The organism is Halomicrococcus pelagicus, from assembly GCF_050954125.1.
The window spans coordinates 55,820-277,590 of the sequence record NZ_JBPBWC010000002.1; the positions used below are offsets into that span (position 1 = coordinate 55,820).

219 protein-coding genes, 4 tRNA genes and 5 pseudogenes (2 of these 228 running past the window's edge) are annotated in these 221,771 nt (G+C 67.9%); 113 read left to right on the forward strand and 115 right to left on the reverse strand.

Annotated elements, in window-relative coordinates; translation table 11 throughout:
* Window positions 1-113, forward strand: partial view of a hypothetical protein gene (locus ACRYA2_RS04970; RefSeq protein ID WP_433624841.1) — the end only. 448 nt of this gene lie to the left of the window's left edge; the window shows 113 of its 561 coding nt (coding positions 449-561); its start codon lies beyond the left edge, outside the window; the stop codon is at window positions 111-113.
* 65 nt (window positions 114-178) lie between these two features.
* Window positions 179-484, forward strand: coding sequence for a hypothetical protein (locus ACRYA2_RS04975; protein ID WP_433624843.1), 306 nt, complete (start codon window positions 179-181; stop codon window positions 482-484).
* 31 nt (window positions 485-515) lie between these two features.
* Here the strand turns inward: ACRYA2_RS04975 and ACRYA2_RS04980 are convergent, their stop codons facing one another.
* Window positions 516-2,468 carry a bacterio-opsin activator domain-containing protein gene (locus tag ACRYA2_RS04980; protein WP_433624845.1) on the reverse strand — a complete coding sequence of 651 codons (1,953 nt, stop codon included), beginning with the start codon at window positions 2,466-2,468 and terminating at the stop codon, window positions 516-518.
* 117 nt (window positions 2,469-2,585) lie between these two features.
* A complete protein-coding gene (locus tag ACRYA2_RS04985) occupies window positions 2,586-3,920 on the reverse strand; it encodes a sodium:calcium antiporter (RefSeq protein WP_433624847.1) in 1,335 nt (444 codons plus the stop codon).
* 155 nt (window positions 3,921-4,075) lie between these two features.
* On the opposite strand from ACRYA2_RS04985, the gene ACRYA2_RS04990 reads away from it, so the two are divergent.
* The 3 genes from ACRYA2_RS04990 to ACRYA2_RS05000 are packed head-to-tail and all read left to right on the forward strand — an operon-like array spanning window position 4,076 to window position 7,060.
* Entirely contained in the window at window positions 4,076-4,873 is a 798-nt protein-coding gene (locus ACRYA2_RS04990; protein ID WP_433624849.1) for a shikimate dehydrogenase, read from the forward strand.
* Window positions 4,874-4,884: 11 nt separating this feature from the next.
* Window positions 4,885-5,535 carry a helix-hairpin-helix domain-containing protein gene (locus ACRYA2_RS04995; RefSeq protein WP_433624851.1) on the forward strand — a complete coding sequence of 217 codons (651 nt, stop codon included), beginning with the start codon at window positions 4,885-4,887 and terminating at the stop codon, window positions 5,533-5,535.
* Window positions 5,519-7,060 carry an anthranilate synthase component I family protein gene (locus ACRYA2_RS05000; protein ID WP_433624853.1) on the forward strand — a complete coding sequence of 514 codons (1,542 nt, stop codon included), beginning with the start codon at window positions 5,519-5,521 and terminating at the stop codon, window positions 7,058-7,060. The genes ACRYA2_RS04995 and ACRYA2_RS05000 overlap by 17 nt, the downstream gene beginning before the upstream one ends.
* 27 nt (window positions 7,061-7,087) lie before the next feature.
* Here ACRYA2_RS05000 and ACRYA2_RS05005 read toward each other — a convergent pair whose 3' ends face one another.
* Both ACRYA2_RS05005 and ACRYA2_RS05010 read right to left on the reverse strand, forming a co-directional pair.
* Window positions 7,088-7,939 (reverse strand): aminotransferase class IV, encoded by an 852-nt coding sequence (locus ACRYA2_RS05005; RefSeq protein ID WP_433624855.1) that lies wholly within the window; start codon window positions 7,937-7,939, stop codon window positions 7,088-7,090.
* Window positions 7,924-8,520, reverse strand: a complete 597-nt coding sequence (locus ACRYA2_RS05010) for an anthranilate synthase component II (protein WP_433624857.1) — start codon at window positions 8,518-8,520, stop codon at window positions 7,924-7,926. The genes ACRYA2_RS05005 and ACRYA2_RS05010 overlap by 16 nt, the downstream gene beginning before the upstream one ends.
* Before the next feature lie 179 nt (window positions 8,521-8,699).
* Here ACRYA2_RS05010 and ACRYA2_RS05015 point away from each other — a divergent pair, with 179 nt between their 5' ends.
* The gene (locus tag ACRYA2_RS05015) at window positions 8,700-9,110 is read left to right on the forward strand and encodes a Rieske (2Fe-2S) protein (protein ID WP_433624859.1); all 411 of its coding nucleotides are present in this window, start codon (window positions 8,700-8,702) and stop codon (window positions 9,108-9,110) included.
* A 25-nt stretch (window positions 9,111-9,135) separates the two neighbouring features.
* Here the strand turns inward: ACRYA2_RS05015 and ACRYA2_RS05020 are convergent, their stop codons facing one another.
* Window positions 9,136-9,426: a transcriptional regulator gene (locus ACRYA2_RS05020; protein WP_433624861.1), complete on the reverse strand. Its 291-nt coding sequence runs from the start codon at window positions 9,424-9,426 to the stop codon at window positions 9,136-9,138.
* Window positions 9,427-9,521: 95 nt separating this feature from the next.
* Between ACRYA2_RS05020 and ACRYA2_RS05025 the strand changes: the two genes are divergently transcribed.
* Complete coding sequence (locus ACRYA2_RS05025) at window positions 9,522-10,844, forward strand: D-aminoacyl-tRNA deacylase (protein WP_433624863.1); 1,323 nt, start codon at window positions 9,522-9,524, stop codon at window positions 10,842-10,844.
* Between the two features lie 365 nt (window positions 10,845-11,209).
* On the opposite strand, the gene ACRYA2_RS05030 is transcribed toward ACRYA2_RS05025, so the two are convergent.
* Window positions 11,210-11,283: transfer RNA gene (locus tag ACRYA2_RS05030), tRNA-Tyr, on the reverse strand.
* A gap of 130 nt (window positions 11,284-11,413) precedes the next feature.
* Between ACRYA2_RS05030 and ACRYA2_RS05035 the strand changes: the two genes are divergently transcribed.
* The 3 genes from ACRYA2_RS05035 to ftsZ all read left to right on the forward strand — a co-directional run bounded on the left by ACRYA2_RS05035 (window position 11,414) and on the right by ftsZ (window position 13,541).
* A complete protein-coding gene (locus ACRYA2_RS05035; protein WP_433624865.1) occupies window positions 11,414-11,980 on the forward strand; it encodes a double zinc ribbon domain-containing protein in 567 nt (188 codons plus the stop codon).
* Window positions 11,981-12,164: 184 nt separating this feature from the next.
* A complete protein-coding gene (locus ACRYA2_RS05040; protein WP_113277109.1) occupies window positions 12,165-12,347 on the forward strand; it encodes a ribbon-helix-helix domain-containing protein in 183 nt (60 codons plus the stop codon).
* A 3-nt stretch (window positions 12,348-12,350) separates the two neighbouring features.
* Complete coding sequence (ftsZ, locus tag ACRYA2_RS05045) at window positions 12,351-13,541, forward strand: cell division protein FtsZ (RefSeq protein WP_113277108.1); 1,191 nt, start codon at window positions 12,351-12,353, stop codon at window positions 13,539-13,541.
* A gap of 129 nt (window positions 13,542-13,670) precedes the next feature.
* On the opposite strand, the gene ncsA is transcribed toward ftsZ, so the two are convergent.
* The 10 genes from ncsA to ACRYA2_RS05095 form a co-directional block, all read right to left on the reverse strand.
* The gene (ncsA, locus tag ACRYA2_RS05050; protein WP_433624869.1) at window positions 13,671-14,639 is read right to left on the reverse strand and encodes a tRNA 2-thiolation protein NcsA; all 969 of its coding nucleotides are present in this window, start codon (window positions 14,637-14,639) and stop codon (window positions 13,671-13,673) included.
* A gap of 417 nt (window positions 14,640-15,056) precedes the next feature.
* Window positions 15,057-15,701 (reverse strand): DUF7095 family protein, encoded by a 645-nt coding sequence (locus ACRYA2_RS05055; protein ID WP_113277106.1) that lies wholly within the window; start codon window positions 15,699-15,701, stop codon window positions 15,057-15,059.
* An 88-nt stretch (window positions 15,702-15,789) separates the two neighbouring features.
* Window positions 15,790-16,707 carry a mechanosensitive ion channel family protein gene (locus tag ACRYA2_RS05060; RefSeq protein WP_433624872.1) on the reverse strand — a complete coding sequence of 306 codons (918 nt, stop codon included), beginning with the start codon at window positions 16,705-16,707 and terminating at the stop codon, window positions 15,790-15,792.
* A gap of 204 nt (window positions 16,708-16,911) precedes the next feature.
* Window positions 16,912-18,135 (reverse strand): outer membrane protein assembly factor BamB family protein, encoded by a 1,224-nt coding sequence (locus tag ACRYA2_RS05065; RefSeq protein ID WP_433624875.1) that lies wholly within the window; start codon window positions 18,133-18,135, stop codon window positions 16,912-16,914.
* 538 nt (window positions 18,136-18,673) lie between these two features.
* Window positions 18,674-19,219 carry a hypothetical protein gene (locus ACRYA2_RS05070; protein WP_433624878.1) on the reverse strand — a complete coding sequence of 182 codons (546 nt, stop codon included), beginning with the start codon at window positions 19,217-19,219 and terminating at the stop codon, window positions 18,674-18,676.
* A 96-nt stretch (window positions 19,220-19,315) separates the two neighbouring features.
* On the reverse strand, window positions 19,316-20,155 hold the full coding sequence (locus ACRYA2_RS05075) for a class I SAM-dependent methyltransferase (RefSeq protein ID WP_433624880.1): 840 nt from the start codon (window positions 20,153-20,155) through the stop codon (window positions 19,316-19,318).
* A 122-nt stretch (window positions 20,156-20,277) separates the two neighbouring features.
* Window positions 20,278-21,123: a deoxyribonuclease IV gene (locus tag ACRYA2_RS05080; protein ID WP_433624883.1), complete on the reverse strand. Its 846-nt coding sequence runs from the start codon at window positions 21,121-21,123 to the stop codon at window positions 20,278-20,280.
* 202 nt (window positions 21,124-21,325) lie between these two features.
* On the reverse strand, window positions 21,326-21,931 hold the full coding sequence (locus tag ACRYA2_RS05085) for a DUF3238 domain-containing protein (RefSeq protein WP_433624886.1): 606 nt from the start codon (window positions 21,929-21,931) through the stop codon (window positions 21,326-21,328).
* A 4-nt stretch (window positions 21,932-21,935) separates the two neighbouring features.
* A complete protein-coding gene (locus ACRYA2_RS05090) occupies window positions 21,936-22,745 on the reverse strand; it encodes a lipoate--protein ligase family protein (RefSeq protein ID WP_433624889.1) in 810 nt (269 codons plus the stop codon).
* Between the two features lie 81 nt (window positions 22,746-22,826).
* On the reverse strand, window positions 22,827-23,300 hold the full coding sequence (locus ACRYA2_RS05095; protein ID WP_433624892.1) for a YbhB/YbcL family Raf kinase inhibitor-like protein: 474 nt from the start codon (window positions 23,298-23,300) through the stop codon (window positions 22,827-22,829).
* A gap of 278 nt (window positions 23,301-23,578) precedes the next feature.
* Here ACRYA2_RS05095 and ACRYA2_RS05100 point away from each other — a divergent pair, with 278 nt between their 5' ends.
* Both ACRYA2_RS05100 and ACRYA2_RS05105 read left to right on the forward strand, forming a co-directional pair.
* Window positions 23,579-24,286 (forward strand): class I SAM-dependent methyltransferase, encoded by a 708-nt coding sequence (locus ACRYA2_RS05100; protein WP_433624895.1) that lies wholly within the window; start codon window positions 23,579-23,581, stop codon window positions 24,284-24,286.
* A gap of 60 nt (window positions 24,287-24,346) precedes the next feature.
* Complete coding sequence (locus tag ACRYA2_RS05105; RefSeq protein ID WP_433624898.1) at window positions 24,347-25,246, forward strand: glycosyltransferase family 2 protein; 900 nt, start codon at window positions 24,347-24,349, stop codon at window positions 25,244-25,246.
* Window positions 25,247-25,290: 44 nt separating this feature from the next.
* Here the strand turns inward: ACRYA2_RS05105 and ACRYA2_RS05110 are convergent.
* Window positions 25,291-26,109: pseudogene (locus ACRYA2_RS05110) on the reverse strand (amidohydrolase family protein).
* 120 nt (window positions 26,110-26,229) lie between these two features.
* Between ACRYA2_RS05110 and thsA the strand changes: the two are divergent.
* Together thsA and ACRYA2_RS05120 are read left to right on the forward strand one after the other, a co-directional pair.
* On the forward strand, window positions 26,230-27,828 hold the full coding sequence (thsA, locus tag ACRYA2_RS05115) for a thermosome subunit alpha (protein WP_433624901.1): 1,599 nt from the start codon (window positions 26,230-26,232) through the stop codon (window positions 27,826-27,828).
* Between the two features lie 167 nt (window positions 27,829-27,995).
* Window positions 27,996-28,343 carry a right-handed parallel beta-helix repeat-containing protein gene (locus tag ACRYA2_RS05120; protein ID WP_433624904.1) on the forward strand — a complete coding sequence of 116 codons (348 nt, stop codon included), beginning with the start codon at window positions 27,996-27,998 and terminating at the stop codon, window positions 28,341-28,343.
* A gap of 31 nt (window positions 28,344-28,374) precedes the next feature.
* On the opposite strand, the gene ACRYA2_RS05125 is transcribed toward ACRYA2_RS05120, so the two are convergent.
* Complete coding sequence (locus ACRYA2_RS05125; RefSeq protein WP_433624906.1) at window positions 28,375-29,361, reverse strand: WD40/YVTN/BNR-like repeat-containing protein; 987 nt, start codon at window positions 29,359-29,361, stop codon at window positions 28,375-28,377.
* A 312-nt stretch (window positions 29,362-29,673) separates the two neighbouring features.
* Here ACRYA2_RS05125 and ACRYA2_RS05130 point away from each other — a divergent pair, with 312 nt between their 5' ends.
* The 7 genes from ACRYA2_RS05130 (at window position 29,674) to ACRYA2_RS05160 (ending at window position 35,289) form a co-directional block, all read left to right on the forward strand.
* On the forward strand, window positions 29,674-30,738 hold the full coding sequence (locus ACRYA2_RS05130; protein ID WP_433624908.1) for a glucose 1-dehydrogenase: 1,065 nt from the start codon (window positions 29,674-29,676) through the stop codon (window positions 30,736-30,738).
* Window positions 30,735-31,373: a transcriptional regulator GfcR gene (gene gfcR / locus ACRYA2_RS05135; RefSeq protein WP_433624911.1), complete on the forward strand. Its 639-nt coding sequence runs from the start codon at window positions 30,735-30,737 to the stop codon at window positions 31,371-31,373. The genes ACRYA2_RS05130 and gfcR overlap by 4 nt, the downstream gene beginning before the upstream one ends.
* 131 nt (window positions 31,374-31,504) lie before the next feature.
* Entirely contained in the window at window positions 31,505-31,849 is a 345-nt protein-coding gene (locus tag ACRYA2_RS05140) for a glutaredoxin family protein (protein WP_113277088.1), read from the forward strand.
* 111 nt (window positions 31,850-31,960) lie between these two features.
* Window positions 31,961-32,533, forward strand: coding sequence for a DUF7110 family protein (locus ACRYA2_RS05145; RefSeq protein WP_113277087.1), 573 nt, complete (start codon window positions 31,961-31,963; stop codon window positions 32,531-32,533).
* A gap of 124 nt (window positions 32,534-32,657) precedes the next feature.
* Complete coding sequence (locus ACRYA2_RS05150) at window positions 32,658-33,434, forward strand: enoyl-CoA hydratase/isomerase family protein (RefSeq protein WP_433624915.1); 777 nt, start codon at window positions 32,658-32,660, stop codon at window positions 33,432-33,434.
* 87 nt (window positions 33,435-33,521) lie between these two features.
* Complete coding sequence (locus ACRYA2_RS05155) at window positions 33,522-34,961, forward strand: glycosyltransferase (protein WP_433624917.1); 1,440 nt, start codon at window positions 33,522-33,524, stop codon at window positions 34,959-34,961.
* A 37-nt stretch (window positions 34,962-34,998) separates the two neighbouring features.
* A complete protein-coding gene (locus ACRYA2_RS05160) occupies window positions 34,999-35,289 on the forward strand; it encodes a DUF8054 domain-containing protein (protein ID WP_433624919.1) in 291 nt (96 codons plus the stop codon).
* Window positions 35,290-35,378: 89 nt separating this feature from the next.
* Here the strand turns inward: ACRYA2_RS05160 and ACRYA2_RS05165 are convergent, their stop codons facing one another.
* Window positions 35,379-36,641, reverse strand: coding sequence for an MFS transporter (locus ACRYA2_RS05165; protein ID WP_433624921.1), 1,263 nt, complete (start codon window positions 36,639-36,641; stop codon window positions 35,379-35,381).
* Window positions 36,642-36,744: 103 nt separating this feature from the next.
* Here ACRYA2_RS05165 and ACRYA2_RS05170 point away from each other — a divergent pair, with 103 nt between their 5' ends.
* Both ACRYA2_RS05170 and ACRYA2_RS05175 read left to right on the forward strand, forming a co-directional pair.
* Window positions 36,745-37,980: an HAD family hydrolase gene (locus tag ACRYA2_RS05170; protein ID WP_433624923.1), complete on the forward strand. Its 1,236-nt coding sequence runs from the start codon at window positions 36,745-36,747 to the stop codon at window positions 37,978-37,980.
* Between the two features lie 56 nt (window positions 37,981-38,036).
* Window positions 38,037-38,159, forward strand: a complete 123-nt coding sequence (locus tag ACRYA2_RS05175; protein ID WP_433624925.1) for a hypothetical protein — start codon at window positions 38,037-38,039, stop codon at window positions 38,157-38,159.
* Here ACRYA2_RS05175 and ACRYA2_RS05180 read toward each other — a convergent pair.
* The 5 genes from ACRYA2_RS05180 to ACRYA2_RS05200 form a co-directional block, all read right to left on the reverse strand.
* A complete protein-coding gene (locus tag ACRYA2_RS05180) occupies window positions 38,156-38,698 on the reverse strand; it encodes an NUDIX hydrolase (RefSeq protein ID WP_433624927.1) in 543 nt (180 codons plus the stop codon). The two genes, ACRYA2_RS05175 and ACRYA2_RS05180, sit on opposite strands and share 4 nt — an antisense overlap.
* A 112-nt stretch (window positions 38,699-38,810) precedes the next feature.
* Complete coding sequence (locus ACRYA2_RS05185) at window positions 38,811-39,362, reverse strand: NUDIX hydrolase (RefSeq protein ID WP_433624929.1); 552 nt, start codon at window positions 39,360-39,362, stop codon at window positions 38,811-38,813.
* Window positions 39,363-39,421: 59 nt separating this feature from the next.
* Window positions 39,422-40,672: a M20 family metallopeptidase gene (locus ACRYA2_RS05190; protein ID WP_433624931.1), complete on the reverse strand. Its 1,251-nt coding sequence runs from the start codon at window positions 40,670-40,672 to the stop codon at window positions 39,422-39,424.
* Window positions 40,665-42,071: an APC family permease gene (locus ACRYA2_RS05195; RefSeq protein WP_433624933.1), complete on the reverse strand. Its 1,407-nt coding sequence runs from the start codon at window positions 42,069-42,071 to the stop codon at window positions 40,665-40,667. The genes ACRYA2_RS05190 and ACRYA2_RS05195 overlap by 8 nt, the downstream gene beginning before the upstream one ends.
* Window positions 42,072-42,208: 137 nt before the next feature.
* A complete protein-coding gene (locus ACRYA2_RS05200) occupies window positions 42,209-42,964 on the reverse strand; it encodes an inositol monophosphatase family protein (protein ID WP_433624935.1) in 756 nt (251 codons plus the stop codon).
* 83 nt (window positions 42,965-43,047) lie between these two features.
* On the opposite strand from ACRYA2_RS05200, the gene ACRYA2_RS05205 reads away from it, so the two are divergent.
* Window positions 43,048-43,359 (forward strand): MTH1187 family thiamine-binding protein, encoded by a 312-nt coding sequence (locus ACRYA2_RS05205; RefSeq protein WP_433624937.1) that lies wholly within the window; start codon window positions 43,048-43,050, stop codon window positions 43,357-43,359.
* A gap of 382 nt (window positions 43,360-43,741) precedes the next feature.
* Window positions 43,742-44,011 (forward strand): DUF8113 family protein, encoded by a 270-nt coding sequence (locus ACRYA2_RS05210; RefSeq protein ID WP_433624939.1) that lies wholly within the window; start codon window positions 43,742-43,744, stop codon window positions 44,009-44,011.
* Between the two features lie 41 nt (window positions 44,012-44,052).
* On the opposite strand, the gene ACRYA2_RS05215 is transcribed toward ACRYA2_RS05210, so the two are convergent.
* Window positions 44,053-45,834 (reverse strand): aldehyde ferredoxin oxidoreductase family protein, encoded by a 1,782-nt coding sequence (locus ACRYA2_RS05215; RefSeq protein WP_433624941.1) that lies wholly within the window; start codon window positions 45,832-45,834, stop codon window positions 44,053-44,055.
* Between the two features lie 91 nt (window positions 45,835-45,925).
* Between ACRYA2_RS05215 and ACRYA2_RS05220 the strand changes: the two genes are divergently transcribed.
* The 4 genes from ACRYA2_RS05220 to ACRYA2_RS05235 all read left to right on the forward strand — a co-directional run bounded on the left by ACRYA2_RS05220 (window position 45,926) and on the right by ACRYA2_RS05235 (window position 51,978).
* Window positions 45,926-46,135 carry a hypothetical protein gene (locus tag ACRYA2_RS05220; RefSeq protein WP_433624942.1) on the forward strand — a complete coding sequence of 70 codons (210 nt, stop codon included), beginning with the start codon at window positions 45,926-45,928 and terminating at the stop codon, window positions 46,133-46,135.
* Between the two features lie 102 nt (window positions 46,136-46,237).
* On the forward strand, window positions 46,238-47,851 hold the full coding sequence (locus ACRYA2_RS05225; RefSeq protein WP_433624944.1) for an NADH-ubiquinone oxidoreductase-F iron-sulfur binding region domain-containing protein: 1,614 nt from the start codon (window positions 46,238-46,240) through the stop codon (window positions 47,849-47,851).
* Entirely contained in the window at window positions 47,848-51,285 is a 3,438-nt protein-coding gene (locus ACRYA2_RS05230; RefSeq protein ID WP_433624946.1) for a molybdopterin-dependent oxidoreductase, read from the forward strand. The genes ACRYA2_RS05225 and ACRYA2_RS05230 overlap by 4 nt, the downstream gene beginning before the upstream one ends.
* Before the next feature lie 84 nt (window positions 51,286-51,369).
* Window positions 51,370-51,978 carry a molybdenum cofactor guanylyltransferase gene (locus tag ACRYA2_RS05235; protein WP_433624948.1) on the forward strand — a complete coding sequence of 203 codons (609 nt, stop codon included), beginning with the start codon at window positions 51,370-51,372 and terminating at the stop codon, window positions 51,976-51,978.
* On the opposite strand, the gene yqeC is transcribed toward ACRYA2_RS05235, so the two are convergent.
* Window positions 51,975-52,703, reverse strand: coding sequence for a selenium cofactor biosynthesis protein YqeC (gene yqeC / locus ACRYA2_RS05240; protein ID WP_433626021.1), 729 nt, complete (start codon window positions 52,701-52,703; stop codon window positions 51,975-51,977). The genes ACRYA2_RS05235 and yqeC overlap by 4 nt on opposite strands.
* 239 nt (window positions 52,704-52,942) lie before the next feature.
* Here yqeC and mch point away from each other — a divergent pair, with 239 nt between their 5' ends.
* The 3 genes from mch (at window position 52,943) to ACRYA2_RS05255 (ending at window position 55,125) form a co-directional block, all read left to right on the forward strand.
* On the forward strand, window positions 52,943-53,875 hold the full coding sequence (mch, locus tag ACRYA2_RS05245) for a methenyltetrahydromethanopterin cyclohydrolase (RefSeq protein ID WP_433624950.1): 933 nt from the start codon (window positions 52,943-52,945) through the stop codon (window positions 53,873-53,875).
* Window positions 53,872-54,354, forward strand: coding sequence for a double winged helix-containing putative transcriptional regulator (locus ACRYA2_RS05250; protein WP_433624952.1), 483 nt, complete (start codon window positions 53,872-53,874; stop codon window positions 54,352-54,354). The genes mch and ACRYA2_RS05250 overlap by 4 nt, the downstream gene beginning before the upstream one ends.
* Before the next feature lie 93 nt (window positions 54,355-54,447).
* On the forward strand, window positions 54,448-55,125 hold the full coding sequence (locus tag ACRYA2_RS05255) for an HAD family hydrolase (protein WP_433624954.1): 678 nt from the start codon (window positions 54,448-54,450) through the stop codon (window positions 55,123-55,125).
* Window positions 55,126-55,200: 75 nt separating this feature from the next.
* Here the strand turns inward: ACRYA2_RS05255 and ACRYA2_RS05260 are convergent, their stop codons facing one another.
* The 7 genes from ACRYA2_RS05260 to ACRYA2_RS05290 form a co-directional block, all read right to left on the reverse strand.
* Window positions 55,201-56,844: a GTPBP1 family GTP-binding protein gene (locus ACRYA2_RS05260; protein ID WP_433624956.1), complete on the reverse strand. Its 1,644-nt coding sequence runs from the start codon at window positions 56,842-56,844 to the stop codon at window positions 55,201-55,203.
* Between the two features lie 91 nt (window positions 56,845-56,935).
* Window positions 56,936-57,982, reverse strand: a complete 1,047-nt coding sequence (locus tag ACRYA2_RS05265; protein ID WP_433624958.1) for a restriction endonuclease — start codon at window positions 57,980-57,982, stop codon at window positions 56,936-56,938.
* Window positions 57,983-57,989: 7 nt separating this feature from the next.
* The gene (locus ACRYA2_RS05270; RefSeq protein ID WP_433624960.1) at window positions 57,990-59,417 is read right to left on the reverse strand and encodes a BGTF surface domain-containing protein; all 1,428 of its coding nucleotides are present in this window, start codon (window positions 59,415-59,417) and stop codon (window positions 57,990-57,992) included.
* 192 nt (window positions 59,418-59,609) lie between these two features.
* Window positions 59,610-60,185 (reverse strand): J domain-containing protein, encoded by a 576-nt coding sequence (locus ACRYA2_RS05275; protein WP_433624962.1) that lies wholly within the window; start codon window positions 60,183-60,185, stop codon window positions 59,610-59,612.
* Window positions 60,186-60,290: 105 nt separating this feature from the next.
* The gene (locus ACRYA2_RS05280) at window positions 60,291-61,256 is read right to left on the reverse strand and encodes an aldo/keto reductase (protein ID WP_113277063.1); all 966 of its coding nucleotides are present in this window, start codon (window positions 61,254-61,256) and stop codon (window positions 60,291-60,293) included.
* Window positions 61,257-61,310: 54 nt separating this feature from the next.
* Window positions 61,311-61,580: a DUF8028 family protein gene (locus ACRYA2_RS05285; protein ID WP_433624965.1), complete on the reverse strand. Its 270-nt coding sequence runs from the start codon at window positions 61,578-61,580 to the stop codon at window positions 61,311-61,313.
* Window positions 61,581-61,746: 166 nt separating this feature from the next.
* Complete coding sequence (locus ACRYA2_RS05290) at window positions 61,747-62,559, reverse strand: ZIP family metal transporter (RefSeq protein WP_433624966.1); 813 nt, start codon at window positions 62,557-62,559, stop codon at window positions 61,747-61,749.
* Between the two features lie 337 nt (window positions 62,560-62,896).
* Here ACRYA2_RS05290 and ACRYA2_RS05295 point away from each other — a divergent pair, with 337 nt between their 5' ends.
* Together ACRYA2_RS05295 and ACRYA2_RS05300 are read left to right on the forward strand one after the other, a co-directional pair.
* Window positions 62,897-63,388: a YciE/YciF ferroxidase family protein gene (locus ACRYA2_RS05295; RefSeq protein ID WP_433624968.1), complete on the forward strand. Its 492-nt coding sequence runs from the start codon at window positions 62,897-62,899 to the stop codon at window positions 63,386-63,388.
* A 143-nt stretch (window positions 63,389-63,531) separates the two neighbouring features.
* Window positions 63,532-63,702: a hypothetical protein gene (locus ACRYA2_RS05300; RefSeq protein WP_433624970.1), complete on the forward strand. Its 171-nt coding sequence runs from the start codon at window positions 63,532-63,534 to the stop codon at window positions 63,700-63,702.
* 19 nt (window positions 63,703-63,721) lie between these two features.
* Here ACRYA2_RS05300 and ACRYA2_RS05305 read toward each other — a convergent pair.
* Window positions 63,722-63,868 (reverse strand) — tRNA-Met (locus tag ACRYA2_RS05305).
* Between the two features lie 104 nt (window positions 63,869-63,972).
* Window positions 63,973-64,590 (reverse strand): adenylate kinase, encoded by a 618-nt coding sequence (locus ACRYA2_RS05310; RefSeq protein WP_433624972.1) that lies wholly within the window; start codon window positions 64,588-64,590, stop codon window positions 63,973-63,975.
* A gap of 96 nt (window positions 64,591-64,686) precedes the next feature.
* On the opposite strand from ACRYA2_RS05310, the gene ACRYA2_RS05315 reads away from it, so the two are divergent.
* On the forward strand, window positions 64,687-65,127 hold the full coding sequence (locus ACRYA2_RS05315; protein ID WP_433624974.1) for a DUF7975 family protein: 441 nt from the start codon (window positions 64,687-64,689) through the stop codon (window positions 65,125-65,127).
* Window positions 65,128-65,211: 84 nt separating this feature from the next.
* On the opposite strand, the gene ACRYA2_RS05320 is transcribed toward ACRYA2_RS05315, so the two are convergent.
* The 3 genes from ACRYA2_RS05320 to trkA form a co-directional block, all read right to left on the reverse strand.
* Window positions 65,212-65,442: an Lrp/AsnC ligand binding domain-containing protein gene (locus ACRYA2_RS05320; RefSeq protein WP_433624976.1), complete on the reverse strand. Its 231-nt coding sequence runs from the start codon at window positions 65,440-65,442 to the stop codon at window positions 65,212-65,214.
* Between the two features lie 77 nt (window positions 65,443-65,519).
* Window positions 65,520-67,139, reverse strand: a complete 1,620-nt coding sequence (locus ACRYA2_RS05325; protein WP_433624978.1) for a TrkH family potassium uptake protein — start codon at window positions 67,137-67,139, stop codon at window positions 65,520-65,522.
* Entirely contained in the window at window positions 67,136-68,476 is a 1,341-nt protein-coding gene (gene trkA / locus ACRYA2_RS05330) for a Trk system potassium transporter TrkA (RefSeq protein WP_433624980.1), read from the reverse strand. Before trkA ends, ACRYA2_RS05325 begins: the two co-directional genes overlap by 4 nt.
* Before the next feature lie 222 nt (window positions 68,477-68,698).
* On the opposite strand from trkA, the gene ACRYA2_RS05335 reads away from it, so the two are divergent.
* Entirely contained in the window at window positions 68,699-70,999 is a 2,301-nt protein-coding gene (locus ACRYA2_RS05335; protein ID WP_433624982.1) for an amino acid permease, read from the forward strand.
* A gap of 82 nt (window positions 71,000-71,081) precedes the next feature.
* Complete coding sequence (locus ACRYA2_RS05340) at window positions 71,082-71,252, forward strand: DUF5786 family protein (protein ID WP_113277055.1); 171 nt, start codon at window positions 71,082-71,084, stop codon at window positions 71,250-71,252.
* An 81-nt stretch (window positions 71,253-71,333) separates the two neighbouring features.
* Here ACRYA2_RS05340 and ACRYA2_RS05345 read toward each other — a convergent pair whose 3' ends face one another.
* Window positions 71,334-71,789: a pyridoxamine 5'-phosphate oxidase family protein gene (locus tag ACRYA2_RS05345; RefSeq protein WP_433624984.1), complete on the reverse strand. Its 456-nt coding sequence runs from the start codon at window positions 71,787-71,789 to the stop codon at window positions 71,334-71,336.
* A 90-nt stretch (window positions 71,790-71,879) separates the two neighbouring features.
* Here ACRYA2_RS05345 and ACRYA2_RS05350 point away from each other — a divergent pair, with 90 nt between their 5' ends.
* On the forward strand, window positions 71,880-73,352 hold the full coding sequence (locus ACRYA2_RS05350; protein ID WP_433624986.1) for a replication factor C large subunit: 1,473 nt from the start codon (window positions 71,880-71,882) through the stop codon (window positions 73,350-73,352).
* A 59-nt stretch (window positions 73,353-73,411) separates the two neighbouring features.
* On the opposite strand, the gene ACRYA2_RS05355 is transcribed toward ACRYA2_RS05350, so the two are convergent.
* Genes ACRYA2_RS05355 through ACRYA2_RS05375 form a run of 5 tightly spaced genes read right to left on the reverse strand, consistent with a single transcriptional unit; the run spans window position 73,412 to window position 79,863 of the window.
* Complete coding sequence (locus ACRYA2_RS05355; RefSeq protein ID WP_433624988.1) at window positions 73,412-74,998, reverse strand: ABC transporter ATP-binding protein; 1,587 nt, start codon at window positions 74,996-74,998, stop codon at window positions 73,412-73,414.
* Window positions 74,991-76,220: an ABC transporter ATP-binding protein gene (locus ACRYA2_RS05360; RefSeq protein WP_433624990.1), complete on the reverse strand. Its 1,230-nt coding sequence runs from the start codon at window positions 76,218-76,220 to the stop codon at window positions 74,991-74,993. The genes ACRYA2_RS05355 and ACRYA2_RS05360 overlap by 8 nt, the downstream gene beginning before the upstream one ends.
* Window positions 76,217-77,233, reverse strand: a complete 1,017-nt coding sequence (locus ACRYA2_RS05365; RefSeq protein WP_433624992.1) for an ABC transporter permease — start codon at window positions 77,231-77,233, stop codon at window positions 76,217-76,219. The genes ACRYA2_RS05360 and ACRYA2_RS05365 overlap by 4 nt, the downstream gene beginning before the upstream one ends.
* A gap of 19 nt (window positions 77,234-77,252) precedes the next feature.
* Window positions 77,253-78,239 carry an ABC transporter permease gene (locus ACRYA2_RS05370; protein WP_433624994.1) on the reverse strand — a complete coding sequence of 329 codons (987 nt, stop codon included), beginning with the start codon at window positions 78,237-78,239 and terminating at the stop codon, window positions 77,253-77,255.
* Window positions 78,240-78,273: 34 nt separating this feature from the next.
* A complete protein-coding gene (locus ACRYA2_RS05375) occupies window positions 78,274-79,863 on the reverse strand; it encodes an ABC transporter substrate-binding protein (protein WP_433624996.1) in 1,590 nt (529 codons plus the stop codon).
* A gap of 289 nt (window positions 79,864-80,152) precedes the next feature.
* On the opposite strand from ACRYA2_RS05375, the gene ACRYA2_RS05380 reads away from it, so the two are divergent.
* Window positions 80,153-80,785, forward strand: a complete 633-nt coding sequence (locus ACRYA2_RS05380; protein ID WP_433624998.1) for a ribonuclease HI — start codon at window positions 80,153-80,155, stop codon at window positions 80,783-80,785.
* Window positions 80,786-80,793: 8 nt separating this feature from the next.
* On the opposite strand, the gene ACRYA2_RS05385 is transcribed toward ACRYA2_RS05380, so the two are convergent.
* Window positions 80,794-80,892 (reverse strand): C2H2-type zinc finger protein, encoded by a 99-nt coding sequence (locus ACRYA2_RS05385; protein ID WP_433625000.1) that lies wholly within the window; start codon window positions 80,890-80,892, stop codon window positions 80,794-80,796.
* A gap of 162 nt (window positions 80,893-81,054) precedes the next feature.
* Between ACRYA2_RS05385 and ACRYA2_RS05390 the strand changes: the two genes are divergently transcribed.
* Entirely contained in the window at window positions 81,055-81,582 is a 528-nt protein-coding gene (locus ACRYA2_RS05390; protein ID WP_433625002.1) for a cupredoxin domain-containing protein, read from the forward strand.
* 117 nt (window positions 81,583-81,699) lie between these two features.
* The gene (locus ACRYA2_RS05395) at window positions 81,700-81,969 is read left to right on the forward strand and encodes a zinc ribbon domain-containing protein (protein WP_433625004.1); all 270 of its coding nucleotides are present in this window, start codon (window positions 81,700-81,702) and stop codon (window positions 81,967-81,969) included.
* 59 nt (window positions 81,970-82,028) lie between these two features.
* On the opposite strand, the gene ACRYA2_RS05400 is transcribed toward ACRYA2_RS05395, so the two are convergent.
* Both ACRYA2_RS05400 and ACRYA2_RS05405 read right to left on the reverse strand, forming a co-directional pair.
* Window positions 82,029-84,287, reverse strand: coding sequence for an NADP-dependent malic enzyme (locus ACRYA2_RS05400; RefSeq protein WP_433625007.1), 2,259 nt, complete (start codon window positions 84,285-84,287; stop codon window positions 82,029-82,031).
* A gap of 80 nt (window positions 84,288-84,367) precedes the next feature.
* A complete protein-coding gene (locus ACRYA2_RS05405; RefSeq protein ID WP_433625010.1) occupies window positions 84,368-85,447 on the reverse strand; it encodes a M24 family metallopeptidase in 1,080 nt (359 codons plus the stop codon).
* A gap of 120 nt (window positions 85,448-85,567) precedes the next feature.
* Between ACRYA2_RS05405 and ACRYA2_RS05410 the strand changes: the two genes are divergently transcribed.
* Window positions 85,568-86,230, forward strand: coding sequence for an HAD family hydrolase (locus tag ACRYA2_RS05410; RefSeq protein WP_433625013.1), 663 nt, complete (start codon window positions 85,568-85,570; stop codon window positions 86,228-86,230).
* On the opposite strand, the gene ACRYA2_RS05415 is transcribed toward ACRYA2_RS05410, so the two are convergent.
* The 3 genes from ACRYA2_RS05415 to ACRYA2_RS05425 all read right to left on the reverse strand — a co-directional run bounded on the left by ACRYA2_RS05415 (window position 86,189) and on the right by ACRYA2_RS05425 (window position 90,141).
* Window positions 86,189-88,084 (reverse strand): molybdopterin biosynthesis protein, encoded by a 1,896-nt coding sequence (locus ACRYA2_RS05415; RefSeq protein WP_433625015.1) that lies wholly within the window; start codon window positions 88,082-88,084, stop codon window positions 86,189-86,191. The genes ACRYA2_RS05410 and ACRYA2_RS05415 overlap by 42 nt on opposite strands.
* A 124-nt stretch (window positions 88,085-88,208) precedes the next feature.
* Entirely contained in the window at window positions 88,209-89,441 is a 1,233-nt protein-coding gene (locus tag ACRYA2_RS05420) for a molybdopterin molybdotransferase MoeA (RefSeq protein WP_433625018.1), read from the reverse strand.
* A gap of 40 nt (window positions 89,442-89,481) precedes the next feature.
* Window positions 89,482-90,141, reverse strand: coding sequence for a YkgJ family cysteine cluster protein (locus ACRYA2_RS05425; protein ID WP_433625021.1), 660 nt, complete (start codon window positions 90,139-90,141; stop codon window positions 89,482-89,484).
* Window positions 90,142-90,247: 106 nt separating this feature from the next.
* On the opposite strand from ACRYA2_RS05425, the gene ACRYA2_RS05430 reads away from it, so the two are divergent.
* From ACRYA2_RS05430 to psmA, 4 genes are all read left to right on the forward strand, one after another.
* Window positions 90,248-91,072, forward strand: a complete 825-nt coding sequence (locus tag ACRYA2_RS05430) for a ZIP family metal transporter (RefSeq protein WP_433625024.1) — start codon at window positions 90,248-90,250, stop codon at window positions 91,070-91,072.
* 66 nt (window positions 91,073-91,138) lie between these two features.
* The gene (locus tag ACRYA2_RS05435; RefSeq protein ID WP_433625026.1) at window positions 91,139-91,843 is read left to right on the forward strand and encodes a helix-turn-helix domain-containing protein; all 705 of its coding nucleotides are present in this window, start codon (window positions 91,139-91,141) and stop codon (window positions 91,841-91,843) included.
* A 281-nt stretch (window positions 91,844-92,124) separates the two neighbouring features.
* The gene (locus ACRYA2_RS05440) at window positions 92,125-92,775 is read left to right on the forward strand and encodes an Ntn hydrolase family protein (RefSeq protein ID WP_433625028.1); all 651 of its coding nucleotides are present in this window, start codon (window positions 92,125-92,127) and stop codon (window positions 92,773-92,775) included.
* Window positions 92,772-93,509 carry an archaeal proteasome endopeptidase complex subunit alpha gene (psmA, locus tag ACRYA2_RS05445; RefSeq protein ID WP_433625030.1) on the forward strand — a complete coding sequence of 246 codons (738 nt, stop codon included), beginning with the start codon at window positions 92,772-92,774 and terminating at the stop codon, window positions 93,507-93,509. Before ACRYA2_RS05440 ends, psmA begins: the two co-directional genes overlap by 4 nt.
* A gap of 4 nt (window positions 93,510-93,513) precedes the next feature.
* On the opposite strand, the gene ACRYA2_RS05450 is transcribed toward psmA, so the two are convergent.
* Entirely contained in the window at window positions 93,514-94,446 is a 933-nt protein-coding gene (locus ACRYA2_RS05450; protein WP_433625032.1) for a DUF7351 domain-containing protein, read from the reverse strand.
* Window positions 94,447-94,562: 116 nt separating this feature from the next.
* On the opposite strand from ACRYA2_RS05450, the gene ACRYA2_RS05455 reads away from it, so the two are divergent.
* Window positions 94,563-94,934 carry a DUF2127 domain-containing protein gene (locus tag ACRYA2_RS05455; protein ID WP_433625034.1) on the forward strand — a complete coding sequence of 124 codons (372 nt, stop codon included), beginning with the start codon at window positions 94,563-94,565 and terminating at the stop codon, window positions 94,932-94,934.
* A gap of 66 nt (window positions 94,935-95,000) precedes the next feature.
* Here ACRYA2_RS05455 and purB read toward each other — a convergent pair whose 3' ends face one another.
* On the reverse strand, window positions 95,001-96,398 hold the full coding sequence (purB, locus tag ACRYA2_RS05460) for an adenylosuccinate lyase (protein ID WP_433625036.1): 1,398 nt from the start codon (window positions 96,396-96,398) through the stop codon (window positions 95,001-95,003).
* A 202-nt stretch (window positions 96,399-96,600) separates the two neighbouring features.
* Here purB and ACRYA2_RS05465 point away from each other — a divergent pair, with 202 nt between their 5' ends.
* Complete coding sequence (locus tag ACRYA2_RS05465; protein WP_433625038.1) at window positions 96,601-96,900, forward strand: DUF7577 domain-containing protein; 300 nt, start codon at window positions 96,601-96,603, stop codon at window positions 96,898-96,900.
* Between the two features lie 104 nt (window positions 96,901-97,004).
* The gene (locus ACRYA2_RS05470; protein ID WP_433625040.1) at window positions 97,005-97,733 is read left to right on the forward strand and encodes an Nmad3 family putative nucleotide modification protein; all 729 of its coding nucleotides are present in this window, start codon (window positions 97,005-97,007) and stop codon (window positions 97,731-97,733) included.
* Between the two features lie 85 nt (window positions 97,734-97,818).
* On the opposite strand, the gene ACRYA2_RS05475 is transcribed toward ACRYA2_RS05470, so the two are convergent.
* The 3 genes and pseudogenes from ACRYA2_RS05475 to ACRYA2_RS05485 form a co-directional block, all read right to left on the reverse strand.
* Window positions 97,819-98,880 (reverse strand): bacterio-opsin activator domain-containing protein, encoded by a 1,062-nt coding sequence (locus ACRYA2_RS05475; RefSeq protein WP_433625042.1) that lies wholly within the window; start codon window positions 98,878-98,880, stop codon window positions 97,819-97,821.
* Between the two features lie 206 nt (window positions 98,881-99,086).
* Window positions 99,087-100,373, reverse strand: a pseudogene (locus ACRYA2_RS05480) (PAS domain S-box protein); the annotation flags it as partial.
* Between the two features lie 366 nt (window positions 100,374-100,739).
* Window positions 100,740-100,810, reverse strand: a tRNA-Gly gene (locus tag ACRYA2_RS05485).
* A 223-nt stretch (window positions 100,811-101,033) separates the two neighbouring features.
* On the opposite strand from ACRYA2_RS05485, the gene ACRYA2_RS05490 reads away from it, so the two are divergent.
* Complete coding sequence (locus ACRYA2_RS05490) at window positions 101,034-101,831, forward strand: NAD+ synthase (RefSeq protein WP_433625044.1); 798 nt, start codon at window positions 101,034-101,036, stop codon at window positions 101,829-101,831.
* A gap of 1 nt (window position 101,832) precedes the next feature.
* On the opposite strand, the gene ACRYA2_RS05495 is transcribed toward ACRYA2_RS05490, so the two are convergent.
* Window positions 101,833-102,534 carry an enoyl-CoA hydratase/isomerase family protein gene (locus ACRYA2_RS05495; protein WP_433625046.1) on the reverse strand — a complete coding sequence of 234 codons (702 nt, stop codon included), beginning with the start codon at window positions 102,532-102,534 and terminating at the stop codon, window positions 101,833-101,835.
* A 60-nt stretch (window positions 102,535-102,594) separates the two neighbouring features.
* Here ACRYA2_RS05495 and ACRYA2_RS05500 point away from each other — a divergent pair, with 60 nt between their 5' ends.
* Both ACRYA2_RS05500 and ACRYA2_RS05505 read left to right on the forward strand, forming a co-directional pair.
* Complete coding sequence (locus ACRYA2_RS05500; RefSeq protein WP_433625048.1) at window positions 102,595-103,272, forward strand: DUF7114 family protein; 678 nt, start codon at window positions 102,595-102,597, stop codon at window positions 103,270-103,272.
* Window positions 103,273-103,334: 62 nt separating this feature from the next.
* Window positions 103,335-103,406 (forward strand) — tRNA-Thr (locus ACRYA2_RS05505).
* Between the two features lie 119 nt (window positions 103,407-103,525).
* Here the strand turns inward: ACRYA2_RS05505 and ACRYA2_RS05510 are convergent.
* On the reverse strand, window positions 103,526-104,080 hold the full coding sequence (locus tag ACRYA2_RS05510; protein ID WP_433625050.1) for a hypothetical protein: 555 nt from the start codon (window positions 104,078-104,080) through the stop codon (window positions 103,526-103,528).
* 31 nt (window positions 104,081-104,111) lie between these two features.
* A complete protein-coding gene (locus ACRYA2_RS05515; RefSeq protein ID WP_433625052.1) occupies window positions 104,112-104,618 on the reverse strand; it encodes a hypothetical protein in 507 nt (168 codons plus the stop codon).
* 409 nt (window positions 104,619-105,027) lie between these two features.
* Here ACRYA2_RS05515 and ACRYA2_RS05520 point away from each other — a divergent pair, with 409 nt between their 5' ends.
* The 3 genes from ACRYA2_RS05520 (at window position 105,028) to ACRYA2_RS05530 (ending at window position 106,533) form a co-directional block, all read left to right on the forward strand.
* A complete protein-coding gene (locus tag ACRYA2_RS05520; RefSeq protein ID WP_433625054.1) occupies window positions 105,028-105,327 on the forward strand; it encodes a hypothetical protein in 300 nt (99 codons plus the stop codon).
* A gap of 135 nt (window positions 105,328-105,462) precedes the next feature.
* On the forward strand, window positions 105,463-106,053 hold the full coding sequence (locus ACRYA2_RS05525) for a DUF7342 family protein (protein WP_433625056.1): 591 nt from the start codon (window positions 105,463-105,465) through the stop codon (window positions 106,051-106,053).
* Between the two features lie 3 nt (window positions 106,054-106,056).
* On the forward strand, window positions 106,057-106,533 hold the full coding sequence (locus ACRYA2_RS05530) for a toxin-antitoxin system TumE family protein (protein WP_433625058.1): 477 nt from the start codon (window positions 106,057-106,059) through the stop codon (window positions 106,531-106,533).
* Window positions 106,534-107,336: 803 nt separating this feature from the next.
* Here the strand turns inward: ACRYA2_RS05530 and ACRYA2_RS05535 are convergent.
* The 3 genes and pseudogenes from ACRYA2_RS05535 to ACRYA2_RS05545 form a co-directional block, all read right to left on the reverse strand.
* Window positions 107,337-107,690: pseudogene (locus ACRYA2_RS05535) on the reverse strand (hypothetical protein); the annotation flags it as partial.
* 82 nt (window positions 107,691-107,772) lie between these two features.
* Window positions 107,773-108,068: pseudogene (locus tag ACRYA2_RS05540) on the reverse strand (DUF7558 family protein).
* Between the two features lie 721 nt (window positions 108,069-108,789).
* Window positions 108,790-109,641: an ABC transporter permease gene (locus tag ACRYA2_RS05545; protein ID WP_433625060.1), complete on the reverse strand. Its 852-nt coding sequence runs from the start codon at window positions 109,639-109,641 to the stop codon at window positions 108,790-108,792.
* Window positions 109,642-109,776: 135 nt separating this feature from the next.
* Between ACRYA2_RS05545 and ACRYA2_RS05550 the strand changes: the two genes are divergently transcribed.
* The gene (locus tag ACRYA2_RS05550) at window positions 109,777-110,742 is read left to right on the forward strand and encodes an ABC transporter permease (RefSeq protein WP_433625062.1); all 966 of its coding nucleotides are present in this window, start codon (window positions 109,777-109,779) and stop codon (window positions 110,740-110,742) included.
* Window positions 110,743-111,097: 355 nt separating this feature from the next.
* Here ACRYA2_RS05550 and ACRYA2_RS05555 read toward each other — a convergent pair whose 3' ends face one another.
* Window positions 111,098-112,534 (reverse strand): O-antigen ligase family protein, encoded by a 1,437-nt coding sequence (locus tag ACRYA2_RS05555; protein WP_433625064.1) that lies wholly within the window; start codon window positions 112,532-112,534, stop codon window positions 111,098-111,100.
* A gap of 288 nt (window positions 112,535-112,822) precedes the next feature.
* Between ACRYA2_RS05555 and ACRYA2_RS05560 the strand changes: the two genes are divergently transcribed.
* From ACRYA2_RS05560 to ACRYA2_RS05585, 6 genes are all read left to right on the forward strand, one after another.
* Entirely contained in the window at window positions 112,823-113,821 is a 999-nt protein-coding gene (locus ACRYA2_RS05560) for an outer membrane protein assembly factor BamB family protein (RefSeq protein ID WP_433625066.1), read from the forward strand.
* Window positions 113,806-114,432, forward strand: coding sequence for a hypothetical protein (locus tag ACRYA2_RS05565; protein ID WP_433625068.1), 627 nt, complete (start codon window positions 113,806-113,808; stop codon window positions 114,430-114,432). Before ACRYA2_RS05560 ends, ACRYA2_RS05565 begins: the two co-directional genes overlap by 16 nt.
* A 42-nt stretch (window positions 114,433-114,474) precedes the next feature.
* Entirely contained in the window at window positions 114,475-115,128 is a 654-nt protein-coding gene (locus ACRYA2_RS05570) for a potassium channel family protein (RefSeq protein ID WP_433625070.1), read from the forward strand.
* A gap of 635 nt (window positions 115,129-115,763) precedes the next feature.
* The gene (locus tag ACRYA2_RS05575; protein ID WP_433625072.1) at window positions 115,764-115,976 is read left to right on the forward strand and encodes a DUF7996 family protein; all 213 of its coding nucleotides are present in this window, start codon (window positions 115,764-115,766) and stop codon (window positions 115,974-115,976) included.
* Window positions 115,977-116,017: 41 nt separating this feature from the next.
* On the forward strand, window positions 116,018-116,278 hold the full coding sequence (locus ACRYA2_RS05580) for a DUF8006 family protein (protein WP_113277011.1): 261 nt from the start codon (window positions 116,018-116,020) through the stop codon (window positions 116,276-116,278).
* 41 nt (window positions 116,279-116,319) lie between these two features.
* Window positions 116,320-116,868: a peptidylprolyl isomerase gene (locus ACRYA2_RS05585; RefSeq protein WP_113277010.1), complete on the forward strand. Its 549-nt coding sequence runs from the start codon at window positions 116,320-116,322 to the stop codon at window positions 116,866-116,868.
* A gap of 66 nt (window positions 116,869-116,934) precedes the next feature.
* On the opposite strand, the gene ACRYA2_RS05590 is transcribed toward ACRYA2_RS05585, so the two are convergent.
* Both ACRYA2_RS05590 and ACRYA2_RS05595 read right to left on the reverse strand, forming a co-directional pair.
* Window positions 116,935-117,630 (reverse strand): DUF7504 family protein, encoded by a 696-nt coding sequence (locus ACRYA2_RS05590; RefSeq protein WP_433625075.1) that lies wholly within the window; start codon window positions 117,628-117,630, stop codon window positions 116,935-116,937.
* Between the two features lie 83 nt (window positions 117,631-117,713).
* Window positions 117,714-118,649, reverse strand: a complete 936-nt coding sequence (locus ACRYA2_RS05595) for a DMT family transporter (RefSeq protein WP_433625077.1) — start codon at window positions 118,647-118,649, stop codon at window positions 117,714-117,716.
* A gap of 182 nt (window positions 118,650-118,831) precedes the next feature.
* On the opposite strand from ACRYA2_RS05595, the gene cofH reads away from it, so the two are divergent.
* Window positions 118,832-120,196: a 7,8-didemethyl-8-hydroxy-5-deazariboflavin synthase subunit CofH gene (gene cofH, locus ACRYA2_RS05600; RefSeq protein ID WP_433625079.1), complete on the forward strand. Its 1,365-nt coding sequence runs from the start codon at window positions 118,832-118,834 to the stop codon at window positions 120,194-120,196.
* A 267-nt stretch (window positions 120,197-120,463) separates the two neighbouring features.
* On the opposite strand, the gene ACRYA2_RS05605 is transcribed toward cofH, so the two are convergent.
* Window positions 120,464-120,889, reverse strand: coding sequence for a hypothetical protein (locus ACRYA2_RS05605; RefSeq protein WP_433625081.1), 426 nt, complete (start codon window positions 120,887-120,889; stop codon window positions 120,464-120,466).
* Between the two features lie 429 nt (window positions 120,890-121,318).
* A complete protein-coding gene (cofG, locus tag ACRYA2_RS05610) occupies window positions 121,319-122,431 on the reverse strand; it encodes a 7,8-didemethyl-8-hydroxy-5-deazariboflavin synthase subunit CofG (RefSeq protein ID WP_433625083.1) in 1,113 nt (370 codons plus the stop codon).
* Between the two features lie 184 nt (window positions 122,432-122,615).
* On the opposite strand from cofG, the gene ACRYA2_RS05615 reads away from it, so the two are divergent.
* Complete coding sequence (locus tag ACRYA2_RS05615) at window positions 122,616-123,350, forward strand: S24/S26 family peptidase (RefSeq protein WP_433625085.1); 735 nt, start codon at window positions 122,616-122,618, stop codon at window positions 123,348-123,350.
* A gap of 6 nt (window positions 123,351-123,356) precedes the next feature.
* Here the strand turns inward: ACRYA2_RS05615 and cofC are convergent, their stop codons facing one another.
* The 4 genes from cofC to ACRYA2_RS05635 form a co-directional block, all read right to left on the reverse strand.
* On the reverse strand, window positions 123,357-123,968 hold the full coding sequence (gene cofC / locus ACRYA2_RS05620; protein ID WP_433625087.1) for a 2-phospho-L-lactate guanylyltransferase: 612 nt from the start codon (window positions 123,966-123,968) through the stop codon (window positions 123,357-123,359).
* A gap of 103 nt (window positions 123,969-124,071) precedes the next feature.
* Window positions 124,072-124,869 (reverse strand): hypothetical protein, encoded by a 798-nt coding sequence (locus tag ACRYA2_RS05625; RefSeq protein ID WP_433625089.1) that lies wholly within the window; start codon window positions 124,867-124,869, stop codon window positions 124,072-124,074.
* Window positions 124,847-126,022, reverse strand: coding sequence for a tubulin/FtsZ family protein (locus ACRYA2_RS05630; RefSeq protein ID WP_433626023.1), 1,176 nt, complete (start codon window positions 126,020-126,022; stop codon window positions 124,847-124,849). The genes ACRYA2_RS05625 and ACRYA2_RS05630 overlap by 23 nt, the downstream gene beginning before the upstream one ends.
* Window positions 126,023-126,251: 229 nt before the next feature.
* Window positions 126,252-127,154: a complex I NDUFA9 subunit family protein gene (locus ACRYA2_RS05635; RefSeq protein ID WP_433625091.1), complete on the reverse strand. Its 903-nt coding sequence runs from the start codon at window positions 127,152-127,154 to the stop codon at window positions 126,252-126,254.
* A 158-nt stretch (window positions 127,155-127,312) separates the two neighbouring features.
* Between ACRYA2_RS05635 and ACRYA2_RS05640 the strand changes: the two genes are divergently transcribed.
* Window positions 127,313-128,155: a fructosamine kinase family protein gene (locus tag ACRYA2_RS05640; protein ID WP_433625093.1), complete on the forward strand. Its 843-nt coding sequence runs from the start codon at window positions 127,313-127,315 to the stop codon at window positions 128,153-128,155.
* A gap of 16 nt (window positions 128,156-128,171) precedes the next feature.
* Here ACRYA2_RS05640 and ACRYA2_RS05645 read toward each other — a convergent pair.
* Both ACRYA2_RS05645 and ACRYA2_RS05650 read right to left on the reverse strand, forming a co-directional pair.
* Window positions 128,172-128,824, reverse strand: a pseudogene (locus ACRYA2_RS05645) (HAD family hydrolase).
* Between the two features lie 83 nt (window positions 128,825-128,907).
* A complete protein-coding gene (locus ACRYA2_RS05650) occupies window positions 128,908-129,510 on the reverse strand; it encodes an NUDIX hydrolase (RefSeq protein WP_433625095.1) in 603 nt (200 codons plus the stop codon).
* 106 nt (window positions 129,511-129,616) lie between these two features.
* Here ACRYA2_RS05650 and ACRYA2_RS05655 point away from each other — a divergent pair, with 106 nt between their 5' ends.
* Window positions 129,617-129,853, forward strand: a complete 237-nt coding sequence (locus tag ACRYA2_RS05655) for a hypothetical protein (RefSeq protein WP_433625097.1) — start codon at window positions 129,617-129,619, stop codon at window positions 129,851-129,853.
* A 142-nt stretch (window positions 129,854-129,995) separates the two neighbouring features.
* Here the strand turns inward: ACRYA2_RS05655 and ACRYA2_RS05660 are convergent, their stop codons facing one another.
* Both ACRYA2_RS05660 and ACRYA2_RS05665 read right to left on the reverse strand, forming a co-directional pair.
* Window positions 129,996-130,916: a PAS domain S-box protein gene (locus tag ACRYA2_RS05660; protein ID WP_433625099.1), complete on the reverse strand. Its 921-nt coding sequence runs from the start codon at window positions 130,914-130,916 to the stop codon at window positions 129,996-129,998.
* A 116-nt stretch (window positions 130,917-131,032) separates the two neighbouring features.
* Entirely contained in the window at window positions 131,033-131,455 is a 423-nt protein-coding gene (locus ACRYA2_RS05665) for a pyridoxamine 5'-phosphate oxidase family protein (protein WP_433625101.1), read from the reverse strand.
* A 119-nt stretch (window positions 131,456-131,574) separates the two neighbouring features.
* On the opposite strand from ACRYA2_RS05665, the gene ACRYA2_RS05670 reads away from it, so the two are divergent.
* The gene (locus ACRYA2_RS05670) at window positions 131,575-132,183 is read left to right on the forward strand and encodes an undecaprenyl diphosphate synthase family protein (protein WP_433625103.1); all 609 of its coding nucleotides are present in this window, start codon (window positions 131,575-131,577) and stop codon (window positions 132,181-132,183) included.
* 62 nt (window positions 132,184-132,245) lie between these two features.
* Here ACRYA2_RS05670 and uppS read toward each other — a convergent pair whose 3' ends face one another.
* The gene (gene uppS / locus ACRYA2_RS05675) at window positions 132,246-133,166 is read right to left on the reverse strand and encodes a polyprenyl diphosphate synthase (protein ID WP_433625105.1); all 921 of its coding nucleotides are present in this window, start codon (window positions 133,164-133,166) and stop codon (window positions 132,246-132,248) included.
* Window positions 133,167-133,349: 183 nt separating this feature from the next.
* On the opposite strand from uppS, the gene ACRYA2_RS05680 reads away from it, so the two are divergent.
* The 8 genes from ACRYA2_RS05680 (at window position 133,350) to ACRYA2_RS05715 (ending at window position 138,953) form a co-directional block, all read left to right on the forward strand.
* Window positions 133,350-133,544, forward strand: a complete 195-nt coding sequence (locus ACRYA2_RS05680) for a cold-shock protein (protein ID WP_113276996.1) — start codon at window positions 133,350-133,352, stop codon at window positions 133,542-133,544.
* 278 nt (window positions 133,545-133,822) lie between these two features.
* Entirely contained in the window at window positions 133,823-134,224 is a 402-nt protein-coding gene (locus tag ACRYA2_RS05685) for a DUF5778 family protein (protein ID WP_433625107.1), read from the forward strand.
* 96 nt (window positions 134,225-134,320) lie between these two features.
* A complete protein-coding gene (gene hemA / locus ACRYA2_RS05690; RefSeq protein ID WP_433625109.1) occupies window positions 134,321-135,631 on the forward strand; it encodes a glutamyl-tRNA reductase in 1,311 nt (436 codons plus the stop codon).
* A gap of 122 nt (window positions 135,632-135,753) precedes the next feature.
* Window positions 135,754-136,029: a 4a-hydroxytetrahydrobiopterin dehydratase gene (locus ACRYA2_RS05695; RefSeq protein WP_433625111.1), complete on the forward strand. Its 276-nt coding sequence runs from the start codon at window positions 135,754-135,756 to the stop codon at window positions 136,027-136,029.
* The gene (gene lwrS, locus ACRYA2_RS05700) at window positions 136,029-136,400 is read left to right on the forward strand and encodes an LWR-salt protein (protein ID WP_433625113.1); all 372 of its coding nucleotides are present in this window, start codon (window positions 136,029-136,031) and stop codon (window positions 136,398-136,400) included. The genes ACRYA2_RS05695 and lwrS overlap by 1 nt, the downstream gene beginning before the upstream one ends.
* 139 nt (window positions 136,401-136,539) lie before the next feature.
* On the forward strand, window positions 136,540-137,115 hold the full coding sequence (locus ACRYA2_RS05705; protein ID WP_433625115.1) for an NUDIX hydrolase: 576 nt from the start codon (window positions 136,540-136,542) through the stop codon (window positions 137,113-137,115).
* 93 nt (window positions 137,116-137,208) lie between these two features.
* On the forward strand, window positions 137,209-138,519 hold the full coding sequence (locus ACRYA2_RS05710; protein ID WP_433625117.1) for a DUF92 domain-containing protein: 1,311 nt from the start codon (window positions 137,209-137,211) through the stop codon (window positions 138,517-138,519).
* On the forward strand, window positions 138,516-138,953 hold the full coding sequence (locus tag ACRYA2_RS05715; RefSeq protein WP_433625119.1) for a GNAT family N-acetyltransferase: 438 nt from the start codon (window positions 138,516-138,518) through the stop codon (window positions 138,951-138,953). Before ACRYA2_RS05710 ends, ACRYA2_RS05715 begins: the two co-directional genes overlap by 4 nt.
* A 54-nt stretch (window positions 138,954-139,007) precedes the next feature.
* Here ACRYA2_RS05715 and dnaG read toward each other — a convergent pair whose 3' ends face one another.
* The 3 genes from dnaG to ACRYA2_RS05730 all read right to left on the reverse strand — a co-directional run bounded on the left by dnaG (window position 139,008) and on the right by ACRYA2_RS05730 (window position 142,965).
* Window positions 139,008-140,465, reverse strand: coding sequence for a DNA primase DnaG (gene dnaG, locus ACRYA2_RS05720; protein WP_433625121.1), 1,458 nt, complete (start codon window positions 140,463-140,465; stop codon window positions 139,008-139,010).
* A gap of 172 nt (window positions 140,466-140,637) precedes the next feature.
* A complete protein-coding gene (locus tag ACRYA2_RS05725) occupies window positions 140,638-141,549 on the reverse strand; it encodes a glycosyltransferase (protein ID WP_433625123.1) in 912 nt (303 codons plus the stop codon).
* 210 nt (window positions 141,550-141,759) lie between these two features.
* Window positions 141,760-142,965: a sugar phosphate nucleotidyltransferase gene (locus tag ACRYA2_RS05730; protein ID WP_433625125.1), complete on the reverse strand. Its 1,206-nt coding sequence runs from the start codon at window positions 142,963-142,965 to the stop codon at window positions 141,760-141,762.
* Between the two features lie 273 nt (window positions 142,966-143,238).
* Here ACRYA2_RS05730 and ACRYA2_RS05735 point away from each other — a divergent pair, with 273 nt between their 5' ends.
* The gene (locus ACRYA2_RS05735) at window positions 143,239-144,492 is read left to right on the forward strand and encodes a tRNA (N(6)-L-threonylcarbamoyladenosine(37)-C(2))-methylthiotransferase (protein WP_433625127.1); all 1,254 of its coding nucleotides are present in this window, start codon (window positions 143,239-143,241) and stop codon (window positions 144,490-144,492) included.
* A 46-nt stretch (window positions 144,493-144,538) separates the two neighbouring features.
* Here the strand turns inward: ACRYA2_RS05735 and ACRYA2_RS05740 are convergent, their stop codons facing one another.
* Together ACRYA2_RS05740 and ACRYA2_RS05745 are read right to left on the reverse strand one after the other, a co-directional pair.
* On the reverse strand, window positions 144,539-145,042 hold the full coding sequence (locus tag ACRYA2_RS05740) for a GNAT family N-acetyltransferase (RefSeq protein ID WP_433625129.1): 504 nt from the start codon (window positions 145,040-145,042) through the stop codon (window positions 144,539-144,541).
* A gap of 25 nt (window positions 145,043-145,067) precedes the next feature.
* Window positions 145,068-145,637: a metal-dependent hydrolase gene (locus ACRYA2_RS05745; RefSeq protein WP_433625131.1), complete on the reverse strand. Its 570-nt coding sequence runs from the start codon at window positions 145,635-145,637 to the stop codon at window positions 145,068-145,070.
* Between the two features lie 398 nt (window positions 145,638-146,035).
* Here ACRYA2_RS05745 and ACRYA2_RS05750 point away from each other — a divergent pair, with 398 nt between their 5' ends.
* Window positions 146,036-146,791, forward strand: a complete 756-nt coding sequence (locus tag ACRYA2_RS05750) for a mechanosensitive ion channel family protein (RefSeq protein ID WP_433625133.1) — start codon at window positions 146,036-146,038, stop codon at window positions 146,789-146,791.
* 118 nt (window positions 146,792-146,909) lie between these two features.
* Here ACRYA2_RS05750 and deoC read toward each other — a convergent pair whose 3' ends face one another.
* Window positions 146,910-147,551: a deoxyribose-phosphate aldolase gene (gene deoC, locus ACRYA2_RS05755; protein WP_433625135.1), complete on the reverse strand. Its 642-nt coding sequence runs from the start codon at window positions 147,549-147,551 to the stop codon at window positions 146,910-146,912.
* A 158-nt stretch (window positions 147,552-147,709) separates the two neighbouring features.
* Here deoC and ACRYA2_RS05760 point away from each other — a divergent pair, with 158 nt between their 5' ends.
* On the forward strand, window positions 147,710-148,789 hold the full coding sequence (locus tag ACRYA2_RS05760) for a glycosyltransferase (RefSeq protein ID WP_433625137.1): 1,080 nt from the start codon (window positions 147,710-147,712) through the stop codon (window positions 148,787-148,789).
* A gap of 60 nt (window positions 148,790-148,849) precedes the next feature.
* Window positions 148,850-149,812, forward strand: a complete 963-nt coding sequence (locus ACRYA2_RS05765) for an AIR synthase family protein (RefSeq protein WP_433625139.1) — start codon at window positions 148,850-148,852, stop codon at window positions 149,810-149,812.
* A gap of 43 nt (window positions 149,813-149,855) precedes the next feature.
* On the opposite strand, the gene ACRYA2_RS05770 is transcribed toward ACRYA2_RS05765, so the two are convergent.
* The 4 genes from ACRYA2_RS05770 to ACRYA2_RS05785 all read right to left on the reverse strand — a co-directional run bounded on the left by ACRYA2_RS05770 (window position 149,856) and on the right by ACRYA2_RS05785 (window position 154,853).
* On the reverse strand, window positions 149,856-151,025 hold the full coding sequence (locus tag ACRYA2_RS05770) for an SPFH domain-containing protein (RefSeq protein WP_433625141.1): 1,170 nt from the start codon (window positions 151,023-151,025) through the stop codon (window positions 149,856-149,858).
* 102 nt (window positions 151,026-151,127) lie between these two features.
* Window positions 151,128-151,694, reverse strand: a complete 567-nt coding sequence (locus ACRYA2_RS05775; protein WP_433625143.1) for an NfeD family protein — start codon at window positions 151,692-151,694, stop codon at window positions 151,128-151,130.
* Between the two features lie 147 nt (window positions 151,695-151,841).
* Window positions 151,842-153,830, reverse strand: coding sequence for an AMP-dependent synthetase/ligase (locus ACRYA2_RS05780; protein ID WP_433625145.1), 1,989 nt, complete (start codon window positions 153,828-153,830; stop codon window positions 151,842-151,844).
* Window positions 153,831-153,935: 105 nt separating this feature from the next.
* Window positions 153,936-154,853 carry an MBL fold metallo-hydrolase gene (locus tag ACRYA2_RS05785; RefSeq protein WP_433625148.1) on the reverse strand — a complete coding sequence of 306 codons (918 nt, stop codon included), beginning with the start codon at window positions 154,851-154,853 and terminating at the stop codon, window positions 153,936-153,938.
* A gap of 152 nt (window positions 154,854-155,005) precedes the next feature.
* On the opposite strand from ACRYA2_RS05785, the gene serS reads away from it, so the two are divergent.
* Window positions 155,006-156,388 carry a serine--tRNA ligase gene (serS, locus tag ACRYA2_RS05790; RefSeq protein WP_433625151.1) on the forward strand — a complete coding sequence of 461 codons (1,383 nt, stop codon included), beginning with the start codon at window positions 155,006-155,008 and terminating at the stop codon, window positions 156,386-156,388.
* Here the strand turns inward: serS and ACRYA2_RS05795 are convergent.
* The 6 genes from ACRYA2_RS05795 to ACRYA2_RS05820 all read right to left on the reverse strand — a co-directional run bounded on the left by ACRYA2_RS05795 (window position 156,385) and on the right by ACRYA2_RS05820 (window position 162,751).
* The gene (locus tag ACRYA2_RS05795; RefSeq protein ID WP_433625154.1) at window positions 156,385-156,798 is read right to left on the reverse strand and encodes an EamA family transporter; all 414 of its coding nucleotides are present in this window, start codon (window positions 156,796-156,798) and stop codon (window positions 156,385-156,387) included. The genes serS and ACRYA2_RS05795 overlap by 4 nt on opposite strands.
* A 52-nt stretch (window positions 156,799-156,850) precedes the next feature.
* Window positions 156,851-158,527 carry a glycoside hydrolase family 13 protein gene (locus ACRYA2_RS05800; RefSeq protein WP_433625157.1) on the reverse strand — a complete coding sequence of 559 codons (1,677 nt, stop codon included), beginning with the start codon at window positions 158,525-158,527 and terminating at the stop codon, window positions 156,851-156,853.
* Between the two features lie 156 nt (window positions 158,528-158,683).
* Window positions 158,684-160,888 carry a phosphoribosylformylglycinamidine synthase subunit PurL gene (gene purL, locus ACRYA2_RS05805; RefSeq protein ID WP_433625159.1) on the reverse strand — a complete coding sequence of 735 codons (2,205 nt, stop codon included), beginning with the start codon at window positions 160,886-160,888 and terminating at the stop codon, window positions 158,684-158,686.
* 153 nt (window positions 160,889-161,041) lie between these two features.
* Window positions 161,042-161,635, reverse strand: a complete 594-nt coding sequence (locus ACRYA2_RS05810; protein ID WP_433625162.1) for a DUF7344 domain-containing protein — start codon at window positions 161,633-161,635, stop codon at window positions 161,042-161,044.
* A 566-nt stretch (window positions 161,636-162,201) separates the two neighbouring features.
* Window positions 162,202-162,420 (reverse strand): hypothetical protein, encoded by a 219-nt coding sequence (locus tag ACRYA2_RS05815; protein ID WP_433625164.1) that lies wholly within the window; start codon window positions 162,418-162,420, stop codon window positions 162,202-162,204.
* A gap of 4 nt (window positions 162,421-162,424) precedes the next feature.
* Window positions 162,425-162,751 carry a HalOD1 output domain-containing protein gene (locus ACRYA2_RS05820; protein ID WP_433625167.1) on the reverse strand — a complete coding sequence of 109 codons (327 nt, stop codon included), beginning with the start codon at window positions 162,749-162,751 and terminating at the stop codon, window positions 162,425-162,427.
* Window positions 162,752-162,928: 177 nt separating this feature from the next.
* Here ACRYA2_RS05820 and ACRYA2_RS05825 point away from each other — a divergent pair, with 177 nt between their 5' ends.
* Window positions 162,929-164,734 carry a S9 family peptidase gene (locus ACRYA2_RS05825; protein WP_433625170.1) on the forward strand — a complete coding sequence of 602 codons (1,806 nt, stop codon included), beginning with the start codon at window positions 162,929-162,931 and terminating at the stop codon, window positions 164,732-164,734.
* A gap of 51 nt (window positions 164,735-164,785) precedes the next feature.
* On the opposite strand, the gene ACRYA2_RS05830 is transcribed toward ACRYA2_RS05825, so the two are convergent.
* The 5 genes from ACRYA2_RS05830 to ACRYA2_RS05850 form a co-directional block, all read right to left on the reverse strand.
* The gene (locus tag ACRYA2_RS05830; protein WP_433625172.1) at window positions 164,786-165,709 is read right to left on the reverse strand and encodes a cation diffusion facilitator family transporter; all 924 of its coding nucleotides are present in this window, start codon (window positions 165,707-165,709) and stop codon (window positions 164,786-164,788) included.
* Window positions 165,710-165,793: 84 nt separating this feature from the next.
* Window positions 165,794-166,324, reverse strand: coding sequence for an HIT family protein (locus ACRYA2_RS05835; protein WP_433625175.1), 531 nt, complete (start codon window positions 166,322-166,324; stop codon window positions 165,794-165,796).
* Window positions 166,325-166,408: 84 nt separating this feature from the next.
* Entirely contained in the window at window positions 166,409-167,263 is an 855-nt protein-coding gene (gene mtnP / locus ACRYA2_RS05840; RefSeq protein WP_433625178.1) for an S-methyl-5'-thioadenosine phosphorylase, read from the reverse strand.
* A 33-nt stretch (window positions 167,264-167,296) separates the two neighbouring features.
* Window positions 167,297-167,878, reverse strand: coding sequence for an HD domain-containing protein (locus tag ACRYA2_RS05845; RefSeq protein ID WP_433625180.1), 582 nt, complete (start codon window positions 167,876-167,878; stop codon window positions 167,297-167,299).
* A complete protein-coding gene (locus ACRYA2_RS05850) occupies window positions 167,879-168,592 on the reverse strand; it encodes a phosphoribosyltransferase (RefSeq protein ID WP_433625182.1) in 714 nt (237 codons plus the stop codon).
* A 336-nt stretch (window positions 168,593-168,928) separates the two neighbouring features.
* Between ACRYA2_RS05850 and ACRYA2_RS05855 the strand changes: the two genes are divergently transcribed.
* The 4 genes from ACRYA2_RS05855 to map all read left to right on the forward strand — a co-directional run bounded on the left by ACRYA2_RS05855 (window position 168,929) and on the right by map (window position 173,820).
* Window positions 168,929-170,278: a chymotrypsin family serine protease gene (locus ACRYA2_RS05855; RefSeq protein WP_433625184.1), complete on the forward strand. Its 1,350-nt coding sequence runs from the start codon at window positions 168,929-168,931 to the stop codon at window positions 170,276-170,278.
* Between the two features lie 80 nt (window positions 170,279-170,358).
* On the forward strand, window positions 170,359-171,891 hold the full coding sequence (locus tag ACRYA2_RS05860; RefSeq protein WP_433625187.1) for an amidohydrolase: 1,533 nt from the start codon (window positions 170,359-170,361) through the stop codon (window positions 171,889-171,891).
* Window positions 171,892-171,954: 63 nt separating this feature from the next.
* Window positions 171,955-172,857: an isoaspartyl peptidase/L-asparaginase gene (locus ACRYA2_RS05865; RefSeq protein ID WP_433625190.1), complete on the forward strand. Its 903-nt coding sequence runs from the start codon at window positions 171,955-171,957 to the stop codon at window positions 172,855-172,857.
* Between the two features lie 66 nt (window positions 172,858-172,923).
* Entirely contained in the window at window positions 172,924-173,820 is an 897-nt protein-coding gene (gene map / locus ACRYA2_RS05870) for a type II methionyl aminopeptidase (RefSeq protein ID WP_433625193.1), read from the forward strand.
* Window positions 173,821-174,029: 209 nt separating this feature from the next.
* On the opposite strand, the gene ACRYA2_RS05875 is transcribed toward map, so the two are convergent.
* The 4 genes from ACRYA2_RS05875 to ACRYA2_RS05890 form a co-directional block, all read right to left on the reverse strand.
* Complete coding sequence (locus ACRYA2_RS05875) at window positions 174,030-174,230, reverse strand: DUF7835 family putative zinc beta-ribbon protein (RefSeq protein WP_433625196.1); 201 nt, start codon at window positions 174,228-174,230, stop codon at window positions 174,030-174,032.
* Window positions 174,231-174,436: 206 nt separating this feature from the next.
* Window positions 174,437-176,092 (reverse strand): TrkH family potassium uptake protein, encoded by a 1,656-nt coding sequence (locus ACRYA2_RS05880; protein ID WP_433625198.1) that lies wholly within the window; start codon window positions 176,090-176,092, stop codon window positions 174,437-174,439.
* Between the two features lies 1 nt (window position 176,093).
* Window positions 176,094-176,771, reverse strand: coding sequence for a potassium channel family protein (locus ACRYA2_RS05885; protein WP_433625201.1), 678 nt, complete (start codon window positions 176,769-176,771; stop codon window positions 176,094-176,096).
* A 228-nt stretch (window positions 176,772-176,999) separates the two neighbouring features.
* Entirely contained in the window at window positions 177,000-177,500 is a 501-nt protein-coding gene (locus ACRYA2_RS05890) for a GNAT family N-acetyltransferase (RefSeq protein WP_433625203.1), read from the reverse strand.
* Window positions 177,501-177,633: 133 nt separating this feature from the next.
* Here ACRYA2_RS05890 and hmgA point away from each other — a divergent pair, with 133 nt between their 5' ends.
* The 3 genes from hmgA (at window position 177,634) to ACRYA2_RS05905 (ending at window position 179,509) form a co-directional block, all read left to right on the forward strand.
* Window positions 177,634-178,845, forward strand: a complete 1,212-nt coding sequence (hmgA, locus tag ACRYA2_RS05895) for a hydroxymethylglutaryl-CoA reductase (NADPH) (protein WP_433625206.1) — start codon at window positions 177,634-177,636, stop codon at window positions 178,843-178,845.
* 124 nt (window positions 178,846-178,969) lie between these two features.
* Complete coding sequence (locus ACRYA2_RS05900) at window positions 178,970-179,107, forward strand: hypothetical protein (protein WP_433625209.1); 138 nt, start codon at window positions 178,970-178,972, stop codon at window positions 179,105-179,107.
* Between the two features lie 153 nt (window positions 179,108-179,260).
* The gene (locus ACRYA2_RS05905; protein WP_433625211.1) at window positions 179,261-179,509 is read left to right on the forward strand and encodes a hypothetical protein; all 249 of its coding nucleotides are present in this window, start codon (window positions 179,261-179,263) and stop codon (window positions 179,507-179,509) included.
* Between the two features lies 1 nt (window position 179,510).
* Here ACRYA2_RS05905 and ACRYA2_RS05910 read toward each other — a convergent pair whose 3' ends face one another.
* Window positions 179,511-180,029, reverse strand: coding sequence for a DUF5817 domain-containing protein (locus tag ACRYA2_RS05910; RefSeq protein ID WP_433625213.1), 519 nt, complete (start codon window positions 180,027-180,029; stop codon window positions 179,511-179,513).
* Window positions 180,030-180,227: 198 nt separating this feature from the next.
* Here ACRYA2_RS05910 and ACRYA2_RS05915 point away from each other — a divergent pair, with 198 nt between their 5' ends.
* From ACRYA2_RS05915 to ACRYA2_RS05925, 3 genes are all read left to right on the forward strand, one after another.
* Window positions 180,228-180,893 carry a hypothetical protein gene (locus tag ACRYA2_RS05915; protein WP_433625215.1) on the forward strand — a complete coding sequence of 222 codons (666 nt, stop codon included), beginning with the start codon at window positions 180,228-180,230 and terminating at the stop codon, window positions 180,891-180,893.
* A gap of 210 nt (window positions 180,894-181,103) precedes the next feature.
* Window positions 181,104-182,561: a sugar transferase gene (locus tag ACRYA2_RS05920; protein ID WP_433625217.1), complete on the forward strand. Its 1,458-nt coding sequence runs from the start codon at window positions 181,104-181,106 to the stop codon at window positions 182,559-182,561.
* 67 nt (window positions 182,562-182,628) lie between these two features.
* Window positions 182,629-183,549: an NAD-dependent epimerase/dehydratase family protein gene (locus ACRYA2_RS05925; protein WP_433625220.1), complete on the forward strand. Its 921-nt coding sequence runs from the start codon at window positions 182,629-182,631 to the stop codon at window positions 183,547-183,549.
* Window positions 183,550-183,608: 59 nt separating this feature from the next.
* Here the strand turns inward: ACRYA2_RS05925 and ACRYA2_RS05930 are convergent, their stop codons facing one another.
* On the reverse strand, window positions 183,609-184,811 hold the full coding sequence (locus tag ACRYA2_RS05930; RefSeq protein ID WP_433625223.1) for a glycosyltransferase family 2 protein: 1,203 nt from the start codon (window positions 184,809-184,811) through the stop codon (window positions 183,609-183,611).
* A 194-nt stretch (window positions 184,812-185,005) separates the two neighbouring features.
* Here ACRYA2_RS05930 and ACRYA2_RS05935 point away from each other — a divergent pair, with 194 nt between their 5' ends.
* From ACRYA2_RS05935 to ACRYA2_RS05945, 3 genes are all read left to right on the forward strand, one after another.
* Complete coding sequence (locus ACRYA2_RS05935; RefSeq protein ID WP_433625226.1) at window positions 185,006-186,355, forward strand: O-antigen polymerase; 1,350 nt, start codon at window positions 185,006-185,008, stop codon at window positions 186,353-186,355.
* Window positions 186,356-186,503: 148 nt separating this feature from the next.
* Window positions 186,504-187,724, forward strand: a complete 1,221-nt coding sequence (locus tag ACRYA2_RS05940; protein WP_433625229.1) for a sulfatase-like hydrolase/transferase — start codon at window positions 186,504-186,506, stop codon at window positions 187,722-187,724.
* A 135-nt stretch (window positions 187,725-187,859) separates the two neighbouring features.
* The gene (locus ACRYA2_RS05945) at window positions 187,860-189,191 is read left to right on the forward strand and encodes a sulfatase (protein ID WP_433625232.1); all 1,332 of its coding nucleotides are present in this window, start codon (window positions 187,860-187,862) and stop codon (window positions 189,189-189,191) included.
* A gap of 5 nt (window positions 189,192-189,196) precedes the next feature.
* Here the strand turns inward: ACRYA2_RS05945 and ACRYA2_RS05950 are convergent, their stop codons facing one another.
* The gene (locus ACRYA2_RS05950) at window positions 189,197-190,399 is read right to left on the reverse strand and encodes a glycosyltransferase family 4 protein (RefSeq protein ID WP_433625235.1); all 1,203 of its coding nucleotides are present in this window, start codon (window positions 190,397-190,399) and stop codon (window positions 189,197-189,199) included.
* Between the two features lie 204 nt (window positions 190,400-190,603).
* Between ACRYA2_RS05950 and ACRYA2_RS05955 the strand changes: the two genes are divergently transcribed.
* From ACRYA2_RS05955 to ACRYA2_RS05965, 3 genes are all read left to right on the forward strand, one after another.
* Window positions 190,604-191,527 carry a sulfatase-like hydrolase/transferase gene (locus ACRYA2_RS05955; RefSeq protein WP_433625237.1) on the forward strand — a complete coding sequence of 308 codons (924 nt, stop codon included), beginning with the start codon at window positions 190,604-190,606 and terminating at the stop codon, window positions 191,525-191,527.
* Between the two features lie 199 nt (window positions 191,528-191,726).
* Window positions 191,727-193,181: a flippase gene (locus tag ACRYA2_RS05960; RefSeq protein WP_433625240.1), complete on the forward strand. Its 1,455-nt coding sequence runs from the start codon at window positions 191,727-191,729 to the stop codon at window positions 193,179-193,181.
* An 84-nt stretch (window positions 193,182-193,265) separates the two neighbouring features.
* Window positions 193,266-194,696 carry a glycosyltransferase family 1 protein gene (locus ACRYA2_RS05965; protein ID WP_433625243.1) on the forward strand — a complete coding sequence of 477 codons (1,431 nt, stop codon included), beginning with the start codon at window positions 193,266-193,268 and terminating at the stop codon, window positions 194,694-194,696.
* Here the strand turns inward: ACRYA2_RS05965 and ACRYA2_RS05970 are convergent.
* Window positions 194,673-195,398, reverse strand: a complete 726-nt coding sequence (locus ACRYA2_RS05970) for a sugar phosphate isomerase/epimerase family protein (RefSeq protein WP_433625246.1) — start codon at window positions 195,396-195,398, stop codon at window positions 194,673-194,675. The two genes, ACRYA2_RS05965 and ACRYA2_RS05970, sit on opposite strands and share 24 nt — an antisense overlap.
* Window positions 195,399-195,605: 207 nt before the next feature.
* Here ACRYA2_RS05970 and ACRYA2_RS05975 point away from each other — a divergent pair, with 207 nt between their 5' ends.
* From ACRYA2_RS05975 to thrS, 3 genes are all read left to right on the forward strand, one after another.
* Window positions 195,606-195,836 carry a DUF3311 domain-containing protein gene (locus tag ACRYA2_RS05975; protein ID WP_433625248.1) on the forward strand — a complete coding sequence of 77 codons (231 nt, stop codon included), beginning with the start codon at window positions 195,606-195,608 and terminating at the stop codon, window positions 195,834-195,836.
* Complete coding sequence (locus ACRYA2_RS05980; RefSeq protein ID WP_433625251.1) at window positions 195,833-197,302, forward strand: sodium:solute symporter family protein; 1,470 nt, start codon at window positions 195,833-195,835, stop codon at window positions 197,300-197,302. Before ACRYA2_RS05975 ends, ACRYA2_RS05980 begins: the two co-directional genes overlap by 4 nt.
* 132 nt (window positions 197,303-197,434) lie before the next feature.
* Window positions 197,435-199,357 carry a threonine--tRNA ligase gene (gene thrS, locus ACRYA2_RS05985; RefSeq protein WP_433625253.1) on the forward strand — a complete coding sequence of 641 codons (1,923 nt, stop codon included), beginning with the start codon at window positions 197,435-197,437 and terminating at the stop codon, window positions 199,355-199,357.
* A 64-nt stretch (window positions 199,358-199,421) separates the two neighbouring features.
* Here thrS and ACRYA2_RS05990 read toward each other — a convergent pair whose 3' ends face one another.
* Window positions 199,422-200,462: a DUF7972 family membrane protein gene (locus tag ACRYA2_RS05990; RefSeq protein ID WP_433625255.1), complete on the reverse strand. Its 1,041-nt coding sequence runs from the start codon at window positions 200,460-200,462 to the stop codon at window positions 199,422-199,424.
* Window positions 200,463-200,521: 59 nt separating this feature from the next.
* Window positions 200,522-201,352, reverse strand: a complete 831-nt coding sequence (locus ACRYA2_RS05995; protein ID WP_433625257.1) for a PspA/IM30 family protein — start codon at window positions 201,350-201,352, stop codon at window positions 200,522-200,524.
* A gap of 54 nt (window positions 201,353-201,406) precedes the next feature.
* On the opposite strand from ACRYA2_RS05995, the gene ACRYA2_RS06000 reads away from it, so the two are divergent.
* From ACRYA2_RS06000 to ACRYA2_RS06020, 5 genes are all read left to right on the forward strand, one after another.
* A complete protein-coding gene (locus ACRYA2_RS06000) occupies window positions 201,407-202,024 on the forward strand; it encodes an alpha/beta hydrolase (RefSeq protein WP_433625260.1) in 618 nt (205 codons plus the stop codon).
* A gap of 85 nt (window positions 202,025-202,109) precedes the next feature.
* The gene (locus tag ACRYA2_RS06005) at window positions 202,110-203,768 is read left to right on the forward strand and encodes a CTP synthase (RefSeq protein ID WP_433625263.1); all 1,659 of its coding nucleotides are present in this window, start codon (window positions 202,110-202,112) and stop codon (window positions 203,766-203,768) included.
* On the forward strand, window positions 203,768-204,685 hold the full coding sequence (gene guaA / locus ACRYA2_RS06010) for a glutamine-hydrolyzing GMP synthase (RefSeq protein WP_433625266.1): 918 nt from the start codon (window positions 203,768-203,770) through the stop codon (window positions 204,683-204,685). The genes ACRYA2_RS06005 and guaA overlap by 1 nt, the downstream gene beginning before the upstream one ends.
* Window positions 204,685-205,008 (forward strand): DUF7126 family protein, encoded by a 324-nt coding sequence (locus tag ACRYA2_RS06015; protein ID WP_433625268.1) that lies wholly within the window; start codon window positions 204,685-204,687, stop codon window positions 205,006-205,008. Before guaA ends, ACRYA2_RS06015 begins: the two co-directional genes overlap by 1 nt.
* Window positions 205,009-205,077: 69 nt before the next feature.
* Complete coding sequence (locus tag ACRYA2_RS06020) at window positions 205,078-205,419, forward strand: DUF7991 family protein (RefSeq protein ID WP_433625271.1); 342 nt, start codon at window positions 205,078-205,080, stop codon at window positions 205,417-205,419.
* On the opposite strand, the gene ACRYA2_RS06025 is transcribed toward ACRYA2_RS06020, so the two are convergent.
* Window positions 205,381-205,764: a hypothetical protein gene (locus tag ACRYA2_RS06025; protein ID WP_433625273.1), complete on the reverse strand. Its 384-nt coding sequence runs from the start codon at window positions 205,762-205,764 to the stop codon at window positions 205,381-205,383. The genes ACRYA2_RS06020 and ACRYA2_RS06025 overlap by 39 nt on opposite strands.
* 76 nt (window positions 205,765-205,840) lie before the next feature.
* Entirely contained in the window at window positions 205,841-206,455 is a 615-nt protein-coding gene (gene tmk, locus ACRYA2_RS06030) for a dTMP kinase (protein WP_433625276.1), read from the reverse strand.
* Between the two features lie 327 nt (window positions 206,456-206,782).
* Between tmk and metG the strand changes: the two genes are divergently transcribed.
* A complete protein-coding gene (gene metG, locus ACRYA2_RS06035; RefSeq protein ID WP_433625279.1) occupies window positions 206,783-208,837 on the forward strand; it encodes a methionine--tRNA ligase in 2,055 nt (684 codons plus the stop codon).
* Window positions 208,838-208,900: 63 nt separating this feature from the next.
* Here the strand turns inward: metG and ACRYA2_RS06040 are convergent, their stop codons facing one another.
* Window positions 208,901-209,185 carry a GYD domain-containing protein gene (locus ACRYA2_RS06040; protein WP_433625281.1) on the reverse strand — a complete coding sequence of 95 codons (285 nt, stop codon included), beginning with the start codon at window positions 209,183-209,185 and terminating at the stop codon, window positions 208,901-208,903.
* 102 nt (window positions 209,186-209,287) lie between these two features.
* Between ACRYA2_RS06040 and pyk the strand changes: the two genes are divergently transcribed.
* Window positions 209,288-211,078, forward strand: a complete 1,791-nt coding sequence (pyk, locus tag ACRYA2_RS06045) for a pyruvate kinase (RefSeq protein WP_433625284.1) — start codon at window positions 209,288-209,290, stop codon at window positions 211,076-211,078.
* A gap of 48 nt (window positions 211,079-211,126) precedes the next feature.
* Entirely contained in the window at window positions 211,127-211,300 is a 174-nt protein-coding gene (locus ACRYA2_RS06050; RefSeq protein ID WP_433625287.1) for a DUF7312 domain-containing protein, read from the forward strand.
* A 13-nt stretch (window positions 211,301-211,313) separates the two neighbouring features.
* Here the strand turns inward: ACRYA2_RS06050 and ACRYA2_RS06055 are convergent, their stop codons facing one another.
* From ACRYA2_RS06055 to ACRYA2_RS06065, 3 genes are all read right to left on the reverse strand, one after another.
* Window positions 211,314-211,985, reverse strand: a complete 672-nt coding sequence (locus ACRYA2_RS06055) for a type I 3-dehydroquinate dehydratase (RefSeq protein WP_433625290.1) — start codon at window positions 211,983-211,985, stop codon at window positions 211,314-211,316.
* A gap of 31 nt (window positions 211,986-212,016) precedes the next feature.
* On the reverse strand, window positions 212,017-213,063 hold the full coding sequence (locus tag ACRYA2_RS06060; RefSeq protein ID WP_433625293.1) for a DNA-methyltransferase: 1,047 nt from the start codon (window positions 213,061-213,063) through the stop codon (window positions 212,017-212,019).
* A gap of 64 nt (window positions 213,064-213,127) precedes the next feature.
* Window positions 213,128-214,096, reverse strand: coding sequence for a transcription initiation factor IIB (locus ACRYA2_RS06065; protein WP_433625295.1), 969 nt, complete (start codon window positions 214,094-214,096; stop codon window positions 213,128-213,130).
* Between the two features lie 250 nt (window positions 214,097-214,346).
* Between ACRYA2_RS06065 and ACRYA2_RS06070 the strand changes: the two genes are divergently transcribed.
* Window positions 214,347-215,147 (forward strand): cobalamin-binding protein, encoded by an 801-nt coding sequence (locus ACRYA2_RS06070; protein ID WP_433625297.1) that lies wholly within the window; start codon window positions 214,347-214,349, stop codon window positions 215,145-215,147.
* Between the two features lie 165 nt (window positions 215,148-215,312).
* The gene (locus tag ACRYA2_RS06075) at window positions 215,313-216,152 is read left to right on the forward strand and encodes an undecaprenyl-diphosphate phosphatase (protein ID WP_433625299.1); all 840 of its coding nucleotides are present in this window, start codon (window positions 215,313-215,315) and stop codon (window positions 216,150-216,152) included.
* Window positions 216,153-216,196: 44 nt separating this feature from the next.
* Here the strand turns inward: ACRYA2_RS06075 and ACRYA2_RS06080 are convergent, their stop codons facing one another.
* Entirely contained in the window at window positions 216,197-216,610 is a 414-nt protein-coding gene (locus ACRYA2_RS06080; RefSeq protein ID WP_433625302.1) for an Lrp/AsnC family transcriptional regulator, read from the reverse strand.
* A 97-nt stretch (window positions 216,611-216,707) separates the two neighbouring features.
* Between ACRYA2_RS06080 and carA the strand changes: the two genes are divergently transcribed.
* On the forward strand, window positions 216,708-217,784 hold the full coding sequence (gene carA, locus ACRYA2_RS06085) for a glutamine-hydrolyzing carbamoyl-phosphate synthase small subunit (RefSeq protein WP_433625304.1): 1,077 nt from the start codon (window positions 216,708-216,710) through the stop codon (window positions 217,782-217,784).
* Between the two features lie 99 nt (window positions 217,785-217,883).
* On the opposite strand, the gene ACRYA2_RS06090 is transcribed toward carA, so the two are convergent.
* Complete coding sequence (locus tag ACRYA2_RS06090; protein WP_433625307.1) at window positions 217,884-218,606, reverse strand: NAD(P)-binding oxidoreductase; 723 nt, start codon at window positions 218,604-218,606, stop codon at window positions 217,884-217,886.
* A gap of 111 nt (window positions 218,607-218,717) precedes the next feature.
* Here ACRYA2_RS06090 and radB point away from each other — a divergent pair, with 111 nt between their 5' ends.
* The gene (radB, locus tag ACRYA2_RS06095) at window positions 218,718-219,416 is read left to right on the forward strand and encodes a DNA repair and recombination protein RadB (RefSeq protein ID WP_433625311.1); all 699 of its coding nucleotides are present in this window, start codon (window positions 218,718-218,720) and stop codon (window positions 219,414-219,416) included.
* Between the two features lie 74 nt (window positions 219,417-219,490).
* Window positions 219,491-219,763, forward strand: a complete 273-nt coding sequence (locus ACRYA2_RS06100; RefSeq protein ID WP_433625315.1) for a hypothetical protein — start codon at window positions 219,491-219,493, stop codon at window positions 219,761-219,763.
* Between the two features lie 54 nt (window positions 219,764-219,817).
* On the opposite strand, the gene carB is transcribed toward ACRYA2_RS06100, so the two are convergent.
* A protein-coding gene (gene carB, locus ACRYA2_RS06105) for a carbamoyl-phosphate synthase large subunit (protein ID WP_433625318.1) crosses the window boundary here: on the reverse strand, window positions 219,818-221,771 show its 3' portion. Its footprint extends 1,232 nt past the window's final position; the window shows 1,954 of its 3,186 coding nt (coding positions 1,233-3,186); its start codon lies beyond the right edge, outside the window; its stop codon occupies window positions 219,818-219,820.

Consider the following 221,771-nt stretch of genomic DNA (forward strand, 5'->3'; position numbering starts at 1 on the left):
TGGTCTGGGAGGACACGTACCGGAAGTGCGGCGAGAGAGTACCGCCGAAGCGGGTACTCGACGAGACCGACGGCGGACGGCGTGCGACGTCGACCGACGACGACGGTGGATGAACCGTCGGCCCGTGGAGACGCTCTCGGCCAGCACCGTCAACTGACCCCCGGTCGTACCCCGCACCATGCTCCGGAACCGCCACGGGAGCGCGGTCGACCCCGTTCCGTTCTTCGTCGTCGCGGGACTCGGACTGCTCGTCAGCTTCGCCGTCTTCCCGCCGACGCTCGCCGGACTCGGCGTCGCGATTCCGCAGGCGTTCGCGCTCTCGACGTGGGGGTTCGCCGCGGTCGCCGCCGGAACCTACTACTATCTCGTCTGGACCGCCCTCCCCGGCGCGCACGGCGCGACCGACCAGCTCGTCGGCGTCGGCTACGGCATCGTAGCGGTGGTGGCGCTGCTCGCGGCGCTGTCGCTCGCGGCGACACACTGACGCGGGAGCGTCGTCGCCGTCGAACCCAGAGTCAGTCGAAGACGGCTCCCAGCAGTTCGTCCTGGGCTTTCCGGAGGTGGTAGTGTAGCGTCGCGGAGGCGATGTCGAGCGACTCGGCTATCTCCTCGGCCGTGCTGCCCCGGGGCCAGTCGTAGTACCCCGCGAAGTAGGCCGTCCGGAGCACCATCTCCTGTCGGTCGGTGAGAGGGTCGGTCAGCGACTGCCGGAACTCATGGGCCGTCTGGATGGGGCGGTCGACGGTGCGTTTGCCGACGAGTTCCGACTCGGCGTACGCCGACTGGAACGTGTCAACGATGGCGCGCACGTCGGCCTCCTGCGGGACCTCCGCGAGGAGGCGAACCTCGCCGCTCGTCGCCGTCGCCGACTGGACCACCGCGCCGGCTTCCACCAGTCGCTTCACCGTCGAGGCCGACATCACGACTTCGAGCACGCAGTCTCCGTCGTCCTCGTCGGAGATGAGCCGACACTCCTCGACCGGGTCAGCGTCCGTCATCGCTTCGGTCACCCGCCGCGACGACGCGTCCGCCACGCGGACGTAGTGCAACAGGTGCCCTTCCGGGGCGGGCACCAGCCCCTGGAGGTGGCAGGTGCAGTTCAGTCGCTCGGCGATATCGAGGAGCACCCCGCCGGAGTCGGTGACCCGGAGCTCCAGTTCGACCGCCGTGTCCGACAGCAGGAGTTTGCGGTTCTTCGCGGCGTTGATGGCGAACCCGATGGTCCCGCCGAGTATCTCGAACGCCGACTGCGCGCGCTCGCTGAACACGCCGGCCCGAGTCGAGACGAGCGACAGCGAGCCGTAGACGGTGTTGCCGTACGACAGCGGGATAGAGATGCCCGACTCGATGTCGCGGTCAAGCGCCTCCTCCCGAAACGCACCGGTCAGCAGCGTGGACTCCGCGACGTTCTGGACGACCTGTATCTCGCCCGTCTCCATCGACCGGGTCGCCGGGTCACCTCCGATCGCGTTGCCGAGGTCGACCAGCTTGTCGAGATATCCGTCGATCTCGCCGGCCCGCGCTCGCGGGGAGAGCCCCTGGCGGTTCATCTCGTTTTCGTCCGTCCACGCGAGTTCGTAGAGTCCCGAGGCGACCAGCCGGTCGCACACCATCTGCTCTATCTCCTCGCGGGTCGCCGCCTGGACGAGTCCGTGAACGACGTCCTGGATGACCTTGTTTATCTGGTTCAGCGTCTCGAGTTCGTCGTGCTGGCGTTCGAGACGACGTTCGCGCTCCCGGCGGTCGGTCACGTCGCGGGCGACCCAGACGACCATCTCCTTGCCCTCGACGGCCCGCCCGAGCGGGGTCGTCCGCGCCTCGAACCAGTGCTCGCCGTCGTCGAGTTCGACGGGGTACTCCATCGTCTCGACGCCGCCGGAGGCGAGCGTCGCGTGGATGTGGTCGAGAAAACGGTCGGCCATTCCGTCGGGAAACTGGTCGTGGAGGTTCGTGCCGGCGAGTTCCGCCGGGTCGTCGACCGTGAGCGCGGCGGTGTTCGGCCCGACGAGCAGTTCGCGGTAGTAGCCGTCCTCGTCGAGCAGGAAGGCGACGTCCGGAAAGGCGGTCGTGAGCGCCTGGATGCGGTCGTCCTCGGGGGGCTGGCTCTCGACCGCCGCCATGATTCGGTCGCGGAGCACGTTCGGGTCGTCGACGGTCGACGCCGGAAGGTAGTCGGTCACGTTCGCGGCGACGGCCTCGCTGGCGACGCGCTCGCTGCCCGCGGCCGTCAACAGGACGAACGGGAGGTCCGGATGCGTCTCGCGCACCGATTCCAGCAGCGAGACCCCGTCGTCGTCAGGCAACTCGTAGTTGGCGACGACGCAGTCGACTGGCTCGTCCTCGATGCGGTCTCTGGCCTCGGCGGCGGTGTCGACGCCGCGGACCGTCACGTCCTCGCAGGCGTCCGCGAAGTCGGACGCGTACGCCGTCTGGTCCTCGACGAGGAGGACGACGGCCGTCTCAGGCATGGTCGTGGAGAGCGCGGACGGTCGTGCTACGCTCTAGCATCTCAACTGAGGCGACGAATCCCAGTCCCAAAACGGTTTGCGTTACCACGGACCAGCGCGGTCGGATAGGGGGCGCGGTCAGTCTGCGGGCTGGCTCGCGCTGCCCCCGATGGCGTCGCGTGCGGTGTCGACCGTCCGACCGAGGAGGTTCCGGAGTTCCTCGCGCCGGCTGACGAACAGCCAGAGGGCGAGAGCCATGTAGACCACCGTATACGCGTAGAGGATGAGGAGGCTCAGTTCGGCCGCCTGCGGTTCCGCGAGGGTCTGTATCACGACGAACTCGGCACCGACCTGCGTGACGAAGAGGACGAGCAGGGCCACCGCTTCGCGGACGCTGATGCTGAAGTTCGTCAGGATGGCGATGGCGAAGAAGCTCTGGGCCGCGGTAATCCATATCTCCGCGGCCTGCTTCTCGTCGAAGGGGAGCGTCCCGACCTGCCCCAGGGCGATGCTGTAGACGACCGCGAGCGTGCCGATGAGAAGCGTCCACTGGTTGAGCTTCGAGGAGATGAGCGCGTTGAACCCGGCCGTCGAGCGCGCCTTGTTCACGAGGTAGGCGACGACGATGAGTTCCGGGCTCTCGCTGGCCAGCGGCGCTATCCACTGAATCATGAAGAACGCCGGGATGCCGATGGCCTTGCCGAGCGTCTCCAGTCCGTGCGCGAACGGGTGGACGGCGGTGTAGATCATCGCACCGGAGTAGACGAACAGCAGGAGGACGACGGAGACGCGGGGACCGCGGGACCACGACTGGAAGTAGGCAGGGACGCCGACGTGTTCCTCCGTCTCCCCAGCCTCGCCCCGGATGATGATGGCGATGTAGGTAACGTACAGTCCGACGAGGATGAGCGTGTCCGTGACACCGATACCGTCGCCGAGCGGAACGAAGAAGGCGTAGGTGGTGGCGGCGAGCAGGAACGCGATCTCGGTCGCGATGTCCCGGTCGAGCTTGACCTTGCCCTTCAGAAATCCGGAGGCCTTCTCGACCGCCGGGTCGACGTCGCTGCGCGAGCGATAGACGGTGAACAGGGCGATGCCGGACCAGCCGAGACCGATGAGGATGCGGTTCGCGCCGGTCATGTTCGCGACCGCGAGGTTCGCGGCTTCGGCACCGCGAGCGGTGCCGGCGTTCGCCCCGGCGGTCCACGCGTACAGCGCGTCGACCGCGTACTCGGGGGCGACCGCGAGCACGGCCAGCACCGCCAGCGCGAACGCTCGGGGGACGTCCTCCTCGGCGGTCTCGGCCCCCCACGCGAGCATGAACGACGCGCCCAGGACGGCTAATCCGGAGATAGCCACCGTCATGAGCGGGCTCATCGAGTGCGCAGAACCGGTGAGGTAGGTGCCGACCCACGGTAGCGTGAGCAACGCCGCTACCGCGACCGCAACCAATGGATGGCGGAGTTGTGACATTGAGATTCTACCGGCAGTAGCCGTCCCCCCTAAGTAGTTCTTGCGTTACCTGTTAGGTGTCTCGAAACGCGGTACGTCGGTCCGGTGGACCGCGTGTGGCCACCCGTCGACCGACTTCCACAGCCGTTATCGAACCCCGGACGCTACGCGTTCGTATGGACGTGTACGGACTGATGGGTAACCCTGTCGGCCACTCGCTGTCACCGCCGATGCACGAGGCGGCCTACGACGAACTCGACGTCGACGCCCGCTACGTCACCTTCGAACCGGACGACGCGGGCGCGGCAATCGAAGCCGCACGGACGCTCGGCGTCCGCGGACTGAACGTCACGATTCCGTTCAAGGAGGACGCGCTGGCTCACGTCGAACCGGACGACCTCGCCGCCAGAATCAGCGCGGTCAACACCATCGACTTCCGGGACGACGCCGCCCCGACCGGCCACAACACCGACGCCGAGGGCGTCCGGCGGTCGTTCGAGCGCCACGACGTCGCGCTCGACGGTCGGACGGCGGTCGTCGTCGGGGCCGGCGGGGCCGCACGCGCCGCCGCGTTCGCGCTGTCCGACGCGGGCGCGACGGTCCGAATCGCCAACCGCACCGTCTCGCGCGCCCAGTCGCTCGCGGACGACGTGCCGGGCGCGACCGCGGACGGCCTCGACGCGCTGGCCGACCTGCTGGCCGACGCCGACGCGCTCGTCAACGCGACCAGCGTCGGGATGGAGGAGGACCGCTCGCCCGTCCCGAAGGGCGCGCTCCACGGCGACCTCGCGGTGCTGGACGCCGTCTACCGCCCCGTCGAGACGCGCCTGCTGCGCGAGGCGGCCGAGTGCGGGGCGACGACCATCGACGGTGCGTGGATGCTCCTCTATCAGGGAGTCGCCGCGTTCGAACTGTGGACGGGGCAGTCGGCCCCCGTCGAGCGCATGAACGCCGTCCTGCGAAGACGGCTTTAAGTGGAGGGGCTATGTACTGTTTCATAATGGGGCTTATCACCAGGCTGAAATCGTTGCTCGGACTGGAGGAGGAGGACCGGTCGCAGATGAGTTCGCACGAGTCCGGCGTCACGATAGAGCGAGAGCCGGGCGAGGCGAGCGAACAACCCGACGCGGCGACCGAGCGGGCGGTCAAGACGACCGAGAAGCCGGAGAGCGCCGGCGAACCGGAACGCGAGGGGATGGAGACCGACGAGACGGAATCCGACGACGAGTCGGCCGTCACCGGCGTCTCGACCGAGGACGTCGCCGTCGAGGGAGAAGCGACCGAACACATCGAGGAAGCCGAATCCGAGGCAGAGAAACCGGAGTCCGCGGCAGAACCCGCGGAGGCGACCGGTCCGACGACGGACGCGGCACAGCCAGAACAGACGGAAGCGACCGAACCGGAGCCGACCCCGACCGAAGAGCAGGAGGAACAGGGGGCCGAGGAACCGGACGTCGAGGAGCGGCCGCTGGAGGACGTGAAGGGCATCGGTCCCGCCTACGCCGAGCGCCTGCGCAGGACGGGCGTCGAGAACACGGTCGACCTCGCCGCCGCCGACCCCGAGGAGATCGCCGACGAGACCGACCTCTCGCCCAAGCGCATCGAAGGCTGGATAGAGCGTGCGAAGTCGCTCTGACCCCTCGGTTCACACGTCGCGGACGGCGTTCCGGGAGACGGCCGGGACCGCGCCGCCGGACGCGCGCGTCCCCGTCGAGGTCCGAGTCGACGTAGACGACCCGTTCCGCGCCTACCGGCGTGCGCGAGACGGTCGTGGCGGCGTCTATCTCGCCACGACCGGCGGCCAACCGGGCTGGGGGTACTTCGGGGTCGAACCGGTCCAGCGGTTGCAGGCCCGTCCGGGCGCAGAGTCGCTCGCGTCCGCCGCGGACGCTGATGAGGACGCGGAACGGGCCACGCCGGGGCCGAGCCTCGCGGCGCTCGCCGGCCTGCTCGACGAACAGACGCTCGCGCGGGGCGACTGCGACGTTCCCTACCCCTGCGGACTCTTCGGCTGGCTCTCCTACGACCTCGCGCGGGAACTCGAGTCGCTGCCCGACGCCGACGACGACGACCGCAGCCTGCCGCGACTGCAGTTCGGCCTCTACGACTGCGTCGCCGCGTGGGGGGCGAGCGACCACGAGACGCAGGGCGACACCACCCTCCGGGTGACCGCCTGCCCGCGACTCGACGAGTTCGCCGACCCCGACGCCGCGTACGAGCGCGGTCGCGAACGGGCGCTGGCGCTCGCCCGCGCGGCGGTCGACGGTAACCCCGACGTCGGCGCCCCTCCGACGGACGAACGCGGCGCGTTCGAGAGCGACTGTGGGAAGGCGGCGTTCGCCGACCGCGTCCGGGCGGTCCGGGAGTACGTCCGCGACGGCGAGACGTTCCAGGCGAACGTCTCCCAGCGCCTCGAAGCACCCGCGAGCGTCCACCCGGTCGCGGCGTTCGACGCGTTGCGAACGGTCAACCCCGCACCGTACTCCGCACTGCTCGAGTTCCCGGGCGTCGACCTCGTCGGCGCCAGCCCCGAACTGCTGCTCGACGTCGACGGCGACCGACTGGTCACGGAACCCATCGCGGGCACGTGCCCGCGCGGTGAAACCGCCGAGGCGGACGCCGAACTGGAGCGGGACCTGCGCAACGACGAGAAGGAGCGCGCCGAGCACGCGATGCTCGTCGACCTCGAACGCAACGACCTCGGGAAGGTCGCGGAGTACGGCAGCGTCGCCGTCTCGGACTACCGGCGCGTCGACCGCTACTCCGAGGTGATGCATCTCGTCTCGGAGGTGCGGGCCCGGCGCAGGCCGGACGTGTCCGTCCCCGAGGCCATCGCCGCCGTCTTTCCCGGCGGCACCGTCACGGGCGCTCCGAAACCCCGGACGATGGGCATCATCGACGAACTCGAAGCCACCCGGCGCGGCCCCTACACCGGTAGCGTCGGCGTGCTCGGCTTCGACGACCGCGCGACCCTGAACATCGTCATCCGGACGCTGGTGCGCCACGGCGACGAGTACCACCTCCGGGTCGGGGCCGGCGTCGTCCACGACTCGGTGCCCGAACGCGAACGCGAGGAGACCCTGGACAAGGCCCGCGCGCTCGTCGAGAGCGTCGACGTCGCGCTGGACGCCGAGGGCGACCGCGGGTTCTCCGTCGAGTGATTCTGTTCGCCTCCGAGAGACGACGCCTCAGTAGTGACGGCGTTCGACGCGTTCGTCGAACGCTCCCGCGAGACGGTCGGTCACCGGTCCCGCGCCGAGTTCCGCGCCGTCGAGGCGCGCGAGCGGCCGCAGCTCCCAGGTGGAGTTCGTCAGGAACGCCTCGTCGGCGTCGCGGACCGCGTCCGGGGAGTACGTGCCCGTCTCGGTCGGAATCCCGGCGTCGGCGGCGAGTTCGAGGACGACCCGGCGCGTGATGCCCGGCAGGACGGGGCCGTCGAGACTCGGCGTCTTCAGCACGCCGTCGCGGACGAAAAAGAGGTTGCTCGTCGCGCCCTCCGCGATCGCGCCCTCGGCGTCGAGCGTCACGGCCTCGTCGGCGTCGGCGTCCAGACGAGCGAGGATGCCGTTCAGGTAGTTGTGCGTCTTCGCGCTCGCGGGGAGCGCCGCGTCCGGGACGCGCCGGGTCTCGACCACCTCGGCGGTCGCAGGGGCGTCCCACACCGACTCGCCCGCGACCCCGCCCCGAGGGAGGTCGGAGACGTACACGACGACGGTCGGGTCCTCGACGGGGCCCGGCGAGAGCTTCCCGGGCTGGACGCCCCGGGAGATGGAGAGTTTGACGTAGGCGTCCTCCATGTCGTTCGCGGCCAGCGTCTCGTCGACGCGAGCGCGCAGGTCGGCCTCGGGGACGCCGTGGTCGAGCGCGAGCGCGTCGCAGGTCGACCGGAGTCGGTCGGCGTGGGCGTCCCACTCGAAGGGGTCGCCGCCGTACGCGCGCAGCGTCTCGAACGCCGCGTCGCCGTACATGAACCCGCGGTCGCGGACGGAGACGGTCGCCTCCGCCGCCGGGACGAGGTCGCCGTTCACGTGGAAGTACATGGTCCTCCGGCGTCGCCGGCCAGTTCGCAGAAGTTCCGTACGAGTCGCTTGCCCGCGTCGGTGAGGATGCTCTCGGGGTGGAACTGCACGCCGACCTGCGGCTTCTCCGCGTGGCGCACGCCCATGAGGACGCTGCGCTCGTCGGCGGTGCGGGCCGTCTCGACCAGTTCCGCCGGGAGGTCGTCGCGCTCGACCGACAGCGAGTGGTACCGCCCGACCGCGAACTCCTCGGGGAGGCCGGCGAAGACGCCCCGGCCGTCGTGGGAGACCGTCGAGGGCTTGCCGTGGACCACCTCGGGGGCGTGTCGGACGGCCGCGCCGTGGGCCGCACAGAGCGCCTGGTGGCCGAGACAGACCCCGAGAGCGGGATACCTCGTCTCGGCGAAGACCGGGACCGAGACGCCGGCATCCGCGGGCGTTCCGGGCCCTGGCGAGACGACGACGCCGTCCGGGTCGAGGTCCCGAATCTCCGGCACCGAGACGGCGTCGTTGCGCCGGACGACCACCTCGTCGGCGAACTCGCCGACGTACTGGACGAGGTTGTAGGCGAACGAGTCGTAGTTGTCGATGACGAGTATCATCCGAAATCAGCGACGTAGTCGCACGTTCGACCGCGAGTTGGAAGCGCGAGCGCTAAAGGTTGCTGGTGGACGAGCGCCAGCGGTTGCCGGTGACGCCCCGAACGCTCCCTGCGGGGTTCGACCGGCGGGTCGCGCGGCTTTGCAAAGGCTCAAACCGCTCCCGTGGCTAGCCCGCGGCGATGGACGAGGACAGTCGAATCGCAGCCGTCGACGAGGTGCCGACCGACACGACCCTGCTTTTCACAGTTCGGAAGGGTTTCGACGAGGAGGAGGCCCTCCTCGTGCGAGACGACGGGGAAGTCCGGGCGTGGAAGAACTACTGCCAGCACTGGACGGACGTCCGCCTCGACAAGGGCGACGGCGCATCGATGCGCAACGGCGAACTCGTCTGCGGGAAACACGGCGCGCTGTTCGAGGCCGACACCGGCCGTTGCACCTACGGCCCCTGCGAGGGAGCGGTGCTCGACGAGGTCGAGGTGACCGTCGAGGACGGCGCGGTGTACCTCGTGGACGACCGGTACGAGTTCGTCCAGCAGGGGTCGAACGTCGAGTACGACCTCTCCTCGAACCGCTCGCTCGGCTTCGAGTGACCACCCCGTCTCCGTCGACGGGTCGTCACGCCGGCGCTACCTTGAACTCCGGTTCGTCGACTGCCTCGCTATTGCACTCGGGGCAGCGCGAGGGGCGGTTCGCCGGGTCGTCGAAGGCGTCGAACCCGCAGTCGTGACACTCCGGCGGCGCGACCAGCAGTTGTTCGTCGCCGTCGACGGAGCGGGCGACGTGGCGGACGTGCCGGAGCGCCGCACCGGCGGTGATGTCGAACTCGGCGGCGAGCGCGCTGGGCGAGGCGGCTTCGTCTCGCAGGAAGTCGGCGATTCGCTCGCGCGTCGTCTCGGCGTCGCGCATACCCAGACGTTGGTGCCCCGCGTTGAAATGTGTACCGCGGCCGACCTGTGACCCGATTCGACGCCCTTTTTCGAACCGGCGACCCAGTTCGGACCGTGATAGCCGTCGTCGTCAGCCGCGCCGACCGCGCCTCCGAGCACATCGGCGAGCACCTCCTGGACCTCGCGGACTGGACCGAGCACGAAGACGATACCCGGCCCGACGCCGAAGGGGGCGGGCGCTACTACCGGACCGAGGGGTTCGAACTCAGGGAGTTCGACGCGCTCCACCTCGACGTCGAGGACGCCGCGACGGCGTTCGCGGACCCCGACCTGCTCGTCTTCGCCTCGCGCCACTCCGGCGACACCGGCCCGCTCCTGACGGCGCACTTCACGGGCAACTTCGGGCACGCCGAGTACGGCGGCACCGAAGGCGACCTCGCACGGACCTGCCCGAACGCCCACGCGCACCTGCTCGCGGCGTTCGACGAGCACGCGCCCGACGCCTACGAGGTCGGCATGGAGTGTACGCACCACGGCCCCAGCAGGGTCGGCGTCCCGTCGATGTTCGTCGAACTCGGCAGCGGCGACGAGCAGTGGGACGACCCTGACGGGGCGCGCGCGGTCGCCCGGGCCGTCCTCGACCTGCGCGGGGTCGACGCCCACCGCGAGCGCCAGCTCGTCGGCTTCGGCGGCGGCCACTACGTCCCGCGGTTCGAGCGCATCGTCCGCGAGACGGACTGGGCCGTGGGACACGTCGCGGCCGACTGGTGTCTGGAAGCGCTCGGCGACCCCGAGAAGCGACGCGACACGCTCCGACAGACGTTCGAACACAGCCAGGCCGACTACGCCCTCGTCGAGGGCGACCACCCCGACGTCGAGCGCGTAATCGAGGACCTCGGCTACCGCGTCGTCAGCGAGACGTGGACCCGGGAGACCGCGGGCGTCCCGCTCGTGCTCGCCCGAACCCTGGAGGACGCCATCTCGACGGTCGACGACGGCCTCCGGTTCGGCGACCTCGCGGACGAGGCGTCGGAGTTCGAGGTCGTCTCCCTGCCGACCGAACTGCTCGCCGACGCGTCCGGTGTGGACCTCGAGCGCGCCCGGGACGCGGTCGCGCGCCACGTGCTGGCCTACGAGACCGAGGAGGGCGGCACGCGCGCCGCCGGACGCGCGGCGGTCGGGGACGCCGCGGACTACGACCGCATCGTCGACGCCCTCGCCGACCTCGTCGCGGAGCGGTACGACGAGGTCGAGCGCACCGCCGACGCCGTCGTCGCCCGCGAGACGGCGTTCGACCCCGAGAAGGCTCGCAGTCTGGGTATCCCCGAAGGGCCGGCGTTCGGGAAACTGTCGAACGGTCGGCCGGTCGAGGTGGACGGCGAGACCGTTCCGCCCGAGGCGGTGCGCACCGAGCACACGCACCGGTTCCCGGTCTGAACGCTCGCACGTCGACGAGTCGCTTCGACCACGCCGCTCGGTGGTGACCGCTGCTGGCACTCCGGCTTCGGGTGTGAGCACGTCCGTATTACATCGTCTCCCGTCGATTACGTTATGTTTATTCCACTGACCAGAGGGCGTTTACAGACCTCAAACCAGTCGTTTACGTCTACTATGCCAAGAAATCCGACATAAAGGGGATAGAGTTGTCTCGCGAACCGTGAACGACTGCCCGCCGGGACGAGCCGACGAGTTCGGCCGGCGTGGCGGTTCACGACGAAGCAGACGGAATGGTCGGCGACGGCAGAGACGGACGCGTAAACGGCCGAGGAACGCGCCCTGTTCGCGGTACAGGTCGGAGAAAATCCGCCCTCCCCGATTTGAACGGGGGACAAGTCGATCTACAGTCGACTGCTCTACCAGTCTGAGCTAAGGGCGGGCACGTATCTACAGCTAAGCGCCCTGCCGGACTTAAGAATTATTATTCGGCGGGCCGAAGAGGAGAGACGAAAAGATTCAAATAGCCTGCGTCCAGTTGTATCGGCACCCAACCAATTCAGGTGGCCGACATGAGCAAGATAACCTTCCGCGCCGACGACGACCTTGTCGAGCGTCTCGAGGCGCTCGACGCTTCCAAGAGCGAGGCGATGCGGGAGGCGCTCCGTCAGTATCTGGACGCCGCCGGGAACCGAGGGGATGCCGGCGGCCGCGACGACGGCAGCATCGACGCCGTCGTCGCCGAGCGCGTGGACGAGCTCCTCGACGAGCGGCTCTCGCGGCGAGCACCGCGCGAACCCGAGAGCGCGCGCGACATCAACGTCAACGTGACCGTCGAAGGTACGGGCGAGACCAGCGCGCACGAGCGAACGGCGGACCGTTCGGGTACGACCGACGAGGAACGTGCTGAGCGCTCGAGAGAAGACCGTCAGACGACCGCCGACACGTCTCAGGAATCTGAGAGTTGCACGCAGTGCGGCGAATCGCTCGACGCCGGCCACGTCTACTGTCCGAACTGCGGCGAGAAAGCCGTCCATCGTATCTTCTGTGACTGCGGCGACGAGCTGCGGTCCGACTGGGCGTTCTGCCCTGGCTGCGGGCGCAGAACGCCCTCCGCCGACGTTCTCGACACGCCGTAAAACATCTCGTTTTACGCTCGCCGTTAATTATATAAGTAATGGCTATGTGTGTAATGCTACGTAAGACGGTCGTCTTACGCCGTGCAGACAGGGCAGGAAAAACGGCTGCCTCGAACGGCAACGCGGCGTAAGACGAGCGAAGCGCGATGCCGCGCATCGTCTTACCGACAAGGGGAATACAGCTATGGAGCGCGTGACACTTCGCATTCCGAAACAGCAGATCGAGGAAGTCGAACAGATGGTCGAAACAGGAGAGTTCCCGAATCGCAGCGAGGCGATACGGGCAGCCGTGCGAGACATGCTCAAAGAGCAGGACGATACGAGCACGGAGACCACGAACCGCAAGCGCACTTGGGCGAAGGTGTAAACGATGCAGGATATCGTTCAGGACGCCCTCGACAACGCCGAAGCAGAGCAGCGCGACATGGATGCGACGGCTGCCGACGACTTCGGTGACCCGCGCATCGTCATCGTCGGCTGCGGCGGCGCAGGCAACAACACCATCAACCGCCTGTACAACATCGGCGTCGACGGGGCCGATACGGTCGCCATCAACACCGACAAGCAACACCTGAAGATGATCGAAGCCGACACGAAGATACTCGTCGGCAAGTCGCTCACGCAGGGACTCGGGGCCGGCGGCGACCCCGAGATGGGCGAGCGCGCGACCGAGATGGCCCAGGGGACCATCAAGGAAGTGCTCGGTGACGCCGACCTCGTCTTCGTGACCGCAGGCATGGGCGGCGGCACGGGCACCGGCGCTGCGCCGGTCGTCTCGAAGATCGCCAAAGAACAAGGCGCTATCGTCGTCGGGATGGTCTCGACGCCGTTCAACGTCGAGCGTGCGCGCACGGTGAAGGCCGAAGAGGGCCTGGAGAAGCTTCGCAACGAGGCCGACTCCATCATCGTGCTCGACAACAACCGGCTGCTCGACTACGTCCCGAACCTGCCCATCGGCAAGGCGTTCTCGGTGATGGACCAGATCATCGCCGAGACGGTGAAAGGCATCTCCGAGACCATCACCCAGCCCAGCCTCATCAACCTGGACTACGCCGACATGACGTCCATCATGAACCAGGGTGGCGTCGCAGTGATGCTCGTCGGCGAGACCCAGGACAAGAACAAGACCGAGGAGGTCGTCCGCGACGCGATGAACCACCCGCTGCTCGACGTGGACTACCGCGGTGCGTCCGGCGGTCTCGTCCACATCACGGGTGGCCCGGACCTCACGCTCAAGGAGGCCGAGGGCATCGCGGCCAACATCACGGAGCGACTGGAGGCCAGCGCGAACGTCATCTGGGGCGCACGCATCCAGGAGAACTACAAGAACAAGGTGCGCGTGATGGCCATCATGACCGGCGTCCAGAGCGCCCAGGTGCTCGGTCCGTCGACCCAGAAGCAGGCAGACAAGTCGCGCCAGCAGATGCACGACATCGACGACCAGTCGTTCGACGCCAGCCAGAACGTACCCGCCGACAACGCCTCGTCGTTCGGCACGCAGAGCGACGGCGGCCGCGACGAGGTCGAAGAGCAGAACAACGGCCTCGACGTCATCCGATAGTCGTTCGTCGCTGCCTTCGACACGCTTCTCTCCCAGCCACCACATCTTCGCTGTCTCGTCGCGCGGCGGGTCGCGGCGACTGACTACGTTCGACCGAACGCGGCGTCCGCGAACGTCGTCGCCCGCCGTTCAAACGGCGTGGACGGCCTCGACGAGGGAGCACTTCCGACACAACTCGCGCGTCGTCGACGCGCCACAGCGCTCGCACTCCCCGAGTTCCCGGTCGCCCTCGCCGGCACCGAACTCCTCGGCCGCGAGCGCGGCGAGTTCCTCGTAGCCGGCCATTATCGAGTGGCGCGTACCGGGGTGGTTCTCCTCCAGTGAGAGCATGAGGTCCTGGATTTCGGCGCGGTAGGCCTCGCTCGAGTGGGGACACTCAGTGATGTGCGCCGGGAGGTCCTCGAGTTGCGCGTAGAGGGCGACTTCCTTCTCCGGAACGTCCCGCAGCGGCTTCGCGCGCGGGACGAAGTCGTCCTGGTCGCTGCGCTCGTCGAAGGGAGCCAGGCTCGCGTCGAAATGCTTGGCGACCTGGGCAACGTCGCCCTCCAGGAAGTTCATCAGCGCCGTCTCGGCCTCGTCGTCGAGATTGTGCCCGGTGAGGAGCTTGTCCGCGTCCAGTTCTTCGGCGTACTTCGACAGCAGGTCGCGGCGGAACACGCCACAGTACGCGCAGGCGGCCATGTTCTCGGGGTCCTTGTCGACGACGTCGTCCATCCGAAGGTCGAACTCCTCCTCGTAGGTGACCACCTCGTGACGGAGGTCGAGGTCGGCCGCGAGTTCCTCGCAGGCCTCCAGGCTCTCGTCGCGGTAGCCCTCGATACCCTCGTGGATCGTCAGCGCCACGATCTCGACCCGGGGGTCCTCCCGGAACGTATCGTGGAAAATCTTCGTTAGCACGACGCTGTCCTTGCCGCCGGAGAGGCCGACCAGCCACGTCTCGGGGTTCTCGGGCGTCGCAGACGAGGACAGGAGGTCGTCCTCCCGGACGCGCCGCCGGACGCGCTTGTCGACGGACCGACAGAAATGCTCCTCGCAGAGATGCAGCCCCGAGTAGGCCGCGTGCATGACCGCCTCCCGATCGCACTTGTCGCAGTCCATCATTTCTCGGTTGCGTCGCCGGGCGTTTCACCGTTTCGGGTCGGTGTAAACGATAGAGCGCTATAGCAAATCGACAGATCGGCGCGAACGGTCGTCCGATCGGACGCCGCTCCGTCGGTTCTCGTGCCTCTCGGACGGAATCGGCGTTTCGGCGTACAGCGCATCTCGCGAGCGCAATTACAGGGAGAACGTCGCGTCTGCGGTCGCACGCCCCCGGAGATTCGTTCCTCTGGCAGAACATCGAGGAGCGCGAAGCAAACCCTTCGCTACGAGTGGACGAGATTTTAGATAGGAGGCCGCGGCCAGAGCCGGCGTGATCTGAGAACCGCCGCGCGAGTGGTCGGAGCGGTCGTGCGGCGCACCCTTGCGCGGAACCGGAACGCACCGCCCGTTCGCTTTCATCCGCGGAGGCCCGGACTACACGACGTCGCCCCGCACCGTCGTCCCCTCCTGGCGCTTGCGGTAGGATTCGACTGCGTCGGCCGCTTCGTCGGTCCGGTCCTCGTCCATTCCGAGCATCTCCAGCGCGTCGGGCAGCGTCGGGAAGGGGAGTTCGCTCTCGCGGAGCTTCCGCATGGCCTCCTCGCTGCGCTGGCCCTCGACCCAGAGGCAGACGCCGCGCGGGTCGAGAATCTGCTCGTAGGCGTCCCGCGCTATCGCTCCCTTCAATCGCTGGGTGACGTTGTCCTCGAAGCTGGAGTTGCAAACCTCGAGGTGGACCGGTTCGTCCTCCGAGAGGAGGTGAGCGGCGAGACACTTCTCCGGCGCGGCGTGTCCACTGTCGTTCGCCCGGAGCAGATCGGGATGTTCGTCGGCCCACTCGGCGCGGACCGTCTTGCCGACGCCTTTCACGCCGTGAGACTTGCGGAACTCCTCCTCGCGGTCGGCGTCACCGCGGAGCAGGATGTCCTTCGTGACGTACACGTCGAGGCGGTCGACGGGGTCGAGACCGAGCGCCACGTCGCCGTACACCCAGAGTTCGCGGACCGGAACCGGCATCGTGTCGTTCTCGACGGTCTCGACGATGTCCTCGACGCGCTCGATGGCCGCGCTTCGCTCCATGGTCTCTGGTCGTCCGGTTGGGCTTCGGAGCGGATAAACGCGCTGGATGTCGAAAGGGGGCCAAGTAGCGACCGCTGTCGACGGGTCGTCAGTCGTCGGCAGACGCTTCCGGTTGGTGGGTTTCGAAGTCGCCTTCGATGTCGACGCCGCCCGTGAGCTGGCGGTAGGGGTACGGCATATCGATGCCTTCGGCGTCGCAGCGCTCCTTGACCGACTGGACGAGTTCGGACGTGATGCCGACGAAGTCACTTCGGTTCGGGTTCTCGATCCAGAACCGCGTCTGGAGGCCGACGTAGGAGTCGGCAAGTTCGGTCACCCGAACGCTGATTCCGGGGTCGTCCAGAATGCCCTCGACCTTTGAGGCCTCGTCGAGGATTATCTCTTTGGCGTGGTCGATGTCGTCCTCGTAGCCGATGCCGAAGACGAACTTGTTCCGGAGTTTGTCGTACGCGACCGGATTCGTGACTGCGTTGTTCGCGAGGTCGCCGTTCGGGACGGTAATCTGTTCGTTGTCGAAGGTTCTGACGCGGGTCACCCGGAGGTCGATCTCCTCGACTCGACCCTCGCCGTCGGGCCACTCGATCCAGTCGCCGATCTCGAACGGCCGGTCCTTGAGGATGAACACGCCGGCGACGAAGTTGGCGAGCAGGTCCTGCATGGCGAATCCGACCGCCAGTGCGACGGCGCCGGCGAACACGGAGAACGCGGCGATGACGCTCCCGAATCCGGCGACGGTGAACGCGACGGCGATGGCGAGCAGGGCGACGACGACGCCCGCGACGTTCTCGCCGAGACTGGCGACCGTCGGGTCGAAGCCCCGCCGGTCGAGCACGCGGCGGACGAACGGGACGAGAATCGCCCGTCCGAGCAGGTAGACGACGACGAACCCGAGGACGAAAGCTATCACCTGGCCGACGATGCCGCCGTACTGGTTCAGCAGTTCCGACACCGATGTGGGAATCGGTCCCTCGGCCTGGACGAGAGGAACGTGAGACACGACCGACATAGCGGACGGTTTGTAGAAGTTACGTAAGAGCGTTGTGGCCATCACGTCAGGATCGACGTCCTCACCACGTTTCGCCGGCGAAACCGGCCAGTACTGAGTCGGATTGGCGACCCAGGTCCGTCGACTGGACGTAGCAGAACGGGGCGGCAATCGGGAAGCGATGGGTCTCGGACCGAACCGCGGTTCGTGCCCTGGCTTGCGCTCCTATTCGGCCGTCAACCACCGGAACGCGTACGTCGCGTCGCTCGCGGCGTAGATTCGATTGCCGATGGTGACGTGCTCGACCGGTCCACCGGTCTCGAACCGCCGGCGCTCGCTTCCGTCGCGGGTGTCGAGGGCGTACACCCTGTGGTCGGACGCACCGACGACGACCGTCCCGTTCCCGACGACGGGCGCGGTCAGCGTACCGGAGGGCGTGAACGCGGGGGGGAACGTCCACCGGACACCGTCGCGGTCGAGCGCGACCAGCCACTCCCGGCTGCTCCCGTCGTCGGCACCGTCGGACGTCACCGCGTACACGTCGCCCGGACGCTTTTCGACGTTGGAACCACCGCCGGGAAGGGTACCGGCGGTGTGCCTGCTGGAAACGGCGCTCGCCGCGAGGTGTTCGACGGCCTCACCGCGGTCGAGTGACATCCGCCAGCGCTCGGAACCGTCGGGTGCGTGAGCGACGACTTCGTTCGCCTCGGTGCCAGCGTAGACGGAGCTACCGACGGCGAGCGCCCGGACGCCGTCGCCCGCCGTCCAGCGTTCCTCGCCAGCGTCGGCGTCGAGTACGACGACCTGTCCGTCACAGACTGCGTAGACCTGGCCGTTGCCGACCGCGATGTCCGCGACCGAACTGATGGTTTCGCAGTCGCCGGCGTAGGTCCACCGGTGGGTTCCGGCGTCGAACGCCCGGACGACGACGCGCTCCTCGCCCGTCGCGACGTAGAGCGTGCCGTCGGCGACGACGGGACCGGCGACCGCTTGCGACTGGAGCTGGGTTTGCCACTGCGCGCGACCGTCGGCGGCGAACGCGATGAGTTCGACGCCTGTGGCGACGTAGACGTTCCCGGCGGCGGCCACCGGCGGTGCCGCGAGGTCGCCCGTCCGGGCCGTCCAGTGAGCGCCGCCGCTGCCGCCCGCGAGCGCGGTGAGGTCGTCGCCACCGACGTAGACGCGACCGTTCCCGGTGGCGAGCGCCCCGACGGAGTCGGAGCGCCACCGCAGGTCGTCGGACTTGGCGAGTGCGTACAGGAACCCCTCGCTATCCCCGAGGTAGACGGTGCCGTCGGCGACCGCGGGCGCGTACTCGACGCCGTCGAGGTCGACGGTCCAGCGCGTCTCGCGGTCGTCGAGGTCGAACGCCATCAGCGTCTCGCCGACGTCGGCGACGTAGGCGGTGCCGTCGGCGACCGCGGGTGCGAACAGGCGGCGGTCGCTCACCTGCTCGCTCCAGTCGACCCACGCGTCGTCGCCCGGGCCGGGGACGGCAGTCGCCCCGGTGTTGCCGGCGTCGTGCTGGTAGCTCGTCCAGTCCGCGGGGGCGGCCGGAGTGGGGGACGCGTCGGCGGCGTCGGCCGACTGTCGGACGGGGTCAGCCGGACCGGATTCGCCGGGAGCGGCGAGAGCGTTTCCGGAGAGGCTTCCGGTACTGAGGGCGGCGGCGGTCAGTGTCAGGAATTTGCGTCTCGTTCCGTCGAGGGGACACGATATGCGACCACGGAAGCAACGGATTGATTTTATTATGAGGCTGTTAAACCCCTCGTCGTGACTTGGAACTGGTAGTTTCCCGGACGTGAGCGACCGGCGTCGTCCGACCCCTCTACCGCCGGGCGACTACCAGCATCCACCCAGTGTGACACTGTTCATCCGCGAATGGAAACGTCCCGACTGGTCGGAATGTCCGAACGTTACGCACCCCCGCGATGGACCCGTCCGCCGACGCCGTGCTCGTCCGGTCGTCCGTTCGCCGCGTGTTCGGCTACTCTCCCGGCAACGAGCGCCAGCGACCGTCCCGGTCCCGGACCGCGGCGAGCGCCAGCGACGACCCGCCGACGACGAGACCGAGACCGAAGAAGGACCAGAGAATCCGCGTACCGCCCGGCCACTGCGCCGCCAGCAGCCCTGCGACGAACAGCTGTATCGCGCCCGTCGCCGCCAGGTACCGGCGGTCACCGCGGTCGGGCGCCCGCGCGGCGGCGACGAGGCGATGGACGCCGAACGCGACGAGTACGGCCGACAGTAGCAGCGGGACGGTCGTCGACCCGACGGGGACGACCAGCAGGCCGAGTCCGGCGGCGGCGTAGACCGTCGCGAGCAGGAGGTCCCGGAGCGTCGCTTCGCGGTCGGTCACCGCCACGGCGTGCTGGGCGAGCACGACCGCGACCACCACGAGCGCGACGGCGAGCCAGAGCGTGACCACCCCGAGCAGGGCCGGCAGACCCACGACGAGCAACCCGACGCCCGCGACGACCACCCCCGCCGCGAAGCGATTGCGCCACTCGTCCGCGTCGGTCCGTCCGACCATTGCTACAGGTTCTGTCCCCCCGTTCGACGCCATCTCCGGAACGAATACGGCGTTCTCCGGGAAGGGTCTTCCCCTCGGAACGTCTCCCGCTCGCCGTCAGCCGGACGGTTCTCCGTCGACTCGCCCGACTGTCACGTAGAAGGGAACCGCCTCGGCGCGCCGGTAGGTCCGGTCGCCCATCTGCTCGACCACGTCGCGACCCATCTCGCGCCACGCCGTTCGCAGGTCCTCGTACTCCTCGGCGTCGAGCGGGCCGACGAGCGTCTCGCGGCGCTCGGCGAGGGCCGCACCGCTGGCTTTCCGCTTCGCGGCCGCTAGGTCGCGTTCCTCGTACGGCGGTTCGACGGTCTTCTCGTGGTAGTGCTCGCGCGTCGTCACGTCGCGGAGGCCGGCGTCGTGGAACGCCTCGCGGGTGCCTTCGCCACCGAGCGCGACGTCCGTGTCGGCACCCGCGACGAACGCGGCGCGGGCGCGCCGGGCGAGCTCGCCCTCGCGTTCGACGGTCGAGTCGACCGACACCGCGGCGTTGTCCGGTTCGACCGCGGCCACGCCGTCGCTCGCGACGCGGGCGAACTCCCGGACGGCGCGCTCGGGATCGGGCAGGTTGACGAGCAGGGCCTGACAGACCACGAGGTCGAAGCTGTCATCCGGGAACGGGAGGCGGTGGGCGTCGCCCGCGAGGAACGACTGGCGGGGGCCGCGGTGCTCGCGCGCCACGGCGAGCAGGTCGGGGTCCGCGTCGACGCCGACCACTTCACGCGTACCGTCCCCCTCCCCCGCCATCTCCTCCGCGAGGACGCGCGTCAACTCGCCCGTGCCGCACCCCACGTCGAGCACTCGCTCGCGGTCGGGGAGGTCCAGGTCCGCGAGCGCCTCGCGGGACTCCCAGAGCCCCTCGCGGGTGCGGCGCAGGTAGTCGGCGGAGAACCGTCGCACGATTGATGCCTCGGTCGCCCTTCGGGGAGGCGCGGCAAAAACGGGGCGGTTCGTCACCGCCGACGGCGCGGGGGAGGCCGTCGACGGGGACGCGGTTCCTCTCGGACGCTGACGGCGGTCGCTTAGCAGTCGTCCGCGTCGCCGTCGCGCAGTTCCTTCACGCGCTCGATGTTCCACGCGAAGCCCTTGCCGTCCTCGTTGGGTGTCTCGAGCACGAGCGGAACGTCTTCGAGGTCGGGATGGTTGAGGAACGCTCGCATCCCCTCCTCGCCGATGCGACCCTCGCCGACGTGAGCGTGTTCGTCCTTGTTCGTGCCACACTCGTGTTTGGAGTCGTTGAGGTGGATACACTTCAGATGTTCCAGCCCGACGACATCGTCGAACTCGGCGACGGTCTCCGCCACCGCCTCCTCGCTGGAGAGGTCGTAGCCGGCGGCGAACGCGTGGGCGGTGTCGAGACAGACGTCGAGGTCCTGGTCCGAGCGGTCGAGCACTTCCGCGAGGTGTTCGAAGTCGCCGCCGAGTTTCGTCCCGCTGCCGGCGTCGCTCTCGACGAGGACGGTCACGCCCTCGGGGACGTCGAGTTCGTCGAGCGCGCTCGCGGCGTTGTCCAGGCCGCCGTCGACGCCCGCACCGGTGTGCGCGCCGAGGTGGACGTTGACGTACTCGATGCCGAGCTGGTCCGCAGCGTCGACCTCCTTCTGCATGCTGTCGATGGACTTCTCGCGGAGGTCGTCTTTGGGCGTACAGAGGTTGACGAGGTACGACGAGTGGATGACCCACGACCCGTCGAGCTTCGCGGCGGTGCCGTCGCGGAACGCCGCCGCCTCCTCGTCGCCGATACCGGGGTCCTGCCACACCTGCGGGGAGTGCGTGAATATCTGGCCGCAGTTGCCGCCGACCTCGCGCTGCCGTTCGACGGCGTTGTCGACGCCGCCCGCGATGGAAACGTGTGCTCCAACTCTCATGTGAGCCGTCTACTAATTCGGCATTCAAAGGTACTTCGAACCGCACGCGGTCGGCGGTCGAGCTATCTGATAATCGGGATTACACGAGAACCGCGGTCGATTCGGCCGGGTCGGCGGTCGGCGACCGCTCGCTGGACCCGACGACGGACGCCGCCGACGAGACGCGACGCCAGCGCCGGCAGAGTCGAACGCGCCGGACCGCTCACTCCGGGCGGAGCGTGCGCTCGAACTCGTAGTCCATCGGCCCCGCGAGCGCCGCGTTCGTCTCGCCCGCCTCGCGGTAGTCGTGGCGGTACACCGTCCGGAACTCGCCGAAGTCGACCTGCGCGTACCACTCGAAGCAGGGAAAGCCGTCGTGGCGGCCCGTCACCTCGACCGTTCCGTCGCGACCGACCGTCACCGCGACCGCGTAGTCGACGGGGTCGGGATGGGCGACCAGCGGGTTGCTCGCGCTGGCGTGCATCTCGAAGGTGACGCCGTCCTCGCGCCACGCGGGGCCGGTGCAGAAGACGCCGTCGGCGTCGGCCCTCCCCGTCCGCGTCTCCTCGCTCCCGTCCGGTCGCGTGACGCGCTCCACCGACCGACCGGTGTCGGCGGTCGCGAGCAGGTCCTCGCGTTCGAAGTCGACGACCGCCGCCTGTTCGACCCGCGAGCGGCCGGCGTCGACCGCGTGCGGGGTGAACTCCCGGTCGTCGCCCCGGTACTCGACCGTCGGTCCGCCGTCGTCCGACCGCGACCGCGATATCCACGCGTCCGGGATGAACGCGGCGGCGCGAATCCTGACGAGGTCGACCGAGTCGCCGTGCATGGTTTCAGGCGGTGGGGTCCTCGCGGCGTTGGTTCCAGGTCTTGCTCGCGAACTTTGCGTCGGCGTGTTCGCGGGCGCGTTCCAGTTCGCCGTCGGTCCAGGCCCCCTCGTCGGCGTCGGCCCAGTCGAGCATGGCGCTCTCGACGGCATCGACGGCCTCCTCGCGGTCGACGCCGGATTCCTCCCGAATCGTGGTGACGCGCTCGCGGAACTCCTCAGGCGCGGTCGGGGGGTCGGCGAAGACGCCGAGGTGACGGTCGGCGTCGAGCGCGAACTTCAGCGATCCGTGCTGGATGACGGCGTCCTTCCGGCGGTACTGGGCGTTGCCGCTGATCTTCTTCCCGCCGGCGACCACGTCGTGGGCGGGGTGGAGCTTCCGCAGGTAACACGCCGGCTGGTGGAGGGCCGGCAGTTCCTCCTCGGTGAACCGGGCGTCGACGCCCATCCGCTCGAACGCGTCGAAGACGGGGTCACAGAGCAGTTCGTAGGTGTCCATCAGGTCGCCTGGAAGCTCCTCCGCCGGCGCGACGATGGTGTAGGAGATGTCGCCGAAGTGGTCGTGGTAGATACCGCCGCCGCCGGTCGGTCGGCGCGTGACGGTGATACCCTCGCGCTCGCAGAACTCCCAGTCCACCGTCTCGGGGTCCTGCCGGTAGCCAAGCGAGAGCGTGCTCGGTTCCCAGCGGTACACGCGGAGCGTGCGCGGGCCGCCGTCGGCCGCCGTCTCGGCCGCTATCTCGTCGAGCGCCATGTTCAGCGGCCCGTCCCACGACTCCTCGCGAATCAGCCGCCACTCCCTGTCCGCCAGCGTCATGCGCCCAGATTGGCGCGGACCGGGTAAATCGATTGCGGAGGGTTGTCGCCGCGACCGGCGGTCCGAAGCGGCGTCCGGGCGTCAGCGCTCGAACGTACCGGTGAGCCGGGTGCTGGCTATCTCAGCACCCTCCATCGCGTCGTCGAGGTCCCGGCGCTTCGCGCCCGGGGCGAGGTCGAGCGTCTCGTCGAGCGCGACGGCCGTGAACCGGTACTCGTGGGGACCGTCGCCCTCCGGCGGGCAGGGGCCGCGGTAGCCGAGTTCGCCGAAGTCGTTCGTGCCCTGCACCGCCCCGTCGAGCGTCCCCACTGTCTCCGCCTGGGGGACGTCCTCGTGGATTTCGACGGTGTCCGGCGGGAGGTTCCAGAGCAACCAGTGCGTAAACGTGGCGGTCGGCGCGTCCGGGTCGTCGACGACCACCGCCAGCGACTCGGCGTCGTCGGGAACGTCCCCGACGGTGAGCGACGGTGAGACGTCGTCGCCCTCGCAGGTGAACTTCGTCTGTATCGCCTCGCCGTGCGTGAACGCGGACGTTCGGACGGAGAACTCACCCATGTGTGAACACTGACCGCGGGACCGGAAAGGCGTGCCGGCCACGAGCAGGCCCCGAACTACTCGGGGTCGGGCTCTCAGACGAGTTCTTCGTCGCCGTCCCGCCCGGACGTCGGGTCGGTCGCTCGTCGCCACCGACGGACGATTCTATATTGCGCTATACAATTTATCGGCGGTCGCGTGTCGCCGCGACCGTCCTGGCGCTCCGGCGACACGCCCCCGGCGAGACGCATTCAGTACCATTTTATCCCCCCGGCGGAGTATTCCCGTGTGAGAGAAGCGTGAAGGGGCAGGAGTGGTATCAGGCCACGGAGGTCGCCGAGGAGTACGAAGAGAAGCGATTCTCTCGCGGGGGACGACTCATCGACCGGCGCGAGAAGCAAGCGGTGCTCGACGCGCTGGGGCCCGTCGACGAGAAGAACGTTCTCGAGATCGCCTGCGGTACCGGCCGATTCACGGTCATGCTCGCGGAACGGGGCGCGAACATCGTCGGCCTCGACATCTCCGGGCCGATGCTCCAGCAGGGGCGGCGGAAGGCGCGCAACGCGGGCGTCGCCGACCACCTGGAGTTCATGCGTGGCGACGCCGGTCGACTGCCGTTCCCGGACGACCACTTCGACGTCGTCCTGGCCATGCGATTCTTCCACCTCGCAGACACCCCCGCGACGTTCCTGAGCGAGATGCGTCGGGTCGCCAAGGAACAGGTCTTCTTCGACACGTTTGCCGGGCCGAGCACCCGGAGCCTCTACAATTGGCTGCTGCCGATGGGGTCCCGGCTCTACTCGCCCGACGACGTGGAGAAGCTGCTCGACGAGACGGGACTCACGCTCGTCGGTGCCGAACACGACTGGGTGCTGCCGTACGGCTTCTACCGGAAGATGCCGGACAGCGTGGCGAGTCGCTTCCGCGACATCGACACGACCCTCGGCGAGACCCCGGTCGGCGACAGTCTCGCCTCGGTCTCCTACTGGAACGCGGCGGTCGAGTGACCCCGGAGCAGTAGTACGGTCCCGGAGCGCTTTTACGGGTCGGGAATATGAGAGGGCGGTATGGATCTCTCCGTGGTGGTCCCCACGCTCAACGGCCGGGACCGTCTCCGCGCGTGCCTCGACGCACTCGCCGAGCGCGTCCCGAACGCCGAAGTCGTCGTGGTCAACGGCCCGTCGGCCGACGGCACCACGGGGATGCTGCAGGAACGCGACGACGTGAGCGCGCTGGTCGAGGTGTCGGACCGGAACCTCAACGTGGCGCGCAACGCCGGTATCGCCGAGTCGACGGGCGACGTCGTCGCGCTGGTCGGTCAGGACGTGACCGTCGAGGAGACGTGGCGCGACGGCGTCGCCGCGGCGATGGACGACGGCGCGACGGTAGTGACCGGTCCCGTCCACCGGGCCGTCCGGGCGGGGATGACCACCGAGTCGGTCGAGACGCGGACCATCGCTGGCCGCGACGTGACCTACTTCGCCGGCGAGAACGTCGCGTTCGAGCGCGAGACGCTGGAATCGGTCGACGGCTTCGACGAGAACCTCCACACCGGCGGCGCGCGCGACTGCGCGCACCGACTCGCCGGCCAGGGCAGCGCGGTCACCTGGTCGTCGTCGGTCTGCGTCGAGTCGGGCGACGACGGCGAGGGCGTCGAGCGCGACTGGGGAACGAAGTACCGCGCGCTCGCCTACCGGATGGTAAAAAACTACGGCCCGCGGCTGACGGTGTTCCGACGGACGTTCCAGGACGCGCTCGCAGACGCCCGGTCGGTCGCCCGCGAGGTGGTCGCCGGCGACGCCGAACCGTCGCTGTGGTTTGGGGGTGGCAAGCAGGTCGTCGGAAGCATCGTGCTCGGCGCCGTGGACGGGTTGCGAGCGCGATTCGCCGACCGGAGCGAGTCGCGGAATCCGGCCGGACTCTCCTCCCGCTCCGACCGCGCCGTCGAGCGATACGACTGGCGCTGAGGTTCGGACGGTACGCGAACAGCCGCGAGCGTCGAAACGGAGTTCTAGTTCTCGGGAGCGAGGCCGTCGACGACCCGGGAGGGGTTCCTGGAGAACACCTTCCGCATCGCGTCCTCGGGCACGTCCAGGGTGAGGACCTCCATGACGGCGACGTTCGGGTGGGCGCTGGGCGCGCCGCTGCCGAACAGCACGCGGTCGGGATGTTCCATGACGGCCTGCTCCAGCGGTTCGCGGTAGCGGACGAAACTCGTGTCGAGGTAGCAGTCGTCGTTGTCGGCCAGCAGGTCGATGGCGTCGTCCATCAGGTCGCGGTCGAGGGGGAAGCCGCCGAAGTGCGAGAGGACCACGGGGAACGACCGGTCGAGCAGCGTCTCGGCCGCCGACGCGGGCGGGAAGCCCCGTCCCGCGCGGACGAGCACGGGGAGGTCGACGTCCTCCAGTCAGTCGAGCACGTCGTCGGTTGGGAGGCCGTCGGAGACGGGGTCGAGTTTGAACCCGTGGAAGCGGTCGTCGTAGGCGTACTGTTCGACGTCCTCCGGCGAGGTGTGGTGGTCCTTGCGGCGCGCGCCGAGGTTCCGGAGGCGGGCGGTCGCGCTGCCGGTCGGGTCCCGCGGACCGTCGATGCGGGCGAACGCGACGAACGGTCGGTCGACGCTCCGCCGGGCGACGGCGTTGTTCGCTTTCAGGTAGCTCTTCCCCTCTCGTGGGCCGGCGAAGACGACGGCCGCGACGACGCCCGCCTGGTGCATCTCGCGCTCCAGTTTCTCGGGCGAGATGGCTCGCCCGCGCGCCGTCACCGCATCGTCGAGCGTGAGTCGGGAGTGAACGTCGACGACGCGAAAGCGGTGCTCCAGTTCCAGCATCGACTCGTCTTTCTACCGTATCCCCGTTTGTAGTTATCGGCTAGAAGACGTGTGTCTCGGCGTGACGGGGCGAAGCTGGATGGAAAAATATATATAGAATATCAAACATCGTTTAACACGATGTCAGGATCAGGTCAGGGACAGCGGCGCATGGGACGAGGTGGACGACCGATGTTCATCCTCAGCGAGGACAGCCAGCGAACGCAGGGCGAGGACGCCCAGTCGTCGAACATATCGGCGGGGAAAGCCGTCAGCGAATCGGTACGCACGACGCTCGGCCCCCGCGGGATGGACAAGATGCTCGTCACCGACGACGGCGACGTGACGATCACGAACGACGGGGCGACCATCCTGAACACGATGGACATCGAGCACCCCGCCGCTCAGATGATCGTCGAGGTCGCCGAGACCCAGGAGGAAGAGGTCGGCGACGGTACGACGACCGCGGCCGTGCTCGCCGGGGAACTGCTCGCGAAGGCCGAGAACCTCCTCGAACAGGACGTACACCCGACGACCATCGTCGAGGGGTACGCCCAGGCCCGCGGCATCGCCATGGACGTCGTCGACGACCTCACCCTGGAGGGTGACGTCGACGACGACCTCCTCCGGCAGGTCGCCGAGTCCAGCATGACGGGCAAGGGCACCGGCGACGTGACGACCGAGCGCCTCGCCGAGGTCGTCGTCGACGCCATCCGCCGCGCAGAGCGCGAGGACGGCGTCGACCGCGACGCCGTGCGCGTCCACACGCAGGTCGGCGCGAGTTCCAGCGCGACGGAACTGGTCGAGGGCCTCGTCGAGGACGCCGAGCCGGCACACAAGAACATGCCGCGCTCGGTCGAGGACGCCACGGTCCTCGCGACCGACGGCACCTTCGGCGTCCGCGAGACGGAGGTCGACGCGGAGTACACGGTCGAGGACGTCGACCAGCTCACGGCCGCGATGGACGCCGAGGAGCGTCAACTCCGCGAACTCGCCGACGCCATCGCCGAGGCCGGCGTCGACGTCGTCTTCTCGCACTCCTCTATCGACGACCGCACCGCGGCGTATCTCGCCGAGAACGGTATCCTCGCGTTCGAGGACGTCGACGACGAGACGACGACCACCATCGCGCAGACGACCGGCGGCCAGCGCACCAGCAAGCCGGACGAGATAGAGGACGACGAACTCGGTCACGCCGACAGCGTCCACGTGGAGAAGTACGACGACGACGACCGCGTATTCGTCGAGGACGGCGCGGACGCCCAGTCCGTCACCGTCTTCGTCCGCGGCGGCACCGAACACGTCATCGACGAACTCGAACGCGCCCTCCAGGACGCGCTGGACGTCGTCACCGCCGCCGTCGACACGGGCGGCGTCGTCCCCGGCGCGGGCGCGACCGAGATAAACCTCGCCTCGCGCATCCGCGACGAGGCCGCCGGCATCGAGGGCCGCAAGCAGCTCGCCGTCGAGGCGTTCGCCGACGCCGTCGAGGTGCTGCCCCGCACGCTCGCGGAAAACACCGGCATGGACCCCATCGACGCGCTGGTGGACCTGCGCGCCGCCAACGACGACGAGGAGGGCCGCGCCGGCATCATCTCGACCGGCGAGACGGGCGAGATCGCCGACCCCGTCGAGAAGGGCGTGCTCGACCCGGCCGCCGTCAAGCGCGAGGCCGTCGAGAGCGCGACCGAGTCCGCGACGATGATCGTCCGCATCGACGACGTCATCGCCGCCGAGTGAGCCGGTCGACGCAGTCAGGGCCGGCTTAACCCGGTCGTAGACCGGTCGGTCGCCGGTCGACGGCGGTCAGGCCCCGACTGTCCGGCGTAAGCCGACGCAGATTCGGCGTGAACGCCACTGAACCGACACCCGTCCTTTTTCCGACCCCGGTCGAACGCCGGGATGCCATGCGAACGACGCGACGACTCCTCGTGACCGCACTCGCCTGTGCGCTTCTGCTCGGCGGCGGCGTCGCCACGGCGACGGCCGGCGGGGGCGGGGATACGACCAGAATCGGTAGCCAGCACATCACCATCAGCGACGCGACGGTCACCGTCTCGGACACGACCATCTCGGGGGAGGGCCTTCCGAGCGCGACCGTCGAGGACCGGGCGTTCACCGTCGAGAAATCGAAGACCACGATAGACGGCGTGACGATAACCGTCGACGGCGAGACGTACGAGTTCGGCCGGACGACGATAGTGGTCGAGAACGTGGGCGTCCACCTCGAAGACGTGACGCTGACGGGAAGCTAACCGACCCCATCGGGGGTTCCTTTTCCGCTCGTCAGTCGACGACGGCCAGTCCGCGGACCGTCCGGCTCTCGAACGCCGCGGGCCAGTCGACCGACAGCCGCGACCACGTCGTCCCGGCGTCGCGGGTCCGGAACAGACCGCGATTGTTCGCGGCGTACGCCTCGCCCGCGTCCGACCCTGCCGCGAGCACGGCCCGGAGCACCCCCTCGCCGGTCGGCAGGCCGTCGAGGCGCGCCCACTCCTCGTCCTGCTTCCTGTAGACGTACGATTCGGCGGCGTCGGCGTTGTGCGCCGATCGGGGTCCGCTGGCGCTCGACAGGAGGACGGTGTCGGGGTCGCCGGGGTCGACGGCGACGCTCCAGCAGTAGCGGTGGCCCAGTCCGTCCTGGGGGTGGTCCCAGGTCGCGCCGCCGTCGTCGGTCTCGGCGTACCCGTCGCCGGCCGCCGCCCACGCGCGCTCCGGGACGTCAGGGTGGGTCGTCAGCGAGTGGTTGTCCCGGCGCGCGCCCGGGACGCGGTCCTCCCAGGTCTCGCCGCCGTCGTGCGTCTGGACCAGGGCACCGGCCTCGATGCCGACGTAGAGATGGTCGGGGTCGTCGGGTGCCGGCTCTATCCACCGGACGTGGTGGGTGTGGGGCCGCGGCGGGAACGACCACTCCGACGCCGACGGCAGGTCGGTCAGCCCCTCCTTCTCCGTCCAGGTCTCCCCGTCGTCGCCGGAGCGGTAGACCGCACTGGGTTCCGTGCCGGCCCAGACCGTCCCGTCCGGGCTGACCGAAAGCGACGTCACCCGTTCGCCGACCGTCTCCTCGCCGACGCGTTCGAACGACTCGCCGCCGTCCGTCGAGCGATACAGTCCGTCGTCGAAGGTGCCACAGAAGACCGTCGACCCCGTGGCGGCGACGCACTCCGGTTCGACCCCATCGCCGTCGAGTCGCTGCCGGGCCGTCCACGTCCCGCGGTCGTTACGTTCGGCGACCAGCAGCGCCGCCCGCATCGCGGTGAACAGCGTTACCATAGTTTACGTACGACCGCTCGGAACGTGAATCTGTCCGTGGGCCGGTGAGCGTGCGGACGTGGCGATGGAGGAGAGCGGCGATGGATGGCGAGACGCCGCGGTGAAGTAACGATAGGGCGGAAAGCGATGGAATCCGGGGCGTAGCGGTAGACGAGAGGACAGGCGGAGCGGATGGTCGAGACGGCGGTTCTGACAGGCGTTCGGGTCGACGTGAGCGCCGACACTGCGGACGGAAGGCGACCATCCGCTGCATTCGAACTATTTACTCGAAAAAGAATAAATCTTTTGCCCTCGCGGAAACGAGGGGGACGTATGGAAGCAGTCGCACTCCGACGGGGCGAGACGGCCCCCGAACTGATAGAGAAACCGCGGCCCGACCCGGACCCCGGGGAGGTACTGGTGCGGACGCTTCGCGTCGGCGTCGACGGCACCGACCACGAGGTCATCGCCGGCCGCCACGGCGAACTGCCGGCGGACGACGACCACCTCGTCCTCGGCCACGAGGCCGTCGGCGTCGTCGCCGACCCGAACGGCACGGACCTCCGCGAGGGCGACCTCGTCGTCCCCACGGTCCGGCGACCGCCCGCCGACGGGCCGACGGAGTGGTTCGAGCGCGGCCAGCCCGACATGGCTCCGCCGGACGAGACCGTCGAGCGCGGCATCTCCGGCGCGCACGGGTTCATGAGCGAGTACTTCACCAGCCCGACCGAGTATCTCGTCACGATACCTGACTCGCTCGCGAAGTGGGGCTTCCTCGTCGAGCCGGTAAGCATCTCCGAGAAAGCGCTGGAACTCGCCGAGGCCTCGCGGTCGGCGTTCGACTGGCGGCCCGAGTCGGCCATCGTGCTCGGCAACGGCAGCCTCGGACTTCTCACCCTCGCCATGCTCGACGACCGCTTCGAGCGCACCTACTGTCTCGGGCGGCGCGACCGTCCCGACCCGACCATCGACGTCATCGAGGACCTCGGCGCGACGTACGTCGACTCGCGGCAGACGCCGGTCTCCGAGATTCCGGACGTCCACGAACCGATGGACCTCGTCTACGAGGCGACGGGCTACGCGAAACACGCCTTCGAGTCGGTCGGAGCGCTCGCGCCGAACGGCGTCGCCGCGCTCCTGGGCGTCCCCGATTCGTGGACGTTCGAGGTCGACGGCGGCGACCTCCACCGCGAACTCGTGATGACGAACAAGGCGCTCGTCGGCAGCGTCAACTCCGGACGCCGCCACTTCGAGGCCGCCACGGAGACGCTGTCGGACATGCCGGCCTGGCTACTCGACGACCTCGTCACCGGCTCGTACGACGTGTCGGAGTTCGAACAGGCGTTCGAGGACGACGAAACGACAATAAAGACGGCGGTTAAATTCCACACTCAATGAAGAACGTAGACGATCTCATCGAAAGTGCGGCGGAACTGACCGAGCGCGGCCTCTCGAAAGGAGAGATAGCCGACGAACTGAACGTCTCGCGCGAGACGGCGAGCTGGCTGGTCGAACGCAGCGGGACGGCGGCCACGACCCCCGAACCGTCGGGCGGTCCGCACGACATCCACGTCGACTGGAGCGCGGTCGGTCGGGACAGCGCTCGCCTCGGGCACGTCGGCGCGGCGATGGCCGACCTGCTGTCGAAACACGGCGAGGACGTCGACCTCACCATCGGCATCGAGAAGGCTGGCGCGCCGCTGGCGACGACGGTGGCGCGCGAGCTCGACACCGACCTCGGGACGTACGCCCCCCGGAAACACCAGTGGGAGGAGGGCGACATCGAGGAGTACGGCGAGTACGGCGGCAGCTTCTCGCGCAACTTCGCCCAGATCCGCGACCGCGACTGCTACGTCGTCGACGACACCATCACCAGCGGGACGACGATGACCGAGACTATCGAGGCCATCGAGGAGCAGGGCGGTAACCCGGTCGCCTGCGTCGTGCTCGCGGACAAGCAGGGCATCGACGACATCGAGGGCGTCCCCGTCTACTCGCTCGTCCAGGTCATCGGCGTCGGCAGCGAGGAGTAGTCGACGGCGGCGTCACCCGTCTCGAAGGAGGCTCACCGCCGTCCGAACGACCGTCTCACTCGCCGTCGAGCGCGGTCGACAGCGGTTGACGAGTCGCAACTTCTTTGCGTACGGGGGGCGAACGTAACCGTATGACGTTCACGCCCGGCGAGCAACTGAGTGCGGAGGAGGTCCGCGAACGCGTCGACACGCTGCTCGAAGACGAGGACGTGGTCCTCTTCATGAAGGGGACGCGGATGATGCCCCAGTGTGGCTACTCGCGGCGTGCGGTCGAGTTACTCGGCAAGCACCGCGAGGAGGAGTTCGAGACGGTGGACGTGCTCGACAACCTCGAAGCGTACCGCGAGGCGCTGGAACGCCACAGCGGCTGGGAGACGATTCCACAGACGTTCGTGAACGGCGAGTTCGTCGGCGGGAGCGATGTGCTGGCGGAGATGGACGAACGCGGCGACCTCGCCGAGACGCTCCGAACGTGAGGGGGTCAGGCGTCCGGTCGCCGCGCGCGCGACTGGAAGGACAGACCCTATAAGTTCGGAACGCGTACAGTACCGTGAACAGCCGATGGGAGACGGACCACACGACAACAAATGAGTCAGGTATACCGACTGCACTCGACGCTCGAACTGCCGCTGGAAACTGTCTACGACTACTTCGAGGAGGACCCGAAGCTACCCGGCGAAATAGACAGCGTCGACATCACGCGACGGAACAACACGCTCATCATCAGCGCCGTCTCGACCGACGAGAGCATCAGCAAGTACACGCCGACGGCGCAGCTGAAGGCGAGCGTGAACGAGACGCGAGTGTTCACCGAAGAGGAAGAAGAGCGACGCAACAAGCCCCAGTGGGGCGACGAAGTCGAGGAGGAGGAAGAGCCGCTGGGCGAACTCGTCGAGATGGCCGCGTTCAAGGGCGACCGCGAGACGGTGCTCCAGAACAGCGCACTCCAGTACCCCATGTTCGAGGTGCTCTGCAATCTCGCCCGACAGGCCGAGAAGGGGACGCTGACCGCCATCGCCGAGCGCAACGGCGAACTGGAGGCGACCCGCATCGTCGACGGCGAGGACCGCCCATCGTCCATCGAGGTCGTCGAAGGCCCGAGCAACGAGAACTCCTCGGGCGGCGGCGTCGACTGGCGCGACAACAAGTTCATCAGCTGACGCGGCACCCCGACGTCCCGCGGTCTACGCTTCTCTCTGTTCTCGCAGTAACCGTGAATGCGAGTCCGTCGGTCGACGCTCGACCTCCAGAACGCTTACCTCGCCGCCGGACGACGCTCCCTCCATGCCAGAGTCGGACACGATTCGACTGGACGTCGAGGACGGCGTCGCCACGCTCACCGTCGACCGGCCGGACCGACTGAACGCGATGAACGTCGAGACGCTGACGTCGCTGAAGGAGGCACTCGCGGAGGCCGAGGCGGCGGACGCCCACGCGCTCGTGCTGACGGGCGCGGGCGAGGACGCGTTTGTCGCCGGTGCGGACATCGGCTACATGCAGGACCTCTCGACGGCGGAGGCCCAGGCGTACGCGGAACTCGGCCACGAGGTGGCGGACGCCATCGAGACGTTCCCCGCCCCCGTCATCGCGGCCATCAACGGCTACGCCTTCGGCGGGGGCTGTGAACTCGCGCTCGCCTGCGACCTCCGGGTCGCCAGCGAGGACGCCGTGCTCGGCCAGACCGAAATCGACCTCGGCATCGTCCCCGGGTGGGGCGGGACCCAGCGCCTCTCGCGGCTGGTCGGCGACGAACTCGCGCGCCGACTGGTCTTCTTCGGCGAGCGCGTCGACGCCCAGGACGCCCACGAGATGGGGCTGGTCGGCGACGTCGTCGCCCACGACCAGCTGGACGACTACGTCGCGGAGATGGCGGACGACCTCGCGGCGAAGCCCGCGTTCGCGCTGGAGGCGGCGAAGGAGGCGCTGAACCAGGTCCACGAGAGCGACCAGACGGCGGGACTGCGCTACGAGCGGCGGCTCTGGAGTTCGCTGTTCGGCACGCACGACCAGCGCGAAGGGATGGCGGCGTTCGTCGAGGACCGGGAACCGGAGTTCGAGTAGTCCGTCTCCTCGGCATCCGGCCGAGAACTGTAGCACAAATTTAATTTAGCTCCGCTGGGCACGCCTATCCGAAGGAGATTCCACGCTATGCCCTCCACAGTTGCAGTCGCTCACTATCCGGAAGGCGCGGGTCACGCGACCCGGATGGTCGCCATCGCGAACGCGCTCGAAGCGTCCGGAGCCGAGGTGCTGATGGCCGGCGGTGGAGCGGGCACTGAGTTCGTCGCGCTGAACGGCTACGACGAGTTCGAACCCGCCGTCGTCGACTACGTCGACACCTACCAGGAGGGGTCGCTGGGCCGCGTCGTCTCGGAGAGCGTCCCCGCGAGCGCCGACCGGGTGACCGACTACGTCGGGTGGCTGCGCGAGACCGACCCGGACGCCCTCGTCACCGACGACATGTTCGCGGCGATGGCCGCCCAGCGCACGGGCACGCCGCTGTACGTAGTCAAACACGACGCGCCCGGCCTCTACCGGGACCGCCTCGAACGAACCGGGGCCGCGTTCCACACGAAGTTCCAGCTCGCGACGGCGCGGGAGTTCTTCTACCCGGCCGTCTGGTCCCCCTCCGCCGTCGACCCGGCGAACGCGACGCGCGTCCCGCCGGTCGCGCTCGACGGCGACGGGAAAGCGGTCGACGCCCCGGACGTCGTGCTAGTTCCGAGCTACTTCTCGGAACTGGACCGCGTCGCCGACCTTCTCGAACGCCGGGGCTACGACGTTCTCGACGTGAGCGACGACGACTGGGAGCCGGTCCCGTCGCTGCTCCCCTACATCCGCGGTGCGGACGCCGTAGTCTGCTCGGGGTACTCGACCGTCATGGACGCCGCGGTCGCGGGGACGCCCTGCGTCGTCGTTCCGGCGACGGGCGAACAGGAGGCCGTCGCCGAGATGTTGGACCGGTCGGACACCGCCGGGTTCGCCGTGGCCGACGAACCGCTCGACGTTCTCGACGCGGTTTCGTCGCCGCCGGACGCGCCCGCCTACGAGAACGGCGCGGACGTCGTCGCGGAGCAGGTGCTGGACGACCTCCGGGAAGCGGAGGACGACGCGTCGAGTCTGCGGGGGGTGGCGTCGGCGGCGCGGTCCAACCTCGTGGGGAGGGGCGAACGCGCCGCCGGCGCTTCCGTCGCCGCAGTGGGTCTCGCGGGGGTCGTCGCACAGCAAGTGGCCGCACGCAACAGCTACCTTCGCATCGAACGGTCGCTACCCACGTACGCGGGCGGCGTCAGCGAACTCTTCCTGGTCGCCGCCGTGGCCATCGTCGCCATGGCGGCGCTCGGTGCGGCCGTCGACGCCGGACTCGTCCCCTCTATCCTCCTCGCCAGCGGTCCGGTGGTCGGCTGGGCGACCAACCACTGGGCGTCGGCGGTCGCGCCGCACTACGCGGTCACGTTCCCCCTGGAGATGGCCCTCCTCTACGGGGGTGTCCTCGGGACCGTCGGCTACGTCCTGGGAACCGGGCTGAGAGAACTGACGCCGTCGGTACCGTGGGCGAGCGACCGGTTCGGTCGTCCCCGGACGTAACGGTAGTTAGCAGTACGTCAACGAACCCGCGGCCACGGTGCTTCGGGACGGGACGCCGGTCGCCGTCTGGCCCTCGGAGGCAGCGCTGGTCGCCGACGTGGCTGCTGGCCCGTTGCTCCGCGAGCGACTCCCTCGATGGGACGCGTGGGACCTCGGTGACCGGGGGCAACTCCTCCACGCGGTGCGGGTGTTCCTGGAACGATGTCCGAACTGCGACGGCGAACTCGCGTTAGCGGAGGAGACGGTGGAGTCGTGTTGTCGAACTGCCGAGGTCGTCACGCTCACCTGCCGGGCGTGCGACACCCCGGTTCTCGAAGTCGCGGTCTGAACCGGGCGGTGAGCGACGGACCGTCCGTCGACCGTCGCAGCGAGGAGACGGGTATCGGCTCTCTACCCCGCCTACCGGTAGCGCAGTCGCTAGTCCTGCGGAGCGGCCTGGGGGTCGCTGGCCTCCCGGGACACCGTCTCCTCGACCTGCGAGTACACCAGCAGCGCGGCGACCGCGGCCAGCGTCGCGCCGAACGCGAACGGCGTGGCGAAGCCGAACCGGACGAGGAACCCCGACGCGAGCGGACCGACGGCGGTGCCGAGTCCGAACGCCATCGTCAGCACGGAGAGTTGCGTGCCGGACTGGCCCTCGCGCGCCAGGTCGCCGGCGAGCGCGAGCGCGGGAGCGAACACCAGCGCGCCCGCGACCCCCTGGACGAGACGCGCGAGGAGCATCCCGGTCGAGGTGGCGACGAACCCTTGGACGAGCGTGGACGGGACGAGCAGGACGAGGCCGGCGAGGATGAACGGCCGGCGACCGTAGCGGTCGCTGGCGCTGCCGACGGGCGTCTGGAGGACGACCTGCGCGAGGACGAACACAGCGAACTGGAGGCCGAACCACGTCTTGCCCTGCGAGAGGCGCTCGTTGATGCGCGGTTCGATGGTCGACAACAGCGCGATGCTGACCGCGAGAAACAGCGTCGCCAGTCCGAGCGTGAACACTGGGTCGAGTCCGCCGTCTCCGTCGCGCAGCGAGACGGAGAGGTCCTCGCCCGCGTTCGCCTCCGTGCTCTCGGGGTCGTTGACGAGCAGGGTGACGAGCAGGTAGCTGACGAGCGCGCCGACCGCCGCCACGTAGAACGCGGCTTCGAACCCGTTGACGGCGAAGCCGCCGAACGAGTACGGCCCGAGTTCCACCACCGATCCGGCGGCGATGGGCCCCATTCCGAAGCCGAGCAGGCGAAACGTGTTGAAGACGCCCATGTTGCCGCCCCGGGTGTCGGTCGTCGCGAGTTCGTTCACCAGTGCGATGGTGCAGGGGATGGTGAACGCGACGCCGACGCCCTGGAGGGCGCGGACGACGATGAGCGAGAGGTACGTCCCCGCGAACGCGTAGGCGACGTTCGTCACGACGAGAACGGCGAGGCCGAAGAGGATGAACGCCTTGCGCTTGCCCGTCCGGTCGGAGAGCCGGCCCGCGAACGGCTGCGTGAAGCTGTTGAGGAAGCCGAACAGCGAGAGGACGACGCCGGTGACCATCGTCTGCGTGAGGCCGAACGCCGACCCCGAGACGGCTCCCTCGGCGATGTACACCGGGAGAACGACGATGAGGAAGGAGTTGCCGACCGCGTCGGCCATCCGGGCCAGCGCCAGCGCGAGCACTCGCCGATCTGTCTCCAGCAACGACGACATCTCGATTCGAAGTACTCGGTCTCCGCTGAAGACGATTGTGATGGCGGGGGCGGAAACTGTGACGGTCCCCGAACTTTATCCCCGAGAGCGACCCACTACCGCCATGGAACGGTACGACGCGCTCTTCCGCCTCTACGACGAGTTCGACACGGACACGCTGCGCGCCTACAAGGACTTCGTGGATCTGTTCCCGCCCGTCGACTCGCGGGTCGCGCTCGACCACTGGCAGTCGGCCAGCGACGACATGGAGGAACGGAAAGACGCCATCCGGGACGCCTTCGACGCGGGCGAGACGTACGCCGACGTGGCCGCGCACGCGACCCGTGACCAGGCGTTCACGGCGCTCGACCTGTACAACTCCCACGGGCGCCCGGTGAACGCGCTGGTGCTCGACGTGGACGAGACGCTGCGCTCCGCCGGCGGGACGGACAACGAGATACCACGGGAGACGCTGCACCTGCTCACGGAGTTCCACGAGCGCGGCGTCCCCATCGTCGTCTGCACCGGCCAGACCCTGGAGAACGTCAAGGGCTTCGCCATCCAGGGGCTGGGCAACGAGCTGGTCCACTCCGGCGACGTGAGCATCGTCTACGAGGCCGGGACGGGCGTCTTCACGCCCGGTCACGGCGCGGACACGAAGCGTCTGCTGTACGAGGACCTGGACGAGGAGATTCGCGACGCCTTCGACGAGATACGGTCGCGCGTGCTCTCCGACGCCCCGGACGAGTTGCGCCGGTGTACCCACCTCCAGGGTAACGAGTTCAACGTGACCATGAAGCCGAACTTCGAGACCGGCAGTCCGGACGCGGTGGAGGTCATCGACGACGCGCTCGTCCACATGCTCAACTTGCTCGGCGAGACGGTCGCCGGCGAGGACGCGTCGGCCGGCCCCGACTGGGCGCGCGCCCACTACGCCGCCGAGGACCCCGAGATACGGGGCGTCCTGGAGAGCCGGGGCGACACCGCGGACTGCGACCCGGCGGACGTGCCCGAGGACGTCCGGGCCACCTTCGAGCGCGTCGACGTGGCGTACTACGAGGGCGACGCCGCGGAGATCGGTAGTCTGGAACTGAACAAGGTGGTCGGCGTGGAGGCCGCGCTGGAGGTGCTGGGCGTCGACGACCCATTCACGCTCGTGATGGGCGACAGCAAGAGCGACCTCCGGGTCATGGAGTGGGTGGCGGAGCACGACGCCGGCATCGCGGCCGCGCCGGAACACGCCTCCCGCGACGTGCTCGACCACGTCATCCGGACGGACGAACTCATCTTCGACCGGGGCAAGGCCGGCGACGTGCTCCGGACCGTCTACGCGCTCGACCGCCTCGCCAGCCTCGGGTGAGTCGGCGGAGCCCGGAGAACGCTTTAGTGGCTCGCGCCCGTATCTCGGTACTCGATATGGGTCGCAAGGTACCAACCCACATGGCGTTCCTGGGCGACGAGGAGCGGGAGGAGCGCGACGACGAGACGGCCGGTCGCCGCGCACCGATGCTCCGGGCGGTCTGTAAAGGCAGGCGCTAGAGCAGGCCCTCCTCGCGGGCGAGCAGCAGCGGCGTGAGCGTCCACCCGTTCGTCGGTTCCCCGCGGGCCGTCTCGATGGCCTCTTCTACCGGCACCGTGACGACGTCGACGAACTCGCCCTCGTCGGTGTCCTGTTCGCCCGGTGTCAGCCCGTCGGCGAAGACGACGCCGCGCTCCTTGCGGAGCCAGCCCTCCGAGTAGTAGCGCTGGAGCAGTTCGACGGCGGCGGCGCGGTAGCCCGTCTCCTCCCGGAGTTCGCGCCGGCCCGCTTCCTCGAAGGACTCGCCTGGGTCGACGGCGCCGACCGGACAGGACCGGAACCGCTCGCGCTGGCGCGGTCGGTACTGTTCGACCATCACCACCTCGCCCTCGTGGACCGCGACGATGGAGACGGAGTCGCCGGGCGAGAGCCAGTAGTAGTTCGCGCGCTCGCCGCCCGGTCGCTCGACGCGGTCGTAGCCCGCGTCGAAGTACTCGGTCTCCCAGGTGACCGTCGAGTCGTGGACCGGCCACTCCGCCTCGCGCTGGTCGTCGGTCATGCCGACTCCTGTCCGCGCGTGGCCCAAGTCGGTTCCGGCCTCTCGCGGTCGCGTTCCCCGGACGCCGGCAGTGTCGGCGCTAACGTCCGGCAGCCGGGCGATTCCTCCCGGTTCACAGCAGGCCCTCCTCGCGGGCGAGCAACAGCGCCTCGATGGTGGCGTCGTTCGTCGGGGGCTCGCGCGCGGCCGAAAGCGCCTCCTCGACCGGTAGCGCGCGGACCGAGAGGAACTCGTTGTCGTCCAGGTCGCGCTCGACGGGCGTCAGCCCTTCGGCGTAGACGATGCCGCGCTCGTGGCGCAACACGCCGGTCGCCACGTCGAAGCGCTCCAGCAGCGCGAGACCGTCCGGGTCGAACCCCGTCTCTTCCCGGAGTTCGCGCCGGGCCGCCTCCGTGTAGGACTCGCCGTCCTCGACGATGCCGGCGGGGCACTCCAGACAGGTCTCCCGGACGGTGGGACGGTACTGCTCGACGAACACCACCTCGTCGGCGGCGTGCGCGAGGACGACGACCGCGGGCGGCAGTTCCGCCCAGTAGTACTTCTTCGTCGAGCCGTCCGGCTGTTCGACGAGGTCGTAGCCGCCGGTGTACCAGCCCGTCTCGTACTCGACTCGCGATTCGAGAACCGGCCAGTCGTGGTCGGCGTGATCCGTCTCGTCGCTCATGGACGGCGTCTACTCGCGCGGAGAAGTAAAGGGGTGAGGCCGAGACGGGTCGATCCCGCTCAGCCCACGAACCGCCGGGCCCCCTCGGCGACGATGCGGGCGGTCTCGACCACCTCGTCGGTGTAGACGAACTCGCCCGCGCCGTGGATGTTCTCGCCGTCCGGACCGACGATGACGGTCGGCAACTCGGCGCGGTGACCGAGGTAGTTGAAATCGCCGACGCTGGCGAAGTAGCCGTACTCGGGGTCGACGCCCGCGACCGAGCGCGTCGCGTCCGCGAGCGCGCCGACGAGCGCGTGGTCCGGGTCGGTGACGTAGGGTCCGTAGACGATGCCGGGGTCGGGAGCCTCCCTGAAGCCGACCTCGACCTCGCTCCCGACGTCGAGGGACGCTATCGCGGCCTCGGCCTGCTCGCGCACCAGGTCCTCGTCCTCGCCGGGGACGACGTGGCGGTCGACCATCAGGCGGGCGCGCTCGGGCACCGAGAGCGTCTGGCTACCGCCCTCCAGCATGAGCGGGCAGACAGAGCCGTCGCCGAGTTTCGGATGCGAGCCGACGTCCATCTCCGAGAGCGCCTCCGCGACGCGCCCGGCGTCCACGACCGCGTTGACGCCCTCGTTTGGCTGTGAGCCGTGCGCGGCGCGACCGCGGACCTCGACGTCGTAGAGGAATCGTCCCCGGGCCCCGAGCAGGAGCGCGGGATTGTCGACGTCCTCCTGGGCGAGGATGGGTCCCGGTTCGGTGACGACGGCGGCGTCGCAGTCCTCGATGCGGCCGTCCCGGATGAGTCGGTCGGTGCCGAGGCCGTACGGTCCCTCCTCGTCCACCACGGCGGTCAGCACCACGTCGCCGGCGAGGTCGGCGTCGGCCAGTGCGTCGAACGCGACCATGACCGCCGCGAGGCCGCCCTTCATGTCGCAGGCCCCCTGGCCATACAGTTTGCCGTCCTCGATGCGACCCGAGCAGGGGTCTTCCTCCCAGTCCTCGACGAGTTTCACGGTATCCATGTGGGCGTTGAGGAGCACGGTCGCCGCGTCGGGGTCGCTCCCCTCCAGTCGCGCGACGACGTTGTCGCCCTCGTACTCCGTGATGTCCGGCTCACTGACGTGGTGGTACTCCGGGTCGAGGTCGCGGGCGTAGAGCCACTCGTAGACGAACGCCGCGAGGTCGTGCTCCTCGAAGTACGGCGAGGGGATGCGGACCATCTCCTGCAGGAGGTCGACGGTCTCGTCGGCGTCGATGGCGTCCGCGACCGCTCCTGCCCCGCCCCCGACCGCGGGTCCCTCGTCCGTCGCGGCCCCGTCAGTCATCCGAGGGACCTCCCCGGACGGTCGGGTCCTCGCGCTCGTCGCTCGCGACGCCCGGCAGCGTGTCGAGGATGGCGCCGACGTCGGTCCCGCGCTGCTGGCCGAGATACCAGTAGACGGAGAAGACGACGACGCCGACGGCGAGCCACGGGACGTAGATGCTCAGCGACCCCTTGTACGCCTCGGACAGGAGTCCGGCGGCGCCGACGGCGCCGACGACGCCCGTCACGGGGGTGAGCCAGCCGTAGTCGAAGCCGGCCTGCTCGACGAGGTCCGAGCGGTTCCAGCGCACGTACAGCAGGGTTACCGACACCGCACAGTAGGCGATGAGGTAGCTGAACGTGGCGATGGCCAGCGCCTGGCTCAATCCCGTGCTCCAGAACGTCAGTCCCGCGGCGACGACGTACAGCGTCAGGAGCGACCAGTGCGGCGTGCCGAACCGGTCGTTAGTGGCCGAGAACTGCTTCGGGAACACCTCGTCCCAGGACCACGAGTACGGCATCTTGATGCCGGCGGCCATCACGGCGTGGACGCTGGAGGCGGTGGCGAGCAGTCCGCCGAACGCGACGACGGCGGTGGCGCTGTCGCCGAGGAACGCCTCCGCCGCGGTCGCCAGCGGCCGGTCGGAGTTCGCCAGCACGGTGTAGTCGCCGACGACGCCGTAGATGACGGCGGCGGTCCAGATGTAGAGGACGATGAGCACGAACGTCCCGCCGACCATCGCCAGCGGGAGGTTCCGGGAGGGGTTTTTCACCTCCGCCCCCATCTGGCCCGCGACGGCTATGCCGATGTACGCGTAGAACAGCGGGACGGCGGCGGCGACGAACCCGTCGAACCCGCCCGTGAAGAACGGCTGGTAGTTCGCCGGGTCGACGCTGAACGACCCGGGAATGACGAGCACGAGGATGGCCAGCATCAGCACGGCGAAGATGGCGTTCTGGCTGACGCTGTACTCCTTCGTGCCGACGATGTTGACGAGAAAGAGGACGGTCAACAGCGCGAATCCGGCTATCTTCGGGTCGACGGCCGGATAGAACACCTGGAGATAGCTACCGAAGCCGAGCGCGAGCACCGCGTCGGCGGCCATGTACCCGAGCCACTTCGACCACGTCACGAGGAAGCCCGGCAGCCGACTGTCGAACGTCCGGGAGACGTAGGCGTACGACCCCGCGGCGGCCGGGAAGATGGTCGCCATCCAGCTGTAGTTCACCGCGATGCTCATCGCGAGGATGCCCGACAGCACGACCACGAGGATGACGCTCGGGCCGGTCGTGCTGCTGGCCGTCCCGAGCGTGACGAACAGTCCGGCCCCGAGCGTCCCCGCGACGACAGTACTCATCGCGCCGAACAGTCCCATCTCCCGCGCGAGGCTGTTTTCGTCTCGCCCCTGTTGGGATGACATATGGTATCACAGGACGACACTCGCGCTTAATCCCCGTCCCTAGCATAGTCGGTCGCCGCGCGACGCTCGTCGTCCGACCCGCTACCGGCCGCTCGCGGCGGTCGCTCCCCGCCCCGACCGGACCGGTGTCGACGTACTCACGTCAGCGCGTCGCACAGGCCGTCGAGCGACGCCTCGCTCCCGGCGGCGACGAACAGGTCGCCCTCGCGGTGGCAGTGCGCGCCGCTCTCCGCCGCTAGCAGCCAGCCGGCGTGTTGCTCGATGGCGTCGGGGTGGAAGGCGACGACCGCCTCAATGTCGCCCCGGGCGAGCAGCCCCCAGTCGAGCGCGGGCGCCCAGCTCTCCCACACGCGCTTGCACCGGCCGGCGAGCGCGCCCTTCAGCTCCTCGCTGCGGGCTCGCAGGTCCGCGTCCTCGACCGCATCGAGGCCGACGACGAACGCCACCGTCGCGCCGTCGAGCGGCACGTCGCTGTCGGCGCGGGCCGGGCCGCCGTCGTAGGTCGCGCCCTCGCCGCGGCGCGCGACGTAGGTGTCGTCGTGAAGCGGGTCGTGGACCACGCCGAGCACTGGGTCACCCTCGTGGAGGAGCGCGACCGCGGTGCCGAAGTAGGGGATGCCCGCACAGAAGTTGTTCGTCCCGTCCAGCGGGTCGACTATCCAGCGGTACGGCGCGTCGCCGTCCCGTTCGCCGGACTCCTCGGCGTAGACCGCGTGGTCGGGATACGCGGTCGTGAGAACGTCGAGCGCCCGGCGTTCGGCCCCACGGTCCGCCTCGGCTTTCACGTCCCTGGGACCGTAGTCGGCGGTCGTCTCGGCTCGCTCGAACTCAGCGACGAGATACTCGCCCGCCGCCTCGCAGGCCGCCACTGCGGCCTCTCCGAACGCGTCCATGTCCGGAGGTCGAAGCGCGACGGAAAAACCGTTCGGATTTCGGAGCCCGTAGAGTTAGGCCGTCGGAGACACGAGGTCGGACCATGACAGTCATCGCACTGCTGAGCGTCGCGCCGGTCGTCGAAGACAGCATGGCCGAGGAGGTCGCGGAGGCCGTGGCCGCCCTCGACGAGTTCGACGTCTCCTACGAGACGAACCCCATGGGGACCGTCGTCGAAGCCGAAGACGTCGACACGCTGCTCGACGCCGTCGCCGCCGCCCACAAGGCCGTCGACGCGGACCGGGTGAGCACCTTCCTGAAGATAGACGACAAGCGGACGACCGACGAACGCGCCCGCGAGAAGGTGGACGCCGTCGAACGCGAACTCGGGCGGGAAGCGAAGCGCGAACGGTGAGGAGAGCAAGCGACCGACGCTGGTTCCATCGAACTCCCTTCGGCGGACGCTGACGCGGCCGTCGGCCCGGCCGCGGCGTGAATCGACGGTCCGCGGCGACGGGACTTCGAGGAGTCGCCGTCTCAGAACGGCGGTTCGAGGGCCGGCGCGTCCCGCCGCACGTACCGTCCCAGCACGAACGCGACGACGAGGACGCCGACGAGGAACGCAATCGACCGAATTCGTGTCATCGGTCGACTGTGCGAGGTCGAGCAACTAATACTCCCGCGTCGCGGTCCGCACCAGCGGGCGGGGAACGCGACGACTGCGCGACGAGAACAGGACTGCGCGCCGACGGCGGCCATCGAAGGGTTGAGGGAGCGCCGTTCCGTTCTCCGGGACGATGGAAGACCTCCAGTTCGAGGAGCTTCAGGAACGGGCTGCCGAAGCGGTCACCGGGGACGAACTCGTCTCGGTGTACGCCGGACTCGTTCGCGAGGACGGTCAGCACGAGTACTACTTCGGGAACGACGTCGAAGACGAGAAGCTGCGGGAGACGGCCACCGTCCAGTTGGGGATGATGCTCCGAGTGCTCGCGGACCGCTCCGACAGCACCGTCGAGGAGATCACCGAACTCGCTGCCGAGCGCGCCGAGCAGATGCAGCTTCGGTGAACCGACTGGGTTCGCGGCGAGCCGTTCGTCGCGCCCGCGGTTCACCGAACCGGTGACGTGCCGGGTTCGTCGAGGGGAGTCCGGTCGTCGACGACGTCGTCCAGGTCGAGTCGGGCGAGCGTCTCGGCGAGCGGGCGGCCGTTCGGTCCCCACCCCCTGGCGGCGTAGTACCGGTCGAGCGCCCGCTCGAAGTCGTCGGAGTCGATGCGACCCCCCTCGCCGGTGGGGAGCGGCTCTCGGAAGGTGACCGGAAGGTCGTCGTCCGTTCTGTCGAACCCCTCCCGGACGTTGAACAGCCGGACGAGCGTCCAGACCCGCTCGCCGAGTCGATACAGGTCGTCGGGGTCGTACTCCCGCCCGAGGGCGGTCAGCCACTCGGCGCCCAGGTCGTCGAACGTCTCGCCGAGGAAGTCGTCCGCCGGGAGGCTCCAGAGCACCGACCGGACGTCCTGTGCGGTCGTGACCGCTCCGACCTGCTTTTCGAGCGACCACTCGCCCTCGAAGACCTCCTCCTCGAACGGTCGTGCGCGGCGGTGACAGCCGCCGCGGTCGCTGGTCGCGTAGGCCAGCGCCATGCTGCCGGCGCGCCGCGGGTCGTAGGACGGCACGGCCATCGACTTCACGGTCGGCAGGAACTCGTCGCCGCCGTACCGGTCGGCGGCGACGGCGACGCCGTCGGCTAGCGCGTCCGCGACCGAATCCTCGCGGGTGGCGATCCGTTCCAGCAGCGCCGTCGCGGCGTCGGCGTCGCCGAACGTGACGTCCAGGTCGACGTGTCCCGCGTCGGCGGCGCGAATCGCCCAGGCGACGGCGTTGCCGGCGCTGATCACGTCCATCCCGAGGCGGTCGCAGCGGGCACCCAGCGACGCGACGTCGTCGAAGTCGTCGATACCGAGCCCGGCGCCCAGCGTCATCGCGGTCGCGCCGCGCGGAACGGTCTCCCCGTCGTCGGTCTCGACGCGGAACCCGCCGGGACGGTCGCCGTCGGCGTACTCTCGCTCGACGGCCGCCTCCTTGGCGGCCTCGATGCCGATGGCCTCGCTCCCGTCGAACTCCGTGGTCTGCCACCCCCGCGCCGCGAGCAGACCGGTCTCGTCGGCGAAGTCGAGGCTCTCGATGGTCGCCCCCGCGGCCAGCCACCGGCCGGTGTCGTGGTCCCGGTACGTCTCGGCGTACTCCTCGCGGAGTCGCGCGAGGTCCCCGGTCGGTTCTATCGGGTCGCCGCGCACCGCGACGGCCTTCAGGTTCTTGGCGCCCATCACGGCTCCCGCGCCGCCTCGACCGGCGTGGTGGTCGCCGCCGTCGGACGCGATGGTCGCGTACCTGACCGCCGCTTCGCCCGCCGGACCGACGCACGCGACCGCGTGGTCGGGAAACGCCGCCGCCACCTCCCCGGCGTCACCGCCGGCGAGGTCGGCGGCAGAGACGACCGCGGCGTCGCCGTCGCGCACCCGAATCGCGACGGGCGCGTCGGCACTCCCCGTGACGAGCAGTCCGAGACAGTTCGGGAGGGCGCCAGCGAGGCGGGCGGGGAAGCTCCCGCCGGCGTACGAGTCGAGGAAGCCGCCGGTCAGCGGCGATTTCGTGACCGCGGCGTACCGTGTCTCTCCGGGGAGATACCCCGAGAGCGGACCGAGCACGAATCCAAGCACGTTGTTCGGCCCCAGCGGGTCGGTTCCCGCATCGAGTTCTTCGTACAGATAGCGGGCGCCAAGACCCTTGCCCCCGAGAAACCGTCGCCGCCACCGCTCCGGTACCCGTTCGCGGCGGACGGTCCCGGTCGAGAGGTCGACCCGGAGTACGTGGTCACGAGTCTGGGTCACGTTCGTCCCCTACGGACGGTCCCGACAAGAGTGCACGGGCGGACCCGGTCCCGGCCCGAATCCATATCCGCTATCGAGGACAAGGGCGCGTGTGAACGAAGAACGCACGCGGTCGATCCGCGTCCGAACCCTCGCCGTGGCGACCCTCCTGGTAGTGGCAATCGGCGGAGCGGCGTTCCGGGCGTGGCGCGAACGGGCACCCCTGGCACGGTCGTATCGACGCGCGGAGCAGCGCTCGGACGAAGAACGCGACGGCGGCGGCCCGAACCCCGAGCGCGAACCCGGCACGGACCCGGTCTGAGAACCACCCGACGACGGGCGCGCCCCCGCCGTCCTTCGAACACGTCACCGAGGCTGGAAGAGGCCACAACGCTTTCTGGCCCTCTCTCCAATTGGAACGTCAATGGCCAAGACGGACGGTTCCGTGAGCGAGTCGTCCGTCGTCCGCGTCACGGTCGGCCGCGGCGAATCTCCGAGCGACGAGGCCGCCGACGGAGAGACGCCCGCCGTGGAGCGGGGACGACGGATTTTCGAAGCCGCGCGGTCCGCCGCCGACGAGGCGGCCGTGCTCGAAGTGGGTTCGACCGGCGCTCGCGCGCTCGAACCGCTCGTTCTCGTTACCGACGAGGGACGGACGGCGTATCACCTTCGTCCGTCGCCCGAGCGGACGCGGGCGCTCGTCGAGGGTGTCGAATCGGGAGACGTCGGGGCGGACGACGCCGCGTGGGTCGTCGAGCACGCACCCGACACCGGGACGCTGCCGACGCCGCCGGACGGACCGCTCGCGGTCGGGACTCGACGCGTTCTCGGCGGCTGTGGGTGGACCGACCCGGAGGGGAACGTCGGCGAGAGCGCCGCTGCGCTCGCGCGCGACGACCCGGACGCGGCGCTCGGGCGACTCGACAACGTCGGGGTCCGCGGGCGCGGGCGGGCCGACGCGAGCCAGGACACCGCCGTCACCGACGACGTAGAGACCGTGCGCGAGACGCCGGGCGACCCGGTCGTGGTCGTGAACGCCAACGAGAGCGACCGCCGCAACGAGACCGACCGCACGCTGCTCGGCGGAGCGCCGGCGACGGTGCTCGACGGCGCGCTGGCCGTCGCCGCCATCGTCGGCGCCGACCCGGGCGACGTCGTCGTGTACACGAACGAGGCCGACGACCTCGCACGGAGCCGAACTCGCGGTGCGGCGCACGCCGTCGTCGACGCGCTCGACGACGAGACGGGCGACGGCGGCACGGACGCCCCGCAGGTCGTCGCCGGGCCCGACGAGTACATCGCCGGAGAGCACACCATGGCGCTCGAAGCGCTGGAGGGAAACGACCGGCTCGAAGCGCGCCTGCGCCCGCCCGGCCCCGCCCGGCACGGACTGTACGGTCGACCGACGGTCGTGCACACGCCCAGGACGTTCGCCCAGATTCGGCGGGCGCTGCTCGACCCGGACGCGTTCGACGCCACCGACGCCGACCCCGGAACGCGGGTGTTCACCGTGACCGGCGACGTCGAGACGGCGGCGACCGTCGAACTGCCGACCGGCGGCTCGCTGGCCGACGTACGCGACGCCGTCGACGCGGAGGGGCGGGTCAAGATGGCGTGTGTGGGCGGCCAGTTCGGCGGCCTCACCCGGTCGCTCGACCACGGGGCGAGTTCGCTCGCCCTGACGAACGCGGACCTCGGCACCGAGGGCGTGGTCGAACTGTTCGACGATAGCCGCTGTCCGGTGGCGACCACCGGCAAGCGCGTGCGGTTCGCCAGCGAGGAGAACTGCGGCCGCTGTTTCCCCTGCCGCGAGGGGTCGAAACAGCTCCTCGACCTCCTGCGCGGCGTCTACGACGGCAGCTACGAGGACGACATGATACGCGAACTGACCCGCTCGATGGGGAGTTCGAGCCTCTGTTACTTCGGGCAGTCGGCCGCTCGAACCGTCGGGACGGCGCTCGACCGGTTCGAGACCGAGTTCGAGGCGCACGCCGACGGCCGTTGTCCCAGCGGCGTCTGCGAGGTGACCCAGCAATGAGCAAGGAGGATTCCCCCGGACCGACCGAGCACAGTCCCACCGAAGCGACGCCCGGCGTCCCGAACGTAGACGACCCCCGGTCGAGCACGCCGCTGACCGAGGACTTCCGCACCGGGACGGCGAACGACCCTGAGGTCGGGTCCGCCGACGACGACGGCATGACGACCGTGACGGTCGACGACGACCCCGTCGCCGTCGCGCCGGGGTCGACGCTCATCGACGCCATCGAGACGCTAGACACCGAGTCCGACGTCCCGGCGCTGTGTTACTACGACCGCGACACCGAGCAGGCCGAGAACGTCGGACCGCGCGGCACGTGCCGGACCTGCATGGTCGAGACCGACGAGTACGGCGTCGTCCCGGCCTGTAGCTTCCCGGCCGAGGACGGCCTCGACGTGAAGACCGACGCGACCGACGCGGAGGAGGCGCGGGACGTCAACCTCGACCTCGTCCTCGCGAACCACAACCTGCGGTGTACGACCTGCGGACAGAACGGTCGCTGCGAACTCCAGGACACCGCCATCGAGCACGGCGTGAACGAGCCGCGGTACGGCGTGTTCGACGACCGCGACGCGTACGCGCCCCTCGACGACACGTCGGTCATCCAGATCGACCGCAACAAGTGCATCCTCTGCAATCGCTGCGTCGAGGCGTGCAACGACGTCCAGAACGCGGGCGTCCTCCGGATGTCGGGGAAGGGCGACGACGTCCACATCGACTTCCAGAAGCCCGAGGCCGAGACGATGGAGGAATCGACCTGCATCTCGTGCGGCCACTGCGTCACCGTCTGTCCCACGGGGTCGCTCGTCGAGGAGGGACTCACGGACGCGACGACCATCCCGCTCCCCGGCTTCACCCAGAAGAACTCCATCGGGACGGTGCGGGAGAGCGAGCCCGTCGAGACGGCCGACACGGCCGAAGCGCCGAACCGCAACGTCCCGGAGATGAGGAGCGAGAGCGGTTCGGTCCGGACCGACGCGGAGGAGACGTCCGGCGTCGCGGCGTTCATGCAGAAGGCCAAGCGCCGGGCGTCGGAGCTGTCGAAGAAGGCCACCGACAAGACGCTTGAAAGCGTCGAGCACACCGCGGAGGGGCTCGCCGAGGAGTCGCTCACCGTCGGGCAGATGTTCGACGCCGCGGAGGTCGTCAGCAGGGGTCGCAAGCGCGACCTGAAGGTGGCCGACACGACCTGCACCTACTGCGGCGTCGGCTGCCGGTTCAAGCTGTACGGGAAGGGCGAGGAGGTGCTGGGGGTCCGGCCGGCCGACCCCGAGGAGACGCCCGCGAACGACTTCTCGACCTGCGTGAAAGGGAAGTTCGGCTACGACTTCGTCGACTCAGACGAGCGATTGACGACCCCGCTCGTCAGGGAGGACGGGGAGTTCCGCGAGGCGTCGTGGGACGAGGCCCTGGACCGCGTCGCCGACCGACTGACCGAACTCCGCGACGAGCACGGCGAGGATTCGCTGGCGGTCACGTCGTCCTCCAAGGCGACCAACGAGGAGAACTTCCTCGCCCAGAAGTTCGCTCGGCAGGTGTTGGGGACACCGCACGTGGACAACTGCACGCGGCTCTGTCACTCCTCGACCGTCGCCGCGCTGAAGGAGACCGTGGGCTACGGCGCGATGACGAACCGCATCAACGAGGACATCGGCGAGACCGACTGCTATCTCATCACCGGGTCGAACACGACCGAGAGCCACCCCGTGCTGGCGACCCGCATCGTCCAGAACGTCCGCGACGGCGCGGACCTGTTCGTGTTCGACCCGCGGGAGACGACCATCGCGGAGCACGCCGACCAGTACAGCCGGACGAAGCCGGGCGCGGACATCGCCTGGCTCAACGGGATGATGCGCCACATCATCGAGGAGGGCCTCCACGACGAGGAGTTCGTCGACGAACGCACCAAGCACTTCGACGAACTGAAGGAGGCCGTCGAGCCGTACACGCCCGAGGTCGTCGAGGAGGCGACGGACGTTCCGCCGTCGGAACTGAAGGACGCGGCCGAGACCATCGCGAAGGCGGACACCTGCGTCTACGGCTGGGCAATGGGACTGACCCAGCACGCGCACGGAACGCGCAACGCGCTCGCCGTCGCCAACCTGGCGCTGCTCTGTGGCCACCTCGGCAAGCCGCGCTCCGGGCTGTCGCCGTTCCGGGGCCAGAACAACGTGCAGGGCGGCGGCGGCGACATGGGTCCGATTCCGAACAACCTCCCGGGCTACCAGTCCGTCGAGGACGACGACGTGCTCGACAAGTTCGAGGAGGTGTGGGGCGTCCGTCCGCCGGACGAGGTCGGTCTCCGCATCACCGAGATGTTCAGCGCCATCCCGAACGTCGAGGAGACCGTCTCCGGCGGGGAGGGTGACGATGCGTACGGCGGGGACGAGTCCGCCGACGAGCAGGAGCGCGGCACCGACGACCCGAGCGCCGAAGAGGGGTACACCCCTGACAACACCGACCTGCACGGGATGTACATCGTCGGCGAGAACCCCGCGGTCTCCGAACCGGACCTCGAACACGCCGGCGAGGCGCTGGAGGCGCTCGACTTCCTCGTCGTCCAGGAGCTGTTCATGACCGAGACGGCCGAACACGCGGACGTGGTGTTGCCGGCGGCCTCGCTCGCCGAGAAGTACGGCACCATCACGAACACCGAACGGCGGGTGCAACTCGTCCGACCGGCCGTCGAGTCCCCGGGCGAGGCTCGCACGGACGCCGCCATCCTGCAGGACCTCGCCGGTCGACTCGGCGTCGACTGGGGCTACGAGAGCCCCGCCGACGTGATGGACGAGATAAACGAACTCGCGCCTATCTACGGCGGCGTCACCCACGAACGCCTGGAGGAGAAGGAAGACGGCCTCCAGTGGCCGTGCTGGGACGAGGACCACCCCGGGACGCCGTACCTCTACGAGGACGAGTTCAACTTCGACGACGGGAAGGCGCGGTTCGTCCCGTCCGAACTGCCCGACGAGCAGATGCCCGCCCCGACCGAGGAGTATCCGTTCACACTCACCACCGGACGCGTGCTCTACCACTGGCACACCGGGTCGATGACCCGCCGGGTACAGACGTCGATGCGACACGTCCCCGAGAGCTTCGTCACCGTCCACCCGGACGCGGCCGAGCGACTCGGCGTCGCGGACGGGGAGTACGTCAGCGTCGAGTCCGAGCAGGGCGACATCGTGGTGAAGGCGAACGTCGAGGAGACGTCGGGACCGGACGTGCTGTTCATCCCGATGCACTTCGTCCACGGTGCCGTCAACATGTTGACCAAGGAGGAGTTCGACCCGACGAGCAAGATTCCCCAGTACAAAGTGACGAACGTCCAGGTCCGGCCACTCGGAGCGGACCCCGACCGGGAGCCGACGTCGCCCGACGAACTGGCCAGCGGTCGGTCGGACTCCGACTCGGACACCCTGGCGGGCGACGACTGAGGCGTCGCCCATCCTTCGCGGACGACGTCCCCGCTGTCGAGGGCGGTCGCGGGCTATTTTGGCGTCGACGACGTACCCTGGACCATGGCTGCCGGACTCGTCGTGGCGGGCGGACAGTCGACTCGCTTCGGAGAAGGGGACAAGGCCGTCGCCGAACTCGCCGGCGTTCCGATGATTCGCCGGGTCGCCGACGAACTCGAGAGCGCGGTCGACGAACTGGTCGTCAACTGTCGCCGCGAGCAGACGGACTCGCTGCGTGAGGCGCTTTCGGGGTACGAGCGACCGGTCCGGTTCGCCGAGGACGACGAGCCGGACCGGGGGCCGATGGCCGGTATCCGGACGGGCCTTCACGCGGTCGACGAGACCTACGCGTTCGTCGTCGCCTGCGACATGCCGTTCGTGAACCGGGAACTGGTCGAGTACCTCTTCGACCGGGCGAGCGGTCACGACGCCGCCGTCCCCCAACTCGACGACCAGTGGTTCCAGACGACGCACGCGGTCTACCGTGCCGAACCGATGGCGGCGGCGTGCGGCGCCGCGCTCGACCGCGGCGAGCACAAGATAATCGAGCCGCTGTTCGACCTGGACTACGTCGTCGTCGGCGAAGACGAGGTGCGCAAGCACGGCGGTCTAGACAGCTTCGAGAACGTCAACACGCGCGAGGAGTTCGAGGCGGCGGCGGCTCGCTTCTAGTCCACGACGGCGACGACCGGTTCCGGCGCGACCATGCGGGCGAGAACGACCCGGGGAACGTCCGCCCGTTCCAACACCGCTCGCGCTACTTCGCGACCGGTCGCTTCCAGGTCGGCGTCGTCGACCATGTTCACGACGGGCACGACGGTCGCACCGCCGGGGACGCGCTTGCGACCGCCCTGCTCGCTCGCCAGGACGGTCGCGACGTCGACGGGCCGAATCGGCTCTCCTTCCTCCCGCCCGGTCAGTTCCGCGACCAGTTCCGGCCGGTGGACGTGCTCGTCGTCGAGGGGCTTCCCGACGACCCGCGCGCTCGCGATGGGAACGACGGTGTCGGTGCCCGCCGGAATCTGGGGTTCGTTCCGGTCCGGGGCCTTGAGCAAGCGGGTCCGCGCGCCGTCTGCCTTCACGAGGACGACGTCGGCGGGAGAGTCGTCGCCGAGTGCGGTGACGGTCGCCGGGTCGTACCCGCGATATCGGTCCGACCGCTCCCGTTCGGGGACGACGCCGAGCGGCCACGCCGTCACGTCCTCGACCGCCGTGCGGGGAGCGTCAGTCACGACGACGTCGGCGACGCGCTCGTCGAATATCGGAATGCGGACCGTCGCGGTGACCACTGCCCGGTCCGTCCGCTCCGCGAGCGCGTACAGCGTCGTCTTCTTCCCGCCCGCGCCGACGACGGAGACGACGCCGCCGTCGGCCTCCAGCGCTTCGACGAGATTCATGTCCCCCGGTTCGCGCGCGGACGACTTTGACCCGTCGCTTCGAAGGACGACGGTTCCCCGGCGTCGGCTTCGGGGTTCGACCCCAGTCGTCCCGCAGCGAACGTCGACGGTCCGGACGACGGGCGAGGGCGCGGGTCGCGCCCCGGGGAAAGCCAGCGCCGTCGAAGATTCGGTCGCGAGGTGCGCCGCGAGCGGGAGGACTGACAAACGGTTTACCGTGCGACGCCCAATCCGGACGCATGGAGAGTCTCAACCGGATGGCCCTCGAACTCGTCGACGAGGCCATCGACTTCGCTGAGGAACTGAACGTCGCCGCCTACGAACTCGACTCGGAGGCGACGGTGCTCGATTTCGGCGTAGAGACGGACGGCGGCGTCGAGGCCGGCCTCCTGCTCGCGGAACTCCAGACCGCGGGCCTGGCCACGGTCCAGACCCGGATGGACGAGGTGGCGGGCGCGCCGCTCCAGTACGTCGAACTCTCGACCGACCACCCCGCGCTGGCGCTGCTGTGCTCCCAGAAGGCGGGCTGGGAACTCGGCGTCGAGGGGTTCGAGGGACTGGGCAGCGGCCCGGCCCGCGCGCTGGTCGCCGAGGAGGAAGAGTTCCAGCGCGTCGGCTACACCGACACCTTCGAGTTCGCCGTGCTGGCCGTCGAGTCCGACGAACTGCCGGGCGACACGGTCGCCGAGCACGTGGCCGACCTCACGGGCGTCGAGACGGGGTCCGTCTTCCTCCCGACGTTCTCCACCGCCAGCCTCACCGGGAGCGTCAACGTCGCGTCGCGGGTCGGCGAACTCGCGGCCTTCCGCCTCACCGAACTCGGCTACGACCCGCTCGACATCGTCTCCGTCTCGGGGTCCGCGCCGGTCGCGCCCGTCGCCGGCGACGACGAGACCGCCATCGGCCGGACGAACGACGCGCTGGCGTACGGCGGTCGCGCCCACCTCACCGTGCGCGAGGAGTTCGACAGGTTCGACGAACTGCCCTCGACCGCCGCCGAGGAGTACGGCACGCCGTTCGAGCGGTTCTTCGACGACGCCGACTGGGAGTTCGAGGAGATTCCGGCGAGCGTGTTCGCCCCGGCGAAGGTGACCGTCGACGTGGTCGGCGGCCCGACGCACGTCCTCGGCGCGACCGACGAGGAACTGCTGGCCGAGAGCTTCGAGCTGTGAGGTTCAAACTCGTCCCCGAACCGCCCGCGGACCTCGAATTCGTCGCGGACGCCCAGCGCGCCGTCCCGCTGGTGCCCGGGAGCGAGGACGACTGCTGTGCGCGCCTGATGGACCGGGTCGGCTTCGACAGCCGGGACGCGGCCCGGACGTGGCTCACCTTCCTGCGGGCGCTGGAACTCGCCGAGGAGACCCGGACGGGGTTCGCTCGCACGCGCCGCGACCCGGAGCGCGACGCGCTGGCGGCGTCGTTCGAGGCGCGCGTCTACGGCGCGGAGCGGCTACTCGACCTGCTCGCCGACGGTCCGCTCGACGCGAACGAGGCGTTCGAGCGGTTCCGCGACGAGATTCCGACCTGGGAACACCACAAGGACCCGAGTCGCGTCGAGGACGTGTGGCGCGAGCGCGTCGAGAACGTGCTGGAGTGGGCGGTCCTGCTGGACCTCGCGGAGCGAACCGACGACGGCTATCGGCGGACGTAGCCGGACTCGAGGCCCGCGTCCGAGCGTTCGTCGACGCAACGGGACGGTTCCGCGACGCCCGGTTTTTGTCGGTCCGGTCCGTACCGGCGAGCGATGAGCGTCGACACGGTGCTGTTCGACCTGGACGACACGCTCTGCGAGTACGAACAGGACTCCCGCGAGGTGCTCGCGGAGTCGTTCGACCGGTGCGGCGTCGAACCCTTCTTCGAGCTTTCGGACTACCACGCCCGGTACGACGAGTTCCTGACTGACGGGGAGACCATCGCGGAACTGCGGGCGAACTACTTCGCCGCCATCGCCGAGGAGCGCGGGCACGGCGCGGAGACGGGCCGGGCGGTCGCCGACGCGTACGCCGACGTGCGCGACCACTCGCGCGTCCGGTTCTGCCCGGGCGCGTCCGAGACGCTCGAAGCGCTCGCCCGCGACCACGCCGTCGGCGTCGTTACCAACGGCGCACCGGAGATGCAGCGCACGAAGATGGCGGCGCTCGGCATCGACGACCGCGTCGAAGCAGTCGTGTTCGCGGGCCACGACGCCCCCGCGAAGCCCGAACCGGAACCGTTCGAGCGCGCGCTCGCCGAACTCGGGTCGACGCCCGACCGGGCGGTCCACGTCGGCAACTCGCTCGACAGCGACGTCGCGGGGGCACACGCCGCCGGCCTCCGGTCGGTCTGGGTGCCCGCCGACCCGTCGGTCGTCCCGGAGCCCGAACCGCACTTCGCGTTCGAGACGTTGCGGCCGCTCGGCGACCCGCCGTGGCTCGACGCCTGAAGTCGACGAAGACGCGGCTGGGCCGCTCGGGAGCGTCGGGAGAAACGTGGCGACGCGAACGCCGGGGGAGAGAGCCTACTCGACGGGCGTCACGTCGGTCACGGTGCCGACGCCCTTGCTCTGGCCCTCGCGGAAGACGAACCGCTGGCCCGTCTCGACGAGGTAGGGGTGGAACTTGAACCGGACCGTCGTCGTCCCGCGGTCGCCGGGGAGCAGGTGGCCGCCCTCCGGTTCGAAGACGGCGGCCTCGCTTATCGTCTCAAGGTGGACGACGGGTTCGTAGCCCGTGCCGATGCGCGTCGGGTGGTTGAGCACCATCACCTCGGCCTCGAACTCGCGGACGGGCGTCGGGTCGGCGTCGCTCGGGAGCAGCACCATCCCGCGCTCGACGTCGGCCTCCCTGACCCCCTTGAGCGCGATGCCGACGATGCGGCCGGCCTTCGCCTCGTCGACGCGGTGGTAGTGCATCTCGATGGAGCGCACCTCCACCTCGCGGAACGTGCCGTCGGCCATCGGTCCGAGCAGGAGTTCGTCCCCTGCCTCGACCGACCCCGAGTTGATGGTGCCGCTGGCGACCGCGCCGACGCCGGTGACGCTGTAGGTGCGGTCGACGTACATCCGGAACTGGCCGCTGTCGGCGGTCGTCTTCGGCAATTGCTCGAACATCGCGTCCAGGTCGTCCAGTCCCTCCATCGTCACGGCGCTGGTCGTCAGCACGGGGACGACCTCCTCGCTGATCTCCTCGATGGCGACGTCGATACCGTGACGGTCCACGCGTAGCGGCGTCTTGCCCACGTCGCGCAGCAGGCGCTCGACCTCGCGTTCGACCTCCGTCGCCCGGTCGTCGTCGACGAGGTCCGTCTTCGTGATGGCGACGATGGTCGGCAGGTCGGTCGCCAGCAGGATGCCCAGGTGTTCCCGCGTCGTCTTCGTCGGTCCGTCGTCGGCGGCGACGGTGAGCAGGCCGTAGTCGAGTTTCTGGCCGACGAGACCGCGGATCGTCGTCCGCAGCCACGGCTCGTGGCCGACCGTGTCGACGAACGAGACCAGGCGGTCGCTCTCCTCGACGACCCGGGCGCGGTCGGTCTTGCGGTGCGGATTGTCCATCCGGACCGGGTCGTCCTCGCCGAAGCCGTAGACGGCGTAGGAGAGGTCGGCGCTCAGCCCGCGTTCGACCTCGTGGGGTTGCACGTCGAGGTACCCCCGCGTCCCGCCCTCGCCGTCGTCGGGCTGTCCCGTGACGAGACTCCCCACCAGAGTCGACTTGCCGTGGTCGACGTGGCCGGCCGTCCCGACGACGATGTGTTCGCTGTCGGTTTCGAGCACGGCTCCCTCGCGGATGGTGGCAACGCCGACGAGTCCGTCGCTCTCCTCGCGGGTCGTCGCGCGGGTGTTCACGGTTTCGTCGTCGATGCCCCACGTCTGGACGTCCTCGATGTGTGCGCCCGCCTCCTCGGCGAGCAGGGAGAGAACGTCCATCGACTCGGAGAACGCCTCGGGGTCGATGCCCGCGAGGCCGCCGTCGTCCGTGACGCCAACGACGTAGGTCGCCTCCCCGTCGCCCGAGAGGACGCGATGCCGCAGTTGCGCGGCGAGGCTCTCCATGCGCCCCTCCGACAGGTGAATTTCTCTCGTAAGTCGCTCTTTGAACTCCACGCTACCGCCCTCCTGCTCCCCGCGTTCGAGCGCGCGTTGCAGGGGGGCACGGTCAGCGCTCATGCGCGCGGTTTAGGTCCGCCGGGGCAAAAACCTTGCCCGCGTTACGGCCGCGAACGGGACGAAATCGGTACGTACGGCTCCCGAGAGATCCCTATACGGCGACCGAGATGTTCGCGTCGCGGTCGAACCGCACACCCACGTCGCCGTACACCGCCTCGCTGGCGACGAGCGTCGCCGTCGTCGTCGACTCGCCGACGGAGAAGACGGTCCAGACGGTGGTCGACTCGCCGGGACCGAGCACGGTGGGGTCGAAGCCGCTGGCGTTCGACAGCGGCTGGTGGCCGTGGGTCGTGCCGTTCGCGCGGAGCAGGAAGCCGCGCTGGCGGAGTCCGACCGTCCCGTCGCCGGCGTTCGTGACGTTCATCTCGACGAGAACGAACCGCTGACCCGAGCGCGGTCGGTAGACGGTGTCGTTCCCCGGACGGAGTTCGGTGGTCGCCTTCGCGTTCCACGCCACCTGGAGCGTCGCGGTCTCGTCGCCCGACACCGACGACGCCGCCGAGACGTCGAACGCCGTCTCCTGGACCTCGCCACCCGTGCCGAGGATGGTCGGCCCGACGACGACGGCAGCGACGACCGCGAGCAACGCGACCACCACGCCGCCGACTGCTTTCGCCGGAACCGCCGGGAGACGGTCGAGCGGCCCCTCGTCGTCCGCGTCGCCGGTCGTCTCGTCGTCTGCGGTCCCGTCGTCGCCGGCGGCCGCCCCGTCGGCGTGCTCCCGAACGAGGTCGTGGAGTTCGCGCGCCTCGACGATGGTCCGGAGCTTCTCGCCGTCCACGTGTTCGATACCCGCCTGGTCCGCGATGCGTTCGGCGTCGTCGGTGAACCGCCCCGCGGTGACGACCGCGCCTTCGTCGAGGCCGTACTGCTCGCGGAGCGTGACGAACTGCTGGAGCGCCTTGCCGCTGACGCCGTCGCTGCTCCCCGGCGTCGCCCAGATGAGTCCCTCGGCGTCCTCGCGCTGCAGGGCGACGAAGGACTTCCCGGACTTCTCGGTGACCTGCGTTCGCCAGCCCTGCCGCTCCCAGAGGGCAGCGACGAACGCGGCGAACTCGGACTGGTCCATCTGGCGTATCATCGTCGGTTCGGGAGCGGCGCGTTCGTAATCATGTCCCCAATCATCGTATAAAACCATCGGACAGTTAGCTCGACCGCCGGACGAGCAACACCGCCGCGGCGACCAGCGCGGCCAGCGCCGTACCGGCCTCGAACCCCGGAAGGCCGCCCTCGGAGACGGTTCTGGCGGTTATCGGCGGCGCGGTCGAGACGGGCGTCGCGGTCGGCGTGGCGGTCCCGTTCGCCGCGGTCGTCGCGTTCCCGGTGGTCGACGCGGTGACGTTCGTGGTCGTGACGGTCGTACTGGTCGTTGTCGTCGTGGTAGTGGTGGTCGTGGTCGTCGTTCGCCGCTGCTGCGGTGCGACGACGCCCGGAACGGACTTCTCGACGCTCCCGTTCGGACCGATCAGTTTGAACGTGAACCCTGTCCCGCGACGGACGTCGCCGAAGTCGAACGTCGTGCCGAACGTGTGGTTCGCCCCGACCGTCACCTCCTTCGGTCCGAGGACGAAGTTGTTCGAGCCGTACTTGTACGCGCTCAGTTTCATCGTGCTCCCCGGTGCGAGGGTCGTCGTCCCCGTGATGGTCGTCTCGCCCTTCTCGACGACGACGGAGGCACCGACGTGGTCGATGCTCGCCCGCCGTTTGACGACTTCGAACGTCGTCGTCGCGGACTCCTCCTCGTTCTCTTCTATCAGCGGGTTCGACCCGTCGAGCGCGAACGTCACGTCGTACCTGTCGCCCGGTTCGATACCACGACCGGTGGTGTCGAGGACGAAGTACGTCACGTCGTTCTCCTCGTCGACGAACGTGCGCTTCGACGAGATGTCGTCCGCACTGAACTCGTTCGGCGTCGTGTTCCGTTCGTTGTTGGTCTCGCGGAAGGTCAACGAGACGCCTTCGGTGTCGCCGAACGAATCGATGAACCCGGTGACACCGGAGGCGTTGAGTGCGAGGACGAACCGGTCACCGCGCGCGATGGAGTGGTCTTTCGGCTGGACGATGTTCTTGCGCAGGTCCGCTCCCGAATCGACGTCCCCCATCTCGACCGCCGACGGCATGACGAACGTCTCCGCCCCTCGCGTCGTGCGCTTCCGGATGGTCAACTGACCGACGTCCAGTGGGGTTCCGTCGGCCGTCACGTTCATGCGATAGTTGTCCGGCTGAATCGGCCCCACCTGAGACCACGTCTTCACGTTTATCTTGCTCGTCGGCCCCTCCACAATGAGGTCGCTCTTGCTCTCGCTGCCGGTCTCGTACGTGTTCAATCCGATGGTCGTCTTCCCCTTGAAGTCCGGAATCTGTATCCAGAAACCCGCATTCGGACCGCCGATGTTGACGGTCGATTGCTGGTTCGAGCTGACGGTGATGTAGACGACGTCCCCACGGTCTCCCTCGACGTCGGGCATCGACGCGCTCTTGCCGTCGACGACGGCCGTCTGGAGCGTTCCGCCCACGACGAGGGTGACGACCAGCGCGACGACGAGTCCGGACGACGACAGGTTCGACCTCATCGACCGCCGTCACCCCCGTCGTTTCCCGGGAGGGAGACCGAGAGCCGCGAGAACCGCAGACGGGGACCGGCGTCGGCGAAAGGAGTTGCTGGCTACATATAAGTTGTTCGAGACGTTTCGCACCATCTGTAATAAATCCAGCCGATGAGTACAGCAGATGATAATCCGGCAGTAGCGTTCCGTTCCCGGCTGTCAGCGGTCGTCCTGGAGGCGCTCGTACGCGCTGTTCACGCGCTTGAACGCCTCCTCGCTGCCGTCTTCGCGGTCGGGGTGGACAGTCTTCACCTTCTCGCGGTACGCCTGCCGGACCGACTCCTCGTCGGCTTCCGGGTCGACGTCGAGGATGCTGTAGGCTTCGGCCGCGCTCGGACCGCCCGAGTTGCCGGCGTAGGTGCGTCGTCCTCGCCGACTCGCTCGCTGTCGCTCGCCTGCGCCGCCACGCGCCCGCTGGCGCGCCCACTCCTCGGCCCGCTCGCGGCCGCGTTCGGCCGCACCGCCGGACGCCTGCCGGCCCGCTCCCTCGCGTGCCCGCGTGCCGGCGGTGCGCGGGTCCGGCCCGAAGCCGCGCTGGCGCTCCTGGAACTCGCCCTCCCGGACCTTCCTGGCGAGTCGCCCCGTGGCGTGGTACCAGAGTATCGCCGTGGTGATGGCGAACGGCACCGCGAACACGAGCAGGAAGAGGTTGTAGACGAATCCGAGGATGGCCAGCGACGCCGTTAGCCCGGCGAAGACGGCGGCGATACCGAGGAGGAGCCGCGACCTGTGCACACCGAACTGTTGGTTCGCACCCCTGTTAAGGTTCTCGACCGTACGCGTTCCGCCGGTCGCCGGTCGGTCGACCGTCGCGACCGACCGGCGAAGTCCGGGGCGGAGTCAGACCGACTTCGCGTCGGTGAGCCGCGCGAACTGCTCGTCGGAGAGTTCTATCCGGGTCGCTTCGAGGTTCTCCTCCAGCTGGTCGACGGTGCGCGCGCCGACGATGGGTGCGGTGACGGCGTCGTGCTCGAGCAGCCACGCGAGGCTGACCTGGGCCGTCGAGGCACCGACCTCGTCGGCGACCGCCTCGACCGTCTCGAGGACGTCGAAGTTCTCGTCGGTGAGATACGAGTCGCGGAACTGCTGGTCGGTGGCGCCGCGAGAGCCCGCCGGCGGCTCCTCGTCGCGGCTGTACTTGCCGGTCAGGAACCCGCCCGCGAGCGGCGACCACGGAACCACGCCGACGTCGTAGTCGTCGCACATCGGCAGGTAGTTCGGCTCTACCTCTCGGTTGACGAGGTTGTACCGGGGCTGGGCGAGCCGGAACGGCTCGTACTCCATCTCGTTGGCCTTGACGACCTTCCAGGCGTTCGGTTCGAGCGTCGACGTACCGAGATAGTTCACCTTGCCGTCGCGGACGAAGCCGTCGAGTGTGCGCATGAACTCGTCTGCGGGCGTGTCGTCGTCCCAGCGGTGGACGTACAGCAGGTCGAGGTAGTCGGTGCCGAGACGGTCGAGGATGCGGTCGACCTGCCGGCGCAGGTGTTTGCGCGAGAGGCCGCGACCGTTCGGGTCGTCCGGCCGGGTGGGCCAGTATATCTTCGAGGCGACGACGAAGTCCTCGCGGTCGCGGTCGGCGAGCCAGTTCCCGATGAAGCGCTCGCTGTCGCCGTCGCCGTACATGTCGGCGGTGTCGATGAAGTTGCCGCCGGCGTCGGCGTACGCGTCGAGCAGTTCGTGGGCCCGCTCCTCGCCGATTTCGACTTCGCCGTCGTCGTTCTCGTGTCCGAACCGCCACGTGCCGAACGCGAGTTCGCTCACGCGGGTACCAGTCGCTCCCAGCGACACGGTTTCCAGTTCCATGTCGTCACGATTTCGAGAGCACGGCGTTAAATCGACCGAAATCCGCGCCGCGGGTCACTCCCGTCCGTAGGAGTGGCCCGCGAGGAGGGCGAGACAGTCGAGCGCCAGCAGGGACAAGAAGACAGTCCACTCGGTGCCGTCGAGTCCACCCAGGAGCAGCGGGAGATAGAGAAAGGGGAGGACGACGGCGGACCAGAACCCCACGAATCGAACCGGTGCGAGAACGTGTGCGCGACACTGCTCCAGTACACCGACCGTGGCGCGCCCGGCGTCGGCTCCGCTGCCGACCGAAGGCGCGTCGTCGTTCTCGAATGCTTTCGACATGCTTGGCACACCTCTGCCCACGTCCGTTTCTCTCGCCCAGCGGTCTTGTAGGGGGGCGAGCGTTGACGCCAGTTCACTCCGTTCACGTCGTTCCAACGGGAACGAAGGGACGGCTTACACCGCCGCATACAGCTCGAAACCGTTTACGCCGGGTGCTACGGGCGTCTCAGACCTGTATCAGCGCCAGCGGTACCATCAGTACGACGCCGAGGACCACGCCCGCGACCAGTTCGGGGTAGCCGCGGCTCGGCAGTCCCTCGCCGATCTCCAGCGCCTCGGGGACGAACTCCGATGCGACGAGATATATCATCGCGCCGGCGGCGAAGCCGAACCCTATCGGGAGGAACTGCCGGGCGATGCGGACGAAGTAGAACGCGATGACCGCGCCGATGGGCTGGGGGAGACTGGAGAAGACGGCCCACCAGACCATGCGCCACTTGCCGACGTTCATCGCGCGTAGCGGGATGGAGATGGCCAGACCCTCGGGGACGTTGTGGATGGAGATGGCGATGGTCATGAAGATGGCGAGCAGCGGCACGGTGAACCCGAGGAGACCGATTCCGCCTTCGAAGCCGAGTTCGGCGAACGAGACGCCGATAGCGACGCCCTCGGGGAAACTGTGGACCGTCAGGATGCCAAGGATGAGCACGAGTTTCTTGTAGTCGGCTTCCTCGTACTGCCGCGGGTTCACCTCCGTGCCGGAGATGACGCGGTGGCTGACGATGACGAGCGCGACGCCGACCAGCATCCCCAGCGCCACCCCCCAGACGCTTCCTCCGTTGCCGTTCGACACGCCCTCGAAGATGAGGCCGAACACCGACGCAGCGACCATGATGCCCGAGGCCAGCCCCCAGAGCGTGACGTTCCAGCGGTCGCTCACGTCGTCGACGAGGAAGAACGGTATCGCTCCGACGCCAGTCGCCAGGGCCGTCACCAACCCTGCGATGAACACCAGAACGAGGTTCGCCAGCAGTCCCATACGGAAGCGTTCGGCTTCGGCCCGCATAAGACTTGTCATCTAAGTAATAGATTTTGGCGAGCCTAAAATAGGGGTTTCCGATAATAGAGACTCTATTACTCTACTACAAAATAATTTTGTGAAATCTGTTATCGGAGTTTCATCTCGGGCACTACTGACGACCGACGGGAAATTCCAGACCGGAGGAGAGCGCATCGGAAACCGGCCGAAGGGTCCGGGTATCGGACGGAGAAAATCGCTATCAGGCGACGACGAACCCGGACAGGCATAAAGGGGGTGCGCTTGCAACTCGAACGCCTAACAACGTAACCGTGTTCGGATAGAGTGGAGATCAACAATGAGCACCGAAAGCCTCGACGACCTGTTCGAGACGGGTCTGAAAGAGATGTGCTACACGGAAAAGCAGCTGCTCGACGCGCTCAGCGACCTGGAGAGCGAGGTCAGCGACGAGAAGGCCCAGAGCGCGTTCCGCGAGCACCGCCAGGAGACCGAAGGCCACGTCGAGCGTCTCGAGGAGGTCTTCGACAAGGTCGGCGTCTCGCCGGAGGAGAAGCAGCTCCACGCCATCGACGGCCTCGTCGAGGACCACGACGAGTTCGTCCAGAACGACCCCGAGCAGGAGGCGCTCGAGGCGTTCGATCTCACGGCCGCCCAGAAGTCCGAGCACCTGGAGATCGCCGCCTACGGGAACCTCGCGCATCTCGCCGACCAGCTGGGCCACGACGAGGCGGGGGACCTCCTCCACCAGAATCTCGAAGAGGAAGAGGAGGCCCTCGACGAACTCGTGGAGGCGACCGAGCAGATGGACGTCTCCTCGACAGCGGACTGACGAACCCGAGTTTCGCCGCCATCTTCCTTCTGACGACCCGATAGCGACGGCAGTCCGACGGACTGACGTGTTCGATTCACTATCGTAGCGGATGGAAGAAGTGGCGGTGTTTTCACCGTCTCGTCCGTCAACTACGGTAAACCGTGGTAAGAGATAGATTCAACCTCGACGACGACGATACGCCCGAGATAACCATCTCCGGCGGCGTCCTCGCACTGGTCGCCATCCTCGCGGTGGCCGACCGCCTGCTCACCGGCGGTGAGAACCTGCGGTGGGCGCTTGGGAGCTTCGTAGAGGTTCTCGGTGGCTACTGACGGACGAGCGTCACAGAAATGCCCGGGGAGGGCTCCGAACCCTCGATCTCCGCATGACCCAGGTTCGAGGCTGGCGGGCCCCGTGGGCATGGGAGGCTTCCAAGGCCTGAGCGCCAATCTCAGAACCCTATGAGTGCGGCGCTATGTCCAGCTAAGCCACCCGGGCTCGATTACGGGTAGGGAGGTAGTACTCTTTAAAGTTCTCATATTGTTCGAAAGCAGTGGCGTCGTCTCGCGAATTCCGACCGTCGGGGCATCGTCCGACGGCGTTCAGGCGTTCGAATCGATGGTGTCTCGCACGTCCTTCCAGACCTCGTCCGGGGATTGTTCGCCGTCGATGCGGACGAGGGCGCCCTCGTCGTCGTAGAACTCGACGACCGGTTCCGTGTTCTCCCGGTACACTCGCAGGCGTTCGCGGACGGTCTCCTCGGTGTCGTCCTCGCGCTGGACGAGGCGCTCCGCTACCTCCTCGTCCTCCGCGGGGTCGTACTCGACGTGGTAGATGTCGCCTGTCTCCGGGTCGAGTCGCCGGCCGGTCAGCCGGTGGACGAGTTCCTCCTCGTCGACATCGAGATACAGCACGACGTCGAGGTCGGTGATCTCGTGGAGGTACTCGGCCTGCGAGAGGTTCCGCGGATAGCCGTCGAGGACGTAGCCGTCCGCCTCGTCCAGCGCCGCCCGAACGATCTCGTTCACGACGGGGTCGGGCACGAGTTCGCCCTCGTCCATGTAGCTTGCAGGCGTACCGTGTTCGGTCTCCATGTGCTTGTTCGCCCGGAGGGCGTCGCCGGTCGTGACGTGTTCGACGTCGTACTCCTCGGCGATGCGACGGCTCTGCGTTCCCTTGCCAGCGCCTGGTGCACCCAGGATGAGGATGTGAGGCTCCATGGGAGACCCTGCGTCGTCCTGGCTTAAAGTCTTGAAGAAACCGCTGCGCTTTGCAAGAACGGCTACCTTTTGAGGGCCGGCGACGAACGACCGGACATGACCCGGTTCAGCGCCGCGGAGCCCACGGACCGCCAGAAACTGTTCGCGGACGCCATCGTCGCCCACCGCGAACGCGGGAGCGCGTTCTGCACCTTCCAGGCCGAGTCGCTCGGCGAGGAGAGCGACGCCGAAGCGGACGCGGCCGCGGAGAGCGAAGACGCCGACGGGACCGAGGAGATTCCGCCGTGGATGCAGTTCGGCGACCGGACGCTCAACCTCGACTGTACGGACGAGGAACTCGACCGCCTGAAGGAACTGCTCGGGGAGTTCCCGGCGTTCAAGATAGCGCAACTGGAGAGCCCCGAGGAGGCCGAGGGGACGAACGTTCGAATCAGCGCCAAAGCCGACCCTAACCGCATCGCGCAGTTCGTCGAGCGGACGTTCCGGGAGGTGTACGACCGCCCGGAGGGGTACGTCGCCTGGACCGTCGAGGTGTGAGACGGGGCGGCCGTCCCGCGACCGTTCCGACCGCCGGAGTGGCCGCCGAGAGCGCCCCGGAGGGTGGTCGTGACGTCCGAACCGTCAGTCGAGCCGGAGGTACGTTCGCGTCGTCCCGACCTCCTCCAGCGACCTGATGCCGGAGGTGACGGTCTCCTGGATGCCGTGGATGTCGTCGGCTTCGATTTCGGCGATGACGTCGAAGTCGCCCGCCACGACGTGTGCCTCGGTGACGTTCGGGAGTTCCCGGACGCGCTCGGCGACCGTCTGACTCGTACCCCCGCCAGTGATGACGGTGGTGTACGCGTGAATCATCGCCGTCAGTACGAGAGCGACCGCCAAAACGTTTGGTCCCGGGCGTTCGGACGATCGGGGGTCGCGCTCCCGACGGGTCAGGACCGCCAGTAGGCGGGCGTCAGCAGCACGAGCACCGGCAGGATTTCGAGCCGACCGATCCACATCAGCGCGACCATCAGCAGCTTCGTCGTCGGCGGGAAGGGCAGGTAGCTGTTCATCGGCCCGACGAGCTGGAACCCCGGACCGACGTTGCCCAGCGTCGCGGCGACGGCGCTCATCGATTCGAGGAGGTTCAGCGCCGGGCCGCCCGCTCGCTCCGCGTCGACGAACACGAGGAAGGCGGCGACGAAGAAGATGACGAGGTACAGCAGAGTGAACACGTAGATACCCCGGAGCGCCCGTTCGTCCACGGCGCGCCCGCCGATTCGGACCGGTCGGACGGCCTCGGGGTGGATGGTCGTGAACAGCTCCCGTTTCAGCGACTTCAGGATGACGTACCAGCGGACGATCTTTATCGCACCGCCGGTCGACCCCGCCGAACCGCCGACGAACATGCCGACGAGCAGGAGGTACTGCGCGCCGGCGCTCCAGGTGTTGAAGTCCATGCTGGCGTACCCCGTCGTCGTGATGATGGAGACGACCTGGAAGATGGCGTGGCGGGCCGCCGATTCGACGTTGCCCGCGACGGGACCGACCTGCTCCGGCGTCGTCGCGATGCCCGGACCGACGAACAGCAGGACCGTGAGGACGGCCGATAGTACCCCGAGCACGCCGACGTAGAACCGGAACTCGGCGTCTTCGAGGAACCGCCTCGGCTCGCCGTTCAGTGCGTGCCAGAACAGCGCGAAGTTGGTGCCGGCGGCGACCATGAACGGGACGATGACCCACTGGACGACTGCCGAGAACGCCTCGATGCTGCGTGCCTCCGGCGAGAACCCGCCGGTCGCCATCGTCGTGAAACCGTGCGCGACGGCGTTGTAGAGCGTCATCTCCGGCGCGAGGGGCGTGCCGAGCACGCCGCCGGTGACGTGGAGGCCGTACAGCAGCAGCATCTCGAGCGCGGTGATGCCGAGGTACGCTCGCCAGAGCGCGCGAGCCGTCTCGGCTATCCGGGGCGTGAGCTTCTGGATGCCCGGACCCGGCGCTTCGGCGTCCATCAACTGTGCGCCCCCGACCGACAGTTCGGGGAGGATGGCGACCGCGAGAACGACGATGCCCATCCCGCCGAGCCACTGGGTCTGCTGTCGCCACATCATGACCGCCCGGGAGTGCGTGTCGAAGGAGATGTCCCCCATCACGGTCGCTCCCGTGGTCGTGAATCCGCTCATGCTCTCGAACAGCGCGTTGACCGGGGCTGACAGCGTCGACGGGCCGGACTCGACGACGAGGTAGGGGAACGTCTCGACGACGAGAAGTCCGTTGCCGGCGACGAGGTAGGGGAGACTGCCGACGAGCGAGACGGCGAGCCACGTCAGCGCGACCATCAGGAATCCCTCGCGAGCACCCATGTCGGGGTCGGGGTCGAGACGTTCGAGCAGCCAGCCGACGGTGGCGGTGACGGCGATGGTGACGAGGAAGGTGACCACGCCCTCGCCGTAGTACAGGCCGACGAGCAGGGGGAACACCAGCGGGACCGCGAGCCACTTCAGCACCGACCCGACCAGGCTGACGCTAGCGCGCCAGTCGACGCGGAGTCTCCAGCCGACCACGTTCATAGCTGGGCGCTCACTTCGTCCAGCACGTCGGTGTCCACGAACACGACCACGTGGTCGCCGCGTTGCACGACCGTATCACCGCGCGGGACGACGAACTCGCCGTCCCGGGTTATCGCGCCGACGACGACGCCGTTGGGGAGCCTGGAGACCGCGTCCTGAATCGACGCGTCCGCGAGCACGCTGTCCCCGTCGACCTCGATCTCCAGCACCTCGGCTCGGTCGTTCTCGATGAGCGCGACGTTCTCCGCGGGCGCCTCGCGCGTGAATCGGGTTATCTCCTCGGCGGTCACCTCGCGGGGGTTGATGGCCACGTCGATGCCGACCTGCTCGAACAGGTCCACGTACTCGGCGTCCTCGACGACGGCGATGGCCCGCTCCGCGCCGAGTTGCTTGGCGAGGACGGAGACGAGCAGGTTCTTCTCGTCGTTCTCCAGCGCCGCGACGACGACGTCCGCCTCGTCGACGTGTTCGCGGGTGAGGAACTCCGCGTCGGTCGCGTCGCTCTCCATGACGACCGTGTGCGGCAGGTCCTCGGCGAGTTCCCGGGCGCGTTCGTGGTCGCGTTCGATGAGTCGGGGGCGGAGGTCCCGTTCCTCCATCAGTCGCGCGGTGTGGAAGCCGATCTCGCTCCCGCCGATGACGACGAGCTCCTTGTCCTTGCTCGGCGTCTCGTCGGGCGCGACCTCGCGGGCGAACTGCTGAACGCTCTCTGGGCTCCCGATGACGACGACCTTGTCGTCGGCCCGGATGAGCGTATCGCCCTTCGGGATGGCGACGTCGCCGTTGCGGATGATGGCCGCGAAGGTGAGCGAGTCGAAGTGGTCGGCCTGCTGGACCGTCTGGTCCGCGATGGGGCTGTCGGACCGCACCTCGAACTCGGCCATCTGGACCTTGCCGCCGGCGAACGGGTCCACGTCGCGGGCGGCGGGCAGGCCGATGACGTGCACGATGTCCGTCGCGGTCAACAGGTTCGTACACACCATGAAGTCGACGCCGAACGCGCGCTGGTCGGCGCGCTCCCACGTGTCGAGGTAGTCGACCTTCTTCACCCGGGCGATGGTGAACGGGTCGTCGACTGTCTTCGCCGTCCCGCAGACGACGAGGTTGGTCTCGTCGTCGTCGGTGCTGGCGATGACCATGTCGGCCGCCTCGATGTCGGCTTCGCGAAGCGTCTTCAGGGACGTGCCGTCGCCCTCGACGGCCAGCACGTCTAGCGAGTAGGTCAGCGAGTCGACGCGCTCGGGGTCGCGGTCGACCACGACGACCTCGTGGTTGCCCGCGAGGTTCGCCGCGATGGACGACCCGACCTCACCGGCTCCGACGATGATGACGCGCATGCACAACCCTCCCTGTCATTCCTGTCTTGGTTCCCAGCCACGGCGTAAATTAGTTCCTTTTCATCGGAGCCGACGCGACGAGGAGGGTCGGAACCGGTCGAGTCGGACGGGAAAACGAGCGCAGGACGACGACCCACGGTTCGACGCTCACCGGCGCGAGTCGCCCGAGGGTGCTATGGCAGCCACAACTTTACTCAGTAAGGGGGGACTACCCCCGGTCGAATGGTCGAACACACCCGTACGCTGGGGTTCCGCGTCGCGTTCGCCATCGGGTTGGGGACGATGATAGCTGCGGGAATCTTCTCGCTCTCCGGGACTGCGGTGGCGGTGGTCGGAAGCAGTGCGGTGATATCGTTCGTCATCGCGGCCGTCATCGCGGGACTGACAGCAGCCTCCTACTCGGAGTTCGCCTCCGTCTACAGCGAGAACGGCGGCGGCTACCTCTTCTCCTCGCGTACGTTCGATGACGACCGCTTGCTCTTCGCCGTCGGGGCCTCGCTGTTCATGGGGTACTGTGCGACGACCGCCTTCTATCTCACCACGATGGGGGAGTGGTTTCACCAGTTCCTCCTGCCCCACCAGTTCGAGGTGCCCCACGGGACCGTCGCTGCGGCGACGGCCATCCTGCTGGGCTACCTGAACGCGCAGGGGACCGAGGAGAGCGGGAGCTTCCAGGTTCTCGTGACGGGAGCGAAGGTCGCGGTCCTGCTGGTGTTCATCGCCGGGGCGTTCGTGTTCACGGGACCGACCGCGGCGGTCGGCACGTTCGCCACCGGGTTCAAGACCAACGCGGGGGGCATCATCTCCATCGCGGCGGTCGCGTTCATCACCTTCTTCGGCTTCTCGGCCATCGCGGCCAGCGCAGGCGAGATAATCGAACCGCGAAAGACCGTCCCGAAGGCCATCGGCGCGAGCATCCTCACGGTGACGGTGCTGTACATCTTCGTCATCGTGGCGATGGTCAACTCGCCGATTCCGCCCGAAGTCGTCGCCAGACAGGGCGAGACCGCGATGGGGAAGGTCGCGGCGGCGTTCCTCGGCAGCTTCGGCAAGTGGCTCATCGTCGCCGGCGCCATCTTCAGCATGGTGTCGGCGTCGAACGCGAGCATCCTCGCGGCGTCGGGCATCGGGTCGCTGATGGGTCGCCAGGGACAGGCCCCGCGGCGGTTCTCGCGCATCCACCCCGACTACGGAACGCCGTTCTGGAGCGTGACCGCCGTCACCGGCACTATCGTCGCGCTCGTCGTCACCTTCGTCGCCATCTTCCCCGCCGAGGGTGGCCTGGCCGGAATCGACCTCGGTCTCGACGCGCTGACCGGCTTCGCCAACCTGAACCTGCTCGCGCCGCTGGCGGTCGTCAACGTCGCACTCATCGTCTCCCGGCGGCGGTACCCCGACCTCGACCGGCCGCTGGAGGTGCCGTTCGTGCCGTGGGTGCCGGCCATCGGCGTGCTGGCCAACCTCGCGCTCATTACGAACCTGCCGCCGCTGGGCGTCGCCGTCGGAGCGCTCGTCGAGGTGGCGCTCGTCGGGGCGTACCTGACCTGGGGCGGCGCACCGAATGTCGAGGAGATGGTCGACCGCGCCGTGTCGCCGCGCCCGTCCGCGACGAAAACCAACGGCGGAGACTCCGAGAAGTTCCGGGTGCTCGTCCCAGTGGCGCGGATACACCGCGCCGACGACCACGTCCGTCTCGCGGACCGCATCGCGAAGGCTCGTGACGGCGACCCGCTCATCCAGGTCGTCAACGTCACGCAGATTCCGGAACAGACGCCGAGCGAGGCAGTAGCCGACGTGGCCGACGAACGGGCCGACCGCCTGTTTGAGGCGCTCGAAGACGCCGACATCGACGCCGACTACACCGTCGAGGGCCACATCTGTCGCGACATCGCCTTCGACATCCTCCACACCGCTCGCGAGGACGACGCCGACCTCGTCCTGATGGGCTACCCGAAGGAGCACGAGGAGGTCGCCGAGAAGGTGGAGTACGAGGCCCCCTGCGACGTCGCGTTCGCCAACGGCTTCACCGAGCACGCCGGCCTCGACACCGTCACCGTGGGTGCCGGCGGCGGTCCACACCACGCGGCCGCGCTCGCGCTCGCGAACGACCTCGGTCGCCGCGGCTCCGACGTGCACGTCGTCAACGTCGCTCCGAGGGGCGGTGGCGGCACGGTCGAAGACATAGAAGAGACGCTGTCCGGTCTCCAGGACGTACCGTCGGTCCAGAGCCACGAGGTGACCGCCGACACCGTCGCCGACGGACTGGTGTCGTCGGTGGCCGAACGCGGCGGCGTCCTGGTCATCGGCGCGTCCCGGACGCGACAGCTGAAACGCTGGGTGCTCGGCAGCACACCCGACCGCGTCATCCAGCGCGCCGAGGAGGCCGGCGTTCCGGTGCTCGTCTACGCGAGTCCGACCGGCGTCTCCGGTCGCCTGGAGGGCCTGCTGTTCCCCGTCTACAGGTACTTCCACAAGCTTCGCAGCAGCGAGGACCGCGACCGCAGCGTCAGTTCGAGCTACTGAACCGCCACCGCTCCCTCTTCGTCGCAGTCTAGCCCGACGACATCGCACGGCTTTAGTGGGAAACGACGATACAGAGTATCGCATGGGCTTCGGAAGCTACGACGAATCGGAACAGCAGGACGAGGACCACGACATGGACGAGGACGCCGCCGTCAACGTCCACGAGAACTCCCACGAGGGCAGCATCGAATTCGACTCCGAAGCGACCAACGACGAACTGGTCGCGCAGCTCCAGGAAATAAAGGAAGAGTAACGCCGAGCGTCGAAGCTACCTTTCTCTCCGCCGGCGACACGGGTCCGGGGGGCCGAATCGTCACGCGCCGTCGTCGGACGGTCAGCTCTCGCTCCGGGCCTCCTTCCGACTGGTGACGTCGTCGGCGTCGAGGCGGAAGAAGCGGAAGGTCACCTCGCGGGGATGCCTGTCGAACACGTCGACGATGGGAATCTCGACGTTCCGCATCGCCTCGGCGGCCTCCGTGCCGATCTCCGCCTCCGTCACCTCCTTCAGACGTCCGGTGGCGACGACGCTTCGCCAGCCGCCGTCCGTGCGGTCGTACGCGACGAACGAGACGGGACGGTCTTCGTCGACGACCCCCTCCTTCTCGGCGTCCGGTGCGAACGAGAGCCGGAAATAGAACGCCCCGCCGTCGACGTCGAACCCGTACGACACCGGTAGCTGGTACGGCGGCTCTCCCTCGTCCGTCTCGAAGGAGATGACTCCGGTACCGCCGTGTCGGAGGAACTCGTCGCGTTCGTCGTCCGTCATCTGCACCGAGCGTTCATCGGGCATGCTATCGAACACCACGCCGTGGAGTAAAAAGGTGTGCGCCGGACGGGGCGCTTCGCAACCACTAAACGCGGTTCGTCCATAGTGTCGCCAATGACCGACTGGACGGAGAAGTACCGCCCGAGCACGCTCTCGGAGGTTCGCGGGAACAACAAGGCCCGCGACGCCCTGAAGGAGTGGGCCGAGACGTGGGACGACCACCGAGACGCCGTCATCTTGCACGGCAGTCCCGGCGTCGGCAAGACCTCGGCCGCACACGCGCTGGCGAGCGACATGGGCTGGCCGACGATGGAACTGAACGCCAGCGACCAGCGCACGGGCAGCGTCGTCAAGCGCGTCGCGGGCGAAGCAGCCCAGAGCGGGACGCTGACCGGCGGTTCGTCGGGGCGACGCCTCGTTATCCTGGACGAGGCCGACAACCTGCACGGCAACGTTGACCGCGGCGGTTCGCGAGCCATCACGCAGGTCGTGAAAGACGCCGGCCAGCCGATGGTGCTCATCGCCAACGAGTTCTACGACATGTCGAACACGCTCCGGAACGCCTGCGAGGACATCGAGTTCCGGGACGTCTCCTCGCGGAGCATCGTCCCCGTGCTGCGGGACATCTGCCGGAAGGAGGGCGTGGAGTTCGAGTCCGACGCCCTGCAGGCCATCGCCGACAAGAACAGCGGCGACCTGCGCTCGGCAGTCAACGACCTCCAGGCCATCGCCGAGGAGAGCGAGCGACTCACGGAGGACGACGTCGTCACGGGCGACCGCGACACGACCGAGGGCATCTTCGACTTCCTCGACGCGCTCATCAAGAAAGAGGACGCCGAGGGCGCGCTTCGGGCGTCGTACGACGTGGACGAGACGCCCGACGACCTCATCAGCTGGATCGAGGACAACGTCCCGAAAGACTACAAGGGGGAGGAACTCGCGGACGCCTACGGTTTCCTGGCGAACGCCGACCGCTGGCTGGGGCGGGTGCGCGCCACCCAGAACTACTCCTACTGGCGCTACGCGACCGACAACATGACCGCCGGGGTCGCCGCCGCCCGCCGGGGCCAGAAGGGCGGCTGGACCCGCTACGGCCCGCCGAACACCTGGCAGAAGCTCGGCAGCAGTCGAGGAGCGCGCGACACTCGCGACTACGTCGCCCGGAAGATAGCCCAGGAGGGCGGGGTCAGCATGTCGACGGCACGGCGGAAGATACTCCCCTATCTCGCCGAGATGACTCACCACTGCAAGAACCGCGAACTGACCGTGGCGATGGCCGCCCGCTACGACCTGGAGGCGGAACACGTCGCCTTCGTCACGGGCAGCGGCAAGAGCACGAATAAGGTCCAGGACATCGTCGCGGACGCCGAGAAACGCCGCGAGGAGGCCGCCGTCGAGCACTCCGGCGGCGCGTTCGAGGGGAGCGTCCGACAGAACGGAAACGGCGACGTCCGGTCGAGCGACGACGCGGAGTCCGACGGCGACGAGACCGACTTGCCGGACGCCGGGGGCGACGCGGACGGCTCGGCGGACGCGGACGACGAGAACGCGGACGACGACCAGGCCGGCCTCGGCGACTTCGTCTGACCGACCCCGATTCTGTGCTTCTCCCGGCGACCGACTGACCACCGCGAGCCGAGGGCCCGTCAGTCGTCCGCCGACGACTCCACCTCGGTCCCGGGGGCGTCCTCCGTGTGGACGTCCTCGTCGGTCGCGGGCTGGTCGTAGAGGTGGCAGGCGGCCGGATGGGTGCTGTCCTGCAGGACGGGCGTCCGGCGCTCGCAGACCGACTCGAAGCGGTCGCGCATGACGTCGACGGCCCCCTCGCGGTCGCCGTCGAACAGGCGGTCGAACGACTCGGCGACCGTCGCGCGGTTCTCGCCGCCGAGGTCGCGGTCGAACTGCTCCGCCCACAGCTCCTCCCTGACGGCACTCTCCTCGACGCTCTCGGGGTCCTGGTCCGGTCCCGCGGCGAGTTCGCGGACCGAGTCGAGGTCGAGGTCGCCGGCCTCCAGGCGTTCGCGGTAGTCCATCACCTCGCGGTACGCCTCCTGTTCGATGCGGACGTCGTCCGGCGGGATGACCCGCGGACAGCGTGTGCGGAACCGACAGCCGGACGGCGGGTTCCGCGGCGAGGGGACGTCGCCCGACAGCGTGTGCACCTCGCGGTCCGCCTCGTCGGTGTCGGCCCGCGGGACGCTGTCGAGCAGGGCGCGCGTGTAGGGATGTCTGGGGTCGTTGAATATCTCGTCGACCGGCCCGAGTTCGACGATTTCGCCGAGATACATCACGGCCACGCGGTCGGAAATGTGGCGGACGACCGAGAGGTCGTGGGCGATGAACAGGTACGTCAGGCCGTACTCCTCCTGGAGGTCGTCGAGCAGATTCAGTACCTGCGCCTGCACGGAGACGTCGAGAGCAGAGACGGGTTCGTCGAGGACGATGAACTCCGGTTCGAGCGCCAGCGCCCGGGCGACGCCGATGCGCTGGCGCTGGCCGCCGGAGAACTCGTGCGGGTAGCGGTCTATCTGGTCCGCCGAGAGGCCGACCCGTTCCAGCAGTTCCATCACGCGCTCGCGGCGCAACTGTTTGTTCGACTTGTTCACGTCGACGTGGACGGTCCGGGCCGATTCGTCGACCGAGACCGACACCTCGTCTTCGTCGGTCGGCCCGTCGTCGGCGGTGTCAATGCGCACGGCGTCGGAATCGTCGTCAGCGTCGTCGCTGGTCTCGTCGGCAGGAACGAGTCTCACGCGGACCTCGGGGTCTGCGGCGTCGAGGTCGACGTACTCGCCCGCCGTGACCTCCCACGCCGAACCGAACTCGACCGCGACACCGACGCGTCGACCCGCAAGCCCGTGGACGTCCAGGGGTTCGCGGACGATTTCGCCCGCGGTCATCCGCGGGTCGAGGCTAGAGAACGGGTCCTGGAAGACGACCTGGGCGCGCTCGCGGAACGGCGTGAGGTCGTCCATGTCGAAGACGTTCTCGCCGTCGAACTCGACGCGCCCACCGGTCGGTTCGCGCAGGCCGAGCAGCGTCTCGCCCGTCGTCGACTTGCCACAGCCGGACTCGCCGACCAGTCCGAGCGTCTCCCCCTCGTGGACGTCGAAGGAGACGCCGTCGACGGCCTGCACGCTCTGGGGTTCGCGCCCGAGCAGGCGGTCGAGCAGCGAGTCCTGTTCGTAGTAGTACTTCTCCAGGTTCCGGACGCTGAGCAGCGGGTCAGTCATCGGTCTCGACCTCCGTTCGCTTCGTTCCGGCGTCCGGACCGCGCTCGGTCCCCTCGCCGAAGTAGTCGTCCGGTAGCGCCCGCGACTCGTCGTACTCCGTCTCGGCCAGCACGCAGCGTGCTCCGTGTTCGTCGCTGCCCGCGGCGTCGAACATCGGCGGATGCTCCAGGCAGTCCTCCATCGCCTTCGGGCAGCGGTCGGCGAAGTAACAGCGGTCCGCCATCTCGTGGTCGAGGAGGTCCGGCACGTTCCCCTCGATGGGCTGGAGCCGCGGGTCCGGGTTCACCAGGTCCGGAATAGACCCGAGCAGCCCCCGGGTGTAGGGGTGGACGGGGGCGTCGAACACGTCCGCGAGCATGCCGTGCTCGACGATCTCACCGGCGTACATCACGCCGACGCGGTCGCACATCCGCGCGATGACGCCGAGGTTGTGCGTGATGAGCACGATGCTCATCCCCGTCTCCGCCTGCAGGTCGGAGAGCAGGTCGAGAATCTGTGCCTGGATGGTCACGTCCAGCGCCGTCGTCGGCTCGTCCGCGATGAGCAGGTCCGGTTCGCCCGCCAGCGCCTGCGCGACCATCGCCCGCTGGAGCATCCCGCCCGAGAACTGGTTGGGGTACTCGTTGGCGCGCTCGGTGGGGTCGGGGATGCCGACCTGTTCGAGCAGTTCGACGGCGCGGGCGCGACTCTCCTCGGTGACGTACCGCTGGCTGGAGAAGACGCTGCCCGTGATGAGTTTCGCGAGGCCGTACCCCTGGGTGCGCGACCGCGTCGAACGCGGGTTCGCCGACGCTCGCCGCTGGACCTCGACGGCCTCGGCTATCTGTTCGCCCACGGTGAGCGAGGGGTTGAGACTGCTCATCGGGTCCTGGAATATCATGCTGAACGAGGGGCCCCGGAGCGCACGCCGCTGGCGCTCGTCGAGGCGGCGCACGTCGACGAAGTCGCCGTCCACGGCGTCTGGACGCTCGTCGGCCATCTCGTCGGCCAGCGCCTCGTTGCGGTACCAGACCTCGCCGCTCGTTATCCGTCCAGGCGACTCCACGAGGTCGATGAGCGAGAGCGCGGTGACGCTCTTGCCGGACCCCGACTCGCCGACGACGCCGAACACCTCGCCGTCGCGCACGTCGAAGTCGACCGACTCGACGGCGTTGACCTGCCCCTTCTCCGTGAAGAAGCGGGTCGAGAGGTCGCGCACCCGAAGCAGGTCGCGGTCGCTCATACGCCACCTCCCTCGCCCTCGATGCCGGGGTCGAGCGCGTCGCGGAGCCAGTCACCGAGGAGGTTGATGCCGATGACCGTCAGCACGATGGCGATTCCCGGAATCGTCGATATCCACCACGACGTGGCGAGGTAGTCGCGTCCCTGCGCGATGTCGAACCCCCACGAGAGATTCACGCCGGAGAACCCGAGATACGACAGCGCGCTCTCCAGCAGGATGATGGCCGCTATCTGGATGGTCGCCAGCACGATGATGGGGGTCACGCTGTTCGGCAGGACGTGCTTGCGCAGGATGAAGGGGTTGCTCGCGCCGACCGACCGGGCGGCCTTCACGTACTCCTCGCTCTCGACGGTCAGCGCCTCGCCGCGGGCGACCCGGGCGAACCACACCCAGTTCACCAGTGCGACGACCAGCACCACCGTTCCCGGGAGCGCGACGGTCTCGGGCATCCCGGGTTCGAACCCGGCCGCGACGATGGGGTCCGGGAATCTGAAGACGGCGCGCCTGAACAGTCCGACCAGCGCGATGGCCAGCACGAGCGAGGGGAACGCCAGCATGATGTCGGCGCTGCGCATCAGCGCGTCGTCCACTAGTTCGCCGTAGTAGCCCGCCACGAGGCCGACGACCACCCCGATGAGCAGCGCCAGGGCCGTCCCGAAGAGGCCGACGAGCAGCGACGTGCGCGCCCCGTAGATGACCCGCGAGAGCATGTCGCGCCCGAGGTTGTCGGTGCCCAGGGGATGGGACGGTTGCGCCTCGACGTAGGTCGTGTTGTTGACGACCTGGATGCTTCCGTTGACGAGTTCGGAACTCGTCTCCGTCGTCTTCTTGCTGAACCCGAGCGGCGGCAAGTTCGAATCGTCGAGGTTCTGGTTGTGCGGGTTGTGCGGCGCCAGCACCGGCGCGAACACCGCCACGAAGAGGACGACGACGACGATGACGACGCCGACCTTGGCGAGCAGGCTCTGTCGGAACTCCCGTTCGAGATTGCGAAGCGTGCGCGGCGATATCATTCGAGAACCACCTGCGATGTCATTCGTAGACCACCTGCGGATTGATGTAGGCGTACAGCGCGTCGACGAGGATGTTCAGCACGACGAAGCCGGTGCCGACGACGATGAGCGACCCCTGAATCAGCGGCCAGTCGCGGGCGTTGATGGAGTTGATTATCAGCGTCCCCAGGCCGGGCCACGCGAACACTTGCTCGGTGATGACCGCGCCGCCGATGAGCGTCCCGAGCTGGAGGCCGAGAACGGTGATGACCGGGATGAGGGTGTTCCGGAGCGCGTGCTTGTACCGCACGAGCGTCTCCGGCAGCCCCTTCGCCCGCGAGGCGCGGATGTACGTCTTCCCGAGTTCGTCCAGCATTCCGCTCCGGGTCAGTCGCGTGATGAGCGCGGTGAAGTACGTCCCGAGCGTGATGGCCGGGAGGACGATGTGCCTGAGCCAGGTCACGAAGCCGCTCAGGCTCCCCTCGGTCAGCAGCATCGTCGTCGCCTCGCCGAACCCGACGATGCGCTGGCTCGTCGGGAGCGGGCCGCCGACGGCGACCACCAGCACCAGCATGATGCCGAGCCAGAAGTTCGGCGTGCTGATGCCGGCGAGCGAGAACGTCGTCGCCGCGTAGTCGACGGGTTCGTGGCGGCGGGTCGCGCTGACGACGCCGAGCGGAATCGAGAGGACGACGGCGACGACGCTCGCCGCGATGGCGAGTTCCAGCGTCGCCGGGAGCCGAGCGAAGATGCGCGTGCTCGCCTGCGTCCCCGAGATGTACGAGTAGCCCATGTCGCCGTGCAGCAGCGCCCAGAGGTAATCGAAGTACTGGACGTATATCGGCTGGTTCAGCCCCAGTTCCTGCGCTATCTGTCGTTTCAATTGGGGGCTGGCGTCGAGGGGGGCGATGAACGTTATCGCACTGCCCGGAGTGATGAACCGGAGCAGGAACACCACGGTCACGACGCCCCAGATGACGAAGACACCCTGGAGGCTCCGTTTGAGCAGGAATCGACCCATCGACATCTACGACCACCTCCTCGAAGATGCCTGCATGGCGTTACTTCTGTGAGATTTCGTAGGCGTTGATCCGTTCGTCGCGGCGGGGCTTCCACTGGAGTTCCTGGTTGACGCCGTAGACGCTGTACTGGCGGTTGAGGAATATCCACGGCGCCTGGTCGTGGAGTATCTTGTTGGCCTGCTGTAACTTCTGCTTGCGCTGGTCGCCGTCCGACATGTTCTGGGCTTCCTGCATCAGCCGGTCGACCCTGTCGTTGCTGTACGAGGTGAGCGCCCCGTCCGTGGTCAGCAGAGGGATGATCGTCTGGCTGGCGTCGAACGTCGCGTTCCCCCAGCCGATGAGATAGAAGTTCGGGCCGGTCTCGATGTCGCCGTCGGTCAGCTCGCCCGCCAGCGAGGTGAAGTCACGCTGCTGGACCGAGCAGCTGACGTTGTTCAGCTGGTCTATCTGGCGCGAGACGGCCTGGGCGACCTCGACGTCCTTGAGGTAGCGTCCGACCGGCGTGTGGAGCGTGATGCTCGCCCCGGCGTGGCCGCTCTCCTCCACCAACCGCTGGGCCTTCTGTTTGTTCGCCGGGTAGGGGTCGACGTTGCCGTTGTATCCGTTGAACCCCTCCAGCGTCGGCTGTCCGGTGGGATCGGCGAAGCCGGAGAGGATGTTCTCGATGATGCTCGGCAGGTCGATGGCGAGGTTCAGCGCCCGGCGGAACTTCTGGCTGGAGAACGGCTCGACGTCGTAGCGCATCGCGTTGTAGATGATTCGCGTGCTCGGCACGGGTGCGATGCGCGCCCCGTTCGAATTCTTGACCCGGCCCGCGGACTGCGGCGGAACGTTGACGACGATGTCCGTCTCGCCGTTCAGCAACTGGTTCACGCGCGTACTCGACTCCTTCGCGGCCTCGAACGTGAGCTCTGAGACGTCGGCCGGGTCGCGCCAGTAGTCCCCGTACCGCTGGAACACGACGCGGACGCTCTCGTTGTAGTTCTGCAGCTCGAACGGGCCGGTCCCGTTCATCTTCTTGGCTATCTGGTCCGTGTTCTGGACCCACGACTTCTGCATGACGTCGCAGTAGGACGCGAACAGCGAGAACACGACGGGGTTGATGCCCTCGGAGTTCACCCGCACGGCACGCTCGCCGTCGACGACTTCGGCCCCGGTCACGCCCGCGAGCTGGTCGCGCTGGGGGCTCTTCAGGCCGCCGGTGTCGGGCTTGACGATGCGGTTGATGCTGAAGGCGACGTCCTCGGGGGTCAGTTCGTCGCCGTTGTGGAACGTGACGCCCTCCCGGATGGTGAACTTCACCGTCCCCCTCTCGACGCGTTCGTGCTCCGTCGCCAGCTTGCTGATGATCTTCCCCTTCGCGTCGCGCGCCAGCAGCCCCTCGTAGGTCTGGAGAATGACGTTGTCGGTCGTCGTCTCGCGGTGGTTGTGCGGGTCCAGCGTCGATGGCATCTGGCCCTGCGTGATGGTAACCTGGAAGTTCTCCGGCGGTTCGCCGCCGCCACCGCCGGTGGTCGTGGTTCCGTTGCCGTCCTGATTACCGCCGGTACAGCCGGCGAGCGCCGCCGAGGCCGCCGCACCGCCCGCGAACTTCAAGTACGAACGTCGACTGACCTTTGCGTCAGACATACCCGCAACATGGTCCTCTTAGACTTAAATATCTATGCCAATCCACAGCATGCATCAACATAAATTATATTAAACTCAAATTTAGTTAATAATATAAATCCTGCTACCATATCAGTATTGGCAAGTAAAATTGTATATGTGAAGTAGCGGGAGCGAAAGCGGTCCGGTGCATTCGACTAGGAGCGACGACGACAACGGACTTGAACCGGACTTCCGGACTGTCGGCTCCGGGAGATTCGCCGGACAGTGCAGCCTTCATCTTTAAGTCCGAACAGGTGTTAGCGAGCGTATGGCCGTTCACGGCCGCCGTCCCCGGTTGCGGGACCTGTTCGACGAGTCGCCCACGCCGCACATCGCCCATCCACCGCACACCCACCATCGTGACTTCTACGTCGCCACCGACGGTTCGTTCAGTCACGACTCCGGCGAGGGAGGGCTCGGCGTCATCATCGAAACGCGCGACGGCGAGCGTGTCACCCGACTGTCGCTCCCCGACGAGATGCCCGACAACAACGTCGCCGAATATCGGGCGCTCCACCTCGGCCTCGACGTACTCGCCGCCCGTGCGCCCGTCGACGCCCGCGTCGGCGTGCTCGTCGACCACGACGAACTCGCGGCGAACGTCAACAAGGCCGTACTCGCGGGCCGTCGAACCGACTGGCGCCCGCCGCGACCGTTCTCCGTGGCCGCCGCCAGTCGGAACCACTGGCGCGGTATCCGCGCCCGCGTCGCCGGGTTCGGCGAACTCCGCGCCGCCCGGGTCCGCAGCGAGCAGAATCCCGCACACCCGCTCGCCAACGCGCCCGAGGAGTACGCCCACGTGAACCGCGAACCCACACAGTGCCTGCTCCCGGATACGGCCGAGTCCGACGAGACCCAGATTCCGCCGCCGTCGCGGTCCGACCGCCACGTCAGCGGCTAGCGACGGGGTCAGTCCACCAGCCCTTGCTCGCGCAGGTGCTTTTCCAGTTCGGTCTCGGAGTCGAACTCCTTCCCGCAGGCCTCACAGCGGTAGTGGTCCTTCGACACGTTCCCGACCGACGACGGAGACGCTTGTAAATCGGAGGGCCGACGCTCCACCCCGGCCGCTCGACAGCTCCGAGTGTCGGAATTCGTACCGCCTTCGTGTTTTTTCACCGACGAATGGCCGGTACTTTTCTCCGGGTCCGCGTCCCACGACCGGATGTACGTATGGACTCCGAACCGAAAGTAGACCGCCGAACGGTCCTCGAGATGACGAGCGTCGCCCTTCCCACCGCACTGCTCGCCGGTTGCACCAGCGACAACGGAGGCGGGTCCGGCGGCGAGACGACCACGACGGAGTCGACCGCGACGGAATCGACCACGACCAGGTCGACGACGAAGAGCGAGAGCCAGACTGTACGACTGGGTGCGAAAACCGGCGGCTGGGTCGGCAAGGCGCCGAAAGCTATCGCGGGCAAGCAGAACCCGACGCTGACGCTGACTCCCGGCCAGCAGTACACCGTCGAGTGGACCAACCTCGACGGAAAGGAGCACGAACTGCTCGTCGTCGACGGGAGCGGCAAAACGCTGGAGAAGAGCGACGACGCCGAAGAGCAGGGCAAGACGGTGTCGCTGACGTTCACCGCGTCGAAGGAGATGAACCAGTACTACTGCGAGTACCACCCGCAGGCGATGCGCGGCGACGTCGAGACGGGAAGCGGCGATGGTGGAACGACCACGACGACCGGCGAGTGAATCGCGGCGAGTCGATAGCCGAGCGCGGTCGAACGCGCCCGCGAGGGCACGCCGACCGCGGCCCGTACCGACGTGCCCGCGCGAAATCGTTATTAGCGTTGCTTTCTACTAGGTAGTATGCGAATCGAAGCGGAGCAGGTCGTCGCCCTCGCTGTCTGGCTCGTCGTCGCGGCGTTTCTCGCGGTCCTATTCTACATGGGGCCGGTCGGCTGGGTCGTCGGCGTCCTCGTCTTCCTCGGCGCGTTGAAGTTCACGGACCTGAGCGACGTGTTCGACGGAGAGCCGCAACGGGAGAAGGTGAACTGTCCGGCGTGCGGCGCTCGCAATCGCGTCGACGACCCGACCTGCGAGTACTGCGGTCACCGGTTGGCCGCCTCCGGGGAGTAGCTCCGGCCACCGCCGGGACGCCCCGACTCCGCAGAAGTTCGCGCCGGAGACCCGGCCGCCTACTCGTTCTGCTGGGCGTCGACGACCGCGACGCCGGCGAGGTTCACGATGTCTTTGACCTCGTCGCCGCGCTGGAGGACGTGGACGGGCTTGTCCATGCCGACCAGCATCGGGCCGATGGCCTCCGCGCCGCCGAGGCGCTGGAGGAGCTTGTAGCCGATATTGCCGGCCTCGAGGTTCGGGAATACGAGCACGTTCGCCGGGTCTTCGAGGTCCGAGAACTCGTAGGTGCCGTTCAGGATGTCGGAGACGACGGCGGTGTCGGCCTGCATCTCGCCGTCGACCGGGAAGTCCACGGAGGGGTCCTCGCGCAGGGTCTCGGCGGCGCGGCGGGGTTTCCGCGTTCCCTCGTTGTCGACGCTGCCGAAGTTCGAGTACGACAGCATCGCGGCGCGCGGTTCGACGTTGAACCGGCGCGCGAGTTCGGCGGTGTGGCGGGTGATCTCCGCGAGGACCTCCTCGTCGGGGTCCTGGTTGACCGTCGCGTCGGCGCAGAAGACGACGCGGTTCTTGAACGTGAGGAGGTAGACGCCCGCCGCGTAGTCGGCGTCCGGCGCGGTGCCGATGACCTGGAGTGGCGGCCTGAGCGCGGAGGGGTAGTGGTGGGTGAGGCCGGTCAGCATCGCGTCGGCGTCGCCCTGTTCGACCATCACGCTGCCGAAGTAGTTGCTGTCCTTCCGGACGAGTTCGCCGGCTTCGCTACGGGTGATTCCCTTGCGCCGGCGGAGTTCGTACAGGCGGTCGGCGTACGCCTCGTAGTCGCCGGTCGACGGGTCCGCGACCGTGGGGTCGAAGTCCAGTCCGAGGTCGTCGGCGGTCGCCGCTATCTCCGCCTGGTCGCCGATGAGCACCGGTTCGGCGATGCCCTGGTCGCGGATCTGGTAGGCGGCGCGAATCATCTTCTCGTCCGTGCCCTCGGCGAGCGCGACGCGCTTCGGGTCGCTTTTGGCCTTGTTCAGCACGACGCGCATCATCTCACGGGACTTGCCGAGGCGGGCTTCGAGCGTCTCGACGTACTCGTCGGTGTCGAGTTCGCTCCGGGCGACGCCGGACTCCATCGCGGCCTCGGCGACGGCGGGCGCGATCTCGAAGAGGACGCGGGGGTCGAGCGGTTTCGGGATGATGTAATCGGGGCCGAACTGGAGCGGCTGGTCGCCGTACGCCTTGACGACGGCGTCGGGCACGTCCTTCTTGGCGAGGTCGGCGAGCGCCTCCGCGGCGGCGACCTTCATGTCCTCGTTGATGTCGCTCGCGCGCACGTCGAGCGCGCCGCGGAAGATGAAGGGGAACCCGAGGACGTTGTTCACCATGTTCGGATAGTCCGAGCGCCCGGTCGCCATGATGACGGTGTCCTCGCGGGCGGCCTTCGCCTCCTCGTAGCCGATTTCGGGGTCGGGGTTCGCCATGGCGAAGATGACCGGGTCGGCGGCCATCGAGCGGACCATCTCCTCGCTGACGATGCCGCCGACCGAGAGGCCGACGAACACGTCGGCGCCCGCCATGGCGTCGGCCAGGTCGCCCTCCGGCACGTCGCGGGCGAACTCGGTCTTGTACTCGTTGACGTCGCCGCGTGCGGCCCGGTTCTCGGTGATGATGCCGGAGGAGTCACACATCGTGATGTTCTCCTTGCGCGCGCCCAGGCTGACGTAGAAGCGCGCGGTGGCGATGGCCGACGCGCCGGCACCGGAGAAGACGATTTCGAGGTTTTCGAGGTCCTTGCCGTTTATCTCGGTGGCGTTCAACAGGGCGGCCCCGCTGATGATGGCGGTCCCGTGCTGGTCGTCGTGGAAGACGGGGATGTCTATCTCCTCCCGGAGCCGTTCCTCTATCTCGAAACACTCCGGGGCCTTGATGTCCTCCAGGTTGATGCCGCCGAACGTCGGTTCCATCGCGCTGACGGTCCGGACGATGTCCTTGGGGTCGGCCTGTTCCAGTTCGAGGTCGAACACGTCGATGTCGGCGAACCGCTTGAACAGCACTCCCTTGCCCTCCATCACGGGTTTGGACGCCTGGGCGCCGATGTCGCCGAGGCCGAGCACGGCGCTGCCGTTCGAGACGACGCCGACGAGGTTCCCCTTCGCGGTGTAGGAGTACGCCGCTTCGGCGTCGGCGTCGATCTCGTTGCAGGGTGCGGCGACCCCGGGGGAGTACGCCAGGCTCAGGTCGCGCTGTGTGTTGGTCGGTTTCGTCGTCGAAATCTCGATCTTCCCCGGCGGTTCACGCCGGTGGTAATCGAGAGAGTCCTCGTCGAGTCCCATGCGCGGTACGTCCGTCCCCTCGTGTAAAAAGGTATCCGAACGCGTCGAATCTACCTTCGACAGGCGTCGAACGAGAGGTGCTACGGTTCGAGCACGGCGGGGCGTTCCAACGCCGCCTCGTAGTCGTAGGCCATCACGGGCTGTGTCGGCCACTCGCCGGTCCCGGTCAGCACCTCCATGCCGTCCTCGTCGACGAGGACGGTGTCCTCGCTCTTCGCGCCCTGGACCGTCGGATTCCAGGCGAACGCCATCGGGAGGCGTATCTCGGCGTCCGTCGTCGGCGTGGCTATCCACTCGCGGCCGGCGTAGCCCGCCGCACCGCCCTGGTGGTGGCGCTGCCACTCGTCGGGGTGGCCGAGATGCTCGTAGGCCGCCCGGATGGCGTCGAACACGTCCGACGCGCGACCGTCCAGTTCCGCGACGCGCCGGGTGGCGGCGAGCGCGGTCACCTCGACCGTGGCGGCGACCTGGTGGCGCTGGGGCAGCCACTCCGGCTGGTCAAACGCGACGGTCCGAGTGAGGCTGGCGTAGAGGCCGTCGCGTTCGGCGGTGACGGAGACGAGCGCGTAGTCGCCGAGTTCGGCGTCGGTCGGCGTGTAGTGGCGGTACTTCTGGGCGCGCTCGCTACCGCCGACCAGCGCCACGGGCGACTCGATGCCGCGGGCGTCGAGCGCACCCCGGACCGCGGACGCCACCTCGCGCTCGGTGTCGGTCGATTCGAGTTCGGCGCAGATGGCCTCGACCGCGCGGGCCGTCGTCTCGCCGAGTTCGCGGTAGCGGTCGGCGTCCTCGTCCGTGAGCGGTTGGCGCAGCGGCGACGCGTCGACGGATTCGAAGCCCGGCACGTCGAAGTCCGCCGCCGCGGGCGTCGCGGCGCGCTCCGCCACCGCCTCCGCGAGCGACGACTCGTACCACGGAAACTCCGCGACGGGCACGTCGTCGTCCAGTTCCTCGTCCCGAAGCCGCTGGGCCTCGATGTCGTTCGTGACGACGCGGAGACCGTCGCCGTCGTAGCCCACTGCCGCGACGCCGACGTCACCGGCGCGGTCGACGACGTTGTCCCCGCCGGTGAGCCAGGCGAAGGAGTTCGGCCGGGCGAACCAGACGGATTCGAGGTCGCGCTCCGCGAGAAACTCGTCCAGGCGGTCCTGTTTCGTCATGGTAGCCGAGTCGGTAGCGCGGGTCTTGAAGGGGGGTGTTCCGGGGGCGCGAGAGCGAGTTCCTCTCGGAGTTCCAGTCAAAATGCTTATGGTTGCGAGGATGCTACACTAACAGTCCCGATGGTCGCCCGCGAGTACGACTTCTGGCTGCTCGACCTGGACGGTACGCTCATCGACACGAAGTGGTCGTACACCCGCGAGGTGTTCGACCGCGTGAGCGACCGCCTCGGTCGGGAGTTCACCGACCGCGAGGCGGAAATCATCTGGCACGGACTCGGCGGGTCGCGGGACGCTCAGTTGCGCGAGTGGGGTATCGACCCGCCGACGTTCTGGGAGGCGTTCCACGACATCGAGGACCCGCAGTTACGGGCGGAGGAGACCTTCCTCTACGACGACGCCGCGTTCGTCGCGGACCTCGACTGTCCGGTCGGCCTCGTGACGCACTGCCAGCCGTTCCTCGCCCACCCCGTCATCGACGAACTCGGCATCCGCGACTGGTTCGACGCCGTCGTCTGCTGCGACGAGGAACTGGGCTGGAAGCCCGACCCGTCCCCGGTCGAGTACACGATGAACGAGATCGGCGCTCACGCGGGACAGCGCGGCGTCCTCGCCGGCGACGGCTCCAGCGACGTCGGCGCGGCGTGGAACGCGGGCCTCGACGCCGTCCACGTCGAGCGCCACGGACCCGACAATCGTCGACACTGCGTGCTCGGCGACTACCGCGTCGAGACGTTCGATGATTTACTGTCGAACGCCGGTCAGTCCGTCGAGTACACCGACTAGCGCCGAATCGAGGGCCTCCCGGAGCGCTCGAACCCCCGCCTTCTCCAGCCGCGCGTCGTTCCCCAGCACCCGGACCTCCTCCTCGCCGAGCGAGACGAACCCCAGCCCCAGCTTCTCGGCGGTCGCCCGCAGGCCGAGACCGGCGTCCGCCTCGCCCGCCGCGACCTTCCGCGCCGGGCTCTCGTGGGCCTTCGCCGCGAGTTCGAACCCGGCGATGGACTCGACGAGGTCGTGGCGCGAGACGTCGCGGTCGTCGGCCAGGTCCGCGAGGGCGTTACCGAGCGTCGTCCGCAGGCCCGAGTCGGTCCCGCGGTTGACGAACCGAAGGTCCCGGTCGACCAGGTCGGCGAGTCCGTCGACGCCCTCGGGGTTCCCCGACGGGACGACCAGCCCCCACTCCCGGCGGTACGAGGCGAGTTCCGTCGCGTCGACGTCCTCCGTCCGCTCGCCGGTGACCACCGCGAAGTCCGGCACGCCGTCGCGGAGCCGACGCAGCCCCTGCCGACTCCCGACCGCGAGGTAGCGCGGTCGGTCGAGTCGGTCGAGCAGCCGCGAGAGCGCGGGGTCGTCCTCGCCGACGCCGAAGACGGTCGGCGGGCGCACGTCCGGCGAGAACAGTTGCACGTCGACCGACTCCCCCTCGGCCAGGTAGGCGGTGTCGGCCGGCACCTCGACCACGCCGTCGGCTTCCACGAGGCTCGTCGTCGCGCCGCTGCCCTTGTCCACGGGGTAGGCGAGCGTCGTCCCCGTCGCATCCTCCACGAGACCGGTCGGCATCAGCCGGGTGCGGCCCTCGCCGTAGCGCTCCTCGACGGCCATCTCGGCGGCGACGGTCGCGGTCCGCGGCTCCGGCAGCCCCGCCGCCTCGCGGACCGCCGGCGCGACGAACGTCCGGAAGATGGTGAGCGCCGAGACCGGGTAGCCCGGCAGCCCGACGTACGCCGACTCGTTCAGGCGGCCGACGAGCATCGGCTTGCCGGGCTTGACCGCGACGCCGTGCAGCAGGAGTTCGCCGCCCTCCTCGACGACGCGGTAGATGACGTCCACCGCGCTCGCGCTGGTCGACCCCGACGAGAGCACGAGGTCGCACTCCCCGGCCGCCTCCAGCAGGATGCGCTCCATCTCCTCGTAGTCGTCGCCGGCGTGGGGGTAGAGTTCGGGGACGCCGCCGGCCTCCTCGACCGCCGCCGCGACGGTGTAGCTGTTCACGTCGTATATCTCGCCCGCGGCGCTGTCGAGGTCGCCGCCCGGCCGGACGAGTTCGTCGCCCGTCGAGATGATGCCGACCCGCGGGCGGCCCCGGACCGGTACCTCGTCGACGCCGAGCGCGGACAGCAGGCCGATTTCGCGGGCCGTGAGCCGCGTTCCGGGGCCGAGCGCGCGCTCGCCGGCCGCGACGTCCGCCCCGGCGAGCATCACGTTGTCCCCCGGCGCGAGCGCGGTCCGCACCGCGACGCCCGGGCCGTCGTCGGCCACCTCGTCGGTCCGCTCGACCATCACCACCGCGTCCGCGCCGTCCGGCATCACCGCGCCGGTCGATATCTCGACCGCCTCGCCCTCGCCGACCGCGGCGTCCGGCTTCTCGCCCGCGTGAACCGCCCCGACGAGGTCGAGGACGACGGGGTCGGCCTCGTCGGCACCGAAGGTGTCCCGCGCCCGGACGGCGTACCCGTCCATGCTCGCGCGGTCGAACCCCGGTACGTCGAGGGCGGCGTCCAGCCGCTCCGCGAGGACCCGGCCCTGGGCGTCGTCGAGGGGAACCGTCTCGGGGTCGGGGTCGAGGTCGAGCGAGGCGATGGCCTCGTGCGCTCGCTCGGGCGGTGCGAGGTCGCGGAACTCCTTGCGGTCACTCACTGACGCCACCCCCCAGCGTCGGGTGCCGGTCCTCCGGCATCGTGCAGTCGTCTGTCGACCCACTCTGTCGACCGCTTGCGGTCGGCCGGCCGGCCGAAACGACGCGAACGCTCACGTCCGAAACTCATGGCAGGGCCTCCCAGTCCTGGACCGCGACGACCTCGTCCGCCGGAATCCCCTCGCTCGCCTCGGGGACGACGACCCAGCCGTCGGCCAGCGCGACGCTGGAGAGGATTCCCGAACCGCTGGCCCGCGTCGGCGTGGCGACGCGCTCGCCGTCCTCGTCCGTCAGGGACACCCGCGCGAACGTCCGGACGCCGGGTTCGCTCCGTATCTTCCGGTCGAGTCGGGCGTCCGTCGTCGGCGGGTCGGGGACGGGCAGGTTCCCGGCCCACTTCGTCGCGGGGCGCAGGAACTGCACGGCGTTGACGATGCTGGCGACGGGGTAGCCGGGGAGCATCACGACCGGCGTCTCCTCGACGACGCCGAGCGCGACGGGGTGGCCGGGCTTCAGCGCGACGCCGTGGACGACCACCTCGCCCAGTTCCGAGACGACCTCGGGGAGCAGGTCGCGCTCGCCGACCGACGACCCGCCGGTCGTGACGACCACGTCGTGGTCGCTGTCGCGCTCGACGGCCTCGCGCAGGGCGTCCGGGTCGTCGGTCACCACGTCGCGGTAGGTCGCCGCACCGCCCCAGCGCTCGACGTACCGCGAGACGGTGAGCCCGTTCGTCTCGACCACCTCGCCCGGAGCGGGGTCCTCGGCGACCAGCTCCTCGCCGGTCGGAATCACGGCCACCGACGGCGGTTCGTACGCCTCGACCTCGCGCACGCCGACGGACTTCAGGAGGCCGAGGTCGGAGGGGCGCAGGCGGTGGCCCGCGTCGTAGAGGCGCTGGCCCGATTCAACGTCCTCGCCGACCGGCGCGACGTTCTCGCCCGCCCCGACGGCGTCGAAGACCTCCAGGTCGCCGCCTCGCTCGTCCGCGTGCTCTATCATCACCACGGCGTCCGCGCCCTCGGGGAGTTCGCTGCCGGTGTGGACCTGGACCGCCGCGCCCGGTTCCACCGACGCTGCCTCGCCTGCGCTGCGCAGAATCTCGGGCGAGCGGTCGCTCGCGCCGAAGGTGTCCTCGGCGCGCACGGCGAACCCGTCCATCGCCGCCCGCGGGTAGTGTGGAACGTTCCGCTCGGCGACGACCGCCTCGGCGAGCACCCGCCCGTCCGCCGCGTCCAGCGGGACTCGCTCGGTGCGGTCGTGGCCGGCGACTGTCTCGCGGAGGCGCTCGCGGGCCGTCCGAACGCGGGTCGTCTCCTTGAACCCGGACTCCTTGCGGTCCGGTTGCTCGTCGGTCATACGCCACCCTTCGGGTCGCCGAACAAAAAGTGAGTGGGACCTACCCCTCGTACGGCGTCCCGTCCGGCCGCTTCGCGCCCTCCGAATCGTGGACGACCACCTCGCCCGCGCCGGGGTTCGCCGGTTCGTACTCGTCCCGGACCGCGATGGCCTCCTCTATCTCCCGGACAGCGCGCTCTTTCAGCGCGCCCGCCAGTTCCTCGGCGTCGTCCCGCGAGATGTCCCGGCCCAGCCCCTCGCACTCGTGGGCGCGGACCAGCCCCTCCTCGTCGACCGCCTCGCCCATCGGCTGGCTGGTGCCGCCGAGCGCGACGCTGAACGGGTAGGTCCGACAGACCAGCGGGCGGTCGGCGTGGACCGTGCAGGCGCCGGTGCCGTCGTCGTCCTCCGCGTAGAACCGGCAGTCGCCGCAGCCGTCCGTCCCGAGCGCCCACTCGAACGTCTCGCCGGCCGGGTCGCCATCCGCGTCCTCCAGGCCGTACGGCATCGGCCGGGCGACGTCGCGCCACGTCTCCCCCGTGGCGTCCTGGAGCGCCCGGACCTCGTCGGGGAACACCGTCGCGGTGTGGGGGTCGTCCTTCTCCGACTTGCAGCAGGCGCCGCAACGCGTACACTCGAACCCGATGGCCTCGATGGCGTCCGCGAGGTCGTCGGGGTCGAGCGCCCGGGCCTGCTCGAGTTCGGCTTCGAGGCTCTGCATGCCTCGCTCTGGGGGCCTCGCGCGGTTAAAGGACGCGTTCGAATCGAGCGGCGGGTCCACTGGTCTTTTTGGTCCCGTCATTCCTCGGTTCGACCGGACGACATCCGTGACGACGCTGGCCGATCTCTTCGTCGACATCGCCGGACAGAACCCGCTCTGGCAGGCGCTCCTGGCCGGCGTCGTCATCGCGGCGTTCAACACGCTGGGGGCGGCGCTCGTGCTGGTGTGGCGCGACCCCTCCGAGCGCTCGCTCGACGCCGCGCTGGGGTTCGCCGCCGGCGTGATGCTGTCGGCGAGTTTCACGAGCCTCATCCTCCCCGGCATCGAACATCCCCAGGGCGGCGTCGTCCCCGTGATACTCGGCATCGCGCTCGGCGTCGCCGTCCTCGACCGGGCCGACCAGTGGGTCCCCCACGTCCACGTCGTCATCACGGGTCGGACGCGACCGAATGGGGCGGCCGACCCTGACCGGGTGGCGTCGGTCCTGCTCTTCATCGTCGCCATCACGCTCCACAACATGCCGGAGGGACTGGCGGTCGGCGTCGGCTTCGGTTCCGCGAACGGCGACCCGGCGTCGCTCGGCAACGCACTCGCGCTGATGCTCGCCATCGGTATCCAGAACGTTCCGGAGGGACTGGCCGTCTCGGTCGCCGCCCGCAACGCCGGGTTCGGGTCGCTGTTCTACGCCGCCGTCGCCGGCTTCCGGGCGGGCGTCGTCGAGATACCGCTGGCCGTCTTCGGTGCGGTCGCGGTACAGGCCGCGAATCCGATACTACCCTACGCGATGGGCTTCGCGGCGGGCGGGATGCTGTTCGTCATCAGCGACGAGATAGTGCCGGAGACCCACGCCCGGGGGAACGAGCGCGCGGCCACCCTCGGCCTGATGGTCGGCGTCGTCGTGATGCTGTATCTCGACGTGACGCTCGGCTGACCGTTTCGTCGCGCGTCGAACCCCGATATCGACACGTTTTTGCGGGCAACTCGCACAGACGGAGACATGACCGACGCACGTCGCCGCCTCGCCGAGCGCATCGCGGGAGAGGTGACGCTGAGCGACGACCCCGGGGCGACGCTCCGGAAGTGGCGCACGGACTTCGACGTCTCCCAGACCGACCTCTCCGACCAGCTGGAGGTGTCGTCGTCGGTCGTCAGCGACTACGAGAGCGGTCGGCGCGACAACCCCGGCATCGGCGTCGTCAGCCGCGTCGTCGCGGCCCTGCTGGACATCGACGAGCGCCGGGGCGGCGACCGAATTCGACAGTACGCCCGCGTCATCTCCGCGGGCTTCGACAGCGACATCGTCAACGACCTCCAGGAGTATCCGACCGCCATCGACTTAGAGCGGTTCTACGACGCCATCGACGCCGAGGAGCTCGCGGACGGCGGCCAGACGCAGGTGTCGGGCCACACGGTCATCGACAGCATTCAGGCCATCACCCGCCTCTCCAGCGAGGAGTTCTACAGCCTCTACGGCCAGAGCACGAGTCGCGCGCTGGTGTTCACGAACGTCACGCGCGGCGAGTCCCCGCTGGTCGCGATGCGCGTCGTCACGCCGACGCCGAACGCCGTCGTCCTCCACGGCCTCGACCGCGAGGACCTGTGGGAACACGCCCCGAAGCTCGCGCGCCTGGACGGCTTCTCGCTGGCGATAACGGACTGCGACAAGGACGCGATGCTCGGGCGACTCCGGGACATCGCCTGACAGGACGGGCGTCGCGGCGTTCCGACCGTCACGGACGAACCGGTCGCTTCGCCGGGTGAACTACCCTGCCCTACCGCGCTCGGGGCTACCCGCCCCTCGCTTGGTGAGGACAGGGCTTCCTGTTTCTGTCACGGAGGAACTGCTTGCGAACTGTGCGGGCGCTGTCTCCCCTCCCTACCGCTCGCTTCGCTCGCGCTTGAGGAAGGGGGCTTAGCGCCCTCAATTACAGCTAAAATATATTTTAGCTAATACTTTTCCGTCGCTGGCCCCTCCGTACGTCCATGCACGACACGGACGACTCGGTGACCAAGACCGGAACGACCACCGTCGCGCTGGCGGCCGGCGACGCCGTCGTCGCGGCGGCCGACCAGCGCGCGAGCGTCGGCAGCGGACGCTTCGTCTCGAACAAGGACGTGAAGAAGATAGCGCAGGTCCACCCGACCGCGGCGCTGACCATCGCGGGGTCGGTCGGCGACCTCCAGGCGTTCGTCCGGACGCTGCGGTCGGAGGCGAGCCTCTACGGCAGTCGGCGCGGCGACCCGCCGACGATGGATGCCCTGGCGACCCTCGCCGGCAACCGCCTCCGGGAGGGGCCGTACCGGGCCGCACAGCCCATCCTCGCCGGGGTGGACGCCGCGGGACCGCACGTCTACGACCTCGACGCGGGTGGCGGCGTGCTCGAAGCCGACTACGTCGCCCGCGGTAGCGGGATGCAACTGGCCTACGGCGTGCTCGAACGCGAGTGCGAGACGCAGGCCGAGACGGGGCTCTCGCGCGAGGCCGCCCGCGGCGCCGCCGCGCGAGCGGTCGACGCCGCCACCGAGCGCGACACCGCCAGCGGCAACGGCCTCACGCTCGCCGAGATAACGGAGGATGGCGTCGAGATGGAAGTGTACGACGACCCGGCGGAGCTAACGGAGGTGGCGGCATGAACGGGAACCGCGACCAGCAGGCCTACGACCGTGGGACGAACATCTTCTCGCCCGACGGTCGCCTCTACCAGGTCGAGTACGCCCGCGAGGCGGTCCGGCGCGGCAGCGCGAGCGTCGGCGTCCGGGCCGAGGACGGCGTTGTGCTCGCGGCGAGTCGTCGACTGCGTTCGCCCCTCCTCGAAGCCGAGAGCGTCGAGAAGCTCCACGAGGTCGACGACCACGTCGGCCTCGCCAGCGCGGGGCACGTCGCCGACGCCAGGCGACTCGTCGACTTCGGGCGGCGGCGCGCGCAGGGCGACCGCCTGCGGTACGGCGAGGCGATGGGCGTCGAACCGTTCACCAAGGCGCTGACCGACCACGTCCAGGAGTACACCCAGCAGGGCGGCGCGCGTCCGTTCGGCGCGGCGCTGCTGGTGGGCGGGATGGACGACGAACCCCGTCTCTTCGAGACTGACCCCTCCGGGACGCCCCGCGAGTGGCGGGCGACCGCCATCGGCGCGAACGACGGGGACGTCCGGGAGTTCCTCGAAGCGAACTACGACGACGGCCTCTCGGTCGAGCAGGGCGTGGACCTGGCGCTGGAGGCGCTCGCGGAATCGCGTCAGGACCAGGAAGGGGTCGCGCCCGAGACGGTCAGCGTCGCGACTGTCGCACCCGAGTACGGCGAACTCGACGACGACGAGCGCCGGTCGCGGCTCGACGCGCTGGGTCTGCTCGACGCGTCCGCCTCGTAGGGGGTCAGGACGCCGCCGTCGTCGACTCGCGTGTCTCCACGACCGTCAGGTCCTCGGCGACGAACAGCGCCAGCACGTCGCCGTCGAGTTCCGTCGAGACGCGGACGCACCACGGCTCCTCGGAGACGACCTGCTCGCGCCACTCCTCGCCGACGTTCCACAGCGGGCGGTCGCGCACGTCGACGCCGTGGCAGTGGTAGAACGCGACGACGGCGGGGTGTTCGAGCACGGCCAGCGTGACGGGCGAGCGCAGTCGACAGCCACAGCGCTCGCAGTCGAACGCCACCTGCGGTCGCTCGTCCGGCAGTTCCTCACCGTCGCGGTACTCGACGCGCGCCTCCGCCGGCGCGCTACACTCCGGGCAGACGCCGTCGGCGAGCAGCGTGAGGCGGTGGCGGTGGTGGCGGTCGAACGCCGAGAGCAGGTTCTCGCGGGCGTGACCGCGGTGGCCCCCGGGCGGGAACGGCAGCGAGAGCGTCGGACGCTCGCAGGCCCGGCAGGCGATGGCGACGTAGTTGTCCGTTCCCGTCGCTTCGAGGGCGCGTGCGCCGCAGAACGGACAGGGGTCCTCGACCGGGATGGGATCGACGTCGACGCTGTCGGTGTACGTGCCGGCCCGGATGGCCCGCGTCACCTCGCGGCCGGCGTAGGTGAGGACGTACTCCTCGTCGTCGGTCTTCCGGCAGAAGCGACCGGTCAACTGTCGCAGGTGGTAGGCGAACCCGGCCGTCTTCTCGGCGGAGGTCGCCTCGAACAACTCGGAGAAGGTGAGCGGGCCATCCGCGTCCGCCAACGCGCGTAGCGCGGCCATCCTGACCTCGTTGCCGAGGACCGAGAACGCGTCGCTGGGGGTGGCGGTCTCCTCGGCGTCCGAATCGCCCGCCGCGGCGTCAGGGCGCTGTTCGGTCGTCGGCGTCTCGGGTTCCGTCTCGGTCATTACGGTTCGGTCGTTCCGGGGAGAAGGGTGGCTCCCGGATAAAGGGTTCGCCCCCGGCGATTCCGCCGTGGGCGTCCGTGCGCGGCACTTATCTGGACGGGGGCGAACGTGTCCGTATGGAGACCAGCCAGTCGTCGCACGGAACGGACCGGGAGACGGCCCCCACCGGTATCAAGGTCATCTGCGTTCTCGTGGGATTGAGCGGGCTGTACGGCCTCCTCGCCGGTCTCGGCCTGGCGGCGATGGGCGGGGCCGGTCTCGTCGTCGGTGCGGTCGGCGTCGTCCTCTCGGTCGTCCAGTTGCTGGTGGTCTACGGCCTCTGGACGCTCCGGTCGTGGGGGTGGACGGTGACGATGGTCGTCTTCTCGCTGGACGTCCTGCTCGACGTGGTCCGTCTCGTCGTCGGGAGCGTGAGCGCCGTCCTCGGCATCCTCGTCGGCGGAATCGTCCTCTGGTACGTCTACGGCGAGCGCGACCTCTATCGGTGACCGCGCTCTCTTCTCGTCCCGCCGCGAAGACGGACGCCGGCCCGGGACGTCTCCGCGAACGCGGCGCTACCCGTCGAGTTCGTCGACGAGTTCGTCGGCGAGTCCGGTGTATCCCGCGGGGGTGAGCGCCCGGAGTTCCTCCCGGGTGTCTGCGTCCACGTCGAGGTCGTCGAAGAGGTCGCGGAAGTCGGCCAGGGTGACGCGCTCGCCGCGCGTGAGATCTTTCACGTGCTCGTAGGCGTCCTCGTGGCCCTCGCGACGGAGGATGGTCTGGACCGCCTCGCCGATTATCTCCGGCGTCGCCTCCAGTTCCTCCCGCATGACCTGCTCGTTGGGGACCACCTTCGAGAGGCCGTCCTGGGCCTTCAGGTAGCCGAGCAGGCAGTACGACAGGGCCGCGCCGACGTTGCGCTTGACCGTCGAGTCCGAGAGGTCGCGCTGGAGGCGCGAGGTGGTGACGTAGTCGGCGAGAAAGACGAGGTCGGAGTTGGCCTTCGAGCAGTTGCCCTCGCTGTTCTCGAAGTCGATGGGGTTGACCTTGTGCGGCATCGTCGACGACCCCGTCTCGCCCTCGGTCGCCTCCTGGCCGAGGTAGCGGTCGCTGACGTAGAGCCACATGTCCCGGTCCAGGTCGAGCAACACGTCGTTGACCCCCCGGAGCGCGTCGAACAGTTCCGCGAGGTCGTCGCAGGGGTTGACCTGCGTGGCGAGCGGTGCGTGCTCCAGTCCGAGGCCCTCGACGAACTCGCGGGAGAACGTCCGCCAGTCCACGTCGGGATAGGCGGCGACGTGGGCCGCGTAGGTGCCGCTCGCGCCCGCGAGCTTTCCGGACAGTCCGTCGACGGCGCGCTCGACCCGTCCCGTCGCACGGCCGATTCGCGCGGCGTAGACGGCCATCTCCTTGCCGAACGTGGTCGGGGTCGCCGGCTGACCGTGGGTGCGCGCGAGCATCGGCAGGTCGCGGTGTTCGCGGGCCATCGCGGCGAGTTCGTCCCGGACCGCGGCGAGTTCGGGCAGCAGGACCGACTCGACGGCGGGGCCGACGAGCAGTCGATGCGCGAGGTTGTTCACGTCCTCGCTGGTCAACCCGAAGTGAATCCACGGCGAGACGCGGTCCAGGTCGTCGGGCAGCGCGTGACGGAGGAAGTACTCGACGGCCTTCACGTCGTGGTTCGTCGCCTGGTAGCCCGCGTACCCCTCCGTCTCCAGCGCCTTGACGACCCGGGCGTCCTCCGCGTCGAACTCCTCGTGCAGGCTCCTGAGCGTCCGGCGCTCGTCGTCGTCGAGTTCCAGCGGCGTCGCGTCGAGGTCGGCGAGCGCGACGAGATACTCGGTTTCGACTCGCACGCGGGCACGCATGAGCGCCGCCTCGCTGGCGTACTCCCGCAGGGGCGCGGTCCGACCGGCGTACCGTCCGTCGAGCGGCGAGACGGCGAACAGCGGCCCGAACTCGTCTTCAGTCATGGCTGACAGTGCCCGAGGCGCGTGCAAAAGAATGTCGAATCCACGCCCGAACGGCGTTCGCGCCGTCCGCGCGCGCCGGCGGGCGGGCGGTCACACAGTTCCCACGAATCCACCGCCTCACCGTCTGTTCGGGGCGAGAGTGCGACTTTGTCCCCGTCAGCGAAGCTACCAAGTAGTTCGGAGTCGTATGCTACCATACGGCATGAACGTCTGGGGATGGATAGTGCTGTACGTCGCGCTCTTTTCGGTACTGCAGTTGCTCATCTACCGGTACCTACGGAGCGACGACGCACCCCTGCTGCACTCGACGCCGCCGGGTGCCGAACAGTCCGCGCCGGACGACATGCGGAACGAGCGTATGCTGGACGAACTCGCCGAAGACGACGCGACAGCCGACGCGGACGACGATGCCGAGGTTCGCCACTGCCCCCACTGCGGTACGGCGAACGGCGCGGAGTACACCTACTGCCGCGACTGCGTCGAACCGCTGGGCGTGTGGTGACGGGGACGGGGGGAACCGGGACGTGGCGGCGTCCGGACCGCCGGGAGCGACTGCACCGAATCGAGTGGCGAGCACTTTTGCCGTCCGGGAACCGACGACTCGACATGCCTCGCGCCGTCGCGCTGAACGTCGCCGCCAACACGAACGAACCCGGAGTTCGCGGTCCCGTCTACCCCGACGGGCGATTCGAGTACGTTCCCATCCCCGAGTCCGAGCCCACCGGCGAACCGGTGCCGACGTACGCCGACCTGGGCCTCGACGTCGACCTGCCGGACGGCGCGAGCGAGCGCCCCGTCCACCTCGACCCGGAGTTCGCCGAGTACCCCTGCTGTGAGCACTACACCTACGGCGACCCCTTCGGCGTGAAGGCACGACCCCTCCTCGACCTCGCCGCGGGCGACTACGTCTTCTTCTACGCGACGCTCACGACGAGCGGGGACGACGACCGGCGAGACTGGGTCGCCGACGACTGGGGGGCGTACCTCGTCGGGCAGTTCCGGCTGGCGCGCGACCCCCTCGACGGCGAGGCGTTCGAGGCGCTGTCCGCGGACGAGCGCCACCCCTTCCGGAACAACGCCCACGTCAAGCGCGAGGCGTTCGACGCCGCCGTGCTCCTGCTGGGGGACGACGACGGGTCGGCGCTGTACGAGACGGCGGTCCCGCTCAGTCGCCCCGACCGGGGGACGGCGGCGAACCGCGTGGTGACCGACCTTTCGAGCGACTCCGGGAAGGGACCGTGGTGGCGGCGACCGATGACGTTCGGAGAGTGCGAAACTGCGGAGCTACTGGCGATACGCGACGACGCGGCGTTCGAGCGCTGCTTCGACGACTGAGAGCAGTCCACGCCGACGTCCCCTCCCCTGCCGAGTCGCGGGTCTCGCGGTCACGCGGTGGCCCGAAGGTCGGTCGACCCGGCGCTCAGTCGCCCTCGAAGACGAGTTCGAACAGTTTGCGCTCGCCGCTCCGGACGTGACGGTTCACCGTCGGCTGTGACACGCCGAGGATGTCGGCGACGTCGCTGCCGGAACTCTCGCGGGGCCACTCGAAGAAGCCGGCGAAGTACGCGGTCCGGAGCACCTCGGTCTCGCGCTGGGTGAGCCGCTTCTCGTAGACCGCCTTGAACTCCTCTTCCGTCTGAATCGGGCGATCGAGTTCGCGGCGCGCGAGGAGTTCGGCTCCCTCGTACGTGTCGAGAAACATCTCCAGGAACGCCTTCACGTCGCCGTTCTGCGGGAGTTCGACCGTCAGCTCGCCGCCCTCGGGCGTCGCGATCAGTTCCGTCGGGTGTGCGCCGTACTCCATCACCGACGTCAGGAAGCTCGACTCGCTGATGATCGCCTCGAAGAAGAGATCGCCGTCGCGGTCGGCGATGAGGTTCAGGTCGCGGATGACCGACGTGTCGCGGGCGAACCGCTCGGTCTCCTCGAACGACGCGCCGGAGACGGTGAAGAACGCGCGAAGCGACCCGTCGGCCTGCTCGACGAGCGCCTCGAACTCGAACCGACTGCCGGTCTGCCGGGCGAACTGGAGCGCCGTCACGTTCATGTCGGTGATGCTAAACCGTAGCTCAACAGCGGAGTCGCTGACGAGCGCTTTCTTGCGCTCGACCGCGTTGACGGCGTATCCTATCATCTCGCCGAGTTCCCGCAGCACGGCGACCTCAACGTCGTCGAAGACGTCCGACTGGCCGGCGTAGAGATTCAACACGCCGTAGAGCGTGTTCTTGTACACTAACGGGACGGAGATGCTCGCGCGGTAGCCGCGCCGGAGCGCCTCGGTCCGCCACGGCTCGAACGGCGGGTCGGCGTCGAGGTTGTTCTGGACCTGGGGTTCGTGCGTGCGCGCCGCGCGCCCGGCCGGTCCTGCCCGGTCGGGCGCTCGTCGGACGTGACGGTTATCTCGTCCAGGTAGCCGCGCTCGACGCCCGCCGACGCCTTCGGGACTATCTCCCCGCCGACGGTCGCCTGCTCGCCGATCCACGCGAACCGGTACGGTTCGGCGTTCGCGAGCTGGGTGCAGATCGTCTGTTCTATCTCCTCGCGGGTCGACGCCTGGGTCAGTGACTGGGTTATCTCCCGGATGACGCTGTTGATGCGGTTGACGCGCGCCAGCGTCTCGGCCTGCGTCTCCAGTTCGGCCGTGCGCTCGCGGAGCGTCCGTTCGCGCTCCACCCGGTCCAGGGCCGCCTCGACGTTCGCGACGAATATCTGTGCCAGCACCGTCTCTGCCTCGGTGAACGCGTCCCGCTCCGTCGCGCCGCTGACGAACACGCCGTCCGTTCCGATGGGGAGGACGATGGCGCTTCGAAGCGACGTCTCCTCCTCCGGGAGGTCCGCTTCGGCGAGCACGTCGTCCAGGATTCTCTCCTCTTGGGTGGCGTACACCTCCCACAGCACGTCGCGCTCCGACGCGAACAGCGAATCGTCGCCGACCAGCTGGGTGACGTCGGACGTCTCCGCGACCGGAGTGAGACGTCCAGTCGTCTCGTCGTACAGTTCGATGCGGGCGATGGGTAGATCGAGCACCTCGTTGGCGGCCTCGACCGCGAGGTCGCAGACCACCTGCGTCGTCTCCGCCGTCGCGAGGGCCTGCGCGAGTTCGTTGAGTCGCGTGAGTTGCTGCTCGCGGCGTTTACGCTCGGTGACGTCGCGGAGAACGCCGGTGAACAGGCGTTCGCCGTCGTCGACGTACTCGCTGAACGAAACGCTGAGCGACACCTCGTGCCCGTCCGCGTGCTGGCCGGGCAGTTCGACGCTGTCCCAGTCGAGGTGGCGCTCGTCTGTGTCGAGGTACCGCTGGAACCCCTGCCGGTGGCGCTCGGCCAGGTCGTCGCTCATCACCGTCGTCAGCGGCCGACCGACGATGTCCTCCGGAGCGTATCCCAGAACGTTCTCGATGGCTGGGTTGGCGAACTGGACGACGCTGTCGGTGTCGATGGTCAGGATGACGTCCGGGGTCGTCGCGGCCAGGGCGGCGAGGTGGTGGCTCGGCTCCCTGGACCCGGCGTCGTTCCAGGCGTTGTCGTCCACGGACCAGTCGATTCGGTCCGTGGCGGTCGCACCCTCCTCCGAGGGACGTTCGGACCGTTCGGGAGCACTTTCGATCCGGACCGACGGGAGGTTGGCGAGAAACCGGTCGAGAACGTCCACCGACTCGTCGTCGGCGTCGTGGACGTACTCGACGCCGGCCTCGTACGTCCGGGCGACGAGGTCGGAGTCGTACCGGGGCGTGTAGAGCACCGCCAGCACGTCCACGGGAGCGTCGGCGACCGACGAGAGAAACGAGAGACCGTCCGCGTCGGGCAGCTCCAGCCGACTGACGACGCAGTCGAACGACTCGTCCGCGAACCGCTCGCGCGCTCGTTCGGCCGAACACGCGATCTCCACGGAGAGAGGCGAACGCCGCCGTTCGAGCGACTCCGCGACGTCTGGATCGCTAGCGACGTACAGCACTCGCATCGATTCTTCACACATGGAATTTCATCCGACTGCTCACTTCACATTCACTCGTTCCTCCACGTAAAAAAGTGGCGCGGCCGTTCGATATCGAACCTGTCGAGTTCGTTTCACTCGACGGTAGCCGGAACGACGCGGACCGGACGACCGGTCGACGGTTTCGCGAAAAAAGCTGTGAGTACGGAGGTGCGTTCAGGCGTTCCCGTCGAAGCGTGAGTGAAACGGCGATGAACGAAACGACCGACGGAACGACCCGCACGACATCTGCCGGTGAGACCACCGGAACGACCGGTGGTTCGACGTCCGGGTGAGTCGCGCGAGCCAGTTCCTTTTCGCTCGATACGTCGCAGAGATAGCACTCCGGAACATTGTGTTTCGAGAAACTGCGCCGGCCGGGAATTGAACCCGGGCTATGAGCTTGGGAAGCTCATGTCCTACCACTAGACCACCGGCGCTCGTTCACGTTCGTTCGCACCGAGGCTCGCGAATCCGTCGGATTCGCTCACCGCCGGCGCGTGAGGTCGTGCCGGGCGGGCAGACGAACGGTATCGTCGGACCACGGCACGACTGTCGCGTCTGGACGTTCATTCCGACGTCACTTCAACGTAGCGTTTGACCGTTCGTCCAGAAATATCGCGGGCGGGGAAACTTTAGTCGTCGTCGCCCCTACTGTCGTCTATGGTCGACCTGACGCTGTCGGAGGCGGAATTGGAACGCCACAGGGAACACGTCACCGCGTTCGTCCGCGAGAAAGTCGAGGAGGCGGGAGTCGACGGAGCGGTCCTGGGGCTTTCGGGCGGCATCGATAGCACGCTGACTGCCTACCTGATCGTCGAGGCGTTGGGGGAGGAGAACCTCCACGGGCTGGTGATGCCCGGCGCGGTCAGCAGCGAGGAGAACATGAGCGACGCCGAGCGCGTCGCTCAGGAGCTCGGGATCACCTACGACGTGTTCGAAATAAACCCCATCGTCGACCGGTTCCTGGACGCCTATCCGGAGGCGGAGGGCGACAGGCTGGCGGTCGGGAACGCCCGCGCCCGGACCCGGGCGGTGTTGAACTACCTCGTCGCGAACCACGAGGGCGCGCTGGTGGTCGGGACGGGCAACCGCACCGAGGCGGCGGTGGGCTACTTCACGAAGTACGGCGACGGAGCGGTCGACTGCCACCCCATCGGCAACCTCTACAAGCAGCAGGTCCGCCAGCTCGCGAAACACGTCGGAGTGGCAGAGGACCTCGCGGAGAAGGTGCCCACCGCCGGTCTCTGGGCGGGCCAGACCGACGAGGGGGAACTTGGCATGGACTACGACACGCTCGACGCCGTCCTAGCGCTCCACGTCGACGGCCCGCTGTCGGTGACCGCGACCGCCAGGCAGGTCGAGAACGCGAGCGAGGACGACGTCCGGCGAATCCGGGAGATGTACGAGCGGAGCGAGCACAAGCGCAGCGTCCCGGCGTCGCCCGAACCGCTGCAGTAATTCACCGCTCGCGACGCGCCGCGATGGCCGGTCCGTTCTCCGCGACGAGGTCGCCGAACGCGTCGGCCTCGCGGGTGGCCTGTGCGTCGACGGCGTCGTCGTCCCGAACGCGCTCTTTGACCACCCGGAGAGCGGTGGGGTCGTTGTCGGCGATCTCACGGGCGACCGCGACCGGATCGTCGACGACTCGCGAGACGAGTCCCATCCGACGCGCTCGTTCGGCGTCGACGGTTCGCCCCGATAGCGCGAGGTCGAGCGCGTCACCGCGGCCGACGACGTCGGGCAGCCGCGCGGTGCCGCCCCACGCGCCGAAGATACCGAGCTTCACGCCCGGTTCGGCGAACGTGGCCGCCGGCGTCGCGACGCGGACGTCGCAGGCGAGCGCGAGTTCGACGCCGCCACCGCGGGCGGCGCCGTCGATTCCGGCGACGACGACGCTATCGGCGTCCGCGATGGCGTCCGCGGTGCGCTGTCCGCGCTCGGCGAACGCCACCGCCGACTCGCGGTCGAGGTCCGCGACCGCGTCGAGGTCGGCACCGGCGCAGAACGCCGACCCCTCGCCCCGCAGGTGGACGACGGGCCGGTCGGCCCCGGCGACGGCGTCAGCGAGGTCGTCGAGGCCGTCGCGGGTGAGCGCGTTGCGGCGCTCGGGGCGCGAGAGGGTGACGGTGCGGAGGTTCGGGCCGTCGGCGACGTGAATCATGTGCCGTAGTTGGCGTCGGTTTCCAAAGGTCTTTGGCAGTTCCGTCGTAACTCACCGACGATGCAAGAGGCCGTCCGGGCTCGCGGGGCAGCGCGCGAGGCAGTCCGGGACATCACGCCGGACCATCTCCGCGAACACATCGACGAGTTGCTCGAATCGTCGGCGATGACCCCGGGCGTGCTCGCGCTGCTGAGCGCTCGCGCGGTCGACGGAGCGACGGGGGCGATGAGCGGCGTCCGGACTCGCGCCGCCGGCGTCCAGCTGATCTACGAGGGACTCCGGCTCACGCGCTCGCTCGCGGCCGACGAGCCGTGGAACGGAGAGGGACCCCACACGGAGAGCGACATCGCCATCCTCGCGGCAGACGTGATGGTCGCCCGGGGGTTCTACATCCTCGCGCGCACCGAGGCGGCCGACAAAGCCGTCGAGACCGTCCAGTCGTTCGGTCGCAACCAGACCACGCCGACGGCGGACGACCGCGCGCTGGAGACCGACGTGTTCGAACTCGCCATCGTCGCCGGGACGACCGCCGCGGGCGCCGACGCCCCGGCGAAGGCGAACGAGTACGCCGCCGAGCTCGCGGCGTCGGTTGTCGGGAACGGGTCGACGGCGGCGCTCTCGGACGCCGACGCGCTCGGTCCGCTCCCCGACGACGCCGAGGAGACGCTTGCGAAACTCTCCCGCAGCCACGCCGGCGGCATTGAGGAGCGGCGGTCCTCTTCGGTCACCGATCCCTGACCCGAATCGAAACGCCTAAAGACGGTTCGCGTGTACGGAAGAATGCGTTCCAGCGGACAGGTGCCTGGGTAGCTTAGCGGTAAAGCGCGTCCTTGGTAAGGACGAGAGCCCGGGTTCAAATCCCGGCCTAGGCTTCAGCACTCTTCCCTAAAGCCCAAAACGACATTCAGTAGGGCAGTTTCCGGCATCATTCTCTATCGGGTAGTGACCGAACAATCTCCCACGGATCCTCAGGAAATACTGTCGAGCGCGGTCATCCCGAGTACCCCCCGATCCCAGACGGCTCCTCGGGGGAGTTAACGGACTCGACGGGAGCGGCTGGTCGGCCTCGAACTGATGGTACGCAGGTGGCGCGAGGTCGTTCGGGCCGTCCGGATAGAACAACGAGGCCAGCGCTTGGTTGTGCGCGCCCGACATCGAGTTCGAACATTCCTCCGCCGTAGAGGTCGATATCATATTCCAGGGCGTATTCGAGGAATCGACAGAGCGATTCGAGCGTCCTGAATCGACACGGTTTGACGTTAATGGAGGCCGGTTCCCAGGGTAACTTTCGAACGCTTTCGACGTCCGTTACCGGTGCATCCCAGGAGATGCGGTCAGCATGTGCCTCCAAGACGTCTCTCGTCGCATCGGTAACTGCTGGGTCTTCAACGATCACGTCAAGGAACGTCTCGAATAGTCGCCGATACAGTTCTGGATCGGCAGGTGCACCAACGTCCGGTCCGTATTGGCCTTTGAGGTCGAGCACGCGAATGGCATCTGTCGCTGCTAGCTCCGAGAGGAAAGCCTCACTTGGATCCTCGGGCACATCGATTTTGAATCCGAGATCCGGGACTGCCTCACGGAGGCGATGGACGGGGCGTAACACTTGGTGGATCCTCAAGCGACGGACTCGCGACGAAGCTCACCGGCTCATATTTTTGATCGAGGATCTCACCCAACGTCTGTCCCGACTGTTTGAGCGCGAGGTCGAGGACTGCACTCTCGATTGCCCACTGCAAGTAGTTGAGATCCCCTCTCTGCGGCGTGTGGTCAGCGACGTGTAATTCGGTATCGTTGATGCTGGCAAACGTGCCGACCGTGTGCTCGCCAGTTGCAAGCGGAAATCGCTCGTTTCGAAGTCGATTGTGCGCTTCAATTGATGGAGTAGTATCCTCGCCGAACCCCGCATAGCCTTCACCTTGGATTCGAACGATGGTCCGCTCGAACGTCCGAGTACTCGTCTCGACGCGGTTTCCCTCGAACGAGATATCTTCGACTGTGACTGGCAGAATACATAGTGCGGCATAGAGTTCAGAACTCTCGTTGAGCCCGTCTTCGCTTTCCTCTCTCCCAGTCTCATTCATACTATCTCTTGAGGCCCTATCACAAAGTATCCTCTCTGAAGGCGGGCTGATACTCGTGAAAGAATGCCGGGAGCACGCTAGCGATTACCTCCGTCAGAAACCAAGTCCACAGGGAGGTCTAACCCTTGACGCTAGTAGAGAGGGTAGTTCCGCTATCGCAAATCGTCTATGGACAGACCGAATTAGAAGACTCTGTTGAAACTATCGGCAACTGACAGAACCAGCGTACTGAATACAGAGTATAGATGCTGCAAACCGACAACTTTGACTGATGGGACGACTAGGGAATGAGTGCTACGCACATTCATCCGGATGCGTTGACGACGACTGCACACCAGCATCGGAGTTCGACTTGGCAGATCGTACAGCACACGTCGAATTGTGGAACGACTTCCGGAAGACCCTGTTCGTGGGTAGCGACGACGTCACCACAGTTGGACACTCCCCGGAGGCGGTACTATTGGCTTCAAACGTGCCCCTCTGGGAACTGCCAAGCCCAGAAGAATTCGCCGAACAGATTGACTATGACGACGTCGGGAAGAAGAACGACATACATCAAGCCAGCAAAGATACACCCGATTATTACATTTCAAAAGACTTAGCGGGGGGCGATTATTATGCAGATGTCATTGCTTCGATTGGACAGCGTCTCTATTCGCGAAAGCGGAAAGCAAACGTTAGCCTATCTGAATTCCACCTTCAACACTAGCGAGATCAATCCCGCAGTACTCTATCTGTAGCCATCTCCCGTGAACCTGCTATTTTTCTCGGCTTATGCGAGAGGAGGTAGAGTAAAATGCCACTGTGCCAAAGGACTATGTTCCTTCGCCTGTTTCGTGTCTATATGGACGATCGAGCCCCACCAAGAGAATTTGCGGACGTCAATGAAGCAGTCGGAGACGACTGGGAGGCTGAAACGACGCCCTATGAGCGCATCCGTCACGTCATCGCTCATACGTATAGCCCAGTCTCGGCTGATGCAGTTGCTGAAGATGCACGAACTGCTCCAAAAACTGCTCGCAAACATCTGAACACACTCGCAGAGGAGGGCTTCGTCGAAACAGAGACCGGTGAGCACGGCGGGACGCTGTATCGCCGCTCCCCCGAGTCACTGGTCGTCGAGCAAGCTGCGGACATCCTCGAGCACGTCTCGACTGACGAGCTCGTCGCGCGGATCCAGGAGATGCGCGAGCAACTCTCTGAGTATCAGTCCAAATTCGGCGTCGAGTCACCGGAGGAACTGGCTGTCGACCAGACGAATCAGGCACTCGCTGCGTCTGAATCCACACCGGACGAGCCTGATCCGGAAACGATCCGTGAGTGGAAGACGCTCCGACGAAACCTCGCATTCGCGAACGCCGCCCTCTCCATTGGGAATGCAGAGCAGTTCGTCGACGGCGATCGTCGCTCCACAGACGATAGCGTCCCCGCGTGAGATATGACGGACCCACAGGAAGAAGATCATACCCTTCGCGGGGCAATTGATCGTCCAGCACTGCTTTCAATCCGCGATATCATCGAAGAGATGGAGCCGCTTGCGACAGCCCGTCTCGATGACTATCTCAATCCATCAGTACTCGAAGTCTCCCTCGACGATGGGCTCTGTGACGCCGACGGGGCCCGGATCGATGTCCAGTGGACGACGCAGGACGATTACAAGTTCCATTATACGGATACCGCGGACGTGAATCTTCGTTGGGGAAACCATCCCCACGGCGGGGACTACATCCACGTCTCTGGGACAGAACATTACCATCCGCCGCCGGCTGCGAGTTCAGGTCCTGCTGATGTCGAGGACTCCTGTATCACGCAGTCCCCCGAAGAGTTGGTCACTCGTGCCGTCCTCAAACTCTGGAGAGTTACCTATCATATGGACTCATATACACCGCTAAACACCGGGAGTAATCCTCCCTGAAGCAAAATTGATGTATATCTGGTAGAATTGCGCGAATTATATGAAGAATGTCAATCAACTCCGGTCTAAGTGGAACAACCTCTTCCGGTACGAGCATAACTCAGGGGAGAACCAGCGAGAGAACAACGTGACAAAATCTCTACTCAAAGTTCTGCAGGATACCGATTATGAGGTTTCTCAATCAGTCCTGTCGTCTCTCCTCCAAGATGTAGACCAACCATACTTTGAGTTTAGAGACTTTTCGACTCAGATAGGGTGACAGACCCTGCAAAAAGATAGAGACGACCATGAGTTCACGCTGATTGGACTCTCTCGCTACGAGGGTACTGACGTCATGAAGACGGCGAACGTTCTTGTAGAACAGAATGAATCTGTTAGTGAGGAGGGCGTCGTGAAGTACCTCGGGGACACGCCCCGAGGCTTCACCGTTTTGTCCGAGCGCCCAGAAACGGGCGGTCGGATGCAGGCGAATGTACTTCCCCTCGACCTTCCCTTGTGGGTTGGTTGGAAGTAACACCCGAACACCTCGCTGGTGTCCGTGAGGGTCGGTCGCTCCACCACGACCCGCCAACACCGGTCTCACCTGCCGTGGCAGGGTGGTGAGAGATGTCGCATTTCCAACCCTCCGAACGACCGCTTCGGAGTACGGTCGTTAACCCACGTCACGGTCGTTGAACTACGGTACGAAGCGTGGTAGGTTGAATCTGTTGACGGGCGTCACCCTCGGGGCACGTGGTTCGAGACGCCGTTGGCGTCTCGTCATCACGAGAGAGCTTCGCTCTCTCGAACGACCCCGAGGCGGTTCACTCTAGGAGCGCCAGCAATTGCGCGACGTAGGGGCTGTTCTCCCAACTCCAATGGGGGCTAATCGTCACGATGAGTGTTCGTGCTTCCTCGTGGGTCATGTGATCGTTGCGGGCGTAATCACAGAGCAGCCGCGGTGTCGGGACGATGCGCGAGCCCTGCAGGACCGCATGGATGAGCGCGAAATTCGTCCCGCCGAACTCGTCGGTCAGAAACCTGTCGACATCCAGAGTGTTCGCGAGAACGATGCCGTCGGTTTCACCATCGTCGAGGCCGAACGTCGGCCGCGACTCGGGCGTGTCGCCTCGCTCGTAGGGGTCGTCGACCGTGTAGTGGGTGCGAGCGGCGAGGACACACCAGGGCAGGAGACGTGTTGGAACGGGGGGTCGGCGGCTACTGCGGCGTGGCGTCACGAACGAGATGCTCGTCGAGATTTCACGTCCAGTATGGTGCCGCCCCACCGGGACTACAGCGGACACAGCTGCAACGGGCCCCTCGAGATGTCCGAGTTCGACCCGAAACCGTGTGAGTGCAGTGAGCGTGTCGACAACCAGTCCACACCCATCGCAGGCATGGTAATCACGCTTGTCGGGACCGAGATGCTCCTGGACGGCACAGTCCACGCAGATCTGATGGGTGACGCGCTCGTCCTTCCCCCGCGTATGCGCTCGTCCAGTCGCGGACCCGGGCACTGCTTCACAGAAGGCATAGCCAGAGAGTGTCTGCTGCATTACGCGGCCGGGCAGGCCGCCTCCGACAGTCGGCTCGATGCTGGCGCTGTTCATAATCGGAATCGCAGGACGAGAACCGATTATGAAAGTTCTCCCCCGGTTTCGAGGCGTCAAACCGGGTTCATAATCGGCTCAAACGTCCGCAAGTAGACTGTGAAGAGAGAGTGGAAGGGGAACTAGGAAAACGAGATTGAAGGGGAATGACGGGGGTGAAACCGCTGGTATCATTGGAGAGACGGCGTCTCGGTGCCATATGATAGCCTACTGTTGAGTACCACTGCTGGAATCACCCCGGAGTACCCCTGGGCGTCAATCTTCATAATCGGGTTCCGTCTAGCGATTTCAGTGTTGGAAGGTGCTTCACTCCCGGTGTACACGCTGACAGCAAAACCACCAGACGCAACCGCCCCCGCTCATAGCCACCACTTGCGAATCCACCCAGCAATCTCATTTGCTCCCCGTCTCGCACCTTACTCCGTTCTCAAACACACCACACAGTCTTCTTGCGGGCCCGAGAGCCGATTATGAACGACCGTCGAACCGCGCTCAGTGCAGAAGAAGGCCGTGCGACGCCGGAGTGGCCGTGACGACGATTAGGAATCTCACTCTCGTTTTCGGGGGGCGGTTGTGGACTCACTCGGCCGACTGTCCCATATTGGAATTTGTGGATCACTCCTTCGTAGCTGAGTTATTGCTTCCGCCATCTGACCGGAATTCGCCGCTACACGTCCCCGCGGGGGTCGAGTACGTCCCGGAGCGCGTCGCCGAACACGCTGAACGCGACGACGGTTAGCGAGAACGCGGCGACGGGGAAGACGACGGGCCACCAGACGGTCTGCCAGTCGCCGCGCAGGCCGTAGGCGATGGTCTCGCCGAACGACTGAATCATGATGTCGTTGAGTTCCATGTAGGCGATGGCGGCCTCCGCCAGCAGCAAGGTGGAAATCTGGCGCGTGACGGCGGTGACGACGGTGCTCGAGACGTTCGGCAGGATGTGGTGGCGGATGACGTGGAGGTCGCTCGCGCCCGCGTTGCGCGCGGCGACGACGTACGGCTCCTCGCGGCGCTGAATCACCTCGCTCCGGACGAGTCGCGCCGCGCTCCCCCAGCTCGTCAGCCCGAAGACGAGCACGACCAGGAAGAGGCTCGTGTGAAAGAGGAATATCAGGACGAGGTAGACGACGAACGAGGGGACGGTCTGCTGGATGTCGACGTATCCCATCAGGATCCGGTCCGTCCAGCCGCCGCGGTAGCCGGCCAGCAGTCCGACGCCGGTCGCCAGCGGGACGACGACGAAACAGGCGAACGCGAGTAGCGAGAGCACGAACAGCCAGGTGATGCGCTCGGGGTCCAGTCGGCCGAATATCTCGTCCTGACGCGTCAGGACGAGGAAGTCGTACGCGAAGAGGACGGCGAGCAGTCCGGCCCCGGCGAGAAAGACCTTCGTCCGGGTCGCGAACCCGCGCCGCCCGCCGTCCAGCGACTCCCAGTCGATGCGCTCGAACTGTTCGTCGGCGGACCGGTGGCCATCGATACGGAGCGGTCTCGGCCCGTCGTGAAAAACGTTTATCATGTGTGTGTCGAAGAATACGGTGACAGGGATGTTCGCCAGCGTTTCCACCCTCGGTCGCCCCGTCGTCTCCGACCGCCTGAACCCCCGTCCGCCCGCCCGCGTTCGCTCCGTCGCCCGACCCGGGAGGGATCGCCCGTGAGCTATCGACGGCTTCTCGTCTACCGGCTCGCGTTCGCCGTCGTCGGCATCTACCTCGTGATGACGCTGGCGTTCCTGTTCGTGGCGCTCACGCCGGACCCCAACCTCGGGCTGGTCTCGTGGGGAGCGGCCACTTCAGAGGGGCAGGAGGCGGCCAAGCAGGCGGTCGACGCCTACAGAGAGGCGCACAACCTCGACGACCCGGTAATCCAGCGGTACGCCCGCTGGCTGGTCGACATCTCGACGCTCGACTGGGGTCGGTCGTTCGTCGCGGAGGAGCCGGTGATGGACGTCCTCGCCCGGGCCATCCCGGCGACGCTCGGCTACGTCGTCCCGGGGGTCGTCCTCGCCACCGTTCCCGGCGTCCTCTTCGGAGTCGCCACGGCGGTCGGCGACGGCGGCGTCGTCGAACGCGCCGGAACCGCCGCGGCGTACGTCGGCCTCGGCCTGCCGAACTTCTGGCTCGCGGTGGTACTGCCGGTCGTCGTCGAGTACGCCGGGTGGCTCCGGTTCCTCCTCGCCCCCCACGTCGTCGCGTTCGCCGGCGTCCGGTTCACGATGTACACGATGCCGGCCGTGGTCCTCGCGACGAGTCTGTTCGCCGGGTGGGTACGGTACGCCCGCGCGGAGTCGCTGGAGTACGTCAACGCCGACTTCGTGAAGACCCTGCGGGCGAAGGGCGCGAGCGACGCGGCACTCGGCCGACACATCCTCCGGAACGCCGCGCTCCCCCTGGTCACCCTGTTCGTAACGGACCTCATCAGCGTCCTCGTCCTCCACGTCTACGTCCTGGAGTACGTCTTCCACATCGAGAGACTGGGCTTCATGGGCTATCGCGCGGTCAGGAAGCGAGATATGCCGCTCATCCTCGGGACGACGATGGTCATCGCGTTCGCCGGCGTCCTGGCCACCGCGTTCCAGAACGTCGTCGAACCGCTGCTCGACCCGCGCGTGGAGCAGTGATACGAGTTTGTAGTGCATACCCGCGTGTTCAGGCGCGGGTCGAACGGTAGGCCCGACGCGACAACTGCCGTCGTGACCGCTCAGATATCCTCCTGCGGTACGTTTAAGCGCCTGTACGTCCTATTTAAATATGCTACTCCGGCGGAGAGAGCCATACCAGAGAACACACGTATGCCGATGACTCGGCCGGAGATGGGGCCTGCGTGACCGGGCCACAGCCCTCTCACGGGAGTTAAATCGAGAGATTCCCTGGTGTGTCGCCGGTTCCTGTGAAAGTGCGGGTTGAAACCTCGAAGGCCGCTAGCTGATATCCCATGGGAGGATGCCACGCCCTGAAGGGCGAGGAGGAGGTCACTCACTCCCCGCTCGCCAGCAGGTAGCCGAACGCCAGCGCGGAGATGAGCGATCCGATGGCGATGTTGAATACCTGGTACGACTCGAACAGGTAGTGGACGACGAACGCGCTGCCGAGCGCGAGCGCCGCGAGGTCAACCTCCTCGGCGCGCCTCACACCGTCGACGACCGCCCCGATAGTCAGCGTGAGGAACGAGAGGAGACCGACGACGCCCGTGCGGATGAACAACTGCAGGTAGGAGTTGTGCGGACTCTTGCCCCTGTGACGCTCTATCTCCAAGAACTGCGCGGTCAATTCGTGGGTGTTCTCCAGTCCGTGTCCGAACAGCGTGCTCGGCGCGGACAGCGCCGCTTCGAACGCCGCACGCCACAGCGCGCCCCTGCCGTTCGTGGTGACGGGGAGAACCGGGGAGTAGACGCCGACGATGAAGAGCAGCGTCAGTCCGCCGCACGCCGCGACGACGTACGGGACCGACCGTCGCCCGAGGACGACGACCGAGAGGTACAGTCCGACGCCGATGGCCGACGCGAGCCAGGCCGCCCGGCTCCACGAGAGCAGGATGCCGAAGCCGTTCACGCTGAGCAGTCCGAGCGCGGCCAGCATCGGAATCGCGCGCTCCTGAACGAACTGCCGATGCACGAGCACGAACGCCGCAATCACGCCCGGGAACCCGACGATGCCGACGGAGTTGGGATTGGCGAACACGGACTGCATCGAATAGAACTCGCCGATAAGCGGCAGGCTGAACGTCGCGGGGTAGAGACCGACCTCGAACGAGGCGATGGTGTACTCGCCCAGCGGATACGCGAGTGTGCCGATGACGACGACGACGGTGGCGGTGCCTGCGAGCGTCCACAGGAAGACGTCTCGCGGCACGACCCGCGGAAACAGGAAGAGGTTCGCGGCGAAGACGAGGCCGATGAACACGACGGCCGCGGCCTGGGCGGAGCCGGCCGGTTCGTGTACCAGGTGATAACAGTAGACGCCGAGGAGGGTGGCGAACGCTCCGACGAACGGCCAGCGGTCGCGAGCGAACCGCAGCGAACCGGGGAGCGTGAAGGGGTAGGCCGCGTACACCACGAAGATGGCGGCGACGTGGAAAGCGCGCGCCTCCGGCGGGACGTAGGTGTCCATCTGGCGACCGATGAAGATGGCCGCCAGGCCGCCGACCAGGAGGTGGGTCGACCCCCACCAGAAGGGGTCGTCTACCTCCCTGACCGCGACCGACACGAACGCCAGTCCGCCGGCAGTGAGGTAAAACAGGTTCAGATAGCCGGCCGAGTACCACTCCGGTCCGCCGTTCGCCCGCAGGACGACGAACGCGACGAAAAGCAGGACGAATGCCCCCGCCGCGAGTCCGTCGGCTAGCCGTTGCACCGTCGGCGACGCTTGCGAGGTCCGGGACGCCTGGTTCGTCCGGGACGTCTTCGATCTCATATCCCAACCTCTGTTACCGCAGGGTGATGAGTTTACCCCAATACTGCTGAAAGAGACCGGAAACGGTGTAGCACAGAACACATCTTTCCGGAGCTTCGGTCGCCCCGGAGAGACGACCGGCTCATGAGCGCCAATACCGGACCGTCAGTGACGGACGCTGGTTCAGCCATAATATATCTGAACTCACATATCGAATGCGATTTAGAGTGTAAATATATTATATATAATGAATTTAGATTAGATTAACGGATGCATAAGAAATACACCCCCGTCGGAAAGTGGTGGTACATGCCATCGAATGACAGACGGGCGTTCCTGAAAACGGTCGGGACCGTCGCAGGCGCGACGAGCCTCGGCAGTATCGCTATCGCAGAAGAAGACGGTGACGACCGCACGCGCCGGGACGGCTGGACTACCTTCCGGTCGGGGCCGCGCCACGAAGGCGCGACGGGCGACAGCGGCCCGGCGCCGTTCGCGACGACCGACTGGCGCACGGACCTCGACGGGTCGATGGCGTTCAACGAGTCCCAACCGGTCGTCGCCGACGGGACGCTGTATCTCGCGGTCACGACGGACGCCAGTTGGCTTGAGCGGAGCACGGGCTACGTCGCCGCGCTCGACGCCGAGACGGGCGAAACGAAGTGGAAGCGGGGCAACTTCGGGAAACCGAACCCGCCCACCGTCGTCGACGACACGGTCTACGTCGCCACGAGGGTTTCGCGGACGAGTGGGAAATCGGGACTGTTCGCCCTCGACGCCGCGACCGGCGAGACGACGTGGAGCCGCACGGACAGCTCGGCGTGGGAGACGCCGGTCGTCGCCGACGGCCGGGTGTACGCGTCGATATCGGACAGCTACGCGCGCGGGGGACCCGCTGCGAGAGCGTTCGACGCCGAGACGGGCGAGACGCTCTGGGGCCGGGACGGGAGCGGCGGCACGCCGTTCTACGCCGACGGGACCGTCTTCTACGGCGAGGGCACCGCGCTGGACGCCGACGACGGCTCCCTTCGGTGGGAGGTCTCCGAGGAGGCGGACTGGCGGTCCAGCCACGCGGTGCTGCAGACCGTCGCCGACGGACTGGTGTTCGGCACCGTCCGGCGTGACGACGCCGACGTCGTCCTGGCGCGGTCGGCGAGCGACGGGGCGCTCCAGTGGGAACACGCGAGCGGCGAGGGTCGGTACTACAACCGGCTGACGGTCGCCGACGGCCGGGTGTACGCGTCGACGGACGAGACCGTGACCGCGCTCGACGCCGAGACGGGCGCGCCCGCGTGGACCTGCAGGTGATCCACGCGTCCAGCGCGACGGCCGCCGACGGGACGCTCTACGTCGGCGGGCAGGGGGCACGCGACGCCGGCGACGCGGCGGAGAGGCCGGTCGTCGTCGCCCTCGACGCGGCGTCCGGCGAACGCCGGTGGGGGTACGTGCTCGACGACGACGGACTCGAAGTCGTGGACCACGGCGGGATGGCCGCGGAGACGCCGGTCGTGGCGGAGGGTCGGCTCTACGCCGCCACCGTCCCGCCGACCGCCTCGACGAACGACGTCTACACCGCGTACGGTAACCTCCACGTCCTCGCCGGGAGCGAGGAGCGACCGCCGGCCGAGCGTCGCTTCGGCGAGAGCGACCGCCCCGAGGACGAACCGGTGAGCGCCTGCATCGAAACGGACCCGTCGCTCGACGCCTGCGGCCTCGACGCGGGCGACGCCGTCGAACTCGACGCCGGTTGTTCGTCCGGAACCGACCCCGAGTTCGTCTGGGAGGCGGGCGGCGACGAGAAGCGCGGCGAATCCATCGTCGTGACCGTGCCGGAGTGCGGAAACCTGTCGGTGACGCTCACCGTCACGGACGGAGACGGAGACACCGACACGGCGAGCGTCGTCGTATCGGCGAACTGAGCGACACCAACGCTTTTGTCACGGCTTCACGATTGAACGGCTATGAGATTTGTTATCGTGGGTGCTGGACGCGTCGGCCTCCGGACCGCGCGAGTGCTCCGGGAGGAAGGCCACGAGGTAGTGCTCGTCGAGAACCGCGAGACAGCGGCCGAGAAGGCCCGAAAAGAGGGGTTCTCGGTCGTCGAGGGAGACGGGTCGAGCGAGGACTCCCTGGCGCATACGGGGCTCGAATCGGCCGACGCCATCGCGGGACTGACGGGCGACCTGAACGTCAACTTCGCCGCGTGCATGATCGGCAAGCATCACGGCTGCCGGACCGTGATGCGCATCGACGAGGACTACCGGGCGGACATCTACCACAAGTTCGCCGACGACGTGGACGAGGTCGTCTACCCGGAGCGGCTGGGCGCAGCCGGAGCGAAGACCGCCCTCCTCGGCGGTGACTTCAACGTCATCGCCGACCTGACCGAACAACTCCAGTTGACCACGCTGCGGGTGCCCGACGACTCGCCGGTCGTCGACGAACGCGTCGTGGCGGTGGACCTCCCGCGCGACGCCCGCATCTACGCGCACGGTCGGGCGGGCGAACGGATGACGATACCGCTGCCGACGACGAGTATCGAGGCCGGAGACAGAGTCGCGCTCATCGCAACGCGGGACGCAGTCCCCGCGGTCCGTGATCGCCTCCAGGGTTGAACTGAAGGAGGGAAAATGGGCAGCGCGGGGTTCTGGGGACGCCCGGGACGAGAACTTTCGTGGGGAGGTTGGTGACACTGTGGCGGGAGGCCAGCCCACCGCCAGAGCTCCCGGCATCGCCGGGCGTCCACCGCGAGACTGCGACACGCTTCGCGCCCGAGCCGTCGGGCGCATCCATACGAATGCCCGTCTCCTCCTTTGTTATGAACACGCTGGGTGGCGTCAGGCGGTGACTGTGACGACCGCAGCCACCGCTTGTACTCCTTCAGGCACCGCCTGAACGTGGCCACCACCGCCGGGCGAGCGCACTCGACGGCCGCGCACGCCGCACCGCTGCCGAGTGCAATGCGTCGAAGCGACCGGCGAGCGTCCAGTTCGAAGGGAGTGTCGAAAGGGGGAGGGGAGGATGTGGGTGGTGTGCCGGGCGCGCTGAGTGGGAGGATGGGAGAGAGGCTGTGTGCGCGCCCACCTCCGTGTCGGCACTTCCGCAACTTAAAACCGCGTCAGACGACCGCACGACGACGCGAGCGCCCGGACGTGTCGGTCTGCGGGACGGCGAGAGCGGGGCGGACCGTCCGGTTGTCCGCTCCGGTCGAACCGAGCCATTCACGCCGCTGGAGGCCCCAGGTGGGCGCATGGGCACCACGGACACCGCGGAAAAGCTCCGGTTCGGGCTGGCGCTGGCGCTCGGCGTCGCCGTCCCGGGGATGGCGAAGTACTTCCTGACGGAGAGCGGCTACAGCACGCTCGGCACCGTCGTCTTCTACACCGGCTACCTCACCGCCGCAGTCGCTATCTGGTTCATCTGGGTGCGACCGCTTGAGTTACACGGCTCCGGCGGGGCATAGCGGAAGTTTAAAGGAGAACTCGGGGCGAGTTTTCGGCAAGGATGTACGAGTTCGTCCCACTCCCACTCGTCGACGACTTCCTGCTCAACTACCACGTTGGGCACGCCGTCCTCTTGCTGTTCGTGCTGTCGATACTCGGCGCGATTCCGCTCGGCTCACGGAAGGTCCTGTCGTTGAACGCTATCGTGTTCGGCGTGCTGTTCCTGCTCGTCGTCTCGATGGGTGCGCCGCCCCAGTACGCGTACCTCGGCGTCGCGCTGCTGGTCGTCGCACCGCTCCTGTTCACCACGGCGAGGAAGTAGGGACGGAACGCTTTTTCCCACCGGAGTTCCTTGGTAGTCGCATGGCAGACGAGCTGACAGCGACGCTACACACGAACTACGGCGACATCGAGATTCGACTGTTCGACGACCGTGCACCCAGAACCGTCGAGAACTTCGTCAAACTCGCGGAGCACGACCCCGCCGCCGACGCCGACCCCGCCCCCGATACGGTCACCTGGGAGGACCCCGAAACCGGTGAGACGCGAGGGGACGCGCTGTACAACGACGTACAGTTCCACCGCATCATCGAGGACTTCATGATTCAGGGCGGCGACCCCACGGAAACCGGTCGCGGCGGCCCCGGCTACGAGTTCGACGACGAGTTCCACCCCGAACTGCGCCACGACAGCGAGGGCATCCTCTCGATGGCGAACTCCGGTCCGGACACGAACGGGTCGCAGTTCTTCATCACGCTGGACGCCCAGCCGCACCTCGACGACCGCCACGCCGTCTTCGGCGAAGTGACCGACGGCATGGACGTGGTCCGGGAGATCGGCTCCGTCGAGACCGGCCCGAACGACCAGCCGAGAGAAAAGGTCGTCCTGGAGTCGGTCGACGTCCACCGCTAGACGGACGACCTCCTTCTCACCGGCGCGCCCTCGCGCCGACCCGCCAGCACTCGACGTCGACCGCCCTCAGAGCTGCGTCCAGGCGGTGGTGACGTCGCGGTCGGGGACGTGCCAGCGCTGTTCGGGTACCAGTCCGTCGCGCCGGCGAAGTTCGATACGTGCATCGAACAGCGGCGACAGCGACGCCACCGTGGGATGGTCGTCTGGCAGCGCGACCCGGACGTGGCCCATCCCGTCGACGCCGCGGACGAGCGCGCCGAGGGTCCGCAGGAACTGCTCGACCGCGTGCCGGTCGTCGCGCTCCAGGAGCGCGTCCGCGGACGCGACGCCGACCTGGAGTTCGGCCGGCGCGAGGCCGTCCCCGGCGTCGGCGTAGAACGTGACCGCCTGCACGAGTTCCTGCCGGAGGCGGTCGAGGTCGCTCCCGTCGCCGTCCGCGTCCGGGAGTGTGCGGTCCTCGGCCGAAGGGGGAATCGACCGCTCGCGCCCGGTCGGGTCGACGACCCAGACGGCCGGGTCGGTCGGGGACACGTCGACCGGCAGGTAGCGGTCGACGTGGGTGGACGAGTCCGGCGCCGCCAGCACGCGCTTGCGGTCGTAGTTCGGGTCGCCGAACAGTCGACGGGTCGCCCGGTCGGCGACGCGGGCGTCGACCTCACCGGTGACGAGGAGGTGACAGCCCTCCCGCTTCATCGTCCGCAGCACCGCGTCGAGGTCGCGTACCGCGTCCTCGCCCCTGAACCGGGGTTTCGGAGACGCCATCTCTCAGACCGTATACACTATTGTGTTAAAATCCTTATGACTACATGGTGGACGTTCGACTCGGAGAGCGGGCCGCGAGCGGACTATCGGCCGGGCGAGAGGGCGGCCCGCAGCCGCGGGAGTTCGCGAGCGAGCGCGCGGCGTTTCACCAGGCAGAAGCCGGCGAAGATGACGAGGAAGCCGACGACCGTCGCCAGCGTCACTCGTTCGTCGAGGAACAGCCACCCCGAGAGGGCGGCGAACACGGGCGCGACGTACGAGACGAGATTTATCTCGATGGGACCGAGCCGCGCCAGCAGGTCGAAGTAGACGAGGAAGCCAAGCGCGCTCGCGACCAGCGAGAGGTACGCGAGCGCCGCGATTCCCTCGGGGGTCCACTCCACGGCGGCCAGCGACTCGGCCGGCCGCGCGAGACTGACGGCGTGCATCATCAGCGCGCCGAGCACCATGGACCACGCCTCCATCGTCTCGATCGGCAGGTCGGCGTCGATGCGGCGCGTGAGCACGCTCCCGAGCGCGAAGGAGACTGCGGCCGCGAGGACTAGCAACTTGCCGACAAATCCCGGCGTGACGAGTCCTTCGGGGTGGGGTTTCCCGAGGCTCAGTATCGCGACGCCGACGAGTCCGAGGAGCAGGCCGGCGATGCCGACGGGGGTGAGACGTTCGCTCGGCAGCAGGACGCGCGCGAACCCCGTCGTCAGAATCGGGCTGAGGCTGACGACGATGGCGGCGACCGCGCTGGTGGTCTCGGTCTCGCCGACGAACAGGAAGGCGTGGTAGCCCGCGATCATCAGCGCGCCGCCGACGAGGACGAGTCGCCACTCGTCGCCGGTCCGGGGTCGCCAGCGCTCGGTGGCGTAGGCGGCGTACGCGAGCATTAGCACGCCGGCCACGTCGTAGCGGACCGCGGCGAACAGCACCGGCGGGAAGTACGCGAGCCCGGCCTTGATGGCCATGAACGCCGACCCCCACGCCGCCGCGAGCAGTACGAACAGAACGACGTTCCGATAGCTGGTCACTGTCTCCCGTCTGGCGCGGGCGAGAGTCAAACTTTCGAAACCCCCCGCCGGATACCGGAGACGGTCGGGACGCGCTCGGCGGACGGCCCTGGCGGTACTCCGAGGCCGGCGAGCGTCCCGAACGGCCGACGCTTCGATTCCGGTACCCGCCGCTTTTTGTCCGTCGAGTGAGTGGGGCGAGTATGGCCGAAGCGCGCGGGGGACACAACGTCCCCAGGAACCGGTTCGAGTTCGAACACGAGGCGGAGACGGACCAGTCGTTCGAGAACGCCCTGGCGAAGGCCCGCGACGGCACCCGTCTCACCGTCGCGGACGCCGTCGAGTTGCTGACGACCGGCACCGACCGCCCGGGGATCGACCCGGCCCGGAAGGAGCGGGTCCTCGAAGCCGCCGACCGCCGACGGGCCGACGTGGTCGGCGACCGCGTCACCTTCGTCGCGAACCTGAACAACAACGTCACCACGGCCTGCAACACGGGCTGTCTGTTCTGCAACTTCAAGGACACGGCGGAGAACTTCGAGACCGGCGCGGAGACGGACCACGAGGGGTTCACGAAGACGCCCGCCGAGTCGCGCGAGATCGTCAGCGACGCCCGCGAGCGGGGTATCTACGAGGTCACCTCGGTCAGCGGCCTCCACCCCGCGCTCGCGCTCGACGACGAGCACCGCGAACGCCTCGAAGTGAGCGACAGGGGCGACCTGAACTACAAGTCGCCGGGCGCGTACGAGACCGACCCCGGCACGTACGTCGACCAGATGCGCGCCATGAACCTCGACGGCGTCCACCTCCACTCGATGACGCCCGAGGAGGCCTACCACGCTCGCCGGGGCACCGACTGGAGCTACGAGGAGGTGTACGGCCGCCTCGAGGAGGCGGGTCTCGACAGCGTCCCCGGCACCGCCGCCGAGATTCTCGTCGACGAGGTGCGCGGGGTCATCTGCCCCGGGAAGATCGGCACCGACGAGTGGCTCGAAGCGATGGAGGCCGCCGCGTCGGTCGGCCTCGACACCACTGCGACCATCATGTACGGGCACGTCGAGAACGAGATGCACCGCGCCATGCACCTCGAACGGGTCCGGGAGTTGCAGGACCGCACCGGCGCGATAACGGAGTTCGTCCCCCTCTCGTTCGTCCACCGGAACACCCCCCTCCACGAGCGGGGGATGGTCGACGCGGGCGCGACGACCCACGAGGACGAACTGATGATAGCCGTCTCCAGGCTCTTCCTCGACAACGTCGACCACGTCCAGTCGTCGTGGGTGAAGTACGGCGACGAGCAGGGGCTGAAGATGCTGTCCTGCGGCGCGGACGACTTCATGGGAACCATCCTCAGCGAGGAGATAACGAAGCGCGCCGGCGGCGAGTTCGGCGAGTTCCGCTCCTTCTCGGAGTACGTCGAGATGATATCGGCCATCGGCCGCACGCCCGCCGAGCGCTCGACCGACTACCGCCAGGTGCGGGAGATAGACCCGTCGGACCCGCCGTTCGGGCCGCGACTCGCGCCCCACGCCGACGGGACGCCGATAGTGGAATGGGACACCGCTTGAAGTCACCGACCCCCGCCGGGTCACTGCCGAACGGTTCGGACGGCGAAATGCCGTCCGACGGACGCTCGCGGGGATGGGTTCGGTCACCTATCTGAGGGAGCAGTGGTCTCCCAAATGACGTGCTTTATCGGAAGTCGCTACGGAAAGCGATAGACGGGTCTCGTTCGTAGACGAACTCGAAATTCCGTTAACCGTCGGAGAATCGTCCGAACACCGCACTAGAAAAAGGTCTGAGTGGACTACCGGTAGAAGGTCGAGGGACCCCAATTATTGCTGTTCGGTAATCGTGGTGGAATCGCAGTCGGTGTCACCACTACTCAGGACGCCACAGACCTGGATTGTCACAGGGACAGCGACGTTAACGTCCTGGATGTTGATAGCAACCAAGTTTCCTTGCTGGACGGTGACGTTCTGTATATTGGCAGTCTGATCGCCAACTGTAACGGATTCGACGGACTCGGGCCCCGTAGCACCGGGAATTCTGGCCGTTACGGACTGAACCTTAATTCGGCCGGATTGTCCCAGCGTCTGGTAGACGACGTCCGTGATTTGAACCGGGCCTTGCGCCGACGCAACGCCACCAAGTCCGGCCACGCCGGTGACGGCAGTTGCTGCCGCGCCGGTCGTTCGAAGGAAGGTTCTGCGTGATTGTTCATCTTCTACCTTGTTTGTTCGAGTTCGTTTTCGTGTCATAGCTTTCTCCGCGGGAACCCCCTCCCCTTTCAGGTTCGAAACACGACCATATGTGAAACGCGCCCGTCGAGGACGAGTTTCCGAATCCGGCCGTGTACCGGGGAATGAATCCCGCACCACGTCGTGGACGCGATATATAAATAAACAGCGCTAATCGTTCCGGAATGTTCGTCTCACATCAGAGATACTTGAACGTGAGCGTCTTTGTAGTTGTTTCCCACACCGAGCAAGTGGAGGTCTACTCTGGTTGCTTTTACTTTTGTTCGTATTCGGGAATGCAACCGGTATGTGTCCCACGGTGAATTATCCGGGGCAGAACCGTTCAAGCGTATCGTCGCAAACGTTCAGAGGGTATGCGACGCTTGGACGCGTGCAGAGGTCTGGAAATAAGAGAGCTACGAGAGGAAAAGCCTCTCCAACCAACGGAAATTAAGTGGACAGGACGTTTCGATACCGCGCTCCGGCCTCGTCGTCGGCCTCGATAGCCCGTCGAACCGTCGCTGGAATCCACTCGTTTCCGTCGGCTTCGCCACCCATTTCCTCTGGGAGATACCGCTCGTAGACCGGGAGTCGTTCGGCAAGCGGAACGCCCGCCTCGTCGGCGATGTCCTCGAGTTCGCGCAGGGCCGGCCACTTGTACTCCGGGTTGATGTGGTCGTCGGTCACGGGCGAGACGCCGCCGAGGTCGTCGACGCCGCAGTCCAGCAGTTCGCGGGTGGGCGAGAGGTTCGGCGGCACCTGCACCGACACGTCCTCGGGGAGCGCGTGGCGGGCCATCGCGACGACGCGCCGCATGGTCTCGACGGAGGGCTGTTCGAAGGACGACCGCTCGTTGGGCACGACGTTCTGGACGATGACCTCCTGGACGTGGCCGTAGCGCTCGTGCAGGTCGCGGATGGCCAGCAGGCTCTCCGCGCGGTCGTCCCAGTCCTCGCCGATGCCCACGAGGACGCCGGTCGTGAACGGCACGCCGAGTTCGCCCGCCGTCCGGATGGTGTGGAGCCGCTGGCCCGGGCTCTTCCGCCGGGGACCGGCGTGGGCGTCCACGTCCGCCGTCGTCTCCAGCATCACGCCCATGCTGGCGTTCACGTCCGCGACCTGCGCCATCTGCTCGCGCGTCTGGTCGCCGGGGTTCGAGTGCGGTAGCAGGCCCTCATCGAGCGCGAGTTCGCAGACCTCGCGGAGATAGGAGTGGATGGAGTCGTGGCCCCACTCCTCGAGCTGGTCGTGGATGCGGGTGTAGCGGTCGTCAGGGTCGTCGCCGAAGGTGAAAAGCGCCTCCGTGCAGCCGGCGTCCGCGCCGCGGCGGACGACGTCCCGCACCTCCTCGGGCGAGAGCAGCGACGCCTCGCCTGGCGCGTCGAAGTACGTGCAGTAGGTGCAGGTGTACCGGCAGGCGGTCGTCAGGGGGACGAAGACGTTCTTCGCGAACGTGAGTTCGTCCGCGGCCGAGACGTCGGCCGGCGTGACCGCGAGAAGGTCGTCGACTTCGCGCTGGTCGATGGTGACGTCGACGTCGTACTCGGCGGTCCCGGGAATCACGCATCGTACTACGCGACCCCGACGAAAAGGGTTTGGAACCGCGGACGAGGTTGCCGGGAACGGACCGCCGACGTCGGCGAGCGACGCGGGCGACGGGAACTGCGCGATGCGGACCGCCCGGGAGCCCGCGGAACGTTCCTCGAATCCGAACATTCAAGCGAACCCGAGACACACCCTCCCGTGAATGTCACCGCCGAACGACGCCGGTCCCCGGGAGTGGCTCCACTGGCTCCGGACGACCGACGACGAGCCGGTCGCCATCGTCCGCGACGTGCTGTTGACCGCCGGCTGGGTGGTCGCCATCGGCCTCCTGTTGTTCGCCGTCAGCGGCGTCTGGCCGCCGATGGTGGCGGTCGAGAGTCCGAGTATGGAACCGCACATGTCCCGAACCGACCTCGTCTTCGTCATGGAGGAACACCGCCTCGCCGGCGACGCCGCGCGGGACGGGACGGGCGTCGTCACCTACGCGGCCGGCGAGCGAGCCGGCTACGAGAAGTTCGGGAGCTACGGAGACGTAATAATCTTCAGGCCCGACGGCGAGTCCGACCGGACGCCGATAATCCACCGGGCGCGCTTCTGGGTCGAGGAGGGCGAGAACTGGTACGACGAGGCGAACCCCGAGTACGTCGGCGGTGCCGACGACTGTGGAGAACTGGCCTACTGCCCCGCGCCCCACGCCGGCTTCATCACGAAAGGCGACAACAACGGAGCCTACGACCAGGTCGGCGCGCTCGCGCTCACCGGCCCGGTCAAGCCGCAGTGGGTCGTCGGCACCGCGGAGTTCCGGATTCCGTGGCTCGGCTGGCTCCGCCTGCAGTTCGCCGAGTCGCCCGTCGACCGACCCGCGCCGGTGCGTCGGTCGCCCGCCGCGGGCGGCCCCGCAGACGGAGCGGTCGCGAACCTGTCGGCTCCGGCGTAGTCGTCGCTACTCCTCTCCTCGCCGCGCCTCGACCCGCCCGTCGGTCACCGACAGCCCGAACCCGGCGTCCGCCAGCCAGTCGCGCGCCCGGCCGTCGGCGTGCAACAGTACCTCCGCAAGGTCGGCGGACTCGTCCACGTCGGTCGCGAGGCGGAACGAGTCCACTTCGGTGACGCTCGCGCCGACCGCCCGGGCGGCCTCGCGGTGGTCGAGGTAGGAGGTGCCGTGGTAGTCGACGCGGAACTCGGGGTGGCGCGCGAACAGCGCGTTCGTCCCGCCGCCGCGACCGGGCGCGAGCACCACGTCGCCGTCCGCCGAGAAGAGTCTCTCCAGCGCGTCGGGCGTCGCCAGCGCGAGGTCGGCCATCACGACCGCCGTCGCGCCGTCTCCGAGCACCTCGTTCACCGCGGGCGTCAGGGGACGCGGGTCGACCGTGACCGGGGCGTCCACGTCGACGGGCTGGGTCGAGAGCACCGTCGGCTCCCGGCCTGTCGCCCGGACGGCGTCGAGCACGTCCTGGAGCATCGTCTGCGCGAACGCACGGCGTTCATCGGCGGCGAGCGCCTCGGCCAGTCTGGTCTTGGGCTCGCCGGGCGCGAACGGGACGACGACCTGCATGATCGGGCGTAGACGGTGCGGCGTTAAGGAACTGTGGAAGAAGGGTCGCGGGAGGTTACGGAAGTACGAGGAGAAAGCCCCGCCCTTTAGGGCGGGGAGGATGTCAACGCAGTTTGCTCGTGTTCTGCTGCTGGGAACGGTACCAGTAGACGCCACCGCCGACGACGAGCAGCAGGACGACGGCGACGCCGCCGTACATCAGCAGCGTGGTCCGCTGCTGGGACTGCTGGGCCTTCTTGGCGGCCGTGTTGGCGCTCTCCTCGGCCTTGCCCGCGAGGTTGATGGCGAGCTGGAAGTTGCCCGCCTTGTACGCCGTGACGGCGTCGTCGAGCGAACTCTCGGCGTCCGCCGTGTCGGCACCGCTCGGGGCGTCGTCGATGGCCTGCTCGGCGTCGCCGATGGCGTTGCGGGCCTGCTCGCTCTTCTCGGTGTAGTGGTCGACCGAGACGGTCCGGAACGTGTTGGAGTTACCGCCCTGCCGGACCTGGGTCAGTTCCGCGAACGTGAACGCCGGCCGGGAGTCGTAGGTGTAGCTCTCCACTTCGGGGACCGTCCCTTTGACCGTCAGCTTCACCTCGCTCACGCCGCTGTCGAGGCTGAGCGAGTGGTTGAACGACTGGCCGTCGTACGACTGCTTGCTCTTCTGGTTGCCGGCCTGGTCGAAGGTCGTCACGGTCCACGTGACGTCCTTCAGTTCCGTCTCGCCGCGGAGCGTCCACTGCTCGTAGTCGCCGTAGAGCTCCGTCAGGGTGACCGAACCGCTGACCTCCGACCCGACCTTCGCCTCGCCGGGCACGCCGTCCTTGCTCACCGAGATGGCCGCCGCCGGCGCGACTGCGGAGAGGACGAGCGCGGCGGCGACGACGAGGGGGGCAAGCCTAGAACAGCGGGTCGAGTTCATCCTCCTCATCCTCGACGAGGTTTTCGAGGTTCTCTTCGCTCTCCTGGCGAATGTCGTCGATGTTCTCCTGTGCCTCGATGGCGACCTGCTGGAGTTCCTTGATGCGCGGGACGTTCGTCACGCCGGACAGCAGGACGACGCTGGCGACGTTCGGCTCGTTGACGGGGTAGTCGCCGCCGCGAACCTCCATGCTGCCGGTCTGCTCTTCGAGCCACTTGCGGCCGCGCTCTATTCCTTTCCGGTTGAGGTGGGCGGGCGGACCGGACAGCACCAGCAGCGCACGCTCGGTGCCGTCTATCTCGCAGGGCAGCGTCAGCCGACCGAGCGCCGCCTTCCGGACGAGGCTCGTGATGCGGTTGGTGGTGTGGGCGCTGTCGTCCGACCCGCCACCGTCGCCGCCCGTGAACCGCGAGAGCAGTCCGCTGGACTCCTGCATCTCGACCTCCTCGGCGGCGTAGCCGATGGTCGAGACGCCGCCGCCGCTGAGCGTGTTGATGATCTCGCTCGAGTCGACGACGCTCTCGGCGACGTCGTCGTCGCCGCCGACTTCCCCCGCACCGAACAGGATGCCGAAGCGAGTGACTATCTCCTCGTTTATCTCCTCGTAGCCGCTCTCGACGCTCTCGCCGGACGGTCGCCAGGCGTCGTTGTCGAACACCATCAGGTTGTCCACTTCGCGGACGAACGTCTGGAACGAGCGCGCGGCGTTGAGTGTGTAGATGCCGCCTTCGTCGCTGCCCGGCAGGACGCCGAGGCCGTACACCGGTTCGGTGTAGATGCGCTTGAGATGCTTGGCGATGACGGGCGCACCACCGCTACCGGTGCCGCCGCCCATCCCGGCCACGATGAGGAACGCGTCCACCTCGTGGCCGGGGATGCTGTCTATCGCCCCCTGTACTTCGTCGATGTCCTCTTCGGCGATTTCCGCGCCGAGTTCGTTGTCTGCTCCGACTCCATGTCCCTTGACGCGGGACTGCCCGATGAGCACCCTGTTGTCTTGCGGGATGTGTTCGAGCCCCATAAGGTCGGCCTTGGCGGTGTTGACCGCGACTGCCGCGCGGACGATGCCGCTGCCAGTTCTCTGGTCGTACTCCAGGAACTTATCGACAATCTTGCCACCAGCCTGACCGAACCCGATCACCGCGAGTTTGATTTTCGGTACCGTTCTCCGTTTGAAAGACACCACTATGAATAACCAGATAAGCTTTTGGTGTTTCGTGTCTCGGAGAAAAGACACTCTCCACGGTAAACCCCCCGAATGGAGCGATTTCCTGGCGTCTCTCCATTCGACCAGACAGCTATCATACACCCCTTCTTTAAGTCTGGATATGTCCACACAGGTCTACCCACACACAGATAATTTCCCATACCTGTCTGAGTTTCTACTTTCCGTCAGGGGTTCTCCTCTCGACTCCTAGATACTCTTCGAGACTTTTCATGTTTTGGGGTGTGACACCGAACGACTCGACGTCGTTGTCCCTCGTGACGTTGTCGAGCTGCAGCGAGCGGTACTGGTCGGCTCCCATCGGGAAGCCGGGAATGACCCCGGCTATCTTCAGTCCCGCACCCGCCAGCGCCATCGGGACGGGGACGACGGTGACCGACTGTCCGTTCGCGCGACGCACGAGTCTCGCCACGTCCGCGAGGGTGAACACATCCGGTCCACCGATTTCGTAGGTGGCGCCGTCGCGCTCCGGTTCGACGCCGTCGGCCAGCATCGGCGCGATGTCGCCGACCCAGATCGGCTGGAACCGCGTCTTCCCGCCGCCCGGCAGCGGCGCGAGATACGGTGGGGACAGTTTCTTCGTGAACGAGAGGAACTCCCCGCCATCACCGAACACGACGGAGGGGCGGTAGATGGTCCAGCGCAGGTCCGACTCCTTCACCACAGATTCGGCCCGCCCCTTCGCGCGGAGGTACTCGGTCGGGGCGGCCGGGTCCGCGCCGAGCGCACTCATCTGGATTATCTTGTCCACGCCGCGCTCCTCGGCCGCCGAGACGACGTTCTGGGTGCCGCCGAGGTGGACGCTCGTGTGGCTCAGCCCCCGCGGGGGTTCGAACAGCGGCGACAGCGCGACTAGATTGACGACGACGTCCTGTCCGTCGAAAGCGTCGACGATGGACGCCCTGGCGGTCACGTCGCCCATCGCGGTAGCGACGCCCTCGGGGAGGTCGGCCTCGTCCGGGTTCCGCGCGAGCACCGTCACGTCGTGGCCCCGGTCGTCCAGTTCGGCGACGAGATTCCGTCCGACGAACCCGGTTCCGCCGGCGACGAGAACGTTCATACCTTCGGATACGTACGGAGCGGAGGTAAAGCTGTCCACCGGTCGGGTCCGGTTTCCCGCCGGAGCGATCGTCGGAGGGCCCGAGGCGAGCGGTCACGGGCCTCCTCCGCTCGGTCCGAACCGCACCACTGTTGGTCGGGGCGAGCGACGACGCGGACGTGACGTCCGACCTCGCGACTCGAATCGCCGCCGCCGTCGACGAGCGGCCCGCCGCGCTGGTCGAACTCGACGGCGGCGAGATGGGCACCGTCCACCGCGTCGACTTCGCGGACCGGGACTCGCTCGTCGCCAAGACCCGCGACGCTCCCCTCACCGTCGAAGCCGAGATGCTCGCTCACCTCGCGGACGCGAGGCTGCCGGTTCCCGACGTTCACCGCGCCAGCGACGACCTGTTGCTCCTCGAGTACGTCGAAGGCGAGTCCCGTCTTACGCCCATGGTCGAACGCGACGTCGCCGACCACCTCGCCGCGCTCCACGAGACGACGGCCCAGGCGTTCGGGTTCGAGCGCGACACCCTCACCGGGTCGCTGGTCCAGCCCAACCCCTGGACGGACTCCTGGGTCGCGTTCTACCGCGACCGGCGACTCCGATACGCCGCCGAGGTCGCCCGCGAGGCCGGCGAACTGCCGACGGCGCTCGCCGGACGCGTCGAGGAGGTCGCCGCCGACTGCGACGCCCTGCTGGTCGAACCCGACGCACCGTCGCTGATTCACGGCGACGCCTGGACCAACAACGTCCTCGCGCGCGACGGCGAGGTCGCGGCGTTCCTCGACCCCGCGACCTACTACGCCCACGCCGAGGTCGAACTGGCGTACCTCGACTGGACGGGGACGGTCGGCGACCCGTTCTTCGAGCGCTACGACGCCCGTCGGGGAATCGACCCCGGCTACGAATCGCGCCGGGACGTGTACGCGCTCTACCCGCTGGTAGTGCACGTCTACTACTTCGGTGACCCGTACCGCGAGGAACTCGCCGCGACGCTCGCCCGACTCGGCTATTGACGAGCGCGACGGTCGGCTACCGGACGAGCGCGGGCAGTTCGTCCAGCCCTGCGATCTCGTGCGTCGGTTCGGCGTCGAGAGCGTACCCCTCGCGGTGCGGACGGCGGACGAACGCCGAGTCGACGCCCGCGTTCGCCGCCGCCAGCACGTCGCTCTCGCTGTCGCCGACGAACAGCGCGTCCGAGACGTCGAGGTCCGCGAGCGCGGCGTCGAGGTAGGGGGGGTTCGGCTTCTTCCGGCGGAGGCTCTCTATCGTCGGGGCCGGCCGTAGTACGTCTCGAACTCGGGGAATTCGAAGTGGTTGAGGACGAACTCGATGGTCTCGTGCTGGTTCGTGCTGACGACGCCGAACGGGCGGTCGAGCGACGCAAGCGCGGTCACGTCGTCGTACGTCGTAGTTCGGCCGGCGCGGAGTTCCCGGCGCTGGGCCGCCGCGGCGGTGCGGTCGCGCGCCCGCCAGAACGTCGCCGGGTCGAGGTCGTAGGCGCCGCACACCTCGCGGAGACGCTCGGGCGTCACGCCGCGGACCATCGCCTCGACGTGGTGCTCGTCGGGCGACTCGACGCCGACTTCGGCGAACGCGTCGCGGGCGGCAGCAACCAGCACGTCCTCGGCGGGCGGTTCCACGAGCACGCCGTCGTTGTCGAAGACGATGGCGTCGTACGTCATCCACCTAACAGTGCTACATCTGATAGCTATCGCTGACGGTTCCGCTCCGGAACGTCTGCGGCCGACGCAGAACGGGGTCGCCGTTACCGCGCACTCCCCGCGCCGTCGAGGGCGTCGAGGTGCGCGCGAATCGTCTCGTACTCCCGGAGGTCGGTCGGCACCGCCGCCAGTTCGAACCACCGAACGTCGGCGACTTCCTCGTGGTCGTCGAGGGCGTCCGCGTCGAGTTCGACCCCGCCCGTGCGTCGCGCGGTGAAGGCGACGACGGGAATCGGAAGCGTCTCGGACCGGCCGAGGTCGACCTCCATCCGGCGTACGAAGAGGACGTCCGTGAGTTCGCACTCGATGCCGGTCTCCTCGTGCATCTCGCGGCGGGCCGTCTCTGCCGGGCGTTCGCCGGGCTCACCCGCGCCGCCGGGCGTCTCCCACTCGCCGCGAGCCTCGCTATCGACGCAGAGCAGGCGTCCGGCCTCGTCGGTGACGACCGCGCCGGCCGCGTAGGGGTAGAACTGCTCGTAGAAGCGGTCGGCGCTCGCCGGGAACGAGTCGTCGTCGCCGGGGAGCGGGTCCACCGTGACGGAATCGAGTCGGTGGAGGTCGCCCCAGCGCCGTTCGACGCCCGCGAGGAGTTCCGCCGCGTCGGCCAGGACGGTTTCGCGGACCGCGACGGGGTCGACGTCGTCCATGAACGAAATTGAGATGTCGGGAGAAAAACCGTTTCGGTCTCGGCGGTCGACGCGTCCCGTCGGTGCGGCCCGAACGCACACTTGCTTCCGGACCGAACCGTCGGACATGGCCGACTTCACCGAGAAACAGGTCGGAAAGCGAGTCGTCGCAGCGAACGGCGTCCAGGTCGGTACCGTCGACGACGTGCGCGACGGGTCGCTCTACGTCACCGTCAGTTCGGACGCCGACAGAGACACGCTCGAGGACCTGGAGTGGGAGGGCGTCGTCAACCAGGAGGTCCACCACCTTCGACACCAGTACGTCGCGGACATCACCGACGAGACGATTCGACTGAGCGTCTAGTCGACGTTTCCCGCAGTCCGTCGGAATCAGGACTCGCCGCTCGTCCGGAACTGCAGTTTGAACGCCGAACCCTCGGGGTCGTTGTCCTCGGCCCACACCTCGCCGCCGTACGTCTCCATCAGGCGGTCGACGAAGAACAGCTTCAATCCCTGGCCGTGGTGGACCGCGTCGATTCCTCGCGGCCGAAGATGCGGTCGCGTTCGCTCGCCGGGACGCCCGGACTGTTGTCCGCCACCGTGACCGTGGCGTATCCCGACTCGACCGCGACGTCCACGGCGACCCGCGGCGTCGCCTTGTCGTTGTGCTGGACGGCGTTGACCAGCACCGCTTCGAGCGCCGTCCCGACCGCGTCGTCGGCCGCGACGACGACCGGGTCGGAACCGAAGTCGGTGACGAACTCGGCGTCCGGATACCGCTCCGCGGCGGCCCGGACCTTCCGTCGCAACACCTCGTCGAGTCGAACGGGGTGCAACGAGGACCCGGTGTTCGAGAGCAGGTCGTTCAGGTTGCGTGCCGTCTCGGCGTAGTCCAGTATCGCGTCGACCTTCTCCCGTGCGGTGGCCAGCGAATCGCGGAGCGCCAGGTCGTCGACCTGCTCCGCGACTATCTCGATGCGTCCGAGGACGACGTTGGCGTCGTTGCGGAGGTTGTGCCGGAGCACGCGGTTGAGGATGCGGAGGCTCTGCTCGTACTGCCGGTGCTGCGTCCGGTCGGTGAAAAAGCCCACGTAGCCGCGCGTCTCGCCGTCGACGGTGACCGGCGTGCACGACCCCCGGCCGTAGACGAGTCGACCGTCCTTCGTCGCGACCTCCACCTCGCCGTTCCACGTGTCGCCGCGCGCGAGCGTCGCGACGATCTCGTCGCACACCGCCGACTCCTCGAACAGGTCGAGCGCCGTCTCGCCGACCAGTTCCGGCCGGGAGTAGCCGGTGAACTCGAGGCAGGCGTCGTTGGCGTCCCGGACGACGAGGTCGGGGTCGGTGATGATGGCCGGCGCTCTCGTCCCACGGAACGCTGTCCGATAGATGCCTGCCCCGATGTCTTCGCCGTCAAGCTCCGTCACGCGTCCGAGACACTACCGGTCCCGGTAGTGAAATATCTTGCCAGTCGATACGACCAAAATATTTTCCTGGTTTCGGTATCACATTCCACACGGATGCGGAGACCGACCGTCGCCTCTCAGGTCCGTCTCCCGGTGACCTTCGCCATCTCCAGTTCGTACAGCACGGGCTCGACCTCGTCGATGGCCTCGTCGAACACCCGGAGCGGCGCGAACCACTCGTTTATCTTCGTCTCGTCGAACTCCTCGTCGGCCTCCCGGAGTTCGCCGGTGACGAGAACGCTCCACGACTCGTCGGTCGTCGCCTCGTAGACGACGAAACAGGCCCGACCGGTGTCCTCGACGAACGACATCTTCTCGCTTTCCGACTCGGCGGCGAGACGCAGAAGGAGTCGGTCACCGTCGAAGTGACAGCCCACGGGCACCGCGTACGCGTCGTCTCCCCGGGCGAGCGAGAGGACACCGGTCTCGGCCTCCCGGAGGTGGCGTTCGATTTCCGCCTCGTCCATCCCGAACGTGTAGAGATACTCGACGTGCTCCATGAGGAACGTATCGACGGCGGCCGGTATAACTGGCCACCCCGTGAACGTCCGGGCGACCCGTCGCGTAGGCTCGCCACAGGTCGTCACGCTTAAGATTCGCCCCGGGCCACCACAGGATAGTGGGACTGTACGACCGTTATCTCGCCGCCCGCGTCCGCCGTCACGACGCCGACCCGCCCCGCCAGATCGCCGTCGTCATCACCGAGCGCGACCTCCTCGAGCAGGGGGCGTACGAGACGCTCGAACGGTTCTTCGACTGGGCGTTCGACTACGGCGCCGAACGTGTGACGGTGTACGTCAGCGTGCTCGACTCCGGCGCGGTTCCGACGCTGGAGCGCGAACTGGAGAACGTCGCCGCACCGCGCAAGACCGCCGTCCGGGGCCCCGGAGACACCCAGCGCGCCGACGCACCTATCCAGGTGAGCATCGGTCTCGGCGGGAAACACGAGTTCGCCGAGGCGGTGCGCGCCGTCGCCGAGAGCGTCGAGGACGGATCGGTCGCCCCCGACGCGGTCGACGAGTCCGAAATCGAGGAGCATCTCGTCTTCCCGACCGACCCCGACCTCGTCATCAAGACCGGCGCGGAGCGGCTGTCGGACTTCATGATATGGCAGTCGGTGTACTCGGAACTGTACTTCACCGACGTGAACTGGCGGGACTTCCGACGGCGCGACTACCTGCGCGCGATACTGGACTACAAGAACAGACAGCGGCGCTTCGGTCGGTAGTCCGACACTCGGAGGACGGCGGTAGGGTCTTCCGGTGTTTCGGACGATAAACTAGCGCGAACTCACTCCGCCGTCTGCTCCTCCGGCGACTCCAGTTCCTCGACCGACGCGCCGTCCGGCACGTACTCCGCGAACGTCCGGATGACCGAGCGGGCCTCGTCCAGTTCGACGCCGCCCACCGCCCGCACCAGCGCGAGCGCGCGTTGGACCTTCGCCTGCCGGAACGACTCCTCCCGGGACTCGTAGGTCCGTACGGCACGCAGGAAATCTATCTTCGAGAACTCGGGCCAGTACGGCGTGCAGAAGAAAGCGGCGGCCTCGTTGCCGTTGGCGTGCCACGGCAGGAAGTTGCTGGTACGCTCGTCGCCGCCGGTCCGGATGATGAGGTCCACGTCGCGCACGGGGCAGTCGTAGAGGCGCTGTTCGATGGTCTCGACGGAGATATCCCCGGGGTCGAGGTCGCCGTCGGCGACCGCCCGCGAGACGTCGCGGGCCGCGCCGAGCAGTTCGTTCCGGCCGCCGTACGCCAGCGCGATGTTCAGGACAAAGCGGTCGTAGTCGTGGGTGCGGCGCTCGGCGTACTCGACGGCGTCGCGGACGCGCTGTGGAAGCTGGTCGACCTCACCGATGGTGCGAATGCAAACCTCGCCGTCGTGGACGCGGTCGGCGTCGGCGAACTCGCGGAGCTTCTCCTCCAGCAGGTCGAACAGGGCCTGGCGCTCGTGTTCGGGACGCTCGAAGTTCTCGGTCGAGAAGGCGTACAGCGTCAGCTCCTCGATACCGAGTTCCTCGCACCAGTCGAGCACCCGCTCGGTCGTCTGCGCGCCCGCGCGGTGTCCGTCCGGGGCATCCTCGCCCTGCTGGCTGGCGTACCGCCGGTTGCCGTCTTGGATGACGGCGACGTGCGTCGGCGCGCCCGAAATGCTCCGCTGTAGGTGTCGCTCGTACGCCGTTTCGAACCTGTTCCGGACCCGCGCCAACATCTCGGTCCGTACTGATTCACGCGACCGGCATCAGCCTTGCCATCCGTCTATGTGTTAAACGTTACCACAACCGTCATGAATCGATTCGGTGCTCCGACCCGGGGAGAAGCGACGCGTTACCGAGTGTCACAGCCGGCGTCGGTGCATACCTTTTTAACTATGGGGTGATTTGGGTAGAACGCAATGGCGAAAGGTACGGTTGACTTCTTCAACGAGACCGGCGGTTACGGTTTCATCGACACCGAGGATGCGGACGAGGACGTGTTCTTCCACATGGAGGACGTTGGCGGCCCCGACCTGGAAGAAGGTCAGGAGGTCGAATTCGACATCGAGCAGGCCGACAAAGGCCCGCGCGCGACGAACCTCACCCGACTGTAATCGGTATCGGTAGCGATAGTTCTGCCGCGGGAGTGCTTCGCGCTGCCGCGCGAAATCCTACACATTTTAGCGAACGATGGATTGACCAGCAACTGCTCGCGTCGCGCGTCGAGCGCGATGGCGACCGCGAGCGACGAGTGCGCGCCGTGAAACGACGCCGAGTCGCCCGCGTGTCGACTCCGTCGTCCGTCAATCCTCGCGGAAGCCAGCGAGTCGTCACCAGCCCCGTCGCCTGGGAACCGTAGGCCGTTTAACTGCCCGGGCGCGTACCAGCGAACATGGACAGCGTCATCGACGAGGACCTCTACCAGCGAACGAAGCAACTGCTCGAACCCGGCGACATCGAACTCAACGGGGCCGTCGTCCACACGGACCTCGGGAGCGACGAGGACGTGGAGATGCACCAGGTGACGGTGGACGTGGGCGACGTCATCGCCCAGCACGCGGGCTACGAGCCGACGGATACGTTCGTCTACTCGGGCACGGACGACACGGACTTCGCCTCGAACCAGCACCAGGGGCTCACCCTGAACGACGAGGAGTTCGTCTGGGAGTGCCAGCAGCTGCTCCGGGACGGCACCTTCGACGTCGTCTTCTACTACGAGGCCAGCGCGGACCACGAGGCGATACTGGAGGACATCGAAGAGATGGACCTCGCCGTCACGGGTGTCGAAGGTTAGAAGGCTTTACGTGCAGCCCGTTCAAACTCCCTGATAAGAACCTATTCAGGTGCTATCGATGAATCTCTGTACCGCAATCGTCGGAGGGAAATTACCGTGACTGCAGGCGTCGGCATCATCTCGGGCGTGCGCGTCTCCCACGACCGCGCCAGTCTCGACGACGTGGCTCGCGCCTGCCACGCAGACCAGCAGGACGCGGTCGAACGGCTAGCGTCCGCGTCGGACGTCCAGGAGGCGTTCACGCTCCAGACGTGCAACCGCTTCGAGGCGTACGTCGTCACCGACGCTCCCGCGACCGGTCGAGCCGTACTCGCCGAGTTCGCGCCCGACGTGGGGGGCCACTCGGTCGTCGAGATGGGCCACGAGGAGAGCCTGCGCCACCTGCTGCGCGTCGCGACGGGTCTCGAATCGCTCGTCCTCGGCGAAGACCAGATAATCGGCCAGGTGCGCGACGCGTACCAGGACGCCAAGGACGTCGGCACGCTCGGTCCGGTGCTGGAGGAGGCGGTGACCAAAGCCATCCACGTCGGCGAACGAGCGCGCACGGAGACGGCCATCAACGAGGGCGTCGTCTCGGTCGGCAGCGCCGCGGTCGAACTCGTCGCGGACGAGCGCCAGGTCGACGACGCCACAGCGCTCGTCGTCGGCGCGGGCGAGATGGGTACCGTCACCGCCCACGCGCTCGCGGAGGCGGGCGTCGACACCCTCGTCGTCGCCAACCGCTCGCTCGACGGGGCGGAGACGCTCGCGGACGCGGTCGAACTGGACGACGCTCGCGCCGTGACCCTCGACGGGCTCGAGACGTGGCTCGCTCGTGCGGACGTGGTCGTCACCGCGACGGGCAGCGACGACCACGTTCTCGACGCCGGGGCGGTCGACGACGCGGGCGAGACGCTGGTCGTCGACATCGCCCAGCCGCGCGACGTCTCGCCCGCGGCGGCGGCCATCGACGGCGTGGTCGTCCACGACATGGCGGCCCTGGAGTCGGTGACCGAGGAGACGCAGGCCCAGCGTCGCGCCGCGGCCGAGTCGGTGGAGGCGATGGTCGACCGGGAGTTCGAGAACCTGCTGGAGCAGTACAAGCGCAAGCGCGCCGACGAGGTCATCGCGGCGATGTACGCGGGAGCGGACCGGGTCAAGGAGCGGGAACTCGGGACCGCGCTCTCGCGGCTGGAGGCCAGCGGCGACCTGAACGACGATCAGCGCGAGGTCGTCGAGTCGATGGCCGACGCGCTCGTCTCCCAGTTGCTCGCACCGCCGACGAAGAGCCTGCGCGACGCCGCCGCCGACGACGACTGGACGACCATCAACACCGCGCTCCGGTTGTTCGACCCCGCGTTCGACGAGGACGAGGGACCGCCGGAGTTCGTCGCCAACATGTTGAGCGACGCCACCGCCGACGACTAACCTCGACCGTTTGCGACGGTCGGCTCCGGACGGTACGCGCCGCCAGGCGCGTGTCGCCGACCGCGATCGCAGTAAAAGGTTGGGCAACGAGTTTTATTTCCCCCGACGCCGTCGGTGCCGGTATGACAGAACTGCTGTCCGACGACGAGATCAGCGCACGGATTCCGAGCGGCTGGGAGCGCGACGGCGACGAGATAGTGCGCGTCTACGAGTTCGAGGACTACCTCGCGGGCGTCGCGTTCGCCTCCGAAGTGGGCGAAATCGCCGACGAGGAGTTCCACCACCCCGAGATGACGATTCGGTACGACGAGGTCGAGGTACGGCTGACCAGCCACGAGGAGGGCGGCATCACGGACAAGGACGTCGACATGGCCGAGCAGTTCGACGACCTGCGCTGATGGACGCCCGGTACGTCTTCGCGGTCCGGTTCCGCGTCGAACCGGCAGCCGGCGGCGTCAGCCTCGACCCGGAGGAGTTCGAGACGCGTCTCTCCCGGACGGCCGACCCGCCGGGCGAGGAGGGCTGGCTATTCTTCCGCGACAACCTCTGGCGCGGCGAGATAGGCGACGAGCGCCACTTCCGCGAGTTGACGAGCGAGGCGCTCGGCGTCACCGTCACGAGCGTCGAGTACCGCGCGCTCCGCACCGACGAGGAGTACTACGAGGCGCTGAAAGACGAGATTCGAGCGAACCTCCCCGAATTCAAGGACGACTCGGTCGCTGCGGTCGTCTCGAAGTACCTCGGCAGTTCCGTCGAGGTGGAGCACTGAGGACGCGGGACGACGGCGAACCACCGGTCGCGAGACGACGCGTCGGCGGAGTGACGGAGACCGGACACGGTAATTCAACCGCGAGCGCGTCAGGAGCTTTTCGAAGAGATTTTGAAAACGATAGCGCGTCTGTAATAGCATGAGCGCTGACAGCGCATCCGGGTCGTCCGAGGACGCTACCCACGAGAATGCGGAGCAACACGTCGTCGCGGTTGACGAAGACGACAACGAGCAGGGAATTGTCAACCGGCTGGAAGCCCACATGGGCGACGGCACCCGCCACCGGGCGTTCACCTCGCTCGTCTTCGACGGCGACGGCAACATCCTGCTGGCCCAGCGCAGCCCCGACAAGCGCCTCTGGGACACCTACTGGGACGGCACCGTCGCCTCCCACCCCGAGCAGGACCAGACCCAGCACGAGGCGACGCGCCAGCGCCTCGAGGAGGAACTGGGCATCTCGCCGGACCAGTACGGCGACGTCGAGTTGACCGATCGCTTCGAGTACAAGCGCTACTATCCGAACGAGGGCGTCGAACACGAGGTGTGTGCGGTCCTGCAGGTCACCCTCGACGACACCAGTCTCGACCCCGACGAGGAGGAGGTCGCGGGCCTGATGTGGGTGCCGTACGAGCGCCTCCACGACAACCCGAAGTGGTACCGCCAACTGCGGCTCTGTCCGTGGTTCGAGATCGCGATGCGCCGCGACTTCGAGTGACCGTCGCTCCGCCGATGACGACTCCGTCCCCTCCGCGTGAGGACCGCGCCCTTCGGGAACCGTTAAGTGTGCGTCACCAAAACGGCCAATAACGTGAACCAGAGTGTTCGGCGGGCAGCGGCGTTCGCCGGAATCGGAACGCTCGCGCTCGCCGCGTCCGTGCTGGTCGCGGGCGTCGCCGCCCTGTTCGCGGCGCTCGGAGCGCTCGCACTCGTCGTCGACGAGGGGAAGGCGTTCGACCTCCTCGCGAGACCGAGCGACCGTCGGGAGGGTCGTCTGCGCGGTCTGGCGGCTTTCGCCTTCGCGACCGCCGGACTGGCGATGCTCGTCATGCTCGTCGACCTACCGGTCCACGCGTTCGTGGCGGCCGTCCTCCTGCTATCGTACGGGAACCTCGCGGAGCGTCTCGCCCGCCAGCGGTCGTCGTCGGCCATCGCGGCCACCGCGGCGTTCGCGCTCGGTGGGTTCGTCGCTGCGATAGCCGCCCAGTCGGTCGCGCTGGCGGTCGTCGCAGCGGGCGTAGGGAGCCGCCCGGAGGTCGTCTTCCTCGCCGCCAGCGGCGCGCTCCTGGCGGCGCTGTTGCGCTCGGTGCTGTTCGAGCGCGACGACCCGCTCGTGCTCTTCTCCGTCGCGCTGCTCCTGTGGCTGTTCACCGTCCTCACCGTGAACGTGACGCTGCTCGAAGTGGCGCTCGCCATCGCCGTCACGGTCGGGTTCGGTTACCTCTCGTGGGCGCTCGACACCGCCAGCGTCACGGGGATGCTCACCGGGGCACTGCTCGCGCTGCTGACGATAGTCCTCGGCGGGTACCCGTGGTTCGCCGTCCTCATCTCGTTTTTCGCGCTCGGGAGCCTCTCGACGAAGTTCCGCTACGACGAGAAGCGCGACAACGGCGTCGCCGAGGCCAACGAGGGCGCGCGCGGCGGCGGCAACGTCCTCGGCAACGCGGCCGTCGCGCTCGTCGCCGTCATCGCGTTCGCCGCGCGGGCACACCTCCCGTTCGCCGGCGACGTGTTCCTGTTCGCGTTCGCCGGCAGCATCGCTACCGCGATGAGCGACACGCTCTCCAGCGAGATCGGCGGCGTCTTCGACGACCCACGGCTCATCACCACGCTGGAGAAGGTCGAACCGGGGACGGACGGCGGCGTCACCTGGCAGGGGGAACTCGCCGGCGCGTTCGGAGCCACCATCGTCGCGGCCATCGCCGTCGTCCTGTTCGGGACGGTCGGCGCTCTCGGCGGTGCCGTCGTCGCGCTGGCCGGCGTCGGCGGGATGACGGTCGACAGCCTGCTCGGAGCGACCGTCGAGGGCGAACTGGTCGGCAACCAGACCGTCAACTTCCTCGCCACCCTCTCCGGCGCGATTCTCGGTGGCGCGCTCGCGCTGCTGGCGGGCCTGTCGTGATTCGCGACGCCCGTCCCGACGACCTGCCGCGCCTCCGTCGAGTCCGGAAGTGGCTGCCGGAGCCGACGCCCCAGTTACTGGAGTACGCCGTCGGCGGTCCGCCGCTGGTCCTCGTCTCGACCGCCGCGGGCGACGCGTCCGCGGCAGAGGTCCCGGTCGGCTACGTCCTCGTCGTTCCGGGCGACGAGGCAGCCTACGTCGCCGAACTCGCCGTCGAACCCGCCCATCGCCGGGAGGGGCGAGCGCGCCGCCTCCTCGCGACCGCGTTCGACCGCCTCCGGGACCGTGACTGTTCGCGGGTGACGCTTGCGGTCCGGCCGGACGCGGGGCCGGCCCGGGCGCTGTACGACTCGCTGGGGTTCGTCGAACGGGACAGAGAAGCGGACTACTACGCGGACGGAGCCGACGCCATCCTGCTGGCAAGGGACCTCTGAGGACGGCCAGCACCCGGGTCGAGAGAAAAGACGAGTTCCGGTAGTTGCGGCGCTTCAGATGCCGTCGGCGGTCAGCACGCGCACGCTGGTCGGTTTCTTGACGAACTCGCCTTCCTCGCGGGCGACGACGTGGTCGACGCCGCGCTGGGCCGCCACGTCGAGGAGACGCTGGCCGACGGTCCCGTCGACGACGACGGCGTGCGGCGTCTCCGCCGCGCTCTCGACGGCGTCGAACGCCTCCTCGGCCGGCACCTCGTCGACGACCGAGAACGCCGCGTCGAGGAGGCGGGTGGTTCCCCGTTCGCCCCCGACGACCGCGTCGACGTGCCCGCGCAGCGTCTCGGGGGCCGAATCCGCCTCGGACTCTCCGTCGGAAGTGGTGTCGTCGTCGGCCTCGTCGGAGGCGTCCTCGTCGGTGCCGGTCGACGGCTCGTCCTCGGTCGCGGTCGACGCCACGGCCGGCGTCTCGGCGTCGGCGGGCGATGTCGACGCGGACGCACCCGACCCGGCAGGGGAGGCGGTCGTCTCCGATTCGGCCGGGCCGGACGCGCTCGCGCCGTCCGTCGCGACGGTCCCGTCCGCGTCCGTCGCTGCATCCGCATCCGTCGCTACGTCCTCTCCGTCGACGGACGGGTCGGTATCGGAATCGGACGGGTCGCGTTCGGGAGCAGGCAAGACGCTGCCGTCGGTCGCGGTCGCCGTCTCGCCCTCGACGAATGATTCGAAGGGCCGCTTGTTGCGGAGCGCGGTCATCACCTCGTCGCGCGAGAGGTCCTCGACGGACTTTCCGGAGGGCGCGACCGCCACGTAGTCGACGTCGGCGACCTGTTCGAGCTCCTTCCGGATGAGGTCGCCGCCGCGGTCGGCGTCGAGGAACACCGTCGTCGTGCGCTCCTGGGTGAGTTCGGCGACCGAGTCGGGGACGTTCGTCCCCTCGACCGCGACGCCGTTCTTGACGCCGTATCGGAGCAGGGTCAGCACGTCCGCCCGGCCCTCCACGACGATGACGGCGTCGCTGTCGACGACGTTCGGGCCGGCCGGCAGTCCCTCGTACTCGGTGATGTCCTCGACGCGGACGCTCCGGCGAACCTCCTCCAGTATCTCGTCGCTGGTCATGACGCTGTCGTCGAACGACGACGACAGGAGTTCCTTCGCCCTGTCGACGACTTCCCGTCGCTTGGCCGCGCGCACGTCCTCGATGCTGGCGACGCTGACGCTGGCGCGGCAGGGACCGACGCGCTGGATGGTTTCGAGGGCGGCGGCGAGAATGGCCGTCTCGACCTTGTCGAGGCTGCTGGCGATGGTGACGTGCCCGAACGACTGGCCGTTCTCGCTGTCGACGCTCACGTCGATGCGACCGACCTTCGAGGACTGCTGGAGGTCGCGCAGGTCGAGGTCGTCCCCGAGCAGACCCTCGGTCTGGCCGAAGATCGCACCGACGACGTCACTCCGCTCTACCACCCCGTCGGCAGTGATGTCGGCGTGAATGAGATATTTCGCTGTATCGTCCATGTGTGGTGAACCGCCCCTGGCTGGGGCCTGGCGTGTCCATGAGCGATGTCATGGGATTTCCGTGTATGCTTGGCGCTCCAGCACCCAAATAGCTGTCGTCACGGGGATTCTTTCCGGTGACGGCGTGGGGGACGAACGCCGGTCGGCCGGACGGGAGTCTGGCGCCGGAGCTCTAGCTCTCCTCGGAGCCGAAGTGCTCGTACGCCCAGCCGGCGGTCGCGGTCAGCCGCTTCGCGTACGCGATGAGATACAGCAGGAGGACGTCGGTCGCTGACACCGACGCCGCCTCCGTCACCCGCCGGTAGAATCGTACCGGGTGAGGCGGGAGGTAGTGACGCGGGTTGAGAACGCTCGGTTTTTCGACGCGCTCGGGGTGGTAGCGCTGCATCTGGGCCTTCCCGCGACCGAGTCGGAAGTGCTTCTTCAGGAAGGAGGGCAGCGACGCCCGGGCGGGATGGTACATCGTTATCGCCGGCTGGTAGTGCTGGTCGAAGCCGGCGTCGTGGACGCGGTTGCCGAACTCCTCGTCCTCGCCGGAGAACAGGCGCTCGTCGAACAGGCCGACGTCGTCGAACACCTCCTTCCGTGTGACGAGACAGCCGGTGCCGGAGAACTGCTGTTCCTCGATGTACCGCTGGATGGGAAAACCGAATATCTGGTTGTACTTGGCCGTGAGCGTGTCCTTTCCGTCTTCGACGTATATCTCGACGTCGCAGCCCATGTAGTCCCAGTCGTTGCCTTCGAGCGACTCGACGGCGTCCTCCAGCCACGTCTCCTCGACCGTCATGTCGGCGTCGATGAACGCCATGATGTCGCCGCTGGCGTTCCTGATCGCCTCGTTCCGGGCGGCCGCTGGACCCTGCACTTCGTCCTCGACAAGAAGCGTCACGAGGTCCGGGAACCGGTCGACGTACTCCCGGACCACTTCGCGGGTGTCGTCGGTCGAGCCGTTGTCGGCGACCAGGACCTCGTACGCGTCCGACGGATAGGTCTGGGCCGTCACGGCGTCGAGCGTCATCCGAATCCCCCGAGGGTCGTTGTAGACGGGAATAACGACAGATACAGGCGCCCGCTCGGAAGCCATATCGTCACACTGTTCTAGCATACTTATAGCCCCTTCGATTCAGCAAACGACGGTACCGTCGACGTGTGTAAGATGTCAGTCACCATCTGGCTCCTGACGACGCAGTCGCTCGGAATCGAGGATTTTCACGGGTTACTCGTTCGAAATATCGACCGACGCGTGCATAAAAATTGTGGCACGAGCGGGAACGATTGTCGTCCGGATCGTTCGTTATCGGACGACGGTCGCCTGCTCTGCGACGGTGCCGGAGACCGACGCGCCGGCGGCGATGGTCGTCCCCGGGCCGACGAGCGTCCCCGGCGCGAAGCTCGCGTCGCCCGCGGCGCGGACGCGGTCGGCCAGCAGCGCCCCGAGTCGCTCGTCTTCGTGGACGACGTCGTCGACGCGCACGTCGCCGGGTCCGCCCGGGACGGTGGCCCCGGCACCGAGGCGGACGCCCTGTCCCGTCACGCAGTCCACGAGGGTGGCGTTGGGACCGACCCGGGTGTCGTCGTCGAGCACGGACGCCTCGACGACCGCGTTCGCACCCACGGTCACGTTCCGCCCGAGCGCGACGTCGGGACCGACGACGGCCCCGGCCGCTACCGTACAGTCCGCTCCGACGACGACCGGCGGCCGGAGGGTGGCGCTCTCGTGCACGTCGGCCCCGTCGGCGACCCAGACGCGCTCGTCGCGTTCGGGTTCGTCGACGCAGCCGGCCACGAGCAGTTCGTGGGAGACGGAGAGCAGGTCCCAGGGACGGGTCGCGTCGACCCAGGAGCCGCTCGTCCGGACGCCCTGGACGCGCCCGGCGGCGACGAGTCGACGGAGCGTGTCGGTCAGCGCCAGCTCCCCGTCGACCCGCGGCGTCGAGTCGAGGGCGTCGAAGATTCCCTCGTCGAACGCGTACACGCCGGCGTTGAGCAGGCTGTACCGGTCGGAGCCCGGCTTCTCCACAAGTTCGGTGACGCGGTCGTCGTTCAGCACGACCGCGCCGTACTCGCTCACGTCGGCGCGCTCGACGACGGCCAGCGCCGCCGTCGGGTGGCCGTCCGCGACGCCGTCGCCGAACGCCTCGCGCACGTCGGCGACCACCTCCGGGGCGACGACCTGGTCGCCGTTGACCGCCAGGAACGGGCCGTCGACCGCCGCGCGGGCGGTCAGCAGGGCGTGACCGCTACCGAGTTGCGCGTCCTGGACCACGTACGAGAGGCTCGCGCCGCGGTGTTCGTCCCCGAAGTGGTCCTGTACCCGGTCGCGCCGGTAGCCGACCACGAGGGTCATCTCCTCGACGCCCGCCTCGACGAGCGCGTCGAGGACGTACGACAGGACGGGCCGGGTCGTCGCCGGCAGCATCGGTTTGGGCCGGTTCCGGGTGAGCGGCCGGAGGCGAGCACCCTCCCCGGCGGCCAGCACGACGGCGGAGCAGACGGTCATGATACGACGTCAAGACGACGCCGACGGGTTTGAAAGTTCGGTCCGAGCGAGAGTTAGGCGGCCGTTGACGCGCTCGAAACGCGTGCGAAACGGCGTTTTCGGTTTCCGCGGGGTGGCCGTGCGGTGGTCGGGGCGCGGCCACCGCGGAAGAGCGCGTCGCTCTCGACGGCCCGACCGTCGCGTCGGTGTTCGGCGGCCGGCCGGCGGGCCGCCGCCGGAGTCTCGTCGATTCGTCGCGTTTTTGCCCGCGTAGCGAGAACGTTCCGTCAGCGAATGGCCCGGTACCACATCGAGACGTACGGCTGCACCTCCAACCGCGGCGAGAGCCGCCAGATAGAGTCCGCGCTCCGCGACGCCGGCCACTACCGCGTCGACGGACCGGACGAGGCCGACGTCGCCATCATGAACACCTGCACCGTCGTCGAGAAGACGGAGCGGAACATGCTGCGCCGGGCCAGGGAACTCGACGAGGAGACCGCCGACCTCATCGTCACCGGCTGTATGGCCCTGGCGCAGGGAGAGCAGTTCCGCGAGGAGGACGTCGACGCCCAGGTGCTCCACTGGGACGACGTGCCGACGGCCGTGACGAACGGCGAGTGTCCGAACCCCGGCCCAGGCGTCGAACCGGTGCTGGACGGCGTCGTCGGCATCCTCCCCATCGCCAGGGGCTGTATGAGCGACTGCTCGTACTGCATCACGAAGCACGCGACGGGCAAGATAGACTCACCCTCCGTCGAGGAGAACGTCGAGAAGGCCCGCGCGCTCGTCCACGCCGGCGCGAAGGAGCTCCGCATCACGGGCCAGGACACGGGCGTCTACGGCTGGGACGACGGGGAGCGCAAGCTCCACGTCCTGCTGGAGCGTATCTGCACCGAGATAGACGGCGAGTTCCGGGTCCGGGTCGGGATGGCGAACCCGAAGGGCGTCCACGGCATCCGCGAGGAACTCGCCGAGACCTTCGCCGAGCACGAGAAGCTCTACGACTTCATCCACGCGCCGGTCCAGTCCGGCAGCGACGACGTGCTCGGCGACATGCGCCGCCAGCACCAGGTCGAGGAGTTCGTCGAGGTCGTCGAGACGTTCGACGACGCCCTGGACTACTGGACGCTCTCGACGGACTTCATCGTCGGCTTCCCGACCGAGACGGAGCGCGACCACGAGCAGAGCATGGCCCTGCTCCGCGAGGTCCGGCCGGAGAAGATCAACGTCACGCGGTTCTCGAAGCGCCCGAACACCGACGCCGCCGAGATGAAGGGCCTCGGCGGCCAGGTGAAGAAGGACCGCTCGAAGGCGATGTCCGAGTTGAAGATGGACGTGGTCGCCGAGGCCTACGAGTCGATGGTCGGCGACCGCCGCCGCGTGCTGGCCGTCGAGGAGGGGACCGGCGACTCCGTGAAGTGTCGCGACTCCGCGTACCGGCAGGTCATCGTCCAGAACGCGAGCGAACACGGCGTCGAACCCGGCGACTTCCTCGACGTCGAAGTGACGGGCCACCAGACCGTCTACGCCTTCGGCGAACCGCTGTAGCGGCGAAGTCCGTCGACGGCAGGCGGGTAACGGCTGGTTTCCCGACTCAGAGCTTCCGCGCGACCATCTCACCCCAGTGTTCGAAACCGTGGCGCTCGTAGAACGCCCGCGCACGGTCGTTCTCGCGGTCGACGTCGAGCACCAGACGGTCCAGCGGCAGGTCCTGGGACTCGGCGAGCGCGACGGCGGCCGCGACGAGGTCGTCTGCGACGCCCGTACCGCGGTACTCGGGTCGGACATATATCTCGTTCAGCACGGCGGCGTCCCATATCATGGCGAGGCGCTCGGGGAGGACGAACGCGTAGCCGGCGAGCGCCTCGTCCGCCCCGGCCTCCTCGGGGGCGGCGACGGTGACGCAGCGTTCGTCGTCCGCGACGCAGCGGTCCACCCAGTCGAGGTAGCGCCGCCGGTACGCGTCGGTCACTTTAGCGGCGTACCTGTCGGCCTTGTCGTCGCTGCCGGTCCCGTCGCCGAGTCCGAGTTCGAACGCGCGCTTCAGCGCCCACAGCGCGTCGGCGTCGCGCCCGGGGTCGTACGGTCGGACGTCCATACGGCCACGTTCGCAGGGGGCGGTGTTACTTCTTCCGTGCCTCCCACGCGCGGAAGCCGACGACGGCGATGCTGGTCACCCCGAGCAACAGCCCCCGTCCCGACCGGACGATAGGGAAGGTGCGTTCTTCCCCCGCCGGGTCCGCCCCTGGCGCGAGGTCGAAACCGGTGCTGTAGTGGGTCGTTTCGGTCGACCCCTTCGCCTCCAGCAGCGACTGGACGAGCCCCTCTTCGTTCGATATCGCTATCTCTCCCGAGACGCTGTAGAACTGGTCGTGGACGGGATAGAGCAGGTTGACGCCGTTCGAGAAGAAGTCGAGACCGATGCCGGCGACCAGCAGCGAGCAGAGACTCACCCACGCGACTCGCGTCCCGTACTCCCCCCACCGCGCTCGAAGCCGCGACTCGCCGACGAACAGTAGTACTCCGAGCGCCGCCGGAAACAGGAGCGTGTGCAACACGGCCCTGTGTCCCCCAGGAACCCACCACCCCACCAGCGTATCCAGGTCCGGCACCGCGGCAGCGGCCATGACCACCAGCGCCGCGCGCCCGTCGAAGTGTTCGGCGAGCAGCGACGTGGCGAGAAGCCCTGCCACCGCGACGTGAACCACCGTCGATGGCACAAAAGTTAAACGGTATCTTAGAAGATATGGTTTTTCGCCGATATCCGACGTGTACGACCGGTTCGGTAGCGAAACGGCGCGGTCTCCCCGTCCGCCTCGAATCGCCCGCCGGGACGGTGTCCGACGACCGTCGGACCCGACCGAGTTCACTCCGCGTTCGGGAACTCCGCAGACGGTCGAAACGAGCAGATAACGTCGGAAGGGCGGCCGGTCGCCGCCGGCGGGGTCGATACCCCGTCCGTCGTGGCCGACCGCGGCGCGGTCTGTGAGTTATCAGCCGTTACCGGGTTCGTCCGGCAGTTCAGGCACTCAACAACTAAACCGCTCGCGGAACGTTTCCCGGACGGCCGCACTGTGGCCAGTGAGAAACCATGATTCGATACGACACACTCGGAAGCATCGTGCTCCAACAAGACGGAGGCGTTCTCGGCAACCTTCCGTCCTGGATACAGCAGCCCCTTCAGGGGTTCGTGGCGCTCCTGCCGCGACTCGTCGGCGCGTTCGTCATCCTGCTCATCGGCTGGATCGTCGGACGCGTCGTCGCCTCGGTCATCAGTCGCGTCGCCGACCGCGTCGAACTCGACCGGATGGTGCTGGATACGCCGCTGGGGCGGATGCTCGGGGGCACCGAGAGCGCCGTCTCCGGCGCGTTCGGCAAGCTCGGCGCGTGGTTCGTGTACGCCCTGGCGATTCTCGCCGCCGCGAACGTGCTGGCGATTCCGACCCTCTCGCAGTGGGTCGCCACGGCAGTCTCCTACCTGCCGGCGTTCATCGCGGGGCTGCTCGTCATCGTCCTGGGGTTCGTCGTCGCAGACTTCATCGGCGACGCCATCACCCGCACGCGAGCGGCGACCGGGACCTCCTACACGTCGTGGTTCGCCGACGGAACGCGCTTTTTCCTCTACTTCATCGCCATCGTCGTCGGTCTCGACACGATGGGCATCGACGTCCAGATACTGTACGTCTTCGCGCAGGCGCTCGCGTGGGGACTGGCCGCGGCCGTCGCCATCGGCGTCGGCGTCTCCTTCGGCTGGGGTGGCAAGGATTACGTCGCCAACCACATCGACGGCTGGATGTCCAGCGCCCAGGAGGGAGCGCCGAGTCCGCAAGCCGGCGACGACGACTGACCGTCGGCGGGGTCGCGTCGCCGTCCGTAGTGACCTCGACGACCGACGCTGAGCCGCCAGCCGCGACGACCGGCCGATTCGGCCTCGGTCGTCACGAGCGGCGCACGGGGAACCGGAGCTACCGCCGACGCCGGAAGTCCTCGACGATGGCCGTCCCGCTGCTCGCGCCGATGCGCTCGGCCCCGGCGTCGAACATCGCTCGCGCCGTCTCGTAGTCGCCGACGCCGCCGCTGGCCTTGACCGGCAAGTACTCGCTCATCAGCGCCACGTCTTCGACGCGCGCGCCGGTCGCCGCGAAGCCCGTCGACGTCTTCACGAAGTCCGCGTCGGCCTCCTTCGCCAGCCGGCAGGCGTCTCGCTTCTCCTCGTCGGACAGGAGCGCCGTCTCGATGATGACCTTCACCGGTACGGGAACCGCCGCCACGACCTCCTCGATGTCCTCCCGGACGCGGTCGTGTTCTCCCGCCTTCAGCCGACCGACGTTCGTCACCACGTCGAGTTCGTCCGCGCCGTCGTCCCAGGCCGCGACGGCCTCCTCGCGCTTCGCGACGGTCGCGTGCTGGCCGTGCGGGAACCCGACGACCGTGGCCAGCGTCACGTCGGGGGCGTAGTCGCGCCCCTCCGCGACGTAGCACGGTGGGATGCAGGCGTTCGTCCCGTACTCGCTCGCCTCGTCGAGGACGCGCTCGACGTCCGCCGGGGTCGTCTCCGGCCCCAGGACCGTGTGGTCTATCTTCGCCGCCAGTTCGGCTTCGTCCATGCGCGTTCGCACGGACGGTGCGAGTAAAAATCCCCGTCATGGTCGGTTCCCCGTCGTCCCCGGTGTCCGGGCGACCAGAGGGTCGTCCGGCGGGACGGCTCCATCCCGCCGACGCGCGTGAAAGAAAATTTTAACTTTCCCGTTTCGTGGCGGCGAGTATGCGCGTCGCGTTCGTCGCCGAAGTGACGGCCCAGCTGGAGAGCACCGGGGCGACCCGGCGGCTCCGTCGCACGGCCGAGCTACTGGCGGGACGGGGCCACGACGCGGTCGTCCTCTGCTCGCAGTGGTGGGACGGCGACCATGCGACATTCGAACAGGACGACGTGACGTACCGGGCGGTGACGACCGAGCCGCCCGAGGAAGGACCGTCGCGGCGGTTCGCCATGGCGCTTCCGGGAGCGCTCCGCCGCGCGAAACCGGACGTCGTCCACGCCGCCGCGGTGCCGAAACACGTCCTCGCGGCCAAGACCGCGAGCGCGCTCGTCCGCGCGCCGCTCGTGGTGGACTGGTACGACGCCCCGCGAGCCGAGACCGCGGAGGCGAACGCCCGCGGCCTTCGGATGGCCGCCCGCGCGGCCGACGAGATAGTCGCTCCCTCCGAGACGGTGAAGACCCGGGTCCGGGAACTCGGTGCGAGCGGCGACGACGTGCGGGTCGTTCCGAACGGCATCGACATGGACGCCATCCGGGAGGCCCAGGTCGTCGAGGGGGCCGACGTGGTGTACTCGCGGCGACTCGACGAGGACGCCAACCTGGAGAGCCTGTTGCTCGCGCTGGCGGAGCTCCGGGACCGCGACTGGAACGTGGTCGTCATCGGCGACGGGCCGGAGCGGGACGGGTACGAACGCCAGACGCGGGACCTCCGCATCGACGACCGCGTGGAGTTCACCGGAAGTCAGCCGGTCGAGAAGCGGATTCCCGTGTTCAAGGGGGCGCACGTCTACGTCCAGACGGCCCGGCGGGAGGCGTTCCCGACCGACCTGCTGCGGGCGCTGGCCTGCGGCTGCTCGGGCGTCGTCGAGTACCACGTCGACTCCAGCGCGCACGAACTGGTCGAGAACGAGGACCGTACCTTCCGGACGACGAGCGAACAGGAACTCACCGAGGCGCTCGTCGCCGCGGCGGACCTCGAACCGCTGGCGGTCAACGAGGCGTTCGCCGACTACGACCACCAGCGAGTGCTGGAACGGTATCTCGACTGCTACCGGGACGTGCGAGACTCGTTCGGACTGTTCTGACCGCCACCGGCGCTCGCGGTCGAAACGCACATGCTCGCGCCGCGGAAACTCTAAAGCGAGATGATCGGCAAACTCGACCCCGAGGCGCTCGGGCTAGTTCTCTCGCGGACGGGCGCGAGCGACAACGACGTGCTGGTCGGGCCGCGATACGGCGAGGACGCGGCCGCGCTACGGGTCGGCGACGAGACGCTGGTCGTCAGCTCCGACCCGCTCTCGCTGGCGCGCAAGCGCCTCGGAAGCCTGGCCGTCGACGTTGCGTGCAACGACGTGGCCGCCTGCGGCGCGAATCCGCGCTGGCTGACGAACGTCGTCTTCCTCCCTGACGACGACCCCGAGACCCTCGACGCGGTCACGGGACAGATAGACGCCGCCGCCGAGTCCCTGGGCGTGTCGGTCGTCGGCGGTCACGCCGAGTACGCACCCGACCTCTCGCGACCCACCGTCTCGATGACCTGCATGGGACTCGCGGACGAGTTCGTCCCGACGGGCGGGGTGAACCCCGGCGACCGCCTCGTGCTGACGAAGGACGCGGGCATCGAGGGGACCGCCATCCTCGCGACCGACTTCCGCGACGAACTCGGCGAGGTGGCCGACGAACACGTCGAGCGCGCCGAGCACTTCTTCGACGAGATCAGCGTCGTCCCCGACGCGAACGTTCTCCGGGAGTACGCCACGGCGATGCACGACCCGACCGAGGGCGGCGTCGTGTCCGGCCTGCTGGAGATGGCGAGCGCGGCGGGTCTCCGCCTCGCTGTCGACCGCGACGCGGTGCCGGTCCGGGAGCCGACCCGTCGGCTCTGCGACGCGATGGACGTCGACCCCCTCTCTATCTTCGGCTCAGGCGCGCTGCTGGCCGCGGTCCCCGAGGACCGCGTCGAAGCGGCGCTGGCCGCCCTCCACGAGGCGGGCATCGACGCCGCCGACGTCGGACGCGCGGTCGACGCCGACCAGTCTGCGCTCGCGATAGACGGCGAGGAACTCCAGGAACCGCCGCGCGACGACCTCTACGCTCTCTGGGAGTAGGAGAAGAAGGATTCGGAGGGCAGTTCTCCGGGCGTCGGGACGGTTACTTCTCGGTTTCGAGCTCTTCCTCGGAGACCTCCATCTCGTCAGGGTCCTCCATCTCCGCGTCCATCTCCTCGATGACCTCGTCGGCGCTCTTGATGTTCTTGGGGTCCTCGCCCTGCTTGATGGCCTGTGCCTCCTGCTCCATCGCTTCGACGTCCATCTCGGCCTCCTCGTCTATCTGGCCGAGAATCTCCTCGATGTTGTCGAGGCCGATGAGTTCGCGGGTCTCCTCGTCGAACTCCAGGCTGTCGAGCTGGTCGCCGTCGGTCTCGACGTCGCTGCCCGTGAGATGCTTACCGTAGCGGCCGAGCATTGAGGACAGTTCCTGGGGGAGGACGAACGTCGTCGACTCGCCCTGACCGATGGACTCCAGCGTCTCCATCCCCTTGTCGATGACTGCGCGCTCGCCCATCGACTCGGCGGACTTCGCCCGGAGCACGGTCGACACTGCGTCACCCTGCGCCTCCAGGATCTGGCTCTGCTTCTCGCCCTGCGCGCGGATGATGTTGGACTGCTTGTCACCTTCGGCCGTCTCGATGGCGCTCCGGCGTTCACCCTGCGCTTCCAGAATCATCGCGCGGCGCTTGCGCTCCGCGGATGTCTGTTGCTCCATCGCCTGCTGGACGTCCTTGCTCGGGTTGACCTCCCGGACCTCGACGCTCTCGACGCGGATGCCCCACTCGTCCGTGGGTTCGTCGAGTTCCCGGCGGATCTTGGCGTTTATCTCCTGGCGCTTGTTGAGCGTGTCGTCCAGTTCCATGTCGCCGAGCACGGCGCGCAGCGTCGTCTGCGCGAGGTTGGAGACGGCGCGCTTGTAATCCTCGACCTCGAGATACGCCTTCTTCGCGTCCATCACCTTGATGTAGACGACGGCGTCGGCGGTGACCGGCGAGTTGTCGCGCGTGATGGCCTCTTGGCGCGGCACGTCCAGCGTCTGGGTTCGCATGTCGAAGGTGTGCGTGCGGCTGACGAACGGCGGGACGAAGTTGATGCCCGGTTCTAGCAGTTTCCGGTACTCGCCGAACACCGTCAGCGCGCGCTTCTCCGTCGCGTCGACGATCTCGACGGACTGCCAGATGGTGACGATGGCAAGGACCAGGAACAGCAGCGCGATTATCGTGAACGTCCCCCCGCCGGGAGCGCTCTGTAAGGGTACAACTGGTAGCATACCCGAATGTTAGGACGAGTACCTGTTAAGTATTCTGTCGTTCTCGAGGTCACGTTTCCCGGAAAATTCCGGCGGCGGTCGAATTCTGGCCGGCGACTGGAGTCAGGTGCCCTCGGTTTCGCGCTCGCGGTCGGTCTCACCGCCGTCGCTCGTGCGCTCGTCGGCGTCTCGACCGCGAGCGAGTTCGCGGTCGATGCTATCCTCGATGTGTCCGACCGGTTCGACCGTGAGGACGTTGCCGCCGCCGGGGTCGATGACCATCACCTCCGTTCCCTCCGGTATCTCGCCGTCCATCGAGCGCGCGGCGTAGTACGGGTTGAAGCCGCCGGCCTCCAGTTTCACCTGCCCCTCCGAGGGTGTCACGCGTTCGGTGACCGTGCCGGTCGCTCCCTTCAGCGAGTCCGAGTCGCTGGTGCGGCCCGTTCCCTTCCCGCCGTAGAGGTCGAGTTCTCGGTATCCGTAGAAGGCGACGGCACCGAATCCGAGCACCAGCGCGGCGAGAATGAACGGCTGGGCCAGGGGAGGGAAGACGAGCGCGACGAGACCGGCGAGCAAGAGCGCGACGCCGAGAACGATGAAGTGCGCGCCGGGAATGAGCGCCTCCGCGAGCGCCACTCCCGCCCCGGCGATGACGAGCAAGAGCGGAAGCGAATCGAGCGGCGATGCCATGGTCGGACGTTAGCGTCGTGAACGTTAAGAGTTTGTGGAGACTTCGGCAACTCGACGTGAACGCCGTCGCCGAGACGCGGCCGTGACCAGTCGCGAGGGCGTCGTTCGACCGACCGCAAGGGTGCCGGCCGCCGGGAGCCGCCCCGATTACTCGGCGTAGATCTCGTCGATGCGGTCGGCGAACCGGTCGAGGATGTTCCGGCGCTTCTTCTTCATCGTCGGCGTGAGCAGGTCGTTCTCCTCGGTGAACTCCTCGGAAACCAACCGGAACCGCTTTATCTGCTCGTAGGACTCGAACTGCTCGTTGACGCGGTCGACCTTCTCCTCGACCCACTCGTACACGCGGTCGTCCCGGGCGATCGCCTCGCGGCTCTCGGGAAGGTCGACGCCCTCTTGGGTCGCCCGCTTGCGAACCTCCTCGAAGTTCGGGACGATGATGGCGCTGACGAACTTCTGTCCGTCGCCCGTCACCATGCACTGGTCGACGACGTCGCTGGCGGCGAACGCGTCCTCGATGGGTCCGGGCGCGACGTTCTTGCCCGTCGATAGCACGAGGATGCCCTTCGCGCGCTCGCGGAACTCGAGGTAACCGTCGGGGCGAATCTCGACGATGTCGCCCGTCCTGAACCACTTCCCGGAAGCGCCGTCCGCTTTCAACTTCCCGTTCGCGTCACTCGCGGGAACGTCCTCGGTGAACGCGTCCTCGGTTGCCTCGGGCCGGTTCCAGTAGCCGTCCGTGACGTTCGGACCCTTCACGAGCAGTTCGCCCACCTCGCCGTCGGCGTCGTCGAACGTCTCGCCGACCACGGCCGGGTCGACCGTCACCTGCTCGTCGACGACAGGCGGGCCGATGGTGCCTATCTTCGGCTCCTCGGGCGGGTTGACGGCGATGACCGGCGAGGTCTCGGTGAGGCCGTACCCCTCCAGGATGGGCAGCCCCATCCCGTGGTAGAGCCCACAGAGGTCGGCCGAGAGGCTGCCGCCGCCGCTGATGAGGAAGTCGACGTTACCGCCCAGTCCCTCTTTCACCTTGTCGAAGACGAGTCTGTCCGCGAGCGCCTTCTTCGCGCGCAGACCGAGCCCCGGGTCCGCCGTCTCGTGGTACGTCCGGCCAACGTCAGTCGCCCAGTCGAAGATGCGACGCTTGAGTTCGGTCTCCTCGGCCTGCGACCGGATGGCGTCGTAGATGCGCTCGTAGACGCGCGGGACGCTCGTGCCGGTCGTCGGCCGGACGGCCTGGAAGTCGTCCCGGAGCGTGTCCGGACTCTCGGCGTACGCGACGGTTGCGCCGCTGGCGAACATCAGGAAGTGGCCGGCCATCCGTTCGAAGACGTGGGCCAGCGGCAGGAACGAGACGGTGCGCGACGTCTCGTCGATGACCGGCACGTCCTTGTCCGGGCGCGGGCCGAACCGTCTGCGACACTGGTTGACGTTCGACCGGAAGTTCCAGTGGGAGAGCCGGACCCCCTTCGGCTGGCCGGTCGTGCCGCTAGTGTAGATGAGCGTGGCGAGGTCCCCGGGGTCGCGGTCGTCGAGCCACGACTCGTAGGTCTCGCGGTCGAAGGCCTCGGCGCCGCGGTCGTGGACCGCAGCGAGGCTATAGACGTCGTCGCGGTCGCGAGCGTCGTGGTCCGCCGGGAGGCGGTCCATCACGACGACGAACGACAGGTCGAGGTCGGCGGCGTCGACGCGGTCCAGCAGTTCTGCGTTCTCGACGACGACGCCGGACGCGTCGGGGTCGTGGAGCAGGTACTCGACCTGCGAGACCGACGAACTCCGGTAGACGGTCGTGACGACTGCGCTGGCAGCGAGCAGACCGAAGTCGCACTGGGCCCACTCCATCCGGGTGTCTGCGAAGATGCCCACGCGGTCGTCGGGCGCGACGCCGAGGTCCCGGAAACCGGCGGCGAGGTTCCGGACGACGTCGCGCATCTCGGCGTACGACAGCGTGCGGAACTCGCCGGACGGGGCCGCCGGAAGCGCGGCATCGGTGAGCGAACGGTCGTAGACGCCGCCCTTGTACTGCTGGGCGGGTCGGTTCTCGTGTCGCGCCGCGCTCTCCTCGAACATCCGGGGGAGCGTGGTCCGGTCGATGACCGGGTCCGTGTACTCCGCCTCCGCGTCTCGCCACTCCATACCAACCCGTTCAGAGCCCCCCGCCATTAAGCTGGTGTAGAACTCCCGGGAAGTTTGGTCTCGTTGTATCCCGGCGATTTCGCCGTCGGTCCCCGGGCCGGCGGCTCACTCTTCGTCGCGCACGTCGAGGTAGCGAAGAACGCCGCGGACGTTCATCGCCGTCTCCGCCTCCGCCTTCGTCGGCCCCCAGACGTCGGACATCTCCTGTTCCGCGACGAAGTGGTCGATTATCGCCTCGTCGTCGCCGAGTTCGGCCCGCTTCTCCGCGACTGCCTCGACCCACGACGACAGGACGTCCTCGTACTCGTCCATCGCCGCGTCGGAGTACGGTCGCGGCCCGAAGTGGGGGTACAGCAGCGTCGTCGGCGTCAGTTCGCGGACGGTCTCGACGTCGTCGAGACACGCCTCCAGGTCGAAGTTCGGCGGCGGCGACGTCTCCCGTATCCGCTCGACGCTCGGCACCCAGATGCCCGCCGCGTCCGCGGTGAACAGGGCGTCGTTCGCCGGGTCGTAGAAGACGACCTGGTGTGGCGCGTGGCCCGGCGTGTGAATCGTGCGGAGCTGGTGGTCGCCGAGGTCGATAACGTCGCTGTCGGTCAGTTTGACGACGCGGTCCTCCGGAACGGGTTCGGGTTCGACGTAGAACTGCCACTGGTTCCCGACGGCGCGTTTCGTTCCCTCGACGAGTCGCTCGGGGTCCACGAGGTGGCGTGCGCCGCTCTCGTGGACGTACACGTCGGCGTTCGGGCACTCCTCGGCGAGGAACCCCGCGCCGCCTGCGTGGTCCAAGTGGACGTGCGTCGGCGCGATGACCGCCACGTCCTCTCGCGCGATGCCGATCTCGTCGAGGGCGTCGAGGATGCGCTCGTAGTGGGTGCCGATGCCCGTGTCGACGATGGCCGGACGTTCGGCGTCGAAGACGTACACCGCGCCGTACGCCTCGGTGTCGTACATCCCGGTGTCGACGTAGTAGAGGTCTTCGCATCCGCCGGTCGTGACTTCGCGCACGTCTCCGATTGTCATACTTACGTTCGCGTCGGCGAGTGGCAAAAGTGATTCGCGTCGGGCGGGCGGCGAGGCGGTGGCGGCGAGGTGGCGCGCCGATGGCCGTGGCCCGCCACGTGGTCGCACGAACGATACGGTTTTTTGCAACCACACTGAAAATCAGAGTAGAAATGCTCGACAGGAAGTACGTGCGAGAGCACCCGGAGGAGGTCCGACGGGCGCTCGAAACGAAAGGGGTCGAGGACGTGGACCTCGACGTAGTACTGGAGATCGACGAAGAGTGGCGCGAACTGAAGGCGCGCGGCGACGACTTGCGCCACGAGCGCAACGAGGTCAGCCAGACCATCGGCGAACTGAAACAGGAGGGCAATGACGAGGAGGCCCAGGAGGCAATCGACCGCTCGCAGGAGCTGAAGGCGGAACTCGAGCGCGTCGAGGACCGCGCCGACGAACTGAAGGCGGAACTCGACGAAGCGATGCTCGAACTTCCGAACATCCCCCACGAGTCCGTGCCCGTCGGCGAAGACGAGAGCGACAACGTGGAGCGGTACCGCGAGGGGTTCGACGACCTTCGGGACCTCCCTGACGACGTGATTCCGCATTACGAACTCGGTGAGAACCTCGACATCCTCGACTTCGAGCGCGGGGCGAAGGTGACCGGCGGCGGGTTCCAGTTCGTCAAGGGCGACGGCGCTCGCCTCGAGTACGCGCTCATGCAGTTCATGCTCGACGTTCACCGCGAGCAGGGGTACACCGACGTCTTCCCACCGATTCCGGTCAACAGCGCCTCGATGCAGGGCACCGGCCAGTTGCCGAAGTTCGCCGAAGACGCCTACCGCATCGGCGCGCGTCAGGACGACGAGTACGACGACGACGACCTCTGGTTGCTCCCGACGGCGGAGGTGCCGGTGACGAACATGTACCGCGACGAGATTCTGCTCGACGACGACCTCCCGCTCAAGCATCAGGCGTTCTCGCCGAACTTCCGCCGGGAGGCCGGAGAACATGGGACCGAGACTCGGGGGTACGTCCGAGTCCATCAGTTCAACAAGGTCGAGATGGTGAACTTCGTCCGTCCCGAGGAGAGCTACGACCGTCTCGAAGGCCTGCTCTCGGAGGCCGAGGCGGTCCTCGAGCGCCTCGGTCTTCCGTACCGCGTGCTCACGATGTGTACCGGTGACATGGGCTTCCAGCAGGCGAAGAAGTACGACATCGAAGTGTGGGCCCCGGGCGACGACATGGAGGACGGCCCCCAGGAGGGCGGTCGCTGGCTCGAGGTGTCGTCGGTGTCGAACTTCGAGGACTTCCAGGCCCGACGCGCCGGCCTGCGCTACCGGCCGGACCGCCACGAGTCGGCCGAGTATCTCCACACGCTCAACGGGTCGGGACTGGCGCTGCCGCGCGTGATTGTAGCCATCCTCGAGTACTACCAGAACGACGACGGCACCGTGACGATTCCGGAGGTCCTGCGGCCGTACATGGGCGGCCAGGAGGTCATCGAGGGCCACGAGAAGGTCGGCGAGAGCGCGCTCGGCGCGGGCGAGAAGGACTAGCTCGTCGTCAGGTAGACGCCGATTGCGGCCAGCAGGATGCCGACCGCCTTCCGCCAGGAGAGGGGGTCGTGGAGGAAGACGACGCCCAGCAGCGAACTGCCGACGAGGAACATGCCGAAGATGGGGACGACGACGCTGACCGGCCCTGCACCGAGCGCCTGGTAGTAGGCGATGATGCCGATGGAGAGGAAGACGCCGGCGGCGTACATGTAGACGGCGTTCTCGCCGACGAGGTACGCCGCGACCGGTTGGTCGCGGTAGACGATGACGGCCGCGGCCGACAGCGCGAGCATGCTGTTTGCGACCAGTGCGACGACGGTGCTCGGAATCTCGTTGGTCGCGAGGCTCACCAGCGGCGTGAAGATGGAGTATCCGACGAGCGCCACGACCGCCCACGCGAGGTAGTTCACGACGATGGAGTCGGCCCCCGAGACACCTATCGGTTGGGATATCGTCGCCGGGTCACGTCAGTCGGTACACCCGCGCCTCGTAGGGGCGTACCTCGAAGGACCGGGGGTCGTGGCCCGCCACGGCGTAGTTCCCGACCATCAGTTCCGCCTCGTCGTAGGTCACGTCCACCGGGAGCGTGAACGTCGGCGTGCTCTCCGTGAAGTTGAGGACGACGAGCGCCCGTTCGTCGTCGAGGGTGCGCAGGTAGGCGTAGACGTCGGGGTCCTCCTCGAGCAGCAGGTCGTACTCCCCGTAGACGAGCACGTCGTTCTCGTGGCGCAGGTCTATCAGGTTCCGGTAGTAGTGCCAGACGGACTCCTCGTTGGCCATCGCCTCGTCGACGTTGACCGTCTCGTGGTCCGGGTTGACGGGAATCCACGGCTCGCCGTCGGTGAAGCCGGCGTACTGCTCGTCGCTCCACTGCATCGGCGTCCGGGCGTTGTCCCGGCTCCGGTGGCGGACGACGTCCTTGACGTCGTCGAAGTCGTAGCCCTCGCTCCGTTTGCGCTCGACGAAGTTCCGCGCGCTCACGTCCCGGACCTCCTCGACGCTCTCGAAGGGGTAGTTCGTCATGCCGATCTCGTCGCCCTGGTAGATGTACGTCGTCCCCCGGAGGGTGAAGAGCATCGTCGCGAGCATCTTCGCCGACTCGATGCGGTAGACGCCGTCGTCGCCGAACCGCGACACCATCCGCGGCCAGTCGTGGTTGCCGAGGTAGGCGCTGTTCCACCCCTCGCCCTCCAGTTCCGTCTGCCACTTCGTGAACACGCGCTTGAACTCCGGCAGCGACCACTCGCCCATCGTCCAGCGACTCCCGTCCTCGCCGTAGTCGAGCGTGACGTGCTCGAAGTGGAATATCATGTTTAGCCCGTCGCCGTCCGGGCCGAGGTACTGCTTGGCCTCGTCGACGGTCGCGCCCGGCATCTCGCCGACCGTCATCACGTCGCGGCCCTGCAGCACCTCCTCGTACATCTCCCGGATGTAGTCGTGGACGCGTGGTCCACCCATGAAATGTTCGTTGCCGACCCACCCCGAGTCGGGGTCGCCGTCCGGCAGTCCCTCGGCTTTCGATATGAGGTCAATGACGTCCATCCGGAAGCCGTCGATGCCTTTCTCCAGCCACCACTCCATCATGTCGTAGACGCGCTGGCGCACCTCGGGGTTGTCCCAGTTGAGGTCCGGCTGTTTCTCGTCGAAGAGGTGGAGGTAGTACTCGCCCGTCCGCTCGTCGTAGGTCCACGCGGACCCGCCGAACGCCCCCTCCCAGTTGTTCGGCGGACCGCCGTCCTCGCCCTCCCGCCAGATGTAGTAGTCGCGGTAGTCGCTGTCTTTCGACTCGCGGGACTTCCGGAACCACTCGTGTTCGTCGGAGGTGTGATTGACGACGAGGTCCATGATGAGTCGGATGTCGCGGTCGTGCAGCGCGGCGAGCAACTGCCCCCAGTCCTCCATCGTCCCGAACTCGTCCATTATCGACCGGTAATCGCTGATGTCGTAGCCGTTGTCGGCGTTCGGCGACGCGTACACCGGATTGAGCCAGACGACGTCGACGCCGAGTTCGTCCAGATAGTCGGCCTTCTCGGTGATGCCGGGGATGTCACCGACGCCGTCGCCATCCGAGTCGCGAAAGCTCCGGGGATAAATCTGATACACCGTGGCTTCTTTCCACCACTCTCGTTCCACGTCCATCGGTTTCACGTGACGAGTTCAGGCCCTTAGGCGTACTTGCCGGTCAGGAACAGTCCGAAAGACCGTTGAAGACCGGTCGGCCGTCGCAGCGTCGCGGGTCGTCACCGCCGCCGCGCCGGACCACCGCCGAACCGGGCGAACGGGGACTGAGCGTCCTCAGTCGAGTTCGCGCGCCAGCACGTCCCGCAGGTCGGCTATCTCGTCGGCCGAGCGACGCAGCGACGCCCCGCCGACCGACAGGTCGAGCGCGCCGGAGTCGTCGGCGCTGCCGAGCGCCGTCACGGGTGCGACGCCGTCGAAGACGTCCCGGACCGCCTCAAGGGCGGTCGTCTCGACGACGGCGCGGCCCGGCAGTTCGCCGAACAGCAGTTCCGCGGGGCCGGCGTCGTCCGCGTCGAGTTCGACGGACGCACCGGCCTCGGCTGTGACCATCTCGGCCAGCGTCACCGCGAGGCCGCCGTCGCTCACGTCGTGGACCGCGAGCGTGCCGTCCCCGTCGGCCACCTCGCGGAGCGCGTCCACCACGGCGGCGGGGTTCGCCGGCAGTTCCGGGAAGCGGTCGCTGCCGCCGACCTGCGCGAGGTACTCCGACCCGCCGAGCGCGCTCGCGGTGGGGCCCCCGACGAGCAGGAGGTCGCCCTCGCCCGAGAGCGTGCTCGGCGGTGCGTCGTACCCCGGTTTCGTTCCGGTCATCGCCAGCGTCGGCGTCGGCGGGATGGGGCCGGACGGCGAGTCATTGTACAGCGAGACGTTACCGCCGACGACCGGCACGCCGAGTGCCGAACACGCGTCGGCGAGACCGTCGACGACGGCGGAGAAGCCGCCGTACACCTCAGGTTTCTCCGGGTTCCCGCCGTTCAGGCAGTCGACCGCCGCAAGCGGACTCGCACCCTTCGCCGCGAGGTTCGTCGCATTCTCTAGCGCGACCGCCCTCGCACCCTCGTAGGGGGCGACGTCGGTCCAGCTGGGGTTCGCGCCCGCCGAGACGGCGAGGCCGATTCCCGTCTCCCCATCGTCGCTGCTCGCCTCGTCGATGCCCGCGCTTCGCTCGCGCCTCGCACCGCTCGCCTCTCGGATGGCCATCACGGCCGCGTCGTCGCCCGGCGGCGTCGCGGTCCGGGTACCGACCTCGTGGTCGTACTGGCGGTACACCCAGCGCTTGCTCGCGCAGTTGGGCGACCCGACGACGGCCTCGAACGCCGCGTCCAGGTCGGCGTCGGGCAGGTTCCGCTCCGGTCTCTCGGGGGTCTCGGCGGGCAGGTCGTTCGTCGGCGCGCCGTCGCCGAGGAACTCGGCGGGAGCGTCGACGACCGTCTCGCCCTCGAACGTGCACACGTAGTTCCCCTCGGTCACCTCGCCGATGACCGAACAGCCGAGGTCGTACTTCTCCGCGACCGCGCGCACGGCGTCGACGTTCTCGGGGCGGACCTCGTAGCACATCCGTTCCTGTGACTCCGCGAGCAGTATCTCGAGGGCGTTCATGTTCGGCTCGCGCTGATGGACCGCCTCCAGACGGATCTCCGCCCCGAGACCGCCCTTGGCCACCATCTCGCTCGACGCGCCGCCGAGGCCGGCCGCGCCGAGGTCGCGAGCCGCCTCGACGAGGTTGCCGTCGACGAGTTCCTCGTTCGCCTCGACGAGGAGTTTCTCCGTGTAGGGGTCGCCGACCTGGACCGCGGGGCGGTCTTCGGTCTCGGCGTCCTCGTCCAGGTCCTCGCTGGCGAAGCTCGCACCGCCGAGTCCGTCCCGACCGGTCGCGTTACCGACGAGGACGAGTTCGTTTCCGGCCTCCTTCGCGTCCGCGGTGACGAGACGGTCGGCGTCGAGCAGACCGACGCAGGCGACGTTGACGAGCGGGTTGCCCTCGTAGTCGGCGTGGAACTGCGTGCTCCCGCCAACGGTGGGGACCCCGATGGAGTTACCGTAGTCGCTGATGCCCTCAACGACGCCGTCCAGCAGGTAGCGGGAGTGCTCCCGGTCGAAGTCGCCGAAGTAGAGGCAGTCCGCGAGCGCGATGGGGTACGCCCCCATCGACAGCGTGTCGCGGACGATGCCGCCGACACCGGTCGCCGCGCCGTCGTAGGGGTCTACGAACGAGGGGTGGTTGTGGCTCTCGATGCCCATCGTTATCCACGTCTCCGTCTCGCCGGCGTCGCCCGGCAGCGCGACGACCGCCGCGTCGTCGCCGGGACCGACGACGACGTGCTTGCCGTCCCCGTCGAACGCGGTCAGCAGGGGCTGGGAGGAGCGGTACGCGCAGTGTTCGCTCCAGAGGTTCTCGAAGAGGGCCTCCTCGGCCCGGGTCGGATCGCGGCCCAGTTCCGCGACGACCAGTTCTCGATCCGAGTCGGACAGGCTCATTCACTCTCCTGTACAGACAGAGCGGATTAATGCCTTTCCATGTGCAGGTGCGTGTATACTCTCTGGGTCACGCGGCGACGACAACGGTACCGGGTGGTCCGGACCGGTGGTCGAGAAGCGAACGTCGTTCAGCGGTCCCCGGTCGGGGGAGCGTCATCGAAACCAGCGTCGGTCGCCGAACTCCAGCGCGAAGTCGGGGGTCGTCCCCCGGAAGCGCCGCTGCCAGCAGTAGCGGTCGTAGACGTGTGCCAAGGCGGTGGTCGCGAACAGGCCGAGAAGGACAGTCGTAACGGCGAGAGACGAGACCGTGAGGACGCCGACCCACGTGGCGGCGACGAGCGTACCGCCCAGTCCCGACAGCAGGAGATAGAAGCGATGCCAGGGGAGCGTCGTCCCGGAGTCGTTCGCGAGGTAGAGTTCGAAGTCCTGCGCGCTGTCAGTGAACGAAACCTCCTTCGAATGGCGGTCGTACGAGACGATGCCGATCTCCTCGAGTTTCGGCAGATGTGTCTGATACAGCGCACTGTACACCGACTTGCGCTGTTCCGGCGAGACGTCCTCGATGGCGATGTTGTTCTCCCAGGCGGCGACCTGCTCGGCGAGTTCACCGAGCTGGACCGGTCGACCGCGTTCGTTGAGATGATACAGGACATATCGGCGTCGAAGATTTTTTACCGCATCATACACCTCGTCTTTCGAGAAATCGCGGGAACTGGTCCCTGTTGGTTCTGAGCGTGTCGTCGACATTACTCCCACCCAGTTCTGTGGTGACGCCGAACGTCCGGATAAAGCGGGGACTCCGTTCAACCCGTATCCAGCGATGTCCCACATCGCTGAACGATTCGGTTTTCGGCAAAGTAGTATTGAACCCTTCGGCGAACGTCAGAATGGTATCGGCGATTCCAGTTCCGTCGTCATCGATTCAATCGTCCGTTGTCGTGCCGCCATCACAGCCGGGCCGACCGGCGTGGAGGTTGCCGACCGTGCGTCGTGGGACCGGCGGCACCCGTCCACGGCCACGCGTCGACCCGACCAGCGTCGAGGCTCGGGCACGCTCGCTCCGGTTTCGACGCCGGTCGTTTGGTCGCTCCGCCGCTCGCGCGTTCGACGGCGCGTGCGCCACGCCCCGTTCGCCGGCCCGGTACGGGGGAACGCTACTGGCCGACGAGTTACGTGTCCGGTAACGACGGCGGCGTCGCTCGAAACGCGACGTTTCCGGGAGACCAGTCGCTCCGGAGCGCGGTGACTGCCGGCGGTCGCCGGACCAGCCCGGAGAGAGTCGACAGAAGAGTTCGCAGGGTAGACGCCGGGGGTCAGGTTCGCTCGTCGCGGATATCTTCCGGCAGAGCCGGATTCCCGCGACCGTCGACGTCGTCGAGATACGTTATCTCGATCATCACGTCGGGGACCCCGTCCTTGGACGGGCGGACCGTCCACGAGCGGTCGAAGTCGATGCCGTTTCGGGCACTCGTCGCGACGAGGTCGGTCAGTCGTTTTTCCAACTCGTCCAGCGATATCAGTTCTTCCGGCACACTTCTAATACCCGGATCCGTCGGGCGCGAGTTGGTCCTTGCTGTGATACACCTGTATCGTTCCCGTCGTGTCGATGCGGACTGTACATCCGTTCAGCGGGAACTGGACCTGTGCAATGTCGTGACCGACCGAGAACGATTCGAAGAGGCTCTCCAGCGCGTCGCAGTCGACCGTCTCCTGCAGCGGTGGGAGTTCCTCCAGCGGCGTGTCGGTCACCTCCGCGACCGCTTTGCTTATGCCGACGACGAGACCGTCCGTTCGGTCGGCGTCGTACGTGAACTCCTGTATCAGCTCACCGCCATTATTCGTATCCGAATATGTAATATTCATATCATATGCCTTTACCTGGTTCAATTCAATCTATCGGTCCTCCAAAGGCTATTGGTTATCAAATCCGTCCTTTAAGTATAGTTAGATATAATTCTGCTTATCGTATCCGTTTCCCGGACGAGTGACACGTTACCGGAGCCCGAAGGGATTTGAGCGTCCCATCGCAAGAAGCGCTCGATGACCGACTACGACCTCGAACGATACCTGAACGTCCGAAGTGCCCATGGCGCTTCGTTCGGCCCCAACGGCGACCGGCTGGCGTTCCTGCTCGACGCGACCGGCGTTCCGCAGGTGTGGCTGCTCGACGAACCGCGGTCGTGGCCCGAACAGCTCACCTTCTACGAGGAACGGGTGACCTTCGTCTCGTGGTCGCCCGAGCGCGACGAACTCGTCTTCGGCATGGACGAGGGCGGCAACGAGCGCGCCCAGCTCTTCCGGCTCGACGGGGACGGAGAGACCATCGAACCCCTGACGGACATGCCCGACGCGAAACACCGCTGGGGCGGCTGGAACTCCGACGGTTCGCGGTTCGCCTTCACCTCCAACCGTCGCGACGAAGCGGTGTTCGACGTGTACGTCCAGGACCGCGACGGCCGGGGTGACGACGCCGAGATGGTGTACGAGGGCGACGGCTGGCTCACCGTCGCCGGCTGGAGTCCCGACGACGACCGCCTCGTCGTCAGCGAAGCCCACTCCAGTTTCGACCAGGACCTCTACGTCCTCGACCTCGACTCGGGCGACCTCGACCACGTCACGCCCCACGAGGGCGACGTGCGATACCAGAGCGTGGAGTGGGGGCTGGACGGCGACGCGCTCTACCTCGTCACCGACGAGGGCGCAGACACGATGTACCTCGCCCGCCTCGACCTCGACGCGACCGAGATATCGGTCGTCGAGGAGGGCGGCGACTGGAACGTCGACGGCGTCGCGCTCGACGAGGACACCGGTCGGCTCGTCTACTCGCGCAACGTGGACGGGTACACCGACCTCACGGTCGGCGAACTCACCAGCGAGCGGTCGCTGCGGGAGTTCCCGACACCGAACCTGCCGCGGGGCGTCGCGGGCGGCGTCAGCTTCGGCCCGGACGCCGAACAGTTCGCCATCACGGTCACGGGGAGCACGAACAACACGAACGTCTACGTCGTGGAGACCGAGACCGGCAACGCCGAGCGCTGGACCGACGCCTCGACCGCCGGCATCCCGTCGGAGACGTTCGTCCGGCCGCAGCTCGTCCACTACGAGACGTTCGACGGCCGCGATATTCCCGCGTTCTTCTCCGTGCCCGACGACGCCACGGACGGCGAGACGCCCGTCGTCGTCGACATCCACGGCGGACCGGAGTCCCAGCGTCGCCCCTCGTTCCACGCCGTCAAGCAGTACTTCCTCAATCGCGGGTACGCCTACTTCGAGCCGAACGTACGCGGGTCCTCCGGCTACGGCCGGGAGTACACGCACCTGGACGACGTGGAAAAGCGGATGGACTCGGTCGCCGACGTCGAGGCCGGCGTGGAGTGGCTCCACGACCATCCCGCGGTCGACCCCGACCGCATCGTCGCCATGGGCGGCTCCTACGGCGGCTTCATGGTGCTCGCGGCGCTCACCGAGTACCCCGACCTCTGGGCGGCCGGCGTCGACGTCGTCGGCATCGCCAACTTCGTCACATTCCTGAAGAACACCGGCGACTGGCGACGCGAGTTGCGCGAGGCCGAGTACGGGTCCCTGGAGGACGACAGGGAGTTCCTCGAATCGGTCAGTCCCATCAACAACATCCCGAACATCGAGGCACCGCTGTACGTCCTCCACGGCGAGAACGACCCCCGCGTACCGGTCGACGAAGCCGAACAGATAGCCGACGAGGCCGTCGAGCAGGGCGTCCCCGTCGAGAAACTCATCTTCCCCGACGAGGGCCACGGGTTCACGAAACTGGAGAATCGCATCGAGGCGTACACCTCCATCGCGGACTTCCTCGACGAACACGTCTGAACACAGCGGGGCTTCTCGGTCCGTTCGGCGGGACGCTCCCGGCGCCCGCCCTCACCGCTCGTCGACGACCGAGTCAGAGAGATGCGCGTCGTCCGCGTCCTTCCACTCGCCGAGTTCCTTCGGGTCGACGTGAACGAACACGTCGTCGACCTGCGGCAACTGCCTGACGTCCTCGACCACGTCCGTCTCGATGTCGTGGGCCTCCCGGAGGGTGCGGTCGCCTTCGACCTCGACGTGCATGCTCACGTCTATCTCGGGACCGACGTAGTGGGCGACCACGTCGTGGACGCCCCGGACTTCCGGGTGGGCGAGCGCCTGTTCGACTATCTCGGCGCGCAGGTCCTCCGGCGGGGCGCTCCCGACGAGGTAGTCGACGTTGTCCTGGACGATCTCCCAGCCGGTGTAGAGGATGCCGAGCGATACGACGCCCGCCGCGACGGGGTCGAGGACGGGCGCACCGAGTCGCGCGCCGACCACGCCGACGAGCGCCGCGCCTGCGGTGAGGATGTCGTTGCGGTTGTCCAGCCCCGTCGCCACGAGCGCCGGCGAGTGCGTCTCCTCGCCGACGTACAGACAGTAGCGGTAGAGCAGGTACTTCACGACCGCGGTCCCGACGAGCACGCCGACCGCTAGCGGTCCCGTCGTGACGGTTATCGACTCCGTCAGTATCGAGGTGGTCGAGCGCCACAGCACGAGACCGCCCGCGGCGAACACGCCGAGGGCGACGAACAGCGAGACGAACGGCTCGATGCGCTCGTGGCCGTGGGGGTGCTCGAAGTCCGGGGGCTGAGTGGTCAGGTACAGCCCCGCCAGCACAACGACGCTGTACACCGAGTCGGCGAGGCTGTTGACCGCTTCGGAGCCGACAGCGAGGCTCCCGGTCTGGAGCCAGACCGCCCCTTTGGCGGCGGCCAGCAGCAGGTTGACGGCGAGGACGACGACCCCCGCGCGCCGGACCGCACCGAACTTACTCATCGTGGCCCACGTTACGTCTCTGGAAAGAAGGACGTATCGCTCCGCGGCGAGCGGCGACCGTGACCGCGGGGTCGGCTACGACCGCTAGAACCGGACCGCGCCGGACTCGGTGACCGTCGCACCGTCCTGGTCGGCGAACGCGTCGTGGACGCGGTCGTAGGTGTCGTCGAGCGCCTCGACGATGACCTTCGTGTCCCCGACGACGGGCATGAAGTTGGTGTCGCCCTCCCAGCGCGGGACGACGTGGGTGTGGAGGTGGTCGTCGATGGACCCGCCGCTGCCCTGGCCGAGGTTCAGGCCGGCGTTGAACCCGTCGGGCGCGAGCGCGCGCTCCAGCGCGTCGAAGGTGCGCTGCTTGAGTCGCGCGTGGCCCAGCAGCGTCTCGTCGTCGAGGTCCCGGTAGTCGCCCGTGTGCTGGTCGGGGACGACCATGGCGTGACCCGGGTTGTACGGGTAGTTGTTCAGCAGGACGACGGCGCGGTCGTTGCGCGCGACGACGAGGTTCTCGCGGTCGTCGTCGCGCTCGGGGAGTTCGCAGAAGACGCATCCCTCGATACCCTCGTCGTCGTCGCGTTCCACCCACTCGATGCGCCACGGCGCGAAGACCTGGTCCATGTCGGCGACTCGGGGCGGCGGTGCTTTACGTTTTCACTCTCGCCGGCGGGAACCCCCGACGCGTCGAGACGGGGCGACCCCCGGTCAGTCGTCGATGTACTCTCCGACGAGCAGATCGACGCGCTCGCGGGTCTCCTCGGGGATGGCGTCGGCGGGCGTGTTGACGGTCCCCTCCAGCGCCGTGGCGCAGTCGCAGTCGCGCTCGTCGGGCATCGTCCGGATGGCGTGTTCGACGAGTCCCTTGATGGCCTCCTCGTTGGCGGCGGCGTTCTTCAGCACCTCGCCGAGGCGGTCGTCTTCCGCTCCCTTCCAGACGCCCCAGTCGGTGACGCCCGTTATCGTGGAGTAGCACATCTCGGCCTCGCGGGCGAGTTTCGCCTCCGGCACGGTGGTCATACCGATGACGTCCCAGCCCTGCTCGCGGAACCACTCCGACTCGGCTTTCGTGGAGTACTGCGGTCCCTCGATGCAGACGTAGGTGCCGCCGAGGTGGCAGTCGGCGTCGGTCGCCGCCTCGGCCGCGTCGGCGAGGTGTTCGTTCACGTGCGGACAGTACGGCTCCGCTATCTCCTGGTGGACGACGACGCCGTCACTGAAGAAGGTGAACGGTCGGTGGCGCGTCCGGTCGAAGAACTGGTCCGGGATGACGAGCGTCTGCGGCGGGTACTCCTCCTGGAGGCTCCCGACCGCGTTGCTGGCGATGACGCGCTCGACGCCCAGTTTCTTGAGCGCGTAGATGTTCGCGCGGTACGGCACCTCCGTCGGCGAGTACTGGTGGTCGCGGCCGTGGCGCGGAACGAACGCGATCTCCTCGCCGGCGAACTCGCCGACCGTCACGGGCGCGCTCGGGTCGCCGTACGGCGTCGTCACGTCCTCCTCGCGGGTGTTCTCCAGGGGGAGCGCCTCGTAGATACCGCTACCGCCGATGAATCCAATCACGTTCTCCGATGACGGGGGCGGCTACTAAACGGTTTACTTCGCGTCCTCGTAGCGCGCCCGGATCGTCGCGTACAGTCGCTCGCCGACGTCGGTCCGCAGTCGCGGCTCCGCGGTGGCGAAGAACTCGTCCAGGTCGTCGTACTCGTTGAACCGCTCGCCGTCGTCGGCCGCGTACCGGTCCGCTCGCTCGTAGACGAGCGCCTGCAGGCACATGTCTATCAGGTCCATGTCCTTGACGAACCGCGCCGCCGGCGTCTCGCGGGCCTCGTACTCCTCCCAGAGCGCGCGGACGTCGTCGGAGAGCGGCGCGGCGAGGTCGTCCATCGCGGCGCGCTCGCGGCGGACTTTCTCCTCGCCGTCGACCCGCTGGTCGTCGGCGTCGGCGCGCGTCGCCACGTCCCCGGTCTCGGCCTCCGCGAGGTCGTGGACGACGGCGAGACGGAGCGCGCAGGCTTCGTCCACGCCCGCCTCGTCGGCGTACTGGAGACAGAGCAACGCGACGCCCCACGCGTGACCGGCGACGGACTCGGGGTCGTCGACCCCCCGGAGTTGCCAGCCGGTGCGGCGCTCGTCCTTCAGCGCGAACGCCGCGGCGAGGGCGTCGACGGTGTCCATCTACGCCTGGACGCCGGTCGCGTTCTCGACCAGCCGCCAGCCGTCGTCCGACTCGGCGAGGACGTCCCGCCGCACCATCTCCTCGAGCACCTCGTCGAGGCGGTCCGGTTGCGCTATCTCCATCTGGATGCGCTCGACCTCGTGGTACTCGTTGAGGTAGTGACGCACGTCCTCCGTGGTGAACACGTCGGCGTCGGCCTTGTCCATCACGCCGCTGATGATGTCTATCATGTCCTCGATGAAGTTCCAGGGGTAGACGATCCAGGCCCACTCCTCCAGGCGCTCGCCGATGAAGTCGGGTTCGAACTCGCTCGTCTGGAGCAACTGGAGGGTCGCGGTGCGGACCTCCCCGGCGTCGCGGTCGGTGACGTACTCGTAGGCGTGCTCGATGGACCCGCCGGTGTCGGCGATGTCGTCGATGATGAGCACGTCCTTGCCCTCGACGCTGCCTTCCGGCATCGGGTAGCGCACCTCGGGCTCGCCCGTCTTCTGGGCCGTCCCGACGTAGTGTTCCATCTTCAGGCTCGTCAGGTCGTTCATTCCGAGGAAGTCACAGATACAGCGCCCCGCGAACCAGCCGCCGCGCGCGAGCGCCACGACCACGTCCGGGTCGAACTCCGACTCCTTGACCTGGTCGCTCACGTCGCGGCAGAGACCGTAGATGTAGTCCCAGTTGGTTATCGTGCACTTGAACTCGTCGGGGAGGTCGCTCATGTCATCGTGAGGTCGCGTCGCGTCGCACTTAACGGTTTACAGGTGCTCTCGACGCACTCGGGTTGCAGAACCGGGTCTGACAGGGGTGGACTCGCCGCTTTCGACCGGCCGTCGGCCCGACGGACGAGCGGAGAGTGCGACCTGCCGGTCGGCGTGCGAGCCGGTCGGCGTGCGAGTCGGTCGGCGTGCGAGTCGGTCGGCGGCGGCCGGCGAAGCGCCGCCGGTCCGTCAGGTCACCGTCCGGTAAGCGCCGCCGCGACGGTCCACGGTCGCTACCCGAGCCGTCAATGCTATTATCATGCACACCTTTGTATCGAGTCTAGCGCCCCGAAACTTATGACCCACACCGAGAATTTCGAACACTTGCTCGACCGCAAGAACGTCATCGGCGTCGAGTACGACGAGGAGACGAACACCGTGACCGTCTACGTCTCCCAGAAGCTCCCCGAAAGCGAACTGGCCGACGAGGACAACGTGAAGAAACTCGTCAGCGACGCCACCGTCGAGGTGGAGGACGCGGGCTTCGACGAGGAGCGGGAAGGGTACGACGCCCTCTCGCTGACCGGCCAGATTCCCGACGCCGAGAAGGACCGCAAGGACCGCCACCGCCCGGTCGTCGCGGGCGTCAGCGAGATCAACGCGAAGTCCACCGCGGCGACCGCGGGGCCGTACCCCGCCCGCGTCACCGACACGTCGTCGGGGAAGTGGAGCGACGACGCCGCGGAGGGCGACCTCGTCCGCCTGTCGAACAACCACGTGTACGCCCGGGTGAACGAGGGGGCGTTCGGCGAGCCCATCGTCCAGCCCTCGCCGCGCGACGGCGGGAGCCTCCCCGACGACGAGACGGGCGAACTACGGGGGTACGTCCCCGTCGACGACGGCGCGACGGTCGACGTGGCCGCCCGTTCGGCGACCCCCGAGCGCGAATCCCCGGAGTACCACGAGGTCGACGACTCGTGGCCGACCGCCGTCCGGCGCGAGGACTACCGCTCGCTGAAGGGCGAGACGGTGACGAAGACGGGGCGGACGACGGGCGTCACGAGCGCGACGGTGTCGGCGGTGGGCGCGAGCGTGCGCGTGAACTTCGGCGAGGCCGGGACGCTGACGCTGCGCGACCAGCTCATCGCCGGCCAGATGTCGAAGGGCGGCGACAGCGGGTCCCCCGTCTTCCACGACGGAAGCGGCGAGCTCGTCGGCCTCCTGTTCGCGGGGTCCAGGCGCCAGACGATACTGAACAAAATGGGCAACGTCGAGTCGGAACTCGGCGTCGAACTCCTGACGGAGGAGCCGGGCGGTGGAGACGGCGGGGGCGGCGATGAAGGAGACGGCGGAGATGGTGATGGTGGAGACGGCGGTGGGGACGGAACGCCGACGTACCGCGAGACGCTGGACACGACGGTCACCGTCTCGCTGGCCGCGGCGGAGCTCTCGCTGGAGTCGTTCTCGGTCCGGGGGTCGGTCTCGCCCGGCGGAGAGGTCGAGGCGACCGCGACGGTGGCCGGGACCGAGGCGGGCACGGGCTGGCTCGACGTGCAGGGCGAACGCTACACGTTCGAACTGACCGACGAGCACGCGGACGACGGAAGGTACGTCCGGGACGTGCCGGTGGCCGTCACCGCGCCCGAGTCGCCCGGCGACTCCTTCGAGGTGCACGTCGAGGGCGGGTACGTCGTCGAGGCGGCGTGACCGAGAGGAGAGCGACGCGACCAGCGACCTCGCTCTCCGGACCCCGAACAGTTATCGCAGTCGACCGACACTGCCGAACCATGACGGCATCTGCGGACCGCATTCTGACGAACGCGGAGGTCCACACCCTCGCGGACCCCGACGAGACCGCTGAGGCGGTCGCGATTCGCGACGGCGACGTCGTCCGCGTCGATTCGGCGTACGAAGTCGGCTTCCTGGAGGGAGCGGAGACGGACGTCGTCGACCTCGGCGGGCGCGTGCTCCTGCCGGGGTTCGTCGACGCCCACACCCACCTCCAGATGGTCGGGAACTACCTCGTCCACGCCGACCTCTCGGCGGCGGACTCGCCGACCGACTGCGTCGACCTGCTGGCGGCGAACGCCGCCGACGACCGCGAGTGGATACTGGGCTACGGCTTCGACGAGAGCACGTGGCAGGAGAGCCGGTATCTGACGCGAGAGGACCTCGACGCCGTGAGCGAGAGCCGGCCCGTCGTCGCGTTCCGCGAGGACATGCACACCGCCGCGGCGAACGGCGTGGCGCTGGACCGCCTCGGTGAGGCGATGCCACCGGCGGACGTGAAGACGGAGGGCGGCGAGCCGACCGGCGTTCTCGTCGAGGACGCCGTCGACGCCGTCTACGAGGCCGTCGAACCGGACGCCGACGAGATGCGGGAGCTCCTGCTGGCTGCCCAGCGCGACGCCCACCGGAAGGGCGTGACGGGCGTCCACGACATGGTCCGGCGCTCGCGCGCTCCGGAGGTGTACCGGCAACTGGAACTCGACGGCGACCTGGCGCTCCGGGTACGCCTGAACTACTGGAGCGACCACCTCGACGCCCTGGAGGAACTCGGCCTCCGGACGAACCACGGCAGCGAGTTCGTCCGCACGGGGGGCGTGAAGACGTTCACGGACGGGAGCTTCGGCGGTCGGACGGCGAAGCTCTCCGAACCCTACGCGGACGCGGACGACGAGACGGGCCAGTGGGTCGTCGCGCCCGACGAACTCGAGTCGTTCGTCCAGCGCGCCGACGACGCCGGCTTCCAGGTGACCGCCCACGCCATCGGCGACGAGGCCATCGACGCGGTGCTCTCCGCCTACGAGGACGCCGATGACCCCGGGGCTGCTCGTCACCGCGTCGAACACGTCGAACTCGCGACCGACGAGCACGTCGAGCGGTTCGCCGAGTCGGGCGTCGTCGCCTCCGTCCAGCCGAACTTCCTCAAGTGGGCAGGAGAGGACGGCCTCTACGACGAGCGCCTCGGCACCGACCGCCGTCGCCGGACGAACCGCTTCCGGGACCTCCTCGACGCCGGCGCTCGTCTCGCCTTCGGCAGCGACTGCATGCCGATGGACCCCCTGCTCGGCGTCCACCACGCGGTCAACGCGCCCGCGGAGGCACAGCATCTCTCCGTCACCGAAGCGCTCCGGGCGTACACCCTGGGCGCAGCGTACGCGGGGTTCGACGAGGACCGGATGGGCACCGTCGAAGCCGGGAAGGTGGCCGACCTCGTCGCGCTCGAACGGTCACCCTGGGAGCACGAGGACGCCATCGAGGACGTCGACGTGGCGCTGACGGTCGTCGACGGCGAGGTCGTCCACGACGACAGGTGACGCGGCGTCGTCCTGTGCGTCGATTGACGTGGAGTTAAGACCCCTCGGCGGGCACCACCTCGCATGAGAGTCATCGTCCACGGCGGTGCGGGCGGCGAACCGGACGAACCGGAACCGAGACAGGCGGTGCTCGACGAGGCGGCGGCGACCGGCGTAGGTCGGGAGTCGGTTGTCGACGCGGTCGAGGCGGCGGTTCGCGTCCTCGAATCCTCGCCCCGGTTCAACGCGGGCGTCGGCGGCGCGGTCCAGAGCGACGGCGAGGTCCGGACCGACGCCGGCGTCATGACCAGCGACCGCGAGGCCGGCGCGACCTGCGCGATGCCGGGCGTCGAACACGCCGTGAGCGCCGCCCGCGTCGTGATGGAGGAGACGCCGCACGTCCTCGTCGCCGGCGAGCACGCGGTCGACCTCGCCGCCGACTTCGGCGTCGAGACCGGCGTCGACCTCCTGTCCGAGGACAAGCGCGAACGGTGGGGCGACCTCGACGCGCCGACGGGCACGCCGACCGAACACCTCGATTGGCTTCGCGAGAAGTTCGGGGGTAGCGCGGCGCAGAGCGCCGCGGACGAGTCGAGCGGGGACGCCCCGCGAGACCACGACACCGTGGGGGCGGTCGCGTACGACGGCGAGGCGTTCGCGGCCGCCACCTCGACGGGCGGCCGGTGGCTGGCGCTCGCGGGACGGGTCGGCGACGTCCCCCAGATAGGGTCGGGGTTCTACGCCGCTCCGGCCGGCGCGGCCAGCGCCACCGGCGCGGGCGAGGACATCGCGAAGACGACGCTCACCCGGCGGGCGGTTCGCCACCTCGAATCCGGGATGGCGGCGCAGGCCGCCGCCGACCGCGCCGTCGAGGAGTTCGCGGAGCTGACGGGGTCGTCGGCCGGCGTCATCGTCCTCGACCGCGCCGGCGGCGCGGGCGCTGCGTTCAACAGTGACGCGATGCAGACCGCGGTCGCGGACGACTGACCGGTCCGGGCGAGCGGCGAAGCGGGGAACGCAAACCCTTTCTCCCGTTCGGCCAAACTACGGGGCATGAGCGAGCAGGAGGTCGACCTCTCGGCCGAGAAGTACGAGAAGCACCGCGAGGCGGGCGAGATCCTCGCCCAGGTGCGCGAGGAGGCCGCCGACCGCGTCGAGGTCGGCGCGAGCCACCTCGACGTCGCCGAGTACGCCGAAGACCGCATCCGCGAACTCGGCGGGAAGCCCGCGTTCCCGGTGAACATCAGCGTCGACGAGGAGGCCGCCCACGCGACGCCGAGCATCGACGATGAGGAGACGTTCGGCGAGGAGATGGTGAACCTCGACATCGGCGTGCACGTCGACGGGTGGATAGCCGACACCGCAATCACGGTCGACCTCTCGGGCCACGACGAACTCGCCGAGGCCAGCGCGGAAGCGCTCGACGCCGCGCTCGACGTCGTCGAAGCGGGCGTCGAGACGGGCGAGGTCGGCGCGGAGATAGAGGAGGTCATCCAGGGGTACGGCTTCAATCCGGTCGTCAACCTCTCCGGACACGGCCTCGACCACTACGAGCAACACACCGACCCGAACATCCCCAACCGCGCCGTCGAGCAGGGCGTCGAACTCCAGGTCGGCGACGTGGTCGCCATCGAGCCGTTCGCGACCGACGGCACCGGGAAGGTGACGGAGGGAGCCGACGAGGAGATCTTCGCGCTCGAACGAGAGGGGTCGGTCCGGAACCGGCAGGCCAGGCAGGCGCTCGACCAGATAACCGACGAGTTCCGCACCCTCCCCTTCGCCACGCGCTGGCTCGACGTCTCCCGACCGGAGATGGCGCTGCGCCGACTGAAGACGTCGAGCATCGTCCACGGCTACCCCGTTCTCAAGGAGGACGAGGGGAAGCTGGTCAGCCAGAAAGAACACTCCGTCATCGTCACCGAGGACGGCTGCGAAGTGTTTACGGCGTAGTTACTCGCCGGGACCACCTTCGATTTTCATTGAGTAATTCGACTGCCAGTCGTCGTACGTTGTCAGACGAGGGCGCCGCCGTCCCAGCGCGTCGCTGTCGATTCGTCGTAACGGAAAAGGAGAACACACAGCACTGTACCGTCAACGTTCCGCCGCCGCCGGAGTTCCGCTCTGTCCTCGCGTTCACACCACCTCGATATCTCGCCCGTTCAGGCGTTGTTCATCCGCTGAATCGTCTCTTCGCCGCAGCTCTCGCACTCGGACACGCGGTACGGTTCGCGCGAGAACTCGGCGTTCTCCTGCTTCTGGCTCTCCGTCCGTATCTCGACCGAGACCTGATGTGCGGTCTCACGGCCACAGTTGTCGCACAGTTCCGTGATCGCCTCGAACCCCTGATTTTTTGTTGCCATGGTGACTACCTGCTCGCTTTCTCCTTGCGCTGATAGGAGTATAAAAACCCCTCTCTGTTGGGGGGCGTTCGAACCGTTTATTCCGTTGCCGTCTGGCGATTTGGGGGTCTCGGCGGAGGAGAGCGTCCCATTTCGTTTACGAAGCTCCGAAAACGGTTAATGTGGGCGGAACGCTGTACAACAGCCGGATAATTTAAGTACCGGGGTCAGGGTTCGAGGCCGAACAGAGCGGACCGCAGGAACACGAGCACCGGGATTATCTCCAGGCGGCCGATCCACATGTTCAGAATCATCATCCCCTCGCCGAGGGGCGACATCGACGGACCCGTGATACCCGTCGAGAGGCCGACGTTACCCTGGGCGCTGGCCACTTCGAACAGCGCGTCGGCGTAGCCGAACGCCGAATCGGTGACGTTGATGAGGACGAGACTCCCCGTTAGCAGGAGGATGAGCCACAGTAGGCTGACGATGGCGGCTTCGCTGAACTCCTCTGACATCTCGTTACGGTCGAGCACGCGGTCGCCGATGCGGGCGTTCACGATGGCCGACGACGGGAGGAAGACGCGCGAGAACTCCCATTGGATGCCCTTACTGATGGTGTAGCCCCGGATTATCTTGATGCCGCCGACGGTGCTGCCGGCCGCGCCGCCCAGCACCATCGCACCGCTGACAATGAGTTTCCCGCCCGCGCCCCACTTGCCGATGGGCGACGACTGGAAGCCGGTACAGGAGAGCGCGCTGACGAACTGGAACACGGAGTCGCGCACCGCGGTCGAGTCCGCGGAGTCGAAGCCGAAGTACGCCGCCGTCGGTTCGAACGCCGCCGTCAGCACGGCAGCGTTCTGGAGCGAGAGGACGAACGCGCCCGCGACGAAGAGGCCGAGCAGCCACCGCGTCTGGAGGTCGGAGACGAGCAGGCGAAACTCCCGGTCGTAGAGGACGGCGTAGTGGACGGGGAACGCGATAGCGCCCAGCGCCATGATGGGCAACAGCACCGTCTCGATGAACGGTGAATCGTAGGAGGCGATGGAGTTGTCCGTAACGCTGAATCCGCCGGTCGACAGTCCCGTCATCGCGTGGTTGAGCGCCTGCCAGAACGTCTCGAACAGCGAGAGGCGGGGTTCGCTCGTGAGTATGGCGACGAACAGCACCGCGACGGCGAACACGGTGTAGAGGACGAAGATGCGCCACACCGTCTTGACCGTGTGGAGGATGCTGGGGTGGATGCGCTCCTCGCGCGTCTCGGCTCGGTAGAGCGCGTAGCTCCCGCTGCCGGGGCGGGCGAGGATGGCGGTCGTGAGGACGATGACGCCGACGCCGCCGACCCACTGGATGAGCGACCGCCACCACTGGAACGCCCGCGGTAGCGAGGGTTCGTGGATGGCCATCGTCAGGCCGCTGCCGGTCCACCCCGACATGCTCTCGAACATCGCGTGCAGCGGGTTCTGGAAGTACGCGAGGCTCGACATCGTCGTCGCACTCCCGACCTGAATGGGTTCGTAGTTCGCGCCCGCGGCGACGTAGGAGTCGAGCACCGAGACGGGCGTCAGGTGCGCTGCGAGGAAGAACGGTGTCGCGCCGAAGATCGCGGTGGTGAACCAGCCGCCCGCGGCGATTATCATCCCGTGTTTCATCCGGGGGTTAGGAGCGTCCTGGAACCGGTTCCGGGCGACGCCGCCAAAACCGGCGGTGACACCGCCGGCGATGAGAAAGGAGAGCGCGGCGTACCACTCCCGGAAGACCACGGCGACGCCTGCGGTCAACGTCATCAGCGCCGCCTGCATCAGCACCAGCGCTCCCACGTCGCGCAGGATGGTCGCCAGGTCTTCGGGGACCCCGGCGACTCGATTGCGACGGGTCATGTCAGTCGTGGTCCTCGTAGTGCCCGAAAACGTCCGTCACCTCCGGCGTCGCACCGCGTTCCGAGAAGACGGTGACGAGGTCGCCACTCTCGATGGTCGTGTTCCCTCGCGGGGTGATGACCTCGTGGTCGCGTTCGATGGCGACGACGAGCAGTCCCTCATCGAGCACGCCCTCGTCGGCGGCCTCCGCGAGGGTGTGACCCGCGATGGGGGCGCGCGATCCGACCGTAATCTCGAACACCTCCGCCCGGTCACCGACTTTCATGTAGTCCTTGATGGACGGTCGTTTCACCGCGCGATAGAGGTACTCGGCGATGAGCCGCTGGGGGTTCTCGATGACGTTCACGCCTATCTGGCGGAAGACGTTCATGTGCTCCGGGTTGTGGACGACCGAGACGATAGAGGGGACCTCCGACTCCTGCCCGAGCAGACAGACCATGATGTTCGTCGCGTCCTGGTCCGTCGTGCTGATGAGCGCGTCCGCGCGGTCGATGCCGGCGTCCTCCAGCGTGTCGATGATCGTCGCATCGTCGTGGAGGACGAGACAGTCGAACTCCTGAGAGGCACGTTCGGCACGCTCCTGGTTCTTCTCGATCACGACCACGTCGTTGTTGTTCTGAGTCGCGATTTCGATGAGCTGCGAGCCGATATCGCCCGCACCGACGATGATGAGATACATCCCTTGTGCGTCTTCAGAAGCGACTGCTTGAAAAGATGCTGTTGTGTCTTCGGCGCCAAAACCGGCCGACCGGACGGGGGCGACTGACCGCGCCACCGCTCGCGCAGTCGGTAATGGCCGGCCAGCGGGCGACGCGGCGTGCAACTCGGCGAAACGGTTAGCCGACTGTGACGTTCGACCGCCGCGCTGCACCGGTGGGAGACCGCGAACGGCCCCGGGGCCGACCCGTCACCCCATGTCGTGGTGGTACCGCAACTGGCGCGCCGTGCCGCCGGAGAAGAGGTCCTCGACGCGCTCTTCGACCCGTTCGAACCCCTGAGCCTCGAAGAACGACCGGGCGCGCTCGTTGTCGGCGAAGACGGCGACCGCGAGTTGCGTGAACCCCCGGTCGCGGAGCGCGTCCTCGATCGCGGCGAGCAGGGACCGACCGATGCCCTCGTTCCAGCGCTCGGGGCGGACCTGAACGTCGCGGAGTTCCGCGCCGCCGACGCGTTCCGCCGGGTCGACCGGGTGGGCGTACGCGAACCCGACGACCGAGTCGTCCACGGCGACGACGAACTCCCCGTCATCGTCCGCGACGGCCGATTCGAGCCGGTCGGTAGCGTACCGTTCCCGGAGTGCGGCTTCGCGCTCCTCCCGGGAGAGGAAGTCGTACGCCGTCTTCCACGTTTCGCGTGCGACCGTCTGGACGTCGGGCACGTCGTCGGTAGTCGCTGGTCGCGTCTGCATGCCACACGATTCCAGACCCCACGACAAGTCGCTGGCGGCCCGGGAGGGCCACGAGCGACGGCCACCGCCGACCACGGGTCGAGCGTCGCCCGGAATCGGCAACTGTTAGGGGGCCGACCACAATCCACCGGGTATGACCGACGCAGACGACCTCGCCGAGCGGGTGCGGGCGGGGGACCTTCGCCTGCACGAACTCGAAGACCACGCGGACCACGACACCGCCGCCGCGGCGCGCCGCCGACTACTCGAATCGGCGACCGACGCCGACCTCGACGCCGTGGGCGACTACGCCTTTGACGCCGAGGTCGCCGACCCCAACGTCGAGAACATGGTCGGCGCGGCGCAGGTGCCGCTGGGGGTCGCCGGTCCGGTCGGCGTCCACGGCGGCGAGGCCGACGGCGACTACTACCTCCCGCTCGCCACCACGGAGGGCGCGCTCGTCGCCAGCGTCAACCGCGGCTGTTCGGTCGTCCAGCGGTCGGGGGGCGCGGACGCGCGCGTCACCGACACCGGAATGACCCGCGCCCCGGTCTTCCGCGTCGCGGGCATCGCGGAGGCCGAGCAGGTCGTCGAGTGGGTCGGCGAGAACGGCGACCGACTCGCCGACGCCGCCGAGTCGACGACCAGCCACGGTGAACTGCTCGACGTGGACCCCTACGTCGTCGGCGACTCCGTCTTCCTGCGGTTCGTCTACGACACGAAGGACGCGATGGGGATGAACATGGCCACCATCGCCACGGGCGAGGCCGCGTCACTGGTCGAAGACGAGACCCCGGCGGACCTCGTCGCGCTCTCGGGCAACCTCTGCACCGACAAGAAGCCCGCCGCCATCAACGCCATCGAGGGGCGGGGCCGCAGCGTCACGGCGGACGTGACGATTCCGCGCGAAACGGTCGAGGGGTACCTCCACACGACGCCGGAGGCCATCGCGGAGGCGAACACGCGCAAGAACCTCGTCGGCAGCGCGAAGGCCGGCAGCCTCGGGTTCAACGCACAGGCTGCCAACGTCGTCGCCGCCGCGTTCCTCGCGACCGGTCAGGACGAGGCGCAGGTGGTCGAGGGCGCGAACGCCATCACGACCGTCGAGGCGCGTGAAGAGGAACTGTACGCCAGCGTCAGCCTCGCCAGCCTCGAAGTCGGCACGGTCGGCGGCGGGACGAAACTCCCGACGCAGTCGGAAGCGCTCGACGTCCTCGGTCTCCGGGGCGGCGGCGACCCCGCCGGCAGCAACGCCGACGCGCTCGCGGAGGTCATCGCGACCGGCGCGCTCGCGGGCGAACTCTCCCTGCTCGGCGCGCTGGCCTCCCGGCACCTCTCCAGCGCCCACGAGGAACTCGGCCGCTGACCGCTCCGCCACTTTTACTTTCGCACTGGATAAGAGAGATATTTAATGCCGCTGCTCGCCTCGTCTGCGACGGGGTCGCCGACGGCCGCTGCTGGCTCTCGGTCCCCGGAGGTCTTCGATTCAGGTGACCGACGAGACGACACCGGTAGACGAATCTCGCGTCGCCCAGTGGCTGCGCCTGCTGAAGCTCCTGCTGACGGTCGTCACGCTCGCCTTCACCGTCTGGCAGGCCGCCACCGGAGCGGTGCCGTTGCCGGCGTGAGTCGACCGGTAAGACCGAGACGTGCGGTCGACACACGTTTTATCCCCGCGGCGTCGACCAACACGTCTAGTAGTTTATATCTGAAAGCGGTGTAAGAGCACAGTTCATTCCCCATAATTCAATTGAACTAATCTAGGAATTTATTTCCGAGGAATGGATAACGTCGGTAATGGTGCACGCGGGACGAAGGTCGCGGCTCGGACCGAGACCGGTCGCGACCGTACCGAGGCCGCCCGCGTCGCACCGCTCGTGGTGACTCACATGGCAACGAAGACCCCCGACCGGGACGCGCCGATAACCGAATCCCGCGCCTACCGGCGACTCCAGTTCCTGAAACTGTTGCTCACCGTCGTCACGCTGGTCGTCACGATCTGGAAGGCGCTGACGGGTTCGGTGCCGTAGTTCAGAGGGGCCGATACCGTCCCCGGCTCTCGCTGACCTCGCCGCCTCGAACCATCTTTTCGAGGGCTCGTTCGGCGTACTCCCTGGAGACGCCCCGGTCGCGGGCGTACGCGACCACCTCGTCGGCCGTCGGTCGGTCGAGCGCCTCGAGCGCCTCGCGGACGATCTCTCGTTTGCTCGTCGAACCGCTCCGGCGGTCGCGCTCGGCGGCAGTTTCCACCTCGTCGACGTCGACCCCCGACCGCTCCAGAAACTCCGTCTCGTCTACACCGGCGTCCTCGACCTGCGACTCCATCTCCGCGAACGATTCGAGTTCGGCGAACGCCTCGCCGTGACCCTGCCGGTTGGCGAGCATCGACGACCGGACCTCGCGGGCGTGGTCCTCGTCGTCCGTCTCGACGAACGTCTTGAGTTTCCCGAACCGGTGGCGCTTCCCGCAGCGCGAACACTGGGTCGCCTCGGGGCGGCCGTCGACAATCCAGAGGTTGTTACACTCGTTGCACCCGACGACGCTGTACATGGTCGTAATTCGGGCGTCCCTCGTTTTGAACCCTCGGTCCGACCGCGGAGTTCGCCGTCACGGGGCGCGGACGTTCTCACGAGCGCCACCGCCGACCGTTCTCCCGGCCACAGGGTTTTCAGAACTACCAGCGCAACGAACGTCCGGAGGCGAAGTAGCGCTCGCCGCGCGGCGGGCGGCGGTTTTCGTACTCAAAACATGACAGACACCAAAGGACAGACCAGACGCCGTTTTTTATCGACGGTCACCGGCATCGCAGGGGGAGCGACGTTGGCCAGCGGGGCAGCGAGCGCGGCACAGGAGACGACGACCACGATGTCCGACGAGGCGCGGAATCGGGCGACGCGGCAGATGCTCGTCCCGCGACTGGAGCCGTTCGCCGGCAACCTCGTCGGCCAGTTCATCCTCATCACGAACCGGAAACAGAAGCAGGCGTCGCCGGCAGCGGTGTCGAACTGCCCGTTCCCGAACTGGAACGCGGAGAACACCGCCGTGTACAGGGCGATGATTCTCGACCGACTGAGCGACAATCCCCAGTACGTTACGGGCGAGGTGTACGTGAACGGCACCAAACCCCGGCTCAGGCTCGGACAGCCGTTCATCGTCAGCAGGACCGAGCCTTGCTCGAACGACTACGTCGGAGTGGAGGCCCAGTCGGTTCCGCCGTCGGTCGGCGAGGACACCCCGGCCGGGCCGACGGTCACGACGACGGGGAACGGGGGCGGCGCGACGACCGGCGGAGACGATACGACGACCGGCGGGGGTGACGCGACGACCAACGACGGCGGACAACCGGGGTTCGGTGCACTGACGGGTGCCGCCGGCGTCGGGGGCGCGCTGTTGCGGTTCGCCCGCGACGAGTGAGTTTCGGCGCGCTCCGTAGAGAGTGACCAGGCTGAAGCTGTCGCCCAGCCGGAACGACGGGGGAGCGACTCGCAAGCGAATCGGCCGATATCTAGCGAATTCTGGCCGTAATCTGAATTATTCGAAACCCACCACTTATTTACCTCTAACTATCGTTACAGAATTAACCGGACATAGAGTTTATCCGTACATACGACTCTGCATAAGTCAATGGTCTCCGGTCTCCGATATCGTGTTGCGAGCGCGGGCGGGACCGTCCTGCTCACTGCCCTCGCCGTCACGGCCGCAAATCATCCGGCCGCCCAGCGCCTGGTCACGGCGCTCGTCCCCGTCGCGAGCAGGCTACCCGCGACGGTCCTCCAGAGCAAGGCGTTCACGCTGGCCGTCGTCACCACGGTGGCTGTAGTCACGGCCGTGCACGTTCCGCTCTTCAAGCCGCGTCCCAGACGCGTCCTCGACACGATACTCACCACGGAGAAGCGCGTCTTCACGGCGAGCCTCGCGCTCGCCACCGTGGGCTACTTCGACTACACGTACCGGCTCCCGCGGTCGACGCTCATCGTCACGACGGTGCTGTTAGCGGTCGCCCTCCCGCTCTGGCTCGTGACCATCCGGCGTCGGCCGGGCGAGGACGAACGCGTTCTCATCGTCGGTGACGACCCGGCAGAAATCACCAACGTTCGGAACAGCATCGACGGCTGCGTCGTCGGTTACGTCTCGCCGCCCAGCCGGTACCACGTCGAGCCAGAGAGCGCGACCACGGCGGCCGTCGCCGACGGCGGCCACGTCGACCGCGGTCTCGACGAGCGCGTCGACCTCGACCTGGAACGGGTCGGCGGTCTCTCCCGACTCGGCGAGATGCTCGTCGAGTACGGGGTCGACACCGCGGTGCTCGCGTTCTCGACCTCCGACCGGGCGGAGTTCTTCGGTGCACTGGACACGTGCAACGAGTGCGGCGTCACCGCGAAGGTCCACCGCGACCACGTCGACAGCGTCCTGACGACCGCGACGACCGGCAACGAGGAGATAGTCGAGATCGACCTCGAACCGTGGGACTGGCAGGACTACGTGTTCAAGCGGGCGTTCGACGTCACGTTCGCGGCCGCGGGACTGCTCGCGTTCGCGCCCTTCATCGGCATCATCGCGGTGGCGATAAAGCTCGACAGCCCGGGGGCGGTGTTCTACAGTCAGGAGCGCACCGCCGAACTGGGCGAGACCTTCGACGTGTACAAGTTCCGGAGCATGATTCCCGACGCCGAGGCCGAGACGGGCGCGACGGTGAGCGAGGAGGACGCCGGCGGCGTCGACCCCCGGGTGACCCGCGTGGGATACGTCCTCCGGCAGACCCACCTCGACGAGATTCCGCAGCTCTGGTCCATCCTCGTGGGCGACATGAGCGTCGTCGGCCCCCGTCCCGAACGGCCGGAGCTGGACTCGGACATCGAGACCGGCGTCGTCGAGTGGCGCAAACGCTGGTTCATCAAGCCCGGGCTGACGGGGCTGGCCCAGATACACGACGCGACCGGCCACGAGCCGGAGAAGAAGCTGCGGTACGACCTGGAGTACATCCGCAAGCAGTCGTTCTGGTTCGACTGCTCCATCGTGGTGCGGCAGGTGTGGGGGGTCGTGAGCGACGTGGTCGCGTTCGGCGCGGACGACGAGGAATAGTCGAATTCGGCGACTGTTCGTCGCGGATAAAATAGACTTAATCGGCTGGTGGCCGAACGACCGAGGAATGAAGCGAACGACGCCGAGCGACCAGACGGTGCTGGTCACGGGTGGTGCAGGATTCGTCGGCAGTCATCTCGTCGACGCGCTCGCGCCGGACAACGACGTGCGCGTCCTCGACGACCTCTCCTCCGGCGACCCGACGAAGGTCGACGACCGAGCGACGCTGATCGAGAGCGACGTCCGCGACCCGGACGCGGTCCGGGAGGCGATGGCGGGCGCGGACCTCGTCTTCCACGAGGCGGCGCTGGTCAGCGTCGAGCAGTCCGTCGAGAACCCCCAGGAGAGCCACGCGGTCACCACCGGCGGGACGCTGACCGTGCTCGACGCCGCGCGCAACGAGGACGCCCGCGTCGTGCTAGCGTCGAGCGCCGCCGTCTACGGCCATCCGGAGTCCGTTCCGGTCCAGGAGTCGGACCGCAAGACTCCGACCTCGCCGTACGGCATCGACAAGCTGGCGGCCGACCAGTACGCCCGCCGCTTCTCGGAGCTCTACGGGCTGGAGACCGTTGCACTCCGTTACTTCAACATCTACGGCCCGCGCCAGAACCCCGAGTACAGCGCGGTCGTCAGCGTCTTCGAGGACCAGGCCCTCGCTGGCGACCCCATCACCGTCGAGGGGGACGGCAGCCAGACGCGGGACTTCGTCCACGTCGACGACGTGGTGCAGGCCAACCTACTCGCCGCCGAGACGGACCGCGTCGGCGAGGCGTTCAACGTCGGCACGGGCGAGAGCGTCACCATCCGCGAACTCGCGGAGACCGTCCGGGACGTCGCGGGCAGCGACTCGGACATCGTCCACACCGACCCCCGCCCCGGCGACATCGACCACAGCGAGGCCGACGTGTCGAAGGCGCGCGAACAGCTCGGCTACGAACCCACCGTGTCGCTCCGGGACGGGCTGGAGTCCCTCCTGGACAGGAACTGAGCGCGGCAGGTGTCGAGAGACGGTAGCAGTCGAAACGAAGACGAGTCGGTGATTCCGGCCTACTCCTCGACGCTCCGCGTCGACTTCCACACCTCGACGCCGGGGCCGGAGAGGAACTTCCGGAAGCCGGCGGCGAACGCGAGGTTCATGCTCAGGAAGTACGCCGGGAGTGCGACCAGCGACGACGACGACCGGGCGCGCTCGCTGGCCATCCCGACGCCGGCCAGACCGTAGCAGGAGAGCTGTGCGCCGAGCAGTGCGGCGGCGGGGGCGGAGGGTGCGAGCACGACGACCGTGACGTTGGCGACGAGCGTCGCAAGCAGGACGGCGGGCATGCACCATCGCAACGCCTTGTGGGAGGCGAACTCCAGTGCGACGACGCCGTTCCTGGGGTCGAGCAGTTCGCGGAACCATGCGAGCGCCTGGTAGTTGCCCGCGCCGATGCGGACCCGGCGGTCGTACTCGCTCCAGAGGTCGCCCGTGGTCCGCTCGGTGCCGCGGGCGTCCTCGGCGAAGACCACGCGACGACCCGCCGCGGCCTGCTGGAGCGCGACGACGAGGTCGTCGGCCAGTGCCTGCTCGGGCAGGTGGCGGTACTCCTCGCGGCGCAGGGCGAGCATGCCGCCGTTGACGCTGACAGTCGTTCCCAGCTTCGACTCTAGCTTTCGAATCGTGAGTTCGTACGTCCAGTAGGCGCTCTCGGTCGTCGAGCCCTCCTCGTCGACCAGCCGGAGCGAGCCGGTGGTACAGCCGACCGAATCGTCGGCGAGCGGCGCGACGAGCTCCGCGACGGCGTCGGGTTCGTACATCGTGTTCGCGTCGGAGAACACGAGCACGTCGCCGTCGGCCTCCTCGACGGCGCGGTTGAGCGCGTGGCTCTTCCCCCGTCGTTCGTCGAGCGCCAGCAGCCGGGTGTCGGGACCGGCGTGACGCCGCACGAGGTCGTCGGTCCGGTCCGTGGAGTCGGAGACGACGATGCACTCGAACGCGCCGTCGTACTCGATGGCCCGGGTGTTGTCGAGTTTCTCCTCGACGACGTCCTCCTCGTTGTGCGCGGCGACGACCATCGTGACCGAGGGTGCGAACGCGTCGGCGTCGGCGTCCGGCGGGTCGGCGTCGCGACGGGCACCGGGGTCGGCGTCCGACGAATCGGAGCTGTCGACCACCGAGAGCACCGCGAGGAGGAGTGGGTAGCCGACGTACGTGTACACCAGCGTCGTCAGTCCGGCGACAAGAGCGACCACACTCGAGAGAACGAGCATCGTCTCGCACTGCTCCCCGGAGAAAGATAACAGTTGGCCTCCGCCGTGTGATGGTTCAGTGTTTCGTTCAGGTAATTAAGATTATGCAAGTCGAGGAACAGAGATACGTTCATATTTGCCGAAATGTTTTCATCATTTTTATTTCTTACTCGTGGAAGCCAAGATTTTTAGCGAGTGGCGAAGTTGGACCAGGTATGTCCACTGGAGTCACCGTCTCGAAGTCAACAGTGGTTGGCCTCGTCGCCGTCGCGCTCGTGGCGGTACTGGCCGTCTTCCTGCCGACGCTCGTCCTCCTCGCCCTGCTCGCCGCGCCGTGTGTGGCGCTCGTCCTGGCGAACCAGCGCCTGGACTTCCTGACTCCGAGCTACCTGTTCGCGACGGTGTACGGTCTCTTCCTCTTCGCCGGCGGAGCGTGGTACTCGCTGTCCGGCGACCCCGAGGTGTTTTTCGCCATCGTGCTGGGATTCGCGGGCTTCGTCGCCGGCGTCTACGCCGTCGACGAGGTGACCGACTTCAGCGCCGACGCCGAGTTGCGGCGCTTCCTGAACCGCCCCTGGGAGCGAAACTGGGCGGAGCCGGGACCGCGCCTCGCGTTCGCCGGCCTCGTCACCGTGACGCTCGTCGGCAGCGCGCTGTACTACTTCACGTACGGAGTTCCCATCATCGGCGGTAACGGAGAGGCGTCGCGGCTCTCCTCGATCTCTGGCCAGGATTACTACATCCACTTCGTCATGGTCCCGCTTCCGTTCCTCGCGACCGTCGCGTGGTTGAAAGCGCGGCTGAGCGATAATCGGCTCCATCTCGCCGGTGCAGCCGTCGTCCTCGGAATCACGGCCGTCGCGATGGCGCTGACCGGCTTCCGCGCGCTCGTCGGCCACCTCCTCATCCTTCTGCTCTTCACCGACCAGTTCCTCACCCGCCGGGTGAACTTCCGCGCTATCGGCGGCGCCGCCGTCCTCTTCCTCTCGTTGTTCCTCGCGGTCACCGTCGTCCGGTACCAGTCGGTCGACGGCACGCCGGTCGCGATTGCAGTGAAGTACATCCGCCACCGCATCTTCCTGGTGAACAACGAGAACCTGAACTTCATCCTCGGCTACTTCCCGGCCGAGCACGGCTACCTGCTCGGACGCGGCTACCTGATGGACCTCGAGTCGATGCTGCCGGGAGCCGACAAGGCGTTCTCCGGCTGGATAACGACGAAGAAGCTGCCGTGGCTCGACAAGCCCGTCGGCATCACGCCCACCCTCGTCGGCGAGAGCTACGCCAACTTCGGGTACGCGGGCGTGCTCGTCGTCCCGTTCCTGGTCGGTGCGGCGGTTCGGACGACGTTCGTCGGACTGGTCCGGAGTCGCAAGCGCGTCGGGACGGTCGCGTTCGTGGCCATGGTCGCGCTGTTCCTCGCCAAAGCGGCCCTGCGCGGCATCGGTCCGACCCTCTTCGTGAAGATACTCCCGCTCGCGCTCATCTACGTCGTCCTGGAGGCGTCGGCGGCTCTCCGGCCCATACGGTACCTCCGGAACAACTTCCACGACTCCACGCGGTGACCCACCGCGAGCGACCGGACGACGCCGTCCGGTCGACGATCGCTGGCGCAACTCGATTCGATACGACACAACGAAAAACAAACATTTTCAAACGGCCGTCTTTTTTGAGGCGGTAGAAATTTAGTAATGGAACGAGGACCTGCCAACAGTGCCTAGAGAAGACATCGTCCTCGTGACCGTAGACTGCTGGCGGTCGGACACGCTCGCTCAGATGCCGTCGCTGTCGGCGTGGAGCGAGCAATCCACGACCGCCATCTCCGCAGGGGGTGCGACGAACTGGGCGTTCCCCGCGCTGCTCAACAGTCGCTACTACTCGGAGACGTACGACGACGACGGGAACCTCGAAGACGGCCTCACGCCGCTGCCGGCGGTGCTCGCCGACCACGGCTACGCCACCGGCGGGTTCGTCGCCTCGAACCCCTTCGTCGCCAAGTGGTCGCCTCACTTCGACACGTTCTTGAACGACGGGATGGAGTCGCCCGACAGCGACCTCTACTCCTCCGAGTTCGGCAAGTGGGCCAGCCGCTTCTACAAGCTCGCCGCCATGCGCAAGCGGGTCCCGGCCGACGAGATAATCGGTCAGGCTCGCGACTGGTACGATGCCCAGTCGGGGCCGCGGTTCCTCTGGCTCCACCTCATGGACCCCCACCTCCCCTACTACCCCGGGCTGTCGAAAGCCCGGGAGGTGGGACTGCCGTCCGCGTACCGGGCGTCCGTCGAGTTCTACCTGAACGGGAGCGACTCCTCCGAGTCGACCCTCCGCACCATCCGCCGGCTGTATCGGCGCTGCGTCGAGCGCGTCGACGACGACCTGCAGGAGGTCTTCGACTTCGTCGACGACGACGCGAAGGTGGTGTTCACCGGCGACCACGGCGAGGAGTTCGACCACGGCGACTACGACCACGAGAGCCTCTACGACGAGGTCGTCCGTACGCCGCTCGTCACCCGGAACGTCGAGACCGACCTGCCCGACCGGCCGGTCCGCCAGATAGACCTGCCGCCGACGCTGCTCGACGAGGTCGGCGTCGACGCCCCCGCGTCGTGGACCGGCGACACCTTCGAGGAGTCGACGGACCCGGCGTACATGATATCGTACCTCCCGAACGACGGCCACGGGCTGGTCGGCGTCCGGACGCACGACCGCAAGCTGATACGGACGTTCGACGACCAGGGGCTGCACGGCGGCGAACTGTTCGACCTGGAGTCGGACCCGGGCGAGACGGTCGACCGCTACGGCGAACTGGACGAACCGGACCTGGAGCAGCAGTTGAGGGAGTTCGTGGACCGCGTCGACGCGCCGACCGGCGAACAGACGGGCGTGGACGACGACGTCAACTCCCGGCTGGAGGAGTTAGGGTACCTCTCCTGAGCCCCGCGTTTTCCGACGGCGGGGCGCGAAGGTGGTACCGTAGCTGAAAGTTGCGGTCAGTTTTGATGTTTCCTGAGACTCTCGTCGTAGCGGACAAAAGTATGATGGGTCGAGATGTGATACCTGCCAGTAAGAATGCCCGAAAACATCGCCCTCGTGGTCCTGGACACGCTCCGATACGACGCCTTCGAGAAACATTTCGACTGGCTCCCCGGCGTGCGGTTCACGAACGCCTACTCCACGTCCCACTGGACCGTGCCGGCCCACGGGTCGCTGTTCACCGGCAGATACCCCAGCGAGATCGGCGTCCACAGCAAGTCGGCGTCGCTCGACTGTCCCGACGAGACGCTCGCTGAGAGCCTGCGCGCGGCGGGCTACGAGACGCGGCTCTGGAGCGCGAACCCGAACACGATGTTCTGGGAGGGCTGGGACCGCGGCTTCTCGCAGGTGCTCGAGCCGGGGAGTCTGGACCCGCGGCACGTGAACGCGGTCGACTGGACCGCGTTCCTCGGCGACATCGACACCCACAGCTGGACGAAGTATCCGCGGTCCGTGCTCCACGCCGTCCGCGCCGACTGTTCGACCGTCGCGGCGATGAAACAGGGGTACCGGCGGATGACGACGTCGGACGCCGACGGCGGCGGCGAGGACGTGCTGGCCCGCGCCCGCGACACCGACTTCGGCGCGCCCGAGTTCACGTACGTCAACCTGATGGAGGCCCACGCGCCCTACCACACCCCCGAGTCGGTCGACGCCGACTCCCTGAACGTCGTCGTCGGCGACGCCTTCGCCGACTCCGTCGACTCCCCCGAGCGCCTACGAGCGTCCTACGACGCCTCCGCGGCCTACCTCTCGGAGATATACGAGGAAATCTTCGCCGAACTCAGGAAGGAGTTCGACTACGTCGTCACCGTCTCGGACCACGGCGAGATGCTCGGCGAGCACGGCATGTGGAACCACGGCTACGGACTCTACCCGGAACTCACCCACGTCCCGGTCGTCGTCAGCGGCGACGGCGTCGAGTCGCGGCGCGACGACGCCACCGTGAGTCTGCTCGACGTCCACCGGACGATTCTCGACCTCGCCGGCGTCGACGCCCCCGCCGACGCCCGCGGCCAGTCGCTGCTCGACGACCCCGCGTCGCGTACCTACCTCACCGAGTACCACGGGTTCCTCGACCGTCACCGCGAGCAGTTCGAGCGCAAGGGCGTCGTGGAGGCGTTCGAGCGCTACGACGGACGGCTGCACGGCATCGCTACTCCGCCCGACTTCTACGGGCACCAGACCGACGAGACGGCCGACCGGGCCGAGGGCGAGTTCCGGTCGACCGGCGAGTCGCACCTCGACGACCCGCGCGCCGAACTCGAAGCGCAGGTCGACGAACTGGACGTCCGCACGGTCGACGCCGGCCAGGCGGAGGTCACCGAGGACGTAGAAGAGCGACTGGAAACGCTGGGCTACGCCTGACCCCGTTACGTCCGCTCGATTGCGTCCTCGAACGTGGCCTCCAGCGAACTCGCGACCTCGTCGACCGAGAACCGCGAGACGCAGTACTCGCGACAGTTCTCGCGGAACCCGGTGCCCGTGTCGCGGTCGAGCCAGGTACAGAGGTTCTCTGCGATGGCGTCGGGGGCGGTGCCGTCACAGACCAGGTCGTCGTCGAGCGGGCCGACGACCTGGGGGTTGCCGCCGACCGGTGTGGCGACGACCGGCGTCCCGGTGCTGAGCGATTCGAGCGTCGAGAGTCCGAACCCTTCGAGCTGTTCCGTCGGCATGACGAAGAAGTCGGCGGCGCCGTAGTAGGTCGGCAGGTCCTCCTCCGCGACGAACCCCAGCAGGCGGACGTTCTCCTCGAGACCCTTCGCCGCTATCTGCTCGCGTAGCGTCTCCTCTAGGTACCCCTTGCCGCAGATGAGCAGGAGCGCGTCGGGGTGGCGCTCGGCGACCGTCTCCATCGCGTCGACCAGATTCTCGAGGCCCATGCGCGCGACGAGACGGCGCACCGTCAGCAGGATGGGACGGTCCTCGGGGAGGTCGAGTTCGTCGCGCACGTCGGTGGGGTCGGCGACGTACTCGAACCGGTCGGTGTCGACCGCGAGCGGAATCTCCCGGAGCGGGCCGACGTTGCCGTAGAGGTCGTCCAGTTCGCCAGTCATGAACCCGCTGCGCGTGACGACGACGCTGGCGTCCCGGAGAGTGTACCCCTCCAGTCGCTTGAAGCCCCTGTTGGCGACGCGCACGAACGGCGTCTTCCAGCCGTACTTCCCCTGGTCCGCGTCGATCTCTATTTCGCGCGGGATGGGGGCGTGAAAGACCGTGACGGCGGGAACGTCGGCCGACGAGAGCGCGACGCCCGCCGCCTGGAACGTGTTGTGGACGTAGGCGACGTCGAAGTCGTACCGGTCGTCCAGTCGGGAGAGCAGTCGCGGCACCTTCCCGAGGCTGAACAGGGGGTAGCTGTGGTACAGCGCCGAGTCCTGGGGCGGGCTGTCGTACCGGTAGAGTTCGTACCCCTCGCGGCGCTCGTGGCTCGCGTCGTCGTCGTCCAGACGACGACTCGCGACGACGACGTCGTGGCCGCGCTCGACGAGTCCCTCCACCTCGGTCACCAGCGACTTCGTGATGCCGCCGTAATGGTCCGGCCAGAACGCGTCGGAGAGGACGAGGACGTTCATGGCGACTGCCACCTGCGAGGACCGACGGCGCCGGCGACACGGTTCTGGGGCCTAGGCGTGGCTCGACGACCTGCGCGTGCGTCTCCGTTCACGGAGACGAGTTCGCGGTGACGAGTTTTAATTCTTTGTGGCTACATCCGATAAATCGAAAGATTGTCAGGACGAGGGTTAAGGAATATATGCCCTGGCAAAATAGAAGGCCACATGTACGAGTTTTCTCAACTGCGACGCGGTCTGGAGAATCCGAACCTCTTCGCCCGCGAGGCCAACCGGCTGTACCACCGGCGGCTGAACACGCGCGAGTACAACGAGGACGGCGTCGACGTGATGGCCGAGGACTGGGACAACCTGCTCATCCTCGACGCGTGCCGGTACGACATGTTCGAGGCGAACGCGAACCTGCCGGGCCGCCTGGAGTCCCGCGAGTCCCGCGGGTCGGCGACGGTCGAGTTCCTGCGCGCGAACTTCACGAACCGGGACGTCCGCGACACCGTCTACGTCACCGCGAACCCGCAACTGCATCGCAACTTCGACCGCATCGACCCCGAGTTCCACGCCATCGAGAACGTCTGGCTGGAGGACGGCTGGGACGAACAGTACCAGACGGTGCTCCCCGAAACGACGACCGAGTACGCGCTCGACGCCGCGGAGGAGTACGATAACAAGCGCTTCATCGTCCACTACATCCAGCCCCACTACCCCTTCATCACCGAGGAGACCTCCTTCGACAAGGGGTATCTCGACGACCCCGAGTCGGACTCGCGGGACTTCTGGGGCCGAAAGATGGAGTCGGAACTCGACGTGTCGGCGACCGAGATCTGGCAGTCGTACACCGAGACGCTGAACCGGACGCTCCCCCACGTCGAGCGCCTGATGGACGAACTCGACGGCAAGACCGTCGTCACGGCCGACCACGGGAACATGGTCGGCGAGCGCGCCACGCCGTTCCCCGTCCGCGAGTGGGGCCACACGCGCGGGATGTACACCGACGAACTCGTCAGGGTGCCGTGGCTGGTCGACGACCGCGGCGAGCGCCGCGAGGTCGTCGCCGAGGACGCGACCGAGTCGGAGGCGGTCAACGACGACGTGGTCGCGGACCGCCTCAAGCAACTCGGCTACGCCGAGTAGGGAGCGTCGCACCGGGCCGGACGGTATCAGTCCGACCCTCCATCGGCTGATATTTCGGGGTTTCCGACCGGTTACGCGCGAAACCACGAAGGTCTATGTCGGTCACGTCGCCTCGGTACGGACGAACGGTTTCCGCCAGGTAGCTCACGACAGTGCCCTCTCGACTCCACCAGTACGCTCTCGACACCTGCTCTCCACGATGAAAGACAGCATCACCAAGATGGCCTCGGTCGCCTTCCTCGGCGGACTCGTCGGACGCGCGCTCCGCTACAGCCTCAACGTCATCATCGCCCGCGGCCTCGGGACGGACGCGCTCGGCCTGTTCGCGTTCGGCATGATAGTCATGAAAGCCAGCGGCATCCCCGCGCGACTCGGCCTCGACAACGCCGCCCAGAAGTACATCCCCATCTACCAGCGCGACGACGACCACTCGAAGATCGCGGGCGTCGCCCTGACCGCCGTCGTCGCCCCCTTCGTCGTCGGCACCGCCATCGCGGTGGTCCTCTACGTCGGAGCCAACCAGTACGCGTCGGTGCTCGACGCCGACTTCGACGCGACGACCCAGCTGTTCCTCGTCGGCATCCCCCTCTTTTCGGTGATGATGGTCGGGATGTCGGTGACGCGGTCGTTCAAGGAGACGAAGTACTCGGTGTACGTCCGGGAGTTCGGCCAGTCGGGCACGGCGGTCGTGCTGGTCGCCGTCGGCGCGTTCGTCCTGAGCGACGTCCGGGCGGTCATCGCCGGCTACCTCGCGTCGCTGCTCGTGGGCAGCGCGCTCGCGATCTACTACATCGTCGACCTGGGCGCCATACGGAGGCACGTCAGCCCCTCCTTCGAGACCAAGAAGATATTCACCTACTCGCTGCCGGTCGTCGCCGTCGCCGTCACCCAGTATTTCATCTCGTGGACGGACATCCTCATGCTGGGCGCGTTCGTCTCCCCGTCGAAGGTCGGATGGTACCAGGCGGCGTTCCAGACGTCGGTACTGCTCGCGGTCGTCCTCCAGGCGGTCAACACCATCTTCCCGACGCTCGCGGCCGACTTCTACCACGACGGCCAGCACGAGCGCCTCGAACGGACCTACACCGTCGTCACGAAGTGGGTGGCGTATCTCACCGTGCTCGGGTTCCTCTTCCTCGTCGTGTACGACGACGAGATACTGAGCATCTTCGGCACGGCCACGCCCGCCGCCACGACGACGCTGCTCATCCTCGGGTTCGGCCAGATGTTCAAGGCCGCCATCGGTCCCGCCGGCTTCTTCCTCTCGATGTCGGAGTACGAGCGCCTGGAGGCCGTCAACACGACGCTGGTCTGTCTCGTGAACGTCGGGCTCAACTTCGTCCTCATCGGCGAGTACGGCATCGTCGGCGCGGCGATGGCCACCGGCACCTCCCTCGCCCTGCTGAACGTGCTCCGCGTGGGCGAGGTGTACTATCTGCTCGACATCCACCCCTACTCGCTGGGCTACTGGAAGGGCGGCGTCGCGGTCGCCTGCGCCACCGTCGTCATGCTGGTCGGCCGCGAGCTGGCCATCTTCGACGTCGGGAAGGTCTTCGTCGTCGGCACGCTGTCGCTCGGCACGTTCGTCGCGCTGATGGGCCTGCTCGGGGTCGACGACGCCGACCGGACGCTCCTCGAGTCCATCAGCGACTAGCGTCGCCGGCGTCGCCTGACCCTGCTTGCTGTAGCCGCCAGAGCGTTCAACCGGCCTGCCGGCTTGGCTCCGTCGGGGGTCGAGATGCGGGTACTCATCGTGCCGGAACTGTACCGGCCTGACGACGCGACGGCGAACGGGACGCTCAACGACGCGGTGACGTGGGTCGAGCAGTGGCTCGAACGCGACGAGTCCCTGCACGTCTACTGGCTGCTCGCGCCGCGGGAGTCGGCGAACTACGACCGCGAGTACGTGCTCGCCGACCGCGAGCGCGTCACCCTGCTGGAGGCCGAGCCGTACATGGCCGACAGCGAGTACGGCGACGCCTTCTCAGAGTCGGGGTACGCCGAGCGCGAGCTGGCGGCCGTCCGCGAGGGAATCTACGCCGAGGGCGGATACGTCGACGTCGTGGTCGACCAGCGGGTGACCGGCCGGTTCGACCTCTACAAGTGGCTGCTCCGGCTCGGCGACCACGAGACCGCCGACGTGCAACCGGTCGAACTCGTCGCCAACGTCCACGACCTCCGGCTACCGTTCAAGCGCCACGGCGCGCTCTACCCCAACGACGCGCCGATGAAGACCGAGATGGCCGGCGCGACGGGCGCCGACGGCGTCTGGTTCAAGGCGGGCGTCGACGCCGAGCGCATGGCCGACTACGGGCGGGACGTGCTCGCCGAAGAGCCTCTCTCGGACGCGCTCGACGACGCCCTCGCGACCGGCAGTCCCATCGACTTCGAGCGCTTCGAGGAGTCGTACGCCGACAGCCCGGAGTGGCTCCACGTCGCCGGCTCCGGCTGGGACAAGAAGAACCCCGGCGTGATGCTCGACGTCGCCGAGACGCTGTACGAGGAGTTCGGCGTCCGGACGCTGCTGACGAACATGGACCCCATCGTCGACGCGTTCGCGGAGCGCGAGTACGTCCGCGCCGTCCCGGAGTGCTCCCGGGAGCGCTACGAGCGGGCGCTCGACTGCGGCGACATCGCCATCTGCGCGTCGAACCACGAGACGATGGCCCGGACGCCGTTCGAGCAGGCCGCGAGCGGCCAGGTCCTGCTCCTGCGGGACCGCCCGTGGATATACGACTGCGTGCCCGAGGACTACGACCTCGTCGCCGACCTCGACGACCTCGGCGCGCTGGCCGTCCGGGCGGTCGAACGCTGGGAGGAAGCGGTCGCCGAGAACCGCCGGATGGTCGAACACGTCCGGACGGTCCGGAGTCCGGAGCGCTGCGGCCGCCGCACCTACGACGACCTCCGGCGGCGCGTCGCGTCGCGCCGCGAGCACGTCGACCCCGGCCCCGACCTCCGGCGAGCGCTCGGCGGCGTCCGGTCGGTCGCGCTGGACGAACTCCGCGGCCGCGTGACCGACGACGACGGCGACCCGATGGCGCTCGCGGACCTCGTGTTCGGTCTCCGGGCGCTGGGCTACCGCGACGCTGGCAATCCGGGGATGCCGGTCTTCGAGACGGTCGCCGAGCGCGGGGGCGGCGCGTCAGTCGCCGAACCCGGCGAGTAGTTCCGCGCCGCGTTCGAGCGACCGCTCGGGGTCCGCGGGGTCGTCGTGCTCGTACACCAGCCACTCCGTACCGGCGTCGCGGGCCGCCCGGACGCACTCCTCGACGGGCAGTTCGCCCTCCCCGAGTTCGACGGGGCGACCGTCGCGGACGTCCTTCACGTGGACCAGCGGCGCGCGACCGGCGAGGCGGTCCAGCAGCGCCGTGGGGTCCCGGCCCGCGGCGACGACCCAGCCGATGTCGAGTTCGACGTTCACGTCCGCGGCGTCGAGGAACGCGTCGAACCCCGCGCGGTCGCCCACGTCGACGAACTCGTGGTCGTGGTTGTGGTAGGCCAGTCGCGCGCCCTCGGCGTCGAGGTCGGCCGCGAGCGCGGCCAGTCGCTCGGCCGTCTCGACGGCGGCGGCCTCGCTGTCGAAGTGCGTCTCGTCGAGGTACGGCACGACCAGCGTCTCGCAGCCGAGTCGCCGGTACGTCTCCGCCACGCCCGCCGGGTCGGCCTCCAGGTCGTCGAGGCCGACGTGCGCGCCGGCGGCGTCGAGGCCGGCGTCGTCGAGGGCGTCCGCCACCTCGTCCGGGTCGGCGTCGCCCAGCCCGGCGAACTCGACGCCGTCGAACGCCGTCTCGCCGACGCGGGCTATCAGTTCCGGCAGGGTCGCGTCCATCTCTCGCAACGTGTACAGCTGGATAGCAGTCCCGACCATCGGTCGGCGCGTACGCGAGCCGCACGGAAAGCGATTGCCGCCCGGCTCGACGATCATCGCCGTCGGAACGCTCCGCGGTCGAGAGACCCCGGGTTCACGATGCGGAACGCGAAGCGACCAGGCTTTCGAAGACGAATTCTCTTCGAACCCCTTGTTTGGATACGATTAGCAACTCTTATCACCCGGTAGTCGAACAATCGAACGATAATGACGGACATCGAATCCTACGGCTGGGCGGTCGCGTTCGTCGTACTGGCGGCGCTTTCGATTCCGTGGTTCCTCTGGGGGTCGTCCGCGGTCGCGTTCGGCCTCCCGGTGTGGCTCTGGTGGCACGTCGGCTGGATGGCGGTCGTGGCGTTGACGTTCCGGACGTTCGCCGACCGCGCGTGGGGCGTCGGCGTCGAGGCGGGTCACGTCGACGAGGAGGGTCATGCATGAGCGAGACGAGCCTCCAGCTCGGCATCGTCGGCGGTTACCTCCTGCTGGCGCTCGCGGTCGGTCTCGTCGCCTACCGACTCACCGACAGGAGCGCGGAGGACTACTACCTCGCCAGCCGAACTCTGGGGACGGTCGTCCTCCTGTTCACGACGTTCGCCACGCTGCTGTCGGCGTTCACGTTCTTCGGCGGCCCGAACCTGTCCTACGCCGCGGGGCCGGAGTGGATACTCGTGATGGGGCTGATGGACGGCGTGCTCTTCGCCGTCCTGTGGTACGTCGTCGGCTACAAGCAGTGGCTGCTCGGCCGCGAGCACGGCTACGTCACGCTCGGGGAGATGCTCGGTGACCGCTTCGGCTCGCCCGTCCTCCGCGGGCTGGTCGCCGCCATCAGCCTGTTCTGGCTGTTCCCATACGTCATGCTCCAGCAGGTCGGGGCCGGCACGGCGCTGTCGGCGCTGACGGGCGGCGACCTTCCCTACGCCGCCGGAGCCGGCCTCGTCACGGCGTTCATGATAGCGTACGTCGTGCTCGCGGGGATGCGCGGCATCGCGTGGACCGACACGCTCCAGGGCGCGTTCATGCTCGTCATGGTCTGGGCCGCCGTCCTCTGGGTGCTCGCGGAACTCGGCGGCGCGGGCGTTGCGACCGGCAACCTCGCCGGCGTCGACGGCGAGTTCCTCGCGCTCGGTGGCGGAACCTACTCGCCGCAGTGGATGCTCTCGAAGGCCGTCGGCATCGCCTTCGGCGTTGCCATGTTCCCGCAGGTGAACCAGCGCTTCTTCGTCGCTCGCTCGAAGAAGGTGCTCCAGCGTACGTTCTCGCTGTGGCCCGTCCTCGTCGTGCTCCTGTTCGTCCCCGCGTTCATGCTCGGCGCGTGGGCGCGAGGACTGCCCGTCGACGTGCCGGAGGGGGCCAACGTCCTCCCCATCCTGCTGAACGAGTACACGCCGGCGTGGTTCGCGGCGCTCGTCGTCGCCGGCGCGATGGCGGCGATGATGTCCTCCTCCGACTCGATGCTGCTCTCCGGGTCGTCGTACTTCACCCGCGACCTCTACCGGCCGTTCGTGAACCCCGACGCCAGCGACCGCCGGGAGGACGTGCTGGGGCGCGTCGGCGTCGCCGTCTTCGCCATCGCGGCGTTCGTCGCCAGCCTCACCAGGCCGGGGACACTGGTCGAGATCGGCTCGACGGCGTTCGGCGGCTTCGCGCAACTCGCACTCCCCGTCGTCGTCGCACTCTACTGGACGAAGACGACCCGCGCCGGCATCTTCGCCGGCGTCGCCGGCAGTCAGGCGTTCTACCTGGCCAGCGTCTTCCTCCCGCAGGTGCCCGCCTCCTACGGCGGCTGGCTCGCCCCCGTCGTCGGGATGGCGCTCGGACTCGTCCTGACCGTCGGCGTCTCCGCGGTCACCTCCGCCGCGCCGGAGGAGGAGACGACGCTGTACGTCGGCCTTCGCGCGGACTGACGGGCGCTCCGAGCGCGGCCGTCGCCGGTCGACCGCGCTCTCGGGGGACCGACTCGCCCGACCGCGACCCGTTCACCGTCGCCGCCGGCGTCTCAACACACTTATCTGGCGCGTGGCGCGTATTCCGCCTACATGAGCGACATCGTTGTCACGCTCCCCGACGGCTCCGAACTCCGGGTGGAGGAAGGAGCGACGGTCGAGGACGTGGCGTACGAAATCGGACCAGGACTCGGCGACGACACGGTCGCGGGCGTCGTCGACGGCGACCTCGTCGACAAGGCGACGCCGCTCGACGACGACTGCGAACTCGTCATCGTCACCGACCAGAGCGACGAGTACCTCGACGTGCTTCGACACTCGGCGGCCCACGTGTTCGCGCAGGCGCTCCAGCGCCTCCATCCCGACGCGAAACTCGCCATCGGCCCGTGGACCGACGAGGGGTTCTACTACGACGTCGCGGGCGTCGAACTCGACCAGGAGGACCTCGAAGCCATCGAGGACGAGGCCCACGACATCATCGACGCGGACCTCCCCATCGAGCGCTTCGAGCGCTCGCGCGAGGAGGCGTTCGAGGCCTACGAGGATAATCCGTACAAGCAGGACATCCTCGACGAGGAGGCGGCCGGCGAGGAGTCCGTCACGTTCTACGAACAGGGCGAGTTCGAGGACCTCTGCAGGGGTCCGCACGTCGACTCGACGGGGGAGATCGGCGGCTTCGCGCTGCTGGAGACCTCGGCAGCCTACTGGCGCGGTGATGAGGAGAACGAGACGCTCACCCGGGTCTACGGCACCGCGTTCCCCACCGAAGGGGCGCTTGAGGAGTTCCTCGACCAGCGCCGGAAGGCCCAGGAGCGCGACCACCGTCGCCTCGGCCAGGAACTCGACCTGTTCTCCATCCCGGACGTGACGGGGCCGGGGCTCCCGCTCTACCACCCCAACGGCAAGCGCATCCTCGACGAACTGTCGTCGTACGTCGAGAACCTGAACCTCGACGCGGGCTACGACCCCGTCGAGACGCCGCACCTCTTCCGTACGGAACTGTGGAAGCAGTCGGGCCACTACGACAACTACCGCGACGACATGTTCCTGCTGGACGTCAACGACGAGGAGTACGGCCTGAAGCCGATGAACTGTCCGGGCCACGCCACCATCTTCGACCAGGGCTCCTGGAGCTACCGCGACCTGCCGGTCCGGTACTTCGAGGACGGGAAGGTGTACCGCAAGGAACAGCGCGGCGAACTCTCCGGACTCTCGCGGGTCTGGGCGTTCACCATCGACGACGGCCACCTGTTCGTCCGTCCGGACCAGATCCGCGCCGAGGTCGACACCATCATGGACATGATATTCGAGGTGCTGGAGACCTTCGACCTCGACTACGACGTGGCGCTCGCGACCCGGCCCGAGAAGTCCGTCGGCAGCGACGAGATATGGCGGAAGGCCGAGTCGCAACTCGAACAGGTGCTCGAGGAGTCCGAGATGGAGTACCGCATCGAGGAGGGCGACGGCGCGTTCTACGGCCCGAAGATCGACTTCGCCTTCGAGGACGCTCTCGGGCGGGAGTGGGACGGCCCCACGGTGCAACTGGACTTCAACATGCCCGAGCGGTTCGACCTGAGCTACGTCACCGAGGAGAACGAGTCGGAGAGACCGGTGATGATTCACCGCGCCCTCTACGGGAGTTACGAGCGCTTCTTCATGGTGCTCATCGAGCACTTCGACGGGAAGTTCCCGTTCTGGCTCGCGCCCGAACAGGTCCGCGTCCTCCCCGTCAGCGACGACAACCTCGACTACGCTCACGAGGTCGCCGACGAACTCGGCGCGTTCCGCGTCGAGGTCGAGGACCGCTCGTGGACCGTCGGACGGAAGATACAGCAGGCCCACGACGACCGCGTCCCGTACATGATAATCGTCGGCGGCGACGAGGAGGAGTCGGAGACGATATCGGTCCGGGACCGCAAGGAGCGCGAGGAGAAGGACCTGTCGCTCGAGACGTTCCGCGAGCACCTCGAACGCGAAGAGAGCGAGAAGCGCACCGACCCGGACTTCCTCACCTGAGCGCGTCTCTCTCGCCCGTTCTCGACCGAGCCTCGATTTCCACCGCTTCCCGGCCGCGACGCCCCTAGTCGATGTCGTCACTGCGCTTCGTCTCCCGGAGGATGAACGGACCGATGGAGAGGGTCCGCTTCGCCACCGTGGCGATGCGGAGGATGTACGACAGCAGGATGACGAAGGGGACGATGGCGACGGTGACCGCGAGACTGGTCACGAGCACGTCGTTGCTGATCCCGAGGGTCGCTCCCGGGACCGCCCGGGCGTCGTAGTAGAGTATCATCGCCACCGTGACGACGAGCGACGGGACTGCCGTGTACAGCATCGCCCGCGAGAGGTTGACGAGTTCCCACTGGAAGTACAGCGTCTTGAAGTGTTCGCGCGACGGCCCGAAGTACTCCAGCGACTCGATGACGTCGCCGAACGCCTCGTCGACCTCCTCGGTGAGCGCGTCCGCGTGCTCGTTGCGTATCTTGCGCGCCAGGAATATCTTCCACGAGTAGTTGAAGTTGAGGACGGCCGAGAGGACGTCGAACGTCCCGAACTGCGTGTCTTCGAGCGTGTCGCTCACCTCGTCGGCGTTCTCGGCCAGACCGTCGACGTAGCTCTCGATGGCCCGTTTCAGCTCCTCGTCCCGGCTCTCCTCGACCGCGCCGGCCAGCCCCTCGGCGCGCGATTTGGTCTCGTCCATGAGCGCCTCCATGAACGACGCCGGTTCGGGCGGCGCGGTCTGGAGGCCGAGGACCTCCTCGGCGTCCCGGCGGAACTCCATCGCGTCCTCCATGCGGGTGCGCTGGTCGCCGACCGGGCCGAGTTCCTGGGAGAGGACGAGCTGGTTGAGCGTCACGACGAGCGTCACGCCCGTGATGATAGCGCCGACGAACCCCTGGAACAGCGTGTCGACGGGGTCGCCACCCGGTCCGACGAACTGCTGGAGCGGCGAGGGGTCCGCGACGCCGAGAGCCAGGAGCGCGAGGAACACCGCGGCCAGCACGGAACCGGCGACGACCCACCGGTTCGCCTCCATCAGCACCCACAGCTTCGTCCTGCTCCCACTGCCCCGCTCGCGCATCTTGTCCCCGGGCTGTGACTCCCCGTCCTGGTCGTCCATGTCCGGCGGGAGGGAACGAACGGTCAAAAGGCCTCGTCTCTACATCCGGCGGGGGAGACTCAGGACTCCCGTTCGTCTTCCTGCAGGTCCTCCAGTTCCTGGTCGACGTCGTCGCTCGACACCTCGGTCTCGGTGTCGAGGTCCTCTAGACTCACGTCCTCGGCCTCGGACTCGCTCTCCTCGGACTCGTCGGAGACGCCCATCTCGGCCTTCAGCGTCTCGAGTTCGGAGTCGACCTCCCCGGTGGTCCGCATCTCCTCCAGTTCGCGGTCGAGCTGGTCCTTGTCCGAGAGCGCGTCTTCGAACGCCCCCGTCTCCTGGAGTTCGTCCATCGCCTCCGCGCGAGCTTCCATGTCGTCGGTGCGTTCCTCCGCGCGCTCGATGGCCATGCCGACGTTCTCCATCTCGTCGCCGACGCCGGTCATCGCCTCGGAGACGCGGGTGTTCGCCTCGGCGGCCTCGTAGCGGGCCTTCATGCTCTCTTTCTTCGTGCGGAACTCCTCGATGCGGTTCTGGAGCTGGTCTTTCTTCTCGACGAGGTTGTCCTGCGTGTTCTGGAGGTCGGCTATCTGGCCCTCGAGGTCCTCTATCTGGTTCATCTTCTGCTTTTTCTTCTCCAGCGCGCGCCGAGCGAGGTCCTCGCGGTCCTGCTGGATGGCCTCGCGAGCCTGGTCGTTGTGCTTCTCGACGTTCTCCTCCAGGCGACGCTTCTGAATCTCCAGTCGCTTCTTCTGGGTCGTCAGGTCCGCGATGCCCTGCTTCACGTCCTGAAGTTCGTCCCGCATCTGCTCGTAGGAGTAGTCGAGCGTCTCCGTGGGGTCCTCAGCCCGGTTGAGTGCTGCGTTTATCTTCGACCGGACGACGTAGGACAGCCGTGAAAGCACACCCATACACCTACATTCAGGACGCGACACTTAAAATCCTCTCTACGCTAACACCCCGGCATGGAGTCGAAAGAAGTCGTCGTCCCCGGTGCCCGCGACGTGCGCGCGACGCTCGATTTGCCCGACGGAGCGACGGGTGACGGTCCCGACGCGGTCGTGGTCGCCTGCCCGCCGCATCCGGAGTTCGGCGGTCGCCGCACCGACAACCGCCTCGTCGCGCTCGGCGAGCATCTGGCCGACGACGGAATCGCCTGCCTGCGGTTCGACTACGGCGACTGGGACGAGGGGTACGGCGAGCGCGAGGACGCCCGAAACGCCGTCCGGTGGGCGCGCGAACGGTACGACCGCGTCGGCGTCTTCGGGTTCAGTTTCGGCGGCGCGATAGCCGTGCTCGCGGCCGCGACCCTCGACCCGCAGCCGGACGCCGTCGCACTGCTCGCGCCCGCGTCCAGGCTCTCGGACGACCTCGACGCGGCGGCGGCGCTCGCCGACGTCGACGCGCCGGTCCGGGTGGTGTACGGGACGCGCGACGACACCGCCGACTGGGAGGCGCTGGTCGAGCGCGCGCGCGAGCTGGAGTGCGAGGTGGTGGAGTTCAGCGCCGACCACTTCTTCGTCGGTCAAGAGGAGAAGGCCGCCGCGGACGTCGGCGCGTTCCTGGTCGACCGACTCGGCTGACCGGCCGGTCGACCGGCCCGTGCCATCGTCTCGCGCGCGACTCCGGTCCCGAAACGGTTTTGAGTGGCGCTCGCCGACAATCGGTATGCCGACCGAACCAGAGACGGACTACGACCCCACTCTGGGGGAGAAGTTCATTTTCGTCACTGGGGGCGTCATGTCGGGCCTCGGCAAGGGCATCACGGCCGCCAGCACCGGCCGCCTGCTCTCGAACGCCGGGTTCGACGTGACCGCAGTGAAGATAGACCCCTACCTGAACGTCGACGCCGGGACGATGAACCCCTACCAGCACGGGGAGGTGTACGTGCTGAAAGACGGCGGCGAGGTCGACCTCGACCTGGGGAACTACGAGCGGTTCCTCGACGAGGACATGACCTTCGACCACAACGTCACCACGGGGAAGGCGTACAAGCACGTCATCGAGAAGGAGCGCGCCGGTGACTACCTCGGGAAGACGGTCCAGATAATCCCGCACGTCACCGACGAGATAAAGCGCCGCATCCGCGAGGCCGCCGACGGTCACGACGTCTGCATCGTCGAGGTCGGGGGTACCGTGGGCGACATCGAGGGGATGCCCTTCCTCGAGGCGCTCCGGCAGTTCTCCCACGAGCAGGACGACGACGACTTCCTCCTCACGCACGTCACGCTCGTGCCATACTCGAAGAACGGCGAGCAGAAGACGAAGCCGACCCAGCACTCCGTGAAGGAACTGCGGAGCATCGGCCTCCAGCCGGACATCCTCGTCGGGCGCGGCGACGACGAACTCGAACCGAAGACGAAGGAAAAGATAGCGCTGTTCTGCGACGTCTCGACCGACGCCGTCTTCTCAAACCCGGACGTGGAGGACATCTACCACGTTCCGCTGGTCGTCGAGGAGGAGGGCCTGGACGAGTACGTCATGGAGCGACTCGGCCTCGACGACCGCGCCCTCCCCGAGGACGAGCGCGACAACGAGTGGCGCGAACTCGTCACCCAGGAGACGACCGGCGCGGTCGACATCGCGCTCGTCGGCAAGTACGCCCTCGAAGACGCCTACATCTCCATCCACGAGGCGCTGAAACACGCCGGGCTGGAGAAGAACGTCGACGTGAACGTGCTCTGGGTCGACAGCGAGGAGATGGACGACGACCACGAGGAGCGCCTGAAGGGGGCCGACGGCATCGTCGTCCCCGGCGGGTTCGGCTCCCGCGGAACCGAGGGGAAGATAGAGGCCATCCGGTACGCGCGCGAGAACGACGTGCCGTTCCTCGGCCTCTGTCTCGGCTTCCAGATGGCGGTCGTCGAGTACGCGCGGAACGTGCTCGGACTGGCCGGCGCACACTCCGCGGAGGTCGACGAGGACACGCCCCATCCGGTCATCGACATCCTGCCCGAGCAGTACGAGGTCGAGGACATGGGCGGAACGATGCGACTCGGCGCGCACGAGACCGACATCGAGCCCGGAACGCTCGCCGAGTCGGTGTACGGCGGCCTCTCCTGCACCGAGCGCCACCGCCACCGCTACGAGGTCAACCCCGAGTACTTCGACGACTTCGAGGGCGAAAACCTCCAGTTCTCGGGGTACTCGGGCAACCGGATGGAGATTCTGGAACTCGACGGTCATCCGTACTTCTTCGGCACGCAGTTCCACCCCGAGTTCCGGTCGCGGCCCGGCCGCGCGAGTCCGCCGTTCGTCGGCCTGCTGGAGGCGGTGCTCGACCGGCCCGACACCGACGTCGAGGCGCCCGAGGAGGTGCAGGCCTGATGGTGAACCCCGACACGTTCGTCGACGACGCCGTCGACGAGATTCGCGAACAGGTCGGCGACGCCCACGCCGTCATCGCCCTCTCGGGCGGCGTCGACTCCTCGGTCGCGGCCGCGCTCGCCTACGAGGCCATCGGCGACCAGCTCACCCCCGTCTACGTCGACACCGGTCTGATGCGGAAGGGCGAGACGGACCAGATACGCGAGACGTTCTCCTACATGGACTCGCTGCGCGTCGTCGAGGCGCGGGACCGCTTCTTCGACGCGCTCGCAGGCGTCACCGACCCCGAGGAGAAGCGCCACGTCATCGGCGAGCAGTTCATCCGCGAGTTCGAGCGCGAGGCCAAAGAGTCCAATGCGGAGTATCTCGTCCAGGGAACCATCTACCCGGACCGCATCGAGAGCGAGGGCAACATCAAGTCCCACCACAACGTCGGCGGTCTGCCCGACGCGGTGGACTTCGAGGGCATCGTCGAACCCGTCCGGGACCTCTACAAGGACGAGGTCCGGGAGGTCGCCCGGGCGCTCGACCTCGAAGAGATAGTCGCCGAGCGCATGCCGTTCCCCGGTCCGGGGCTCGCGGTCAGGGTCATCGGCGAGGTGACGCCCGAGAAGGTCGAGGTCGCGCGCGACGCGACCCACGTGGTCGAGGAGGAACTCGACGAGTACGACCCGTGGCAGGCGTTCGCCGCCGTCCTCGGGAAGGCGACCGGCGTCAAGGGCGACAACCGCGTCCACGGCTGGGTCGTCTCGGTACGGTCGGTCGAGTCGCGGGACGGCATGACCGCCCGCGCCCAGGAACTCGACTGGGAGACGCTCCAGCGCGTCCAGTCGCGGATAACCGGCCAGAACGAGAACGTCGCTCGCGTCGTCTACGACGTGACGCATAAACCGCCGGCGACCATCGAATACGAGTGATGCGCGCAGTCATCGCAGGTCCGGACAACGGCGAACTGGGTCCCGCCCTCGAAGGGGAGGGCATCGAGACGAGTCGCGTCGAGGGCATCGCCTCCCGACCCGCCCTGGAGGAGGCCGGCATCCACGAGGCCGACCTGTTCGTCCTCACCGACGTCGGCCAGGCCACCGCCATCCCGGTCGCCAAGGACGTGAACGAGGCGCTGAAGGTCGTCGTGTACGACGAGGACACCATCCCGGAGTTCGCCCGCGGGCAGGCCGACCTCATCGTCGACCCGAACCTGCTCGCCCCGGAGACCGTCGCCGAGGAACTGGTCGATAGCTGACCGTCTCGGCGCGACGTCGGTCCGGTCGCTTTCGGTACGCAAAAGAACCCGGCGTTCGTACACTCGAACATGCTCTCGGCAGCCACCGCCGTCGGGTTCGTGTTCATCATCCTCGTGAACACGGTCATTACGGCGGTCGCCGTACGCTTTTTCAGACTGCGGCTCTCCACGCGCTGGGGCGCTATCGTCTACACGCTCCTGCTGATGCCCGTCGTGTACGTCGCGACGACGCTCGTGCTGAGCGGCGTGGTCGGCCTCGGCGGGAGCGGTCTCGGCGACCGGGGGACCGTGCTCATCCTCGTCTGGGTGCTCCCGTTCATGCTCGGCGTCTCCATCGACCTGTTCTGGATGCCGCCGCCAGAGGAGATCGACCTACCGGACCAGCCGCGCGAGGAGCAACAGCGTCGCTGACGGCACGACCGCCAGCCACGGCAGGCCGGCCGCCGCGGCGACCCCCTCCCAGACGTACCCGACACCGAACGCGCCGACCAGCGGCGCGATTGCGAACGCACCGAGGGCCGCACGAAGCCACGGAGCGGCCGCCCCGGCGAACAGCACGGCGAGCACGTCTAACAGGTCGAGCGCCAGCGCGACCGCGAACGCGGTGCGCGTGCTCACCTGGACGGGCGCGTGGTCGCGGTTACGGCCCGGCGGCGTCGGGTACAGAAAGTGGATGCGGTCGGGCAGCGTGAACGCCGGAAGTCGGAGCGGCGGGAGGGTGAACCCCAGTCCGTCGTCGCCGTCATCGTCTCCCATGCAGACGCGTACGTGAGCTAGTAGCAAAGAGTTCTCGCCTGCGCTCTCCCGTTTCGGCGTCCCCCTCCGCGGTCGGTCACGCGCCTGGGTCGTCGTCCGCGGCGTCGTACTCGTCGGTGACGCGTTCGACGACGTCGACGACGCTGTCGATGACCTCCTCGGGGGACCGGGTCGCGTCGACGCGGACGAACCGCCCCGGTTCAGCGTCGATGAGGCGCTCGTAGTTCGACCGCACCGACGCGAGGAAGCCGGCCTGCTCGAACTTGTTCGTCGCGCCGCTGCGGGCCGCGGCGGTCTCGGGGTCGACGTCCAGGTAGATAGTGCAGTCTGGTTCGCGCGTCCACGGCCGGTGGACGCCCATGATGTACTCCATCGGGCGCGGGACGACGCCCTCCAGCCCGACGGTCTGGTAAGCGTACCGCGAGTCGGAGTAGCGGTCGGAGACGACGAGTTTCCCGTCCGCCAGCGCGGGTTCGACGGTGTCGGCGAGGTGAGCGGCGTGGTCGGCGGTGTAGAGGAACAGTTCGGCGATGGGGTCGGCGTCGTCGTCCTCGACGGACCGCTGGACCGCTTCGCCGTACCACGTGTCGGTCGGTTCGCGGGTGAACACCGCGTCGTCGTACTCCTCCTGGAGCACCTCCCAGACGGTCGTCTTTCCGCTCCCGTCCAGGCCCTCGAGCGTGATGAGCATACTCGCGAGGTTCGCGTTCCCGGGTAAAAGGGTCCGGGTTTCTCGGGGACGGAGCGGCCCGCGAGCCGAGAATTTATGTACCGTCGCGAATCTATAGGCGGACATGCGACGGACGGTCCACGCCGACGCTGTCACGACGCCTATGCGCGGGCAGCGATAGCGCCGGGTGGACCCTCCCGAACCGAGGCGGACGGTTCTGCGGTGGTGAAACCCGGCGAGTCGCGTACCGCTCGCTAGCTGCCGCTGTCGAGAGACGACGATCACGACCCCAACGATGGAACGTACGAAACCGGCGGGTTTTACACCCGCACCGACGGAGTTGAGAGCATGAGCCACGACGACTATCCGACCGACGACCCCGCGGTGGTGACCTGCGGGCTCCCGTACGCGAACGGAGACCTCCACATCGGTCACCTGCGGACGTACGTCAGCGGCGACGTGTTCGCCCGCGCGCTCCGGAAACTCGGCCAGCAGACGGCGTTCGTCTCCGGGTCGGACATGCACGGTACACCGGTGGCGGTCAACGCCGAGAAGGAGGGCGTCACGCCCGAGGAGTTCGCGCTCCGCCACCACGAGAAGTACGAGGCGACGTTCCCGAAGTTCAACGTCGAGTTCGACAACTACGGCCACACCCACGACGAGACGAACACGGAGCTGACGACCGACATCGTCCGGACGCTCGACGAGAAGGGGTACGTCTACGAGAAGGAGATAAAGGTCGCCTGGGACCCCATCGAGGACGACCCGCTGCCGGACCGCTACGTCGAGGGTACGTGCCCGTACTGCGGCGCGACGGCCCGCGGCGACGAGTGCGACGAGGGCTGCGGACGACACCTCGAACCCGGCGAGATAGAGAACCCGACGAGCATCCGGACGGGCAACCCCGCGGAGTACCGCGAACGCGAGCACAAGTTCTTCCGCGTCTCGGACCTGCAGGAGTACCTCCAGGAGTTCATCGACCGCCTCGAGGGCACGGACAACGCGAAGAACCAGCCCCGCGAGTGGATCGAGGGCGAACTCCAGGACTGGTGTATCACCCGGGACCTCGACTGGGGCATCGATTATCCGAACGGGGAGGACGACCTCGTCCTCTACGTCTGGGTCGACGCCCCCATCGAGTACGTCTCCTCGACGAAGCAGTACACCGAGCGCGTCGGCAGCGACACGTACGACTGGGAGCAGGTCTGGAAGGACGAGGGCGACATCGTCCACGTCATCGGCCGCGACATCATCCAGCACCACACCATCTTCTGGCCGGCGATGCTCCACGTCGCGGAGTACGAGGAACCGCGCGCGGTCGTCGCCAGCGGCTTCGTCAACCTCAACGGAGAGGCGTTCTCGACGAGTCGCAATCGCGCCGTCTGGGCGGACGAGTACCTCGACGAGGGGTTCCACCCGGACCTGGTCCGCTACTACCTCACGACCACGGGCGGCATCGAACGCGACGTGAACTTCTCGTGGGACCGCTTCCAGGAGCGCGTGAACGGCGAACTCGTCGGCACGGTCGGCAACTTCGCCTATCGCTCGCTGCTGTTCGCCGCCCGCAACTTCGACGGCACGCCCGACACCGATGTGAGCGACGAGGTGGAACACCGCATCGAGTCGGCGGTCGACGACTTCGCGGCGGCCGTCAACGACTACTCGCTGAAGCGCATCGGCGAGGCCGCCACCGCGCTCGCCGCGTTCGGCAACGAGTACATCCAGCGCAACGAGCCCTGGAAGCTCACCGACGAGGACCCCGAGCGGGCCGCGCAGGTCATCCGCGACTGCGTCCAGATCGCCAAGGCGCTCGCGGTCGTCTTCGCGCCGGTCGTCCCCGGCAAGGCCGACGACCTCTGGTCGCATCTCGGCGAGTCGGGGTCGGTCCACGACGCCGACATCCAGGCCGCGCTCGAAGCACCGCCGGCGTCGTTCGACGAACCCTCGGAGCTGTTCGAGAAGATCGAAGACGAACGCGTCGAGGACCTCAACGAGAAACTCCAGGCGAGCATCGAAGCGGCTACGTCCGACGAGGACGAGGCGGAAGACGAGGACATGAGCGACGAGTTCGAACCCATCGCTGACGACCGTATCGGCTTCGAGGAGTTCAAGGACCTCGACCTCCGGGTCGGGCGCATCGAGACGGCCGACCCCATCGAGGGCGCGGACGACCTCGTCCGACTGGAGGTCGACATCGGCGTCGAGACGCGCCAGATAGTCGCGGGCATCAAGCAACTGCACGACGTCGACGAACTGCCGGGGACGAAGATAATCGTCGTCGCCAACCTGGAGAAGGCGGAGCTGTTCGGCACCGAGAGCAACGGGATGTTGCTCGCGGCGGGCGACCAGGCCGACCTGCTGACGACCCACGGCGACGCCGAACCCGGGACGAAGGTCCAATAGCTCGGCGGCCGTTCGAACCCGGAGAAAAACTGTTTTTCGGCGAGGACCGGGCGGCGCGTCGAATCAGAGGTCGTCGACGAGCTGGGAGAACTCCTCCATCGGGATTATCTCCATCGTCTGCATGTCGAGCCCGTAGCGTTCGATGCAGAGGGCGGCCTGGTAGGCGGCGTCGCGGTCCGGCGAGTCGAAGACGAGGAGGAAGTCGTACTCGCCGAGGATGGCGTAGTTCGCCTCGAGCGTCGTGTCGTGTTCGGCTAGCTCGCTCCTCACGTCGCCCCAGATGGAGGCCAGCTCCTGGACGTTCTGGTAGTCCTGCTCGACGGTTACGAGCGATGCGAACTTGGACATATTTTCCGCCTTCGAACGGAGTACGAATATGGATTGTGGCCGGCGAGTACTCACGGACGAGTTAACACTGGGTTTTAGGCGAGGCCGGGAGAACGTGGAACCATGAGAAACGCGAAGATCGTCTGTACGCTCGGCCCCGCGTCGAACGACCGGAGTACGGTCCGAGACCTGGCGGACGCCGGGATGACGGTCGCCCGGCTGAACGCCAGCCACGGGAGCCGGGAGGACCGGGCCGAACTCATCGACACCGTTCGACGAGTGGACGAGGCGACGTCGAGTCCGCTGGCAGCGATGCTCGACCTGCAGGGCCCCGAGATACGCACCGCCGAGGTGGACGACCCGATTCACCTCGAAGCCGGCGAGACGGTCCGCTTCGTCGAGGGCGAGGAGGCGACCGCCGAGGAGGTCGGCCTCTCCTTCTCACTGTCGAACGCCGACGTGGGCGACCGCGTCCTCCTCGACGACGGACGCATCGAGACGGTGGTCGAGAGCGTCGAAGACGACGCCGTCGTCGCCTTCGTCGAGAGCGGCGGTGACCTCGGAAGCCGCAAGGGCGTCAACGTCCCGGGCGTCGAACTCGGTCTCGACACCGTCACCGAGAAGGACCGCAAGGACCTGCGCCTCGCCGCCGGCCACCGGCCGGGCGACGACCGGACCGCCGCCGACTCCGAACGCGAGGTCGACTTCGTCGCCGCGAGCTTCGTCCGCGACGCCGACGACGTGCTCGAAGTGAACAAGGTGCTGGAGGAGTTCGGCGCGGACGTCCCCATCGTCGCGAAGATAGAGCGCCGCGGCGCGGTCGAGAATCTGGAGGAGATAGTCGACGCCGCCTACGGCGTGATGGTCGCCCGGGGCGACCTCGGCGTCGAGTGTCCGATGGAGGACGTGCCGATGATACAGAAGCGCATCATCCGCACCTGCCAGGAGGCGGGCGTCCCGGTCATCACGGCGACGGAGATGCTCGACTCGATGGTCCACGCCCGCCGGCCGACGCGAGCGGAGGCGTCGGACGTCGCAAACGCCGTCCTCGACGGCACCGACGCGGTGATGCTGTCGGGCGAGACGGCGGTCGGCGACCACCCCGTCCGGGTCGTCGAGACGATGGACCGCATCGTCCGCGAGGTGGAAGCCAGCGACGAGTACGCCGAGACGCTCGAACAGCGCGTCCCGGTGGCCGACGACACCCGCACGGACGCCCTCGCACGGTCGGCGCGCTACCTCGCCCGCGACATCGGCGCGAGCGCGGTCGTCGCGGCCAGCGAGTCCGGCTACACCGCGCTCAAGGTGGCGAAGTTCCGACCGGGTGTCCCGGTGGTGGCGACGACGCCGAACGACCACGTGCGCCGCCAGTTGGCGCTGTCGTGGGGGGTCAACCCGCAGTACTCCGACCTCGCTCACAGCGTCGAGACCATCATCGACGACGCCGTACAGGCGGCGCTCGACGCCGGCGTCGCGGAGAGCGGCGACACCGTCGTCGTCCTCTCGGGCATGATGAGCGACCTCGAAGGGTCGGACGCGACGAACATGCTCAAGGTCCACGTCGCCGCCCAGACCATCGCGACGGGGCGCAGCGTCGTCCGTGGCCAGGTCGCCGGCCCCGTCGAACGCACCGCGACCGGGGACCTCTCGGGCATTCCCGACGGGACCGTCCTCGTCCTCGACCCGGACTTCGACGGCGAGTTCACGGGCGACGCCTCCCACCTCGCCGGCATCGTCGACGCGCGCCCAGGGATGACCGGCTACCCCGCGATGGTCGCCCGGGAGCTCGAGATTCCGATGGTCAGCGGCGCCCCGCTCGGCCCCGAGGTCGAGGACGGCGACGTGGTGACCCTCGACGCCGAGCGCGGCGTCGTCTACGAGGGCGACGTGCGGTCGCGCGAGCGACGGCGGTAGGACTCGCAAGCCGGTCTCCTTTTGTTGCGGGCCGCCGTACGCCCGGGCATGTCCGAGTGGAAGTTCGACGTCGACGAAGTCGGTGACGACGCGGACGAGCCGGACCAGGACGACGCTCCGGAGATGGAACCCGGGTCGCCGTCGCTGGAGAACGCGGCGTTCGTCCTGCTCGGCGCTCTGTCGATGCTGTTCGTTCTCGTCAGACTCGTCACGCTGGTGTGACCGCGTCGGCTCGTCACCGCAGTTCGGAGACCAGCCGCGAGAGCGTCGCGAGGTCGTACTGGCCGGGTGCGGTCGCGTCCGCGGCGTCGACCGGCGCGTAGCCGATGCGAGATCCGTACAGCGGCGCGACCGCCCGGGAGTGGCGGCCCGCTTCGCCCATCGCCATCGTCGCCACCGCGCGCCCCTCCGCGTCGAGGGCGTCAGTGACCGACAGCAGGTCGAGCACGTCCGACCGCGATTCGGCGGTCACGGCCAGTTTCCCCACGTCCGCGCGGTCCGTGGCGTCGACGAGTAGCTCGCGCATCCGCTCGCGGTCGGGCGTCGCTTCGAAGTCGTGGACCGACGCGACGACGGCGGCGTCGTGGGCGCGCGCCCGCTCGGCGACGCGGTCGCCCGCACCCGGCAGGCTCTCCAGTTCCACGTCGACCGCCGCGACCGCGTCGCGTTCGGCGGCCGCGGCGAGCGCGTCGAGACGCTCGTCGTCGTCGTCGCCGGCCGCACCGCCCTCCCACTCCGCGCGGTTCGTCGCCAGCACCGGGAGGTCGCCGTCGTAGTCGTCCAGCGCGTCGAGCGGGGCGGCGGCGAGGTCCATCCGGAACTCGACGAGGTCGGCGCGGTCGCGGGCCCGCGGTTCGGCGTCGAGGTCGGCCGTGCTCGCCGCGAGGGTGAACGAGTCGAACTCCATGCCGGGGCGTCCGTGCGCGTGCGTGAAAAGGTTACTCGACGAACGGCTCGTGGGCGGCGACGAATCGCTTGCCGGCGTGGTCGACCGCCTGCTGGTCCAACTCGGTCACCTGGTAGAAGCGAATGTCGCGCTCCTGGTCGGTCTTGACCGGGAAGTCGTAGTGGGTCGCCTCGTATCCCAGTTCCCCCTCGTGGTCGCGGACGAAGGCGCGGTGGGCGTCCAGGCGCTCGCGGGCCCTGGTGCGCGAGAGGTCGGGGGCGTCGGCGGCGCGCTCGTCGAACACGCCGGCGAACTCCGGTTCGAGTTCGTACCCCACCGAGTTCCGGCCGGCGACCATCGCCGCCAGCGAGGTGGTGCCGGTCCCCCAGAACGGGTCGAGGACGGTGTCGCCGTAGACGGAGTACATGTTGACGAGCCGGTAGGGGAGTTCGAAGGGAAACGCCGCCGAGCGCTCGCGCAGTTCGCCGTGGTCGAGTTCCTGCTCGATACCGCGCACGTCGGTCCAGAGGTCCGAGAACCAGTCGTTTCGCTCCTCCCAGAAGTACGCCGCCTCGTAGCGCCGGTCGAGGCCGGGTTCGAGTTCGCGCAGGTCGCCGTTGCGAAAGAGGAGGACGTACTCGTGTTCGAGCGCGGCGTAGGCGTTCGGCGGGACCATGCCGGACCCCATGAACTTCGTCAGGCGGTTCGACGGCTTCCGCCAGAGGATGTCCGGCAACGGACGCAGACCGTGGTCACGCAGGCTCCGCGTGACCCGGCAGTGGTTCGGAAAGAGCTGGAAGGAGCCGTCGACCTTCCGCGTCGCGTCGCCGACGTTGACGGCCGCGACGCCGCCTGGTGTCAGCACGCGCGCGACCTCTCGCCACACCGAGTCGAGCAGGCTGTGCATCGCCTCGAAGGCGGCGTCGCCGTCGCCCCGGTCCAGTCGCTCCGCGATCTCCGGGTCGAGGGAGGCGAAGAGGTCGTCCCACATCTCTATCATCGGATACGGCGGCGAGGTGACGACGAGGTCGACCGAATCGTCCGGAAGCGCCGTCATCTCGGCCGCGTCGCCGACGTGAATCTCGTGCTCGGTCTCCATTGCAGTCGCTGGTGGAACGTATCACGGCGCCGTAAAACATCTTTTCAAACGACGCGTCCGGAAACTACATCGCGAGGCTGCCTTCTTCGGCTTCCAGCAGTTCGTGGTAGCGGTTGCGGATGGTGACCTCGCTGATGTCCGCGACGTCGCTGACCTCGGCCTGGGTCGTCTTCTCGTTGGTGAGCAGGGCGGCGGCGTAGACGGCGGCGGCCGCCAGGCCGACCGGCGATTTGCCGCTGTGGACGCCCTGTTCCTTCGCCGTCTTCAGCAGCGAGCGGGCACGGTGCTCGGACTCGTCCGAGAGGTCGAGTCCGGACGCGAAGCGCGGGACGTAGCTCTCGGGGTCGGCCGGCTTCACCTCGAGGCTCAGCTCGCGGACGACGTAGCGGTAGGTGCGGGCGACCTCGCTCTTCTCGACGCGGGAGACGTCGGCGATCTCGTCGAGGCTGCGCGGGACGCCGGCCTGCCGTGCCGCGGCGTAGACGCAGGCCGTCGAGACGCCCTCGATGGAACGGCCCGGCAGGAGGTCCTCGTCGAGCGCGCGGCGGTAGATGACCGACGCCGTCTCCCGGACGTTCTCGGGGAGACCGAGTGCGGAGGCCATGCGGTCGATTTCGCCGAGCGCCTGCTTGAGGTTGCGCTCTTTGGAGTCGCGGGTGCGGAAGCGCTCGTTCCACTTGCGCAGACGCTGCATCTTCTCGCGCTGGCGCGACCCCAGCGAGTTGCCGTAGGCGTCCTTGTCGCGCCAGTCGATGTTCGTCGACAGCCCCTTGTCGTGCATCGTGTTCGTCGTCGGGGCGCCGACGCGGGACTTCTCGTTCTTCTCCTTGGAGTCGAACGCGCGCCACTCGGGGCCGCGGTCGACGTTGTCCTCCTCGACGACGAGGCCGCACTCGGCACAGACCGTCTCGCCGTGTCCCTCGTCGGTGATGAGGTTGCCGCCGCATTCGGGGCACTGCTGTCCTTCGTGTTCCTGTTCCTCTACTTCGGTTTCCTGCGTTCTGTCGCGCGCTCGGATGGTTGTATCTGGCATGTACGAAACACCACTATCGGGGGAGAGTGCATCAGCTTCCGGGCAGGGAAAACCTGAAAAACCCGGCGCGTGAATCCTTAACTTGCAGTTATTCCGAAACTCACTTAAAACCATCGATTCTGACCCTCCACGAGTTCGTGAACCAGTCACACGGGGCGTGAGCCGACTATCCAACGTCGGACGAACCAAAAGTTTAAGCGTAGAAACGAGCGCGAAGGCTTTACCCGAACGGAGCGTGGACGAAAGGCCGATGGACGAGCAACGCGCGACGGCCGACCAGGCGACGGGCCTCCGGCGCGTCGTCTCGCTCGCGCCCAGCGCGACGGCGACGCTCCGGGCGCTCGGAGCGGACGACCGTCTCGTCGGCGTCACGCACAACTGCGACGCCGACGGCCTCGACGCGCCGGCGGTCGGCGGCTGGCTGAACCCCGACCACGACGCGGTCGCCGAGCGCGACCCCGACCTCGTCTGCACCGCCGACCCGCTCCAGCGCGACGTCCGCGACGCCCACCGGGAGCGCGGCCACCGCGTGGTCCACGTCGAACCGACGACGCTCGGCGAGGCGGTCGAATCGTTCGTCACGCTCGGCCGCGCGGTCGGGCAGACGCGTGCCGGCCACGACCTCGCGTGGAGCGCCCGGGGACGACTGGAGCGCGTTCGCCGCCTCGTCGCCAACCGCGACCGACCGGTCGTCTACTGCGAGGAGTGGTCGGACCCGCCGACCGCCGCCGGTAACTGGGTGCCAGACGCCGTCAGGGCCGCCGGCGGACGATACCCCTTCCTCGACGCCGGCGAGCGCTCCCGGGAGGTGACCCGCGACGAGGTCGAGGACGCCGCGCCCGACCACGTCGTCCTCCACGTCTGCGGCCGCGGCGAGCGCAGCGACCCCGCAACCGTTCGGGACCGCGACTGGGACGTGCCCGCGGTCGAGCGCGACGCCGTCCACGTCGTCGACGACTCGCTGCTGAACCAGCCGAGTCCGCGCCTCGTCGACGGGGTCGAGGCGCTGGCCGCGCGGCTACATCCCGACGCTGTCGACGAGTCGGGGTGACGCCCGGTCCCGGCCGCCGGAATCGTCCGGCGCGCCGTACGCCGTCGGACGTTCCGTGCGCGAACTGGAATGATAACAGTACAGGGACAGAGAGCTGAAAATACAAGACGAGAGTCACCTACAAAACCGAACGACATAACTCCCGTCGGTGACCGAGGTAGGACGATGCCAGACCGACCGCTGCTCATCGCGCTAATCGCGGGCGTGTTACAGGGTATCTTCGAGTGGCTCCCGATCTCCAGCGAGGGGAACATCACGCTGTTCCTGACGGCCGTCGGCGCGGGACCGGAGGCGGCGCTCCAGTTCGCGCTCTTCCTCCACGTCGGTACCGCCATGTCCGCGGCGGCGTACTACCGCGACGAGGTCGGCGACGTCCTGCGCGCGCCGTTCGACCTGGTCAGCGGACGAACCTCCGGAGGCCTCTTCTCGGGCGAGACGGCCGACTTCTCGTTCGTCTTCGTGGCGACGCTGGCCTCCGGCGTTACCGGTATCGTCGTCTACCTCACGCTCGACGCGGTCGTCACGGAACTGGCCGGCGGTGCGTTCGTCGCGCTCATCGGCGTCCTGCTGGTCGGAACCGGAATCCTGCTGAAGACCGCCGACCGCTTCGACCTCGCGACCCGGGAGACGCCGGACCTCGTCGACGCCCTGCTGGTGGGGTCGCTCCAGGGAATCGCGCTCCTCCCCGGCGTCTCCCGCTCCGGCACGACCGCGAGCGCGCTCCTCTTCCGCGGTCACGACGGCCCCTCGGCGTTCCGCCTCTCCTTCCTCCTCTCGATTCCGGCGGCCGCGGGCGCGGGCGTGCTGGTGTTTCTCGACACCGGGATTCCCTCCGTCTCGCCCACCGCCGCCGCCGTCGCCATCTTCGCCAGCGCGACCGTCGGCTACCTCACCATCGACGCGCTGATGCGCCTGGTCGAACGCGTCGCCTTCTGGGGCGTCTGTATCGGCCTCGGGACGCTCGCCATCGTCGGCGGCGGTGCACTTGTCGTCACAGGCGCCTGAGGCGGCCGACCGTCCCTTCGAATTTCGAATCCTCGCTTCGAAGCTCAGCCGCGCCGTTCGTCGAGAATCAGTCGCGTCTTCGTCTCGACGACCTCGTCGAGTTCCCGCGCGCGGGTTATCAACTGGTTGACCCCCTGCGTGTCCGCGGCGTCGACGACGAGGACGATGTCGTCCTCGCCGGAGACCTGCCAGACGAAGTCGACCTGCTCCCACTCGGCGAGTCGGTCGGACATGGAGGTCGTGTTGACTGCCACGTCCACGCCTATCTCGATCATCGCTTTCACGTTCCCCGTCCGCGTGGCGACCGTGAATCGCTCGATGACGCCGTCCTCGTTCATCTGTTCGACGCGGTTGCGGACCGTCCCCTCCGAGGTGCCGACCTCGTTTGCGATCTCGGTGTACGGCATTCGGGCGTCCCGCCGGAGGAGGTCCAGTATCTGGCGGTCGAGTGCGTCCATAGGCGTCGTTTCGCGCCTCGAAACTTGGGTGTTACGAATATCGTAACGTTGTTTCGAAAGCAAGGTTTATGGAGGGCCGTTGCATAAGAATCTCGTAATGGCTGGTGCTTACGTCGCACTGGAGGGTGGCCGCGTGGTAGAAGCGCGCGCTCGCGCTCCGGGCACGGCCCGCGGAGAACTGGTGTTCACGACGGCGTACACAGGCTACGAGGAGAGTCTCACTGACCCGTCCTACGAGGAACAGGTACTCACCTTCTCGTACCCCCTGATCGGCAACTACGGCGTGCGCGAGGAGCGGTTCGAGTCCGACCGCGTCCACCCCCGCGCCGTCGTCGCGCGAGAACTGACCGAGGACGTGGCCGACTGGCTCGCCGCCGAGGGCGTGCCCGCGGTCGACCACCTCGACACGCGCGACCTCGTCGGCGGCATCCGCGAGGAGGGCGCGATGAAGTGCGGCATCGCGGCCGGACCGGACGCCACGCCCGAGGACGCGCTCGCCGAACTCGAGGACTGTCCCGGCATGAGCGACCACGTCGACATCGGCGCGCAGGTCAGCGTCGACGAGCGAGAGATCCACCTCGGCGAGGGCGACACGGACGTGGCGCTGGTCGACTGCGGCGCGAAGGACAGCATCGTCGAGTCGCTGGTCGACCGCGGTGCGAACGTGCACGTCCTGCCGTACGACGCCGCGCCCGAGGATGTCGAAGCGGTCGACCCCGACGTCCTGTTCGTCTCGAACGGGCCGGGCGACCCGGCGAACTTCGAGGCGGCCCAGTCGCTGGTCGACGAGTTCATCGGCGAGATTCCGCTGGCGGGCATCTGTCTCGGCCAGCAGATCATCGCCCGGGCACTGGGCGGCACCACCGAGAAGATGGACTTCGGTCACCGCGGCGTCAACCAGCCCGTCCGCGACCTCGAGACCAACCGCGTGGTCATGACGACCCAGAACCACGGGTACACGGTCGCCGACCCCGGCGACCTCGACGTGACCCAGGTCAACGTCAACGACGACACGCCCGAGGGCCTGGACAGCGACGACCTCGACGTCATCACGCGCCAGTACCACCCCGAAGCCAACCCCGGCCCCCACGACTCCCTCGACTTCTTCGACGACGTGCTCGCGATGGCACGGCCGGACGACGGTTCGAGTCGACGACTCGTTACTGCCAACTGAGTGACGCGCCAGCGGCGACTCTCCAGCCGTTCTCACCCCCGCTAGCCGACCGCTCGGCGCTGGAGTCGCTCGCTCCTCTCGACCGAGACCGACCGCCGACTACTCCTCGACGGCTATCTCTTCCTCGACGGGCGACTGCCAGTCCACGTCGACGAGACCGCGGGACGTCCCGCGGAGCCCGTCGCGACTCACCACCTCGAACGTACGGTTCTCGCTCTCGGGGGTGAACGGCGCGGCGACCATCAACCTGGCCACGTCCGCGCGCGGAATCGACCCCGAGACGGTCGCGCCGCCCTCGCCGACGAGAACGTCGCCGGTCGCCGGGTCGTTCGTCAGCATGCCGGGTCGGACGACGGTGTGGGACAGCCGCGACGTGCGCAGCGCCGCCTCGGCCCGGTTTTTCGCCGCCAGCACGCGCCAGATGAGCAGGCGGAACGCGGCGGGCATCTGCCCGCGGGAGTCGCCGACCCCGATAGCGCTCTCGAAGACGAACCGGTCCACGTCGGCCGCGACCGCGGCGTCGACGAGATTCTCGACGCCGGTCCCGTCGACGAGGTCGCCCATCAGCATCCGGACGGGCGAGCGCGTGCCGACTGCGCTGAGGACGACGTCGCAGTCGGCGACCGCGCGGGCGGCGTCGCCGGACTCCAGCAGGTCGCCGACGACCACCTCGTCGGCCCCGCGCGAGCGGAGCGCGTGCGCCTTCTCCGGCGTGTGAGTGAGCGCCCGTACCGCGAACTCGGCGTCCGCGAGCAGGTCGAGTACCTCTGTGCCGGTGCCGCCGCTCGCGCCCGCGACGAGGATGCGTTCGACGTCGGTCATCCCCGGGTCAACGACGCCGGAGGCAATAGAACTCGCGGCCACCGACGGGGAGACGGACCGCCGCGGGCGCGAATCCGGAGGCTTTTGCCCGGTAAGTCCCAAGGTTCGGGTGTGACTGACGCCGAGAAGATTTCGACCGGGTGCCCGCCCCTCGACGACCTGCTCGGGGGTGGCCTCGAACGCGGGACCGTCACGCAGGTGTACGGTCCGCCCGCCGCCGGGAAGACGAACGTCGCGCTCGGTGCCGCCGTCGAGACGGCGCGGGAGGGCGGCACCGTGGTCTACGTCGACACCGAGGGACTGTCCGTCGAGCGGTTCGAACAGGTCGCCGACGCCCGAACGGACGACACCGACGACGTCGCCTCCCGCATCGTCATCAAGGAGGCCTACGACTTCGACGAGCAGGCGGAGGCCGTCCGGGACGTCTCCGAGTTCGCAGAGCGAGCCGACCTCGTCGTCCTCGACAGCGCGACCGGATTCTATCGCCTGGAGCGCGCCGGCGACGACGCCGGCGGCGAGTCGCTCCGGAAGGTCGCCGACCAGGTCACCCACCTGCTCTCGCTCGCGCGCAAACACGACATCGCCATCCTGCTGACGAACCAGGTGTACACCGACCCCGACTCCGACGGCACCCGACCGCTCGGCGGCCACACGCTCGAACACTGGACCGGCATCGTCCTCCGTGTGGACCGCTTCCGCGGCGGCAACCGCCGGGCGACCCTGGAGAAACACCGCTCGAAGCCGGCCGGCGACCGCGCGCAGTTCCGCATCACCGACGCAGGTATCGAGGGCGTCGAGGACACCGTCTGAAGCCTGGCGTCGACCCCCGCTATATTTCCGCCACCACCGCAAGTAAAAAGAAGGAGCGGCGCGAACTACCGCGCATGGGAAAGGCGGTGCTCGGGACCGACAATCGGGTCACGTACACCGAAGTACAAGCGGGCGTCCTCGGCGTCGTCGTCGGCGTCCTGGCCGGGTACGGCTACGCGCTCGGACACGAATCCGTGGCCGTCAAGGTGAGTGCCGTCTTCGTCGCCCTCGCCCTCGGCCTGGGCGTCACCGGTCGAATGTCGGCTGCCAAGCGGACGCTGCGGCGCGAACCCTGGTACGCGCTCGCGGCGTTCCTCGTCGGCGGCACGCTCGGAACGCTCGTCTGAAGCGGTTCGACGGCGGCCCGCCCGACGTCTCGGCGACGGACGGGGGTAGAGCCGCTAGCCCCACTTCTCGTCGCGCTTGGGCCGGTCGCCGACAGACTCGACGCAGAGGGAGTCCTCGCGCGAATCGAGGGCCTCCAGCGCGGCCTCGGCGGCGGCGACGGTCGAGAAGTACGGCAGGTCCTCCTCGACGGCCGTCTCCAGGGCCGCGCGGTCGTCGGTGACCAGCAGGTCGACGTCGCCCGTCCGTATCGCCTCGGCGGTGTTGTCGAACGTCTCGACCTCGTAGTACTCCTCGAACCCGTCGACCGGGAGTTCGACGACGGCGACGCCGCCCTCGGGGAGCGCGTTGGCGGCCGCGGACTGGGCCTTCTCGTAGGCCTTGCCGAACGACGTCGCAGTGCCCATCACCTCGCCCGTCGACTTCATCTCCGGGCCGAGGCGCGGGTCGCTGTTCGGCAGGCGGTCGAAGGGGAGGACGACCTCCTTGACGCTGACCTGTTCGGGCACCTGCTCGCGCACGTCGAGGTCGTCCAGGCTCTCGCCCGCCATCACCTTCGCCGCGAGTTTGGCGATGGGGACGCCGGTCGCCTTCGAGACGAACGGGACGGTCCGCGACGAGCGCGGGTTGGCTTCGAGGACGTAGACGTCGCCGTCCCGGACGGCGAGCTGGACGTTCAGCAGGCCGACGGTGTCGAGCGCGGTGGCGATGTTCTCGGTCACCTCGCGCACCCGGGCGAGTTCGTCGTCGGTCAGCCCGCGCGGCGGGATGACGCAGGCGGAGTCGCCGGAGTGAATCCCGGCGCTCTCGACGTGTTCCATCACGCCGCCGACGACGGTGCGCTCGCCGTCGCTCACGGCGTCGACGTCGAGTTCGACGGCGTCGGCGAGGAACTCGTCGACGAGGATGGGCTTGTCCGGCGACACCCGGACCGCCTCCTCGATGTACTCTTTCAGTTCGTCGTCGTCGTGGACGACGTCCATCGCCCGCCCGCCGAGCACGTAGGAGGGACGCACGAGCACGGGGTAGCCGATGTCGTGGGCGAGTTCGAGCGCTTCCTCCTCGCTCGTGGCACTGCCGCCTTCCGGTTGCTCGATGCCGATGTCGTCCATCAGGCGGTTGAACCGGTCGCGGTCCTCCGCGAGGTCCATCGCCTCGACCGTGGTCCCCAGTATCTCGCAGTCGAGGCCGCGACGGTCGAGTTCGTCCTCCAGCGGGCGGCCGACGTCGACGCTCGTCTGGCCGCCGAACTGGACCATCGCGCCGTCGGCGTTCGTCGCCTCGACGACGTCCGCGACCTCCTCGGCGGTGATGGGTTCGAAGAACAGTCCGTCGCTGGTGTCGTAGTCGGTCGACACCGTCTCGGGGTTGTTGTTGACGACGTGCGTCTCGATGCCCATCTCGCGCAGGGCCCGCACCGCGTGGACGGTGCAGTAGTCGAATTCGACGCCCTGTCCGATACGGATGGGGCCACCGCCGACGATGACGACGCTGTCGACGTCGCGGTCGACCTGAAGTTCGTCCCGGCCGCCGAAGTCGGTCTCCAGCGCCGAGCGCGCCGAGTAGTAGTACGGCGTCGACGCGGCGAACTCGCCGGCGCAGGTGTCGACCTGCTTGAACGAGCGGTCGGGCGCGCTCGTCTCGACTTCCTCGACGGCGTCGCCGTCTGCGGCGTTCCGCGGCGTCTGGGACGCCGCGCGGTTCGCGTCCGTTCCCGCCATCGCGGCGACCTGCTGGTTCGTGAAGCCGATCTCGGCGGCGGCCGCGAAGTTCCCCTCCTCAGCGGCCTCGACGCCGTCGGCGACGTTCTGGTAACGCTCGACGTACCAATTCTCGATGTCGGTGAGGTCGGCGACCGTCTCCACGGTGTACCCGCGCTCGAACGCCTCGAACATGGCGTAGGGGCGGTCGGGCGTCGGGCGTTCGAGGTACTCGGCCTCGAGTTCCTCGTCGCTCACCGCGGCCCAGTCGACGTCGGGGTCGTACTCCGAACTGCGCAGCGCCTTGAGC

Excerpts from the sequence above, each read along its gene's own strand:
- ACRYA2_RS04975 (WP_433624843.1), top strand. The coding sequence starts at position 179 with ATGCTCCGGAACCGCCACGGGAGCGCGGTCGACCCCGTTCCGTTCTTC.
- ACRYA2_RS04980 (WP_433624845.1), bottom strand. The coding sequence starts at position 2,468 with ATGCCTGAGACGGCCGTCGTCCTCCTCGTCGAGGACCAGACGGCGTAC.
- ACRYA2_RS04985 (WP_433624847.1), bottom strand. The coding sequence starts at position 3,920 with ATGTCACAACTCCGCCATCCATTGGTTGCGGTCGCGGTAGCGGCGTTG.
- ACRYA2_RS04990 (WP_433624849.1), top strand. The coding sequence starts at position 4,076 with ATGGACGTGTACGGACTGATGGGTAACCCTGTCGGCCACTCGCTGTCA.
- ACRYA2_RS04995 (WP_433624851.1), top strand. The coding sequence starts at position 4,885 with ATGTACTGTTTCATAATGGGGCTTATCACCAGGCTGAAATCGTTGCTC.
- ACRYA2_RS05005 (WP_433624855.1), bottom strand. The coding sequence starts at position 7,939 with ATGTACTTCCACGTGAACGGCGACCTCGTCCCGGCGGCGGAGGCGACC.
- ACRYA2_RS05010 (WP_433624857.1), bottom strand. The coding sequence starts at position 8,520 with ATGATACTCGTCATCGACAACTACGACTCGTTCGCCTACAACCTCGTC.
- ACRYA2_RS05015 (WP_433624859.1), top strand. The coding sequence starts at position 8,700 with ATGGACGAGGACAGTCGAATCGCAGCCGTCGACGAGGTGCCGACCGAC.
- ACRYA2_RS05020 (WP_433624861.1), bottom strand. The coding sequence starts at position 9,426 with ATGCGCGACGCCGAGACGACGCGCGAGCGAATCGCCGACTTCCTGCGA.
- ACRYA2_RS05035 (WP_433624865.1), top strand. The coding sequence starts at position 11,414 with ATGAGCAAGATAACCTTCCGCGCCGACGACGACCTTGTCGAGCGTCTC.
- ACRYA2_RS05040 (WP_113277109.1), top strand. The coding sequence starts at position 12,165 with ATGGAGCGCGTGACACTTCGCATTCCGAAACAGCAGATCGAGGAAGTC.
- ftsZ (WP_113277108.1), top strand. The coding sequence starts at position 12,351 with ATGCAGGATATCGTTCAGGACGCCCTCGACAACGCCGAAGCAGAGCAG.
- ncsA (WP_433624869.1), bottom strand. The coding sequence starts at position 14,639 with ATGGACTGCGACAAGTGCGATCGGGAGGCGGTCATGCACGCGGCCTAC.
- ACRYA2_RS05055 (WP_113277106.1), bottom strand. The coding sequence starts at position 15,701 with ATGGAGCGAAGCGCGGCCATCGAGCGCGTCGAGGACATCGTCGAGACC.
- ACRYA2_RS05060 (WP_433624872.1), bottom strand. The coding sequence starts at position 16,707 with ATGTCGGTCGTGTCTCACGTTCCTCTCGTCCAGGCCGAGGGACCGATT.
- ACRYA2_RS05070 (WP_433624878.1), bottom strand. The coding sequence starts at position 19,219 with ATGGTCGGACGGACCGACGCGGACGAGTGGCGCAATCGCTTCGCGGCG.
- ACRYA2_RS05080 (WP_433624883.1), bottom strand. The coding sequence starts at position 21,123 with ATGAGAGTTGGAGCACACGTTTCCATCGCGGGCGGCGTCGACAACGCC.
- ACRYA2_RS05085 (WP_433624886.1), bottom strand. The coding sequence starts at position 21,931 with ATGCACGGCGACTCGGTCGACCTCGTCAGGATTCGCGCCGCCGCGTTC.
- ACRYA2_RS05090 (WP_433624889.1), bottom strand. The coding sequence starts at position 22,745 with ATGACGCTGGCGGACAGGGAGTGGCGGCTGATTCGCGAGGAGTCGTGG.
- ACRYA2_RS05095 (WP_433624892.1), bottom strand. The coding sequence starts at position 23,300 with ATGGGTGAGTTCTCCGTCCGAACGTCCGCGTTCACGCACGGCGAGGCG.
- ACRYA2_RS05105 (WP_433624898.1), top strand. The coding sequence starts at position 24,347 with ATGGATCTCTCCGTGGTGGTCCCCACGCTCAACGGCCGGGACCGTCTC.
- thsA (WP_433624901.1), top strand. The coding sequence starts at position 26,230 with ATGTCAGGATCAGGTCAGGGACAGCGGCGCATGGGACGAGGTGGACGA.
- ACRYA2_RS05120 (WP_433624904.1), top strand. The coding sequence starts at position 27,996 with ATGCGAACGACGCGACGACTCCTCGTGACCGCACTCGCCTGTGCGCTT.
- ACRYA2_RS05125 (WP_433624906.1), bottom strand. The coding sequence starts at position 29,361 with ATGGTAACGCTGTTCACCGCGATGCGGGCGGCGCTGCTGGTCGCCGAA.
- ACRYA2_RS05130 (WP_433624908.1), top strand. The coding sequence starts at position 29,674 with ATGGAAGCAGTCGCACTCCGACGGGGCGAGACGGCCCCCGAACTGATA.
- gfcR (WP_433624911.1), top strand. The coding sequence starts at position 30,735 with ATGAAGAACGTAGACGATCTCATCGAAAGTGCGGCGGAACTGACCGAG.
- ACRYA2_RS05140 (WP_113277088.1), top strand. The coding sequence starts at position 31,505 with ATGACGTTCACGCCCGGCGAGCAACTGAGTGCGGAGGAGGTCCGCGAA.
- ACRYA2_RS05145 (WP_113277087.1), top strand. The coding sequence starts at position 31,961 with ATGAGTCAGGTATACCGACTGCACTCGACGCTCGAACTGCCGCTGGAA.
- ACRYA2_RS05150 (WP_433624915.1), top strand. The coding sequence starts at position 32,658 with ATGCCAGAGTCGGACACGATTCGACTGGACGTCGAGGACGGCGTCGCC.
- ACRYA2_RS05155 (WP_433624917.1), top strand. The coding sequence starts at position 33,522 with ATGCCCTCCACAGTTGCAGTCGCTCACTATCCGGAAGGCGCGGGTCAC.
- ACRYA2_RS05165 (WP_433624921.1), bottom strand. The coding sequence starts at position 36,641 with ATGTCGTCGTTGCTGGAGACAGATCGGCGAGTGCTCGCGCTGGCGCTG.
- ACRYA2_RS05170 (WP_433624923.1), top strand. The coding sequence starts at position 36,745 with ATGGAACGGTACGACGCGCTCTTCCGCCTCTACGACGAGTTCGACACG.
- ACRYA2_RS05175 (WP_433624925.1), top strand. The coding sequence starts at position 38,037 with ATGGGTCGCAAGGTACCAACCCACATGGCGTTCCTGGGCGACGAGGAG.
- ACRYA2_RS05180 (WP_433624927.1), bottom strand. The coding sequence starts at position 38,698 with ATGACCGACGACCAGCGCGAGGCGGAGTGGCCGGTCCACGACTCGACG.
- ACRYA2_RS05185 (WP_433624929.1), bottom strand. The coding sequence starts at position 39,362 with ATGAGCGACGAGACGGATCACGCCGACCACGACTGGCCGGTTCTCGAA.
- ACRYA2_RS05190 (WP_433624931.1), bottom strand. The coding sequence starts at position 40,672 with ATGACTGACGGGGCCGCGACGGACGAGGGACCCGCGGTCGGGGGCGGG.
- ACRYA2_RS05195 (WP_433624933.1), bottom strand. The coding sequence starts at position 42,071 with ATGTCATCCCAACAGGGGCGAGACGAAAACAGCCTCGCGCGGGAGATG.
- ACRYA2_RS05200 (WP_433624935.1), bottom strand. The coding sequence starts at position 42,964 with ATGGACGCGTTCGGAGAGGCCGCAGTGGCGGCCTGCGAGGCGGCGGGC.
- ACRYA2_RS05205 (WP_433624937.1), top strand. The coding sequence starts at position 43,048 with ATGACAGTCATCGCACTGCTGAGCGTCGCGCCGGTCGTCGAAGACAGC.
- ACRYA2_RS05210 (WP_433624939.1), top strand. The coding sequence starts at position 43,742 with ATGGAAGACCTCCAGTTCGAGGAGCTTCAGGAACGGGCTGCCGAAGCG.
- ACRYA2_RS05225 (WP_433624944.1), top strand. The coding sequence starts at position 46,238 with ATGGCCAAGACGGACGGTTCCGTGAGCGAGTCGTCCGTCGTCCGCGTC.
- ACRYA2_RS05230 (WP_433624946.1), top strand. The coding sequence starts at position 47,848 with ATGAGCAAGGAGGATTCCCCCGGACCGACCGAGCACAGTCCCACCGAA.
- ACRYA2_RS05235 (WP_433624948.1), top strand. The coding sequence starts at position 51,370 with ATGGCTGCCGGACTCGTCGTGGCGGGCGGACAGTCGACTCGCTTCGGA.
- yqeC (WP_433626021.1), bottom strand. The coding sequence starts at position 52,703 with ATGAATCTCGTCGAAGCGCTGGAGGCCGACGGCGGCGTCGTCTCCGTC.
- mch (WP_433624950.1), top strand. The coding sequence starts at position 52,943 with ATGGAGAGTCTCAACCGGATGGCCCTCGAACTCGTCGACGAGGCCATC.
- ACRYA2_RS05255 (WP_433624954.1), top strand. The coding sequence starts at position 54,448 with ATGAGCGTCGACACGGTGCTGTTCGACCTGGACGACACGCTCTGCGAG.
- ACRYA2_RS05260 (WP_433624956.1), bottom strand. The coding sequence starts at position 56,844 with ATGAGCGCTGACCGTGCCCCCCTGCAACGCGCGCTCGAACGCGGGGAG.
- ACRYA2_RS05265 (WP_433624958.1), bottom strand. The coding sequence starts at position 57,982 with ATGGTTTTATACGATGATTGGGGACATGATTACGAACGCGCCGCTCCC.
- ACRYA2_RS05270 (WP_433624960.1), bottom strand. The coding sequence starts at position 59,417 with ATGAGGTCGAACCTGTCGTCGTCCGGACTCGTCGTCGCGCTGGTCGTC.
- ACRYA2_RS05280 (WP_113277063.1), bottom strand. The coding sequence starts at position 61,256 with ATGGAACTGGAAACCGTGTCGCTGGGAGCGACTGGTACCCGCGTGAGC.
- ACRYA2_RS05285 (WP_433624965.1), bottom strand. The coding sequence starts at position 61,580 with ATGTCGAAAGCATTCGAGAACGACGACGCGCCTTCGGTCGGCAGCGGA.
- ACRYA2_RS05290 (WP_433624966.1), bottom strand. The coding sequence starts at position 62,559 with ATGGGACTGCTGGCGAACCTCGTTCTGGTGTTCATCGCAGGGTTGGTG.
- ACRYA2_RS05295 (WP_433624968.1), top strand. The coding sequence starts at position 62,897 with ATGAGCACCGAAAGCCTCGACGACCTGTTCGAGACGGGTCTGAAAGAG.
- ACRYA2_RS05310 (WP_433624972.1), bottom strand. The coding sequence starts at position 64,590 with ATGGAGCCTCACATCCTCATCCTGGGTGCACCAGGCGCTGGCAAGGGA.
- ACRYA2_RS05315 (WP_433624974.1), top strand. The coding sequence starts at position 64,687 with ATGACCCGGTTCAGCGCCGCGGAGCCCACGGACCGCCAGAAACTGTTC.
- ACRYA2_RS05320 (WP_433624976.1), bottom strand. The coding sequence starts at position 65,442 with ATGATTCACGCGTACACCACCGTCATCACTGGCGGGGGTACGAGTCAG.
- ACRYA2_RS05325 (WP_433624978.1), bottom strand. The coding sequence starts at position 67,139 with ATGAACGTGGTCGGCTGGAGACTCCGCGTCGACTGGCGCGCTAGCGTC.
- trkA (WP_433624980.1), bottom strand. The coding sequence starts at position 68,476 with ATGCGCGTCATCATCGTCGGAGCCGGTGAGGTCGGGTCGTCCATCGCG.
- ACRYA2_RS05335 (WP_433624982.1), top strand. The coding sequence starts at position 68,699 with ATGGTCGAACACACCCGTACGCTGGGGTTCCGCGTCGCGTTCGCCATC.
- ACRYA2_RS05340 (WP_113277055.1), top strand. The coding sequence starts at position 71,082 with ATGGGCTTCGGAAGCTACGACGAATCGGAACAGCAGGACGAGGACCAC.
- ACRYA2_RS05345 (WP_433624984.1), bottom strand. The coding sequence starts at position 71,789 with ATGCCCGATGAACGCTCGGTGCAGATGACGGACGACGAACGCGACGAG.
- ACRYA2_RS05350 (WP_433624986.1), top strand. The coding sequence starts at position 71,880 with ATGACCGACTGGACGGAGAAGTACCGCCCGAGCACGCTCTCGGAGGTT.
- ACRYA2_RS05355 (WP_433624988.1), bottom strand. The coding sequence starts at position 74,998 with ATGACTGACCCGCTGCTCAGCGTCCGGAACCTGGAGAAGTACTACTAC.
- ACRYA2_RS05360 (WP_433624990.1), bottom strand. The coding sequence starts at position 76,220 with ATGAGCGACCGCGACCTGCTTCGGGTGCGCGACCTCTCGACCCGCTTC.
- ACRYA2_RS05365 (WP_433624992.1), bottom strand. The coding sequence starts at position 77,233 with ATGATATCGCCGCGCACGCTTCGCAATCTCGAACGGGAGTTCCGACAG.
- ACRYA2_RS05370 (WP_433624994.1), bottom strand. The coding sequence starts at position 78,239 with ATGTCGATGGGTCGATTCCTGCTCAAACGGAGCCTCCAGGGTGTCTTC.
- ACRYA2_RS05375 (WP_433624996.1), bottom strand. The coding sequence starts at position 79,863 with ATGTCTGACGCAAAGGTCAGTCGACGTTCGTACTTGAAGTTCGCGGGC.
- ACRYA2_RS05380 (WP_433624998.1), top strand. The coding sequence starts at position 80,153 with ATGGCCGTTCACGGCCGCCGTCCCCGGTTGCGGGACCTGTTCGACGAG.
- ACRYA2_RS05390 (WP_433625002.1), top strand. The coding sequence starts at position 81,055 with ATGGACTCCGAACCGAAAGTAGACCGCCGAACGGTCCTCGAGATGACG.
- ACRYA2_RS05395 (WP_433625004.1), top strand. The coding sequence starts at position 81,700 with ATGCGAATCGAAGCGGAGCAGGTCGTCGCCCTCGCTGTCTGGCTCGTC.
- ACRYA2_RS05400 (WP_433625007.1), bottom strand. The coding sequence starts at position 84,287 with ATGGGACTCGACGAGGACTCTCTCGATTACCACCGGCGTGAACCGCCG.
- ACRYA2_RS05405 (WP_433625010.1), bottom strand. The coding sequence starts at position 85,447 with ATGACGAAACAGGACCGCCTGGACGAGTTTCTCGCGGAGCGCGACCTC.
- ACRYA2_RS05410 (WP_433625013.1), top strand. The coding sequence starts at position 85,568 with ATGGTCGCCCGCGAGTACGACTTCTGGCTGCTCGACCTGGACGGTACG.
- ACRYA2_RS05420 (WP_433625018.1), bottom strand. The coding sequence starts at position 89,441 with ATGACCGACGAGCAACCGGACCGCAAGGAGTCCGGGTTCAAGGAGACG.
- ACRYA2_RS05425 (WP_433625021.1), bottom strand. The coding sequence starts at position 90,141 with ATGCAGAGCCTCGAAGCCGAACTCGAGCAGGCCCGGGCGCTCGACCCC.
- ACRYA2_RS05435 (WP_433625026.1), top strand. The coding sequence starts at position 91,139 with ATGACCGACGCACGTCGCCGCCTCGCCGAGCGCATCGCGGGAGAGGTG.
- ACRYA2_RS05440 (WP_433625028.1), top strand. The coding sequence starts at position 92,125 with ATGCACGACACGGACGACTCGGTGACCAAGACCGGAACGACCACCGTC.
- psmA (WP_433625030.1), top strand. The coding sequence starts at position 92,772 with ATGAACGGGAACCGCGACCAGCAGGCCTACGACCGTGGGACGAACATC.
- ACRYA2_RS05450 (WP_433625032.1), bottom strand. The coding sequence starts at position 94,446 with ATGACCGAGACGGAACCCGAGACGCCGACGACCGAACAGCGCCCTGAC.
- ACRYA2_RS05455 (WP_433625034.1), top strand. The coding sequence starts at position 94,563 with ATGGAGACCAGCCAGTCGTCGCACGGAACGGACCGGGAGACGGCCCCC.
- purB (WP_433625036.1), bottom strand. The coding sequence starts at position 96,398 with ATGACTGAAGACGAGTTCGGGCCGCTGTTCGCCGTCTCGCCGCTCGAC.
- ACRYA2_RS05465 (WP_433625038.1), top strand. The coding sequence starts at position 96,601 with ATGAACGTCTGGGGATGGATAGTGCTGTACGTCGCGCTCTTTTCGGTA.
- ACRYA2_RS05470 (WP_433625040.1), top strand. The coding sequence starts at position 97,005 with ATGCCTCGCGCCGTCGCGCTGAACGTCGCCGCCAACACGAACGAACCC.
- ACRYA2_RS05490 (WP_433625044.1), top strand. The coding sequence starts at position 101,034 with ATGGTCGACCTGACGCTGTCGGAGGCGGAATTGGAACGCCACAGGGAA.
- ACRYA2_RS05495 (WP_433625046.1), bottom strand. The coding sequence starts at position 102,534 with ATGATTCACGTCGCCGACGGCCCGAACCTCCGCACCGTCACCCTCTCG.
- ACRYA2_RS05500 (WP_433625048.1), top strand. The coding sequence starts at position 102,595 with ATGCAAGAGGCCGTCCGGGCTCGCGGGGCAGCGCGCGAGGCAGTCCGG.
- ACRYA2_RS05515 (WP_433625052.1), bottom strand. The coding sequence starts at position 104,618 with ATGAATGAGACTGGGAGAGAGGAAAGCGAAGACGGGCTCAACGAGAGT.
- ACRYA2_RS05525 (WP_433625056.1), top strand. The coding sequence starts at position 105,463 with ATGGACGATCGAGCCCCACCAAGAGAATTTGCGGACGTCAATGAAGCA.
- ACRYA2_RS05530 (WP_433625058.1), top strand. The coding sequence starts at position 106,057 with ATGACGGACCCACAGGAAGAAGATCATACCCTTCGCGGGGCAATTGAT.
- ACRYA2_RS05545 (WP_433625060.1), bottom strand. The coding sequence starts at position 109,641 with ATGATAAACGTTTTTCACGACGGGCCGAGACCGCTCCGTATCGATGGC.
- ACRYA2_RS05555 (WP_433625064.1), bottom strand. The coding sequence starts at position 112,534 with ATGAGATCGAAGACGTCCCGGACGAACCAGGCGTCCCGGACCTCGCAA.
- ACRYA2_RS05560 (WP_433625066.1), top strand. The coding sequence starts at position 112,823 with ATGCCATCGAATGACAGACGGGCGTTCCTGAAAACGGTCGGGACCGTC.
- ACRYA2_RS05570 (WP_433625070.1), top strand. The coding sequence starts at position 114,475 with ATGAGATTTGTTATCGTGGGTGCTGGACGCGTCGGCCTCCGGACCGCG.
- ACRYA2_RS05575 (WP_433625072.1), top strand. The coding sequence starts at position 115,764 with ATGGGCACCACGGACACCGCGGAAAAGCTCCGGTTCGGGCTGGCGCTG.
- ACRYA2_RS05580 (WP_113277011.1), top strand. The coding sequence starts at position 116,018 with ATGTACGAGTTCGTCCCACTCCCACTCGTCGACGACTTCCTGCTCAAC.
- ACRYA2_RS05585 (WP_113277010.1), top strand. The coding sequence starts at position 116,320 with ATGGCAGACGAGCTGACAGCGACGCTACACACGAACTACGGCGACATC.
- ACRYA2_RS05590 (WP_433625075.1), bottom strand. The coding sequence starts at position 117,630 with ATGGCGTCTCCGAAACCCCGGTTCAGGGGCGAGGACGCGGTACGCGAC.
- cofH (WP_433625079.1), top strand. The coding sequence starts at position 118,832 with ATGGCCGAAGCGCGCGGGGGACACAACGTCCCCAGGAACCGGTTCGAG.
- ACRYA2_RS05605 (WP_433625081.1), bottom strand. The coding sequence starts at position 120,889 with ATGACACGAAAACGAACTCGAACAAACAAGGTAGAAGATGAACAATCA.
- ACRYA2_RS05615 (WP_433625085.1), top strand. The coding sequence starts at position 122,616 with ATGTCACCGCCGAACGACGCCGGTCCCCGGGAGTGGCTCCACTGGCTC.
- cofC (WP_433625087.1), bottom strand. The coding sequence starts at position 123,968 with ATGCAGGTCGTCGTCCCGTTCGCGCCCGGCGAGCCCAAGACCAGACTG.
- ACRYA2_RS05625 (WP_433625089.1), bottom strand. The coding sequence starts at position 124,869 with ATGAACTCGACCCGCTGTTCTAGGCTTGCCCCCCTCGTCGTCGCCGCC.
- ACRYA2_RS05635 (WP_433625091.1), bottom strand. The coding sequence starts at position 127,154 with ATGAACGTTCTCGTCGCCGGCGGAACCGGGTTCGTCGGACGGAATCTC.
- ACRYA2_RS05650 (WP_433625095.1), bottom strand. The coding sequence starts at position 129,510 with ATGGACGACGTCGACCCCGTCGCGGTCCGCGAAACCGTCCTGGCCGAC.
- ACRYA2_RS05655 (WP_433625097.1), top strand. The coding sequence starts at position 129,617 with ATGGCCGACTTCACCGAGAAACAGGTCGGAAAGCGAGTCGTCGCAGCG.
- ACRYA2_RS05665 (WP_433625101.1), bottom strand. The coding sequence starts at position 131,455 with ATGGAGCACGTCGAGTATCTCTACACGTTCGGGATGGACGAGGCGGAA.
- uppS (WP_433625105.1), bottom strand. The coding sequence starts at position 133,166 with ATGTTGGCGCGGGTCCGGAACAGGTTCGAAACGGCGTACGAGCGACAC.
- ACRYA2_RS05680 (WP_113276996.1), top strand. The coding sequence starts at position 133,350 with ATGGCGAAAGGTACGGTTGACTTCTTCAACGAGACCGGCGGTTACGGT.
- ACRYA2_RS05685 (WP_433625107.1), top strand. The coding sequence starts at position 133,823 with ATGGACAGCGTCATCGACGAGGACCTCTACCAGCGAACGAAGCAACTG.
- ACRYA2_RS05695 (WP_433625111.1), top strand. The coding sequence starts at position 135,754 with ATGACAGAACTGCTGTCCGACGACGAGATCAGCGCACGGATTCCGAGC.
- lwrS (WP_433625113.1), top strand. The coding sequence starts at position 136,029 with ATGGACGCCCGGTACGTCTTCGCGGTCCGGTTCCGCGTCGAACCGGCA.
- ACRYA2_RS05705 (WP_433625115.1), top strand. The coding sequence starts at position 136,540 with ATGAGCGCTGACAGCGCATCCGGGTCGTCCGAGGACGCTACCCACGAG.
- dnaG (WP_433625121.1), bottom strand. The coding sequence starts at position 140,465 with ATGGACGATACAGCGAAATATCTCATTCACGCCGACATCACTGCCGAC.
- ACRYA2_RS05725 (WP_433625123.1), bottom strand. The coding sequence starts at position 141,549 with ATGGCTTCCGAGCGGGCGCCTGTATCTGTCGTTATTCCCGTCTACAAC.
- ACRYA2_RS05730 (WP_433625125.1), bottom strand. The coding sequence starts at position 142,965 with ATGACCGTCTGCTCCGCCGTCGTGCTGGCCGCCGGGGAGGGTGCTCGC.
- ACRYA2_RS05735 (WP_433625127.1), top strand. The coding sequence starts at position 143,239 with ATGGCCCGGTACCACATCGAGACGTACGGCTGCACCTCCAACCGCGGC.
- ACRYA2_RS05740 (WP_433625129.1), bottom strand. The coding sequence starts at position 145,042 with ATGGACGTCCGACCGTACGACCCCGGGCGCGACGCCGACGCGCTGTGG.
- ACRYA2_RS05750 (WP_433625133.1), top strand. The coding sequence starts at position 146,036 with ATGATTCGATACGACACACTCGGAAGCATCGTGCTCCAACAAGACGGA.
- deoC (WP_433625135.1), bottom strand. The coding sequence starts at position 147,551 with ATGGACGAAGCCGAACTGGCGGCGAAGATAGACCACACGGTCCTGGGG.
- ACRYA2_RS05760 (WP_433625137.1), top strand. The coding sequence starts at position 147,710 with ATGCGCGTCGCGTTCGTCGCCGAAGTGACGGCCCAGCTGGAGAGCACC.
- ACRYA2_RS05765 (WP_433625139.1), top strand. The coding sequence starts at position 148,850 with ATGATCGGCAAACTCGACCCCGAGGCGCTCGGGCTAGTTCTCTCGCGG.
- ACRYA2_RS05770 (WP_433625141.1), bottom strand. The coding sequence starts at position 151,025 with ATGCTACCAGTTGTACCCTTACAGAGCGCTCCCGGCGGGGGGACGTTC.
- ACRYA2_RS05775 (WP_433625143.1), bottom strand. The coding sequence starts at position 151,694 with ATGGCATCGCCGCTCGATTCGCTTCCGCTCTTGCTCGTCATCGCCGGG.
- ACRYA2_RS05780 (WP_433625145.1), bottom strand. The coding sequence starts at position 153,830 with ATGGAGTGGCGAGACGCGGAGGCGGAGTACACGGACCCGGTCATCGAC.
- ACRYA2_RS05785 (WP_433625148.1), bottom strand. The coding sequence starts at position 154,853 with ATGACAATCGGAGACGTGCGCGAAGTCACGACCGGCGGATGCGAAGAC.
- serS (WP_433625151.1), top strand. The coding sequence starts at position 155,006 with ATGCTCGACAGGAAGTACGTGCGAGAGCACCCGGAGGAGGTCCGACGG.
- ACRYA2_RS05800 (WP_433625157.1), bottom strand. The coding sequence starts at position 158,527 with ATGGACGTGGAACGAGAGTGGTGGAAAGAAGCCACGGTGTATCAGATT.
- purL (WP_433625159.1), bottom strand. The coding sequence starts at position 160,888 with ATGAGCCTGTCCGACTCGGATCGAGAACTGGTCGTCGCGGAACTGGGC.
- ACRYA2_RS05810 (WP_433625162.1), bottom strand. The coding sequence starts at position 161,635 with ATGTCGACGACACGCTCAGAACCAACAGGGACCAGTTCCCGCGATTTC.
- ACRYA2_RS05820 (WP_433625167.1), bottom strand. The coding sequence starts at position 162,751 with ATGAATATTACATATTCGGATACGAATAATGGCGGTGAGCTGATACAG.
- ACRYA2_RS05825 (WP_433625170.1), top strand. The coding sequence starts at position 162,929 with ATGACCGACTACGACCTCGAACGATACCTGAACGTCCGAAGTGCCCAT.
- ACRYA2_RS05830 (WP_433625172.1), bottom strand. The coding sequence starts at position 165,709 with ATGAGTAAGTTCGGTGCGGTCCGGCGCGCGGGGGTCGTCGTCCTCGCC.
- ACRYA2_RS05835 (WP_433625175.1), bottom strand. The coding sequence starts at position 166,324 with ATGGACCAGGTCTTCGCGCCGTGGCGCATCGAGTGGGTGGAACGCGAC.
- ACRYA2_RS05845 (WP_433625180.1), bottom strand. The coding sequence starts at position 167,878 with ATGGACACCGTCGACGCCCTCGCCGCGGCGTTCGCGCTGAAGGACGAG.
- ACRYA2_RS05850 (WP_433625182.1), bottom strand. The coding sequence starts at position 168,592 with ATGAGCGACCTCCCCGACGAGTTCAAGTGCACGATAACCAACTGGGAC.
- ACRYA2_RS05855 (WP_433625184.1), top strand. The coding sequence starts at position 168,929 with ATGACCCACACCGAGAATTTCGAACACTTGCTCGACCGCAAGAACGTC.
- ACRYA2_RS05860 (WP_433625187.1), top strand. The coding sequence starts at position 170,359 with ATGACGGCATCTGCGGACCGCATTCTGACGAACGCGGAGGTCCACACC.
- ACRYA2_RS05865 (WP_433625190.1), top strand. The coding sequence starts at position 171,955 with ATGAGAGTCATCGTCCACGGCGGTGCGGGCGGCGAACCGGACGAACCG.
- map (WP_433625193.1), top strand. The coding sequence starts at position 172,924 with ATGAGCGAGCAGGAGGTCGACCTCTCGGCCGAGAAGTACGAGAAGCAC.
- ACRYA2_RS05875 (WP_433625196.1), bottom strand. The coding sequence starts at position 174,230 with ATGGCAACAAAAAATCAGGGGTTCGAGGCGATCACGGAACTGTGCGAC.
- ACRYA2_RS05880 (WP_433625198.1), bottom strand. The coding sequence starts at position 176,092 with ATGACCCGTCGCAATCGAGTCGCCGGGGTCCCCGAAGACCTGGCGACC.
- ACRYA2_RS05885 (WP_433625201.1), bottom strand. The coding sequence starts at position 176,771 with ATGTATCTCATCATCGTCGGTGCGGGCGATATCGGCTCGCAGCTCATC.
- ACRYA2_RS05890 (WP_433625203.1), bottom strand. The coding sequence starts at position 177,500 with ATGCAGACGCGACCAGCGACTACCGACGACGTGCCCGACGTCCAGACG.
- hmgA (WP_433625206.1), top strand. The coding sequence starts at position 177,634 with ATGACCGACGCAGACGACCTCGCCGAGCGGGTGCGGGCGGGGGACCTT.
- ACRYA2_RS05905 (WP_433625211.1), top strand. The coding sequence starts at position 179,261 with ATGGATAACGTCGGTAATGGTGCACGCGGGACGAAGGTCGCGGCTCGG.
- ACRYA2_RS05910 (WP_433625213.1), bottom strand. The coding sequence starts at position 180,029 with ATGTACAGCGTCGTCGGGTGCAACGAGTGTAACAACCTCTGGATTGTC.
- ACRYA2_RS05915 (WP_433625215.1), top strand. The coding sequence starts at position 180,228 with ATGACAGACACCAAAGGACAGACCAGACGCCGTTTTTTATCGACGGTC.
- ACRYA2_RS05920 (WP_433625217.1), top strand. The coding sequence starts at position 181,104 with ATGGTCTCCGGTCTCCGATATCGTGTTGCGAGCGCGGGCGGGACCGTC.
- ACRYA2_RS05925 (WP_433625220.1), top strand. The coding sequence starts at position 182,629 with ATGAAGCGAACGACGCCGAGCGACCAGACGGTGCTGGTCACGGGTGGT.
- ACRYA2_RS05930 (WP_433625223.1), bottom strand. The coding sequence starts at position 184,811 with ATGCTCGTTCTCTCGAGTGTGGTCGCTCTTGTCGCCGGACTGACGACG.
- ACRYA2_RS05935 (WP_433625226.1), top strand. The coding sequence starts at position 185,006 with ATGTCCACTGGAGTCACCGTCTCGAAGTCAACAGTGGTTGGCCTCGTC.
- ACRYA2_RS05945 (WP_433625232.1), top strand. The coding sequence starts at position 187,860 with ATGCCCGAAAACATCGCCCTCGTGGTCCTGGACACGCTCCGATACGAC.
- ACRYA2_RS05950 (WP_433625235.1), bottom strand. The coding sequence starts at position 190,399 with ATGAACGTCCTCGTCCTCTCCGACGCGTTCTGGCCGGACCATTACGGC.
- ACRYA2_RS05955 (WP_433625237.1), top strand. The coding sequence starts at position 190,604 with ATGTACGAGTTTTCTCAACTGCGACGCGGTCTGGAGAATCCGAACCTC.
- ACRYA2_RS05960 (WP_433625240.1), top strand. The coding sequence starts at position 191,727 with ATGAAAGACAGCATCACCAAGATGGCCTCGGTCGCCTTCCTCGGCGGA.
- ACRYA2_RS05965 (WP_433625243.1), top strand. The coding sequence starts at position 193,266 with ATGCGGGTACTCATCGTGCCGGAACTGTACCGGCCTGACGACGCGACG.
- ACRYA2_RS05970 (WP_433625246.1), bottom strand. The coding sequence starts at position 195,398 with ATGGTCGGGACTGCTATCCAGCTGTACACGTTGCGAGAGATGGACGCG.
- ACRYA2_RS05975 (WP_433625248.1), top strand. The coding sequence starts at position 195,606 with ATGACGGACATCGAATCCTACGGCTGGGCGGTCGCGTTCGTCGTACTG.
- ACRYA2_RS05980 (WP_433625251.1), top strand. The coding sequence starts at position 195,833 with ATGAGCGAGACGAGCCTCCAGCTCGGCATCGTCGGCGGTTACCTCCTG.
- thrS (WP_433625253.1), top strand. The coding sequence starts at position 197,435 with ATGAGCGACATCGTTGTCACGCTCCCCGACGGCTCCGAACTCCGGGTG.
- ACRYA2_RS05990 (WP_433625255.1), bottom strand. The coding sequence starts at position 200,462 with ATGGACGACCAGGACGGGGAGTCACAGCCCGGGGACAAGATGCGCGAG.
- ACRYA2_RS05995 (WP_433625257.1), bottom strand. The coding sequence starts at position 201,352 with ATGGGTGTGCTTTCACGGCTGTCCTACGTCGTCCGGTCGAAGATAAAC.
- ACRYA2_RS06000 (WP_433625260.1), top strand. The coding sequence starts at position 201,407 with ATGGAGTCGAAAGAAGTCGTCGTCCCCGGTGCCCGCGACGTGCGCGCG.
- ACRYA2_RS06005 (WP_433625263.1), top strand. The coding sequence starts at position 202,110 with ATGCCGACCGAACCAGAGACGGACTACGACCCCACTCTGGGGGAGAAG.
- guaA (WP_433625266.1), top strand. The coding sequence starts at position 203,768 with ATGGTGAACCCCGACACGTTCGTCGACGACGCCGTCGACGAGATTCGC.
- ACRYA2_RS06015 (WP_433625268.1), top strand. The coding sequence starts at position 204,685 with ATGCGCGCAGTCATCGCAGGTCCGGACAACGGCGAACTGGGTCCCGCC.
- ACRYA2_RS06020 (WP_433625271.1), top strand. The coding sequence starts at position 205,078 with ATGCTCTCGGCAGCCACCGCCGTCGGGTTCGTGTTCATCATCCTCGTG.
- ACRYA2_RS06025 (WP_433625273.1), bottom strand. The coding sequence starts at position 205,764 with ATGGGAGACGATGACGGCGACGACGGACTGGGGTTCACCCTCCCGCCG.
- tmk (WP_433625276.1), bottom strand. The coding sequence starts at position 206,455 with ATGCTCATCACGCTCGAGGGCCTGGACGGGAGCGGAAAGACGACCGTC.
- metG (WP_433625279.1), top strand. The coding sequence starts at position 206,783 with ATGAGCCACGACGACTATCCGACCGACGACCCCGCGGTGGTGACCTGC.
- ACRYA2_RS06040 (WP_433625281.1), bottom strand. The coding sequence starts at position 209,185 with ATGTCCAAGTTCGCATCGCTCGTAACCGTCGAGCAGGACTACCAGAAC.
- pyk (WP_433625284.1), top strand. The coding sequence starts at position 209,288 with ATGAGAAACGCGAAGATCGTCTGTACGCTCGGCCCCGCGTCGAACGAC.
- ACRYA2_RS06050 (WP_433625287.1), top strand. The coding sequence starts at position 211,127 with ATGTCCGAGTGGAAGTTCGACGTCGACGAAGTCGGTGACGACGCGGAC.
- ACRYA2_RS06055 (WP_433625290.1), bottom strand. The coding sequence starts at position 211,985 with ATGGAGTTCGACTCGTTCACCCTCGCGGCGAGCACGGCCGACCTCGAC.
- ACRYA2_RS06060 (WP_433625293.1), bottom strand. The coding sequence starts at position 213,063 with ATGGAGACCGAGCACGAGATTCACGTCGGCGACGCGGCCGAGATGACG.
- ACRYA2_RS06065 (WP_433625295.1), bottom strand. The coding sequence starts at position 214,096 with ATGCCAGATACAACCATCCGAGCGCGCGACAGAACGCAGGAAACCGAA.
- ACRYA2_RS06070 (WP_433625297.1), top strand. The coding sequence starts at position 214,347 with ATGGACGAGCAACGCGCGACGGCCGACCAGGCGACGGGCCTCCGGCGC.
- ACRYA2_RS06075 (WP_433625299.1), top strand. The coding sequence starts at position 215,313 with ATGCCAGACCGACCGCTGCTCATCGCGCTAATCGCGGGCGTGTTACAG.
- ACRYA2_RS06080 (WP_433625302.1), bottom strand. The coding sequence starts at position 216,610 with ATGGACGCACTCGACCGCCAGATACTGGACCTCCTCCGGCGGGACGCC.
- carA (WP_433625304.1), top strand. The coding sequence starts at position 216,708 with ATGGCTGGTGCTTACGTCGCACTGGAGGGTGGCCGCGTGGTAGAAGCG.
- ACRYA2_RS06090 (WP_433625307.1), bottom strand. The coding sequence starts at position 218,606 with ATGACCGACGTCGAACGCATCCTCGTCGCGGGCGCGAGCGGCGGCACC.
- ACRYA2_RS06100 (WP_433625315.1), top strand. The coding sequence starts at position 219,491 with ATGGGAAAGGCGGTGCTCGGGACCGACAATCGGGTCACGTACACCGAA.